This window comes from Bradyrhizobium sp. Y36, from assembly GCF_002531575.1.
In the GTDB taxonomy this organism is placed as follows: Bacteria; Pseudomonadota; Alphaproteobacteria; order Rhizobiales; family Xanthobacteraceae; genus Bradyrhizobium.
This window is the reverse complement of the sequence record NZ_NWTI01000001.1, coordinates 318,056-542,215: the sequence shown is the minus strand read 5'-3', so window position 1 is coordinate 542,215 and position 224,160 is coordinate 318,056. Positions and strand designations below refer to the sequence as shown.

The 224,160-nt window shown below is 64.9% G+C and carries 220 protein-coding genes, 1 tRNA gene, 2 pseudogenes and 1 riboswitch (2 of these 224 only partly in view); of the genes and pseudogenes, 106 read left to right on the top strand and 117 right to left on the bottom strand.

Annotated elements, in window-relative coordinates; all coding sequences use genetic code 11:
• Nucleotides 1-995, bottom strand: partial view of a helix-turn-helix transcriptional regulator gene (locus CO669_RS02640; protein WP_097657961.1) — the 5' portion only. It extends 145 nt beyond the left edge of the window; 995 of the gene's 1,140 nt are visible here — the first part of the coding sequence; it begins with the start codon at nt 993-995; the stop codon falls past the left edge of the window.
• Nucleotides 996-1,304: 309 nt separating this feature from the next.
• Here CO669_RS02640 and CO669_RS02635 point away from each other — a divergent pair, with 309 nt between their 5' ends.
• Nucleotides 1,305-2,252: an AEC family transporter gene (locus tag CO669_RS02635; RefSeq protein WP_097657621.1), complete on the top strand. Its 948-nt coding sequence runs from the start codon at nt 1,305-1,307 to the stop codon at nt 2,250-2,252.
• A gap of 44 nt (nt 2,253-2,296) precedes the next feature.
• On the top strand, nt 2,297-3,025 hold the full coding sequence (locus CO669_RS02630) for a class I SAM-dependent methyltransferase (protein WP_097657620.1): 729 nt from the start codon (nt 2,297-2,299) through the stop codon (nt 3,023-3,025).
• Nucleotides 3,026-3,339: 314 nt separating this feature from the next.
• On the opposite strand, the gene tenA is transcribed toward CO669_RS02630, so the two are convergent.
• The 6 genes from tenA to CO669_RS02605 all read right to left on the bottom strand — a co-directional run bounded on the left by tenA (nt 3,340) and on the right by CO669_RS02605 (nt 7,692).
• Entirely contained in the window at nt 3,340-4,008 is a 669-nt protein-coding gene (tenA, locus tag CO669_RS02625; protein WP_097657619.1) for a thiaminase II, read from the bottom strand.
• Nucleotides 4,009-4,128: 120 nt separating this feature from the next.
• Entirely contained in the window at nt 4,129-4,977 is an 849-nt protein-coding gene (locus CO669_RS34880; RefSeq protein WP_143278606.1) for a hypothetical protein, read from the bottom strand.
• Between the two features lie 36 nt (nt 4,978-5,013).
• On the bottom strand, nt 5,014-5,676 hold the full coding sequence (locus tag CO669_RS34875; protein ID WP_143278605.1) for a hypothetical protein: 663 nt from the start codon (nt 5,674-5,676) through the stop codon (nt 5,014-5,016).
• 5 nt (nt 5,677-5,681) lie between these two features.
• Nucleotides 5,682-6,746, bottom strand: a complete 1,065-nt coding sequence (locus CO669_RS02615; RefSeq protein ID WP_097657617.1) for a DUF262 domain-containing protein — start codon at nt 6,744-6,746, stop codon at nt 5,682-5,684.
• 243 nt (nt 6,747-6,989) lie between these two features.
• Nucleotides 6,990-7,066, bottom strand: a tRNA-His gene (locus CO669_RS02610).
• Nucleotides 7,067-7,257: 191 nt separating this feature from the next.
• The gene (locus tag CO669_RS02605) at nt 7,258-7,692 is read right to left on the bottom strand and encodes a phasin (RefSeq protein WP_097657616.1); all 435 of its coding nucleotides are present in this window, start codon (nt 7,690-7,692) and stop codon (nt 7,258-7,260) included.
• Between the two features lie 668 nt (nt 7,693-8,360).
• Between CO669_RS02605 and CO669_RS02600 the strand changes: the two genes are divergently transcribed.
• Together CO669_RS02600 and CO669_RS02595 are read left to right on the top strand one after the other, a co-directional pair.
• Nucleotides 8,361-11,792 carry a PAS domain-containing sensor histidine kinase gene (locus CO669_RS02600; RefSeq protein WP_097657615.1) on the top strand — a complete coding sequence of 1,144 codons (3,432 nt, stop codon included), beginning with the start codon at nt 8,361-8,363 and terminating at the stop codon, nt 11,790-11,792.
• Between the two features lie 233 nt (nt 11,793-12,025).
• Complete coding sequence (locus CO669_RS02595; protein ID WP_097657614.1) at nt 12,026-13,192, top strand: AI-2E family transporter; 1,167 nt, start codon at nt 12,026-12,028, stop codon at nt 13,190-13,192.
• A 14-nt stretch (nt 13,193-13,206) separates the two neighbouring features.
• Here CO669_RS02595 and CO669_RS02590 read toward each other — a convergent pair whose 3' ends face one another.
• From CO669_RS02590 to CO669_RS35845, 13 genes are all read right to left on the bottom strand, one after another.
• Nucleotides 13,207-15,180, bottom strand: coding sequence for a methyl-accepting chemotaxis protein (locus tag CO669_RS02590; protein ID WP_097657613.1), 1,974 nt, complete (start codon nt 15,178-15,180; stop codon nt 13,207-13,209).
• Between the two features lie 151 nt (nt 15,181-15,331).
• Nucleotides 15,332-16,888, bottom strand: a complete 1,557-nt coding sequence (locus CO669_RS02585; RefSeq protein ID WP_143278604.1) for an FAD-dependent oxidoreductase — start codon at nt 16,886-16,888, stop codon at nt 15,332-15,334.
• Nucleotides 16,889-17,177: 289 nt separating this feature from the next.
• Nucleotides 17,178-18,350 carry a thiolase family protein gene (locus tag CO669_RS02580; RefSeq protein ID WP_097657612.1) on the bottom strand — a complete coding sequence of 391 codons (1,173 nt, stop codon included), beginning with the start codon at nt 18,348-18,350 and terminating at the stop codon, nt 17,178-17,180.
• Between the two features lie 196 nt (nt 18,351-18,546).
• A complete protein-coding gene (serA, locus tag CO669_RS02575) occupies nt 18,547-20,136 on the bottom strand; it encodes a phosphoglycerate dehydrogenase (protein ID WP_097657611.1) in 1,590 nt (529 codons plus the stop codon).
• Nucleotides 20,137-20,259: 123 nt separating this feature from the next.
• The gene (locus CO669_RS02570) at nt 20,260-21,432 is read right to left on the bottom strand and encodes a phosphoserine transaminase (protein ID WP_097657610.1); all 1,173 of its coding nucleotides are present in this window, start codon (nt 21,430-21,432) and stop codon (nt 20,260-20,262) included.
• Between the two features lie 79 nt (nt 21,433-21,511).
• Nucleotides 21,512-21,766: a hypothetical protein gene (locus tag CO669_RS02565; protein ID WP_245444141.1), complete on the bottom strand. Its 255-nt coding sequence runs from the start codon at nt 21,764-21,766 to the stop codon at nt 21,512-21,514.
• Nucleotides 21,767-21,875: 109 nt separating this feature from the next.
• Nucleotides 21,876-22,340: a GNAT family N-acetyltransferase gene (locus CO669_RS02560; protein ID WP_097657608.1), complete on the bottom strand. Its 465-nt coding sequence runs from the start codon at nt 22,338-22,340 to the stop codon at nt 21,876-21,878.
• 16 nt (nt 22,341-22,356) lie between these two features.
• Entirely contained in the window at nt 22,357-22,947 is a 591-nt protein-coding gene (locus CO669_RS02555; protein WP_097657607.1) for a glutathione S-transferase family protein, read from the bottom strand.
• A gap of 72 nt (nt 22,948-23,019) precedes the next feature.
• Nucleotides 23,020-23,880, bottom strand: a complete 861-nt coding sequence (locus tag CO669_RS02550; protein WP_097657606.1) for an outer membrane protein — start codon at nt 23,878-23,880, stop codon at nt 23,020-23,022.
• Nucleotides 23,881-24,048: 168 nt separating this feature from the next.
• Nucleotides 24,049-24,867: an outer membrane protein gene (locus CO669_RS02545; RefSeq protein ID WP_097657605.1), complete on the bottom strand. Its 819-nt coding sequence runs from the start codon at nt 24,865-24,867 to the stop codon at nt 24,049-24,051.
• Nucleotides 24,868-25,095: 228 nt separating this feature from the next.
• Complete coding sequence (locus CO669_RS02540; protein WP_198963777.1) at nt 25,096-26,349, bottom strand: MFS transporter; 1,254 nt, start codon at nt 26,347-26,349, stop codon at nt 25,096-25,098.
• A gap of 334 nt (nt 26,350-26,683) precedes the next feature.
• Nucleotides 26,684-28,027, bottom strand: coding sequence for a phosphoglucosamine mutase (glmM, locus tag CO669_RS02535; RefSeq protein WP_097657603.1), 1,344 nt, complete (start codon nt 28,025-28,027; stop codon nt 26,684-26,686).
• Between the two features lie 222 nt (nt 28,028-28,249).
• Nucleotides 28,250-28,417: a hypothetical protein gene (locus CO669_RS35845; protein WP_198963776.1), complete on the bottom strand. Its 168-nt coding sequence runs from the start codon at nt 28,415-28,417 to the stop codon at nt 28,250-28,252.
• A 116-nt stretch (nt 28,418-28,533) separates the two neighbouring features.
• On the opposite strand from CO669_RS35845, the gene CO669_RS02525 reads away from it, so the two are divergent.
• Nucleotides 28,534-29,670 (top strand): alpha-hydroxy acid oxidase, encoded by a 1,137-nt coding sequence (locus tag CO669_RS02525; protein ID WP_097657601.1) that lies wholly within the window; start codon nt 28,534-28,536, stop codon nt 29,668-29,670.
• A gap of 225 nt (nt 29,671-29,895) precedes the next feature.
• On the opposite strand, the gene CO669_RS02515 is transcribed toward CO669_RS02525, so the two are convergent.
• From CO669_RS02515 to CO669_RS02480, 8 genes are all read right to left on the bottom strand, one after another.
• Complete coding sequence (locus tag CO669_RS02515; RefSeq protein WP_097657599.1) at nt 29,896-30,516, bottom strand: single stranded DNA-binding domain-containing protein; 621 nt, start codon at nt 30,514-30,516, stop codon at nt 29,896-29,898.
• A 14-nt stretch (nt 30,517-30,530) separates the two neighbouring features.
• Complete coding sequence (locus CO669_RS02510) at nt 30,531-31,157, bottom strand: hypothetical protein (RefSeq protein WP_097657598.1); 627 nt, start codon at nt 31,155-31,157, stop codon at nt 30,531-30,533.
• A 56-nt stretch (nt 31,158-31,213) separates the two neighbouring features.
• Entirely contained in the window at nt 31,214-32,053 is an 840-nt protein-coding gene (locus tag CO669_RS02505) for a shikimate dehydrogenase (RefSeq protein WP_097657597.1), read from the bottom strand.
• Between the two features lie 78 nt (nt 32,054-32,131).
• Nucleotides 32,132-33,874 (bottom strand): SulP family inorganic anion transporter, encoded by a 1,743-nt coding sequence (locus CO669_RS02500; protein ID WP_097657596.1) that lies wholly within the window; start codon nt 33,872-33,874, stop codon nt 32,132-32,134.
• Nucleotides 33,875-33,986: 112 nt separating this feature from the next.
• The gene (locus CO669_RS02495; RefSeq protein ID WP_097657595.1) at nt 33,987-34,259 is read right to left on the bottom strand and encodes a helix-turn-helix domain-containing protein; all 273 of its coding nucleotides are present in this window, start codon (nt 34,257-34,259) and stop codon (nt 33,987-33,989) included.
• 319 nt (nt 34,260-34,578) lie between these two features.
• Complete coding sequence (locus tag CO669_RS02490; protein WP_097657594.1) at nt 34,579-36,627, bottom strand: elongation factor G; 2,049 nt, start codon at nt 36,625-36,627, stop codon at nt 34,579-34,581.
• A gap of 208 nt (nt 36,628-36,835) precedes the next feature.
• Nucleotides 36,836-37,315: a DUF992 domain-containing protein gene (locus CO669_RS02485; RefSeq protein ID WP_097657593.1), complete on the bottom strand. Its 480-nt coding sequence runs from the start codon at nt 37,313-37,315 to the stop codon at nt 36,836-36,838.
• 161 nt (nt 37,316-37,476) lie between these two features.
• Nucleotides 37,477-38,679, bottom strand: coding sequence for a pyridoxal phosphate-dependent aminotransferase (locus CO669_RS02480; RefSeq protein ID WP_097657959.1), 1,203 nt, complete (start codon nt 38,677-38,679; stop codon nt 37,477-37,479).
• Between the two features lie 639 nt (nt 38,680-39,318).
• Here CO669_RS02480 and CO669_RS02465 point away from each other — a divergent pair.
• The 6 genes from CO669_RS02465 to CO669_RS02445 all read left to right on the top strand — a co-directional run bounded on the left by CO669_RS02465 (nt 39,319) and on the right by CO669_RS02445 (nt 43,198).
• Nucleotides 39,319-39,969 (top strand): glutathione S-transferase family protein, encoded by a 651-nt coding sequence (locus tag CO669_RS02465; RefSeq protein ID WP_097657591.1) that lies wholly within the window; start codon nt 39,319-39,321, stop codon nt 39,967-39,969.
• Nucleotides 39,970-40,127: 158 nt separating this feature from the next.
• Entirely contained in the window at nt 40,128-40,304 is a 177-nt protein-coding gene (locus CO669_RS35840; protein WP_174719015.1) for a hypothetical protein, read from the top strand.
• An 84-nt stretch (nt 40,305-40,388) separates the two neighbouring features.
• Nucleotides 40,389-40,535 carry a hypothetical protein gene (locus tag CO669_RS02460; protein WP_198963807.1) on the top strand — a complete coding sequence of 49 codons (147 nt, stop codon included), beginning with the start codon at nt 40,389-40,391 and terminating at the stop codon, nt 40,533-40,535.
• 128 nt (nt 40,536-40,663) lie between these two features.
• Nucleotides 40,664-41,473 (top strand): PAS-domain containing protein, encoded by an 810-nt coding sequence (locus tag CO669_RS02455; protein ID WP_097657590.1) that lies wholly within the window; start codon nt 40,664-40,666, stop codon nt 41,471-41,473.
• A gap of 72 nt (nt 41,474-41,545) precedes the next feature.
• Nucleotides 41,546-42,001, top strand: a complete 456-nt coding sequence (locus tag CO669_RS02450) for a GNAT family N-acetyltransferase (protein ID WP_097657589.1) — start codon at nt 41,546-41,548, stop codon at nt 41,999-42,001.
• 255 nt (nt 42,002-42,256) lie between these two features.
• Entirely contained in the window at nt 42,257-43,198 is a 942-nt protein-coding gene (locus CO669_RS02445; protein WP_097657588.1) for an aldo/keto reductase, read from the top strand.
• Nucleotides 43,199-43,268: 70 nt separating this feature from the next.
• Here CO669_RS02445 and hmuQ read toward each other — a convergent pair whose 3' ends face one another.
• The 4 genes from hmuQ to CO669_RS02425 all read right to left on the bottom strand — a co-directional run bounded on the left by hmuQ (nt 43,269) and on the right by CO669_RS02425 (nt 47,019).
• The gene (gene hmuQ / locus CO669_RS02440; protein ID WP_097657587.1) at nt 43,269-43,583 is read right to left on the bottom strand and encodes a heme-degrading protein HmuQ; all 315 of its coding nucleotides are present in this window, start codon (nt 43,581-43,583) and stop codon (nt 43,269-43,271) included.
• 245 nt (nt 43,584-43,828) lie between these two features.
• Nucleotides 43,829-44,188 (bottom strand): endonuclease domain-containing protein, encoded by a 360-nt coding sequence (locus tag CO669_RS02435; RefSeq protein WP_097657586.1) that lies wholly within the window; start codon nt 44,186-44,188, stop codon nt 43,829-43,831.
• Between the two features lie 63 nt (nt 44,189-44,251).
• Complete coding sequence (locus tag CO669_RS02430; protein ID WP_502694450.1) at nt 44,252-45,469, bottom strand: DUF1501 domain-containing protein; 1,218 nt, start codon at nt 45,467-45,469, stop codon at nt 44,252-44,254.
• Between the two features lie 2 nt (nt 45,470-45,471).
• Entirely contained in the window at nt 45,472-47,019 is a 1,548-nt protein-coding gene (locus CO669_RS02425; RefSeq protein ID WP_198963803.1) for a DUF1800 domain-containing protein, read from the bottom strand.
• A 114-nt stretch (nt 47,020-47,133) separates the two neighbouring features.
• On the opposite strand from CO669_RS02425, the gene CO669_RS02420 reads away from it, so the two are divergent.
• Nucleotides 47,134-47,334 carry a cysteine-rich CWC family protein gene (locus CO669_RS02420; RefSeq protein WP_097657584.1) on the top strand — a complete coding sequence of 67 codons (201 nt, stop codon included), beginning with the start codon at nt 47,134-47,136 and terminating at the stop codon, nt 47,332-47,334.
• Between the two features lie 122 nt (nt 47,335-47,456).
• On the opposite strand, the gene CO669_RS02415 is transcribed toward CO669_RS02420, so the two are convergent.
• From CO669_RS02415 to CO669_RS02405, 3 genes are all read right to left on the bottom strand, one after another.
• Nucleotides 47,457-48,155, bottom strand: coding sequence for a glutathione S-transferase family protein (locus tag CO669_RS02415; RefSeq protein ID WP_097657583.1), 699 nt, complete (start codon nt 48,153-48,155; stop codon nt 47,457-47,459).
• A gap of 114 nt (nt 48,156-48,269) precedes the next feature.
• Nucleotides 48,270-48,497 (bottom strand): hypothetical protein, encoded by a 228-nt coding sequence (locus CO669_RS02410; RefSeq protein ID WP_097657582.1) that lies wholly within the window; start codon nt 48,495-48,497, stop codon nt 48,270-48,272.
• Nucleotides 48,494-49,273: a sulfite exporter TauE/SafE family protein gene (locus CO669_RS02405; protein WP_097657953.1), complete on the bottom strand. Its 780-nt coding sequence runs from the start codon at nt 49,271-49,273 to the stop codon at nt 48,494-48,496. Before CO669_RS02405 ends, CO669_RS02410 begins: the two co-directional genes overlap by 4 nt.
• A 275-nt stretch (nt 49,274-49,548) precedes the next feature.
• Here CO669_RS02405 and CO669_RS02400 point away from each other — a divergent pair, with 275 nt between their 5' ends.
• The 8 genes and pseudogenes from CO669_RS02400 to CO669_RS02370 all read left to right on the top strand — a co-directional run bounded on the left by CO669_RS02400 (nt 49,549) and on the right by CO669_RS02370 (nt 57,714).
• Nucleotides 49,549-50,463, top strand: coding sequence for a LysR substrate-binding domain-containing protein (locus tag CO669_RS02400; RefSeq protein WP_097657951.1), 915 nt, complete (start codon nt 49,549-49,551; stop codon nt 50,461-50,463).
• Nucleotides 50,464-50,567: 104 nt separating this feature from the next.
• A complete protein-coding gene (locus CO669_RS02395) occupies nt 50,568-50,792 on the top strand; it encodes a hypothetical protein (RefSeq protein ID WP_097657581.1) in 225 nt (74 codons plus the stop codon).
• A 58-nt stretch (nt 50,793-50,850) separates the two neighbouring features.
• Nucleotides 50,851-51,081 carry a hypothetical protein gene (locus tag CO669_RS02390; RefSeq protein WP_097657580.1) on the top strand — a complete coding sequence of 77 codons (231 nt, stop codon included), beginning with the start codon at nt 50,851-50,853 and terminating at the stop codon, nt 51,079-51,081.
• A gap of 93 nt (nt 51,082-51,174) precedes the next feature.
• A complete protein-coding gene (gene uvrB, locus CO669_RS02385) occupies nt 51,175-54,171 on the top strand; it encodes an excinuclease ABC subunit UvrB (RefSeq protein WP_097657579.1) in 2,997 nt (998 codons plus the stop codon).
• Nucleotides 54,172-54,192: 21 nt separating this feature from the next.
• Nucleotides 54,193-55,353, top strand: a complete 1,161-nt coding sequence (locus tag CO669_RS02380) for a nucleotidyltransferase family protein (protein WP_143278602.1) — start codon at nt 54,193-54,195, stop codon at nt 55,351-55,353.
• Between the two features lie 4 nt (nt 55,354-55,357).
• On the top strand, nt 55,358-57,316 hold the full coding sequence (locus CO669_RS02375; RefSeq protein ID WP_158228731.1) for an NACHT domain-containing protein: 1,959 nt from the start codon (nt 55,358-55,360) through the stop codon (nt 57,314-57,316).
• Between the two features lie 39 nt (nt 57,317-57,355).
• Nucleotides 57,356-57,424: pseudogene (locus CO669_RS36625) on the top strand (hypothetical protein); the annotation flags it as partial.
• Nucleotides 57,425-57,432: 8 nt separating this feature from the next.
• A complete protein-coding gene (locus CO669_RS02370) occupies nt 57,433-57,714 on the top strand; it encodes a hypothetical protein (RefSeq protein ID WP_097657576.1) in 282 nt (93 codons plus the stop codon).
• Between the two features lie 780 nt (nt 57,715-58,494).
• Here CO669_RS02370 and CO669_RS02360 read toward each other — a convergent pair.
• From CO669_RS02360 to CO669_RS02345, 4 genes are all read right to left on the bottom strand, one after another.
• The gene (locus CO669_RS02360) at nt 58,495-58,857 is read right to left on the bottom strand and encodes a hypothetical protein (protein ID WP_097657575.1); all 363 of its coding nucleotides are present in this window, start codon (nt 58,855-58,857) and stop codon (nt 58,495-58,497) included.
• 7 nt (nt 58,858-58,864) lie between these two features.
• Entirely contained in the window at nt 58,865-59,251 is a 387-nt protein-coding gene (locus CO669_RS02355) for a hypothetical protein (protein ID WP_097657574.1), read from the bottom strand.
• A 321-nt stretch (nt 59,252-59,572) separates the two neighbouring features.
• Nucleotides 59,573-59,752: a hypothetical protein gene (locus CO669_RS02350; protein WP_063197224.1), complete on the bottom strand. Its 180-nt coding sequence runs from the start codon at nt 59,750-59,752 to the stop codon at nt 59,573-59,575.
• Nucleotides 59,753-59,848: 96 nt separating this feature from the next.
• Nucleotides 59,849-60,088: a hypothetical protein gene (locus tag CO669_RS02345; protein ID WP_097657573.1), complete on the bottom strand. Its 240-nt coding sequence runs from the start codon at nt 60,086-60,088 to the stop codon at nt 59,849-59,851.
• A 279-nt stretch (nt 60,089-60,367) separates the two neighbouring features.
• Between CO669_RS02345 and CO669_RS02340 the strand changes: the two genes are divergently transcribed.
• The 5 genes from CO669_RS02340 to CO669_RS35835 all read left to right on the top strand — a co-directional run bounded on the left by CO669_RS02340 (nt 60,368) and on the right by CO669_RS35835 (nt 63,965).
• Nucleotides 60,368-60,814 (top strand): nuclear transport factor 2 family protein, encoded by a 447-nt coding sequence (locus CO669_RS02340; RefSeq protein ID WP_097657572.1) that lies wholly within the window; start codon nt 60,368-60,370, stop codon nt 60,812-60,814.
• A gap of 235 nt (nt 60,815-61,049) precedes the next feature.
• Nucleotides 61,050-61,490, top strand: coding sequence for a nuclear transport factor 2 family protein (locus CO669_RS02335; RefSeq protein ID WP_097657571.1), 441 nt, complete (start codon nt 61,050-61,052; stop codon nt 61,488-61,490).
• A gap of 375 nt (nt 61,491-61,865) precedes the next feature.
• Nucleotides 61,866-62,792: a hypothetical protein gene (locus tag CO669_RS02330; protein ID WP_097657570.1), complete on the top strand. Its 927-nt coding sequence runs from the start codon at nt 61,866-61,868 to the stop codon at nt 62,790-62,792.
• 246 nt (nt 62,793-63,038) lie between these two features.
• Entirely contained in the window at nt 63,039-63,461 is a 423-nt protein-coding gene (locus CO669_RS02325) for a hypothetical protein (protein WP_097657569.1), read from the top strand.
• A gap of 366 nt (nt 63,462-63,827) precedes the next feature.
• Nucleotides 63,828-63,965 (top strand): hypothetical protein, encoded by a 138-nt coding sequence (locus CO669_RS35835; protein ID WP_018648329.1) that lies wholly within the window; start codon nt 63,828-63,830, stop codon nt 63,963-63,965.
• Nucleotides 63,966-64,003: 38 nt separating this feature from the next.
• Here CO669_RS35835 and CO669_RS35830 read toward each other — a convergent pair whose 3' ends face one another.
• The 3 genes from CO669_RS35830 to CO669_RS02315 form a co-directional block, all read right to left on the bottom strand.
• Nucleotides 64,004-64,150 carry a hypothetical protein gene (locus CO669_RS35830; RefSeq protein WP_018318322.1) on the bottom strand — a complete coding sequence of 49 codons (147 nt, stop codon included), beginning with the start codon at nt 64,148-64,150 and terminating at the stop codon, nt 64,004-64,006.
• A 197-nt stretch (nt 64,151-64,347) separates the two neighbouring features.
• Complete coding sequence (locus tag CO669_RS02320) at nt 64,348-64,830, bottom strand: MaoC family dehydratase (RefSeq protein WP_097657568.1); 483 nt, start codon at nt 64,828-64,830, stop codon at nt 64,348-64,350.
• A complete protein-coding gene (locus CO669_RS02315; RefSeq protein WP_097657567.1) occupies nt 64,830-65,282 on the bottom strand; it encodes a MaoC family dehydratase in 453 nt (150 codons plus the stop codon). The genes CO669_RS02320 and CO669_RS02315 overlap by 1 nt, the downstream gene beginning before the upstream one ends.
• A 199-nt stretch (nt 65,283-65,481) precedes the next feature.
• Here CO669_RS02315 and CO669_RS02310 point away from each other — a divergent pair, with 199 nt between their 5' ends.
• Nucleotides 65,482-65,778, top strand: coding sequence for a DUF4282 domain-containing protein (locus CO669_RS02310; protein WP_018648333.1), 297 nt, complete (start codon nt 65,482-65,484; stop codon nt 65,776-65,778).
• Between the two features lie 116 nt (nt 65,779-65,894).
• Here CO669_RS02310 and ychF read toward each other — a convergent pair whose 3' ends face one another.
• The 4 genes from ychF to CO669_RS02290 form a co-directional block, all read right to left on the bottom strand.
• Entirely contained in the window at nt 65,895-66,992 is a 1,098-nt protein-coding gene (ychF, locus tag CO669_RS02305) for a redox-regulated ATPase YchF (protein WP_097657566.1), read from the bottom strand.
• A gap of 123 nt (nt 66,993-67,115) precedes the next feature.
• A complete protein-coding gene (pth, locus tag CO669_RS02300; protein WP_097657565.1) occupies nt 67,116-67,721 on the bottom strand; it encodes an aminoacyl-tRNA hydrolase in 606 nt (201 codons plus the stop codon).
• A gap of 61 nt (nt 67,722-67,782) precedes the next feature.
• The gene (locus CO669_RS02295) at nt 67,783-68,499 is read right to left on the bottom strand and encodes a 50S ribosomal protein L25/general stress protein Ctc (protein WP_097657564.1); all 717 of its coding nucleotides are present in this window, start codon (nt 68,497-68,499) and stop codon (nt 67,783-67,785) included.
• A 257-nt stretch (nt 68,500-68,756) separates the two neighbouring features.
• Nucleotides 68,757-69,008 carry an accessory factor UbiK family protein gene (locus CO669_RS02290; protein WP_007596812.1) on the bottom strand — a complete coding sequence of 84 codons (252 nt, stop codon included), beginning with the start codon at nt 69,006-69,008 and terminating at the stop codon, nt 68,757-68,759.
• A gap of 166 nt (nt 69,009-69,174) precedes the next feature.
• On the opposite strand from CO669_RS02290, the gene CO669_RS02285 reads away from it, so the two are divergent.
• The 6 genes from CO669_RS02285 (at nt 69,175) to CO669_RS02260 (ending at nt 74,571) form a co-directional block, all read left to right on the top strand.
• On the top strand, nt 69,175-69,906 hold the full coding sequence (locus CO669_RS02285; RefSeq protein ID WP_097657950.1) for a dienelactone hydrolase family protein: 732 nt from the start codon (nt 69,175-69,177) through the stop codon (nt 69,904-69,906).
• Nucleotides 69,907-69,920: 14 nt separating this feature from the next.
• Entirely contained in the window at nt 69,921-70,766 is an 846-nt protein-coding gene (lgt, locus tag CO669_RS02280) for a prolipoprotein diacylglyceryl transferase (protein WP_198963775.1), read from the top strand.
• A gap of 21 nt (nt 70,767-70,787) precedes the next feature.
• Complete coding sequence (locus CO669_RS02275) at nt 70,788-71,903, top strand: class I SAM-dependent methyltransferase (protein WP_097657562.1); 1,116 nt, start codon at nt 70,788-70,790, stop codon at nt 71,901-71,903.
• Nucleotides 71,903-72,670, top strand: a complete 768-nt coding sequence (gene pgeF, locus CO669_RS02270; protein WP_097657561.1) for a peptidoglycan editing factor PgeF — start codon at nt 71,903-71,905, stop codon at nt 72,668-72,670. Before CO669_RS02275 ends, pgeF begins: the two co-directional genes overlap by 1 nt.
• A gap of 140 nt (nt 72,671-72,810) precedes the next feature.
• Nucleotides 72,811-73,425: a hypothetical protein gene (locus tag CO669_RS02265; protein WP_097657560.1), complete on the top strand. Its 615-nt coding sequence runs from the start codon at nt 72,811-72,813 to the stop codon at nt 73,423-73,425.
• A 192-nt stretch (nt 73,426-73,617) separates the two neighbouring features.
• A complete protein-coding gene (locus CO669_RS02260) occupies nt 73,618-74,571 on the top strand; it encodes a ribose-phosphate pyrophosphokinase (protein ID WP_198963774.1) in 954 nt (317 codons plus the stop codon).
• A gap of 118 nt (nt 74,572-74,689) precedes the next feature.
• Here the strand turns inward: CO669_RS02260 and CO669_RS02255 are convergent, their stop codons facing one another.
• The gene (locus tag CO669_RS02255; protein WP_097657558.1) at nt 74,690-75,247 is read right to left on the bottom strand and encodes a 6,7-dimethyl-8-ribityllumazine synthase; all 558 of its coding nucleotides are present in this window, start codon (nt 75,245-75,247) and stop codon (nt 74,690-74,692) included.
• Nucleotides 75,248-75,325: 78 nt separating this feature from the next.
• A riboswitch (FMN riboswitch) is annotated at nt 75,326-75,484 on the bottom strand.
• A 429-nt stretch (nt 75,485-75,913) separates the two neighbouring features.
• Between CO669_RS02255 and CO669_RS02250 the strand changes: the two genes are divergently transcribed.
• A complete protein-coding gene (locus CO669_RS02250; RefSeq protein ID WP_097657557.1) occupies nt 75,914-76,414 on the top strand; it encodes a type III secretion system chaperone family protein in 501 nt (166 codons plus the stop codon).
• Between the two features lie 176 nt (nt 76,415-76,590).
• Nucleotides 76,591-77,418 (top strand): pyrroline-5-carboxylate reductase, encoded by an 828-nt coding sequence (proC, locus tag CO669_RS02245; protein ID WP_097657556.1) that lies wholly within the window; start codon nt 76,591-76,593, stop codon nt 77,416-77,418.
• Between the two features lie 92 nt (nt 77,419-77,510).
• Here the strand turns inward: proC and CO669_RS02240 are convergent, their stop codons facing one another.
• From CO669_RS02240 to CO669_RS02220, 5 genes are all read right to left on the bottom strand, one after another.
• Entirely contained in the window at nt 77,511-77,915 is a 405-nt protein-coding gene (locus CO669_RS02240; RefSeq protein WP_097657555.1) for a thioesterase family protein, read from the bottom strand.
• 133 nt (nt 77,916-78,048) lie between these two features.
• Nucleotides 78,049-78,315 carry a tautomerase family protein gene (locus tag CO669_RS02235; protein WP_283806765.1) on the bottom strand — a complete coding sequence of 89 codons (267 nt, stop codon included), beginning with the start codon at nt 78,313-78,315 and terminating at the stop codon, nt 78,049-78,051.
• A gap of 55 nt (nt 78,316-78,370) precedes the next feature.
• A complete protein-coding gene (gene hisS / locus CO669_RS02230; RefSeq protein ID WP_097657554.1) occupies nt 78,371-79,891 on the bottom strand; it encodes a histidine--tRNA ligase in 1,521 nt (506 codons plus the stop codon).
• Between the two features lie 94 nt (nt 79,892-79,985).
• Nucleotides 79,986-80,510: a YegJ family protein gene (locus CO669_RS02225; protein WP_097657946.1), complete on the bottom strand. Its 525-nt coding sequence runs from the start codon at nt 80,508-80,510 to the stop codon at nt 79,986-79,988.
• A 225-nt stretch (nt 80,511-80,735) separates the two neighbouring features.
• Nucleotides 80,736-81,818, bottom strand: a complete 1,083-nt coding sequence (locus tag CO669_RS02220; RefSeq protein ID WP_097657553.1) for a branched-chain amino acid aminotransferase — start codon at nt 81,816-81,818, stop codon at nt 80,736-80,738.
• 337 nt (nt 81,819-82,155) lie between these two features.
• Here CO669_RS02220 and CO669_RS02210 point away from each other — a divergent pair, with 337 nt between their 5' ends.
• The 3 genes from CO669_RS02210 to CO669_RS02200 are packed head-to-tail and all read left to right on the top strand — an operon-like array spanning nt 82,156 to nt 84,834.
• Complete coding sequence (locus CO669_RS02210) at nt 82,156-82,698, top strand: MarR family winged helix-turn-helix transcriptional regulator (protein ID WP_198963773.1); 543 nt, start codon at nt 82,156-82,158, stop codon at nt 82,696-82,698.
• Complete coding sequence (locus CO669_RS02205) at nt 82,695-83,426, top strand: response regulator (RefSeq protein ID WP_097657550.1); 732 nt, start codon at nt 82,695-82,697, stop codon at nt 83,424-83,426. The genes CO669_RS02210 and CO669_RS02205 overlap by 4 nt, the downstream gene beginning before the upstream one ends.
• Nucleotides 83,427-83,445: 19 nt before the next feature.
• Nucleotides 83,446-84,834, top strand: a complete 1,389-nt coding sequence (locus CO669_RS02200; protein ID WP_097657549.1) for an ATP-binding protein — start codon at nt 83,446-83,448, stop codon at nt 84,832-84,834.
• A gap of 108 nt (nt 84,835-84,942) precedes the next feature.
• Here CO669_RS02200 and CO669_RS02195 read toward each other — a convergent pair whose 3' ends face one another.
• Both CO669_RS02195 and CO669_RS02190 read right to left on the bottom strand, forming a co-directional pair.
• Entirely contained in the window at nt 84,943-85,473 is a 531-nt protein-coding gene (locus CO669_RS02195; protein WP_097657548.1) for a DUF3617 domain-containing protein, read from the bottom strand.
• Between the two features lie 42 nt (nt 85,474-85,515).
• Entirely contained in the window at nt 85,516-85,815 is a 300-nt protein-coding gene (locus CO669_RS02190) for a hypothetical protein (protein WP_097657547.1), read from the bottom strand.
• Nucleotides 85,816-86,000: 185 nt separating this feature from the next.
• Here CO669_RS02190 and CO669_RS02185 point away from each other — a divergent pair, with 185 nt between their 5' ends.
• The 4 genes from CO669_RS02185 (at nt 86,001) to CO669_RS02170 (ending at nt 88,763) form a co-directional block, all read left to right on the top strand.
• Nucleotides 86,001-86,462, top strand: coding sequence for a hypothetical protein (locus tag CO669_RS02185; RefSeq protein WP_097657546.1), 462 nt, complete (start codon nt 86,001-86,003; stop codon nt 86,460-86,462).
• Between the two features lie 120 nt (nt 86,463-86,582).
• Nucleotides 86,583-87,287 carry a ribonuclease T2 family protein gene (locus CO669_RS02180; RefSeq protein WP_097657545.1) on the top strand — a complete coding sequence of 235 codons (705 nt, stop codon included), beginning with the start codon at nt 86,583-86,585 and terminating at the stop codon, nt 87,285-87,287.
• 129 nt (nt 87,288-87,416) lie between these two features.
• Nucleotides 87,417-88,277 carry a 23S rRNA (adenine(2030)-N(6))-methyltransferase RlmJ gene (locus CO669_RS02175; protein WP_097657544.1) on the top strand — a complete coding sequence of 287 codons (861 nt, stop codon included), beginning with the start codon at nt 87,417-87,419 and terminating at the stop codon, nt 88,275-88,277.
• A 270-nt stretch (nt 88,278-88,547) separates the two neighbouring features.
• Nucleotides 88,548-88,763: a cold-shock protein gene (locus CO669_RS02170; RefSeq protein WP_063986700.1), complete on the top strand. Its 216-nt coding sequence runs from the start codon at nt 88,548-88,550 to the stop codon at nt 88,761-88,763.
• Between the two features lie 100 nt (nt 88,764-88,863).
• On the opposite strand, the gene CO669_RS02165 is transcribed toward CO669_RS02170, so the two are convergent.
• On the bottom strand, nt 88,864-89,487 hold the full coding sequence (locus CO669_RS02165; protein ID WP_198963772.1) for an outer membrane protein: 624 nt from the start codon (nt 89,485-89,487) through the stop codon (nt 88,864-88,866).
• Nucleotides 89,488-89,735: 248 nt separating this feature from the next.
• Between CO669_RS02165 and uvrC the strand changes: the two genes are divergently transcribed.
• The 9 genes from uvrC to CO669_RS02120 all read left to right on the top strand — a co-directional run bounded on the left by uvrC (nt 89,736) and on the right by CO669_RS02120 (nt 98,571).
• The gene (gene uvrC / locus CO669_RS02160; protein WP_097657542.1) at nt 89,736-91,796 is read left to right on the top strand and encodes an excinuclease ABC subunit UvrC; all 2,061 of its coding nucleotides are present in this window, start codon (nt 89,736-89,738) and stop codon (nt 91,794-91,796) included.
• 106 nt (nt 91,797-91,902) lie between these two features.
• Entirely contained in the window at nt 91,903-92,520 is a 618-nt protein-coding gene (pgsA, locus tag CO669_RS02155; RefSeq protein WP_097657541.1) for a CDP-diacylglycerol--glycerol-3-phosphate 3-phosphatidyltransferase, read from the top strand.
• Entirely contained in the window at nt 92,517-92,768 is a 252-nt protein-coding gene (gene moaD / locus CO669_RS02150) for a molybdopterin converting factor subunit 1 (RefSeq protein WP_097657540.1), read from the top strand. The genes pgsA and moaD overlap by 4 nt, the downstream gene beginning before the upstream one ends.
• A 3-nt stretch (nt 92,769-92,771) precedes the next feature.
• Entirely contained in the window at nt 92,772-93,254 is a 483-nt protein-coding gene (locus CO669_RS02145; protein ID WP_097657539.1) for a molybdenum cofactor biosynthesis protein MoaE, read from the top strand.
• A complete protein-coding gene (gene prmB / locus CO669_RS02140) occupies nt 93,254-94,213 on the top strand; it encodes a 50S ribosomal protein L3 N(5)-glutamine methyltransferase (protein ID WP_097657538.1) in 960 nt (319 codons plus the stop codon). The genes CO669_RS02145 and prmB overlap by 1 nt, the downstream gene beginning before the upstream one ends.
• Nucleotides 94,214-94,304: 91 nt before the next feature.
• The gene (locus CO669_RS02135) at nt 94,305-94,892 is read left to right on the top strand and encodes a phage holin family protein (protein WP_097657537.1); all 588 of its coding nucleotides are present in this window, start codon (nt 94,305-94,307) and stop codon (nt 94,890-94,892) included.
• Nucleotides 94,892-96,022 carry a YihY/virulence factor BrkB family protein gene (locus tag CO669_RS02130; protein ID WP_097657536.1) on the top strand — a complete coding sequence of 377 codons (1,131 nt, stop codon included), beginning with the start codon at nt 94,892-94,894 and terminating at the stop codon, nt 96,020-96,022. Before CO669_RS02135 ends, CO669_RS02130 begins: the two co-directional genes overlap by 1 nt.
• A 155-nt stretch (nt 96,023-96,177) precedes the next feature.
• Complete coding sequence (locus tag CO669_RS02125; protein WP_097657535.1) at nt 96,178-97,701, top strand: EAL domain-containing protein; 1,524 nt, start codon at nt 96,178-96,180, stop codon at nt 97,699-97,701.
• 15 nt (nt 97,702-97,716) lie between these two features.
• Complete coding sequence (locus CO669_RS02120; protein WP_097657534.1) at nt 97,717-98,571, top strand: TIGR01459 family HAD-type hydrolase; 855 nt, start codon at nt 97,717-97,719, stop codon at nt 98,569-98,571.
• A gap of 113 nt (nt 98,572-98,684) precedes the next feature.
• Here the strand turns inward: CO669_RS02120 and CO669_RS02115 are convergent, their stop codons facing one another.
• Entirely contained in the window at nt 98,685-99,080 is a 396-nt protein-coding gene (locus CO669_RS02115) for a response regulator (protein WP_008567674.1), read from the bottom strand.
• 227 nt (nt 99,081-99,307) lie between these two features.
• Here CO669_RS02115 and CO669_RS02110 point away from each other — a divergent pair, with 227 nt between their 5' ends.
• The 7 genes from CO669_RS02110 (at nt 99,308) to arfB (ending at nt 108,319) form a co-directional block, all read left to right on the top strand.
• Nucleotides 99,308-100,291: a bifunctional riboflavin kinase/FAD synthetase gene (locus CO669_RS02110; RefSeq protein WP_097657533.1), complete on the top strand. Its 984-nt coding sequence runs from the start codon at nt 99,308-99,310 to the stop codon at nt 100,289-100,291.
• A gap of 218 nt (nt 100,292-100,509) precedes the next feature.
• On the top strand, nt 100,510-103,518 hold the full coding sequence (ileS, locus tag CO669_RS02105; protein WP_097657532.1) for an isoleucine--tRNA ligase: 3,009 nt from the start codon (nt 100,510-100,512) through the stop codon (nt 103,516-103,518).
• An 8-nt stretch (nt 103,519-103,526) separates the two neighbouring features.
• Nucleotides 103,527-104,021, top strand: a complete 495-nt coding sequence (gene lspA / locus CO669_RS02100; protein ID WP_097657531.1) for a signal peptidase II — start codon at nt 103,527-103,529, stop codon at nt 104,019-104,021.
• Between the two features lie 96 nt (nt 104,022-104,117).
• A complete protein-coding gene (locus CO669_RS02095) occupies nt 104,118-104,840 on the top strand; it encodes a hypothetical protein (RefSeq protein WP_097657530.1) in 723 nt (240 codons plus the stop codon).
• A gap of 189 nt (nt 104,841-105,029) precedes the next feature.
• Entirely contained in the window at nt 105,030-106,424 is a 1,395-nt protein-coding gene (locus tag CO669_RS02090) for a M16 family metallopeptidase (RefSeq protein WP_502694449.1), read from the top strand.
• Nucleotides 106,421-107,788 (top strand): M16 family metallopeptidase, encoded by a 1,368-nt coding sequence (locus CO669_RS02085; protein ID WP_198963770.1) that lies wholly within the window; start codon nt 106,421-106,423, stop codon nt 107,786-107,788. The genes CO669_RS02090 and CO669_RS02085 overlap by 4 nt, the downstream gene beginning before the upstream one ends.
• Before the next feature lie 114 nt (nt 107,789-107,902).
• Entirely contained in the window at nt 107,903-108,319 is a 417-nt protein-coding gene (gene arfB / locus CO669_RS02080) for an alternative ribosome rescue aminoacyl-tRNA hydrolase ArfB (protein WP_097657527.1), read from the top strand.
• Nucleotides 108,320-108,378: 59 nt separating this feature from the next.
• On the opposite strand, the gene CO669_RS02075 is transcribed toward arfB, so the two are convergent.
• A complete protein-coding gene (locus CO669_RS02075; RefSeq protein WP_097657944.1) occupies nt 108,379-108,678 on the bottom strand; it encodes a hypothetical protein in 300 nt (99 codons plus the stop codon).
• A gap of 301 nt (nt 108,679-108,979) precedes the next feature.
• Here CO669_RS02075 and CO669_RS02070 point away from each other — a divergent pair, with 301 nt between their 5' ends.
• The 4 genes from CO669_RS02070 to CO669_RS02055 are packed head-to-tail and all read left to right on the top strand — an operon-like array spanning nt 108,980 to nt 111,949.
• Entirely contained in the window at nt 108,980-109,366 is a 387-nt protein-coding gene (locus tag CO669_RS02070; RefSeq protein WP_097657526.1) for a c-type cytochrome, read from the top strand.
• Nucleotides 109,367-109,762 (top strand): VOC family protein, encoded by a 396-nt coding sequence (locus tag CO669_RS02065; RefSeq protein WP_097657525.1) that lies wholly within the window; start codon nt 109,367-109,369, stop codon nt 109,760-109,762. It abuts the gene before it with no gap.
• A gap of 39 nt (nt 109,763-109,801) precedes the next feature.
• Nucleotides 109,802-110,350: a Twin-arginine translocation pathway signal gene (locus CO669_RS02060; protein WP_097657524.1), complete on the top strand. Its 549-nt coding sequence runs from the start codon at nt 109,802-109,804 to the stop codon at nt 110,348-110,350.
• Between the two features lie 30 nt (nt 110,351-110,380).
• The gene (locus CO669_RS02055; RefSeq protein WP_097657523.1) at nt 110,381-111,949 is read left to right on the top strand and encodes a GMC family oxidoreductase; all 1,569 of its coding nucleotides are present in this window, start codon (nt 110,381-110,383) and stop codon (nt 111,947-111,949) included.
• Nucleotides 111,950-112,175: 226 nt separating this feature from the next.
• Here CO669_RS02055 and CO669_RS02050 read toward each other — a convergent pair whose 3' ends face one another.
• Nucleotides 112,176-112,493: a ribbon-helix-helix domain-containing protein gene (locus tag CO669_RS02050; RefSeq protein ID WP_097657522.1), complete on the bottom strand. Its 318-nt coding sequence runs from the start codon at nt 112,491-112,493 to the stop codon at nt 112,176-112,178.
• Nucleotides 112,494-112,733: 240 nt separating this feature from the next.
• On the opposite strand from CO669_RS02050, the gene mutL reads away from it, so the two are divergent.
• Nucleotides 112,734-114,548 carry a DNA mismatch repair endonuclease MutL gene (gene mutL, locus CO669_RS02045; protein WP_097657521.1) on the top strand — a complete coding sequence of 605 codons (1,815 nt, stop codon included), beginning with the start codon at nt 112,734-112,736 and terminating at the stop codon, nt 114,546-114,548.
• Between the two features lie 99 nt (nt 114,549-114,647).
• Here mutL and rsmD read toward each other — a convergent pair whose 3' ends face one another.
• Entirely contained in the window at nt 114,648-115,202 is a 555-nt protein-coding gene (gene rsmD / locus CO669_RS02040) for a 16S rRNA (guanine(966)-N(2))-methyltransferase RsmD (RefSeq protein WP_097657520.1), read from the bottom strand.
• Between the two features lie 2 nt (nt 115,203-115,204).
• A complete protein-coding gene (locus CO669_RS02035) occupies nt 115,205-117,274 on the bottom strand; it encodes a pseudouridine synthase (protein WP_198963769.1) in 2,070 nt (689 codons plus the stop codon).
• A 119-nt stretch (nt 117,275-117,393) separates the two neighbouring features.
• Here CO669_RS02035 and CO669_RS02030 point away from each other — a divergent pair, with 119 nt between their 5' ends.
• Nucleotides 117,394-117,852 (top strand): nucleoside deaminase, encoded by a 459-nt coding sequence (locus CO669_RS02030; protein WP_097657518.1) that lies wholly within the window; start codon nt 117,394-117,396, stop codon nt 117,850-117,852.
• 163 nt (nt 117,853-118,015) lie between these two features.
• On the opposite strand, the gene CO669_RS02025 is transcribed toward CO669_RS02030, so the two are convergent.
• The 4 genes from CO669_RS02025 to CO669_RS02010 form a co-directional block, all read right to left on the bottom strand.
• A complete protein-coding gene (locus CO669_RS02025; protein WP_097657517.1) occupies nt 118,016-118,918 on the bottom strand; it encodes an alpha/beta fold hydrolase in 903 nt (300 codons plus the stop codon).
• 216 nt (nt 118,919-119,134) lie between these two features.
• On the bottom strand, nt 119,135-120,418 hold the full coding sequence (gene purD / locus CO669_RS02020) for a phosphoribosylamine--glycine ligase (RefSeq protein ID WP_097657516.1): 1,284 nt from the start codon (nt 120,416-120,418) through the stop codon (nt 119,135-119,137).
• Between the two features lie 183 nt (nt 120,419-120,601).
• Nucleotides 120,602-121,318, bottom strand: a complete 717-nt coding sequence (locus CO669_RS02015) for an AbiU2 domain-containing protein (RefSeq protein WP_143278601.1) — start codon at nt 121,316-121,318, stop codon at nt 120,602-120,604.
• A 232-nt stretch (nt 121,319-121,550) separates the two neighbouring features.
• Nucleotides 121,551-122,801, bottom strand: a complete 1,251-nt coding sequence (locus tag CO669_RS02010) for a HEPN domain-containing protein (protein WP_143278600.1) — start codon at nt 122,799-122,801, stop codon at nt 121,551-121,553.
• A gap of 621 nt (nt 122,802-123,422) precedes the next feature.
• Between CO669_RS02010 and CO669_RS35570 the strand changes: the two genes are divergently transcribed.
• Both CO669_RS35570 and CO669_RS02005 read left to right on the top strand, forming a co-directional pair.
• Nucleotides 123,423-123,572 (top strand): hypothetical protein, encoded by a 150-nt coding sequence (locus tag CO669_RS35570; RefSeq protein WP_158228730.1) that lies wholly within the window; start codon nt 123,423-123,425, stop codon nt 123,570-123,572.
• Nucleotides 123,573-123,593: 21 nt separating this feature from the next.
• Nucleotides 123,594-124,064 (top strand): annotated as a pseudogene (locus CO669_RS02005) (REP-associated tyrosine transposase); the annotation flags it as partial.
• Nucleotides 124,065-124,220: 156 nt separating this feature from the next.
• Here the strand turns inward: CO669_RS02005 and CO669_RS02000 are convergent.
• The 3 genes from CO669_RS02000 to CO669_RS01990 form a co-directional block, all read right to left on the bottom strand.
• A complete protein-coding gene (locus CO669_RS02000) occupies nt 124,221-124,520 on the bottom strand; it encodes a winged helix-turn-helix domain-containing protein (RefSeq protein WP_097657513.1) in 300 nt (99 codons plus the stop codon).
• 3 nt (nt 124,521-124,523) lie between these two features.
• On the bottom strand, nt 124,524-125,078 hold the full coding sequence (locus CO669_RS01995) for a hypothetical protein (protein ID WP_198963768.1): 555 nt from the start codon (nt 125,076-125,078) through the stop codon (nt 124,524-124,526).
• 288 nt (nt 125,079-125,366) lie between these two features.
• On the bottom strand, nt 125,367-126,377 hold the full coding sequence (locus CO669_RS01990; RefSeq protein WP_198963767.1) for an alpha/beta hydrolase: 1,011 nt from the start codon (nt 126,375-126,377) through the stop codon (nt 125,367-125,369).
• A gap of 135 nt (nt 126,378-126,512) precedes the next feature.
• Between CO669_RS01990 and xseA the strand changes: the two genes are divergently transcribed.
• The gene (gene xseA, locus CO669_RS01985; protein ID WP_097657512.1) at nt 126,513-128,132 is read left to right on the top strand and encodes an exodeoxyribonuclease VII large subunit; all 1,620 of its coding nucleotides are present in this window, start codon (nt 126,513-126,515) and stop codon (nt 128,130-128,132) included.
• A gap of 288 nt (nt 128,133-128,420) precedes the next feature.
• Here xseA and CO669_RS35825 read toward each other — a convergent pair whose 3' ends face one another.
• Both CO669_RS35825 and CO669_RS01970 read right to left on the bottom strand, forming a co-directional pair.
• A complete protein-coding gene (locus CO669_RS35825) occupies nt 128,421-128,564 on the bottom strand; it encodes a hypothetical protein (RefSeq protein WP_198963766.1) in 144 nt (47 codons plus the stop codon).
• Between the two features lie 306 nt (nt 128,565-128,870).
• Complete coding sequence (locus CO669_RS01970; RefSeq protein ID WP_097657510.1) at nt 128,871-129,695, bottom strand: dienelactone hydrolase family protein; 825 nt, start codon at nt 129,693-129,695, stop codon at nt 128,871-128,873.
• A gap of 208 nt (nt 129,696-129,903) precedes the next feature.
• Between CO669_RS01970 and CO669_RS01965 the strand changes: the two genes are divergently transcribed.
• The gene (locus CO669_RS01965) at nt 129,904-130,128 is read left to right on the top strand and encodes a DUF2093 domain-containing protein (RefSeq protein WP_097657509.1); all 225 of its coding nucleotides are present in this window, start codon (nt 129,904-129,906) and stop codon (nt 130,126-130,128) included.
• A 127-nt stretch (nt 130,129-130,255) separates the two neighbouring features.
• Here the strand turns inward: CO669_RS01965 and CO669_RS01960 are convergent, their stop codons facing one another.
• The 7 genes from CO669_RS01960 to CO669_RS01930 all read right to left on the bottom strand — a co-directional run bounded on the left by CO669_RS01960 (nt 130,256) and on the right by CO669_RS01930 (nt 136,269).
• Entirely contained in the window at nt 130,256-130,561 is a 306-nt protein-coding gene (locus tag CO669_RS01960; RefSeq protein WP_097657508.1) for a hypothetical protein, read from the bottom strand.
• A gap of 190 nt (nt 130,562-130,751) precedes the next feature.
• Nucleotides 130,752-131,768 carry a tetraacyldisaccharide 4'-kinase gene (gene lpxK / locus CO669_RS01955; RefSeq protein WP_097657507.1) on the bottom strand — a complete coding sequence of 339 codons (1,017 nt, stop codon included), beginning with the start codon at nt 131,766-131,768 and terminating at the stop codon, nt 130,752-130,754.
• Nucleotides 131,761-133,077 carry a 3-deoxy-D-manno-octulosonic acid transferase gene (locus CO669_RS01950; protein WP_097657506.1) on the bottom strand — a complete coding sequence of 439 codons (1,317 nt, stop codon included), beginning with the start codon at nt 133,075-133,077 and terminating at the stop codon, nt 131,761-131,763. Before CO669_RS01950 ends, lpxK begins: the two co-directional genes overlap by 8 nt.
• A complete protein-coding gene (locus CO669_RS01945; RefSeq protein ID WP_097657505.1) occupies nt 133,070-133,783 on the bottom strand; it encodes a lysophospholipid acyltransferase family protein in 714 nt (237 codons plus the stop codon). The genes CO669_RS01950 and CO669_RS01945 overlap by 8 nt, the downstream gene beginning before the upstream one ends.
• On the bottom strand, nt 133,780-134,022 hold the full coding sequence (locus CO669_RS01940; RefSeq protein ID WP_063197361.1) for a DUF4170 domain-containing protein: 243 nt from the start codon (nt 134,020-134,022) through the stop codon (nt 133,780-133,782). Before CO669_RS01940 ends, CO669_RS01945 begins: the two co-directional genes overlap by 4 nt.
• Before the next feature lie 62 nt (nt 134,023-134,084).
• Entirely contained in the window at nt 134,085-134,894 is an 810-nt protein-coding gene (locus tag CO669_RS01935; protein WP_097657504.1) for a 3'(2'),5'-bisphosphate nucleotidase CysQ, read from the bottom strand.
• Complete coding sequence (locus CO669_RS01930; RefSeq protein WP_198963765.1) at nt 134,881-136,269, bottom strand: TldD/PmbA family protein; 1,389 nt, start codon at nt 136,267-136,269, stop codon at nt 134,881-134,883. Before CO669_RS01930 ends, CO669_RS01935 begins: the two co-directional genes overlap by 14 nt.
• Before the next feature lie 264 nt (nt 136,270-136,533).
• Here CO669_RS01930 and CO669_RS01925 point away from each other — a divergent pair, with 264 nt between their 5' ends.
• Nucleotides 136,534-137,052 (top strand): DUF6101 family protein, encoded by a 519-nt coding sequence (locus tag CO669_RS01925; protein WP_097657502.1) that lies wholly within the window; start codon nt 136,534-136,536, stop codon nt 137,050-137,052.
• A gap of 114 nt (nt 137,053-137,166) precedes the next feature.
• Here the strand turns inward: CO669_RS01925 and ubiA are convergent, their stop codons facing one another.
• Together ubiA and CO669_RS01915 are read right to left on the bottom strand one after the other, a co-directional pair.
• Entirely contained in the window at nt 137,167-138,123 is a 957-nt protein-coding gene (ubiA, locus tag CO669_RS01920) for a 4-hydroxybenzoate octaprenyltransferase (protein WP_097657936.1), read from the bottom strand.
• Nucleotides 138,124-138,264: 141 nt separating this feature from the next.
• Nucleotides 138,265-138,927, bottom strand: coding sequence for a hypothetical protein (locus tag CO669_RS01915; RefSeq protein WP_097657501.1), 663 nt, complete (start codon nt 138,925-138,927; stop codon nt 138,265-138,267).
• 211 nt (nt 138,928-139,138) lie between these two features.
• Here CO669_RS01915 and CO669_RS01910 point away from each other — a divergent pair, with 211 nt between their 5' ends.
• On the top strand, nt 139,139-139,894 hold the full coding sequence (locus CO669_RS01910; protein ID WP_097657500.1) for a 16S rRNA (uracil(1498)-N(3))-methyltransferase: 756 nt from the start codon (nt 139,139-139,141) through the stop codon (nt 139,892-139,894).
• Here the strand turns inward: CO669_RS01910 and CO669_RS01905 are convergent.
• Nucleotides 139,891-140,931, bottom strand: a complete 1,041-nt coding sequence (locus CO669_RS01905; RefSeq protein WP_245444137.1) for a helix-turn-helix domain-containing protein — start codon at nt 140,929-140,931, stop codon at nt 139,891-139,893. The two genes, CO669_RS01910 and CO669_RS01905, sit on opposite strands and share 4 nt — an antisense overlap.
• Nucleotides 140,912-141,364 carry a hypothetical protein gene (locus CO669_RS01900; RefSeq protein ID WP_245444135.1) on the bottom strand — a complete coding sequence of 151 codons (453 nt, stop codon included), beginning with the start codon at nt 141,362-141,364 and terminating at the stop codon, nt 140,912-140,914. Before CO669_RS01900 ends, CO669_RS01905 begins: the two co-directional genes overlap by 20 nt.
• Nucleotides 141,365-141,586: 222 nt before the next feature.
• On the opposite strand from CO669_RS01900, the gene CO669_RS01895 reads away from it, so the two are divergent.
• The 6 genes from CO669_RS01895 to CO669_RS01870 all read left to right on the top strand — a co-directional run bounded on the left by CO669_RS01895 (nt 141,587) and on the right by CO669_RS01870 (nt 147,146).
• Entirely contained in the window at nt 141,587-141,850 is a 264-nt protein-coding gene (locus CO669_RS01895) for a hypothetical protein (protein ID WP_097657497.1), read from the top strand.
• 223 nt (nt 141,851-142,073) lie between these two features.
• A complete protein-coding gene (locus CO669_RS01890) occupies nt 142,074-143,225 on the top strand; it encodes an ATP phosphoribosyltransferase regulatory subunit (RefSeq protein WP_097657934.1) in 1,152 nt (383 codons plus the stop codon).
• A 3-nt stretch (nt 143,226-143,228) separates the two neighbouring features.
• Nucleotides 143,229-144,206, top strand: coding sequence for an ATP phosphoribosyltransferase (gene hisG / locus CO669_RS01885; protein ID WP_097657496.1), 978 nt, complete (start codon nt 143,229-143,231; stop codon nt 144,204-144,206).
• 100 nt (nt 144,207-144,306) lie between these two features.
• Nucleotides 144,307-145,353: a glycosyltransferase family 2 protein gene (locus CO669_RS01880; RefSeq protein WP_097657495.1), complete on the top strand. Its 1,047-nt coding sequence runs from the start codon at nt 144,307-144,309 to the stop codon at nt 145,351-145,353.
• A complete protein-coding gene (locus CO669_RS01875; RefSeq protein WP_097657494.1) occupies nt 145,350-146,195 on the top strand; it encodes a ChbG/HpnK family deacetylase in 846 nt (281 codons plus the stop codon). The genes CO669_RS01880 and CO669_RS01875 overlap by 4 nt, the downstream gene beginning before the upstream one ends.
• A 126-nt stretch (nt 146,196-146,321) precedes the next feature.
• On the top strand, nt 146,322-147,146 hold the full coding sequence (locus CO669_RS01870) for a DUF2076 domain-containing protein (protein ID WP_097657493.1): 825 nt from the start codon (nt 146,322-146,324) through the stop codon (nt 147,144-147,146).
• Between the two features lie 236 nt (nt 147,147-147,382).
• On the opposite strand, the gene CO669_RS01865 is transcribed toward CO669_RS01870, so the two are convergent.
• On the bottom strand, nt 147,383-148,195 hold the full coding sequence (locus tag CO669_RS01865) for a L,D-transpeptidase (RefSeq protein WP_097657492.1): 813 nt from the start codon (nt 148,193-148,195) through the stop codon (nt 147,383-147,385).
• Between the two features lie 316 nt (nt 148,196-148,511).
• On the opposite strand from CO669_RS01865, the gene CO669_RS01860 reads away from it, so the two are divergent.
• Entirely contained in the window at nt 148,512-149,297 is a 786-nt protein-coding gene (locus CO669_RS01860; RefSeq protein WP_097657491.1) for a protein phosphatase CheZ, read from the top strand.
• 186 nt (nt 149,298-149,483) lie between these two features.
• On the opposite strand, the gene CO669_RS01855 is transcribed toward CO669_RS01860, so the two are convergent.
• Nucleotides 149,484-150,005, bottom strand: coding sequence for a hypothetical protein (locus CO669_RS01855; RefSeq protein WP_063197393.1), 522 nt, complete (start codon nt 150,003-150,005; stop codon nt 149,484-149,486).
• Nucleotides 150,006-150,323: 318 nt separating this feature from the next.
• Between CO669_RS01855 and CO669_RS01850 the strand changes: the two genes are divergently transcribed.
• The 3 genes from CO669_RS01850 to CO669_RS01840 all read left to right on the top strand — a co-directional run bounded on the left by CO669_RS01850 (nt 150,324) and on the right by CO669_RS01840 (nt 153,822).
• Nucleotides 150,324-150,620, top strand: a complete 297-nt coding sequence (locus CO669_RS01850) for a co-chaperone GroES (RefSeq protein WP_097657489.1) — start codon at nt 150,324-150,326, stop codon at nt 150,618-150,620.
• 167 nt (nt 150,621-150,787) lie between these two features.
• Nucleotides 150,788-152,419: a chaperonin GroEL gene (gene groL, locus CO669_RS01845; RefSeq protein WP_097657488.1), complete on the top strand. Its 1,632-nt coding sequence runs from the start codon at nt 150,788-150,790 to the stop codon at nt 152,417-152,419.
• A 191-nt stretch (nt 152,420-152,610) separates the two neighbouring features.
• A complete protein-coding gene (locus tag CO669_RS01840; RefSeq protein WP_198963764.1) occupies nt 152,611-153,822 on the top strand; it encodes a hypothetical protein in 1,212 nt (403 codons plus the stop codon).
• Nucleotides 153,823-153,912: 90 nt separating this feature from the next.
• On the opposite strand, the gene CO669_RS01835 is transcribed toward CO669_RS01840, so the two are convergent.
• Nucleotides 153,913-154,311: an META domain-containing protein gene (locus tag CO669_RS01835; protein ID WP_198963763.1), complete on the bottom strand. Its 399-nt coding sequence runs from the start codon at nt 154,309-154,311 to the stop codon at nt 153,913-153,915.
• 138 nt (nt 154,312-154,449) lie between these two features.
• Nucleotides 154,450-156,114 carry an L-lactate permease gene (locus CO669_RS01830; protein WP_097657485.1) on the bottom strand — a complete coding sequence of 555 codons (1,665 nt, stop codon included), beginning with the start codon at nt 156,112-156,114 and terminating at the stop codon, nt 154,450-154,452.
• 315 nt (nt 156,115-156,429) lie between these two features.
• On the opposite strand from CO669_RS01830, the gene CO669_RS01825 reads away from it, so the two are divergent.
• Nucleotides 156,430-158,187, top strand: coding sequence for an ABC transporter ATP-binding protein/permease (locus CO669_RS01825; protein ID WP_097657484.1), 1,758 nt, complete (start codon nt 156,430-156,432; stop codon nt 158,185-158,187).
• Between the two features lie 98 nt (nt 158,188-158,285).
• Here CO669_RS01825 and CO669_RS01820 read toward each other — a convergent pair whose 3' ends face one another.
• From CO669_RS01820 to CO669_RS01800, 5 genes are all read right to left on the bottom strand, one after another.
• Entirely contained in the window at nt 158,286-159,302 is a 1,017-nt protein-coding gene (locus CO669_RS01820) for a TorF family putative porin (protein ID WP_097657932.1), read from the bottom strand.
• A 401-nt stretch (nt 159,303-159,703) separates the two neighbouring features.
• Entirely contained in the window at nt 159,704-160,090 is a 387-nt protein-coding gene (locus tag CO669_RS01815; RefSeq protein ID WP_097657483.1) for a histone, read from the bottom strand.
• Between the two features lie 85 nt (nt 160,091-160,175).
• Nucleotides 160,176-161,498: a glycolate oxidase subunit GlcF gene (gene glcF / locus CO669_RS01810; RefSeq protein ID WP_097657482.1), complete on the bottom strand. Its 1,323-nt coding sequence runs from the start codon at nt 161,496-161,498 to the stop codon at nt 160,176-160,178.
• Complete coding sequence (locus CO669_RS01805) at nt 161,495-162,733, bottom strand: FAD-binding protein (RefSeq protein ID WP_097657481.1); 1,239 nt, start codon at nt 162,731-162,733, stop codon at nt 161,495-161,497. The genes glcF and CO669_RS01805 overlap by 4 nt, the downstream gene beginning before the upstream one ends.
• Nucleotides 162,734-162,790: 57 nt before the next feature.
• On the bottom strand, nt 162,791-164,284 hold the full coding sequence (locus CO669_RS01800) for an FAD-linked oxidase C-terminal domain-containing protein (protein ID WP_097657480.1): 1,494 nt from the start codon (nt 164,282-164,284) through the stop codon (nt 162,791-162,793).
• 266 nt (nt 164,285-164,550) lie between these two features.
• Here CO669_RS01800 and cycA point away from each other — a divergent pair, with 266 nt between their 5' ends.
• Entirely contained in the window at nt 164,551-164,946 is a 396-nt protein-coding gene (gene cycA / locus CO669_RS01795; protein ID WP_097657479.1) for a cytochrome c-550 CycA, read from the top strand.
• Nucleotides 164,947-166,072: 1,126 nt separating this feature from the next.
• On the opposite strand, the gene CO669_RS01785 is transcribed toward cycA, so the two are convergent.
• Entirely contained in the window at nt 166,073-167,050 is a 978-nt protein-coding gene (locus tag CO669_RS01785; RefSeq protein WP_198963762.1) for an alpha/beta fold hydrolase, read from the bottom strand.
• A 331-nt stretch (nt 167,051-167,381) separates the two neighbouring features.
• Between CO669_RS01785 and CO669_RS01780 the strand changes: the two genes are divergently transcribed.
• Nucleotides 167,382-167,564, top strand: coding sequence for a hypothetical protein (locus tag CO669_RS01780; RefSeq protein WP_097657477.1), 183 nt, complete (start codon nt 167,382-167,384; stop codon nt 167,562-167,564).
• Nucleotides 167,565-167,656: 92 nt separating this feature from the next.
• Here CO669_RS01780 and CO669_RS01775 read toward each other — a convergent pair whose 3' ends face one another.
• The 3 genes from CO669_RS01775 to ykgO all read right to left on the bottom strand — a co-directional run bounded on the left by CO669_RS01775 (nt 167,657) and on the right by ykgO (nt 168,932).
• Nucleotides 167,657-167,917 carry a hypothetical protein gene (locus tag CO669_RS01775; RefSeq protein ID WP_097657476.1) on the bottom strand — a complete coding sequence of 87 codons (261 nt, stop codon included), beginning with the start codon at nt 167,915-167,917 and terminating at the stop codon, nt 167,657-167,659.
• A 125-nt stretch (nt 167,918-168,042) separates the two neighbouring features.
• On the bottom strand, nt 168,043-168,684 hold the full coding sequence (locus CO669_RS01770) for a tetratricopeptide repeat protein (RefSeq protein ID WP_097657475.1): 642 nt from the start codon (nt 168,682-168,684) through the stop codon (nt 168,043-168,045).
• A 122-nt stretch (nt 168,685-168,806) separates the two neighbouring features.
• Nucleotides 168,807-168,932 carry a type B 50S ribosomal protein L36 gene (gene ykgO / locus CO669_RS01765; RefSeq protein ID WP_006611362.1) on the bottom strand — a complete coding sequence of 42 codons (126 nt, stop codon included), beginning with the start codon at nt 168,930-168,932 and terminating at the stop codon, nt 168,807-168,809.
• Nucleotides 168,933-169,274: 342 nt separating this feature from the next.
• Between ykgO and CO669_RS01760 the strand changes: the two genes are divergently transcribed.
• Nucleotides 169,275-170,159 (top strand): amidohydrolase family protein, encoded by an 885-nt coding sequence (locus tag CO669_RS01760; protein ID WP_097657474.1) that lies wholly within the window; start codon nt 169,275-169,277, stop codon nt 170,157-170,159.
• Nucleotides 170,160-170,232: 73 nt separating this feature from the next.
• Here the strand turns inward: CO669_RS01760 and CO669_RS01755 are convergent, their stop codons facing one another.
• Nucleotides 170,233-170,967 (bottom strand): SDR family NAD(P)-dependent oxidoreductase, encoded by a 735-nt coding sequence (locus CO669_RS01755; RefSeq protein WP_097657930.1) that lies wholly within the window; start codon nt 170,965-170,967, stop codon nt 170,233-170,235.
• Nucleotides 170,968-171,115: 148 nt separating this feature from the next.
• On the opposite strand from CO669_RS01755, the gene CO669_RS01750 reads away from it, so the two are divergent.
• A complete protein-coding gene (locus CO669_RS01750; RefSeq protein WP_097657473.1) occupies nt 171,116-171,475 on the top strand; it encodes a winged helix-turn-helix transcriptional regulator in 360 nt (119 codons plus the stop codon).
• Between the two features lie 100 nt (nt 171,476-171,575).
• On the opposite strand, the gene CO669_RS01745 is transcribed toward CO669_RS01750, so the two are convergent.
• Entirely contained in the window at nt 171,576-171,923 is a 348-nt protein-coding gene (locus CO669_RS01745) for a MerR family transcriptional regulator (RefSeq protein WP_097657472.1), read from the bottom strand.
• A gap of 82 nt (nt 171,924-172,005) precedes the next feature.
• Between CO669_RS01745 and CO669_RS01740 the strand changes: the two genes are divergently transcribed.
• The 4 genes from CO669_RS01740 (at nt 172,006) to CO669_RS01725 (ending at nt 175,244) form a co-directional block, all read left to right on the top strand.
• Entirely contained in the window at nt 172,006-173,016 is a 1,011-nt protein-coding gene (locus tag CO669_RS01740; protein WP_097657471.1) for a zinc-dependent alcohol dehydrogenase family protein, read from the top strand.
• Nucleotides 173,017-173,117: 101 nt separating this feature from the next.
• The gene (locus CO669_RS01735; protein WP_097657470.1) at nt 173,118-173,849 is read left to right on the top strand and encodes a haloacid dehalogenase type II; all 732 of its coding nucleotides are present in this window, start codon (nt 173,118-173,120) and stop codon (nt 173,847-173,849) included.
• Between the two features lie 37 nt (nt 173,850-173,886).
• A complete protein-coding gene (locus CO669_RS01730; protein ID WP_097657469.1) occupies nt 173,887-174,354 on the top strand; it encodes a YbaK/EbsC family protein in 468 nt (155 codons plus the stop codon).
• Nucleotides 174,355-174,413: 59 nt separating this feature from the next.
• On the top strand, nt 174,414-175,244 hold the full coding sequence (locus tag CO669_RS01725; RefSeq protein WP_097657468.1) for an adenylate/guanylate cyclase domain-containing protein: 831 nt from the start codon (nt 174,414-174,416) through the stop codon (nt 175,242-175,244).
• Between the two features lie 66 nt (nt 175,245-175,310).
• Here CO669_RS01725 and CO669_RS01720 read toward each other — a convergent pair whose 3' ends face one another.
• The 3 genes from CO669_RS01720 to CO669_RS01710 all read right to left on the bottom strand — a co-directional run bounded on the left by CO669_RS01720 (nt 175,311) and on the right by CO669_RS01710 (nt 177,494).
• Nucleotides 175,311-175,664: a hypothetical protein gene (locus CO669_RS01720; protein WP_097657467.1), complete on the bottom strand. Its 354-nt coding sequence runs from the start codon at nt 175,662-175,664 to the stop codon at nt 175,311-175,313.
• A gap of 95 nt (nt 175,665-175,759) precedes the next feature.
• Entirely contained in the window at nt 175,760-176,749 is a 990-nt protein-coding gene (locus tag CO669_RS01715; RefSeq protein ID WP_097657466.1) for a tripartite tricarboxylate transporter substrate binding protein, read from the bottom strand.
• A 349-nt stretch (nt 176,750-177,098) separates the two neighbouring features.
• The gene (locus tag CO669_RS01710) at nt 177,099-177,494 is read right to left on the bottom strand and encodes a hypothetical protein (RefSeq protein ID WP_097657465.1); all 396 of its coding nucleotides are present in this window, start codon (nt 177,492-177,494) and stop codon (nt 177,099-177,101) included.
• A gap of 358 nt (nt 177,495-177,852) precedes the next feature.
• Here CO669_RS01710 and CO669_RS01705 point away from each other — a divergent pair, with 358 nt between their 5' ends.
• Nucleotides 177,853-178,110, top strand: a complete 258-nt coding sequence (locus tag CO669_RS01705) for a hypothetical protein (protein ID WP_097657464.1) — start codon at nt 177,853-177,855, stop codon at nt 178,108-178,110.
• Nucleotides 178,111-178,225: 115 nt separating this feature from the next.
• Here CO669_RS01705 and CO669_RS01700 read toward each other — a convergent pair whose 3' ends face one another.
• Nucleotides 178,226-178,747: an REP-associated tyrosine transposase gene (locus CO669_RS01700; RefSeq protein ID WP_097657463.1), complete on the bottom strand. Its 522-nt coding sequence runs from the start codon at nt 178,745-178,747 to the stop codon at nt 178,226-178,228.
• Nucleotides 178,748-179,355: 608 nt separating this feature from the next.
• Entirely contained in the window at nt 179,356-180,291 is a 936-nt protein-coding gene (locus tag CO669_RS01695) for a LysR family transcriptional regulator (protein WP_097657462.1), read from the bottom strand.
• Between the two features lie 119 nt (nt 180,292-180,410).
• Between CO669_RS01695 and CO669_RS01690 the strand changes: the two genes are divergently transcribed.
• The 3 genes from CO669_RS01690 (at nt 180,411) to wrbA (ending at nt 182,633) form a co-directional block, all read left to right on the top strand.
• Nucleotides 180,411-181,163: an SDR family NAD(P)-dependent oxidoreductase gene (locus tag CO669_RS01690; protein WP_097657461.1), complete on the top strand. Its 753-nt coding sequence runs from the start codon at nt 180,411-180,413 to the stop codon at nt 181,161-181,163.
• 36 nt (nt 181,164-181,199) lie between these two features.
• A complete protein-coding gene (locus CO669_RS01685) occupies nt 181,200-181,898 on the top strand; it encodes a pirin family protein (RefSeq protein ID WP_097657460.1) in 699 nt (232 codons plus the stop codon).
• Nucleotides 181,899-182,033: 135 nt separating this feature from the next.
• The gene (gene wrbA, locus CO669_RS01680) at nt 182,034-182,633 is read left to right on the top strand and encodes an NAD(P)H:quinone oxidoreductase (protein WP_097657459.1); all 600 of its coding nucleotides are present in this window, start codon (nt 182,034-182,036) and stop codon (nt 182,631-182,633) included.
• Between the two features lie 59 nt (nt 182,634-182,692).
• On the opposite strand, the gene CO669_RS35820 is transcribed toward wrbA, so the two are convergent.
• From CO669_RS35820 to CO669_RS01665, 3 genes are all read right to left on the bottom strand, one after another.
• Entirely contained in the window at nt 182,693-183,838 is a 1,146-nt protein-coding gene (locus tag CO669_RS35820; RefSeq protein ID WP_198963761.1) for a GNAT family N-acetyltransferase, read from the bottom strand.
• 107 nt (nt 183,839-183,945) lie between these two features.
• Nucleotides 183,946-185,298, bottom strand: a complete 1,353-nt coding sequence (locus tag CO669_RS01670) for an O-antigen ligase family protein (protein ID WP_097657458.1) — start codon at nt 185,296-185,298, stop codon at nt 183,946-183,948.
• Between the two features lie 15 nt (nt 185,299-185,313).
• Nucleotides 185,314-186,402 carry a glycosyltransferase gene (locus CO669_RS01665; protein WP_097657926.1) on the bottom strand — a complete coding sequence of 363 codons (1,089 nt, stop codon included), beginning with the start codon at nt 186,400-186,402 and terminating at the stop codon, nt 185,314-185,316.
• 248 nt (nt 186,403-186,650) lie between these two features.
• Here CO669_RS01665 and CO669_RS01655 point away from each other — a divergent pair, with 248 nt between their 5' ends.
• On the top strand, nt 186,651-187,637 hold the full coding sequence (locus CO669_RS01655; protein WP_097657456.1) for a glycosyltransferase: 987 nt from the start codon (nt 186,651-186,653) through the stop codon (nt 187,635-187,637).
• 15 nt (nt 187,638-187,652) lie between these two features.
• Here the strand turns inward: CO669_RS01655 and CO669_RS01650 are convergent, their stop codons facing one another.
• Nucleotides 187,653-188,681, bottom strand: coding sequence for a glycosyltransferase family 2 protein (locus CO669_RS01650; protein WP_097657455.1), 1,029 nt, complete (start codon nt 188,679-188,681; stop codon nt 187,653-187,655).
• 396 nt (nt 188,682-189,077) lie between these two features.
• On the opposite strand from CO669_RS01650, the gene CO669_RS01645 reads away from it, so the two are divergent.
• From CO669_RS01645 to galE, 4 genes are all read left to right on the top strand, one after another.
• Nucleotides 189,078-189,878 carry a class I SAM-dependent methyltransferase gene (locus tag CO669_RS01645; RefSeq protein ID WP_097657454.1) on the top strand — a complete coding sequence of 267 codons (801 nt, stop codon included), beginning with the start codon at nt 189,078-189,080 and terminating at the stop codon, nt 189,876-189,878.
• Between the two features lie 288 nt (nt 189,879-190,166).
• Complete coding sequence (locus tag CO669_RS01640; protein ID WP_097657453.1) at nt 190,167-192,539, top strand: exopolysaccharide transport family protein; 2,373 nt, start codon at nt 190,167-190,169, stop codon at nt 192,537-192,539.
• A complete protein-coding gene (locus CO669_RS01635; RefSeq protein WP_097657452.1) occupies nt 192,532-193,335 on the top strand; it encodes a WecB/TagA/CpsF family glycosyltransferase in 804 nt (267 codons plus the stop codon). The genes CO669_RS01640 and CO669_RS01635 overlap by 8 nt, the downstream gene beginning before the upstream one ends.
• 19 nt (nt 193,336-193,354) lie before the next feature.
• The gene (gene galE / locus CO669_RS01630; RefSeq protein WP_097657451.1) at nt 193,355-194,347 is read left to right on the top strand and encodes a UDP-glucose 4-epimerase GalE; all 993 of its coding nucleotides are present in this window, start codon (nt 193,355-193,357) and stop codon (nt 194,345-194,347) included.
• A gap of 52 nt (nt 194,348-194,399) precedes the next feature.
• On the opposite strand, the gene CO669_RS01625 is transcribed toward galE, so the two are convergent.
• On the bottom strand, nt 194,400-198,515 hold the full coding sequence (locus CO669_RS01625; RefSeq protein ID WP_198963760.1) for a bifunctional diguanylate cyclase/phosphodiesterase: 4,116 nt from the start codon (nt 198,513-198,515) through the stop codon (nt 194,400-194,402).
• Between the two features lie 307 nt (nt 198,516-198,822).
• Between CO669_RS01625 and CO669_RS01620 the strand changes: the two genes are divergently transcribed.
• Genes CO669_RS01620 through CO669_RS01610 form a run of 3 tightly spaced genes read left to right on the top strand, consistent with a single transcriptional unit; the run spans nt 198,823 to nt 202,073 of the window.
• Nucleotides 198,823-199,875: an Ldh family oxidoreductase gene (locus CO669_RS01620; RefSeq protein WP_097657449.1), complete on the top strand. Its 1,053-nt coding sequence runs from the start codon at nt 198,823-198,825 to the stop codon at nt 199,873-199,875.
• A 20-nt stretch (nt 199,876-199,895) separates the two neighbouring features.
• Nucleotides 199,896-201,263: an LLM class flavin-dependent oxidoreductase gene (locus tag CO669_RS01615; RefSeq protein ID WP_097657925.1), complete on the top strand. Its 1,368-nt coding sequence runs from the start codon at nt 199,896-199,898 to the stop codon at nt 201,261-201,263.
• Nucleotides 201,264-201,278: 15 nt separating this feature from the next.
• The gene (locus CO669_RS01610) at nt 201,279-202,073 is read left to right on the top strand and encodes a fumarylacetoacetate hydrolase family protein (protein WP_097657448.1); all 795 of its coding nucleotides are present in this window, start codon (nt 201,279-201,281) and stop codon (nt 202,071-202,073) included.
• A 100-nt stretch (nt 202,074-202,173) separates the two neighbouring features.
• Here the strand turns inward: CO669_RS01610 and CO669_RS01605 are convergent, their stop codons facing one another.
• Nucleotides 202,174-202,629, bottom strand: coding sequence for an Lrp/AsnC family transcriptional regulator (locus tag CO669_RS01605; RefSeq protein WP_097657447.1), 456 nt, complete (start codon nt 202,627-202,629; stop codon nt 202,174-202,176).
• 150 nt (nt 202,630-202,779) lie between these two features.
• Here CO669_RS01605 and CO669_RS01600 point away from each other — a divergent pair, with 150 nt between their 5' ends.
• Complete coding sequence (locus tag CO669_RS01600; RefSeq protein WP_097657446.1) at nt 202,780-206,229, top strand: indolepyruvate ferredoxin oxidoreductase family protein; 3,450 nt, start codon at nt 202,780-202,782, stop codon at nt 206,227-206,229.
• Nucleotides 206,230-206,290: 61 nt separating this feature from the next.
• Here CO669_RS01600 and CO669_RS01595 read toward each other — a convergent pair whose 3' ends face one another.
• Nucleotides 206,291-207,202: a LysR family transcriptional regulator gene (locus tag CO669_RS01595; RefSeq protein ID WP_097657445.1), complete on the bottom strand. Its 912-nt coding sequence runs from the start codon at nt 207,200-207,202 to the stop codon at nt 206,291-206,293.
• A 309-nt stretch (nt 207,203-207,511) separates the two neighbouring features.
• On the opposite strand from CO669_RS01595, the gene CO669_RS01590 reads away from it, so the two are divergent.
• From CO669_RS01590 to CO669_RS01580, 3 genes are all read left to right on the top strand, one after another.
• Nucleotides 207,512-208,693: an HlyD family secretion protein gene (locus CO669_RS01590; RefSeq protein WP_097657444.1), complete on the top strand. Its 1,182-nt coding sequence runs from the start codon at nt 207,512-207,514 to the stop codon at nt 208,691-208,693.
• A gap of 117 nt (nt 208,694-208,810) precedes the next feature.
• Nucleotides 208,811-210,427: an MDR family MFS transporter gene (locus tag CO669_RS01585; RefSeq protein WP_097657443.1), complete on the top strand. Its 1,617-nt coding sequence runs from the start codon at nt 208,811-208,813 to the stop codon at nt 210,425-210,427.
• Nucleotides 210,428-210,458: 31 nt separating this feature from the next.
• Complete coding sequence (locus CO669_RS01580; RefSeq protein WP_097657923.1) at nt 210,459-210,920, top strand: carboxymuconolactone decarboxylase family protein; 462 nt, start codon at nt 210,459-210,461, stop codon at nt 210,918-210,920.
• A gap of 138 nt (nt 210,921-211,058) precedes the next feature.
• On the opposite strand, the gene CO669_RS01575 is transcribed toward CO669_RS01580, so the two are convergent.
• The 6 genes from CO669_RS01575 to CO669_RS01550 all read right to left on the bottom strand — a co-directional run bounded on the left by CO669_RS01575 (nt 211,059) and on the right by CO669_RS01550 (nt 216,794).
• On the bottom strand, nt 211,059-211,919 hold the full coding sequence (locus CO669_RS01575) for a D-amino-acid transaminase (RefSeq protein WP_198963759.1): 861 nt from the start codon (nt 211,917-211,919) through the stop codon (nt 211,059-211,061).
• A 192-nt stretch (nt 211,920-212,111) separates the two neighbouring features.
• Entirely contained in the window at nt 212,112-212,843 is a 732-nt protein-coding gene (locus tag CO669_RS01570) for an amino acid ABC transporter ATP-binding protein (protein ID WP_097657441.1), read from the bottom strand.
• Nucleotides 212,844-212,855: 12 nt separating this feature from the next.
• Entirely contained in the window at nt 212,856-213,548 is a 693-nt protein-coding gene (locus CO669_RS01565; protein WP_097657440.1) for an amino acid ABC transporter permease, read from the bottom strand.
• A 3-nt stretch (nt 213,549-213,551) separates the two neighbouring features.
• Nucleotides 213,552-214,283 (bottom strand): amino acid ABC transporter permease, encoded by a 732-nt coding sequence (locus tag CO669_RS01560; RefSeq protein WP_097657439.1) that lies wholly within the window; start codon nt 214,281-214,283, stop codon nt 213,552-213,554.
• A gap of 115 nt (nt 214,284-214,398) precedes the next feature.
• Nucleotides 214,399-215,310 (bottom strand): amino acid ABC transporter substrate-binding protein, encoded by a 912-nt coding sequence (locus CO669_RS01555; protein WP_097657916.1) that lies wholly within the window; start codon nt 215,308-215,310, stop codon nt 214,399-214,401.
• A gap of 98 nt (nt 215,311-215,408) precedes the next feature.
• On the bottom strand, nt 215,409-216,794 hold the full coding sequence (locus CO669_RS01550; RefSeq protein ID WP_097657438.1) for a M20 family metallopeptidase: 1,386 nt from the start codon (nt 216,792-216,794) through the stop codon (nt 215,409-215,411).
• A 275-nt stretch (nt 216,795-217,069) separates the two neighbouring features.
• Between CO669_RS01550 and CO669_RS01545 the strand changes: the two genes are divergently transcribed.
• Complete coding sequence (locus CO669_RS01545; RefSeq protein ID WP_097657437.1) at nt 217,070-218,449, top strand: LLM class flavin-dependent oxidoreductase; 1,380 nt, start codon at nt 217,070-217,072, stop codon at nt 218,447-218,449.
• Nucleotides 218,450-218,597: 148 nt separating this feature from the next.
• Here the strand turns inward: CO669_RS01545 and CO669_RS01540 are convergent, their stop codons facing one another.
• From CO669_RS01540 to CO669_RS01525, 4 genes are all read right to left on the bottom strand, one after another.
• On the bottom strand, nt 218,598-220,259 hold the full coding sequence (locus CO669_RS01540; RefSeq protein WP_097657436.1) for a thiamine pyrophosphate-binding protein: 1,662 nt from the start codon (nt 220,257-220,259) through the stop codon (nt 218,598-218,600).
• 259 nt (nt 220,260-220,518) lie between these two features.
• Nucleotides 220,519-221,022 (bottom strand): GFA family protein, encoded by a 504-nt coding sequence (locus tag CO669_RS01535; RefSeq protein WP_097657914.1) that lies wholly within the window; start codon nt 221,020-221,022, stop codon nt 220,519-220,521.
• A gap of 174 nt (nt 221,023-221,196) precedes the next feature.
• A complete protein-coding gene (locus tag CO669_RS01530; protein ID WP_097657435.1) occupies nt 221,197-222,324 on the bottom strand; it encodes an alkene reductase in 1,128 nt (375 codons plus the stop codon).
• Nucleotides 222,325-222,440: 116 nt separating this feature from the next.
• Nucleotides 222,441-223,937: an aldehyde dehydrogenase family protein gene (locus CO669_RS01525; RefSeq protein WP_097657434.1), complete on the bottom strand. Its 1,497-nt coding sequence runs from the start codon at nt 223,935-223,937 to the stop codon at nt 222,441-222,443.
• 184 nt (nt 223,938-224,121) lie between these two features.
• Between CO669_RS01525 and CO669_RS01520 the strand changes: the two genes are divergently transcribed.
• Nucleotides 224,122-224,160: the 5' portion of an SDR family NAD(P)-dependent oxidoreductase gene (locus CO669_RS01520; protein WP_097657433.1), read on the top strand. It continues 807 nt past the right edge of the window; the window shows 39 of its 846 coding nt (coding positions 1-39); the start codon lies at nt 224,122-224,124; its stop codon lies beyond the right edge, outside the window.

Here is a 224,160-nt window from a genome sequence, read left to right as displayed (position 1 = left end):
ACGCCCGAGCCCACCAGCGAGGCGATCCTGGCCTCGCCGAGCGTCAGGCCCAGCACGTCCCGCACGATGGCGGGATCCGGAGGCTCGGCGGATTTCAGCTCGATCGCGAGAACGATCGCGCGCGTGCGGGTCAGAAAATGGCTGTCCGAGAGCGCACCGGCGGTGATCGGGAGCAGATAGATGACGAAACGCCGGCCTGTTGCACTGGATTCAGCGAGAATGGGTCTCGGTTCGGCCAGCAGGTCGCGCGCCTCGGCGCGAAGCGTTTGAGTCATTGCGGTCTCGAACGGCGCCCGGCTCGCCGCCATGCGAACACGCAGACGATCGTTCACGAGGTCGAACACCTCGCCGAAAAGGCTTTCCCCCACCGGATTGGCGAACAGCACACGCGCCGACGAGTCCAGTGCGAACACGCCGATGCCGATCCGCGCGAGGGCGTCGCCAAGGCCGAGATTGGCCAGCTCGGTATCGAGCAGCCGGATCGACAGCCGCAACGATTTCTCGGCATGGCGCCCGAGCGTCCCGATCAGCTCCAGCTCGGCCTCGGAGAATTGCGGCTTGGCGAAGGCTCGCTGCACGCTGAGCGCCACCAGGATCCGCGGGTCGGGTGACACACCGATCGATCCAAACCAGCCCAAACCGTGCGTTGCAAGGAATTCCCTGCTGAAGGGATGATTGAGGTAGGCGTCGTCGATCGGGCCGATGTGCCGATCGGTGAAGGGCTCACCGCTGACGTAGAGGCCGGACGAGACGCAACGTTCGGCCTTGAAATCCTGCTGCGCCCAATGCGTCCCGTAGTCGGCGAGCGCCGGCCCGAGGCTTTCGGAGGCGATGGCGCCGAAGGCCCCGTCGTCCCTTCGCCATTGCAGGATCGCGCCGGCGTCATCGAAGCAGCCTGCGATCTTGCCGAGCGCGGATGGCCAGAGTGATGGGCTCGCTGCCGTATCGTAGATCGCTTCGACGGCAGCGAGGAGACGGTCGGCGGCAAGGGGCATGGGATCCAATCGATCAAGGAAAGCAGTCAAGTTACACGAGATTGCCGTCCAACAATTGCCGTCTTGCCGCGTTCCCGAGACTTCTACCGGATTTCTGCGTCGGCGGTTGGCTCCGGTGGCGGTGCACAAATTGTCTTTGGTCAGCCTTGCCGCTAACCTGCATTTTGCGGTGCGGGAGTCGTCGTGCACTGTCACCGTCATCAAGCACCGCCACCGTCCTCAGAGGTGGCGACGCTGGAAGGCAAGCTGATCGACCATGCCGATGTGCGGATCGCACACGGGATCGTCGCGCTGGGGTTGTAGGGGCGCATGGCTACGCTGTTGATCGTCGCACCGGTGTTCGCGCTGATCGCGGCCGGCTATGCCGCGGTGCTGTTTCGCTTCGTCTCGGAGAGCGCACACAAGGGCATCAGCGAATTCGCCTTCAGCATCGCCATCCCCGCCCTGCTCTTCCGCACCATCGTCGTCTCTGAATTCCCCGACGTCAGCCCCTACAGGATGTGGGGCACCTATTACGGCGCGCTCGCGCTGACCTGGATCGCGGCGCTCGCGATCTCCGCCCTCATCCGCGCGCGGCGCGAGACCAGCGAGGACGGCGTCGTGTTCGCGATCGGCTCGGTCTACGGCAACATCGTGATGCTCGGCATTCCCCTCGTGCTCTCCGCGCTCGGCAGCGAGGCGGCAGGGCCGATGGCGCTGATCCTGTCGGTGAACACGCCGCTGCTCTGGCTCTGCGGCATCCTGCAGATGGAGCTGGTCAGCAGCAAGCGCACCGGCTCGCCGCTGTCGGTGATCCGCCCCGTGATCGCCGACCTCGCCCGCAACCCCCTGATGCTCGCAATCGGCTTCGGCGTGATCTGGCGCTTCACCGGCTTCGGCCTCACGCCCGTGGTCGACCGCACCATCGAGCTGCTCGCACAAGCGGGCTCGCCGACGGCGCTGATCGCGCTCGGCATCAATCTGTTCCGATTCGAGGTGAAGGGCGAGAAGCTGAGCATTTTTCTGATGTGCGCATTGAAGCTGGCGGCGATGCCGGCGGCTGCGTTCGTGCTGGCGAAGCTGCTCGGCCTGCCGCCGGTCGCGGCGGGCGTCGTCGTGCTGTTCGCGGCGATGCCGACCGGCGCGAACGCCTACATCTTCGCCGTGCAGTATCAGCGGCTCGTTAACCCGGTCTCGGGCGCGGTGGCGCTGGGGACGCTGCTGGCGGCGGTGACGTTGCCGGTGGTGGTGTGGGTGGTGACGGGTGGCGTGAGATAATTCGGCCGCATGCGTGTGGCAGACCACCATGGACGGAGCGTGTCATGGCACAGAACATCTACGACAATCCCGATTTCTTCTCAGGCTACAGCCAGCTTCCACGCCAGGTGCATGGCCTTGCCGGCGCACCGGAATGGCCGGCGCTGCGCGCCATGTTTCCCGAAGTCGCCGGCCGGCGCGTGATCGATCTCGGCTGCGGCTTCGGCTGGGTGTCGCGCTGGCTGCGCGAGAACGGCGCCAAGCCGGTTCTGGGCCTCGACCTCTCCGAGAGCATGATCGCCCGCGCGCGTCAGATCACCGCCGATTCCGCGATCACCTACCAAATTGAGAACCTAGAGACGATCGAGCTTCCCGAAGCGTCCTTCGATTTTGCCTTCAGCTCGCTGACCTTCCACTATATCCGCGACTTCGACCGGCTCACGCGCATGATCCATCGCGCCCTCACGCCGGGCAGCCATTTGGTCTTCTCGATCGAGCATCCGATTTTCATGGCCGCCGAGCATCCCCACTGGATCGAGGATGAGGACGGACGCAAGACCTGGCCCGTCAATCGCTATGCGATCGAAGGCGAGCGGCGCACCGATTGGTTCGCGAAAGACGTGGTGAAGTATCACCGCAAGATCGGCACGACGCTCGGCGCGCTGATGCGCGCCGGATTCACTATCGAAGCCGTCGACGAATTCGCCCCCTCGGCGCAACAAATCAGGGACAACCCGACGCTCGAGCAAGAGCTGGAACGGCCAATGATGCTGCTGGTGGCGGCGCGGCGTTAGAGGCCTTAGGCGCCAGCACCGCAGAGTTCAGTCCACGGTCAACGCAGGCCCAGGAAGGACAGCACCGCACCGACCACCACGACGAGTCCGACCAGATAGATAATCCCGTTCATGTCTCAGCTCCCTTGCTTCATCCTGCCGCAGTTCCAAACACGCAAGGGGCAGAAAAGGTTCGCCGCCACTCGCTGCTGTTTTCTGCCGAAGGCGTGGAACGAAACCGAACGATCGCGCCGACGCGCCGCGCCTTAAGCGATCATCCGGCGATCCCGGGATGTTGGACCTGCTCAGATGGCGGGATGGGACGTTCGCTGAACTCAGCGCTGTCCCTCGCGCCAGCCCATCTCCCAGAAGTCCGCCTCGAGACGGGTGGCTTCCCTGAAGATCGCGATCAGCTCGGCCTCGCGGGCCGGCGTGGCGTAGCGATCGGCGAGACGGTCCAGATGCGCCCGCGCGTTGGCGGCGACCTCCTGGTACGGCGCGCCGGCATACTCGGCGATCCAGACGCGATAGGGGTTCGTCGCAGCGTCCGCACCGGGCAGCGCGGCGAGCCGCGTTGCGATCTCCGCGTACCCGATCACGCAAGGCGCAAGCGCCACCTTGAGCGCCAGCAGATCGCCGCGCATGCCCGCATCGAGCACGTAGCGCGTATAGGCCAGCATCTCGGCCGCCGGCGGGGCGTGTTCGAGGTCGGCCGGGGACAGGCCCCAACCGGCGCAGAGCTTCACATGCAGGTCCATCTCGACATCGAGGATGGCCGACAGGCCGGAAGCGGCCTCACGCATGTCGGCCAGCCCAGGCGACTTGTAGACCGCAAGCGCGTAGGCGCGGGCAAACTCGATGAGGAACAGATAGTCCTGAACGAGGTAGTGACGAAACGCAGCCTCAGGGAGCGAGCCGTCCGCAAGACCGTTCGTGAAGGGATGCTCGGTGTAAGCTCGCCATTCGACGGAGGCTGCTGTCTTGAGACGGTTGAAGAAGGTCACGATGGTTGCCGCCTGAATTTGGTGGTCGATGAACGTTTGTGGGTCGCTATGGTGGTGAGGTAGCAGGAAAGACGTAAGGCATCCGAGTCGATATCTTGAAGCCTTGAACGTGTCCGCGCACTACCCCTTTGGTGCTTTCGAAGATCGCCTGCTTATGACATTCATCACTTTTTCACCCCCGACGAGCGCGGCAACGATGGACGTTCCCAAAGCCATTGGAGCGCCAGCCCATCCTAGTGCAGCGACACCCGCTGTGATGACCGGAATTCTTACTGACCAATCGATTGCTTCGTCGCCATTCTTTTTCCACCACTTATTGAACTTCTCTCCCACGGCCTCGACTATTTTGGTGGCTTTCCGCAGCTTTGCTGGCTCAGCACGATCAATCTCCAACACGGCCAGCGCACGTGCTATCCGAGTAAATCCATCCGCAAAGATATGAAAAAGCTCACGTTGCCTCTCATGAGCGGAAATTCTTTCTGGATCGTTTGGGCGTTCAGCATCTAGTTTTTCAATTTCGTCGAGCGCTACTTGCGCAAGCGATCGCGCGAGTTGAAGTAAGCTAAATCGATCTTGTCGAATTCGTTCACTTATTTTTTCCGAACCAGATTTTTCGATGATCTGATCGCCATCGACGTCAGCAAGGCGTTCATTGGCTACTTCGAGCAAAACAGTAAGAGCACGCAGAAAATTGTGCAGCTTCGGCCTTCTCTTGTCACGCGCAACGGTGGAGAAGAAGTTGGCGCCAACCCCCGCTCGCTCTGACAGCTCCGTATTGGAAACAAACAGAATTAGACCGGCGGTTTCCGCCAGTCGCCAGAACCGTCGAAGCTCTGCGTCTCCATAAGAGCCTTCAGAAACCTTCGCGCGCAACTTGATTACTTCTGCCCGAAGCTTCTTAGCCTGTGCAACGGGTTGAAGCTGATCTGGTCGCAATCGCATCAAGTATTCCGTCTCTGATCTGGCCAATCCAAACCTCCAAAATTCTGTCAATCGTCCCCTTAATCATGCGATTGCAGCTTGCGCGGCGACTTTTAGCTCTTCAATCGCAGACGTAATCAAAAAATCGCTAGTGCTCGGCTCGACCCAAAACATCGCATGCGTAGGATGGGCTATGCGAAAGACGATGTATGCCGACTGAAAATTGAGCAATTCCTTCAATGTCTGATGGTTGTGATGCGCTACTCCATTCCGAATGGTCTGCACTACTTTGGCGCTCGAGGAGATAGATGAAAAGGCAGCCAACAATTGGAGATGATTATTTGGCCTTAGTCTCGTGAGGACTCTATTGAGGACATCGACGTCACCCCATGTCGGCTCGTATCGCAACGTCGCGTTGGTCGATACCCAGTATGGCGGATTCGATCTGCTGTTTGCACGAATCACGGCACTAGAAACATGTTCTTCGCTCCGCGCATCCGGTAACGCTTGAACGAGGACACCTGCAGAGGTCGTCGTCCCTTCGCACGAACCGATCACACAAAAGCGCGCAAACCCACACCAAGCCTGCCACACGCGGGACAGCAACCCTTCAAGCAGGCATTCATCGGAAAGGGAAAATCGATCTGGCGCATTGAGGGGCGAGTTTTCCGCAGCAAACGCGCGCAGTTCGTTGGCCAAAATGTCCAATTCAGTCTCTAGCAGATTGAAGGCGACTGAAAGGGCCATCGTTGTCAGCCAAATGCGCTAAGATCGCCATCCAGTGCGTGACACAAATAGAGGAGTCGCTCGGCCCTCTGCGCTGCACGATTTCCGCCCTCGGACGTTGACCTAACGAAATTGCCGAGCGGTCCATTAAAGCTTTTTTCCTCGTAAGCCGTTGCAAGCTGCATCAAGGCCGCCAGTGCCGTCCGTCTGTCCGCAAAAAATGAACCCACAGGTTCATATCCAATCAATTCTTCCGCGTTGGGCAAACCATAACGTCGATGCAGAAGGGCGCAAATGAGCGAATGAAAAACGTGAGGTCTAGTGAGGAACGTTCCTTGCAGCTCCGATAGATCGGCACGAATTACATCCAGCACGCTAGTAATGCGCTCATCTATTTGAGTGCGCGGCGAAAACGAAGTGTCGTACCTTTTGTAGAGTTTCCGCAGCTTTGTCGGACTTGTACTCACAACGCCTTCTTCAACGGCTAACGCGACGTCAGCGATGAATTCGGCATCGGCCATGCGAACGATTTGCCTGCTGGTAAAGACATTCCAGTCGACAAGAAGCCTCCCGTATCGGTCCAAGACGGTGTTCACCCAATCTTTGAACTCGCCAAAGAATTCGCTATGTCGCTTTTCTGGGCCATTAAGCGGGAGGGTGTAAGCGTTCATCCGTCGAAACATCGACAGAATTTCAGAGCGGTCCGCATTTCTGATTACGTCGACCGACACTGCGTACGAGTAGAACTTTTCCTGTTGCTCTGAACTCAAATCGTCGAAGCGCTTTCCCTTCAGACCTTCCGCGTTGGAGCCGAGTTCGAACTGATTAGATACAAATTCGGCGATCGTGCTCATACGTTGTTGACCATCGACGATCTCTCGGCGAGGCCGTCTTGTCGTCATGTCCAACCGTTCATGGAAGTAGAGCTTCGGGAAGGGAAACTCCTTGAGGATCGTATCGATGAAATAGCTCTTGGCAGAGGTAGGCCAAAGCCCCGCGCCACGTTGATATTCTTTGTTCGGTACCAACTCTTTGCGCTTGTACCAATCGACTAGCTCCAAGACGGAGTATTTGCCCTCGTCGACTTTCATTCGCCCCCCAATTTGCTAGCCATTATTGCGCGGCGCGCACGAGTGGTCGAGTTCAACCTTTGGAAGCACCCTTCGTTTGAATATGACAGTCGTCGCTGGCGACGTGATCGCGCCAGCTGGCTTTTGGGCCGAGCCCGCGCGGTTCGACCACTCAAGTCGTAATTTAATGTTGTAGATAGACGACGTGGCACCGCACAGTTGGCAATGAACCGATCCGGCGCAGCCTGAGATCATTGAAATCATTGGTACAGTTGGGTGGGCTCGAACCACCGACCTCCTGTTCCACAGACAGGCGCTCTAACCAACTGAGCTACAACTGCATCCTTGCGAGCCGCGCCTTGGGGGCCTGAAAAGGCGATCGCCGAGGGGGGCTGGACGGGGCGGAAACTAGGTGCAACGGCCCGGTTTGGCAAGGCCGCTGGCCGGGTAAATTCCGGCGGAAATCACCTTATTCCAGAACAAAACCCGGGCACTTGGCCCGGGTTTCGCGCATTCAAACCTGCCTCACCGCTCAGGCGGCGGGCTTGTAGTATTTCGAGGCGCTGGCCTTGATCGGCTCGGCGGTCTCGGCGGCGACGCGCTGGGTGAGCTCGACCAGCTCCTTGGCCTGGGCCTGGAGGGTCTCGAGCTGGGTGCGGGTGTGGCCGGTCCACAGCTCCAGCGCTTCGGTCGGCGACTTCAGGCCGAACAGTTGCTGGGCGAAGTCCAGCTGGGCGCTGGTGTTGGCCTTCATGAATTCCACCAGCTTGGCGGTGTACTCGCTCGCGCCCTTGCTGGCGGAGGTGAACACGGCCTCGACGGTGCCGTTGTGGGTCTCGGCCGCGTCCTTGAACTTGGCGTAGTTCTCGCGGGCCTGCGACACGCCCTTTTCGGCGAACGCACGCATCTGCTCGGGGACCTCGAACGGAATGATCGAGGCAGAAAACGGATCAGTCGCACCTGTCATGGTCGTCCCTCACGATAATGAAAAAATGGAGTGAGCCTTCTGGCGCGCCCGCCGGCCAACCGGGGCCTTGTCTTCTGGTCTCAAGACTGGCGGGAACGAAGACTGGATACGCAAAACAAACGAGATGGCTCGCCCAGCGCCCAGTAATATTGCTGCCTATCATGTCAATATTGTGCAGCGCAACGCGTCAAACGGGTGCGGTGCGAAATTTAATCTCGGCGAGGGTGAGTTCCCGGATCTGGGGAACCGGGGGTTGAGGCCAAGGGCGCCGCTCCCGCCGTTCCCTCCCCCCTTGTGGTGGAGGGTCAGGGAGGGGGGCCGCTCGGGGACTCGTGCTGGGGAGCAGCGGGTTGGTGCTTCACGATTGGCACCGTTTGTGGAGCTACCCCTCTCCCTAGCCCTCCCCCACAAGGGGGGAGGGAACAGACTGATGGTGGGGGCGCGCATCGAGACCCATCAGGCCGTGCCGGCGATCGGCGCCTCCGAATCCCTTGGATGAACCCGGCCGCCGCTTGCGGGGGTGGCGGGTTAAGGTTATCGCGGCTTTGGGGCCCCTCGGAAGGGGCGGACCCGTGGACCTGCGCGCGGACGCGGGCGATACTAACCCTTTCTTAAGGCTGTCATTCCCGGCAGCCGCCAGCTTCACGCGAGAGACACAAGCCGGTCGGATGACGAGTTCGGATTTCCAGTTGCGAGGTGTGGGCGATCCCCGGCTGGCCGTGCATGCGACCTCGCAGCTCGCCACCTGGCTGTGGTCGACCGACGGCGCCCGCGTGCTGTGGGCCAATCCGGTCGGCGCAAGGCTGTTCGGCGCCGCGCATGGCGCAGCGCTCGCGGGCAAGGTGTTCGGCCCCGCCGACCCTCATCGCCGCCAGGTCGCCCGGCTCGCGCGCCAGCTGCCGGCGAACGGCAGCGCGCGGCTCGAACGTCTGCGCGGCTTCGGCGCCCGGCTCGGCACGCTGATGACCTGCGCCTGCAGCCGGCTCGATTTTGCCGACGGCGGCCAGGCCGTGCTCGTCACCGCGATGGACCCGACGCCGCGCGCCATGCCGCTGATCGAGCGGCTGCATCGCCTGGTCGAAGGTGCTGACATGCCGATGGCGGCGTTCGCGCCCGACGGCCTGTTCGTCGGCGCCAGCGAAGCCGCCCGCGCCCTGCTCGGCTTCCGCGACTTGAGCGAAGCCGGGCTCGACCAGACGCGCAACGATGCGCTGCGCGAGGGCCGCGCCGAGATGGGAATCGGGATCGGCCAGATGGTGCTGCAACGGGTCGGCCGCGGCGCCGATGTCGGCCTGATCGCGCTGATCGAGCCGGCCGCCGCGGCGCAGGTCGCGCCGGCCGAGAGCGAGCCCGAACACACGGCTGACGAGGCGCGTGCGGCGCCGGCCGAGCCCGCGCGGCAAGCCGCGATCGTGCCGAGCGCGCCGCCGCCGTCGCAGGAGGGATCGCCGGGGATCGCATTGTTTGATGCGTTCGCCGAGGCGCCCGAAGCGCAGGAGACCGCGACGGCCGAGGATGCGACCGAGGAGCCGGTGCGAGAACCGGCTCGCGACGCGACCGACGAGAGCACCGACAGCGCGGCAGAGACTCCGGTTGACAACCCGCCGCCAGCCATCGTGTCGCCGCAGGCTGCGCCGATCACACCCCCCATGGTCGAGCCGCCATCGGGTCCCGCAGAACCACCCGCACCGCGTCAGCATCCGCTGCGCTTCCTCTGGCAGATGGATGAAGAGGGCCGCTTCGTGCTGCTCTCCGACGAGTTCATCCATCTGATCGGCGCACACACCGCCGCCGGCTTCGGCCGCCCCTGGCACGAGATCGCGCAAGACTTCGCGCTCGATCCCGACGGCCACGTGGCGCGGGCGCTGGCCAGCCACGACACCTGGGCCGGCATCACCGTAAACTGGCCGGCGGACGGCGGCGAGCATCTGCCGGTCGAGCTCGCGGGCCTGCCGATCTACGATTCCGCGCGCAATTTCGCCGGCTTCAAGGGCTTTGGCGTCTGCCGCGATCTCGATGCGCTCAACCGGCTCGATGCGCTCAGGCGTTTCGCACTGATTGCGGAGCCGCAGGCCACACAGAGCCCGTCCGCCGATGCGGCCGAGCCCGAGCCGATCATCGAACCCGAGCCGACCGCCGCGCCCGAGCCGGTGGCGAAGGCGCCGCCGATCGAGCCGCCCGAGCCTGAGCCTGAGCCTTCGCCCGAACCGACCGCAGACACCGAAACACCCGCCCCCGCCAGCGACGCGAATTCACACCCAACCGATCCGGACATCTCAGTGGAAACGCCCGTCGAAACCCCTCCCAACGTCGTGCCGTTCCGCCCGCACGGCGATGTCAGATCACTGGGGGATCAGAGATCGCCGACGCTGACGCCGGTGGAGAACAGCGCGTTCAACGAGCTCGCCCGGCAATTGTCCGAACGGCTCGAGCGCGAGCGCGAGACGTTCGCGGCCGAGAGCGTCGAGCCGGTGGCGGAGATCGCCACCGAGCCCCCGGCGCCCGAGCCCGAGCCGCCGCAGCCCGCCGCCGAATGGCTGACCGAGCCCGCGCCGCCGCCACGCGGGATGAGCGCGCGCGACCGCACGCTGCTCGACCTGATGCCGACGGGCATCCTGATCTATCGGCTGGACCGCCTGCTCTACGCCAACGCGGCGTTCCTCGCGCGCATGGGCTATGCCAGCATCAACGCGCTGGAGGATGCCGGCGGGCTGGATGCGCTCTATGTCGAACCGGGCGTGTCCGCGGCGAGCAGCACCTCGCAAGGGGGCACGCCCGTTGCGATCAGCGCCACGGTTGCGACCGGCGAAGCGCCGCTTGCAACCACGGACGCGCATCTGCACACGATCGACTGGGATGGCGAGAGCGCGCATGCGCTGATCTGCGCGCTGCCGCAAGCCGCGCCTGCGCAAATCGCTGCGCCGCCGGCTGTCGCCGAGCCCGTCGTCCCGGAATCCTTCCCCTACGCGCCCGATCTCGAGCCTGCGGCCGGCGATGCCGATGCGGAAGATCTCGCCGCGATCCTCGACACCACCGCCGAGGGCATCGTCATGTTCGATGCCGAAGGCAACGTCCACGCCTGCAACCGCAGCGCCGAGGCGCTGTTCGGCTATGACGGCAGCGCGCTGCTCGAGCAGAACCTCCTGACGCTGTTCGCGCCCGAGAGCCAGCAGATCGTCCTCGACTATCTCGAAAGCCTGAAGAGCCAGGACATCGCGAGCCTGCTCGACCACGGCCGCGAGGTGCTGGGGCGCGAGAAGAAGGGCGGCGTCATTCCGCTCGCGATGATCATGGGCCGCACCCGGCCCGACGGCCCGAACTTCTTCGCCGTGTTCCGCGACCTCTCGCAGTCCAAGAAGGGCGAGAGCGAGCTGACCAACGCCCGCCGGCTCGTCGACGGCGCGGCCAACGCCAAGGCCGACATGCTGGCGCGGATCAGCCACGAGATCCGCACCCCGCTCAACGCCATCATCGGCTTCGCCGAGGTGATGATCTCCGAACGCTTCGGCACGCTCGGCAACGAGCGCTACGGCGAATACATGAAGGACATCCGCGCCTCCGGCGAGCGCGTCATCGCGATCATCGACGATCTCTTGGAGCTGTCGCGGATCGAGACCGGCAAGCTCGACCTCAATTTCGCGAATTTGAACCTCAACGACCTCGTCGAAGCCTGCGTGACGGTGATGCAGCCGCAGGCCAATCGCGAGCGCATCATCATCCGCACCTCGCTCGCGCATGCGCTGCCGCAGGTGACGGCGGACGCGCGCGCGATGCGGCAGATCACGGTGAACCTGATCTCGAACTCGATCAGGCTCGCCAGCGCCGGCGGCCAGGTGATCGTCTCGACCGCGATGACCGACCGCGGCGAGATCGCGCTTCGCATCCGCGACACCGGCCATGGCCTCACCGAGCGCGAGGTCGCCGCCGCGATGGAGCCGTTCCGCACGCCGCCGCCGGGCGACGCCGAAGACAATGCCGCGCTCAGCCTGTCGCTGACGAAAGCCCTCGTCGAAGCCAACCGCGCCCGCTTCAACATCAAGAGCGCGGCCCACGGCACCCTGATCGAAGTGGTGTTCACGCCGGTCGTCGCGGGGGCGTAGGGGACGCAAGGCCGGCTCGAGGAGCGTCGCTGCGGCTGAGCCGCGCTTGCGTCGTGGCGCCCCTTGGCTCTCTTGGGGAACGGCATGCCCTCGCGCCCGGGCACGGCCGCGATGCGTTGCAACTTATTCCCTACTTGGAACCGATGGCGCCGTTGCGGCTTGAGCTGGGCTTACCCTGTTATTCCTGCACGCCAATTTCATTGCCGCAGCACTCGCACCCGGTGTGACCTCAAATGCCCGACCGCCTGAAATCCGCGGCATCGAAGAAGAACCCGCTCAAGCGGAACGACGAAGCCCCGACCGCCAACGAACGCAAGCCGCTGCCCACGGGCGCTGGTGCCCGCATGAACGCGCGGGTCGTGCTCGCTCTCATCCTCGTCGCCCTTGCGTTGTGGACGGCGGCGGGCTTCCTGCCGGCGTTGATCTGGGCTGCAATTCTCGCAACCTCGCTATGGCCGCTCTACGTCAAGTTTTCGACCCGCGTGAGCTCCAGCCCGTCCAGCCTGTCCGCCTTCGTCTTCACCCTCATCGTCGCGCTCATCCTGTTCACGCCCATGTCGCTTGCGATCTACCAGATCGCGCAGCAGGGCGACCTGCTCGTCGGCTGGTTGAAGAAGGCCGGGGAGAGCGGGATCGAGGTCCCCGAATGGCTTGCCCGTCTGCCGATCGCGGCAGAGAGCGTGCAGCAGTGGTGGCGCAGCAACCTGTCGGATCCCAAGGCCGCGACCGAATGGCTGAAATCCGTCAATGCGGACAACGCATCGGAGCTGTTTCGCACGTTCGGCGGCCAGCTGCTTCACCGTCTCTTTCTGCTGCTGTTTTCGCTGCTGGCCCTGTTTGTCCTGCTGCGCAACGGCCGGTCGATCTCGGATCGCATCCTGGAAACCTGTGATCGACTTTTTGGCGAGGCCGGAGAAGGTCTTGCCGAGAAGATGGTCGACGCGACCCGCGGTACCGTGAACGGCACGGTGCTGGTCGCGGCCGGCGAAGGACTGTTGATCGGCGTCGGCTATCTCGTCGCCGGCGTGCCGAATGCCATCGTCTTCACAATCCTCACGACGGCTTTCGCGATGCTTCCGTTCGGCGCCTGGCTGGCTTTCACCGTCGCGGCGCTGGTGTTGCTGTCAGGTGGAGGCAGCGGAATTGCAGCGGCCGGGGTCTTCTTCTGGGGAGCGATCGTCATGTTCGCCGGCGATCATTTCGTATGGCCGACGTTGGTGGGCGACTCGGCGCGGCTGCCGTTTCTGTTCGCGTTCGTCGGAATCTTTGGCGGCCTTGCTGCCTTCGGTTTGCTCGGCCTGTTCCTGGGGCCGGTGATCATGGCCGCCTTGTTGGTGGTCTGGCGCGAATGGATTTTCCGACCCGTCCCCGGCAAGGCGGTGGTCCGAGAGGCGCGTTAAGGCGGCGCCTGACCTCACGCCGCGCGCACGGTCTCCAGGAATTTGCTGACCTCGATCTTCAGCCGGTTGCTGTCGTTCGACAGCGACTGCGCCGCGGACAGCACCTGTGACGACGCCGAGCCGGTCTCGGTCGCGCCCTGGCGCACGCTGGAGATGTTGGCGCTGACCTGCGTGGTGCCGGCCGCCGCATTCTGCACGTTGCGCGAGATCTCGCTGGTCGCGGCGCCCTGCTCTTCCACGGCAGCCGCGATGGTGGAGGAAATCTCGGACAATCGCTCGATGGTGCCGCCGATGGTCTTGATGGCGCCGACGGAATCCTGCGTGGCGATCTGGATGCTCGAAATCTGCTGGCCGATGTCGCCGGTCGCCTTCGCGGTCTGCTCGGCCAGCGCCTTCACCTCCGAGGCCACCACGGCGAAGCCGCGCCCGGCCTCGCCGGCACGCGCGGCCTCGATGGTGGCGTTCAGCGCCAAAAGGTTGGTCTGGCCGGCGATGGCGTTGATGAGCTCGACAACGTCGCCGATGCGCGCGGCCGCCTTCGACAATTCGCCGACGCGATCGTTGGTCTGCCCGGCCTGGCTGACGGCCTCGTCCGCGATACGCGCGGACGCCTGCACCTGGCGGCTGATCTCGTTGACGGATGCCGTCAGTTCTTCGGCAGCGGAGGCCACCGACTGGACGTTGGTCGCCGCCTCTTCGGACGCGGCCTCGACCAGCGTGGCAAGCTCGGTCGACCGGCCGGCGGTGGTCGTCAGGGACGTGGCCGACGCCTCGAGCTCGTTGGCGGCGGACGACACGGTCTCGACGATCTCGCCGACCGCGCCTTCGAAATCGTCGGCCATGCGGATCATGTCGGCGCGGCGGCGTTCGGCGAGGAGCTTGTCCAGCCGGATCTTCTCTTCGGCCTCTTCCTGCGCCTTGCGCTCGGAATTGACCTTGAACGTCTCGACGGCCTGCGCGATCTCGCCGATCTCGTCGGGGCGACCGAGGCCGGGCAGCACGATGGCGAAATTGCCGTTGGCGAGCTCGATCATGGCCGCACGCATCGCGGTCAACGGCTTCGAGACCGAACGGCCGATGAAGATGCCGAGGCCGAGCACGCCCGATGCAATGAGTGCGATGGCGACCGCGATCCAGAACTGGACGCTGGCGCGCTCGGCATCGTTCAGGCGATCGGCTTCGACACGGATGGCGTCGACCGATGTCGAGACCTGCTCGATGACGGGCTCGACCGCGGAGAAGGCTTCGGACATCGCCTTCAGCTCGGCCGCGAGCTTCAGCGCGCTCTCCATCCAGGCGGAGAAATCGCGCTGGTAGTCGGCGAGCTTCTGCCGCAGCTCGGCTTTCGCGTTGTCGGGAATGGTGGCGGCGTTGAGGCTGGCCGAGAATTCAGCCGTGCGCTTCTTCATGTCGTCGCCGTATCTGGCGTCGCGACGCAGCATGAAGTCCTTCTCGTGCCGGCGCATCATCAGCATGATCACCTTGAGAGAGGAGTCCTGGAGCTGGTCGACCTGGTTCTCGATGCCGTGGACGGAGGCGCGCAGGCGCCCTTCGAGGCCGGATTTCTCGTCGAGACCAAGCCGCTGCCGCTGCTCGACCACCGCGGTGAAGCGCGTCTGGTAGATCTTCAGCGACGCGTTCATCGCGTCGATCCGCGCGGCCAGTTCGCCCTTGCCGAGGGCTGCGATCTTGCCGCGGAGCGTCTCGACGTCGAGCGCCGCCTGCCGGCTGATCTCGACCTGGCGCTGCGCCTTGGCCGGATCGCTGCGCAACAGGAAATCCTTTTCGGCCCGGCGCGCTTCGAGCAGCTCGACCGCGATCCTGCTGTTGAGTTCGAAGACGCTGCGCGCCTCCTCGGCGGCGCTGCGATAGACGCCCATCGCGCGCTCCCCATAGAGGTGAATGCCGCCGATCAGGATGACGCCGACGACGCCGATCACGCCGATCGCCGTGATCTTGTGGGTGAGACGAAGAGAAAGAAGCCGCATCCGACGCGAGACCCAATGGTGGCAGATACGGTTGATGAAGCGATAATGCGTCAAAGCTTCCGTTAATTTGCGGGCACGTACGAATACGTGCATTTGTCACAATACTCGCCATTGTGCACGTTGGCGTGCACAACGGCTGGCGCGGCGACGCTTATCCGGTTCCAGGCGCGCCGAACCATCGCGAGGCGGCCCGAGCGACCTCCTCACTATCGGACGCGCTCGCGCCGGCCCATGCAACAAAGCCATCGGGGCGCACCAGCACGGCGCTCAGGCCCAACCGATCTCTCGGCTCACCTGCGACATACGCGATCCGATCGCTCCAGCCGCTCGCCAGCGCTCGAAGCGGCGCACGCGTATCGAAGTCAAGCAACAGGCCTTTCGCCGCTCTGAGCTGTTCCCCGATCGTCGTCCCGTCAGACAGTTCGAAATCGGGAGCACTGCGGCCAACAAGCGGATGGCTGCCACCAAGGTCGTAACGCAGCGAAACGCCGCGCACGCGTTCGGCAAAATAGGTCGCGCCGTCGCGGGTCGCGATGAGATCGCGGATGATGGCCTGGAGCGCGCGGGTGCCCGGCGTCGGCCGCATGATCGCGACCTGCGCGCGCGACCAGTCGAGGATTTGTGCGCCGGCGGCATGTCGCTCTCGCGAATAGCCGTCGAGGAGATGGTCTGGCGCATTGCCACGGACCGTCGCAGCCAGCTTCCAGCCCAGGTTCATCGCATCGCTCAGACCGAGATTGAGGCCCTGGCCGCCCAGCGGCGAATGGGTGTGCGCAGCATCTCCAGCGAGCAGCACGCGCCCCTTGCGATAGGTGGATGTCTGACGGGCCCGATCCGTCCAGGTCGCAGCAAGTCGAAGTCCGGTGATGGTGACATCAGTGCAGGAGACGCGGCGCAGGACGCTCTGCACGTGCTCGATCGTGATCGGCGTGGTGCGGTGGAACGCACCGCCGTCGAAATCGACCATCGCGATCGTACCGGGCTGCGCATAGGTGTACATGCCCGTCGGCGTGTAGTTGCGGCCGGGGCTGAGTTTCTCCGGATCGGCCAGCTCGACTGCGATGGAATAGCCGGTGAATTCAGGATCGGTGCCGACGAAATCGAATCCACCCATCTTGCGCACCGTGCTGCGGCCGCCGTCGCAACCGACGAGCCAGCGGCCGCGGAACGTCTCGCCCGCGGCCTGCACTGTCACGTCCTCGTCCGCAACGGCAAAGGCAGTGACGCCGGAGCCGCGCCGGATCTCGACGCCCAGACTGCATGCACGCGCGGCCAGGACGGTTTCCAGCGTTTGCATGTCGATAGCCACCGCGGCATCGGCCGGCGTCGGCAAGCGCCAAGGCCATTTCGCGGCATCGAGGTCGTCCTGGTAGAACTGGAGGCCGGCGAAATGCCCCGCGGGCCGCCGCGTCTGCTGCATCCAGTGCGCCGCACTCCTGATCGCGCCGGCGCTGGCGCGTTGCGCTGCCACGATCTCGTCCAGCAAGCCGCGCCGGTGAAAGGCTTCGCATGTCGGGATCGACAGGCCACGCAGGCCGAACGGGAGTTGCTTCAGCGCCGAATGCGGATCCTGCGCCTGCTCCAGCACGAGGACCGAGACACCGGCGAGCCTCAACTCGCACGCGAGAAACAGGCCGACGGGGCCCGCGCCGGCAATCATGACGTCGTGGAAATTCGAAGGTTGAGAAATCGAGACGCGATCGCGCATGAGACGCTCCTGTGGCCGATGTTCGACCGGAGCGTTCCCAGCGCTTGAGAATCACACGGACGAACAATTGAACGCCCGCATGGCGTCCGCTGTTCGTCGTGGGGATCTCGTGCACGAGGCCAAAGACCAGAGCTTTCGTTACCGAAAGGATTTGGGCTTACCAGACCAAATCTGCCTTTTCCGACGGGAGCTGTTTAATTTCCCGGTGAGGGATGCGCAACGAAAAAGGCACGGCGCCCGCGACGCCGTGCCTTTCGCATTCACGTGGCCTTGATCAGCCCGAGCTCGCTCAGCTGTAGATCTCGAACAGGCCGGCGCCGCCCTGGCCGCCGCCGATGCACATCGTCACCACGCCCCACTTGGCCTTGCGGCGGGCGCCTTCCTGCAGCAGATGGCCGGTGAGACGGGCGCCGGTCATGCCGAAGGGATGGCCGATCGCGATCGAGCCGCCATTGACGTTGTACTTGGCGGGATCGATACCGAGCTGATCCCGGCAATACAGGCACTGGCTGGCGAAGGCCTCGTTGAGTTCCCACAGGTCGATGTCGTCGACCTTGAGACCGGTGCGCTTCAGGAGCTTCGGAATCGCGAACACCGGGCCGATGCCCATCTCGTCGGGCTCGCAGCCGGCGGTGGCCCAGGCGACGAAGCGGCCGAGCGGCTTGAGGCCGCGCTTCTCGGCGTCCTTGGCTTCCATCAGCACCACGGCGGCGGCGCCGTCCGAGAGCTGGCTGGCATTGCCGGCGGTGACGTACTTGCCGGGCCCCTTCACCGGCTCGAGCTTGGCAAGGCCCTCCAGCGTGGTCTCGGGGCGATTGCATTCGTCGCGATCGACGACGTAGTCGACGATGCTCTCCGCCTTGGTCTGCTTGTCGACGACCTTCATCTTCGTCTTCATCGGGACGATTTCGTCCTTGAACTTGCCTGCCTGCTGCGCGGAAGCCATGCGGCGTTGCGATTCCAGCGAGAACTCGTCCTGGTATTCGCGGCTGAGCTTGTAGCGCTCGGCGACGATGTCGGCGGTGTCGATCATCGCCATGAAGATGTCGGGGGCGACCTTGAGCAGTTCAGGGTCGATCGATTCCTTCGGCGTGCCGCCGCCGGGCATCGAGATGCTCTCGACGCCGCCGGCGACGATGCAGTCGGCGCCGTCCGAGCGGATCGAGTTGGCAGCCATCGCGATGGTCTGCAGGCCCGAGGAGCAGAAGCGGTTCACCGAGACGCCGGCCGTGGTCTTCGGCAGGCCGGCGAGCAGCGCGGCCTGGCGGCCGATGTTCGGCGCGCCATGGGCGCAATTGCCGAGATAGCAGTCCTCGACATAATCCTTCTCGACGCCGGCGCGGCTCACTGCGTGCTGAATGGCGTGGGCCGCGAGCGACATCGGCGGCGTGATGTTGAACCCGCCGCGGCCGGATTTCGCGAGGCCCGTGCGCGCATAGGAAACGATGACGGCTTCACGCATTGTTTTCTCCCTTGTCGAACATTGGTACGGAGGCGTCGTGGACGCCATTGGTACACAAAGTTTGGCGGGTGCGGGAGGAAATACGCGGCATTAGCATCAACAAAAACGCCGCCCTCGTGAAGCGGGGCGGCGTTGTTCCGCAGGTCGGAATATATGATGCCCGTCATTCCGCAGCATGCGCCACGGAAGGACGAGCTCAGAACGTCAGCGCCTTGGCCTGCTTGACCTGCGGCAGGGCCTGCACCTTGGCGAGCAGGTCGGCCGGCACCGCGCCGTCGACCTCGACGAGGGCGATGGCATCGCTGCCGGGCGCGACACGGCCGAGATGGAAGGTGGCGATGTTGAGCTTGGCATCGCCGAGCAGGCTCGCGAACCGGCCGATGAAGCCCGGCTTGTCCTCGTTGGTCACGTAGATCATCGACTTGCCGAACTCGGCGTCGACGCGGATGCCCTTGATGTCGACGAGGCGCGGCTTGCCGTCGGCATAGACGGTGCCCGAGACCGACCGCTCCTGCCGCTCGGTGGTGACCGTGACAGTGATCAGGCTCTCATAGTCGCTCTGGGCGGCGCGGACGATCTCGTCCACGACCATGCCGCGCTCCTTGGCGACGACCGGCGCCGACACCACGTTGACCTCGCCCAGCATCGGGCGCAGCAGGCCCGACAGCACGGCCGAGGTGATCGCCTTGATCTTCATCTCGGCGACGTGGCCCTCATAGGTGATCTCGACCTTGAGGATGCCGCTCTCGGTGAGCTGGCCGGCGAACGAGCCGAGCTTCTCGGCGAGCGAGATGAACGGCTTCAGTTTTGGTGCTTCTTCCGCCGTGATCGAGGGGAAGTTGACCGCATTCGAGATCGCGCCGGTGAGCAGGTAATCAGACATCTGCTCGGCGACCTGAAGCGCCACGTTCTCCTGTGCTTCCGTGGTGGAGGCGCCGAGATGCGGCGTGCAGATTACGTTGGGATGGCCAAACAGGACGTTCTTGGTCGCGGGCTCCTCGACGAAGACGTCGAAGGCGGCGCCGGCGATGTGCTTGGCGTTGAGCGCATCGACCACCGCCTGCTCGTCGACCAGGCCGCCGCGGGCGCAGTTGATCAGGCGCACGCCCTTCTTCATCTTGGCGATCGCGGCCGCGTCGATGATGTTCTTGGTCTTCTCGGTGAGCGGGGTGTGCAGCGTGATGAAGTCGGCACGCTTGAGCAGATCGTCGAGTTCGACCTTCTCGACGCCGATGTCCTTGGCGCGCTCCGGCGACAGGAACGGATCGAACGCGACCACCTTCATGCGCAGACCGAGCGCGCGGTCGGCGACGATCGAGCCGATATTGCCGCAGCCGACGACGCCCAGCACCTTGCCGGTGATCTCGACGCCCATGAAGCGGTTCTTCTCCCACTTGCCGGCCTGGGTCGAGGCGTCGGCCTGCGGGATCTCGCGAGCCAGCGCCAGCATCAGGGTGATGGCGTGCTCGGCGGTCGTGATCGAATTGCCGAACGGCGTGTTCATCACGATGATGCCCTTGGCCGTCGCGGCCGGAATCTCGACATTGTCGACGCCGATGCCGGCGCGGCCGATCACCTTCAGCTTCGCAGCCTTCTCGAGGATCTTGGCGGTCGCCTTGGTCGCGGAGCGGATCGCGAGGCCGTCGTAATTGCCGATGATCTCGGCAAGCTTGTCCTTGTCCTTGCCGAGGTTGGGCTGGAAGTCGACCTCGACGCCGCGATCCTTGAAGATCTGCACGGCAGCGGGCGAGAGTGCGTCGGAGATGAGAACTTTGGGTTTGGTCATTTGTGTGATCCGTGGTGCGTGCTGCATTTACGGAATGTCATCCGCGGGCTTGACCCGCGGATCCATCTCTCTTGATTGATGGATGGCCGGGTCGGGCCCGGCCATGACGAGGAGTTGGTTTGCTTACGCTGCCTTGGGCAGAGCGGCCTTGGTCTCGGCGAAGGCCCAGTCGATCCACTGCGTCAGGATCTCGACGTCCTTGGCCTCGACAGTGGCGCCGCACCAGATGCGCAGGCCGGCCGGCGCATCGCGGTAGTAGGCGAAGTCGTAACCGGCGCCTTCCTTCTCGATCAGCGCGACCAGCTTCTTCGAGAACTCCGCCTGCGCGTCGTCCGAGAGCGAGGTGATCGCGGGATCGGTGAACTTCAGGCACACCGAGGTGTTGGAGCGGATCGCGGCGTCCTTGGCCAGGAAGTCGATCCACGGCGTCTTCGCCTTCCAGTCGGCGAGCACCTTGGTGTTGGCGTCGGCACGCGCGATCAAGGCCTTGAGGCCGCCGATCGACTTGGCCCAGTTGAGCGCATCGAGATAGTCCTCGACGCAGAGCATCGACGGCGTGTTGATGGTCTCGCCGACGAAGATGCCTTCGTTGATCTTGCCGCCCTTGGTCATGCGGAAGATCTTCGGCAGCGGCCAGGCCGGCTTGTAGGTCTCGAGCCGCTCCACAGCACGGGGCGACAGGATCAGCATGCCGTGCGCGGCTTCGCCGCCGAGCGCCTTCTGCCAGGAGAAGGTGACGACGTCGAGCTTGGCCCAATCGAGCGGCTGCGCGAACGCAGCGGAGGTCGCGTCGCAGATGGTCAGGCCTTCGCGGGTCGCGCTGATCCAGTCGGCGTTGGGCACGCGCACGCCGGAGGTGGTGCCGTTCCAGGTGAAGACGACGTCGCTCTTGGAATCGACCTTGGAGAGGTCGGGGATCTCACCATAGGCGGCGTTGAGCTTGGTGACGTCCTTGAGCTTCAATTCCTTGACGATGTCGCTGACCCAGCCTTCGCCGAAGGATTCCCAGGCGAGCGTGGTGACGGGCCGCGCACCCAGCAGCGACCACAGCGCCATCTCGACCGCGCCGGTATCGGAGGCCGGCACGATGCCGATACGGTAATCGGCGGGCACTTCAAGCACTTCGCGCGTCAGATCGATCGCGAGCTTGAGCTTGGTCTTGCCGACCTTCGCGCGATGCGAGCGGCCGAGCGCTGCGTCCTTGAGATTTTGGGCGTTCCAGCCGGGGCGCTTGGCGCAGGGGCCGGAGGAGAAATGCGGCACGTTCGGCCGCGAAGCGGGCTTCGCTACAGTCATAGTCTACCCTTCCAGATAGTAAGCCTCCCGTTGGGGGGAGGTGTCCCGCCGCGGCTGATACGGGAATCGGGTAGTTCAGTCAAGGAAGTTCGGGGGCTTCACGCGCGAGTGATGGCGTCTCGGGGGCGATATCCGGAGATTCCACCACGGCAAGCGCATTCAGCAAGCCCGTGGCATCGCTGATCAATTGCGCGGCCCGCCGGCGGCTGCCGACTTTCAAAATGCATTTGTCATTGGCCAGCACGACGTAGTCGTTGCCGACCTTGATGATTGAATAGCTTGTCATCGAAATCCCCGAACCGACCGAGCCCGGTGTTCGACGCTGCCCTAGCACCGTTCGTTCCCCGTTCAAGGTGAACGACGAACGGGTAGTTTATCAGCTCTTAACATGAACGAACGCGCGATCCGATTTCGCTGTGCAAGCAACGCACGAGCACGCTGCGTCAAAAGCGGACAGTCATACCGACGTGACTGCCTGTGAATCCGAGCCGCTTGTAGAAGCGTTGCGCATCGACTCTGCTCGCATGCGTCAGCAACTCCACCATATTGCAGCCACGCGCCTTCGCTTCCGTCACGGCCCATTGCACCAACTGCTCGCCGATGCCGCGGCTGCGGCAATCGGCGGCGACACGCACGTCTTCGAGCAGACCGCGCGCGCCGCCCTGCGAGCTGATGCCGGCAAGAACGGCGAGTTGCAGGCAGCCGACCACCCTGCCCTCGCTCTCGGCGACGACGAGCGTCAGATTCGGATCGCGCGCGACGCGCTCGAATGCCGCGTAGTAAGGCGCGGGCAGCGGATCCTCGACGCGCTCGCGGGCGCGCCCGAGATGGTCGTCAGCGAGCATCGCCACGATCGCCGGGACGTCCTCGCGGCGCGCGGGACGGATCGAGACGGACTTGTCGGTCATACGGGAGACTCCAGAGTCAGCGCGCCGGCGGCAGGCCGAGAACGGCCTCGACTTCGCCAATCCAGCGGCGAAGCGAAGCGTACCGGCCGAGATCGAAGCCGCCCTCATGCGCCACGCGGGTATAGGCGAGCAGCGAGACGTCGGCGAGCGATACCGCCTCGCCGGCAAGGAAGCGGCTGGCCGAAAGGTGCTGCTCCATGCGGTCCAGCGCCGCATAGCCGCGCTTGACCTTGTCGGGATCGAGCTCGGAGGCGTCCTTGCCGAGATAGACGAGGAGGAAGCGGCACACGGCGATATAGGGTTCGTGGCTGTACTGCTCCCAGAACAGCCATTCGTCCATCTTGGCTGCCGTGAAGGCATCGCGGGGAACCAGCTCACTGTCGCGGGCGAGATAACGGATGATGGCATTGGACTGCGCCAGCGTGCGGCCGTCGTCGAAGGCGACGGTGGGCACCTGGCCGGCACCGTTCATGGCGAGGAATTGCGGTGTGCGCGTCTCGCCCTTGCTCGTGTCGACCTCGATCCACTGGTAGGGCAATGCGAGATGATCGCAGACCCACTTCACCTTCAGACAATTTCCGGAATTGCCGTCGCCGTAGATCTTCATCGCTGCCGCCCCGCTGTGGAGCGACAGAGCATCAGGACGACGCAGCGGTGTCAACCGGCTGCAGACGCGGCGCTAGAACTTGTAGCCGGCGCCGACGCGGAAATTGTTCAGGTTGACGGAGATGTTCTTGGCGTTCGAGAAGCCGACGTGCTCCCATTCGCCGCGCAGGATCACGCAGTCGAGCAGTGCGTATTCGATGCCGATGCCGCCCGTCCATCCGTAGATGAAGCTGTTCACGCGACGCTCGGTCTGATCCATCGAAAACGGGCCAGCGGTCGTGCGGCTCGTGACACCGGTGTTCGGATCCGTAAAGTCGTCGTTCTTCAGATACGACACCGTCGCGAACCTCGACACATCGGCGCGTCCGATCGCAAGGCCGCCGAACGCGTACGGCATGAAGTCTCCGCCGGACCATCCAATTCGGCCGCGGAAGGTCGCGTAGTCCTTGAGCTGCAGCGCGGCGCCTCCGCCGAGGGTCGTCGTGTAGGAATAGACGTGATTCGTGGGCGCGGTCTCACCGGGGATCACTCGCGTCATGGAGTCGCTCGCGCTGCTCGCGAGGTTGTTCATGTAGCTGTAGTTGGCTTCGACGCCCATCACGGCGTCATAGAACTGCCAGTTGCGGCCGACATAGGCACCGAACCCCGTGGTCTGGACGTGGTTCTTCGGCAGCAGCGACCATCCTCCAACCGGAGCCTGCAGGATACTGTCGCGCAGCATGAAATCCGTCATCGATTTCGGCGCGCGGCTGAAATCCATCTCGGTCGTGGCATAACCAAACTGACCACCGACGTAGAAGCCATCCCAATTGACGGAGGACTTCGACAGACCGTCGGTGAAGCCGCCGCGCAGGATCGGCAGATCCGGCATGTCAGCCGCGTGCGCGGCAGACACCGTCCCCAACATCACCGCCGCCAACAAAAGCCCACGCATCGCAACGCTCCATCGAACTCGAACTTTCGCTGGTGATCATGGCTCGTTAACCTTAACCAATGGTTGCGTCAGACGCCTTCGTCGCTGCTCGCCATGAAAAATACGCAAAGCAAAACGGCGCGGGATGATCCCGCGCCGTTAAGAAGTCCTAACCGATCAGCTTGCCGATCAGCCCTTGGTGACGAGCGGCGGCGCGTAGACCGGCGGGCTGCTGAGATCCCAGCGCACGCCGAACTTCAGGTCGTGCGAAGTGATGTCCTTGAACTGCATGGTGCGGCCACGGTTGACGCCGGTGAAGTCGGTGAGAGTGCCGGTGACGCCGTCGCCGAGATCCACGTAGCGATAGGCCAGTTCGAGCGTGAGGCTCGGATTGACTTTGTAGGCCAGACCGGCATGCGCGGCCCAGGCGAAGTTCCACTTCGAGGCGCTGGGTGCGTAGGCAACACCGCCGTTCGGCGTGTTGATGTCCTGGAAGTTCGAAATCGTGTTGCGCGAGGTACCGACGCCGGCGCCGATGAACGGCGTCACGCACCACCAGGTGCCGAGATCGACATAGGCGTTGGCGAGCAACAGCCACTCGGACTTGCTGCCGTGATACTCGTCGGTGAAGGCCGGAGCGCCGTTGAAATTGATGATCTGCAGACCATGCAGATTGGCGTTGCTGCGGTATTCACCGGTCACGTCCGCACGGAACCAGTTGTTGAACTTGTAACCGGCGCCGAGGCCGAAGATGCCGGCCGAGTCGAAGCCGAGGCCCTGCGTGGAGGCGATGCTGATGCCGGGATCGAGGAAGCTCGGATTGAGCTGCTTGACCTTCTGGTTGCTGATGCCGATGTCGCCGCGCAGATACCAGCCACCGAAATCGGCGGGCGGAGCGGGCGGCGCGTACATGGGAGGGGGCGGGGCGATCGGCATATCGGCGGCGAACGCCATCGACGAGATCAGGGTTGCCGCACCCGCGGCAAGGAGAGACTTAACGCTACGCATTGGCTTCGTCCTTATGGCCGGTGAGGCTCAATACGAGCGCCTCACGTTCTGGAAACTCACGGGGAGGACGATGGCACCAAATGTTTAAGCGCCACTTAACCCTAATTTTTAAGGTTGATTTTTTCTGACTGCTCGCGCGGACGGACGGAAAGCGTTGCAAAAACGCATCGCCGCGCGCCAGCAATTGCTAACGATGTGTGAAGGTGCGCTGCAACGAAAGAGGAAACGTTAACGCACGTTCCGCGGCAGCTTGGGCAGGAACACCGCAAGCAGGCCGATCGCCGGCAGATAGGCACAGACCTGGTAGACGAACTCGATCGAGGTGTGGTCGGCGAGCTTGCCGAGCACGGCGGCGCCCAGCCCTCCGATGCCGAAGGCGACGCCGAAGAACACGCCCGAGATCATGCCGAAGCGATGCGGCACCAGTTCCTGTGCGAACACGATGATCGACGACGTCGTCGAGGAGATGATGAGGCCGATGACGACGCTGAGCACGGCGCTCGCGACGAGCCCGGCATAGGGCAGCGCCAGCGTGAACGGCAGCGCGCCCAGGATCGAGATCCAGATCACGATCTTGCGGCCGAAGCGATCACCAAGAGGACCGCCGAAGAACGCCCCGACCGCATTCGCCGCAAGGAAGATGAAGAGATAGATCTGGGCGGCCTGCGTCGACACGCCGAAACGGTCGATCAGATAGAAGATGTAGTAGCTCGACAGGCTCGAGACGTAGAGCTGCTTGGAGAACAGCAGCGCCACCAACACGAGCAGCGCGAGCACAACGCGGCGCGAGCTCGGCGCGTCGGGATGGGCCTGGACCGCCGCCGTCTTCTTGGCCTTGATCTGCGGCGCATACCAGCGGCCGATGCGCCAGAGGATGAGAATGGCCAGGAACGCGATCGAGGAAAACCAGGCGATGCTGCCCTGCCCGAACGGCACCACGATCAGCGCCGCCAGCACCGGCCCCATCGAGGTCCCGAAACTGCCGCCGAGCTGAAACACCGACTGCGCGAAACCGTAACGGCCGCCGGAGGCGAGCCGCGCGATGCGCGCCGATTCCGGATGAAATACCGCGGAGCCGAGGCCGACGAAGGCGGCCGCGACGAGGATGACGAGGTATTGCTGCGCGACGCTGAGCAGCAGCAGGCCGAAGAAGGTCGAGGCCATGCCGATCGCCAGCGAATAAGGCTGCGCCTTCTTGTCGGTGTAGTGCCCGACCACCGGCTGCAGCAGCGAGGCCGTGAACTGGAAGGCCAGCGTGATCATGCCGATCTGCGCGAAGTCGAGCGCGTAGGTGTCCTTCAGGATCGGGTACACCGAGGCGATCAGCGACTGCATGGTGTCGTTGAGGAAGTGCGAGACGCTGATGCCGGCGAGCACGACATAGGCCGGGCCGGCGGCCTTGTTGGCCGCAGCGGGCGTCACGTCGCTGACGACGACGGGCTCGGTCAGCGTTTCATCGGAGACGACGACTGGCTTGTTCACTGCAGCATCCCGGGACGGCGCGGCGAACCGCCGCATCTGCTTACCTACGATGCTCGCCGCGGTGGAACCACCGCCAATCGCAAATGGCTGGGATGCACTCGCCCGGTTTCACGACGAAGCGGGTAGCCCGGATGGAGCGCAGCGTAATCCGGGAATCCCTGATGCAGGGCGAACCCCGGATTTCGCTGCGCTCCATCCGGGCTACGATCGCGCTTCGCTCAGGTGTCGCAGGGTGGGCAAAGGCGCAAAGCGCCGCGCCCACGCTCTGTCTGATACGGCAACGGACGCCGTGCGCACGCTTCGCTTTGCGCACCCTACGATACTGTGGTTGCCGCTACGCCGCCGCCTGGCCCAGCGCCGAGACGATGGTGTCGACGACGTCCTCGACAAGGATGCGGTCCTCGCCCTCGCCCATCACGCGGATCACGGGCTCGGTGCCGGAGGAGCGGATCAGGAGGCGGCCGTGGCCGTTGAGGCGCTTCTCGCCGTCGGAGATGGCCGACTTGACGTCGGAATTATCGAGCGGCTTGCCGCCCTTGTGGCGAACGTTCTTGAGGATCTGCGGCAGCGGATCGAAGCGGTGGCAGACTTCCGAGACGGGCCGGCGAGATTTCTGCACCACGGCCAGCACCTGCAATGCAGCCACAAAGCCGTCGCCGGTGGTGGCGTAGTCGGACAGGATGATGTGACCGGACTGCTCGCCGCCGAGATTGTAGCCGCCGTTCAGCATCTGCTCGAGCACGTAGCGGTCGCCGACCGGCGTGCGCACGAGATCGAGCCCCTGCCCTTTCAGGAAGCGCTCCAGCCCGAGATTGGACATCACGGTGGCGACGATGCCGGGACGCGACAGCCGGCCGTCTTCCTTCCAGCTCTGCGCGATCACCGCGAGCAGCTGGTCGCCGTCGACGACATGTCCGCGCTCGTCGACCAGGATGACGCGATCGGCGTCGCCGTCGAGCGCAATGCCGATGTCGGCGCGCATCTCGCGCACCTTCTTCGACAGCGCTTCCGGCGAGGTCGAGCCGCAATCCTTGTTGATGTTGAAGCCGTCGGGCTCGACGCCGATCGGCACCACGTCGGCGCCCAATTCCCACAGCGCTTCCGGCACCACCTTGTAGGCGGCGCCGTTGGCGCAATCGATCACGACGCGCAGGCCGTCGAGCGACAGGTCGCGCGGCAGCGTACGCTTGGCGAATTCGATGTAGCGGTCATGCACGCCGTCGATACGGCGGGCGCGCCCCAGGCTTGCGCTCTGCGCGAGACGCTTGTCGATGGGCTCGTCGAGCAGTTGCTCGATCTGCCTCTCGACATCGTCGGAAAGCTTGAAGCCCTGCGGGCCGAACAGCTTGATGCCGTTGTCCTCGAACAGATTGTGCGAGGCCGAGATCATCACGCCAAGGTCGGCGCGCATCGACTTGGTCAGCATCGCAACGGCCGGCGTCGGCATCGGGCCGACCAGCAGCACGTCCATGCCGACCGAGGTGAAGCCCGCGACCATGGCGTATTCGATCATGTAACCGGACAGACGGGTGTCCTTGCCGATCACGACCCGGTGGCGGTGGTCGCCGCGCTGGAACGCAAGGCCTGCGGCCTGGCCGACCTTGAGCGCGAGCTCCGGCGTGATCAGTCCGTTGGCGCGGCCCCGAATCCCGTCCGTCCCGAAATATTTGCGACTCATATCGTCCCCCAACGCAACAACCAGGGGATCCCCTCGACAACCACGGGATGCCCGAACGGGCCCCGCATCCCTGATTTGCTGGGGTCTTATAAGCCTTGCGCGGCTAACTTGGCTTCAAAAAATATGATGAATCATTACGGAACCCGGGACGCCGCTGTCCCGATAACGCATTGTTAACATTGTATTTCCTGCGATCACGCCGGAATCGGGCGGAACCGGCCCTTAGCTGCTGCGCTTCACATGGCCGTCCCCGCGGCTCGGCGCCGGCTGGGTGACGTTGACGGGATCTGACCCCGGAAAGGTCTCCTCCAGCCCCTCTTCCAGGGCTTCCTCGAGATCATGCTTCTCCTTGATCTCTTCCGGCGAAGGCCCCGCGTGCGGCTTGGTCATGGCGCTCTCCTGCAAAACCTTCTGCAAACGATTTGGCTGCGCATCCAACCATGCTAGATGAGCCCGAAATCTTGCCATGCAAGACTCTTGAGTCAAAGACGGGCCGGGGAACGATCATGAAACATATCACCTGTATCGACGATCTTCGCGCGCTGCATAAGCGCCGCGTGCCGAAGGCCTTCTTCGACTATTGCGACCGCGGCTCCTATGCCGAGGAGACGCTGCGCGCCAACCGCGAGGACATGCAGGCGATCAAGTTCCGCCAGCGCATCCTGGTCGACGTCTCCAAGCGCGACACCTCGACCACGATCCTCGGCGAGCCCTCGACCATGCCGCTGATGCTCGCACCCGTCGGCCTGCTCGGCATGCAGCATGGCGACGGCGAGATCCACGCCTGCCGCGCCGCGCAAGCGGCGGGCATCCCGTTCACGCAATCGACCATGTCGATCTGCTCGATCGAGGACATCGCGGCCAATGTCGAGAAGCCGTTCTGGTTCCAGCTCTACGTGATGAAGGACCGCGGCTTCATCAAGGAATTGATCCAGCGCGCGATGGCGGCCAAGTGCAGCGCGCTGGTGCTGACGGTCGACCTGCAGGTGATCGGCCAGCGCCACGCCGACATCAAGAACGGCATGACGGTGCCGCCGGAATGGTCGCTGTCGAAGCTGCTGGATTTCGCCAGCAAGCCGACCTGGGTTTCCGGCGTGCTGCAGGGCAAGCGCCGCACCTTCGGCAACATCGCCGGCCATGTGAAGAACACCGAGGATCTCAACCGCCTCGCCGAATGGACCGCGTCGCAGTTCGACACCTCGCTGAACTGGAAGGACGTCGAGTGGGTCCGCAGCATCTGGCCGGGCAAGCTCGTCATCAAGGGCATCCTCGACGTCGAGGACGCCGAGGAAGCCGCCAAGACCGGCGCGCAGGCGCTGGTCGTCTCCAACCATGGCGGCCGTCAGCTCGACGGTGCGCCGTCCTCGATCGAGGTGCTGCCGGAGATCGCGGATGCGGTCGGCGAGAAGATGGAGATCATGTTCGACGGCGGCATCCGCTCCGGCCAGGACGTGATGCGCGCGCTCGCGCTCGGCGCAAAATCCTGCATGATCGGCCGCGCCTACGCCTATGGCCTCGGCGCCGGCGGCCAGGCCGGCGTCGCCAAGGCGATCGACATCATCCAGAAGGAGCTGTTGACGACGATGGGCCTGTGCGGCGTCAACCGGATCGACGAGATCGACGATCATGTCATTGCGATGTGATGCATGCCGGGATGCCGCTGCAACAACAGCCGTCGTCCCGGACAAGCGCACCACAAGCGCGCGCCGATCCGGGACCCATAACCACCGGCAGGCGTGGTTACGGGGACTCGGAGTAACCTGCTTCGCGCAACAACCTCCCCCCGGGGGTATGGGTCCCGGATCTGCACGCGCCTAGGGGCGCGCTTGTCCGGGACGACGCCGAGAGTTGCGGCGGCTTGCACCACCTCACATCGGCGGCGTAATTCCGTCCCGGCCCACATTCACCCGGTTCGCCTCCAGCATCCCGTCGTCCTTCTTCGCCGCGCCGAAGATGATCAGCTTGGCGCCCGGCTTCACTTCCGATTTGTCGGTTGCGACGAAGGTGACGATCGGGGTGTCCGGCGGCACCACCACCTTCTTCTCACCGTCCTTGTATTTCACCGTGATGTTCTGGCCGTCGGTGCCCTTCACCGTCTGCGCCACGGTCGCATTGGTCATGGTCGAGTTGGCGCGGGCATCCCAGGGGCGGAAGCCTTCGGCGGCCCCGCGCTGGTTCTCCGGGAAGATGTGCACGGCGATTGCCTTCTGGGTCCCGTCGGGCTCGGGCATACCCGTGACGCCGATGTAAGAGCCCTCCTTGATCTCCGACAGCGAGGTCTTGACCACGGCGAAGACGGCGACATTGTCGGTCATGCGCACCTTCACGTCGCTGCCTTCGCGCGTCTTGATGCCGAGCGTGTTGCCGTCGACGCTCTCGATGGTGCCGCGGATACGCACCGTCGGCGCCTGCTGCGCCGAAGCCGAAAGCATGAAGGTGGCGCTCAACGCGACCACCAGCAGGCGGGAAATCCAGCTCAATGCCGGCATGGTCCGATCCTCCCTCACATCGGCGGCGTCAGGCCGTCGCGGCCGACGCTGACGCGGTTGGTCTCGAACGAGCCGTCCGGCAATTGCTTCATGAAGGCGATGACCTTGGCGCCGGCCTTCAGGTCGGATTTGTCGCCGGGCACGAAGGTCACCACCGGCGTGTTGTCGGCAACGAACACCTTCTTCTCGCCGTCCTTGTACTTGACCAGCAGCGTATGGCCGTCATTGCCGACGACGCTGTCCGCCACCGTGGCATTGGTCATGCTGGAATTCGGCTTCAGGTCGTAGGGCCGCGAGCCTTCGCCAGTGCCGCGCATATCTTCCGGAAACACATGCACCTCGACGGCGTTCTGGCCGCCGTCCGGTCCCGGCACCGTGGTCGCGCCGACAAAGGATCCGACCTTGATGTCGGCGAGCGAGATCCTGGTAATGCCGGACACACGAATGTCGGGGGCGATGCGCAGCTTGACGTCCTCGCCGCTGCGCGACTTGACCTGCATCGTGTCGCCGTTGACGCCTTCGATGGTGCCGCGCACCCGCGTCGGCACCGGCGCTTTCTGGGCGAGGGCGCAGTAGGTTGAGACGGCCACCATCGCGACGGCGATCAGCGGACGTGTGAATGTTGCACGTTGAACAGACATGACGGTCTCCGATTGTCCCCTTGGATGGAGAACTCCGGAAGACCTGCGGTATTCTCTCAAGTCTTTGTGAGATCGGCCTCGACCAGGGCGCGCAGCTCGGCCGTGACTTCCGGCCGCCGTCCGAACCACAGCTCGAAGCCGCGCACCGCCTGATGCAGCAGCATGCCGAGCCCGTCGGCGGTTTTGAGGCCGCGCGCCTTTGCGGAGGCGAGCAGCGGCGTCACCAGGGGAACATAGACGAGATCGGCAACGACCGCGGCCTGCGGCAGGCGCGCGACGTCGACATCCAGCGACGGCTGGCCGTGCATGCCGAGCGAGGTCGTGTTGACGAGAAGCTTGGCGCGCGGCAGGACACCGTCGATCGCGTCCCATGTCACGGGATGCACGTTCGGCCCGAACTGCTTCGCCAGCGTCTCGGCCCGCGCGACGGTGCGATTGGCGAGATGCACGCGCTTGATGCCGCGTTCGAGCAGCCCGAACACGACCGCACGCGAGGAACCGCCGGCGCCCAGCACCAGCGCCTCGTCGGCCGCGTCCCAGCCAGGCGCGCTGGCATCGAGATTATTGATGAAACCTTCGACATCGGTGTTGGTCGAGCACAGCTCGCCGTCGGCAAACCACAGCGTGTTGGCCGCACCGACGGCCCTGGCGCGGGCATCGGGCGCTGACAGCGCCAGCACGCCTTCCTTGTGCGGGATGGTGACGTTGGCGCCGACGAAGCCGCGCAAGGACAGCCGCAGCACGAAATCCCGCAAGTCCTCGGGCGGCACCGCCTCGATGAGGTAGCCGCCTTCAATGCCGAGCGTGCGCAACCAGTAATGATGGATCAGCGGCGAGCGCGAATGCGCGGCCGGCCATCCGATCAGGCAGGCTGCAGGAGCTTTGGGCGCGGTCATCTTGTCCTCGGGGGCGTATTCCCGAGGCGATCCATTTCGCGTCGCGCCCGCTCTGTCAAGCGCGCGGGCGCCGCAGCGTCAGCTCGGGACCACTTCCTCGGCCACGCCGCCCTTGATGTCGGCAATGGCACGCTCGAGGCTCTGGCGATACCGCGCGCGCGGCGGCGTTACGCCATGGGTGAGCAGCGCGCGGCGGACCGCGGGCGAGGCTCCGGTGATGAACAGGCGGATGCCCTGGCGGTGCGCCTTGGCGGCGACGCGGCCGAGCACGTTGGCGGCCGTCGAATCCAGGAACGGCACCGCGGCGAAATCGACCACGAAGGCCTTGCGCTTGTCGGCGACTTCGTCGAGCACACTGCCGATGGCGGAGGCGGCACCGAAGAAGAATGCACCGGTGATGCGATAGACCAGCACGTCGCGATCGACCGCAAGGGCAGGATCGTAGCGCACGCGATCGCCATTGCCGTCATCAGGACGGTCGGCCGCGACCAGCGGCGAGCGTTCCTCGATGCCCGTCATCTCCGCCATGCGATGGATGAACAGCACCGCGCCGAGCGCGAAGCCGACCAGGATGCCCTCGGTCAGGTCGCGGAAGATCGTCAGCAGGAAGGTCGCAAGCAGCACGACGGCATCGCCCCAGGACGAGCGCAGCAGGGTGGCGAATTCGTGCTTCTCCGCCATGGTCCAGGCCACCACGACCAGCACCGAGGCGAGCGCGGCGAGCGGGATGTAGCTTGCCAGCGGCGCCGCGATCAGCATGAACAGCAACAGGAACACCGAATGCAGCATGCCCGCCAGCGGCCCGCGGGCGCCGGCGCGGATGTTGGTCGCGGTGCGCGCGATCAGGCCGGTGACGCAGATGCCGCCGAACAGCGCCGAGCCGATATTGGCGGCGCCCTGCGCCACCAGCTCGCAATTGGAACGGTGACGGCGCCCGGTCATGCCGTCGGCGACCACTGCGGACAGCAGCGATTCGATCGCGGCCAGCAGCGCGAACGCGATCGCATCCGGCAGCACGGCGGTCGCCTTCGCGATCGAGAATGCCGGCAACGCCGGTGAAGGCAGCTCGCGCGGAATGCCGCCGAAGCGCGAGCCGATGGTCTCGACCGGCAGCGAGAACACCGCACAGACGATGGCCGCGAACACGACCGCGATTAGGATCCCGGGCCAGGAGGGCCGCCAGATCCGCAAGGCCGCGATGATGGCGACGCTGACGATGGCGACCGCGACGGCGGATGGATTGATGCTGTGCAGACCGCCGGCGAGCGCGAGCAGCTTCGGCACGAACTCGCTGGGCTCTTTCCCGGAGAGCGTGATGCCCGAGAGATCACGGAGCTGGCTGGCGAAGATGATCACGGCGATGCCGGCGGTGAAGCCGACCGTCACCGGATAGGGAATGAACTTGATGTAGGTGCCGACCCGCAGCAGGCCCGCGGCGATCAGGAACAGGCCCGCCATCAAGGTGGCGAGGATGACGCCATCGACGCCGTGACGCTCCGCCGTCGCGGCGACCAATACGATGAATGCGCCGGCCGGCCCGCCGATCTGGAACCGGCTGCCGCCGAGCAGGGAGGCGATGAAGCCGCCGACGACGGCGGTGTACAGGCCGCGGTCCGGCGTGACGCCCGAGGCGATCGCGATTGCCATCGATAGCGGCAGCGCCACGATCGCAACCGTCAGGCCCGCGAAGACGTCGGCGCGGAAATCCGCGACGCCATACCCTTCACGCCAGACGGTGACGAGCTTTGGCAGATACAGTTCGGCAAAAGTCGGCTGGCGCGGCCGGTGCAGCCGGCTTGCCTGATCGGTTGTGATGCTCATCTCAGCAAAGTGCTCCCCTGCCTCACGATGCTCCGAAGCATCGTGCGTCCCGTGTTGCCGAGGTGCGACGATGCGCTAGCCCATCTTGATCCCGAGCAAGATCAACGTCCGATCATGCTCCGACGCGGCGTGGCGACCCGGGCTCCTTCAAGCGAACGCCACGCCCGCCGCTGTCGCTGCGGACCTGCTCGCCGATCAGCTCGACGCCGGCCCGGTCGAAGGCCTCGACCACCTTGATCAGGGTCTCGACCACACCACGCACGTTACCGGTCGAGGCCTCCATCCGCTGGATGGTCGGCAATGACACGCCGGCGAGCTCGGCCAGGGTTTTCTGGTCAATGCCGAGCAGCGCGCGGGCCGCCCGCATCTGGAATGACGTGATCACCTTAGCCTCACTTACCAGCACTTATAAGTGATATCTGGAACATATACAATGATGTAAAATACATCACTGCGCGGCAAATGCAAGGAGCTGCCCCTCCTTCTCCTCCGTCATTGCGAGGAGCTCTTGCGACGAAGCAATCCAGGCTGTCCCCGCAGAGACAGTCTGGATTGCTTCGCTGCGCTCGCAATGACGGGTGGAGAGAGTTCGGCCTAAACGGAGCGCCGCGCGCGACGCGACAGCCTTCTCCCACTGCCTCCCCCCGCAAAGAGCGGGGAGAGGGTGAGAGAGGGTTTGTGAGTCGCTTACCGCGCGAAGCAGATCACGCCGCGTGCTGATGTGCGGCGATGATCTGGTCGGCGGCACGTCCCGTGACTTCGGCCATGTGGTCGAACGTTCGGGTGAAGCTACCGGCGCCGGCGGTGGCCGAGCGCAGCTCGACGATCAATTCGCCGATTTCGGCCTCCGGCATCATGGCGCGGACGCAATCCCAGCCGTTCCAGCCCTCGCGGGTGTCGAAGCCGAGGATCTGGCCACGCCGCGCCGACAGGATCGCGTTGATCTTGGCGGTCGCGTCGGTCGGGCAGACGATCTCGACCACGTGGATCGGCTCCAGCAGCACCGGCTGGCATTGCGGCAGGCCTTCGTTGAGCCCGATCCGCGCCGCGGTACGGAAGGCGAGATCGGAGCTATCGACGCTGTGATAGGAGCCGTCGGTCAGCGTGACCTGCACATCGGTGACGGGGAAGCCCAGCGGACCGCGCGCCAGCCCGTCGACGACGCCTTCCTCCACCGCTCCGATGTAGTTGCGCGGCACAGCACCACCGACGACTTTCTCCGCGAACTTGAACCCCTCGCCGCGCGGCAGCGGCTTGATGTCGAGCACGACGTCGCCGAACTGGCCATGCCCACCCGACTGCTTCTTGTGGCGGCCACGCTGAACGATCGGCTTGCGGACGGTCTCCTGGTAGCCGATCGCGGGAGGATGCGAGGTGATCTTGACGCCGAAGCGGTCGCGGAGCCGCTCGCTCGCGACGCGCAAGTGCATCTCGCCCTGCCCCCACAGCACGGTGTCGTGGGTCTGGGCGTTCATCACGATGACGAGCGAGGGATCCTCCTCGTGCAGCCGCGTCAGTGCCTGGCCGAGCTTCACGTCATCCTTGCGATCAGTCGCCGCAACGGAAATCGCGAGCACCGGGGGCATGGGTTCTGCCGCCGCGAGCGCGGCCGGTGGGGTCTTGCCGTTCGAGACCGTGTCACCGGTCTTGATGGCGTCGAGCTTGGCGAGCGCCACCGTGTCACCGGCTTCGGCCGAGGCACGCTTGGTGTCGTAGGCCCCGTTGACGGCGAGGATGCCGGAGATACGCCCTGCCCCGCCGGAGGCGGATTGCAACGTCGCACCGTCATCGAGATGGCCGGCGAGCAGACGCGTCAGCGACAGCTTTCCGCCATGCTGCGAATGCAGCGTCTTGAACACGAAGCCGAGCGCGTCCTTGCTCTCGGGCACGCCGAGCCGTTTTGCGGTCTCGGCAATGCCCGGCGCCTCGTGGCGCAGCGCCTTCATCAGACGCAGCACGCCGTTTTCGCGCGCGGCCGCCCCGAGAAGAACGGGGCAGATCAGCCCTTCGCGCAATTCGCGGGCGAGGTCGTCGAACACGGCATCGCGCGGCGGCTGAATGTCCTCGAGCAATTGCTCCATCAGCGCATCGTCGTGATCGGCGAGCTTCTCCAGCATCGAGAAACGGGCTTCCTTCTCGCGATCGAGATCGCCGCCTTCGAGCGCGACCACCTCGGAGGCCTTGTGCTCGCGATAGATGAAGGCGCGTTCCAGCGCGAGATCGACGAAGCCCTCGATCAGCTCGTCCTTCCAGATCGGGATCTGGCGCAGGACCAGCGGCACGCGGGAGGCGGGCTGGAGCATCGCGAGCGTCTCGCGGATGCGCTGGCTCGCGCGGTCGATCTTGTTGAGAAACAGGAAGCGCGGGATCTTCAGCTCCTCCAACTCGCGCAGGATGATCTGCAACTGCGGCAGCTTCTTCTCGTCGGCCTCGCAGACCACGATCGCCGCATCGACTGCGGGCAGCGCGGCGCGCATGTCGTGGGCGAATTCGACGGAACCGGGACAATCGAGGAAGGTGTAGCTGTCGCCCATGAAACTCGTGGTGGCGGCCGTCAGCCCGACGGTCATCTTGTGATGACGGGCCTCGGGGGTGGCGTCGCCGACGGAAGTTCCGGCATCGACGCTGCCGGCACGCGGGATTGCGCCCGTTCGTGCCAATATTGCTTCGAGAAGTGTGGTTTTACCGCTTTGGAAAGGGCCCACCAGCGCGATGCACCGTGGACCTCGGGGACTTCTGACGTCTTGTCCCATTCGCCGCCTCCTTGGTGTGGAGCTCGGCCCATGATTGGGTCGGCAAACGCGGATGGTCTGCCCGTCCCCGAGATTTGGCAAGCATCAAACGTCGCTGCGGTGCGTCGTCACTTCGATCAAGTTTTATAATGCGTGATGAGATCAGATCGGTCCGTCGGCCGTGTTTCACCTCTCCCCAGCGGGGCGAGGTGAAAGCACGCCCTGGCACTCAACGGCCCGGACGGAGTTCCAGGCTTTCGAGGCCGGCGGCGACGTTGAGGCCGACCTGCCCCTGCACGCTGAGCGGCTGGAGCGCGATCGAATTGTTGGAGCCGCCGACCAGCACATTGCCGCCCAAGCCGATACCGACCGAGGCGCTGCCCTGCGCACCGGCATAATTGCCGGAGAGGTCACCCGGGCCGAGCCGATCGACCGGCGCGAACACGCCCCACGCCAGCGCCGTCTCCTGGGTGATGCCGATGTCGAGGCCGACTTTGCGGATCGTCGCGACGTAGCGGTCGTCGGGCAGGCCGTCGGCGCGCAGCACGCAGCCGAGATGGGTCACCGATCCCACGATGAAGCCGACGCTGGCGCCGCCGCGGCATTCGAGCACGCCGACCCGCGCCATCCGCTGCTGCGCACTGCCGCTGACGCTGGAGGCAACGAGGCTGGCGACGGCGAGCCCGGCGAAGATGAACGAACGACGCATGAATTATCTCCGGCAATGATGTGATGCGAGCAGAGAGCGCGCACTGCAAGCTGCGCGATGGTCTATGCCACAACCGCTCCGGTCGCGCCAGATCGCGCAGACGCGAAAGAAAAAGGGCCCGCGTTTCGCGGGCCCTTTCACGTCACATCGTTGCTGCGCGCCTACCGCAGATTGCCGCAGAAGCGCTGGATGCGCTTGCAGGCGTCTTCGAGATCGGAAGTCTTGGTCGCGTAGGAGATGCGGAACGCGGGTCCAAGGCCGAAGGCCGAACCCTGCACCACGGCGACGCCTTCGGTCTCCAGCAGCTCGGTGACGAAGTCCTCGTCATTGCCGATCACCTTGCCCGACGGCGCGGTCTTGCCAATCGTTCCGGCGCACGACGGATAGACGTAGAAGGCGCCCTCGGGACGCGGGCATTCGATGCCCTTGGCCTGGTTAAGCATGGAGACGACGAGGTCGCGGCGCTCCTTGAACACCTTGTTGTTGGCGGGGATGAAATCCTGCGGACCGTTCAGCGCTTCCACCGCCGCCCATTGTGCGATCGAGGACGGGTTCGAGGTCGACTGCGACTGGATCGTCGACATGGCCTTGATCAGCTGCGCGGGGCCGCCGGCATAGCCGATGCGCCAGCCGGTCATGCAATAGGCCTTTGACACGCCGTTCACGGTGAGCGTGCGGTCGTAGAGCTTCGGCTCGACCTGCGCGACCGTGGTGAACTGGAAGTCGTCATAGACGAGGTGCTCGTACATGTCGTCGGTCATCACCCACACATGCGGATGCTTGACCAGCACGTCGGTGAGCGCCTTCAACTCGGACCTCGTATAGGCAGCACCGGTCGGGTTCGAGGGCGAGCACAGGATCACCCATTTGGTCTTCGGCGTGATGGCGCGCTCGAGCGCCTCGGCCTGGAGCTTGAAGCCGGTCGCGGCGGTGCAGACCACCGGCACCGGCTCGCCGCCGGCGAGCGCGACCATTTCGGGATAGCTGACCCAGTACGGCGCGGGAATGATCACCTCGTCGCCCGGATTGATGGTCGCCATCAGCGCGTTGTAGAGCACCTGCTTGCCGCCGGTGCCGACGATGATCTGGTTCGGCTTGTAGGTGACGCCGTTCTCGCGCTGAAACTTGGCGATGATCGCGTCCTTCAGCTCGGGAATGCCGTCGACGGCGGTGTACTTGGTCTTGCCGGCCTCGATGGCGCGGATCGCCGCCAGCTTGATGTTCGCGGGCGTGTCGAAGTCGGGCTCGCCGGCGCCGAGGCCGATGACGTTGCGGCCCGCCGCTTTCAGCGCGCGTGCTTTATCCGTGACCGCGATGGTCGCGGACGGCTTCACACGGTCGAGCGCAGCAGCAAGGAAGGCCATCGTCATCTCCTGACAAGTGTCGTGAACCCAGGCATCGTGAACCCATGGGTCGTCACGACTCTGATTGTGGGAATGGGGACACCCTAAAACGTGTGCCGCTGCGCCGCAAGAAACTTCGGCCCGATCTCGCGAAAGTTTACGATTTGGAGCGGTTCAAGCCGCGATTTCCGGCAATTTTCCGCAACTTTGCCTCCGGAATTGCTCATATCCGACAAGGCGTGTCCTCGGAGCAATTTCGCGACGTTCGCGATCGAGCAGAGGGTCGTCATGCCCGGGCTCGTCCAGCTTGCCCCGCCCATCCACGTTCTTCACGCCGCATGGTCAAGACGTGGATGGCCGGGTCGTAGGCGCGCGGAATCGACGCCGTCCTTCGGGCGGCTTATGCCCCCGCCCATGACCATGGCGGAAACGTTTGCGCTTCACCACACGCGGCGCACCGCTTCCACGCGTTGACGCAAGCGTGAACTGATTTGCATCGTCGCGCGGAAATGATCTTCCGCCGCGTTGCAGTGCGGTAGGGTTTTCGAGTTTTTCTATTGGTCAGCCCTTGCGGCGGATTCGCATCGGCATCATTCTTGAGCGGCGTCGCGGGGGCAACCGGGCGTCGCATCCTCCTGTCCTCGGATTCGAACTCTCAGAATGTACAAGCTCTATTCGATGCAACGCTCGGGCAACAGCTACAAGGTTCGCCTTGCGCTGGCGCTGCTCAACGTGCCCTACGAAGCGGTGGAGGTGGACATTCTGCGCGGCGAGAGCCGCACGCCGGATTTTCTGACCAAGAACCCTTCGGGACAGGTGCCGCTGCTCGAGGTCGGCGAGGACCGTTATCTCGCCGAGTCCAACGCCATCCTCTGGTACGTCGCCGTCGGCACGCCGCTTGCGCCGGAGAACCGCATCGACCGCGCCGAGGCGCTGCAGTGGATGTTCTTCGAGCAGCACGCGCTCGAGCCGAATATCGGCGCCGCCTATTTCTGGCTGTCGCTGGTCAAGGGCGGCCGCGACCTGCAGACCCATTCGCTGGAGGATTGGATGGAGCGCGGCTATGGCGCGTTGCAGGTGATGGAAAACCACCTCAAGACCAATTCCTATTTCGCCGCGCGCCAGCTCACGGTCGCCGACATCGCGCTGTACGGCTACACCCATCTGGCGGACCGCTGCGACTTCGACCTGCAGACCTTCCCGGCGATCCGCGACTGGCTGAAGCGGGTCGAAGCCGCGCCCGGTTTCGTGCCGATGGATTGGCGGCCGGCCGACATCCACGACCCCGCCAGCATTGCCGCCGGCGCCTGACGGCATACCCCGCCGCTCGGGCGAATAGCGGGCATAACGGTAATATTTGCCGCAATCCGGCCATCTTCAACGCGATAGCCGCCGCAATGTTGCCGGTTGAAGCTGGGAAATTGTGGAAAGTCGCGGGTGATTCGCTCGCGCGTTGAGGGATTTAGACCATGATACGGGCGTCCGGCACGGCAGGCTTTCAGGGCCATCCCGCTACCGTCGCGTCTTCCCGGCTCACCAACGCCGTCGCGGCCTCACTGGCGATCGCCGCGCTCTCGCTCTGCCTGATCGTCACCCTGACGGTGTTGTCGACCAAGGCCACCATGGCGATGGGTCTGCCGGCCTGATTCCCGTTTCATCCTGGTCCGACCTTCAAGGCGCCGCATGACCCGTGCCCGCCGGATCGCGACAGGATGTCGATGAAATCACCTGTGGTAGTCGTTGCAATCACACTGACTGCGGCCATCCTGGTCGCGGCGTCACTGTTGATCCTCGTCGGCACCCGCAAGGGCCCGGGAACGTCGACGCTGAATGCGCCTGCGCTGCAACAGTCCTTCAAGCACGCGCACCTGGGCTAAAATCATCCGAAAGCCTTACGCTTGTGCGCAAGTGCGCCTTAAGCACGGCGCGCGAAAACGCATTGGAGTTGCGCAACGATCGGCCAGTGTTGCGGCCTTATCTCGTTCGGGAGGAGCGAGGCTGGCCCATGCGGTTCGGATGGCGTGCGATCTCCGGTCCGGCGCTGACGGCAGCGGCCCTGCTGCTGGCGATGCTGCTCGAACGCGTGATTGCCCTTCCCTCGCCTGCCCCGCTGTTCATCTGCATCGTGGCGCTCGCCGGCACGCTGTCGGGTGTCGGCTCGGCCATGATCACCGCGGCTGCCGCCGTGACCGGCGCTGCGCTGCTGTCCCTTAACCGGCACGGCGTGTCCTATGCCGCAGCGGATCTGATCCGGCTCGGCCTCCTGGCCGTGACTGCGGCGCTCACCGCGGGCATCACAGGCCTGATGCGCGAACGGTTGCTCGGCACGTTCGCGGCCGAGCGCCGCAGCCACACCCTCGCCGCGCGGCTCTCGGCGGCGCTCGACCAGGTCGACATCGGCATCGTGCTGCTCGACGCCGAGACACGCGCCGAATTCATCAACCGCGCGTTCCGCGATTACTTCGCGGTGCCGGACGAAATCGCCGACGGCAAGCCGCCCTTCATCGCGCTGATGTATCACTGCCGCGACACCGGCGCGTTCGAGCTGCCCGAGGACGAGCTCGGCATCTTCATCGCCCAGCGCATGGAGATGGTGCGGACCGGCGATGCCACGCCGATCACCATCGCCTTGCGCACCGGCGAGGTGCTGCGTTTCGTCTGCACGGCACTGCCCGACGGCGGGCGCATGCTGAGCTACACGCCGGTGACCGACCTCGTGCGCCACACCGACGCCCCGGCCCGCGCCGACTACTACCGCTCGCTGCGCGATCCCACAGGCCGCAAGCTGATCCGGTATCTTCGCGTCGCGGAGTGATGCGACGGCGCGATTGATCGGCGCGGCCCTCATCACGTATGAAGGACGCTTCATCGATCGCGGGAATTCCAGATGTCGCTCACCATTCGCTCCGTCACCAGGCAGGACTACGATCAATGGCTGCCGCTGTGGGACGGCTACAACGCCTTCTACGGCCGCTCCGGCCCGACCGCGCTTGCACCCGAGATCACGAAGGTGACATGGCAGCGCTTCTTCGACGGCTACGAGCCGGTGCATGGGCTGGTCGCCGAGAGCGACGGCAAGCTGCTCGGCATGACGAACTATCTGTTTCATCGCAGCACGACCGCGATCGAGCCGTCCTGCTATCTGCAGGACCTGTTCACGTCCGAGAGCGCCCGCGGCAAGGGCGTCGGCTCGGCGCTGATCCATGGGGTGTATGAGCGGGCGAAACTGGCGGGATCGCCGCGGGTCTACTGGCAGACGCACGAGACCAACCTCACGGCCCAGCGCCTCTACGACAAGGTCGCGGAGCGTTCCGGCTTCATTGTCTATCGCAAGATCTTCTGATCCTTGCAGGCGGACCCTGTGGATAAGCGGCACCTGTCACCCGCGCGTAACATAGCGGGGCTAGGCTCCCGCTTGCGTCTGGTCTGGCCCCCCGTCACCGATCAAGCGCCCCAAGCGGTCCCCGTCAGTCGCCGCGTCTGACAGGGGCCGCATTTTTTTGTCCGCGCTGCCGGCATGGCAGCAGCGCGGCGAGCGGCTTGCAGCTAGCGAGCGTGGTGGTTACAATGCCCGCCGCTCATCCGACAGAATCTCTCCATGGAAATTCGCAATCTCGGCGCCTCCGGCCTTCGCGTGTCTGCGGTCGGGCTCGGCTGCAACAATTTCGGCCAGCGCACGGATCTGGAGACCTCGCGCAAGGTGATCCATCGCGCCCTCGACCTCGGCATCACGCTGTTCGACACCGCCGACATCTATGCCGACATGGGCGGCTCGGAGAACGTGCTCGGCGCAGTCCTCGGCGATCGCCGCAAGGACATCGTGCTGGCAACGAAATATTCCAAGCCCATGGCCGAGGACGGTACCAAGCAGGGCGCCTCGCGCCGCTACATCATGGCGGCCGTGGAAGCGAGCCTGAAGCGGCTCAAGACCGATTATATCGATCTCTACCAGCAGCACGATTACGACCCGCTGACGCCGATCGAGGAGAGCCTGCGCGCGCTCGACGATCTCGTCCGCCAGGGCAAGGTCCGCTACATCGGCAATTCCAACTTTCCGGCCTGGCGCGTCGCCGAAGCCGAGTACGTCGCGCGCGCGATGAACGTCGCCCGCTTCGTGTCGTGCCAGGACGAATACTCGCTCGTCGTGCGCGACATCGAAAAGGATTTGCTGCCGGCGGCGCGGGAATACAAGCTTGGCCTGCTGCCGTTCTTCCCGCTCGCGAGCGGACTCCTCACCGGCAAGTACCGGAAGGGCGAGGCCGCGCCCGGCGACACCCGCTTCGGCAAGGTGGAACGGCTGCGCGACCGCTACGTCACGCCGCGCAACGAAGACATCGTCGAGAAGCTCCAGGCCTTTGCAAAGGCGCGCGGCCACAGCATGCTCGAGCTCGCCTTCTCCTGGCTCGCCGCCCGCCCGCAAGTGTCGAGCGTCATCGCTGGCGCCACCCGCGTCGAGCAGATCGAGCAGAACGTGAAGGCGATCGCCTGGAAGCTCAGCGCCGAGGAGATGGCGGAGATCGACAGGATTACGCTGGGCTAGAGCATGATCCGGAAAAGTGTGCAGCGGTTTTCCGGAAAGATCATGCTCAAACAAACAAGCCGGCGCGGCGCTACTTCGCCACGGTCTGTATCACCTCGAAGCCTTCGAACTGTGGATGGCCGAGATAAGCCGGCTTGGTGTCGCCGGCCCGCGCATGCGCCGCGCGAAACGCCTCCGACTTGGTCCATGCCTCGAACGCGGCGTGGTTCGCCCACACCGTGTGCGAGGCATAGAGCGTGTGATCCTCGGCTTCCGGTCCGCGCAGCAGATGGAATTCGACGAAGCCCGGCACCTTGTCCAGATGCGTGTCGCGGCCGAGCCAGACCTGCTCGAAGGCGGCCTCAGAGCCCTTGACGACACGGAAGCGGTTCATGGCGATGTACATGGGGGTCTCCTGTAAATGGGCAGTGAGGGAGGCGCCGCTCCTTCACTCCCTCGCCCCGTTCTAACGGGGAGAGGGTGGGGTGAGGGGCTGTCTCCACGAGTTCGGTCTCAATTGTAGGCGAAGGTTGCGGTCCGCGCACTGTCGTTGTGCGAGTCGGGCGCACTACCATTTGGGCAATAGTGTGCCCTGCCCCTCACCCGGATGGCTGCGCCATCCGACCTCTCCCCGCAAAGAGCGGGGAGAGGTTAAGGTACGTCTGCTGCTTCCGCGAGCTCGGTCTGAATGGCGGTGAGAACACCTTCGATATTTCCAAGGATGTCATTGTTCCAGAAACGCAGTACCTTGTACTCCTTCTCTGCTAGCCGCTTATCACGAACAGCATCTGTTGCGGATTCATTGTGCTGACCGCCGTCAACTTCGACGATGAGCCGCTTCTCACGGCAGACGAAGTCGCAGATGTAACCGATAATCGGCTCCTGCCTGACGAACTTGTGGCCATCGATCCGCCGATTGCGGATACGATTCCACAGGAGTGTCTCTGCATCCGTTTGATCGGCACGCAAGCGTCGCGCGAGTCGGATGGGTTTTTCGTTGTTGCCACGCATTGCCCTGCCCCTCACCCGGATGGCTGCGCCATCCGACCTCTCCCCGCAAAGAGCGGGGAGAGGTTAAGCTACCAGTCCCTGCATCGGCCGTGCCGCTGCACTGTCCGGGAATACCGTTTCCGCCAGCACGCGATCGGACAGGCCGAATTGGCCCTGCAGCACGCCCTTGATCACGGCGCGGAGATCGGTGGTCGGCTTGAGGTCGCGGGCCTCATAGAGGTTGGCGGGCTTCAGGCCGGGCCAGTCGGCGATGACGCGACCACCCTTCACCGCGCCGCCGGCGAGCAGCGCGATCGTGCCCGTACCATGATCGGTGCCGTCGGTGCCGTTGATGCGCGCGGTGCGCCCGAATTCGGTGGCGACGACGATGACGGTGTCGCGCCAGCGATCGCCCAAACCGGTTTCGAATTCGGCGAGCGCGCCATCGAGCCCGCCGAGCAGGAAAGCGAGACGCCCGACCGGGCCGCCTTCATTGGCATGCGTGTCCCAACCGTCGAAAGCGAGCGCGGCGATGCGCGGGCCGTCGTCCGCCGCCATCAGCTTGGCGGCGCCGCGCGCGACCTGGCGCATCTGCGCGACCTGATTGCCGGGCTTCGGCTTCATGTCGTCGCCGCTCGCGGCCTTCTCTAACCGGAGGCCTTGCGACAACGCCGAGGCCAGCGCGGGATCGCGATGACGATAGAGATCGACGAGGCGCATCGCAGTGTCGTCATCCGCCTGCGGCAACGCGACCGGCGCCCAGCCGACGGTCGGCGCGTTGCCGCGCAGCACCAGCGGGGTGGTGGGCCCGACCGCAAGACCGCTCGACACGCGTTCGCCGCGCGGCAGCGCCTCCAGCGCGCGGTTGAGCCAGCCGGACTGCACGCGGCCCGGGCCGGCATAGCCGCTTTCGAGCACATCCTGGCCGTCGAAATGCGAGCGGTCGCGATAGGGCGTTGCCACCGCGTGGATCACCGCGGCGTGCTTGTCGCGGTACATGCGCGAAAACTCGGGCATGGCGGGATGCAGCGCGAAAAAGGAATCGAGCATGATCGCGGGATGGACGCCATCCGCGGCGAGCGCGATCGAGCCGTGCAGGCCGGCATAGTCGGGATCACCGATCGGGGCGACGGTCGCAAGCCCGTCCAGCGCACCGCGCAGGATGACCACGACCAACCGGGGATCGCGCCCATCGGCGGCGCGCGCGAATTTCGGCAGGTAAGCCCAGGCCGCGAAGGAGGCACCGCCGAGCAGGAAGCCGCGGCGCGAGGTGAGGAGCCGGTTCTCGACGCAGTCGATCATGGTCATCTCCTCTGCATTTCCGGCGACATCAGGAGCAGCGCCAGCGCCTGCTGCCGCGACTCCGCGCGCTCGACGGTTCGGCGCGTTTCGATGGAGGCCGCGTCGGCCGCCGCGAATTCCAAGAGGTCGAGCGGATCGATGTTGTTGCCGAGCCGCGCGCCCATCTGCGCGGCGATATCGAGCCTGAGCTTGATCCCCTCGGGCGCGGCCCAGGCAGCGCTGGTATCCGGGAAACCGTTCGGCCCCGCCGGCGACCACAGCGGCTGGCCCAGCATGTTGAGATTGTTGAGATACGCGCCGGGATCCTCCGGCACGCGGGCGAGCAGCCGGCCGCTCGCGACGAGGAAATCATAAGGGCTGCGCATCTTGGTCAGCGGCGCCTTCCACGCTTCGTCCGCATCGACCAAGGCCGTCGCAAGCGCCTTGAGGTCGCCATCCGTCTTGACGAAGACATCGCGCAACCGCGCAACCAGCGCCGGCGGCGGATCGTCGGCAACGAAGTGCCGGACGAATTTCGTGGCGATGAAATTCGCAGTGGACGGATGCCGCGCGATGTCGGCGAGCGCGGCCTCGCCCTGCGCGAGCCCCGCCGGCTCGTAGGTCTTGCCGAGCAGCATCTGCGGTCCCGGTTGGTGCGCATTGGTGTTGAACACGAACGAGCCGGGTGGGCCGAGCTGTCCCTGCCTTCCGGCGAAGGTCCAGCCCGTGATGATCCGCGCGAGCGAGGTGACGTCGTCCTGCGTGTAGCCGCCGCCGACGCCGAGCGTATGCAGCTCCATGATCTCGCGCGCGAGATTTTCGTTGAGGCCGCGCTTGCGGTTTTGCCCTGCGCGAGAGTCCGGGCCGAGCGATTGCTGGTTGTCGAGGAAGAACAGCATGGCGGGATGCTGCTCCACCGCTTTCAGCATGTCGGCGAAGCGGCCGAGCACGTGCGGCCTGATCGCCTCGCGCTCGAACGCGCCGGCCCAGATCCGCGCCAGCTCACCCTTGCTCGCGGAGATGCAGAAATGATTGGACCAGAACGCCACGAGCCGCTCGGTGTAACCGCAGCTCGCCAACGTCGCGCGCTGCAGGCGTGCCAGCGCCTCGGCGCGGAAGGTCTTTTGAATCACGTTGAGCGGCTGCGGCGCGGGCTTTGCGGCAGGCGCAGCCGGGCCCGGCTGCATGGTCTCGGGCTTCACCGCGCTGTCGGCCGGCTTGGCCTCGGCCATCTGACCGGCGATCTCCGTTGCGGCCGTGTTCAGCGAGAGATTGCGGCGCAGGGCAGGTTTCTGTTCGGCCGGCGCGGGTGCCTCAGGGGGCACAGCCGCCTTCGCCGCTTCACGCGCCTGCTTGACCTGATCCTGATAGGCGAACACGGCCTGCCCGAGTTGCGGCGTCGATTGCAGGCCCGGCGCCTCCAGCAGCACGCCATTGGGACGGGCCAGTTCCGCCTTCACAAAGCCGCGCGGATCGGAGGCCGCGTTGATGAGATCGCCGGATGCGCCGCCGCGGGCACCGAAGCCAAAACGGTTGAGCGCAACGAGCGCGGCTTGCGAATCGCGGGCCATCGATCTGTCCTTCGCGCGTTGCCAACCGCTTTCCTGATACGTGCGCAACGCATAATATACTGTAACGACCGATGAACCCGACATGAAAATCACGGCGAAGCTTCGACGCAAATCATGACAAATCCGAAAGAAATGCCGCCGCCGGAACCGCGCCGCCTCGCCTGCGCGCGCTGCGGCACCGAGTTCGGCTGCGACCTCTCGGGCTCCTGCTGGTGCGCGGAGGAGACAGCGAAGCTGCCGATGCCGGTCGAGGGCGAGGATTGTTTGTGCCGGGAGTGTCTGAGGAAGGCGGCGGAGGCGGCGGCAGTATCGTAGGGTGGGCAAAGCGACTTGTTCGCCATAGCTCGAAGAGCGACGGCGGAAGCGTGCCCACGCATTTTCGGCGATCGCGAGAGATGGTGGGCACGGCGCTTTGCGCCTTTGCCCACCCTACGAAACTAGACTGCGTGTCCCGGCGAGGTCCGCGCCATGCCGTCGAACGCGTCGAGCAGTTTTTCGCGCCAGGCATAAACGGGGTCATCGGCTTCCAGCAGCTTGAACGGGCTCACCACGCGCGCCCACTGGAAACCGCCGAACACGATGTAGTCGGCGTAGTTCGGCCCGTCGCCGCCGAGATAAGGCTGCTTCTTCAAGGTCTGGCGCATCACCTCGAGCGACTTGCGGAAGGCGACCACGCCGGTATCGCGACCCGCCATGACCTCTTCGAGGCTCCTGCCGCCGAAACGCGCCTCGCGCGATTGGCGGAAATAGGCCGCGTCGATCTCGGCCAGATTCTTCGGGATGTCGGCAACGATGAGTGGGAAGATGCCGCCGACGATGGCGATGTCGCCGAAGGCGTTGATCATGCGCGCCATGGCCCGGCCGCCCTCGCCGCCGAACAGCGACGGACGGTCCGGGAAAGTATCTTCCAGATAATTCGCGATCGTCCAGGAATCGACCACCGGCTTATCGTCATGCAACAACACCGGGACCTTCTCCGAGCCGTGCGGCGCAAGCGTGCTCTTCTCGGTGAAGCGCCAGGGCAACGACTCCGCGGCAAGGCCTTTATGCGCCAGCGCCATCCGCGTGCGCCAGCAATACGGGCTGAACGGGCGCGAGGGGTCGGTGCCGACGAGTTCGTAGAGCTTGAGTGACATGGTGGTGTTCCGTCATTGCGAGCGCAGCGAAGCAATCCGGTCTGCCGCCGCGAAAGACATTCTGGATTGCTTCGCTCGCGCTCGCAATGACGATGTGGAGATCGACGTGAGGCGTCACCGCCCGTTCGCGCGCAGCAATTTCTCGCCGCCTTCCGTCACCGCGATGACCAGGCCGAGGCCTGCGATCGTCTCGCGCGCGACGTAGCCGCGGTCCGCGGCGTCTTCCCAGATGGTGAGGCGCGGGCACGAGGTCTTCCAGGTCGCAATGACCTCTGCATAGGCGCGCGGCTCGCGCGCGATCCATTCGACGAAGTCCAGCACCAGCGGATCGGCGTTGCTCATTGCAAACCTCCCTTGTCGGAGGCGGCCAGAACCGGCGCACGAAGCATCAGCCAGCCGCCATAGGCGATGTAATAGCAGGCGATGGTGGTGATCAGCTTGTTGGACCAGGCGATGAATTGCTGGTCGGTCATCGCTTCCAGGATGCGCCGCGCCAGCGTGGTGCCGAGCATCGAGGCGGCGATCGCGACGCCGGCGAGCACGGGATCGAGGCTCGCGGCCTGGTCGATGATGCCGCCGAAATAGATCAGCTTGGTGAAATGGCTGACGAGCTGGCACATCGCTTTCGTCGCCACCTTCTCGCGGCGGCCGAAATCGCCGCCGAGGAAGAAGGTGTCGAGCAGCGGACCGGAGACGCCGGTCATCAGCATCAGGCCCATGCAGATCGTGCCGTAGACCGTGCCCTGCCAGAGCCGATCGGGATCCGGCTTGATGTTCGCGGGCAGGAGCCGCGCCATGAACGGGGTGACGCCGAGCAAGAGCAGCGCCGTCGGCTTGTCCGGCACGTAGCGGGTGAGCGACCAGGCCGCCAGCGCGACGGCAGCGCCGACCATGTAATTCGCGACCGGCCGCCAGCGGATATGCGCCCGCCACAAGAACGCGCGCCAGCCGTTCGAGGCCATCTGCGTGATCGCGTGCAGCACCATCGCCGTCGGCAGCGGCATCAGGGCAAGCAGCACGCCGATCAGGATCAGCCCGCCCGCCATGCCGAACAGCCCCGACAGGAAGGCGGTGGCGACCATCAGCAATCCGAGGGCAGCGATCATGATGGGCGTCACGGAGTGCATCTCCTGAAAGCACGTGAGGGACGAAGACTGCTCATTCCCCCTCGCCGCGCTTGCGGGGAGAGGGTTGGGATAAGGGGGAGCCTCGGCGGAGACGGTAGCAGTTGGACTCGCGGAGACTCTCCCTCACCGCCACGCTGCGCGTGTCGGCCTCTCCCCGCCGCGGGGAGAGGCGAAGGGGAACGTGCCTTGCTTGCCCCGCTCGCGCAAACTGAGTTATCTTGCCCTGGCCTCAGCTTTCCTGAGGGTATTGCGCAGGGGTCTTGCATTTGCGGCGGCTGCTGTTTCTCAACGGCATCAAGGCATTCGAGGCGGCGGCGCGGACCGGCAGCTTTGCCGCGGCCGGGCTCGAGCTGAGCGTGTCGGCGGCCGCCGTCAGCCGCATGGTGCATCTGCTCGAAGAGCGGCTCGGCGTCGCGCTGTTCGAGCGCAAGGCCAATCGCCTGGTGCTGACACAGGCCGGCCGGGCCTATCAAAGCGGGCTGACCCCGATCTTCGATGCACTGGCCAGCCTCACCGCGCAGGTGACGGCGCCGGCGAGCGTCCGCGTGCTCACCATCGGCGTCGGCCACACCTTTGCGATGCGCTGGCTGATCCCGCGCCTGTCGGAGTTTCGCAGCGAGGAGCCCGACATCGAGGTGCGCTTCACCACCGGCGGCGCATCGGTGCCGTTCGGCGAGGACTGGAGCTGCGGCATCAAGCTCGGCACCGGCGATTGGCCCGGCCTCGTCGCCGAGCCGCTGTTCGCCGGCGACCTCACGCCGGTCTGCGTGCCCCGCCTCGCCAGCGGCCTGAAGCGCCCGGCGGACCTCAAGGGCCCCAGCCTGATCCGCGTCGAACATTCGCCGGAGGACTGGCCGATCTGGCTGAAGGCCGCGAACCTCCCCCGCATCAATCCGCGTGGGCCGGAGTTCCAGTTCTACGGACAGGCCCTTCAGGCCGCCGCCGACGGGCTCGGCATCGCCATGGGCATCCGCCCCTATATCGACGACGACCTCGCCGCCGGCCGGCTGGTGGCCCCGTTCGACCTCTCGGTGCCCAAGGGCATGCGCTGGTATCTGCTCTATCGCAGCTTCCAGACCGAGCAGCGCGACTTCGCCGCGTTCCGCCGCTGGATCATGCGCGCCGCGGCGGAACCCGCGGCCAGGCCGCGGCGGATCGGCCGCACTGCAGCACGGAACTGACGTCAGGAGGCCAAAAAAGCCGGCCACTTGTGAACGGCTTCACATCCCAAAATCCGCAAACGTGGTCCCCTGACCCTCCGAAAAGAAACGTGGGACCGACAAGAATGACGACCCTTTACGACGGCTTTGACATCGAATCTTTCGAGGCCGGCAAAGGCCTCTGGCACGCCCGAATCCGCCGCGCCGATCTCAGCCCCGTCGCCATCGACGGCGTGCTGTTTCCGGCCATGGAGGTCGGTTTCGCCTGGCCCGATCAGAACGCCGCGATCGCCGACGCCAAGCACCACATCGACCGCTTCCGCCGGCGGGCCGACAACGACGACGAATAAGCCAGCAGGACGGCCCGCGAACCAGGGACAGCGCAGCGTAAGAAGGGGGCAACCGGTCATGTCAGTCATCGAATTCGAGGACACGTCGCGGCCGAGGATCTACACCCGCAACGTGCTGTCGAACTGCCCGGAATGCGACGGCGACCTGACGGTGCTCCGCGTCATCGGCGGCCGCGCCGGATGCGAATACTGGACCATGCGCTGCACCGATTGCGGCGGGATCCATCTCGACATCCTGAAGCCCTATCAGGCGAGTGATGACGGCGAGGGTCCGTCGCCGGCGGCGTGAGGCACGTGCCTGCTGCCAACCTGCTGTCAGCAGGCTGCATGGCGGCGGCCATTCGCCCTTTATTGCGGGGCAGACTCGTCCCATATTCGCCTCATGGCGAAGAAACCCGCATCCTCCGAAACATCCGGCAAATCCCCTAAAACCAAGGCCCCGAAGGCGCCAAATTCCAAGGCGCATCGGCCTGACGTGCAGCCGATTGGGCCGGCGCTGGCCGAGTTGCTCAATCCCGCGATCAACCGCGGCGACGCCGGGCTTGGATCGGGGACCGGGCTGCAGCCGCCGCCGGACAATTCGCGCGACCGCCGCGCCGGGGGCGAGGCCGCCGCGCATCGCGCGCGGGCCTCGACGCCCAAAGACCTTCAAAAGCAGTTTCCGCAGGACAGTGCGCGACCGATGCCGCTGCGGCCCAATCCGCAGCCGCCGGGGGCCCGGCAATCCATCGAGGTTGGCGGGCTGGAAGAAGCGCCGCAGGCCAATTACGGAACAGCGGCCACGATCCCGACGCTCGATCCGGAACTGGCGCGGCAGCTCGGCCTGCCCACCGAGGAGGACGACGCCGAGGCGCTGGCGCGTCCGCCGCGTTCCAAGATGGAGGCGCTCGGCGTCAAGGCGACCGCCGACGCGCTGGAGTCGCTGATCCGCGAAGGCCGCCCGGAGTTCCGCAAGGACGACGGCTCCACCAAGATCTGGACGCCGCACCGTCCGCCGCGCCCCGAGAAGTCCGAGGGCGGCGTGCGCTTCGAGATCAAATCGTCCTACGAGCCGAAGGGCGACCAGCCGACCGCGATCGCCGAGCTGGTCGAAGGCATCCAGCGCAACGACCGCACCCAGGTGCTGCTCGGCGTCACCGGCTCGGGCAAGACCTACACCATGGCGCAGGTGATCGAGAAGACGCAGCGCCCCGCGCTGATCCTGGCGCCGAACAAGACGCTGGCCGCCCAGCTCTATGGCGAGTTCAAGAACTTCTTCCCTGACAACGCGGTCGAGTATTTTGTCAGCTATTACGACTACTATCAGCCGGAAGCGTATGTCCCCCGCACGGACACGTACATCGAAAAGGACTCGTCCATCAACGAGCAGATCGACCGCATGCGCCACTCGGCGACGCGCGCGCTGCTCGAACGCGACGACGTCATCATCGTGGCGTCGGTGTCCTGCATCTACGGTATCGGCTCGGTCGAGACCTACACCGCGATGACCTTCGCGCTGAAGAAGGGCGAGCGCATCGACCAGCGCCAGCTCATCGCCGACCTCGTCGCGCTCCAGTACAAGCGCACCCAGGCCGATTTCACCCGCGGCACTTTTCGCGTGCGCGGCGATGTGATCGATATTTTCCCCGCACACTATGAGGACCGCGCCTGGCGCGTGAACCTGTTCGGCGACACCATCGAGACCATCGAGGAGTTCGATCCGCTCACCGGCCACAAGCAGGACGAGCTCGAATTCATCAAGATGTACGCCAACTCGCACTATGTGACGCCGCGTCCGACGCTGGTGCAGGCGATCAAGTCGATCAAGTCCGAATTGAAGGTGCGGCTCGACCAGCTCAACAACCAGGGCCGCCTGCTGGAGGCGCAGCGGCTGGAGCAGCGCACCACCTTCGACCTCGAGATGATGGAGGCGACCGGAAGCTGCGCCGGCATCGAGAACTATTCGCGCTACCTCACCGGTCGCCGCCCCGGCGAGCCGCCGCCGACGCTGTTCGAATACGTCCCGGACAACGCGCTGATCTTCGCCGACGAGAGCCACGTCACCATCCCGCAGATCGGCGCCATGTTCAAAGGCGACTTCCGCCGCAAGGCGACGCTGGCCGAATACGGCTTCCGCCTGCCCTCCTGCATGGACAACCGCCCGCTCCGTTTCGAGGAGTGGGACATGATGCGGCCGCAGACCGTCGCGGTGTCGGCGACGCCGAGCGGCTGGGAGCTCAACGAGAGCGGCGGCGTGTTCGTCGAGCAGGTCATCCGTCCGACCGGCTTGATCGATCCGCCCGTCGACATCCGCCCGGCCCGCACCCAGGTGGACGACCTCGTCGGCGAAGTGCGCGCCACCGCGCAGGCCGGCTATCGCTCGCTGATCACCGTGCTGACCAAGCGCATGGCGGAGGATCTCACCGAATATCTGCACGAGCAGGGCATTCGCGTCCGCTACATGCACTCTGATATCGACACCATCGAGCGCATCGAGATCATCCGCGACTTGCGGCTCGGCGCGTTCGACGCGCTGGTCGGCATCAACCTGTTGCGCGAAGGCCTCGACATTCCCGAATGCGCACTGGTCGCGATTCTGGACGCCGACAAGGAAGGCTTTCTGCGCAGCGAGACCTCGCTGATCCAGACCATCGGCCGCGCCGCGCGCAACGTCGACGGCAAGGTGATCCTCTATGCCGACCAGATGACGGGCTCGATGGAGCGCGCCATCGCGGAAACCAACCGCCGCCGCGAAAAGCAGGTCGAGTACAACACCGCCAACGGCATCACGCCGGAGAGCGTGAAGAAGCAGATCGGCGACATCCTCAACTCCGTCTACGAGCGCGACCACGTGCTGGTGGAGGTCGGCGGCCACGACATGACCGACGACGTCATCTCGATCGGCCACAATTTCGAAGCCGTGCTCGCCGATCTCGAAACGCGGATGCGCGAGGCCGCCGCCGATCTGAACTTCGAGGAGGCCGCCCGCCTGCGCGACGAGGTCAAGCGCCTGCGTGCGACCGAGCTCGCGGTGGTGGACGATCCCACCGCCAAGCAGCGCGCCGTCGCAGGCAAGGCCGGTGCCTATGCCGGCGCAAAGAAATACGGCGACGCCGCGAACCTGCCCGTCAGCGCCATGAAGAAGAAAACCGTCGGCTCCGCGCTGAAGGCCAGCGGCGGCAGTGGCGGATCGAAGGTGCACAAGCCGCATCTCGACGAGATGCACGGCCCGGAGTCATTGCCGTTCCGCGAAAACCGCGCGCTCCCGGCCAAGCCGTTCGGCAGCACCAGCCGGATCATCCAGCCGACAGACTCTCGCCAGTCGGGGCCGGAATTCGGGCCGGCGCCGAAGTCGACGGGCGGGCAGCCGGGACGGCGGGGTGGGTGGAAGAAGAGGTAAAATGACACCTAAGATATAACCTTGGGTAGCCGAATTCTCCATTGCAATTCAATTGATAATCTAGAATGTTGCAGTTTTATCCTTGAGGCATTGTTTGATGTGATTCAGCTCATCGATCCAAGCTCCCTCAAATTGCCTATTTGCCCACTGCCAAGACCAGGCGACCGGGTTTGCTGGTTCGCAGAAGCTCATCAGGTTAGTGGAGTTATGACTGGGCATGACATCGAAGGGAACGCCGTGATCCTCAACGATTTTGGTAACGGGACTACCAAATCGTTTGAAGAGATCCGTCTTTGTGACCCATTCAACCGAGTTGGCCCAAATTGGATGACCTTGCCTAACGGAGGAAAAATTATTCGACCGGACAGCGCCACGTCACAACGGTTTGCCCAACTCTTAGCGAGGCGAATACCACCGGGTCCGACCTACCGAAACTTAATTGAAGAAATATGGTCCCGAGGATTTGAGGCCTACGTCGTTGGCGGCACCGTGCGCGACACTCTTAATGGAGGCACGGCCAATGACATTGATGTCGTAACTACGATGCCGCTAGTCCAGGCGAAGAAGTTTCTACCGAGCATGTTTCGATATGACCCTTCCCTCTCGAAGGAGCGCGGATATATCAGCATCGGAGGATCCAAGCGCAGCGGCGACCCACATATCGATCTAAAGCTTTTCTCTGATAGCTTGCCAGGCACCAAAGACGCGATCTTCGGGGTGGGATTTGAACGGGATGTCCGACATCGAGACTTCTCTTGTAATGCAGTTTACTACGAACCAATCAACGACGTAATTATTGATCCTACCGGTAGAGGAATTTCAGACGCTCAGCAAAAGCTCCTTTCTTTCATATGCGGCAGCGCAAACCATCATCAATATGCACAAATATTCATCAGAACGATTAAGTTCGTTGCCCGCGGCTATCAGTTAACTCCCGAGACCAAGACCTGCCTTACGACAGATCTAGTCGGCGCATTGCCCAGTATGCGGCTCCAAATAAGATCTCACTACATAAAGGCGCAGGTGCTCGGAAACTGCTCATCCCCTGCACAATATCCAACGGTCATGCAGACTTACCGAGAGTGCATGGAAGAGCTTGGCCTCGCGTATGTTTGGGACACCTACTTTGAACCCCTAGTTGGCGGTTTACTCAATGAACAATCCTCCATCGTCGAAACCTAAATGCTTGCCTGTCGAACAACAGGGCTCGATCTTTGTGGTCGACCAAGATTGGCTGCGGTGCGACCTTCCTCTGCCTGATCCGGACGAATTGGGGGCGGCCCTAACGGGACGTCACAAGCAGATAAACGGACAAGTCGTATTTGGCGGCAGGGAGATGCCCGCCCTAATATTTGTCTCCAATGAAACGGACCATTGTTCGTACGCCATACTTCATGAGCCTAAGGAAAGTCATATTGAATTCGCTCCGCGCCCGTTCGGCGCCACCGAGCACTATCTAGCCTTGTTCTACTCAGCATATTCTTTTTCTGAGGCGATTTTACCCGAGCAACGTTGCTACCTGCCTGCGACTTTTGTTGAGCCGACCCTTTACAACAGAAGCCTAAAAAAACTCGTCCCATTAATGCACGCAAAGAATGCGCGCCGAGTAATCATTTCCGGCTCAGCTGGCGCAGGCAAGACTACTCTGCTCAGACATCTCATGCTGCAGATCGCCCGCACGTCCAATAGCACCGCTCAGCAAACGAACATCCCGGTCTACATCGCGCTTAGAGACTGGCGTAAGACTGACAGCTTTGAGTTATGCGCAAAGAGAGCTTTGGTTGACCTAAAGGGGGATTGGCTTGCAGACAATTTCAGTTATTTCGCCGAGCGAGGAGAACTAACGTTCGCGCTAGACGGAATCGACGAAATCTCCAATGACCTTCGAGATACCGCGACACGTGACTTGCGGCTATTTGCAAAACAGTATGCGAACTGCTCGTTTTTTCTATCAACCAGAACGGGAGTCGAGACGCGTCCGTTCGCAGAGTTTACAGATTTCGAGCTTCGTCCCTTTAATGAGGCGCAAGTTCGCGAAATCATCTTTCACAAACTCCACGGTCAAAGGCCCTGGAAGCCATTTTGGACTCGCTTGGCCTCTGAATCCTATCTCCTTGATTTGGTTGGCAACCCACTCCTGTTAACACTGTTACTCGCTCGCTATGTACGCAAGGAACTGAGCCCTCATTTCATTACTGAGTCTATCGCTGCAATGATGGAAGCTCTGGTCGACGAATGGGATTCGGTAAGGGGAATAGTCCGATCAAAAAATGCGGAGCTATCGCCGGCTCGCAAGACGAATTTACTTAGGATCCTAGCTCATCACGTCGATTCTTCTTCTGGACACTTCTCGACACAGGAAGTCGCAGATAAGCTTAGGCGCGTTTATCCAGACGAAGCGCCGGCTACAGTGCTCGCCCTCTTGGAACAGCACACAAGTATGATCCTGCGGAGAGATGACGGCACCTGGTCGTTCCGACACAAATTAATTCAAGAATTCTATACGTGCCTACACTGGATCGACCGGCTTGGTTCAAAGTTTTCTGAATCGATAGGAAGAATTTCGGACTCTTTGGACAAGAAGTCATCGCGAATGCTTCGATTTATGACGGGCTTATCGAGCGATGCATCCGATATCGTAGCAGACGCGCTGAATGCCGCACCGCCTTATCGCGCCGGCTTAGCAATTGGATTATGTGAATCCCTCAGTCAGCGCCTCACAATCGATCCTAACGTTGTCGATGGGTTTGCATTCTATTGCAGGCTATTGATCGAAAATATATTCGCTGAAGCAAAATCCGTGGAAGTACAGACAGAGAGCAGTTCTGTTTGGCGCCTCATCGTCACTGCACCAGATGTGAATAGCGCAGAGTGGATCCACTCCCTCTCGGAGCTACTAGAAGCGATTCACAAGGTACGCGACGGTTCCGCAAGTCAGGCACTGTGTAAAGCTTTTGACGAGTCACCCAGCAAGGAGACTCAATCACTATCAGTGATGCTGACTATGGATGGGGAATTCCAGATTAGTCATGAGGAAGAAGGTGCATCGAATAGATTTGTTGCAAGTTTAGAACCTACTCTTCCTGAACTGCCGAACGGAATGGACCCGGATAGCATTCCACAAGCCGATGCGACTAGACACTAACGCAGCTTCGTCAGCCCACGCTTAGCCCTCGAATAGCAGCTTCAGTATTTGCGTGATCGTGGCTTCCTCGAGTTCTTGTCTCGCGGCAACTACCGTCTGAAATCGTAGGGTTCGCCATGGTCTGGTTCCTCAACATCTATCGCTGCGACCGCTGCCAGAAGACATGGACCGGCGAATGGTCGTGCACCTACGACCACGAATGTCCGCACTGCGGCTTCCGCGACATGTCGCCTCTCAACAGCGAGAAACTTGACGGAATTGATCGTGGAGGACGGCGGCAAGTTCGCGTGCTGCGGTCGTCCGATCAGGCGGAGGACGATCCCGACTACAAGGAGCTTGGCCGCTTTTCGACGCGCGACGCTGCCAAAGAATTTCTACGTTCGTATCCACTGGACTGACCGCTAGATACGTCGGCGACTCCGCAGCAATCCGGAATCCTTCCCCAGACGCAGTCTGAATTGCTTCGTCGCAAGGGCTCCTCGCAATGACGGCGCGGCGTGATCCGGGCCCACCTCGCGCACTGTTTTGCCCGACGCGTCAACACTTCCTCACAAAAATATTCCACTTTACCGAAATTCGGAATTATCGTATGCCTCACTCACTCCGGCCCGACGGAGAGGGCGTATCGCGATCGTCACGACATGGGGCCGGGCGGCGGTGGACACGGGTCTCATTGGCGCGAGAGGTTTTGCAGGGCGGGCAACCGTGAGCAGGACGGCGCGCTTTCGACAAATGGGATGCGTGTACGGCAAAATCGTGTGGTCCTGGCGCCCGGGGGTCTGGCGCCAAGTCTTGGGGTGACACGAGCGGCCCAACCGGGCCGGCGTGTCGGTCATCCCTGAGGTGACGGGGGCAATAGTGCAACGCTCCCCGGGGAGAGCGCGCCATAAGCCGTTCCAACCATCGCGCAGGGAAGGCCGGGATGTCCCGGTTGCCCTGTGGTCTTCCGCCTGTGCCTGCACACGCAGACTACCTTCTGCACAGGCGGCCACGGGAGCCAATCGGCTCCCGGCCTTCCCTGCGCCCTCTCTTCCAATCGGGGGCGCGCAACCAGGCAAAGCCCGGGCGAAACGCGCCGCGGGAATGCGGAGGTGTGTGCAATGAGCAATGGAAGCCAGCAAAGTGATGCGGATACCACCTGCCCGATCGTTGCGAGCGTGGAATCGACGAACACACCCTCACCCCACGATCGTCGCCAGCAGCGACAGCAGCAGCACCGAGGCCATGAGCTGCATCGACGTCGCGGGCTTGGCGCGCCAATAAGCGATCTTTTCGGAGAAGGACAGGCCCGCGTCGAAGAACCCGGCTTCGTAGCCGCTCCTCACCTTCGGGAATGCCGAGGCGGCCGCGATGACGAAGACGCTGTAGAAGATCGACGCCAGCGTGATGGTGACCACGTGGCTGCCTCCGTGCGAGGCGCCCAGCAGCTTCACCATCAAGGACGCCGCCGCGAAGATCGGGAAGCCCTGCAGGACCGTGGTGAGCACAAAACCTTCGAGCCAGTTGAAGGGTGCAGGTTTCCGCGCTGTGATGAACGGCATGGCTCCCTCACCCCACGCTCGCCGTCACCACCGCCATCACCGACAGCAACAGCACGATGGTGACGAGCTGGAGCGAGGCGACGGGCTGGGTGCGCCAGGCCGCGATCTTGTCGGCGAGCGACAGATGGGCCTCGAAGAATTTCGGCTCGTAGATGGTCTTGAACAAATGCGGGAAGCTCGGGCCGAACGTGACCGCCAGCATCGCGTGGGCGAGCGAGGCGATGGCGACGAAGATGGCGACGCCGGGGTCGCCGGAGAGGTCGTGATTGCCCGCCAGCTTGAGCAGGAAGGCGGCGGCGGCGAAGGTCGGGAAACTCTGCAGGATCGTGGTCAGCGCGAGGCCTTCGATCGCGTTGTGCAGGCGGGACTTTCTGGCGGTTGCGATGGCAGCCATGGCACGTCTCCCTGATGACATTGGGATGACGTTAGCCGCAGGGTGAGGCCCGGGATGTGAGTTGCCTCACGCATCGGCCCCTCCCAGCCGGGGGCAGGACTATTGCATATAGAAATGATACCGCCTGTGGCCATCCTTCGAGACGCCCGCCTTTGGCGGGCCCTCAGGATGAGGACCGAGTGCGTTGCGCGAGTTTCAACGGGCGATAATGCCGCTCAGCCTCATCCTGAGGGACCGCGAAGCGGTCGTCTCGAAGGACGAGGCGCGCGCTCAGCTCGCGCAAAGCGACAAATGCGATATCCCTGCAGCCGGCGGGCTGCGTCAGAGCTGGCGGAAGAACACGAGGTAGATGGCAAGGCCGATCGTCGAGAACGACAGCAGGACGCCGAGCCAATTGTATTTGACGCCCTGCGCGTGGGACGCATTTCTGATGAAAGCGCTGAAAAAGCACAGGAACAGGATTGCGAGGACGACACCCCACGAGAGCTTCCCGACGTCCATCGTCCCCTCGCCTGGCTCAACTCCAGCGCTAGCGACAGGAATTTACCATCGGAGCATGCCGCGTCAAAGCGAGAACGGGCGAGGTTCTCCGCGGCCTTACAGCTTCCCCTGCCCGTTCATCTGGCTCTGCTGCTGCCGCTGCTTCTCCTGCTCCTTGGCGTGGTGCCGGCCGTAGAGGCAGCCGGCGGCAGCGCCCAGCACGCCGTGGTGGCCGGCATAATGGCCGGCAACGCCGCCCACGACAGCGCCCTTGATGCAGCCCTTGGCGTTGGCGGCGGAGCTCGCGCCGAGCACGAGCAGCGCGGCGGTGGCGGTGACGGCTATGAGAGATTTCATGGGTCGATGTCTCCGGATGCGGCTTTGAACCGTCAACGGGCGGGGACGGGTCCGGGTTCCATCACCTGAGCGAGGCGCGCCCGCCGATAGGCGCGCGGCGTCATCGCCAGGTGCAAAAGTCTGCGCGCGAACATTTGCGCAACCCGCAATTGCACCCCATGAACGCGGCATGGCGCCGGCGCGTCATAGTTGGCATGCACCCTGTGTTTTTGCGGATTGATGGATCCGCGAGGGGCGCGGTAGCGTTTGCAATCCACGGCCAATGGGGGCGGGAGCAGCATGACGGTTGAGAAGCTGAACAGGCAACGCGTGCTGCATCTGCTCGACGCTTTTGCGCGGGGCGATCTCGAGACCGCGCTGTCCTGCTGCACCGACGACGTCGACTTCCTCACCCATGCCCCGATCGACGTGCTGCCGCACATGGTGCCGCGCCACGGCAAGGCCGAATTGCGCACGCTGTGGCAGACGGTCTGGGCGCGCTATTCGGAGATCCGTTACAAGGCGCCGCACGTCATTGCAGAGGGCGACGAGGTCGCGACCTACATGCAGGCCTATTTCAGGAAGCGCAGCAACGACCGCATCGTGCAGTTCGACATGGCCGTGTTCTATACGTTTCGCGGCGGGCTGGTGGCGCAGATCCGCGAGATCATCGATTCCTACGATCTGGTGCAGCAGGTGCTGGAGCGCGAGATCGGGCCGTTGATCACCGGTGCGCAGGTGGACTGAGCCCCGTCCCTCTGCCGGAACCCGTCGCGCGCGGGCACACTGGAACCCGGGAGATTACGGGGTTCTATTGCAAATCCCACATATCGCCGTCAATTGTGCATTGCGAAAACGTGAATTGCGTTTTGGCCGAAATCGGGTATTTTGTTCGTATACAAATGAGTTGAGCCCCGGCGCCTGACGGCGCATGGGGTTGTTTTCCGTTTTTTCCGCAAAGCCAGCTTCAGGACTGCCCAAAATGACAGAGCACAGCCTCTGGCGTTTCTCGCGCGCGTTGCACCGCGCGATCAACGACCGGCATTTCGAGGACATCGAGGCCCTGATCGACGAGGACGTCGAGTGGGCGCTCTACGGCCCGATCGACATGTTTCCGTTCCTCGGCGCGCGCCAGGGCAAGGACGCCGTGCTCGACGTCATCCGCCAGCTCGCCGACAATTTCAGGGTTCGCCGTTTCGAGCGCGAGAGCATCATGCTGGGCGTCGATTCCGCCGCCTCGATGGTGCGCTATTCGCTGACGGCGCTGGATTCCAACAAGCCGATCTCCTTGCGGGTCGCGCAGTTCGCCCAGTTCAGGGCGGGCAAGCTCGTCAGCATGCGCGTCCTGATCGACACGTTCGACCTGGTCGAGCAGGCACTCGGCCGCGCCATTCATCTGCCGAAGATGACCAGCGTCGGCTGACGCATGATCCGGACCCGAACGGCCGCGTGAGCGCTAAGCGGTTTTCCGGAAAGATCATGCCCGACCAACAACCTCAAGCGCGATGATGATCATCGCGCTTGAGAGGGACACCAACGGGCCCCGATGTCCGGGACCGATGACGATGCCGGCTGCGACGTCCTGGCCTCCAGCCCCGCCGGATGCCGTCGCACCGAGAAGCTCGTCGTCGGGCGCGCGCCTTTCGCGCGGCCCGTTGGTTCGCGTCCCTCACGCGAATTGCCACAATTTCGCAACGATAGATCCGCATTGATCCAGGCTGACCGAATGGCGCATGGTCATCACCAGGGCTCGCCCTATATTGGCGGGCAACATGCGCTGGGGTTGGCGGGCAGGACGATGGAATTCTCGACAGGTTTTGGCTGGGCCAGGCTGCCGGTGCTGGCGGCCGCATTCATTCTGGGCTCGGTGCTGACGGTTTCGGCGCAGATCATTCCGCCCTTCTCCGCCCCAGCGGCCGCGCCTGACGACGAGGCCGAGACAGAGGCCGTGGCGGAGGCCCCCGACGTCAACGACCCCGACGTGATGAAGGGCATCGACGTCGACAAGCTCGACTGGAGTCAGCTCGCGGTCGATGCCGGCACCGGCATTGACCCCATGGCCGCCAAGAAGCGCGCCCAGGCCGCCGCCAAGGACGGGCTGGACTGGTCGTCGAACGCCAATGCCAACGGCTCCTCGGCCGTGACCGTGAAGCAGTCGGTGTTCTCGTTCTGGGATACGCGGATCGGCGCCGACATGACGGTGGCGAGCGAGCCCAGGACGATGTCCGAGCTCTTGGCGCAGAAGGCCACCAATGGCGGCAACCTGCCGCAATCCTCCGGCAGCGCCTGGGCGACGGCAACCGCGCCCGGCGCGGGCGTGATCTGGGACAAGACCGCGGTGGAAGCCCGTGTCGATCCCGGTTCGGAGCAGAGCAAGCTCGGGGCCTCGCTGACCAAATCCGTACCGCTGTCCGGCGACACCTCGCTGACGCTGCAGAACGGCTACAGCGTCAACCAACAGGGCACGAGTGCGGTCCCGGGCATCGGCGGCCACATCACCACCCGCAATTACGAGACCGACCAGTCCGCCAAGGTCACCCTCACCGACACCGGCACCAGCATCTCCGCCGGCCAGACGCTGTCGACCACCGACGACAAATGGCTGCGCAAGGTCGGCGCCGAGCAAAAGCTGTTCGACAACGTCACCGTATCCGGCTCGGTCGGCGAGACCTCGCAAGGCACGGTCAACAAGAGCGTCACTGCCGGCTTCAAGAAGAGCTGGTGAGGTCTTTCACCTCTCCCCGCAGGCAGCGCGAGGCAGACGAGCACCGGCCACGCCGCGCATTCACCTCGCCGCGTCCGCCGTTCAGACTCTCGTAACCATACGCCACGGCAAAACCCCCGAATGGTCCGCCCTTGCCGCATCTCGGCCCATTTGCGGTCAAAATCGGACGCCCTGATAGGGAAGCCTCACAGACGTCGTCGTGCGGGGGACACTCGCGCTGCGCTCAACGCGAACAGGGGAATAACGATGAACGCCATGCGTCCGGAAAAGATCGAAGCCACCGAGACCGAGACGGTCGACACCAACCTCGCCGCCGTGACGGAGGTCGAGGCCGGCATCCGTGACTTCGTCCGCAACGACATCGCCTATCTGCGCCGTCCGGCGTCGACCACCACCGATGCGCCGCCGCTCGACCCGAGCGCGGAAGCCACCGTGAACAACGTCAACTCGCTGATCCAGCGCGTCGCGGGCACCTCGCTCGCCGAGATCGAGAACCTGATCTCCGAGCTCGAGAGCCTGCGGGACCTGCTCCACGCCGAAGGCCAGCGCGTCCAGCGCGAGATCTCCGGCTACGCCCAGCTCAGCCAGGCCGCGATGAAGTCGACCCGCATGATCGCCGACAACGTCGCGCAGTGGAAGCGCGCCGCCGACGGCCTGCGCAACAGCTGAGCACTGGCGCCAAGCATCACCGGCCGCCGCGTTCCGCAAGGGGCGCGGCGGTTTTGATTCAGAGGGATGTGATAAGGGCGGACTGCCTATCCAAGGAAGGTGTCATCGCCCGCGAAGGCGGGCGATCCAGTATTCCAGGGACAGCGAGGCAAGAGCCGAGAGGCCGCGGCGTACTCGATGCCCCGGTCAAGCCGGGGCATGACAGCGGCGGAGTGTGTGGCTGCGAAAAGTGCGACACTAGGGCGATGGACACGCATTCACACCGCCAACGTGGCTGGCAAGGTTCACCATTGAACCCGTCGCCTGTCCCCGGCGACCAATGCCAGGCGCCCGTGCCGCCACGGCCGGGCCTTGGGGACAGTTCAGATGGAAAGCATTCGGCCCGACACCACGGACCCGATACCGTTGCGGCCCGCGCCGAATCAATTCGGCACGATCATGCTGCGCTTTGTCGGGCTGCTGGCAGTCGCGATCGCCGTCCTGGCGTTCGTCTATAGCCGCTGAGATGCGGCCGGATGCCGGCCGCGAGAATTAACGAACTGTTACCGGCTCGCGTCGACGGCCGAGGCTTCCAGGGTGTAGGCACCATCGGCATAGCCCTTCACCACCATGCCGGCGACCAGCATCACGGCCAGCGTCGCGGTCGCGAAGATAAATCCAACAAATTTCAGTGCGCCGCGATCAGCCATGGTCCTCGTCCCCTGTCGTCTGCCAATTCGTTTCAAATAGACAGCGACAGGTTCATAATTAGTTAGCAACTCACTGGTTCCGCCAAACTGCTTCGCGGTAACCATCTTGCGCAGGCTTATGGCAGCCGCGCGGAACCGCGTCCATAGCGCGCGGGCAACACTCGCGCACTCATCTGGCCGTTCATCCTGGAACAGATCTAACCGGCCTTCGCGCGCATCGGCACGAAGGCGCTGGCGGTGATGGAATAGACCTCCTCGCCGCGCTGGTTGGTACCGGTGGTGCGAGCCGTCAGAATGCCCCAGCCGGGGCGCGAAGCGGAGCTGCGCTTGTCGGTGACGACGTTGACGTAAGCGATGGTGTCGCCTGCGAGCACCGGCCTGATCCAGCGCAGGTCGCGAAAGCCCGGCGACGGGCCCCACACCGCAACCTCCTCGCCGCGCGCCGCGGCTTCCCGCGCCAGGCGCTGGCCGTCGGCGACAAGCAGGCTCATGCAGGCCGAACCGACATGCCAGCCCGACGCGGCGAGCCCGCCGAACAGCGAGTTCTTGCCCTCCTCCTCGTCGAGATGAAAGCGCTGCGGATCGAACTTGGCGGCGAACGTCTTGATGGCCTCCGCCGTGAACGTGTAGCTGCCGATCTCGCGGCGCTGGCCGATCTCGATGTCGTCGAAGAACCGCATCAGACCGCTCCCTCGCGCCGCTTGATCAGGATCGGCGAGGTCATCTCGCCAAGCGCCTCACCCTTGGCGTTGCGCGCGGTGCATTTGAACTTGACGATGCCGAGCTCGGGCCTGCTCTTCGAGGTGCGCGCCTCCAGCACGTCGACCTCGAGCGTGAGGTCGTCGCCCGGCCGCAGCGGCGACAGCCAGCGCACCTCGTCGACGCCTGGAGATCCCAGTGAAGCCGCACGGGTAATGAAACCGTCGGCCATCATCCGCATCATCAGCGAGCAGAGATGCCAGCCTGAGCCGGACAGGCCGCGCAGCATGCTCTTGGCCGCGGCCTCCTCGTCCAGATGCATGGGCTGCGGATCGAACTCGGCGGCAAAGGCCAGAATCTCGTCGCGGGTGACATGGCGCGGGCCGAACGTTCCGAACCGGCCGGGCGGAAAATCTTCGAAGGTCAGGGTCATCTTGGGAATGCTTTGCGGGAATGACAGATTGTGGCCGCACTTTGCGGCAATCTCAACCCGCCGGCCCGCATGGCTCGTGCTACATATCACGCGGTGGCTTTGGTCTTGAGTCGGATCAGCCGCAGGCCACGTGCCGGGGCCCGACCTGACGTCCCGACTTGCCTCGGAATTTGCCTTGGAATTTGCCTTGGGGAGAGCAATGTTTTCATTCAGCGACCTGTTTCAATGGGACCGCTTCATCACGCCGACGATCATCAAGACCTTCTATTGGCTGGTGATCGCGCTGATCTGCCTGTTCGGCCTCTCCGGCATCTTTTCAGGGCTCGCTGCGATGGCCATCAGCCCGTTCGGCGGCTTCCTGGTGCTGCTGTCCTCGATTGCCAGCGTCGTCGTCGGAATCGTGTTCTCGCGCATCGTCGCCGAGCTGATCCTGATCGTGTTCCGCATCAACGAGCATCTCGGCGCGATCCGGGACCAGGGCGGCGGGATGCGGTGAGGACGGTTTCGTAGGGTGGGCAAAGCGAAGCGTGCCCACGATCTTTCACAATGGCAGCAGGTGGTGGGCACGGCGCGATGCGCCTTTGCCCACCCTACGAGAGCACTCTTTGCGGCTCAGTTATTGAACCGGAAATGCATCACGTCACCGTCGGCGACGACGTATTCCTTGCCTTCGAGGCGGAGCTTGCCGGCATCGCGCGCGCCGGCTTCGCCGCCGAGCGCCACGTAATCCTCATAAGCAATCGTCTCGGCGCGGATGAAGCCCTTCTCGAAATCGGTGTGGATCACGCCAGCCGCGGCGGGAGCCTTGGTGCCGCGGTGGATGGTCCAGGCGCGGGCCTCCTTCGGGCCGACGGTGAAATAGGTGATGAGGTCGAGAAGCTGGTAGCCGGCGCGGATCAGGCGATCTAGGCCGGCTTCTTCGAGACCAAGCGTCTCCAGGAAGTCGGCGCGCTCTTCGCGCGAAATGGTGGCGATCTCGGATTCGATCTTGGCGGAGATGACGACGGCGACGGCACCTTCCTTGGCGGCCTGGTCCTGCACCGCCTTGGAGAACGCATTGCCGGTCGCGGCCGAGCCTTCCTCGACGTTGCAGACATAGAGCACGGGCTTGGACGACAACAGGCCGAGCATGCCGAAGGCACGTTCTTCTTCCGCCTTGCGCTCGACGAGGCGCGCAGGCTTGCCCTCGCGCAGCAGCACCAGGGTGCGGTTGACGAGGTCGAGCTGCTCCTTGGCGTCCTTGTCGTTGCCCTTGGCCTTCTTGGTGAGGTTGTCGACGCGCTTCTCGAGGCTGTCGAGATCGGCGAGCATCAGCTCGGTCTCGATGGTCTCGATGTCGGCGAGCGGGGCGATCTTGCCCTCGACATGGGTGATGTCGGAATCCTCGAAGCAGCGCACGACGTGCGCGATGGCGTCGACCTCGCGGATATTGGCAAGGAACTGATTGCCGAGGCCTTCACCCTTGGAAGCGCCGCGCACGAGGCCGGCGATGTCGACGAAGGTCAGCCGGGTCGGAATGATCTGGCCGGACTTGGCGATGGCCGCGAGCTTGTCCAGCCGCGGATCGGGCACGGCGACCTCGCCGACATTCGGCTCGATGGTGCAGAACGGATAGTTCGCCGCCTGCGCCGCGGCCGTCTCGGTCAGCGCATTGAACAAGGTCGACTTGCCGACATTGGGCAAGCCGACAATCCCGCATTTGAATCCCATGGTGGTCCTGGCCTCCGCGCTCCGCGCGTAAATGTCTTCCGAACTCGTCATGCGCGGGCTTGACCCGCGCATCCATCGTCTTCGAAGGATGGATCGCCGGATCAAGCCCGGCGATGACAGGTGTTATTCCTTGCCGTTCTCGTCCTTGGTCAAAAATCCCTTCGCCTGCATGGCGAGATGCACCCTGTTGGCGAAGGTCGCGTCCGTGCCTTTGGCGACCAGGCCTGCATGCTCGGCCACCGCCTCGCAGAGCGTCGCCACCCAGTCTCTGTCCGCCTTCGCGAAGTCCGACAGCACGTGGCCATGCACCAGCTCCTTGACGCCGGGATGACCGATGCCGAGGCGCACGCGGCGGTAGTCGTTGCCGATATGCGCCGAGATCGAGCGCAGGCCGTTGTGGCCGGCGATGCCGCCGCCGATCTTCACGCGCACCTTGCCCGGCGGCAGCTCGAGTTCGTCATGGAACACGGTGACGTCGCCCGGCGCGATCTTGAAGAAGCCAGCGGCTTCCTGCACTGCGCGGCCGGAATCGTTCATGTAGGTCGTCGGCTTGAGCAGGATCACGCGCTCAGTGCCGAGCGTGCCTTCCGAGGTCTCGCCCTGAAAGCGACGGCGCCATGGTGCGAAACCATGACGCCGCGCGATCTCGTCGACGGCCATGAAGCCGATATTGTGCCGGTTACGTGCGTATTTCGCGCCGGGATTGCCGAGCCCAACAAAGAGTCGCATGACGCGGCGCGCCCCTCAGCTAGCGCGCGGTCAGGGACCACGCGCCAGCTCTTTCGAGAGATTACTTCTTCTTGTCGCCGCCGGCGGGAGCCTTGGCAGCAGCGGCAGGTGCAGCAGCGCCCGCAGCCGGAGCCGCAGCGCCAGCCGCCGGAGCGGCCGCAGCAGCGCCCGGAGCGGCAGCCGCAGCGGCGGCCTTCTGCTCTTCGGCGTAGCCGGACGGCGGCACGATGGTGACGAGGGTCGCGTCCTCGCGGGTCAGCGCCTTCACGCCGTTCGGCAGCTTGACGTCCGACAGATGCAAGGAGTGACCGATTTCGAGCGAACCGACGTCGGCCTCGATGTACTGCGGAATGCTCTCGACACCGCATTCGAGCTCGATCGCGTGGGCGACGATGTTGACCGTGCCGCCACGCTTCACGCCCGGGGAGGTTTCCGCCTTCACGACGTGCAGGGGCACGCTGATGCGGATGGTGGCGCCTTCGCCGAGCCGCATGAAGTCGACATGGATCGGGAAGTCCTTGACCGGATCGAGGTGATAGTCGCGCGGAATCACGCGGTGCTTCTTGCCCTCGAGATCGATGTCCACCAGCGTGGTCAGGAACCGGCCAGCAAGGATGCGCTGGCGCAGTTCGCGATCTTCGATCGAGATCGTGACGGGGGGCTGGTTGTTGCCATAGATCACTCCGGGCACTCGCCCGGCGCGACGCTCAGCCCGGGCGGCCCCCTTGCCGCTCTTCGGACGTGCGGTCGCCTTCAATTCCTTGACGGTCGTCGCCATGTCGTTAAGTCCTTGTTTTTGCAAAAGTTAATGGGCCGCAGCGCGGCCCATGGCATAGCTCGCAGCAAGCCTCCAGGGGTGCGGGGGCCACGAACTTGGCGGGCTTTTAGCCGGAAGCCGCGGAAATGACAAGGAGAATGGGGCGGCCGAGGGAGTGTCGGACGAACCGTCATTCCGGGGCGGTCGCGACGGCGACCGAACCCGGAATCTCGAGGTTCCGGGTTCGATGCTGCGCATCGCCCCGGAACGACGAAAGCCTACCCGCCGAGCTTGGCCTCCAGCGCCGCAATGCGCGCTTTCAGGGCCTCGTTCTCCTCGCGCGCCAGGCGCGCCATGTCCTTGACCGCCTCGAACTCCTCGCGCTTGACCAGATCCATGTCGCGCAGGAATTTCTCGGCCTGGGTGCGCATGACAGTGTCGAACTCGCGCTTGACGCCCTGGGCGGCACCGGCGGCGTCGTTCATCAGGCGGCCGATCTCGTCGAAAAACCGGTTGTTGGTCTGGGTCATGTCGGTCTCCTGGCAGCTCAGATAAACTTCACGCGAACGCTCGGAAAGACAATGGCAATCCGGGCCGAACGGTTCAAGTGCGGAGCGGCGGTATCCTTGTCATGAACCGGTTTCCTTGCAATCGTATTCGACGTCCCTGCATAAGAAGAATCACAAGGCGCACGAGATGATCGACCAGCAGATCGCGATCCCCACCCGGGACGGGCACACCGCAACCTTCATCAGCCATCCCGAACGCGGCGGGCCGTTTCCGGTCATCCTGTTCTACATGGATGCGCCGGCGATCCGCGAAGAGTTGCGCGACATGGCGCGCCGGCTCGCGACATCAGGCTATTACGTGATGCTGCCGAACCTCTATTACCGCTCCGGCGTGATGGAGCTCGGCGCTCTGCCGGCGGATCCGAACGCACCGGAGCGCAAGCGCATGTTCCAGCTGATGGGCTCGCTCACGATCCCCATGATCATGGACGACACCAGGGCGCTGCTCACCTACGCCGAGGGTCAGGCGGCCGCGAACACCAAAATCGTCGGCACCGTCGGCTACTGCATGAGCGGACGTTACGCCATCAACGCGGCCACGCATTTCCCTGCCAGCGTCAAGGCGGCCGCCTCGATCTACGGCGTGCAGCTCGCGACCGATCAGGACGACAGCCCGCATCTCGCAGCAAGCAAGACCAAGGCCGAACTCTATTTCGCCTGCGCCGAGACCGACATCTACGCGCCGCCGGAAATCATCGAGAAGGTCAAGGCGGGCATGACAGGCGCGAACGCCGAGGTCGAGATCTATCCCGGCACCCATCACGGCTTCGCCTTCCCCAAGCGCCCGGCCTACGACCGCGACGCGGCCGAGCGGCACTGGGAGCGCCTGCTGGCGCTCTATCGCCGCAATCTCGTCTAGATATAGAAGGCGTGATGCCCTTCCTGCTCATCGATTTTCCGTCCATCGATCCGGTCGCCATCGCGCTCGGACCGTTCGCCATCCGTTGGTACGCGTTGGCCTATATCTGCGGCATCGTGCTCGGCTGGCTCTACGCGCGTTCGCTCCTGAAGAACGAGCGCCTGTGGGGCGGGCCGGCGCCGATATCGCTGCTCCAGATCGACGATTTCATCCTCTGGGTCACGCTCGGCATCATCCTGGGCGGCCGCACCGGCTACGTGCTGTTCTACAATCTGCCCTTCTTCGTCGCGCATCCCCTCGCGATCTTCAAATTGTGGGAGGGCGGCATGTCGTTCCACGGCGGTTTCCTCGGCTGCGTCGTCGCGGTGATGTGCTTCGCCTATCGCAACGGCATCTCCATCCTGTCGCTCGGCGACATCACCACCGCGGTCGCTCCGGTCGGGCTGCTGCTCGGACGCATCGCCAATTTCATCAAGGGCGAGTTGTGGGGCCGCGCCACCGATCCCAGCCTGCCTTGGGCGATGATCTTCCCCGACGACCCGACCCAGTTGCCGCGCCATCCGAGCCAGCTTTACGAAGCCGGCATGGAGGGCATCCTGCTGTTCACCGTGCTCGCGATCATGATCCGCTTCGGGGCGCTGAAGCGGCCGGGCATGATCCTCGGCAGCTTCATCCTGATCTACGGCCTGACGCGGATCATCGGCGAGCATTTCCGCGAACCGGACGTGCAGCTCGGCTACCTCTGGGGCGGGTTAACCATGGGCATGCTGCTGTCGATCCCGATGCTTATCGTCGGCCTCATACTTATTGTATTGGCAGTCAGGCGCGGTGCGCCGAAGCCCGTCGGGGCTATCAGTTAATTCATTTCGAGAAGACGGATCGTGACCGACCAGCCGCTACTGAACGAGATCAAGGCGCTGATCAGAGCCTCGGGCCCCATGCCGGTCTGGCGCTACATGGAACTGTGCCTGATGCATCCGCGCTATGGCTATTACGTCTCGCGCGATCCGCTCGGGCGTGAGGGCGACTTCACCACCGCGCCCGAGGTCAGCCAGATGTTCGGCGAGCTGCTGGGATTGTGGACCGCCTCGGTGTGGAAGCAGATGGGCTCGCCGCAATTCCTGCGGCTGATCGAGCTCGGCCCCGGCCGCGGCACCATGATGGCGGATGCGCTGCGCGCGCTCCGCGTGCTGCCGCCGCTCTACCAGGCGCTCCACATCCACATGGTCGAAGTCAATCCCGTGCTGCGCGAGCGGCAGGGTGCGACGCTGTCGGCCGTGCGCAACATCACCTGGCACGACAGCATCGACGACGTGCCCGATGGTCCCAGCATCATCCTTGCCAACGAATATTTCGACGTGCTGCCGATCCACCAGATGGTCCGCCACGAGAACGGCTGGCACGAGCGCGTGATCGAGATCGACGGCAACGGAAAGCTTCAGTTCGGCGCGGCTCCGGAGCCGACGCCGCGCTTCGACGTGCTGCTGCCGCCGTTGGTACGCGCCGCGCCAATCGGCGCCGTGTTCGAATGGCGGCCCGACGGCGAGATCATGAAGCTCGCCACGCGCGTGCGCGACCAGGACGGCGCGGCCCTGATCATCGACTACGGCCATTTGCGCAGCGATGCCGGGGACACCTTCCAGGCGATTGCGCGCCACACCTTCGCCGATCCCTTGAAGGCACCGGGCCAGGCCGACGTCACCGCCCATGTCGACTTCCAGGCGCTGGCGCGCGCGGCCGAGGATGTCGGGGCGCGCGTGCACGGGCCGGTGACGCAAGGCGACTTCCTCAAGCGCATCGGCATCGACACAAGGGCCGCCGCCCTGATGCAGAAGGCAACGCCGGAGGTCGGCACCGACATTTCGATCGCCCTCAAGCGCCTGACGGACACCGGGCGCAGCGGCATGGGCTCGATGTTCAAGGTGCTCGGCATCTCCGAGCCGCGGTTGACGGGCATTGCCGGCCTCAGCGATCTCGAACAGGCCGGAGGCAATTGATGACCCTCACCTCGTCGCTGCTGGCAGCGGTGCCCGGCCTGCGCCACGCCTTCTTCACGCGCGAAGGCGGCGTCTCCAGCGGCATCTATTCCGCGCTGAACGGCGGACTCGGCTCCAGCGACGACCAGGGCCTCGTCGCGGAGAACCGCCGCCGCATGGCCGAGCATGTCGGCGTCGCCGCGGAGCGTTTCCTCAGCCTGCACCAGATCCACTCGCCCGACGTGCTCGTTGCCGAGACGCCGTGGCCGAGCGGGCCGCGGCCGAAGGGCGATGCACTGGTGACGAAGACGCCCGGCATTGCGCTCGGCGTCTCCACCGCCGATTGCGGACCGGTGCTGTTCGTCGATCCCCATGCGCGCGTGATCGGCGGCGCGCATGCCGGCTGGAAAGGCGCGCTGACCGGCGTGCTGGAAGCAACGATATCAGCGATGGAGCAGCTCGGCGCCACGCGCGGCGGCATCATCGCCGCGATCGGGCCCTTGATCCGGCAGGACAGCTACGAGGTCGGCAAAGAGTTCGTGGCGCGCTTCATCGAGGCGGACGCGGACAATGCGATGTTCTTCGTCCCGTCGGTGCGCGACGGCCACGCGATGTTCGATCTCGCCGGCCTCATCCGCAAGCGCCTGGAAGCCGCGGGCATCCTGATGATCGACGACCTCGGTCTCGACACCTACGCCGACGAACGCTTCTTCAGCTATCGCCGCTCGGTGCATCGCAAGGAGCCGGATTACGGCCGCCACGTTCACGCGATTGCGCTCGAAGCGTGAACACAAGGGCAACCTCGTGTCATTCCGGGGCGGCTCGAAGAGCCGAACCTGGAATGACGGTGCCTGGACGCGATGACAGTGGTCTGTGTCGCCCTCGCCCTAGACCTTAATCGATTTTAACGATATCGCTGCCCTCCATAATGAGGGACGCGTCATTCATCCTGGGCCGTGCGGGTTCGCGCGTGCTGGCGGCCATGCTGCTGGCGGCCTCGGCCGCGCTTGGCGGCTGCGCCGGCGGTGGCGGCGCTGCCAATTCCTACGCGATGGCGCCGAGCACCGGCTCGGGAGCGACGGTCGCCTTCGAATCGATCGACGGCCCGCCGCCGCAGGTGTTCGACCGCATGGTCGGCGTGCTCGACAGCGAATCCAAGCTGCGCAGCCTGTCCGTGGTCTCCCGCGAGGGAACGGCTGCCTATCGCGTGCGCAGCTACCTCTCCGCCCAGGTCGTGCGCGGCAAGACCGTGATCGCCTGGGTCTGGGACGTCTACGATGCCAACCAGCAGCGCGCGCTGCGCCTCTCCGGCGAGGAACCGACCTCGGCCAAGGGCGGCCGCGATCCCTGGAACGCGGCTGACGACCTCGTGCTGCGGAAGATCGCCCAGGCCGGATTCAGCGGACTTTCCAACATGATCAACGGAACGCCGGATGCGCCGAGCACGGCGCCTAGCCTGCGCGGCCCCGCGGTGGCGAGCTCCGTTCCGATCGCGCCCGCGCCCGAGATGCCGGCCTCGGCGCTCGGCTACGCCGAGCAATAACCCCCGCTAAACCACGGCCTCAAGTTGCGGCCAAGCCGTTGGCCCGACTCAGGATTTTCGAAGGGAAAACGTAGCATCCCGGGTTGCCATCGCAGCCCTCGGCCTGATATTTCCTCGCCCGTCGTAACCGTGCTTCCAGTGGGATCTGAGATGTTGAACGTCGTATCCAGCAAAGCGCGGGAGGAAGCGTCCATGTCGGCTAAAAACGGCTCCATCAAGCTCGTCGCCGGCAACTCCAATCCGGCTCTCGCCCAGGCCATCGCGCAAGGGCTCGACCTGCCGCTGACCAAGGCCGTCGTCCGGCGCTTCGCCGACATGGAGATCTTCGTCGAGATCCAGGAGAACGTCCGCGGCTCGGATGCCTTCATCATCCAGTCGACCTCGTTCCCGGCGAACGACCATCTGATGGAGTTGCTGATCATCACCGACGCGTTGCGCCGCTCGTCGGCGCGCCGCATCACCGCGGTGCTGCCCTATTTCGGCTACGCCCGGCAGGATCGCAAATCGGGCTCGCGCACGCCGATCTCGGCCAAGCTGGTCGCCAATTTGATCACCCAGGCCGGTGTCGACCGCGTCATGACGCTCGACCTGCATGCCGGCCAGATCCAGGGCTTCTTCGACATCCCGACCGACAATCTCTACGCGGCGCCGCTGATGGTGCGCGACATCAAGGACAAGTTCGACCTCTCCAAGACGATGGTGATCTCGCCCGACGTCGGCGGCGTGGCGCGAGCGCGCGGTCTTGCCAAGCGCATCAACACCCCACTCGCCATCGTCGACAAGCGCCGCGAGCGCGCGGGCGAATCCGAGGTCATGAACGTGATCGGCGACGTCGCCGGCTACACCTGCATCCTGATCGACGACATCGTCGATTCCGGGGGCACGCTGGTGAACGCGGCCGATGCGCTGATCGCCAAGGGCGCCAAGGACGTCTACGCCTACATCACCCACGGCGTGCTCTCCGGCGGCGCGGCCGCCCGCATCACGAACTCCAGGCTGAAGGAGCTCGTGATCACCGACTCGATCCTGCCGACGGAAGCGGTGACCAAGGCGCCGAACATCCGCACCCTGCCGATCGCCAGCCTGATCTCGGACGCGATCGCGCGCACGGCGGCCGAGGAGTCGGTCTCGAGCCTGTTCGACTGATCCGTCAACCCGGAAGGTCATGTAGGGTGGGCAAAGGCGCGACGCGCCGTGCCCACCTTTTTTTGTTTGCGAGAGAAGGTGGGCACGCTTGCGCTTTGCCCACCCTACGGCAGCCTGCCTACCCCACGATCCCCGCCGCGACCTGGCCGCGCAGGCGCTCCAGGCCATGCAGCGTCTCGGCACAGGCGGCCGCGACCTCGACGCCCTTGATCGTAAAGTGCCTGCGGAAGAAGTCGTAATGCACCTCGGTCTCGTGGAATTGCTGCGGCGTCAGCACGGCCGAGAACACCGGCACCTCGGTGCGGAGCTGCACGTCCATCAGCGCCTTGATCACGGTGTCGGCGACGAACTCGTGGCGGTAGATGCCGCCATCGACGACGAGGCCGGCGGCGACGATGGCGGTGTAGCGCCGGGTCTTGGCCAGGACCTGCGCGTGCAGCGGGATCTCGAACGAGCCCGGCACCTCGAACACGTCGACATGGGTGAGGTGCCGCGCCTCGGCTTCCTTGATGAAAGCGATGCGGGCTTCCTCGACCACGTCGCGGTGCCAGCAGGCCTGCACGAAGGCCACCCGCTGCGGCTTTGCGAAGCGCGGGTGTTCGGTCGCGGGTCCTTGCGGAACCGGCGGTGGGGAGACTGCAGTTTCGGTCTGGGGATCTTGCAACATCTGATTCATGGCTTTCCTCGGTTTAAGGACCAGAATCAGGGCACACGGAACGACAAACGGCCGCATCCTCACGATGCGTCCGCCACCGACCGTTCTCTTTCATCCGGACTTTAACCGTCGGCTTCGGAGTTGCACCGAATCTGCTGACCCTTCCCTTCGGCAAAGACCTTGGGGAAGGCGCTCGCGGGCTTGGGCCTTTCGGCCCTTACCGCCGGTGGGGACTTTCACCCCGCCCTGAGAACATCGGCCGTCCGGAATGAACGGCCTGAGAGGAAATATGCAGCCGGCGGGCCGGCGCGGCAAGCGCGTTCCGCATGGGCAAATCGCATGGTCCCATGCCCGGGCGGCGGTTCGGCCCTCGCACGGCGGAATTAACGATTGGCGCCGGCCGGCGTTTTCGATTCTGATTTGTTCTTCCCGTTAAGAATTGTGGCGGAGATGAGCTGTGGACGAACGAGTCCTGGCTTGTGGACGGACTCGGGACCCCGTTGCGCAGATTCCGCAAATCACATCACTTGATCCGCGACAGGCCCGCGCTGATCCGAGGATCGCAAGACCCCGAGGAGATCGCAAAGGCAACTCCGAGGGGACGCCGTAGCGACGTTTAGGGAGCGCGCGCCGGGCCCAACCCGTGTGCGTATCAAGGACAACAAAAAGGCAAGAGGTCGAGACGGCATGTCCCTGCTCGAAGGCACTATCGATTCCAAAAGCCATCCGCTCGCGGTGGTCGAGGATATCGCCGCCAGCAACAACTGGCCGTTCGAACGCTCCGGCGAAGACGAACTCACGATTGTCTCGAAGGGACAATGGACCGACTACCAGCTCTCCTTCACCTGGATGGGCGAGATCGAGGCGCTGCATCTGGCCTGCGCCTTCGACATGAAGATTCCGCTCGCGCGCCGTAGCGAGGTGCAGCGGCTCGTCGCCGCGGTCAACGAGCAGCTATGGGTCGGCCATTTCGATCTGTGGACCAACACCGGCATGATCATGCACCGCCAGGCGCTGGTGCTGCCGGGTGGACTGACCGCCTCGACAGCGCAATGCGAGGCCATGCTGGCCGGCGCCATCCACGCCTGCGAGCGCTATTTCCCCGCATTCCAGTTCGTGGTGTGGGCCGGCAAGACCACCGCGCAAGCCATGGACGCGGCGATGTTCGATACGGTCGGAGAGGCGTAGGGCTCGCCCCGCCCTCCACCGTCGTCCCGGACGAGCGAAGCGAAGATCCGGGACCTATGCAGCGTGATTTCTCTTGTGGCACGCGGCTTGTTGCCAACACCTCGATCCACTAGAACCGCCTGTGGTTATGGATCCCCGCCTTCGCGGGGATGACGCCTGAGTTTGTGGCAGCAGCGATGGCGAACAACGACACTCTCCAAAACATCACCGGCACCATCGTGCTCGCCGGCGCCGGCAAGATGGGCGGCGCCATGCTGACCGGATGGCTGGCAGGCGGACTCGATCCGCGCCGCGTTGCCGTGATCGATCCGCATATTTCGCCAGAGATCACCGCGCTCGCCGCCAAGGGTGTCGCGCTCAATCCCGATGCAGCCACGATCGGCACGGTCGAGACGCTGGTCGTCGCGGTGAAGCCCCAGATGTTCCGCGAGGCCGGCGCCAAGCTGAAATCGCTCGTCTCGGACGAGACTTCGGTGGTGTCCATCATGGCGGGAACCACCATCGCCTCACTCCAGGAGGTCTGCGGCGGCGCCGTGGTACGCGCGATGCCGAACACGCCGGCCGCGATCGGTCGCGGCATCACCGTTGCCGTCGCAGCGAACAATGTCAGCGCCGCGCAGCGCGCGGTGGCCGATGCGCTGCTGCGCGCGACCGGCTCGGTCGAATGGGTCGAGGATGAAAGCCTGATGGACGCGGTGACGGCCGTCTCCGGCTCGGGGCCGGCCTATGTGTTCCTGCTCGCCGAGGAACTCGCCCGCGCCGGCGTCGAGGCCGGACTACCCGAGGCACTTGCAACCCGCCTCGCGCGCGAAACGGTCGCGGGCTCCGGCGAACTGCTGCACCAATCGGAGCTGCCCTCCGCCACGCTGCGCCAGAACGTCACCTCGCCCGGCGGCACCACCGCCGCAGCGCTCGGCGTGCTGATGGGCGAGCCAGGCCTGCGCGACCTCATGATCCGCGCGATCGCCGCCGCGACGAGACGGTCGAAAGAGCTAGCCAAGTAAGCAGGTGCCGTAGGGTGGGCAAAGCGGAGCGTGCCCACGACCTGTCTCCATCACGAAGAACGTGGGCACGGCGCTTCGCGCCTTTGCCCGCCCTACCATTCCAAGCCTGCACCCAGCCGCTTGTTGAACATCTCGACATTGACGAGCCCGCGCGCATGGCGGCCTTCGCCGAGCTTGCGCGCGCCCTCGAACGCCTCGACCTCGAAACGGATGACGCGGCGTTCGACCGCGACGACCTTCGCGGTGGTCCGCACCGTCGCGCCGACGAGGGCGGCTGCGAGATGGCGGATGTCGACCTCGGTGCCAACAGTGACCCAACCCGGCTGAAGCGCCGAGCGGATCGCATCGCCCGAGGTCATCTCCATTTCCAGGATCATCATCGGCGTCGCATAGACCATGGGCATGCCGGGCACGAAATGCCCGACCGTGCGCTCCGCCGGGACCACCAGCGTGCGCTCGGCGCTCATGCCAACCTTGATGGAGTCGCGTGCGTCCATGGTGCTTGCTCGTCATTCCGGGGCGCGCGAAGCGCGAACTATGGTGCGCGGTTGCGCACCAGAGAATCCAGAGATTGTCGATCGAGATTCCGGGCTCAGCCCTGACGGGCTGCCCCGGAATGACGCTGACGCGTCACTTCTTCGCCGCCGCCGCGCGCTCCACAAACGTCTTGCCGCCCTTCATCTTGTGGCGGAGCGGGGCTTCGTTGATCTGGATGACGACGGCATCGGCATCGACGCCGAGATTCTTCACCAGTGCCTGCGTGATGTCGCGCATCATGCCGGCCTTCTGCTCGTCGGTGCGGCCCTCGGCCATGCTGACGGTGATCTCAGGCATTCTTCTCTCCCTGCTCGTCGTTGATCGTCCATTGTCATTGCCGGGCTTGACCCGGCAATCCATCATTTTGAAGATGGATGCGCGGGTCAAGCCCGCGCATGACGATCGAGGCGAATGGCTAGCCCCAGCTCACGTCATGGCGGCCTAAGACCTCGCGCACCTTCGCGACGAGATCGGCTTCGCTGCACGAGAACTGTGCCGGCCGGCTCTCGCGCCATTCCTGGTTGGAGGCGATTGCGGCCGCTGCCTTCGCGCCCTCGATCAGATCCTTGATCTGCAGCTCGCCGCGCGCCTTCTCATCCGAGCCCTGGATGATCACGCAGGGTGAGTGGCGGCGGTCGGCATATTTGAGCTGGTTGCCCATGTTCTTGGGGTTGCCGAGATAGAGCTCGGCGCGGATGCCGGCGGCACGCAGGCTTGCCACCATCTTCTGGTAGTCGGCGACGCGGTCGCGGTCGAACACGGTGACGACGACGGGGCCGAACTGGGATCCGCTGTCGAGCTTGCCGAGCAGCGTCAGCGCGGCCTGCAAGCGGGAAACACCGATCGAAAAACCGGTCGCCGGGACCGGCTCGCCGCGGAAGCGCGAGACGAGGCCGTCATAACGTCCGCCACCACCGACAGAGCCGAAGCGCACCGGGCGCCCCTTCTCGTCCTTGGTCTCGAGCAGCAGTTCGACCTCGTAGACCGGGCCGGTGTAATATTCGAGCCCGCGCACGACGGAGGGATCGATCTTGATGCGGTCCGCGCCGTAGCCCGACGCCGTCAGCAGTTTTGCGATTTCTTCCAGTTCGCTTACGCCGGCCTGACCGATCTCGCTCTTGGCGAGGTACGTTTCAGCGGCAGCAATTGCGTCCTTCCAATCGTCGCGCGGCTTGGTGATGGCGAGAACGACATCGGCTTCGGCGGCGCTCAGATTGGCGCCCTTGGTGAAGTCGCCCTTGCCTTCCTCGCCGCCATCCCAGCGTCCGGGACCGAGCAGCTTGCGCACCTCGTCGGCGGAAAATTTGTCGAGCTTGTCGATCGCGCGCAGCACGATCAGCCTGCGGCCTGCGTTCTCCTCGCCGCCGAGCCCGATGGCTTCCAGCACGCCGTCGAGCACCTTGCGGTTGTTCACCTTCACGACGTAGGAACCGCGCGCGATGCCGAGCGCCTCCATCGTGTCCGCGGCCATCATGCAGATCTCGGCGTCCGCCGCCGGCGTCGCCGAGCCGACCGTGTCGGCATCGAACTGCATGAACTGGCGGAAACGGCCGGGGCCGGGCTTCTCGTTGCGGAAGACGTAGCCGACGCGATAGCTGCGGTAAGGCAGGACCAGCGCATCGGTGCCATAGCGCTCGCCGACATAGCGCGCCAGCGGCGCGGTCAAGTCGTAGCGCAGACTGATCCACTGCTCGTCGTCGTCCTGGAACGAGAACACGCCCTCGTTCGGACGATCCTGGTCGGGCAGGAATTTTCCGAGCGCGTCCGTGTATTCCATCGCCGGCGTCTCGACGGGCTCGAACCCGTAGAGCTCGTAGACGGCGCGGATCTTCTCGACCATCTCGTGCGTCGCCCGGATCGCGGCGGGATCGCGATCCTCGAGCCCGCGCGGCAGGCGCGCCTTCAGTTTCTGGGGTTTTTTGGGTTTTTCGGCCATGCGGGCGTTTACCAGCCGGGACGCAAGGCGGCAACCGGGGTATTCTTCACGTCGCCTCGCCCCGCAGCGCGGGGAGAAGGGAAGAGAGAGCCCTCTACGGCTGCTCCATCCGCGCCCGGAGCGCATCGGCATCCGCCTTGGGGAGCGATTTCAGCGTCGGCTTGATGGTCTCGCCGCCGACGATCTTGCCGTTGCGCATGAACATCCAGTCCGAGATGTCGGCCTCGGCAAACTCGACCTTGTCGCCTGCCCGTTTGCCCGGCAGGTCTCGCGGCTGGTTGGCGAAGAAACCTGAATAGCCTCCGTTCGGCAGCTTCTTCACCTCGGCGATCCAGATGTGCTCGCCCCCTTTGCGGGTATTGAAGCGCACCTTCAGGGAATGGCCCTCCTCCGAAGGCTTTGGCGCTTCATAGGAGGCCCAGAAGGTCGGCAGCGTGCCGCGGGCGCGCGCGATGGCGGCATTCATCTCGGGATCGGTGGTGCGCACGTCCACGATCGGCGAGCGGTCTTGCGCCACGACTTCCTGCGTCGGGCCGATGGTCAGGATGCCGAAAACAGAGACGCCGGTGATGACGGCGAGAACGATCCATTTCGTGGGCTGGGAGAGTCTTGGTGGCATGATCGCGAGGTCCGGGATGCTTGTTGTGTCCTGGCTTTGTCGCGGGTTCATGGCGAGGCGTTCATGGCGCTCGACCTATCGATTGTCGTTCCCCGGATGCTGCGCAGCGCGCCGCCCTTGGCGGCGTGGTCCGCTGCTGATCCGGGGGCCATCCGCGGCGAGATGGGTCCCGGCTCTGCGGCGCATCGCTAGAGGCGCTGCGCCGCGTCCAGGACACGAGAGTTCTCAAAACACCTTGCGGATCCAGTTGTGCGGATCGTTGGTGCGGCCGTACTGGATGTCGACGAGCTGCTTGCGCAGGCCCATGGCGACGGGACCCGCGGCGCCGCCCGAGATCTCGAAGTCGCCGCTCACCGAACGCACCTTGCCGATCGGCGAGATCACGGCGGCGGTGCCGCAGGCGAAGGCTTCCTTGAGCTTGCCGCTCGCCGCATCCTTGCGCCACTGATCGAGCGAGTACGGCTCCTCGCGCACGGTCTTGCCGGCATCCCTGGCCAACGCGATGATGGAGTCGCGGGTGATGCCGGGCAGGATGGTGCCGAGCGGCGGCGTCGAGAGCGAGCCGTCGTCGAACACGAAGAACACGTTCATGCCGCCGAGCTCCTCGATATAGCGGCGCTCGATCGCGTCGAGGAACACGACCTGATCGCAGCCATGCTGGATCGCTTCCGCCTGAGCGCGCAGGCTCGCGGCATAATTGCCGCCGCATTTGACCGCACCGGTGCCGCCGACCGCCGCGCGCGTGTAATTCTCGGACACCCAGATCGACACCGGCGCAGGCCCGCCCTTGAAGTAGGACCCCACCGGCGAAGCGATCACGGCAAAGATGTATTCGGACGACGGCTTGACGCCGAGGAAGGTTTCGCTCGCGATCATGAAGGGCCGCAGGTAAAGGCTGCCCTCGCCGCCGGGCATCCAGGCGCGATCGATCTTCACGACCTGCTCGACCGCCTCGATGAAGACGTCCTCGGGCAGCTGCGCCATCGCCATGCGGTCCGCGGAGTCCTTGAAGCGCCGCGCATTGGCATCGGGGCGGAACAGGTTCACGCCGCCGTCGTCGCGCTTGTAGGCCTTGAGGCCCTCGAAGATCTCCTGGGCGTAGTGCAGGACCGCACCGGCCGGATCCATCTGGAAATTGGCGCGTGCCTCGATCTTCGCCTCGTACCAGCCGCCCTTGGCGTGGTTGTAGCGGACGATCGCCATGTGATCGGTGAAAACCCGCCCGAAGCCGGGATCGACCAGCTTGGCCACGCGGTCCTTCTCGGGGGTCGGGTTAGATGCGGGCTGGATGTCGAATTTCATGCTCATGTCCTTCTCCCGCTGGCCGGTAGCGGCGCTGTTCTGGCGCCGGCCTGCCCTTGTCGGGCCCGGCTGGCTTGATTGGGTTTCTGGCCGGACCGCCGCCAGCCTTGTTACGGCCGGTTTCCGTGGCCAGCATGTCGGGCAGGACATGCTTTTGCGGAAGGCGGAAGTCCAGTATGTTTTGCCGAAATGCCGCTCGACAATCGCACGGTAGATCTGATCCGGCCGTCGTCGCCTGTCCGGCTTTCTCCGGCCGCCCTGCTTCGATGCCACCCGACGCGATACGATCTAAAATTTCGTGCGGGTCGATCGTTTTGTAACATTGAACCCAAGATACGTCAATATGCCTGACATAAATTTCGCGACGTCCTCTCAGGAAGCTGCCGGAGCCAGGCCGGCGGCAGGCGATGGAGGCAATTTGCGCTGGGATATCATCGAGCTGCTGTTCTTCGCCTACCGCGATTTCGTCGGTGATCCCGACCAGGAGCTGGAGGCTTTCGGCTTCGGCCGGGCTCATCACCGGGTCATGCATTTCGTCTACCGCTATCCCGGCCTCAAGGTCGCCGACCTGCTCGACGTCCTGCGCATCACCAAGCAGTCGCTCGGCCGCGTGCTCAAGCAGCTCCTGGACGAGGGCTACATCGTGCAGAAGACCGGCGACAATGACCGCCGCCAGCGGCTGCTCTACGCAACGCCGAAAGGCGAGGCGCTGGTGCAGAAGCTCGCCGGGCTGCAGACCACGCGGATCACCAAGGCGCTCGCCGAGATGAGCCCGCAGGATGCCGAGACCGTCAAGCGCTTCCTGCGCGCGATGATCGATCGGGACGATCCGGACAAGGTGCTCGAGACGATCTTCGCTTCCGTCAATCAAGACACCAAGGAGTGACCGTGCCGCTCGCTGCCACGCTCGCCCGCCCGCCGGCGCGCCCCGCCGATGACGCGCCGCATCTGCTGCTGGTCGACGACGACCGCCGCATCCGCGATCTGCTGTCGCGCTTCCTCGCGGCCGAAGGCTACCGCGTCACCACCGCCGCGAGCGCCGGCGATGCGCGATCGAAATTGCTGGGTCTGCATTTCGACCTCTTGATCCTCGACGTGATGATGCCCGGCGAGACCGGCTTCGATCTCGCCCGCTTCATCCGGACGTCCTCCTCGGTGCCGATCGTGATGCTGACGGCGCGGCACGAGGCGGAAGCCCGCATCGAGGGCCTGCAGATCGGCGCCGACGATTACGTGGCAAAGCCGTTCGAGCCGCGCGAGCTGGCGCTGCGCATCAACAACATCCTCAAGCGCGCCGCGCCGCCGCCGCAGGCCACCACGGTCGAAAAGATCGCCTTCGGTCCCTACATCTACCACCTCGATCGCGGCGAGCTGCGCCAGGGCGAGGAGGTCATTCACCTCACCGACCGCGAGCGCGAGATGCTGCGCATTCTCTCGGAGACGCCGGGCGAAACCGTGCCGCGCAGCGCGCTGACCGGCAATGGCAGCGTCAACGAGCGCGCCGTCGACGTGCAGATCAACCGTCTCCGGCGCAAGATCGAGACCGACCCCGCCAATCCGCTATTCCTGCAGGCGGTACGCGGCATCGGCTACCGGCTGGTGGCCTCGCCATAACGCAAGTGAAGCGCGCCAGATGAGCACGATCGATACCGGACTGACGCTTCTGAAGAGCGCCGCCGGCCGCGTATCCGCCGCCAATGGCTGGATGGGCAATGCGTTCAAGGGCTGGATGCCGACCGGCCTCTATGCCCGTGCGCTCCTCATCATGATCGTGCCGATGGTGATCCTGCAATCGGTCGTCGCCTTCGTGTTCATGGAGCGGCACTGGAACACGGTGACGCGCCGCCTGTCGGCCGCGGTGGTGCAGGACATCGCGGCGCTGATCGACGTCTACAAGGGCTATCCGCAGGACAAGGATCGCGACCAGATCCGCCGCATCGCGCAGCAGCGCCTCGGCCTCGTCGTCGACTTCCTGCCTGCCGGCGACATGCCGCCGCCCGGACCCAAGCCGTTCTTCTCGCTGCTCGACCAGACGCTGTCGGTGCAGCTCGGCCGCCAGATCGGGCGCTCGTTCTGGATCGACACGGTCGGCCGCTCCAATCTCGTCGAGATCCGCATCCAGCTCGACGATGCCGTGATGCGCGTGTTCGCGCAGCGCAGCGCCGCCTACGCCTCGAACTCGGAGATCTTCCTGTTCTGGATGGTCGGCACCTCGTCGATCCTCTTGATCGTCGCGGTGCTGTTCCTGCGCAACCAGATCAAGCCGATCCTGCGGCTGGCGGACGCCGCGGAGAGTTTCGGCAAGGGCCGCGAGGCGCCGAACTTCCGACCGCGCGGCGCGCGCGAGGTGCGGCGCGCCTCGATTGCCTTCCTCGAGATGAAGTCGCGCATCGAACGCACGATGGAGCAGCGCACCGCGATGCTCGCCGGCGTCAGCCACGACCTGCGCACCATCCTGACCCGCTTCAAGCTCGAGCTTGCGCTGATCGGCGACAGCCCCGAGCTCGAGGGCATGCGCAAGGACGTCGACGAGATGTCGATGATGCTGGAGGATTACCTCGCCTTCGCGCGCGGCGATTCCGGCGAGCAGTCGCAGCCGACCGACATGGCGCAGGCGCTCGAGGAGCTGCGTGGCGATGCCGAGCGCCACGGCCATACCGCGACCGTCGCGTTCCACGGACTGCCCGTGGTGACGGTGAAGCCCGCCTCGTTCAAGCGCTGCCTCGCCAACCTCGTCACCAATGCGGCGCGCTACGGCAAGGCCATCGCCATCACCGGCCAGCGCGATCACCGTTATTTGACCGTGACGGTCGACGACGACGGCCCCGGCATTCCCACGCATTTGCGCGAGGAAGTGTTCAAGCCGTTCCTGCGGCTGGACAACGCCCGCAACCAGGACGAGGGCGGCACCGGCCTCGGCCTTGCCATCGCCCGCGACATCGCCCGCTCGCACGGCGGCGACATCACGCTGGGCGACAGCCCGATGGGGGGATTGAGGGCGAGCGTGCGGATACCGGTGTAGCTGATGCCGTAGCCTGGATGGAGCGCAGTGCAATCCGGGATCAGCCTATCGCGGCGCGAAGCCCCGGATTTCGCGGCGCTCCATCCGGGCTACGACCTGCGATCCCAGCTACTTCGGCAGCAGCGCCTTCAGCTTGTCCATGTCGCGCACGTTCATCTTGAAGCCGCCGGGCATGACGATGTCGCCGGGCTTCTGGTCGGGCTTGCAGGCCCCCAGCCACTTCGCTTCGAGCTGCATCGTGGTGTCGCGGCCTGCCGCGCCGGCAGCGCCCCCTTGCGCGTGCGAGGAGGTCTTCACCGTGTAGGCCGAGTTGAAATCGCCGGTGATCTCGGCGTGCGAGGTCGTGTTGATGCCGGCGACGCTGCACTCGGAATCGCTGACATAGCCGGTCGCGGTCTTCCTGATGTCCTGCCTGGAGCAGATCTGCTTGGCCATCGGCGAGACGTTGTTGCTCATCTCCTTGTCGACCGTCTCGTCGGTGCAATGCTGCATGGTCATTTCGGGCATGGAGGTGCCGGTCCTGACCATCTTCATTTCCCAAAGACCGGCCTTGCGCACCGGCATATCGTCGGCGCAGGCGCTGCCTGCCGACACCACGAGGCAAAGCGTCGAGCCGAGCAAAGCGAGTTTGCGCGTCATGCGAGAAGCTCCCGGCTGAAATTGCGGCGTTACGACAACGCCTCAGTAGAGCGTGCGGATCGGCTGCTCTGCGGCGCCATAGGGCACCCAGCGGCAGGAGAACGAGATGTAGCCGCCCTCATAGGCCTGCACGGCAAGGAATTTGACCACCTTGCCGTAGCGCGCGCAGTGATCGACCGCGACCTGCCGGGCATCGACCTGGGTGGCCATCGAATAGGCGATGATGCCACCGGTGTCATTGCCCTTGAACGGCGGGACGTAGTCGGCGCGCGCCGACTGGCTCGCCATCACACCCGAGACAACCAGGCTGGCAAGAAGGCCCGCGGCCGCAATGATTCGCATTCCCGTCACTCCAATTGGCTGGCTGCCAGTTTACGGTGCCAGACTCGAAGTGAAAAGAACCGAAGCCCTGCCGACTGCGACGTTGTGGTCAACTCCTGGCGAAGTGTTGCCGCGCTGCACTTGACCTCCCCCGACCTTCGCGGCACCGTCCAGCCCTTGCAAGACTTTAGCCGTCCGGATTGAACATGCGCGCCCCCTCCCCGAAATCGCTCCGCTATGCCGCCGTGCTCGGCCTTTTGTTCGGAGCGATGTCGCTCAGTGAGGCCAGGGCCGCCAACCCACTGGAATTGAACTTCTGGCTGAGCGGGCCGCGCTACGACGGGGCCGTCGCCGATTGTGACAGGGCACTGCCGACCATCGCCACCCAGTTCTGGGAGAAGGAAAGCACGTTCTGGAATTCCTCGTTGAAGATCACCGGCTTCTCCGCCGTGCGCGAGACCGCATTCCGGCCCTGGCAGTCCGACAACGTTCCGCGCCGCTATTGCAGCGCTGACGCCATGCTCAATGACGGCAAGGTGCGCAAGGTGCACTTCTCGCTCATCGAGGATGGCGGCTTCGCCGGCTACGGCAACGGCGTCGAATGGTGCGTGGTCGGGCTCGACCGCAACTGGGCCTATAATCCGGCCTGCCGCGCCGCCAAACCCTGATTCAGAGAGCCCTGATTCGGGTTTATCAGGCGGGCCGGCGACTGCCGCCTCAATTTTGTTCTTGTAATGTTCTTTCTGCCTGCTAGGCTTCCGTGCACAGTCTAGTTGAGGGGCGTCGCCATGTTTCATTCCAGATTGCATTCGTTCTCCCGCCTCGTGATCTCGCTGGCCCTTTCCCTGATCCTTGCCGCGGGCCTCGCCGCGTTCGCCGGGGACGCAAAAGCCCAGGACAAGCGGCAGAACGCACCGGGCGAATTCGACTTCTACGTGCTGTCGCTGTCGTGGTCGCCCTCGTTCTGCGAGGAGGCAGCCGAGCGGGGCGGCCGCTCCCAGATCCAGTGCAGCGGACGGCCCTACGCCTTCGTCGTCCATGGGCTGTGGCCGCAATATGAGAGCGGCTTCCCGGAATATTGCCAGCGGCCCGCACCGCGGCTGAACCGCAATATCGTGTCCTCGATGCTCGATCTGATGCCGGCGCCCGGCCTGATCTTCAACGAATGGGACAAGCACGGCACGTGCTCGGGCCTCGAAGGCCGCGGCTATTTCGAGACGATCCGCAAAGCACGCGCTGCAATCAAGATTCCGGCCGAATATCTCGATTTGTCGCAGGCCAAGACCGTGGCGCCGGCGGAGGTCGAGGAAGCCTTCATCAAGGCCAATCCGGGGCTGAGCAATGCCGCCGTCTCGGTCACCTGCAACCGGACCAGGCTCTCCGAGGTCCGCATCTGCCTCAGCAAGGACCTGCAGTTCCGCGCCTGCGAGGAAACCGATCGCCGCGCCTGCCGCCGCGACCAGGTGACGATGCCGCCGATCCGGGGCGGGTAGCAAAATCGACCCGTATTCCGGGGCGCGCGCAGCGTGAACCCGGAATCTCGAGATTCCGGGTTCGGTGCTGGTGCACCGCCCCGGAATGACGGCAGTTACATTCGGCTCGCGATGTCGTAACTGTCCGGCATGAACTACCGCCACGCCTTCCACGCCGGCAACTTCGCCGATGTCATCAAGCACATCGTGCTGGCGCGCATCATCACCTATCTGCAGGACAAGCCGGGGGCGTTCCGCGTCATCGACACCCATGCCGGGGCTGGTCTCTACGATCTCGACAGCGACGAGGCGCGCCGCAGCGGCGAATGGCTGACCGGCATCGCGCGGCTGATGCAGGCCCGCCTGTCGAACGAGAGCGCGGCGCTGGCCAAGCCCTATCTCGACATCGTCCGCGCCTTCAATCCGAAGGGAGAGCTCAAGGCCTATCCCGGCTCGCCGCTGATCGCGCGCGGCCTGCTCAGGCCGCAGGACCGGCTCGTCGCCTGCGAGCTCGAGCCGAAGGCGCGGAAAACGCTGATCGGCGTTCTGCGCCACGACGAACAGGCCCGCGTGGTCGATCTCGACGGCTGGGTGGCGCTGCCCGCCTTCGTGCCGCCGAAGGAGCGGCGCGGCCTCGTGCTGATCGACCCCCCGTTCGAGGCGAAGGACGAGTTCGAACGGCTGGGTGAAGCCTTCTCCAAGGCATTCGAGAAATGGCCGACCGGCATCTATCTCATCTGGTATCCGGCCAAGAGCCGGCGCGCCACCGACACGCTGGCCCAGACCGTGGCGCGGCTCGCAGCTGCAGCAAAACCACCGGGGAAATGCCTGCGCCTCGAGTTCAGCGTTGCCCCCCAGCTCGAAGGCGGGGCTCTGGCCTCCAGCGGGCTTCTGATCGTCAATCCACCCTACACGTTGCAGGGCGAGCTCAAGACGATCCTGCCCGAGCTGGAAATGCCGCTCGGCCAGGGCGGTGCTGCCAGATTCCGATTGGAAGCGCCCAAGCCTTAAAGCCAAGAAGCCGTAACACTCCGGCATTCTTGGGAAAAATATGCAGGAGCGGTAGTCAATCTGCAGAGAACCGTATTATGCTGTTTCCGTGACTGGCTTTACGTTCCGCTTCCGCGAATGGTTGCGGCGGAGTGAAGGCCTAAGAAAGATCCGGCCGGACCGCCAGCGGTCCGCCCAAGGATGGCCAGCTCTCCCGGGCTCCGTGATGCCCGGTCATGTCGCGACGTGCGTCTGCGTCGCGACGGAGGAGCAATGAGGGGGAGTTTCCCGATGGCCATGACGGGAACGGTTAAGTTTTTCAACGGCGAGCGCGGCTACGGTTTCATCAAGCCTGACGACGGTGGTCGCGACGTCTTCGTGCATATTACAGCTGTGGAGCGGGCCGGACTGAAGGACCTTGCCGAAGGACAGCGCATTACTTTCGAAGTCGAACCGGACAAGAAGGGAAAGGGACCGAAGGCGGTCAACCTCGTTATCGTCTCCTAGCGGGTCCGACGCACGACGCCTGGCGCAATATTCGGCGCGCAAAAAAATCCCGGCCGCAAGCGGCCGGGAGGTTGATGTCCGGTATTTTCTTCTTCAGCTATCAGAAGCGATAGTTCACGCCTGCGCGCACGACGCTGGCGCTATAGCCGTTTGACACCCCGGTAATTGCGAACTGACTCGTCGACAGGTCGATGTAGAGATATTCCAGCTTGGCGCTCCAGTTCGGAGCGAGGCCCACTTCAGCACCCGCGCCGATGGTCCAGCCCGCGGTCGTATGCGATTCCGACCAGCCGAAGGTCTGCGCGCGCAGCTCGCCGAAGGCGAGGCCCGCGGTGCCGTAGAACAGCACATTGCTGAAGGCATAGCCGGCGCGGCCGCGCAGGGTGCCGAACCACGGATTGGAGAATTTCCACGGCGCGAAGGTATCGTCGGCCCCGGCGGCCTGGATGTCGCCTTCGACGCCGAACACGAACGGGCCGTTCTGGAAATTGTAGCCGGCCTGCACGCCGCCGACGAAGCCCGAGGGCTTGGAGGGATTGTTGTCGACCGAGCCCCATTCGTAGCCGATGTTGCCGCCGAGATAAGGACCGGCCCAGCTATACGCATTGAGCGGCTGAGTGACGGTGTAGGGGGCACGCTGCCCGTAATTGAGATCGGCGGCCTCTGCCGAAGCTGTCCAGCCGGCTGCAACCAACGCGGCCGCGCCCACAACGAGCCTCTTCATCACTTAACTCCAACGCAACTGCCGTGCCCGCGATGCCTGCGCCGCCGCGCGAGGCAAAACCGCATGGTTACGGAACCACCACTTTTTCGCGTAAGATTTATCGAGAGTTTTAAGTTAAAGGGCTGTTAAGCGGGGTTACCGCGCTGTTAACAGGCTTAAGCAAGCGTTACCGGGAACTGCGCCGCCATCCTGTGTGCGCCGCATCGCCGGAACTTCAAATCGGCATCCCCAGCGCCTAAATTCGCCCCATGGTTCACGATTCCACCGATGACCCGGACGACCGCGCGCGGAAATCGCCGCGGACGACCGCGAGCGACGTGCCCCCCGAGGCGTTGGCAGCGCCGGACGTCGATCCCGCCGCCCCCGCTGGCGAGGACGAGGACGATGCGCGGCTGCCCGATATCCTGGAGGAAAGCGGTGCGGTCGGCGAGGAGCCGCTGGCGACCGGCCATGAGGCGATCGAGCGCGCGGTCCGGCTCGCCCCGACCTCGCCCGGCGTCTATCGCATGCTCAGCGCGAATGCCGACGTGCTCTATGTCGGCAAGGCCAAGAACGTCAAAAAGCGCCTGTCCAGCTACGCCCGGCAAAGCGCGCCGCTGCCCGCCCGCATCCTGCGGATGATCGCCGCCACCGTCACGGTGGAGATCGTCTCGACCAACACCGAGACCGAGGCGCTGCTGCTGGAAGCCAACCTCATCAAGCAGCTGCGGCCGCGCTTCAACGTGCAGCTGCGCGACGACAAATCGTTTCCCTACATCCTGATCACCGGCGACCATTGGGCGCCGCAGATCCTCAAGCATCGCGGCGCGCAGAGCCGGCCCGGGCGCTATTTCGGCCCGTTCGCCTCCGCCGGCGCGGTCAACCGCACCATCACGGCCCTGCAGCGCGCGTTCCTGATCCGCTCCTGCACCGATTCCTTCTTCGAGAGCCGCACCCGCCCGTGCCTGCTCTACCAGATCCGCCGCTGCGCCGGCCCCTGCACCCGCGAGATCGACTTTCCCGGCTACACGACCCTGGTGCGCGAGGCCAGCGACTTCCTGTCCGGCAAGAGCCACGCGGTGAAGCAGGAGCTCGCCGGCGAGATGGAGAAGGCGGCAGGTGAGCTCGAGTTCGAGCGCGCCGCGCTCTACCGCGACCGTCTCGCGGCGCTCTCGGCGATCCAGTCCCAGCAGGGCATCAATCCGCGCACGGTGGAGGAGGCCGACGTGTTCGCCATCCACCAGGAGGGCGGCTTCTCCTGCGTCGAGGTGTTCTTCTTCCGCACCGGCCAGAACTGGGGCAACCGCGCCTATTTCCCGCGCGCGGAGAAGTCGTTCACCCCGGAAGAGGTGCTCGGCTCCTTCCTCGCGCAGTTCTACGACGACAAGCCGCCGCCGAAGCTTATCCTGCTCTCGCACGAGATCGAGGAGAGCGAGCTGCTCGCCAATGCGCTGGCGATCAAGGCCGGCCGCAAGGTCGAGGTCACCGCGCCCAAGCGCGGCGAGAAGAAGGAGCTGGTCGCTCACGCCTTGACCAATGCGCGCGAGGCGCTGGGCCGCAAGCTCGCCGATACCGCCACGCAAAGCCGGCTGCTGGACGCCATGGCCACGACGCTGAGCCTGCCGCATGCGCCCAAGCGCATCGAGGTCTACGACAACAGCCACATCCAGGGCACCAATGCGGTCGGCGCCATGATCGTCGCCGGCCCCGATGGTTTCGTGAAGAACCAGTACCGCAAGTTCAACATCAAGTCGGAAGGGATCACACCGGGCGACGACTTCGCCATGATGCGCGAGGTGCTGGAGCGCCGCTTCAAGCGCCTGATCAATCCGCCCGAGGACGCCGGGACCAAGACCAAGGACGACGATTTCCCGCAATGGCCCGATCTCGTCATCATCGACGGCGGCCGCGGCCAGCTCAACGCGGTCCGCGAGATATTCGCCAGTCTCGGCCTGACCCAGGTGTCGCTGATGTCGGTCGCCAAGGGGCCGGACCGGGATGCCGGCCGCGAGACCCTGTTCATGCCGGAACGCGAGGCCATCAAGCTGGAGCCGCGCGACCCCGTGCTCTACTTCATCCAGCGGCTGCGCGACGAGGCCCACCGCTTCGTCATCGGCTCGCACCGCAAGCTGCGCAAGAAGGATATCCGCGAGGCCGGTTTGCAGGAGATTCCGGGCATCGGCCCGTCACGCAAACGTGCCTTGCTGCATCATTTCGGGACCCTGAAGGAGATCGAACGCGCCTCGATCGCCGATCTCGGCAAGGTTCCCGGAGTGAGCGCCGAGAGCGCCCGCCGGATTTTCGAGTATTTCCATCCCCAGCCGGGATGAACTAAAGGGACCCAAAAGGGAGCTCGGGTCATATGGTCGTCGCATCCCGTGCCCATCTGGGAGCGGAACGGTTGACCTTCGAGCTTGAGCGGTATTGGTAGGACGAATGAACATCGCCACGACACGAGGGACGACCAGCCGCGCGATGTCCCTCCCGAACATCCTGACCTATGGCCGGATCGCCGCGATTCCGGTCGTGGTCGGGTGCATCTATGCGCAGTCGATTTTGGATCAGCCGCTCTGGCTGCGCTGGGTCGCGGTCGCCATCTTCATCGCCGCCGCGGTCACCGATTACCTTGACGGCTATTACGCGCGAATCTGGAATCAGCAATCGGCCTTCGGCCGGATGCTCGATCCGATCGCGGACAAGCTGCTGGTCGCCTCCTGCCTTTTGATGCTGGCCGCCGACGGCATCATCCACGGCTGGTCGTTGTGGGCGGCCATCGTGATCCTGTGCCGCGAGATCCTGGTCTCGGGCCTGCGCGAATACCTCGCCGCGCTCCGCGTCAGCGTGCCCGTCACCAAGCTTGCGAAATGGAAGACCACGGTCCAGCTCGTTGCGATCGGCTTCCTGCTCGCGGGGCCTGCCGGCGACGAGGTGGTGCCCGTCGTCTCCATGATTGGCCTTGCGCTGCTCTGGGCCTCGGCGATCGTGACCATCTACACCGGCTATGATTATTTCCGCGCCGGCATCCATCACCTCATCAAGGAGGACGAGGGATGAAGGTGAAGTATTTTGCCTGGGTGCGCGAGCGCGTCGGCAAGGCGGAGGAGACCATCGAGCCGCCTGCGACCGTGCGCACCGTCGAGGAGCTGATCGCCTGGCTGTCCGGCCAGGGCGAGGCCTATGCCTACGCGTTCGAGAAGCCGAAGGTGATCCGCACCGCAATCGACCATACCCACGTCAAATCGGATGCCGCGATCGCGGGCGCCCGCGAGATCGCGTTCTTCCCGCCGATGACCGGCGGCTAGGCCATGACTTCCTCTGTCGCCACCTGCCCCGTCGCCATCCGCATCCAGGAGGACGATTTCGACATCGCGCGCGAGATCGCGGTCCTGACCAAGAGCCGCACCGACATCGGCGCCGTCGTCAGCTTTTCCGGCATCTGCCGCGCGGACGACGACAGCGCCAAGGTCGCCGCGCTCACGCTCGAGCATTATCCCGGGATGGCCGAGGAAGAGATCAGGCGTCATGCCGACGAAGCCATTTCGCGCTGGCCGCTCAACGGCGTCACCGTGATCCATCGGGTCGGCCGCTTCATGCCGGGCCAGAACATCGTGCTGGTGCTGACGGCGTCGCAGCACCGCCAGGCCGCATTCCAGGCGGCCGAGTTCCTGATGGATTACCTCAAGACCAGCGCCCCGTTCTGGAAGAAGGAAGAAAGCGCCACCGGCACCGGCTGGGTCGAAGCCCACGCCCGTGACGACGCGGCCGCCGCACGCTGGACCAAATCCTGATGGCACGAACGTCCGAAAAGACCGCGCGCGGCCGCGCCGCGCCCAAGCTTGCGAAGGTCGGACCCGGCGAGCTTCTCACGCTGCTCGATTTCGTGCGCTATGCGGTGAGCCGCTTCGTTGAAGCCAGGCTCGCCTTCGCCCATGGCACGACCGACCCGGTCGCGGAAGCGGCGTTTCTGGTCTGCGAGGCCCTGCACCTCAATCCCGACCAGTTCGAGGGCTTCGCCCACGCGCGCGTCACGATTGCGGAAGGCAAGACCATCCTCGATCTCGTCCATCAACGCGTCACCACGCGCAAACCGGCCGCCTATCTCGTCAACAAGATCTACATGCGCGGCCTGCCCTTCTATGTCGACGAGCGCGTCATCGTTCCGCGCTCCTTCATCGGCGAGCTCCTGGAGTCGCATTTCGGCGGCGAGGAAGGGGCCGGCACGCTGATCGACGATCCCAATGCGGTCGAGCGCGTGCTCGATCTCTGCACGGGATCGGGATGTCTTGCGATCCTCGCGGCCCATCATTTCCCGAATGCCGCGATCGATGCCGTCGACATCTCCAAGGGCGCGATCGAGGTGGCCAGGCGCAATGTCGACGAATACGGGCTCGATGAGCGGATCACGCTGCACCGCGGTGATCTGTTCGCCCCGCTCGGCGATGCGCGTTACGATTTGATCATCACCAACCCGCCCTATGTCGACGCGGAAGGCATGGCCGCACTGCCGCCCGAGTGCCGCGCCGAGCCCAAGCTCGCCTTCGACGGAGGCGACGACGGCCTCGACGTGGTCCGCCGCATCCTGGCGGAGGCCCCCGATCACCTGACGCCGGGTGGCGGGCTGATCTGCGAGATCGGCCGCGGCCGCGACCTGGTCGACGAGGCCTTCCCGGAACTGCCGCTGCTCTGGCTCGACACCGAGGATTCCGAGGGCGAGGTGTTCTGGATCTCGGCTGCCGATCTCGCCTGATCCGTCGCGTACCGGCCGCTGCGGCGGAACAAGTCAATTTCCGCCACGTTCATCCCGCGAACGAATTGTCTCGCTCTCGGAGGATGTCCAGATGCTCGCGCCATCGGGCGAATTGCTGCGCGCCGGCATGGCGCTGAAGCTCAATCACGTCAAACGCGCCGCTCAATCCTATCTGCGTGACCAGACCAGCCAGGCAACGGGCAAGGTGACGTCTTACGCGGTGGCCGGCGGGTTGTTTGCGGTCGCGGGCCTGTTCGCGATGGCGGCCTGCTTCGTCGGGCTGATCGCCCTGTATCGCTGGGTCGCCATCACCTACGGGCAATTCTGGGGGTTTGGTGCCGTCGGTGCCGTGCTGCTGGTGCTGGCCGCAACCTGCGCCGGCGTGGCGATGGCGCAGATGAGGCGCAAAGCCAGGCCGATCGTGCCACTCACCAGCCGTTTGCGCGTTGCAATCGCGACGCCGCGGATTCCGCGCGGAACAGTCAAGGAGGCGGTGAAGGAGGTCGCAACCGCAATTCCCCTTGCGCCGCTCGCGCCGGGCGAGCAGCGCCATGACGGAAGAGCTTCGCCAGCGCGCACCAACCGACCCGTGCAGCTTGGCCTGATGCTCGCGGCGATTGGACTGGCGGGGTTCACGGCGGTGCGCCGCAGGCGTCACGGCCAAAGATTGGGCGCTTGATGCTGGTGCGGCGCTCCGAACGGTTCGATTCCTGGCTGCTGGTGGCGGCGACCGCCGTCTTCGTGCTGACGGCGCAGCGCTACTTTCAGGACACGGGCTGGATCGGATCGGGCCCGCCGCAAGATCGCCGCAACGGCGAGGCGAATTCGCCGGAAACGAGCCCGACGCGTGCGACGGCACAGCCCGGCCATGGCCGCCGGGCCATGAGCCCGTTTGAGATCCCCTGGACGGGCTGGAAGGATATCTTCTGGCGTACCTATCAGCGCATCGATGACGATCGCCTGCTCGCGACAGCCGGCGGCGTCGTGTTCTTCGGACTGCTCGCGATCTTTCCGGCGGTCACGGCGCTGGTTTCGTCTTATGGACTGTTCGCCGATCCTGCCACCATCAGCGACAATCTCCAGAAGCTGGCGATGCTGCTGCCCGCAGGCACCTTCCAGATCGTCGAGGAGCAGGTCGGGCGCGTGGTGTCGAAGGGCAACACGGCGCTCGGCGCCACTTTCCTGTTCGGCCTGGTGCTCGCGATCTGGAGCGCCAATGCCGGTGTCAAGGCGATCTTCGACGCGCTCAACGTCGCCTATGAGGAGCGCGAGAAGCGCAGCTTCATCAAGCTCAACCTGGTGTCGCTGACCTTCACGATCGGCGGCATCGTGGCGCTGCTGCTGATGGTGGCGGCCGTCGTCGCCTTTCCGCTCGCGCTCGATCATCTCGGCATGGCGCCCGAAAGCAAGCTGATCGCAGGGCTGGCGCGATGGCCGCTGCTGTTTTTCATCCTGCTCATGGCGCTCGCCGCGCTCTACCGTTTCGCCCCCAGCCGCGACGCGCCGCGCTGGCAATGGCTGAGCCTCGGCGCGCTGACCGCCGCCTTCCTCTGGATCGCCGGCTCGGCGCTGCTCTCCTGGTATTTGTCGGAATTCGCCAACTACAATGCGACCTACGGCTCGCTTGGCGCGGCGATCGGCCTGATGACGTGGATGTGGATGTCGGCGATCGTCGTCATGTTCGGCGCCGAGCTGAATTCGGAGATCGAGCGACAGACGCTAAAGGACACGACCACCGGGCGACCCAGGCCGCTTGGGACCCGCGAGGCCGTCTCGGCCGATACCGTCGGCGCCGCCGCGCCGTCTTGACTCCGCGCCGACCTGCAGGCGCGCGGCGCTATCCCCTCGAATCAACAATGATGTTAAGGTCGTACCGCCTGGGGAAGCACGAGGCGTGACGGGATCGCACAGCGGCCCGTGTTTTCCCGGGTAAGGCTGTCAGCTCTTGAGGCGTAACGCGCGGCATGATTCGCATTTCGACGATCTTCATCGCCATCTGCATGGTTCTGGTCGCGGCCTCGCTCGGGCTTGTCCTCTACGCCGTCGCCGGCATCAGCGGAACCGAATCCGCAATCGTGGCGCTGACCGTGCTGACCTTCCTGATCCTCTACAATGCGGTCTCGATGCGGCTGCGCGACCGCAGCGACGTCGGCGGCCAGATTGCCGATCTGTCGCGCGGCACCGCCGACCTCGCCCGCCAGGTGGCCGAGTTCGGCCGCCGGCTGGCTGCGATCGAGGGACGCATCGCCTCGTCCAACTCGACCAACTCCGACCGCATCCAGTCCGTGGCCGGCGAGATCAACGAGCTCGGTGGATTGGTCAGGCAGCTCGCGACCACGGTGTCGACCCACGAGGATCTGCTGGCCAGCGCCGCGCCGGCCACCGCCCAGGTCGCCAGATCCGAACCCGGATCGGAGTTCAGGTCCGAGCCGGAAGCGCCGATCGATCTGGCTGCGCCGTTCGAGGAACAGTGGGTCGCCCCTCCCCCACTTCCCGCCGCGCCCCCGCCCCCGGTAGCCCAGCCGCGGCCGGTGCCGTCGGTCCAGGCCCAGACCGCCGCTCCGGTTCAGACGGCGACCGGACGCAACCAGACACAATTGCTGGCGACGCTGCGCAACGCCATCGACGAGAACCGCATCGACATCTTCCTGCAGCCGATGGTGACGCTGCCGCAGCGCAAGGTGCGGTTCTACGAGGCGGTGACGCGGGTGCGCGATGAGCGCAACCAGCTGATCGCCGCCGAGGAGTTCATCAGCATCGCGGAAGCTTCCGGCCTGATCGGGCGCATCGACAACATGGTGATGCTGCGCTGTGTGCAGGTGCTGCGGCGCCTGATGGTGCGCAACAAGGACGTCGGCGTGTTCTGCAACGTCGCGGCGTCCACGCTCGGCAATTCCACCACCTTCGCACAATGCCTCGACTTCCTCGAAGCCAATCGCGCGCTGGCGCCCTCGCTGGTGCTGGAGTTCAAGCAGGCGACGTTCCGCAATCTCGGCCCGGCCGAGACCGAGAATCTCGCCGCGCTCGCCCAGCGCGGCTTCCGCTTCTCGATCGACCATGTCACCGATCTCAGGATCGAGCCGCGCGAGCTGGCCGACCGCGGCGTGCGCTTCATCAAGGTGCCGGCCGCGCTGCTGCTCGACCCCAGGCAGGCCTCGGCCTCGGACATTCATCCCTCCGACCTTTCCGACCTGCTCGGCCGCTTCGGCATCGACCTGATCGCCGAACGGATCGAAGGCGAGCGCGCCGTGGTCGATCTGCTCGATTATGACGTGCGGTTCGGCCAGGGGTTCCTGTTCGCGCCACCCCGGCCATTGCGGCCGGAAGGGGCATCTGCTACCGGCGGGGCCTCGCCGAACCAGGCGCAGGACATTCAGGGATCCAATGGCTCCGCTTCCCCCAGCCAAGGTACGACATCTGGCGCAACGTCAGCCGCTCCTCCGGCACAACGCATCACCGGCAACGCGGCGCTCGCGCGCCGCATCTGATCGGCGCTGCGCATCATGACCACGCTGCATTTCGCCGAAAGCCTGCGCGAGCTGGTGGGCGGTGTGGATGTCGTGCTCAGCGATATCTGGGGCGTCGTTCACAACGGCCTCGAATCCTTCCCCGAAGCCTGCGAGGCGCTGCACACCTATCGCAGCCGCGGCGGTACGGTGATCCTGATCACCAACGCGCCGCGACCGGCCGACAGCGTGCAGCGGCAGTTGCGCAAGCTCGGCGTCGCCGACGAAACCTATGACGCCATCGTGTCTTCGGGCGACCTGACGCGGCTCTATGTCGCCGAGCATCCCGGCCGCAAGATGTTCTGGCTCGGACCCGAGCGCGACAATTCGATCTATCGCGGCCTCGATGCGAAGACCGCCCCGCTTGAGGAAGCCGACTACATCGTCTGCACCGGCCTCTACGACGACGAGACCGAGACGGCGGAAGACTATCGCGGCATGATGCTGAAGGCGCGCGAGCGCAAACTGACGCTGGTCTGCGCCAACCCCGACATCGTGGTGGAGCGCGGCGACCGGCTGATCTACTGCGCCGGCGCCATCGCGGAGCTCTATCGCGAGCTCGGCGGCGAGGTGATCTTCTACGGCAAGCCGCACCGGCCGATCTACGAGCGCGCGATGGCGCTCGCCGGCGAGCGCCAGGGCCACCAGATCGACCGGAAGAAGGTGCTGGCGATCGGCGATTCCGTCCGCACCGACTTAACGGGCGCGCGCGAATTCGGCATCGACTGCCTGTTCGTGACCCGCGGCATCCATGCCGAGGAGTTCGAGGGCCTCGACCAGCTCGACCCGAATTCGGTGATGGAGTTGTTCGGCCACCCGCCGAAAGCGCTGATGCGCGAATTGAAGTGGTGATGGCGTAGCTTTTCCTGGGCAGTACGCAGCACCGCCTCGGAATGACGAACCCAGCGCAAAAAGCCCGGGACAAGCCCGGGCTTTCCGAATTTCGCTGGAAGGCTCTTCCGCTCTTACGCGCTCGCCATGTCCGGGAAGACCGCCTCGATCTTGGTCTTCAGCGTCGCCGCGTTGAACGGCTTGACGATGTAATTGTTCACGCCCGCCTTCTTGGCCGCGATCACGTTCTCGGTCTTGGATTCCGCCGTGATCATGATGAAGGGCGTGGTGGCGAGGTTCGGATCCGCGCGCACTTCGCGCAAGAGGTCGTAGCCCGTCATCGGCTCCATGTTCCAATCGGAGATCACGAGCCCGTACTTCTTGCCGCGCATCTTGTTCAGCGCTGCCGAACCGTCGCTGGCATCGTCGATATTCTCGAAGCCAAGCTGCTTCAGCAGATTCCTGATGATACGGATCATGGTGCTGTAGTCATCCACCACCAGAACCGGCATCGACAAATCAACCGCCATCTCGACTCCCCCAACGCATACCCAGGAATACTACGATCGGACCTTCCAGGCCGCAGCCCGGCAGTTCCACGTTCAAGGACTAGCACCAAGGCGTTAAACAGCGCGTTAATTGGGGGCGCCCCGAAAGAACTGAAATTGCGTTCGATGCGGGTTGACCCTCCGCTTGACTTCATCGGGCGGGTCGCGCCACGGTCCCGGCCGGTCCCGCCGGTTCGAGAATTCCCCTGATGGCCCCGCATTTTAACGTTATTCGCGACACCACGCCGGACTCCGCCATTCCAAGGGGTGCCGTGGTGGCCATGGGCAATTTCGACGGGGTTCATCTCGGCCACCGAGCCGTGATCGCCGCGGCCCTGGAAATGGGCCGGACGCATGGCCGCCCTGCGCTGGCGCTGACTTTCGAGCCCCACCCACGGCGATTTTTCAGCCCCAACACCCCTCAATTCCGCCTGACGGACGAACGGGCCAAGCTGCGGCTTCTGGCCGGCACCGGGCTTGCCGGCGCCGTGGTCATGACCTTCGACAAGGCTCGCGCCGGAACCAGCGCGCAAGATTTCATTCACCATGACCTGATCGGACGGCTCGGCGTCAGCGGAATCGCAGTCGGCTACGACTTCCATTTCGGCAAGGGACGGGTCGGCTCGCCCGGTCTTCTGGTCAACGAGGCGCCCCGGCTCGGCATCGAGGTCGACGTGCAGCCGCATGTCGACATCGACGAGCGGCCGGTGTCCTCCAGCGCCATCCGGGTCGCCCTCGCCGAAGGCCAGCTGGACGAGGCCACCACCATGCTGGGCGCGCCCTGGTTCGTCACCGGCGAGGTGATCCATGGCGAGAAGCGCGGCCGCGACCTCGGCTATCCCACGGCCAATATCCGCCTGGATGCCAATTGCGGGCTGAAGCACGGCATCTATGCGGTGCGGGTCGGCCGCGGCCAAGGAAAGGATCAGGTGCGGCTGAACGGGGTGGCCAGCTTCGGCCGCCGCCCGACCTTCGATAACGGCGCGCCGCTACTGGAAATCTTCCTGTTCGACTTCAAGGGCGATCTCTATGGGCAGGAGCTGGACTGCGCCTTTGTCGGCTTCATCCGCGAGGAGCTGAAATTCGATGCTCTCGAGGCCCTGATCCGGCAAATGGACGACGATTCCGCCCGCGCCCGTGCCATCCTGGCCGCGGCCCCGGACGCGTTTCCGCGGCTCGGCATCGTCGATTGAGGGCCGAACCGGGCCTCCCCCGAACCTTTGCGCTTCCCTTTTGCGCTTCTGTTGGCCCCCTGCTATGGAGAGCCCATGTTTGCGCGGCGCATCATAGGGATTAGCGGCCCGGCTTCCGCCTGAGCCCAAGGGCTCGGCGCAAGACCGGGATTTTGTCGTTTCACCCCGCGATTCCGCATCGCCATCCGTTCCCGCGCCCTTCCGAGCCAGTCAGCCTCATGTCCGAAAAGCCGCAAAAGTCCGACACCAAAGACTATTCGAAGACCCTGTTCCTGCCGCAGACGGATTTCCCGATGCGCGCCGGCCTGCCGCAGCGCGAGCCGGAGATCCTCAAGCGCTGGTACGAGATCGGCCTCTACGAGAAGCTGCGCGAGGCTGCCCGCGGCCGCGCCAAGTTCGTGCTGCATGACGGCCCGCCCTACGCCAATGGCAACATCCATATCGGCACGGCGCTGAACAAGATCCTCAAGGATCTCGTCACCAAGAGCCAGCAGATGCTCGGCTTCGATTCCAACTATGTGCCGGGCTGGGACTGCCACGGCCTGCCGATCGAGTGGAAGGTCGAGGAGGAGCACTATCGCAAGAAGGGCAAGCAGAAGCCCGACTTCCGCGACAGCGCCGCGATGATCGATTTCCGGAAGGAATGCCGCGCCTACGCCACGCATTGGCTCGGCGTGCAGCGCGAGGAGTTCAAGCGGCTCGGCGTCATCGGCGACTGGGACCATCCCTACGCCACCATGAGCTACCCGGCCGAAGCCCAGATCGCGCGCGAGCTGATGAAATTTGCCGCCAACGGCACGCTCTATCGCGGCTCCAAGCCGGTGATGTGGAGCGTGGTCGAGAAGACGGCGCTCGCCGAAGCCGAGGTCGAGTACGAGGACTACACCTCCGATACGGTGTGGGTGAAATTCCCGGTCACCTCGCCCGCGCATGGTGCACTGGCCTCCGCCAGCGTCGTGATCTGGACCACCACGCCCTGGACCCTGCCCGGCAACCGCGCCATCTCGTTCTCGCCGAAGATCGGCTATGGCCTGTACAAGGTGACGGACGCGCCCGCCGACAATTGGACCAAGACCGGCGATCTGCTGATCCTCGCCGACGCGCTGGCCGAAGAGGTCTTCAAGCAGGCGCGCGTGACCACTTTCGAGAAGGTCCGCGACGTCCCCGGCGACACCATGGACGCGATCGAATGCGCCCATCCGCTCAAGGGGCTTGCCGGCGGCTACGACTTCATCGTGCCGCTCTTGCCCGGCGACCACGTCACCGACGACACCGGCACCGGCTTCGTGCACACCGCCCCCGGCCATGGCCGCGAGGACTTCGACGCCTGGATGGCGCAGGCGCGCGACCTCGATGCGCGCGGCATCAACACGGCAATTCCCTACACCGTCGACGAGAACGGGGCCTACACCGATCATGCGCCTGGCTTTCCCGGCAAGCGCGTCATCACCGACAAGGGCGAGAAGGGCGATGCCAACGAGGCCGTGATCAAGGCGCTCGTCGAACGAGGCATGCTGCTCGCGCGCGGCCGGCTCAAGCATCAATATCCGCACTCCTGGCGCTCCAAGAAGCCGGTGATCTTCCGCAATACGCCGCAATGGTTCATCGCGATGGACAAGGACGTGGCGCAGGGCGGCAAGGCGAAGAGCGGCGACACGCTGCGCGCCCGCGCGCTGCACGCCATCTCGGTGACGCAATGGGTGCCGCCGTCGGGCGAGAACCGGATCAACGGCATGATCGAGGCGCGGCCCGATTGGGTGATCTCGCGCCAGCGCGCCTGGGGCGTCCCGATCGCCGTGTTCGTGCGCGAGAAGGGCGACGGCTCCGCCGAGATCCTTCAGGACGAGGCGGTCAACACGCGTATCGGCGAAGCCTTCGAGCAGGAAGGCGCCGATGCCTGGTACGCGAAGGGCGCCCGCGAGCGCTTCCTCGGGCCGCGCGCGAGCGAAGACTGGCAGAAGGTCGACGACATTCTCGACGTCTGGTTCGATTCCGGCTCGACGCACGCTTTCGTGCTCGAGGATCCCGTGCATTTCCCGGGCCTCGCAGGCATCAAGCGCAAGGTTGACGGCGGCACCGACACCGTGATGTATCTGGAAGGCTCGGACCAGCATCGCGGCTGGTTCCACTCCTCGCTGCTGGAAAGCTGCGGCACGCGCGGCCGCGCGCCTTACGACGTGGTGCTGACCCACGGCTTCACCCAGGCCGAGGACGGCCGCAAGATGTCGAAGTCGCTCGGCAACACCATCGAGCCGCAGTCCGTCATCAAGGAATCCGGCGCCGACATCCTCCGGCTCTGGGTCGCGTCCTGCGACTACACCGACGACCAGCGCATCGGCCCCGAGATCCTGAAGAACACGGTCGAGACCTACCGCAAGCTGCGCAACACCGTGCGCTGGATGCTCGGCACGCTGCATCATTACAAGCCGGCCGACGCCGTCGCGCCGGCCGACATGCCCGAGCTCGAGCGGCTGATGCTGCACGAGCTCGCCATGCGTGCCGCCGCCGTCGACAAGGCCTATCGGGAATTCGACTACAAGACCGTGGTCGCGACCCTGTCCGCCTTCCTCAACAGCGAGCTCTCGGCGTTCTATTTCGATATCCGCAAGGACACGCTGTATTGCGATCCGCCGTCGTCGCTGACGCGCAAGGCGGCGCTGACGACGATCGACCTGTTGTGCACCTCGGTCCTGAAATGGTTGGCGCCGATCCTCAGCTTCACCGCCGAGGAAGGCTGGCGTATGTACCGTCCCGACGCCGAACCGTCGGTGCATCTGACGCTGTTCCCGACCGATCTCGAAGCCCTGCGCGACGACAAGCTCGCGGAGAGATGGCAGATGATCCGTACGGTACGCCGGGTCGTCACCGGAGCGCTCGAGATTGCACGCGCGAACAAGCTCATCGGCTCCTCGTTGGAGGCCTCGCCCGAGATCTATCTGGCGGAGGAATTCATGGGACCTTTGTTCGATGTCGATTGGGCGGAAGTCTGCATCACCTCGAACGCCGAGGTTCATGTCCTCCGCGGCGCGGAGAAGCTCCCCCAGGACGCGTTCACGATCGACGGCGTGTTCGAAATTGGCGTGATCGTGAAAGAAGCGCAGGGTCGCAAATGCGCCCGCTCCTGGAAGATCTCGCAGTTTGTCGGCGACGATCCTGAATACCCCGACGTCACCCCGCGCGACGCACAGGCGCTGCGTGAGTGGAAGGCGTTGGGCGTGAGCGTCTGATCCCCGGCATGCCCCCGCTCCGCGCCGGCGTCCTCGCGGCCCTGGTCACCCTCGCGGCCGACCAGGCCTCCAAGCTGTGGCTGCTGAACGGGTTCGACCTCGCCCGTCGCGGCGTGGTGAAGGTGACGCCGTTCTTCGACCTGGTGCTGGCCTGGAATATCGGCATCAGCTTCGGCTGGCTGCAGAACGACAGCCAGGCGGCGCAGCTCGCGCTGATGGCGGTGAAGGCCGTTGCCGTGATTGCGCTGGCGATCTGGATGGCCCGCTCGCACACGCGGCTGGCCACGGTCGCGCTGGGCCTGATCATCGGCGGCGCCATCGGCAACGGCATCGACCGCCTGGCCTATGGCGCAGTGGTCGATTTCGCCCTGTTCCACATCGAGATCGGCGGAAATACCTATAATTGGTACGTGTTTAACCTCGCGGACGTGGCCATCGTTGCTGGGGTGGCGGGGCTATTGTATGATTCCTTCCTGGGGGTACCCGCCGCAAAAGCGCCCTGATCCCGGCCGATACGAAACGGCAGGTGGAACCCGTTTTTTGCGAGGGATTGGCCGCGTTTGAGCGGCGATCTGCCACAATATGGAACAGGTACAGGTATGCGCAGCTCGAAGACCAGCGGTTCGATGGGTCGAGACCCCCGATGGGGGTTCTGGCAGGCGTTGAAACTGTCCGCTGTCGCGCTCGGCATCGGCCTCGTGATGTCGGCTGGCGCGGCCCGCGCCGGTGACGACGACGATGAAGATGATGGCATGACCTTCGAAGAGAAGATCATCGACAATCTGATGTCCGGCATCGGCGCCAAGAGCATGGAGAAGAAAGGCATCGAATACCGCGAGCGCTCGCCGCTGGTGGTGCCGCCCAAGCTCGATCTGCCGCCGCCTGCGACCGAAGCCAAGAATGCTCCGAACTGGCCCAAGGACCCCGAGGAAAAGCGCCGCAAGGAAGCCATCGCCGCGCGCAAGAAGGCCACCAAGGAAACCGAGAACTGGCAGGCCGCCCGACCGCTGACGCCCGCCGAGATGAAGGCCGGCCAGGTCGCCGCAGCCCCCCGGACCAGCAACGATCCGATCCAGCCAGGCACCAACGGCAATCCGTCGCTCAGCCCTGCCGAGCTCGGCTTCTCCGGCGGTCTCTGGAACATGATGAAGGGCGGCAAGGGCGAGACCAAGCAATTCACCAGCGAGCCGCCGCGCCAATCCCTGGTCGAACCGCCGCCGGGCTACCAGACCCCGTCTCCGAGCTACGCTTATGGTGCAGGCGAGGACAAGACGCGCCGGACCTATTTCGACATCATGTCGGGCAAGGACAAGGAACAATAGCGTTCCTGTCCCTCGGAAGCGAACCCGGCGCCGGCGTGTCATGCACGCCGGCCGCGTTCGATAAATTGCATATCAGTAACTTGCCACCGCGTTGGGTTCTCTGCTTCGTGACGCGAAGCCTCAGCCGCACGGTGTAGCATGCCGTGCCTTCCGAGCCGGACATCCGGACCTCGGCCTTTTCAAGGGATCATGATGTCCTCTTACCGATCGGCTGCCTGCCTCCTTGCCGCGCTGCTTTCGACCAGCATCCTCTCGGCCGGTGCGGCCCTCGCCCAGACCACGGTAACATCGGCGCCGCCCGCCAGCTTCACGCTTCCCAACGGCATGCAGGTGGTGGTGATCCCCGATCACCGCACCCCCGTGGTCACCGAGATGATCTGGTACAAGGTTGGCTCGGCCGACGAGACGCCCGGCAAATCGGGCCTGGCGCACTTCCTCGAGCACCTGATGTTCAAGGGTACCTCGAAGCATCCGGCCGGCGAATTCTCCCAGACCGTGCTCCGCGTCGGCGGCAACGAGAACGCCTCGACCTCGGTCGACTACACCAATTACTACCAGCGCGTGCCGAAAGAGCAGCTGCCGACCATGATGGAGTTCGAGGCCGACCGCATGACCGGCCTCATCCTCAAGGACGAGAACGTGCTGCCCGAGCGCGACGTCGTGCTCGAAGAATACAACATGCGCGTCGCCAACAATCCGGACGCGCGGCTCAACGAGCAGATCATGGCCGCGCTCTATCTCAATCATCCCTACGGCCGGCCGGTGATCGGCTGGCATCAGGAGATCGAGAAGCTCGATCGCGAGGACGCGCTCGCCTTCTACCGCCGCTTCTATGCGCCGAACAACGCGATCCTGGTGATCGCCGGCGACGTCGAGGCCGCCGACATCCGCCCGCTGGTCGAGCGCAATTTCGGCGCGATCCCGGCCCAGCCTTCGATCCCGGCACGGCGCGTCCGTCCGCAGGAGCCGGAGCCGGCCGCGCCGCGCACCGTCACGCTGGCCGACCCGCGCGTCGAGCAGCCGAGCATGCGGCGCTATTATCTCGTGCCCTCGGCGACCACGGCCGCGGCCGGTGAGAGCGCCGCCCTCGACGTGCTGGCGCAGCTGATGGGCAGCGGCAGCAATTCCTATCTCTACCGCGCGCTCGTCGTCGACAAGCCGCTCGCCGTCTCCGCCAACGCCAGCTATTCGAGCATCTCGCTCGACCCGACGCAGTTCGCGATCTCGGCTTCGCCGAAACCCGGCGTCAGCTTTGCCGAGGTCGAGCAGGCGGTCGACGGCGTCATCGCCAATGTCGCGCAGAACCCGATCCGCGCCGAGGATCTGGAGCGCGTGAAGACCCAGCTCATCGCGGAAGCGATCTACGCCCAGGACAACCAGGCGGTGCTGGCGCGCTGGTATGGCGGCGCGCTGACCACGGGCCTGTCGATCGAGGACATCAGGAGCTGGCCCGACCGCATCCGCGCGGTCACCGCCGAGCAGGTTCGCGTCGCAGCTCAAAAATGGCTCGAGAAGAAGCGCTCGGTGACGGGCTATCTGATCAAGGACACCAGTGCCGCCAAGCGCGAGGAGAAGCGTTCGTGACCTATCCCTTCCTTCGACGCGTTGCCTTCTCGTTCGTCGCCGGCGCTGCGCTCTCCCTCGCCGCCATCTCGCCCTCGCTCGCCGCCGCGAAGATCCAGCGCCTGGTCTCGCCCGGCGGCATCGAGGCCTGGTTCGTGCAGGACGCGACCGTTCCGCTGATCGCGATGGAATATTCCTTTGCCGGCGGCTCTGCGCAGGATCCCAAGGACAAGTCGGGCGTCGCCAATCTGGTCGGCGACCTCCTCGACGAAGGCTCCGGCGATCTCGATTCCAAGACCTTCCACGAGCGGCTCGACCGCCGCGCCATCGAGCTGTCCTTCAGCGCCTCCCGCGACACCTTCCGCGGCAGCCTGCGCATGCTGCGCGACAACAAGGACGAGGCTTTCGACCTCTTGCGGAGCGCACTGACCTCGCCGCATTTCGACCCCGCCGATGTCGAGCGCATCCGTTCGCAGGTGATCTCGGGCCTGCGCCGCGAGACCACCAATCCGACCTCGCTGGCGAGCCGCAAATTCCTGGAGGTCGCCTTCGGCGATCATCCTTACGGCCGGCAGACCAACGGCAACCTCGACAGCGTGCCGAACATCGGGATCGCCGACCTGAAGGATTATGTCGGCCGGGTGATCGCCAAGGATGGGCTGAAGATCGCCGTTGTCGGCGACGTCGATCCGGAGGCGCTCGGCAAGCTGCTCGACCACACCTTCGGCAGCCTTCCGGCCAAGGCCAACCTCACGCCGGTCCCCGACGTCGATGCCGCAAAACCGCCGCAGCGCGCCTTCGTGACGCTCGACGTGCCGCAGACGGTGATCACCTTCGGCGGCCCCGGCGTGAAGCGCAGCGATCCGAACTTCATGGCGGCCTATGTCGTCAACCACATCCTGGGCGGCGGCGGATTGTCCTCGCGGCTCTATCGCGAGGTCCGCGAGAAGCGCGGCCTTGCCTATTCGGTCTATGAAGCGCTGCTCTGGATGGAGCATTCGGCAATCTTCATCGGCAATACCGGCACCCGCGCCGACCGCGCCGGCGACACCATCGACGCCATCGACAAGGAAGTGCGCCGCATCGCCGAGGAGGGCCCGACGCAGAAGGAGCTCGACGAGGCCAAATCCTACCTCAAGGGTTCGCAGATGCTGGCGCTCGACACCTCCTCCAAGCTGGCGCAGGCGCTGCTGCAGTACCAGCAGGACAAGCTGCCGATCGACTATATCGAAAGGCGCAATGCCATCGTCGATGCCGTGACGCTGGACGACGCCAAGGCCGCCGCCAAGCGGCTCTGGGGTCAGGGCCTCCTGACCGTCGTCGTCGGCCGCGCCCCGCAGGCGGCGGCGCAGCCCGCGGCCCCGCCGGCGACGAAATCGAACTGATCGCCGCCGACGATTGATGAAATGGCCGGGCTCGCCCGGCCATTTGCGTTTGCACCATGCCATTGCCGAAATCGGACGTCCGCGATATGTCCGGGCATCACAGATGGTGCCATCATGCTGCGGATATCCCGCGATCTCGTCATCGACGAGGACGACATCGAGATCGGCTTTGTCCGCGCCTCCGGCCCGGGCGGGCAGAACGTCAACAAGGTCTCGACCTCGGCGCAGCTGCGCTTCGACACGCGCAAGCTGACCATCCCCGAGGATGCGGCGATCCGGCTCGCCCGCATCGCCGGCCAGCGCATGACCAAGGATGGCGTGATCGTGATCCACGCCCAGCGCTTCCGCACCCAGGAGCGCAACCGCCAGGACGCCATCGACCGGCTCGTCGAGATCCTCGCCGAGGCGATGATCCGGCCGAAGCCACGGCGCGCGACACGGCCGACCTTTGGCTCCAAGCAGCGCCGGCTCGAGGGCAAGAAGCGCCGCAGCGACGTCAAGGCCGGACGCGGCGGTCGCTTCGACGATTAGCAGCTCAGCAAAAACTCCGGCCGCGGGGGCGACCGGAGTTCTGCAATGCCATCAGGCCGCTAGTAACGTTTGCCCGTAGCGCCGCCCGTCGTGGAATCGTCGGCTGTTCCCTTGTGCGCAGCGCTGCCCGTGGTGCCGACCGTGCCCTTGGTGCCTTTGGTCGACTTCATGCCCGTTTTCTCGCCTGCTGCGCCCGGCTGGGCGCTCATCTCCTCATCACCGCTGCCCATCGTGCTGCCTTGCATGGGTTTGCTCTGCACGGTGCCTGTCTTGGCGGGCGGCGCGCTTTGCGCGAGGACGGGCGCCGCGACGAGAGTCGAAAGCGCGCACGCGATCATCGAGGTCTTGACCAACTTCATCCATTTCTCCTGGATTTGTTCGCGATGAATGGCCCGGCGGCTGTCGCGCCGCCCGTCTGCACCGGACCATTTCATCGCGTCGAGAATTCGAGCGGCGCAAACGCCATGCAATGCGCATCGTGTGGTGATCGTTTAGGGATTTGACGGCGGTTTCGCGGAATTGTGCTCCGCATATAAGGCAGCGCGGAACAACACACACCGTGAACATCTCTGCACGCGGCGAAACAGCCCGCTACTACCACCGCCGATCTGACGCCGCCTAGAGTTTGCACACGTTGATGTGGATGGGCGGCTGTTGACGATGCGCGTGATCGTGCTGGGATTGTGCACCGCGACGATGCTGATGGCGCGGGTTGCCGACGCGCAAATGCCTTTGCCGGCAGCAAAGCCGCCGGATGGTGCGACACTCTTCAAGCAGCAATGCGCGGTGTGCCACACCACAAGCCTGTCGGAGCCGATGCGGCAAGGGCCGCCGCTGCTCAAGGTCGTGGGCCGACCCGCCGGCAAGATCGACGGCTTTCGTTACTCAGACAGCCTGGCGAGGGCGGAGTTCGCCTGGGACGAAGCCCGGCTCGACGCCTGGCTGACCAATCCGCAAGCCGTCATTCCCGGCGTGGTCATGGCCTATCGGCAGGCCAAGCCCGAGACGCGCGCCGCCATCATCACCTACCTCAAGGAGCTGAATTGAATGGCAAAGCCCGTTCATTCCATGATCCGCGTGCACGACGAGGCACGCGCGCTCGATTTCTACAAGCGTGCCTTCGGCCTCGAAGTCGCCGACCATCTGAAATTCGCAGACTTCGCCCTGATCTATCTGCGTCACCCCTCCTCACCTTTCGAGGTCGAGCTCACCGTGAATTTCGATCGCAAGGAGCCGTACGCGCTCGGCGACGGCTATGGTCATCTCGCCGTGGTGGTCGAGGATCTCGATGCCGAACATGCCCGCTTCGAGCGCGAGAAGCTCGCACCGGGCCCCTTGCGTGACTTCAAGCACGACGGCCGAACGCTGGCGCGCTTCTTCTTCGTCAGCGATCCCGATGGCTACAAGATCGAGGTGATCCAGCGGGGCGGACGTTTCGGCTGACAATAAATTCCAAATCATAAAAATCCACGGAGGAATGCCATGAGAGAAATCGATCGTCGAAGCAAGCACAGCCGCCGCGTCTTTCTCAAGGGCGCGGCCACCGCCGTACCGGTCGTGGCCGTCGCGACCAGCGTTGCCGTGAGCATCGAGGATGCCTGGGCCGATGACGCCACCGCGCTCTCGCCCGCGACGATGAAGACGCTGCTGAAGGTCGCACGCGACATCTATCCGCACGACGTGCTCGGCGACAGCTACTACATCACCGCGATCAAGCCGTGGGACGGCAAGGCGGCCAAGGACGCGTCCGTCAAATCGCTGATCAGCGACGGCATCGCACGGCTCGATCAGAACGCGCGCGACCGCCACAAGGTCGGCTATGCCGAGGTGCCCTGGGAAGCCGACCGCGTCGTGCTGCTGAAGGAGATCGAGCAGAGCGACTTCTTCCAGAAGGTGCGCGGCGACCTGATCGTCTCGCTCTACAACCAGAAAGAGGTCTGGCCGCGCTTCGGCTACGAGGGCTCCTCCGCCGAGCATGGCGGCTACATCAACCGCGGCTTCGCCGACATCGATTGGCTGCCGAAGGCTTAAACCGCCACCCAACGGTTCAGGAGAACGCATATGGCAAAATTCGATCTGAACGACTCCAGCGTTGTGGTGATCGTCGGCTCCGGTGCCGGCGGCGGCACGCTGGGCAACGAGCTCGCGCAGAAGGGCGTCAAGGTTGTCATCCTCGAGGCCGGCCCCCGCATCGAGAACCACGACTTCATCAACGACGAGTGGGAGAGTTTTTCCCAGCTCGCCTGGACCGATGCCCGCACCACATCGGGGACCTGGCGCGTCGCCAGGGATTTTTCGGGACTGCCGGCCTGGATCGTCAAGGCGGTCGGCGGGTCGACCACACATTGGGCCGGCGCCTCGCTGCGCTTCGACGAGCACGAGTTCAAGGTGAAGAGCACCTACGGCAACATTCCCGGCGCCAACCTCCTGGACTGGCCGGTGACGCTGGCCGAGATGGAGCCGTGGTACGCCAAGGCCGAGGACAAGATGGGCGTGACCCGCACCAACGGCATTCCCGGACTTCCCGGCAACAATAACTTCAAGGTGCTGGAAGCCGGCGCGAAGAAGCTCGGCTACAAGACCGTTCACACCGGCAACATGGCGATCAACAGTCAGCCGCGCGACGGCCGCGGCTCCTGCCAGCAGATCGGCTTCTGCTTCCAGGGCTGCAAGTCCGGCGCGAAATGGTCGACGCTCTACACCGAGATCCCCAAAGGCGAGGCGACCGGCAATCTGGAAGTGCGGCCGAGCAGCATGGCGGTCAAGATCGAGCATGATGCCGGCGGCAAGGTCACCGGCGTCGTCTATGCCGACGAGAGCGGCGCGATGCAGCGGCAGAAGGCCCGCATCGTGGCGGTCGCCGGCAACTCGATCGAAAGCCCGCGGCTGCTGCTCAACAGCGCCTCGAGCATGTTCCCCGACGGCCTCGGCAATTCATCGGGACAGGTCGGCCGCAACTACATGCGGCACATGACCGGCAGCGTCTACGCCGTGTTCGAGAAATCCGTGCACATGTATCGCGGCACCACCATGGCCGGCATCATCCGTGACGAGGCCGCCAACAATCCGAAGCGCGGCTTCGTCGGCGGCTACGAGATGGAGACGCTCTCGCTCGGCCTGCCGTTCATGGCGGCGTTCCTCAATCCCGGCGCCTGGGGACGTCCGTTCACGGCGGCTCTCGACGGCTATCCCAGGATGGCCGGCATGTGGCTGGTCGGCGAGGACATGCCGCAGGAGACCAACCGCATCACGCTCGATTCCGTCGTGAAGGACAAGCACGGACAGCCGGTCGCAAGCGTGCATTTCGACGATCATCCCAACGATCTCGCGATGCGCGCCCACGCCTACAAGCAGGGCGCGGCGGTCTATGACGCCGTCGGCGCCACCGTGACCTATCCGACCCCGCCCTATCCCAGCACGCACAATCTCGGCACCAACAGGATGAGCGAGAAGACCCGAGACGGCGTGGTCAACAAGTTCGGCCAGAGCCACGACGTCAAGAACCTGTTCGTCTCCGACGGCAGCCAGTTCACCAGTGGAGCTGCCTGCAACCCGACGCTGACCATCGTCGCGCTGGCGATCCGCCAGGCGGACTACATTGCGGGGGCGATGCAGAAGAAGGAGATTTGATCTGACGTTGCCGTCGCACTCGCCAGGACAACCTTGGCGACGACTCTGTATCCACACTCAAGGTGTCGTCCCCGCGAAAGCGGGGACCCATAACCACAGGAAACAGTTTGACGAAGATTAGTCGCCCGGGACTCCGATCATCTGCGCTCGATGGATTCCGCGGTATGGGTCCCCGCTTTCGCGGGGACGACATCGAGAATGCGAATACGGGCTCGCGCCATAGCGACTACTCGGCCGCGTCGAGGATCGGCGTCACCGTAGCCTTGAATTCCTGCACCGGCATCATCGCCTTCGAGCGATAGATCAGGCACGAGCAGCGCAGCAGCGAGGCGAAATTGTTGACCTCGCCGTGGTGGTCGAGCACCTCGTTGTAGAGCGTGGTCAGGAATTTTCCGACGCTCATGTTCTCCTTGGCGGCGATCTCCTCCAGCGTATCCCAGAACGACATTTCCAGCCGGATCGAGGTGCAATGGCCGTCGATCCGCAGCGAGCGGGTCTGGGATTCGTAGTCGCGTTGGGGCTGGTGCGCGAAGAGATGGCACATGGCGTCCTCCCGTCCTGTTGCCGTTTTTTCACGATGCTACACCGTGCCCCGGCACCCCACAATCAGGATGGTGCCCGAACGTAGCGCCACCCCGGTTGCGCGATTTTCTCGAACGCCCAATGTCTTCAATGTGATAGGCAGCCCTCTTCCCCAGGCGCCCACGATCCTGTTGCCCAACACATGCTTTTGACGCAACACGGCCTAGAATAGCGTTGTCCGCGAATCCAGATCGAAATCCTCATGCCCGTCCGCCAGCTCCCAGAACAGGTCGTCAACCGCATCGCCGCCGGCGAGGTGGTCGAGCGGCCCGCGAGCGTGGTCAAGGAGCTGGTCGAGAACGCCATCGATGCCGGCGCGAGCCGGATCGACGTCTTCACCGATGGCGGCGGGCGGCGGCGGATCGGCATCACCGACGACGGCAGCGGCATGACCGCGAAGGATCTCGCGCTCGCGGTCGAGCGTCACGCCACCTCCAAGCTCGATGACGAGGATCTGCTCCAGATCCGCACCCTCGGGTTCCGCGGCGAAGCGCTGCCCTCGATCGGCTCGGTGGCGCGTCTCTCCATCACCACCCGCCATGCCAGCGAGCCGCATGCGTGGGCGCTCAGTGTCGAGGGCGGCGAGAAATCCGAGATCATGCCGGCGGCGCTGGCCCATGGCACCCGTGTCGAGGTCAACGATCTCTTCTATGCGACCCCGGCGCGGCTCAAGTTCCTGAAGACCGACCGCACCGAGGCCGAGGCGATCCGCGAGGTGGTCCGGCGGCTCGCCATGGCGCGGCCCGACGTCGCCTTCACGCTCGCGGGCGAAGAGCGCGCGCCGGTGACCTGGGCCGCTGCGCTGCCCGGCGCCGCCGGCCGTCTGACCCGGCTCGGCGATATCCTCGGCGCTGAATTCCGCAGCCATGCCATCGAGGTCCATGCCGAGCGCGAGGGCGTGGTCGTCGCGGGCTACGCCGCCGCGCCTGCCCTCACCAAGGCCAACGCGCTCGGCCAATATCTCTTCGTCAACGGCCGCCCGGTGCGCGACAAGCTGATCCTGGGCGCGGTGCGCGCGGCCTATTCCGATTATCTGCCGCGCGACCGCCATCCGGTGCTGGCGCTGTTCGTCACGCTCGATCCGCGCGAGGTCGATGCCAATGTGCACCCGGCCAAGACCGAAGTGCGCTTCCGCAATGCCGGCCTCGTCCGCGCGCTGATCGTGCACGGATTGAAGGAGGCGCTGGCACGCGAGGGCCGCCGCACCGCGGCCAACAGCGGCGAGAGCGCGTTGTCCGCGTTCCGCCCTGCGTTCACGCCGCAACGCCCCGCGAGCTGGGACTGGCGCGCCTCGCCGTCTGCGCCCGTTGCGCCGATGCGGTCGTTCGACGGCTCGGCCGCGCCCGCCTTCGCCGAGCGCGCGCAGAGCGCATTCGATGTCGGTGCCCCCAGCGCGGACGTGCGGATCGAGACGCAGCCCGCGAGCGATCTCGTCGATCGCCCGCTCGGCGCGGCGCGCACGCAGATCCACGAGACCTATATCGTCTCGCAGACCCGCGACGGCCTGATCATCGTCGACCAGCACGCCGCGCATGAGCGCATCGTCTATGAGCGGCTGAAGGCCTCGCTCGCCGCAAACGGCGTGCAGCGGCAGATCCTGTTGATCCCCGAAATCGTCGAGATGGACGAGGCGACGGTGGAGCGGCTGCTGGAGCGCAGCGAGGAGCTGGCTTCGTTCGGCCTCGTCATCGAATCCTTCGGCCCCGGCGCGGTCGCGGTGCGCGAGACGCCCTCGCTGCTCGGCAAGACCAATGCCGGCGGCTTGCTCCGCGATCTCTCCGAGCACATGGCCGAATGGGACGAGGCGCTGCCGCTGGAGCGCCGCCTGATGCACGTCGCCGCGACCATGGCCTGCCACGGCTCGGTGCGCGCCGGCCGCCGCTTGCGGCCCGAAGAGATGAACGCGCTGCTCCGCGAGATGGAGGACACCCCGAATTCCGGCCAGTGCAACCACGGCCGGCCGACCTATGTCGAGCTGAAGCTCAGCGACGTGGAGAAGCTGTTCGGGCGGCGGTGACCCCGATCCCGTAGGATGGGTAGAGCGAAGCGAAACCCATCAAATTCTGCCGCGCGGCGAGACGATGGGTTTCGCTTCGCTCTACCCATCCTACAGCTTCTACGGCCTCTTCAAAAACACGAACTCCGTGTCGTCATACGCCCGCCGCTCCAGCTCCTCGAAGCCATCAGGCGTCGCGAACTGCGCGGTCTTCGCCTCTTCCACCACCAGCCGCGCGCCCGGCGTCAGCCAGCCGCCATCGCGCAAGGAAGCCAGCGCCTTCTCCGCAAGACCCTTGCCGTAGGGCGGATCGAGGAACACCAGCGAGAACGGCTCGACGGGATGCGCGGGGCCCAGATCGGTCGCGTCGCGGCGGTAGACCTTTGTGACACCGCCGAGGCCGAGCGACTCCACATTGTTGCGCAGCAGGGCGCGCGCCTCCGCGCCATTGTCGACGAACAGCACGAACTTCGCGCCGCGCGAGGATGCTTCGATGCCGAGTGCGCCGGTGCCGGCGAAGAGATCGAGCACGCGCGCGTCCTCGATCGGATCGTCATAGGCATGCACGAGGATGTTGAACACGGACTCGCGCAGGCGGTCCGCCGTGGGGCGGATGTCGCGCGAGGACGGTGAGGCCAGATTGCGCCCCTTCAAGCGACCGCCGACGACGCGCAACCCTAGTCCTCCTTCGGCGTCAGGTCGCGCTTGCCGTGATAGCCGCGCTTGGGACGGCGCGGCGGGCCATAGCCGCTCGCCTCTTCCTCGTTGCGCTCGCGCGCCTCCTCGCTGCCGGTGCGCTGCACCAGCACGCGGCGGCCCTTGCGGTCGTTGATGACGGCACGCTTGCTGACGGGCTTCTTCTCGCTCGGCGCATCGTCGACGCGCGCGGATTTCGAGGGCACGTCGAACTGCGCGCCCGACTTCTCGATCACCTTGTCGCCGAGCTGCTCGCGCAGCACGCGCGAGCGGATCTCCTCGACCTGGCCTTCGGGGACCTCGCCGAGCTGGAACGGGCCGTAGGACACCCGGATCAGCCGGTTCACCTCTAGCCCGAGATGGGCGCAGACATTGCGCACCTCGCGGTTCTTGCCTTCGCGGATCGCGAACACCAGCCAGACATTGGCGCCCTGGTCGCGCTCCAGCGTCGCTTCGATCGGGCCGTATTTGACGCCCTCGACATCGATGCCGTTCTTGAGCTCGTCGAGCTGCGCCTGCGTGACGTCGCCATGGGCGCGGACGCGATAGCGGCGCAGCCAGCCGGTGTCGGGCAGCTCGAGCGTGCGCGCGAGCCCGCCGTCATTGGTGAGCAGCAGCAGGCCTTCGGTGTTGAAGTCGAGCCGGCCGACCGAGATCAGGCGCGGCAGGCCTTCGGGCAGATTGTCGAACACGGTCGGACGACCCTCGGGATCGTCATGCGTCGTCATCAGCCCGCGCGGCTTGTGATAGAGGAACAGCCGCGTGCGCTCGCGCTCGGGCAACGGCTTGCCGTCGACCAGGACGACGTCGTTCTTGGTGATGTCGAGCGCGGGTGAATTGATCACACGGCCGTTGACGGTGACGCGGCCCTGCGTGACCATCTCCTCGGCGTCGCGGCGCGAGGCAAGCCCCGCACGCGCCAGCGCCTTGGCGATGCGCTCGCCGGCCTTTTTCGGCTTCGGCGGCTCTTCGCGCCGCGGACGGCGGTCGAAATCGCGATCGCGTTCGCGATAGGCGCCACGTCCGCCGAAGGCGGGGCGCTTCTCGAAGATCCTGCTCTCATCCTCGTTTTCACGGCGCGGACGGTCGCCGAAACGGCCTTCGCTGCGCGGATGCTCGTGCCAGTCGGAGCGCCCCTCGGAGCGCTCGCGCGGGCGATCGAATTTCGGGCGGTCACGGAACGGACGATCGCCCGAGGCGCGATCATCGCGCGCGCGCGAGAAACGCGGACGATCCTCACCGCCGCCTTCGCGCTTCTGCCACGGCTTGTCTGCGCCGCGGTCCCGAGCGCCAAAATCCTTGCGCGGTCCGCGATCCCCGCGGTCGCGATCCGGTGCGCCGCGCGAAAATTTGCGCTCGCCGTCGAACTTGCGCTCCGGACGATCGCCGCGCGGCGCGCGATCACCGCGATCGAAATTCGGGCGGTCGCCACGCGGCTTGAAGCTGCGCTCGCCACGCTCCTCGCGCGGCCCGCGATCACCGCGGTCGCGATCCGGCCCGCCCCGCGAAAACTTCCGCTCGCCCTCGAACTTGCGCTCCGGACGGTCGCCACGCGGCGAATACGGCCGCTTCTCGCCGAACTTCTTGTCGCCGAACCGGCCGGCGGGACGAGACTCGTCGCGATCCCGGCGCGGCGGACGGTCGTCGCGGCCATGGGACGGACGATCGCCGCGCGGCTTGAACGGCCGCTTCTCGCCATCGCGCGAGGGGCGATCGGAGAACGGACGGTCGCCCCGCGGCTTGAAGCTGCGCTCGCCGCGGCCCTCGCCGCCACGGTCGTCGCGCTGAAAGCGCGGACGGTCACTGAAATCGCGGCGCGGGGCATCGCCCTCTTCGCGGCGGCGGAACGGGCGATCACCGCGGTCGGCGCGCGGCGGACGGCTGTCGCGATCGCCCCGCGGCGGGCGGGCATCGCTCTTGCCTTCGAAGCCGCGCTTGGCGAATTTCTTCTCGGGGCCGCGCGCCTTGCCGCTGCGGCCGCCTTTTGCCGGTCCTCGGGCCGGGCCTCGCCGGCCGCGGGAATCGTTGTCTTTGTCGCTGTCGCGAGGCATGGATAATCTCACTCAGGGGATGGCCAAAAGCATTGTGCGCGCTCATTGCGAGCCGCATGCTCAAGGCAAAATCGGTAAGCACTTCTGCTGAAGGCGCAGCTACTAGCAGGTTTCTTCGGATGATACGAGGCTTGAAAGCCCCCTCTTTCATGGATTTGGCGCTCAAAACGGCCGAAAACGCCGGAAAAGCGGGCGAAGTCCCGATCGGATGCGTCATCGTCCGCAATTACGAGGTCATCGCCACCGCCGCCAACCGGACCCTGACGGACTACGACCCCACCGGCCATGCCGAAATCGTCGCGCTGCGCGAAGCCGCTAAAAAGATCGGCAGCGAGCGCCTGATCGACTGCGACCTCTACGTGACGCTGGAGCCCTGCACCATGTGTGCGGGCGCGATCTCCTTTGCAAGGGTGCGGCGGCTCTATTACGGCGCTGCCGACCCCAAGGGCGGCGCGGTGGAATCAGGCGTGCGGTTCTTTGCCTCGCCGACCTGCCACCATGCCCCCGACGTCTATTCCGGCGTCGGCGAGAGCGAGGCGGCCCGGCTGCTCAAGGAGTTCTTTCGGGAGCGGCGGTAGGAGATACGCACTCCGCCGTCATGCCCCGGCTTGACCGGGGCATCCAGTACGCCGCGGCCTGTCGGTTCAACCACTGCCGTCACGGAGTACTGGATCGTCCGCCCCTGTGCGCAATTGCGCACTAGGCGGACGATGACAGTTGAACGTGTGGTGGACGGCGTTGCTACCCCGCAAAAAACTCCCGCAGCGCCTTCGCGGTCACCTCCGGGTTCTCCTCGGTGAGGAAGTGCCCGGACTCCACCGGCATGCCCTCGACGTTGGTCGCCCATTGCCTCCAGACGTCCAGCGGCGTCGCCGCGGCTTGCGCGATGCCGGCATTGCCCCACAGGATGAGCATCGGCACGGTGATCTTCTTGCCGGCTTCGAAATCGGCCTTGTCGACGTCGTAGTCGAAATAGGCGCCGGCGCGATAATCCTCGCACATCGCATGGATGCGGGCGGGATCGCGGAACGGGGCGAGGTAGTGCTCGAGCGCGCGCCTGTCGATGGCGTCCAGCGTCTTCGCTCCTGTCTGGCTCGCCATCTTGAAGCGCAGGAAGAACTCGCCCTGGCTCGCGATCAGCGTCTCCGGCAGCGGATAGGGCTGCGCCAGGAAGGTCCAGTGATAGATCTTCAGCGCATAGGCGCGGTTCATCCACTCCCAGTAATTATAGGTCGGCAGGATATCGAGCACCGCGAGTTTCGACAGCCGGCCCGGATGGTCCAGCGCCAGCCGGTACGACACGCGGCCGCCGCGGTCGTGGCCGGCCAGCGCGAAGTGCACGTGGCCGAGCCGCTCCATCACCTCGATCATGGCCTTCGCCATCGCGCGCTTGCTGTAGGGGATGTGCAGCGCATCGCTCTCGGGCATGTCGGACCAGCCGTAGCCCGGCAAGTCGGCGATGATCAGCGTGAAGTCCTTCGCAAGCTCGGGCGCCACGCGGTGCCACATCACATGGGTCTCGGAGAAACCGTGCAGGAGCAGCAGCGGCGGCCCGCTGCCGCCGACGCGGGCGAAGATCCGGCCGAACGAGGTATCGATCCATTCGGAGCCAAAGCCCGGATAGAGGTCGGCAAGGTCGGACATCTTGTTGCATCCTTATGGTCAGTCCAGGGCCGCCCCGACAAAACGAAAAGTCGAAAACAACCCCATGCACAGTAGCGGTATCATCGGCGGGGCGGCTAACCTCAACAGCCGATTGCACATTCTGGAATGCGGATGTGGCGGCGCGGTGACGCCGAAGCCCGAAAAGTGCAGATCGGCGCGCTTTGCGCACCGTCCGGGCGTTCGGGCCGGCTCTCGCTAGCCCCTGGCCTTCTCGGCTTCCACCGCCTGCCAGCCGATGTCGCGGCGGCAAAAACCTTCCGGCCATTTGATGCGGTCGACGGCCTGATAGGCGCGGGCCTGCGCTTCGGTCACGGTCGCCCCGAGCGCGCAGACATTGAGCACACGGCCGCCATTGGCGAGGATCGCACCGTCCTTCGCCACCGTGCCGGCGTGGAAGATCTCGACGGTGTCAACCTTGGCGGCCTCATCGAGCCCCTCGATGCGCGTCCCTTTCTGGTAGTCGCCGGGATAGCCCTTGGCCGCCATCACCACGGTGATCGCGGCTTCCTTGTGCCAGCGCAGGTCGAAATTCTTCAGCTGCCCGTCGCAGGACGCCAGCAGCGCCGGCACGATGTCGCTCATCATGCGCAGCATCAGCACCTGGCATTCGGGGTCGCCGAAGCGCACGTTGAACTCGAACAGTTTTGGGCCCTGCGTCGTCAGCATGATGCCGGCATAGAGGATGCCGCGGAACGGCGTGCCGCGCTGCTTCATGCCCGCGACCGTCGGCAGGATGATCTTGGCCATGATCGCGTCGTGGACGGCAGGCGTCACCAGCGGCGTCGGCGAATAGGCGCCCATGCCGCCGGTGTTCGGGCCGACGTCGTGGTCGAACACGCGCTTGTGGTCCTGCGCGGAGGCCAGCGGAATCGCGGTCTCGCCGTCGCACAGCGCGAAGAAGCTGATCTCCCGGCCCGGCAAAAATTCCTCGATCACGACTTCAGTGCCGGCCTCGCCAAAGGCGCCCTCGAACATCATGGCGATGGCATCTTCCGCCTCGCGCACGGTCTTGGCGACGACGACGCCCTTGCCGGCGGCAAGCCCGTCGGCCTTCACCACGATCGGCGCGCCCTGGCTCTGCACATAGGCGCGCGCGTCGGCGGCGTTGGTGAAGCGCTGGTAGGCGCCGGTGGGAATGCCGAACTCGGTGCACAGCGCCTTGGTGAACCCCTTGGAGCTTTCGAGCTGGGCCGGGATCTTGTTCGGCCCGAACGCCTTGATGCCGGCGGCGGTGAGATCATCGACGATGCCGGCCGCCAGCGGCGTCTCCGGCCCGACCACCACCAGCTCGACCTTGTTCTGCTTGCAGAAGGCGATCACCGCCGCATGGTCGGCGACATCGAGCGCCACGCATTCCGCCTCCCTGGCGATGCCGGCATTGCCGGGCGCGCACCAGAATTTGGTCACCAGGGGCGAGGCTGCGATCTTCCACGCCAGAGCATGTTCGCGGCCGCCGGAACCGAGGAGGAGAATGTGCATCGAGGGCTCAAGGATGAGGGGTTTGGATGGGGCGGAGGTCGCATGAATCGGGGTGGGGCTCAAGGGGGGCGGTGGCGAACTTCCCGTCATTGCGGGGCGTGGCCAGCCCCTACTGTCCCTTTTCCTCGCCGTTTGTGCCTGGGTTGCTTCGCGGCCTTCGCATCTACCCGGCGCGGAGGCTCTTCAACGAAGGGCCACGAACTTGCAGCCGCTCCACAACGCCTCGGCGTTTTTCTGATCTATCCTTTGCGAATTCTCAATCGAGAAGCTCGTGCCGTTCACCCAGCAATAGAGACTTTCGAGAATCGGTATCGAGGCATCCATCACTTTGGTTTCGTCTCCGTACTTCATTGGCTGGACAGGTCCGTTCTTCTCGCGGCGTGTCGTTTCGAGTGAGTGCGCGAGGTACTTGTCCCGAACGTTCATGATCGAGGCCAACCGCGCTGAGCTAAGAACGGAGCGGGCGTCTGCCATTGCGTGCAACAGCTCCGTCCGAGCCTGCGATGCGCGCTCTTCTGCAAACTGCTGGTCTCTCTGGTCTTGGTGTTGGCTACGCGCTTCAGCGGCCAGCATCTCGATGAGCTCGTTATCGTCAATCAGCGCGACGACTGTCGGAATGTTCTCCTTGTCGAGGTCGACGCCGTCCCAGATTGCGCAAAGACGCACGATCTCGATCTGGTACATACTGAGCTGAAAGATCCTGAACGCGTTTGCTGCGTAGGATCGGGGAATTTGAGACGCCAGCACCGGCGAAAACACCACGAACGAATTGTTGGCGTGCAGTTCGACTACGTAGAGGAAGTGATCGAGCACCTTCTTCATTTTAGCTTTGGCAAGCCGGAGCCGGTCTGGCTTCGGCAGGCGAGCAATCGCCTTCTCGGCATCGTTACCTTTCGACATGTTGGTATGAAGGGCTAAGCTCACCAGGCCAGCAACAGAGCGGTGGAGTTTATCCCCGCGTTTCTGTCGTCCGATGCTGTCCTCGGCTTGGCACGTCATCTGTAACGATTGCCCATCCCTCGCGACCGGCGCGGGGAACCGGACACTCTGCGAGCGCAGCGACGCAAGCGGGCAATGGTCTACCGGGTCATTTAGTAATGTCAGCGCTCCAAAATGAGAGCAAATGAGATCGTCATTGGTCCGTCCGTGGCTCAAGCTCGAATCTCTGCCAGTCCGGCTTTGCGCCTAAAGCTAGAAAACTTTGGATCAGCGCGACGTAGATTTGTGAGCATTCGTTTACGGTTGCTTTAAGATCGGCGAGGTCTTTTGAGTCCATGGTGCCGCCGTGCGTAGCCCTACTCCTGAGGTGGTACATATGATTTAGTTTCCCGCGAAGCTCCTGTCGAACCCCGAGAGCGCCGCCTATCATTTGACTGGATCGAACCGCGACCTTCCAGCTTGCGGGAGCATTATCGCCTCTCCCGCCGCCTACGGCGATTTCGAACGCGAGAGCTAGATCGAGCACGCGGTCTACAAACTGATGGCGGCACTTGCTGAGCACGAACCGGTCAATGGAGCGCGAAAGGCTCGACCGCGTGTCGCTAGGAAGTTTGCCGTATGCCTCCCAGTCTTGCTTGATCCTTTGGGCGTCGATGGGCACCGCCGCTTGGATGCGTGGCATGATCTCAGGAAGTATCCACTCGGGCCACTTATCTCCCTCCGAGAACTCGAGCTCGCGGTTCTCGTAATCGACCCAAGTGCACAGCGCCACCGGATGGCCGGTAGTCGCTGCTTGGATGAAGCTCCAAAATTCCTTAGTGACCATCTGCCGGTCATAGATTTGCCCGAAGCAATAGCCGTATTCGCTTATGAACGACAGGCCGGGAATCGCCAGTTCGAATGCGGCTCCCGGGACGCCGTAGTGTGCCGGAGATAGCCACAGATCTCGACCCGTGTGATCTTTGGCCCGGTTCAGAATCCGGTGTCTGCTGAACGTATCCGGTAGAGCGCTAAATGGTAGCACGCGCATCTCATCCGTTATCTTGACCTCTTCTTTGACGGAGAAGCCCCAGATCGCGACCCGAAGGTGCGCTTTCGCCTTTTGCGTGGTCAGGAGTTGGATGAGCCAGTCGGCAGCAAACGGGAAATCCTCGACCCACTTCGTTCCGTCCCAATGAGATCGTTTATCAAAAAGCCGAGGCGCCAAGAGTGACGACGTTATTATCGGACCGGAGGAGCCGTTGAACAGGATGTTACCCGCCACGGCTTTATAGACTTCGCAGCGCTCAAGGGCCGAGGCCAAGTCGTCGAGAATGCCTTTCGGCGTCGAGCTCAAGAACGACGGCGATGGTCGGATCTTCTTGAAGGCGTCGTCTGCGCGCTCGATAGCTGCGACGAGAATTTCACGGTCCCCTTCGTGAGACAACTCGTCCTCCAGGTCCACAAGAGCCAAAACCTACATGCGGTGACAGTGCACTCAATTCATAAGGCTTGGATGCTCGATAACAGTCGTCATTGAGTGCACTGTCACCGTAGTTGCCCATTCTGAATGGCGATTGCGCTATTATATTTTTTAGAACAAATAGTGAACAATTTTTGTTAAGTAGTATCTTCTATTGATCTATCGTTAGGTGGTGGAAGCTTAAAGTCGGCCGCGTTTAAGTAGCTAAACCGGACGACTACGGGTGTTGTAGGAAGCGATAATCGCTGAATCTGTGTAGAAAATTGGCGGTTGTACAAAAAATATAGTCTCGCGCTGATCTGCAAGACGGTTAGTACCTAAGTTGAGCATTGAACGTGAGAGGCACTTTGGTGTCCAATAATCCGTGAACGCTCAAAAAAATTCGAACTAGATACTAAATGGAACGGTACGCGGGCTAGTTCGGTTTAACTTATGTAAGCCGTGTACCTGAGACACAGTTTGTAGGGCATGCTCGCGAAAGATCGGCTGCGCTCTATTTGAAGTTGAACAAGCTTTAAGGAGAATCTACCAATGTCCGTCGTGGCAGGGGGTGGACCGCCGCGTCCAAAATTCAGACTTCGCTGGAGGTCGTTCGATTTGGAGATGTTCGACCTCGAAACGATCTACGCGCTGCGCTGGCAACTCACGATCTTCGGCCTAGGTGTGCTTGCCGGTGTTGTGATTGTTGTGACACACGCGCATCCATTGGACTGGGCATCAACGGCGGTGTCATCAATTCGTTCCTGGCGATAAGGAGCGCGTGCAGATTTCAAGCGCGGCTGCTCCTTGTCGACGGATCATATCGAGGTGTTGCGCGGTGCGTTTCGCGAAACGCGCCAGCGCCATCCATTCACCATCGATGCCATCGTGGTGCTGCCCGACCACCTTCACACGGTTTGGACGCTGCCGGACGGTGATTCCGATTTTGTAATGCGCTGGCAACTGATCAAATCCAACTTTTCGCGCGGCCTGCCGCGCAATGAGAGGATATCCCAAAGCCGCTCGGCTAGAGGTGAACGGGGCATTTGGCAACGCAGATATTGGGAGCACACCATTCGTGACGAAGTCGATTTCGCGCGGCATGTCGACTATGTTCATATCAATCCGGTCAAGCACGGGCTCGTGAACCGAGTCCGTGACTGGGCGCCCTCCTCGTTTCATCGTCACGTCAAGCTTGGCAATTACCCGGACGATTGGGCCGGCGATCAGTCGGATGACGGTCGCGATTATGGTGAGCGGGGATAGAGAGGCGATGGGTTTCGCAAGGGCTCAACCCATCCTACGAACCGTCATTCCGGGGTGCGCGCAACGCGAGCCCGGAATCCATTGAGCGGCAGCATCGGCGTGCGATGGATTCCGGGTTCGCGCCCAAGGGGGCGCGCCCCGGAATGACGGCAGCCGCTACCCCTGCTTCCCCGCAATGATCTCCTGCAACGTCGCCACATGCCGCGCGAACGCACCGCGGCCTGCCGCCGTGGCCGTCACCGTCGTCTGCGGCTTCTTCCCGACGAACGCCTTCTCCACCGAGACATACCCCGCCTTGGCGAGCGTCTCGATGTGCGCCCCCAAATTGCCGTCGGTCGCCCCGGTGAGCTTCTTCAGCCGCGCGAATTCGAGGCCGGCTGACACCGGCAACGCATTCAGCGCCGCCATGATCTTCAGCCGCAGCGGCTGGTGGATGATGTCGTCGAGCTCGGCCATGCGCTAGATCCGCCGCATCCAGACGCCGCCGAGGATCAGGCCGCCGCCGTTGACGAAGGCCATCCAGAGCGGGAAGGCCTCGCCGATATAGAAGAAGCCGAACAGCGTCAGCGCGGCGATGCCGAGGCCGATCGCCAGGAAGGCATGGCCGAACCAGAGTCCAGCCATGGTGTAGAACAGCATGAAATAGAGTGGCCAGAACGTGCCCAGCTGGCGCGGACCGAAATGGCCGATCACGTCAGTGCAGAGATAGCCGAAGGCGAAGAACAGCGCGAGCACCAGCAGCATCCTGATGCTGGCCGCGGAGCCGCTGGCGTGTTGCGGCGGATTCAGCACGCGGAGCGCGACCAGACCGCCGACGCCCAAGACATCCGCGGCAACCCAGGCGTAGCCCGCGTAGATCGGCCAGAGCCAGGTCACGAGATTGGCTGCGAACACGATGACGCCCCACCACACCGCAGCCAGGCTCGCCAGTTCGTAGAGCTGCGATTGCTTCAGGCGCTGGACGATGTCGTCGATATCGGCCAGCGCCGCGGATGCTTCCTTGCTGTCGATCATGTCGTGCCTTTCTGCGTTACGGCTATCACAACCAACGCGCGGTGACAGCGGAGCAAGCGCCTCGTCCTTCGAGACGACCGCGGAGCCTGTCATCGGGCCGCGCTTTGCGCGGACCCGGTGGCGGTCTCCTCAGGATGAGGCTCGGTGGCAGGTTTGCCTTTGGATGAGGCTCAGCCGCGTCAGACCCCGTTGAAGCGACCGCCGCAAACTCCGTCCTCATCCTGAGGGCCCGCCGCAGGCGGGCGTCTCGAAGGATGGCCGCGCGCGCGGGTGACGCCGGAGCAAGCGTCATGACTGCCCGCCCCCGCGCGTTGCGACGTCGTCGGCGATGACGGAGATCGCCTTCGGGTTGGTGACGATGCCCATGTGGTTGATGCCGTCGATGATCCTGACGTCGACCGACGGTTTCACCGCGTGCACGGCCTCGGCGTATTTGTCCGAGATCATCATCTCGTCATCGGCGCCGCCGAAGATGGTGACCGGGCGCGTCGTTGCCGGCAGATCGACCCGATAGCCGCGCGTTGAGAAATTGCGCATCAGGCGATCGGAATAGGTGGCGACGAGGTACTTCGCCGAGGTCGCCGGCACCGCCAGCGCGAGCACCGGAAGCTGCGCGCAGCAATCGATGCCGAGCCTGCGCAGGGCCGTGAGGCCGAAGAAGCGCGGCAGGTCGAGGCTGGCCCAGCCGCCGGCATTGGGCCGGTTGGTCGGCGCGTCATAGCCGAGATAGGGCGCGAGCAGCACGGTGCGCACGAACATGTCCTGCATGATCGCCGTTGCGGCGACGCGCAGCGAGAAGCCGGCGCCGGCGGAATGGCCGATCAGGGTGAGCGGCAGATCCGGCGCGGACTGGCGCAAATGGGCGACGAAGTCGACGAGGTCGTCCTCGAGCTGGCCGACATAGCCGATATCGCCGCGCGTGCCGGAGCCGCCATGGCCGCGGATGTCGAGCGCCCAGGTCTCCACCCCGCGCGCGGCGATGGCATGGGTCAGCGCATGGTTGACGGTGCCGCTGGAGCCGGACGAGCCGTGGATGAAGACCGCGCCGCGGCCTGCCGCCGGGCCGATGGGTGCGTAATGGCGATAGCCGATCCAGGTGCCGTCGCGGGCCTGGAAGCGCTCGAGTGGCGGCAGCGTGGACCAGTCGATGCCCTTGGTGGAGTCGGACACCGAGCGCATCTCGGGCGGCCGCTGCAGCGGGGTCGCGATCATCGCGGTCAGGATCAGCGCCACGCCGCCGACCGCACACAGGGCCCATTTCACGCCGCTCAAAACGCCGCGCAGCAATCGCATCGCCATGGCTCGCCTCCTCAAGGCATCAATCAATAGAGAACTCTATAATACAGAGTACTCTTGGGATCAAGCCCGGGATTGGCGCTGGCAGGCGAAAATCCTTAACGTCGGGTCCGACCCCCAAATGCCGAATCGTTTGTGATGCCGCCCGCGGAACAACTGAACAACGCCTTCGAATTCACCGTCTCCGAGCTCTCGCAGTCCCTGAAACGGACGGTGGAGGACACCTATGGCCACGTCCGGGTCCGCGGCGAGATCTCCGGCTTCCGCGGCGCCCATTCCTCCGGCCATTGCTATTTCGCGCTCAAGGACGAGAGCGCCAAGATCGAGGCGGTGATCTGGAAGGGCGTGCACGGCCGCATGCGCTTCAAGCCCCAGGAGGGGCTCGAGGTCATCGCGACAGGCAAGCTCACGACCTATCCGGGCTCCTCGAAATACCAGATCGTGATCGAGGCGCTGGAGCCGGCCGGCATCGGCGCGCTGATGGCGCTGATGGAGGAGCGCAAGAAGAAGCTCGCCGCCGAAGGCCTGTTCGATGAGGCGCGCAAGCAGCTGCTGCCGTGGCTGCCGGAAGTGATCGGCGTCGTGACCTCGCCGACCGGCGCTGTCATCCGCGACATCCTGCACCGGCTGGAGGACCGCTTTCCCCGCCACGTGCTGGTGTGGCCGGTCAAGGTGCAGGGCGAAGGCTCGGCCGAGCAGGTCGCGGCCGCGATCCGCGGCTTCAACGCGCTGCCCGAAGGCGGCAGGATTCCGCGGCCCGACGTGCTGATCGTCGCGCGCGGCGGCGGCTCGCTGGAGGACCTCTGGTCGTTCAACGAGGAGATCGTGGTGCGCGCAGCGGCCGAGAGCATGATCCCGCTGATCTCCGCCGTCGGCCACGAGACCGACATCACGCTGATCGACTTCGTCGCCGACAAGCGCGCGCCGACGCCGACGGCGGCGGCCGAGATGGCCGTGCCGGTGCGCAGCGAATTGTTCGTCGAGGTCGCCGATCTCGGCCGCCGCACCCGCGCCTATTGGCAACGCGCCCAGGAGAGCCGCCGCAACGAGCTGCGCGCCGCCGCGCGCGCGTTGCCGGCGGCCGGCGATCTCCTGGCGATCCCGCGGCAGCGGCTGGATTCGGCGGGCAGCGCCCTGCCCCGCGGTCTCAAGGCCAACACGCATGCGCATTTCCGCCGGTTTACCGCCGCAAGCTCGAAGCTGACGCTGCGGGTGCTGCACGGCCAGATCTCGCAGGCCGATCATCGTCTCACCGTGTGCGGCGAGCGGCTCGGCCTGTCCGCGCGCTCGCTGCTGCGGCAGCGGCGCGACCGCTTTGCCGGGCTGGACGTGCGCCTGCGCGCCTCGAAGCTTTCCAATGCGCAGGCGCAGCGCAACGCCATCGCCCGCCAGCGCGAGCGCACGCAGCGGCTTAGCGAGCGCGCCGGCCGCGCGCTTGTCACGCTGCTGCAGCGGCTGGATGCCCGCGTCGAGGCCAGCGGCAAGCTGCTCTCGGCGCTGTCCTATCGCGGCGTGCTCGCGCGCGGCTTCGCGCTGGTGCGCGACGAGGCGGGACATCCCGTGCATGCGGCCGACAGCGTCGGGCCCGGCGCAAGGGTCGAGATCGAGTTCGCGGACGGCCGCGTGGCGGCAACCGCGGATGCGGATCGCCCGGCGCCGGCGGCCAGGCGCGCACCCCCACGGCCAAAGCCGGAGGCGGAGACGAAGCCCGCGCCGAAGCGCGTGGCGAAGCCGGTGGATCAGGGCAATCTGTTCTGAGGCCGGGAGCGGCGTTCCACCCTCACTGTCATTCCCCGCCTTGTGCGCAATCGCGCACTGGAGCGGGGAATCCAGTACGCCGCAGCCTCTCGATGACTCACAGCCGCCGCGGCGTACTGGATCGTCCGCCTTCGCGGACGATGACAGCGCGTTTGTGGAGGACAGTGTAGCCACAAACTCGTCATTGCGAGCGCAGCGAAGCAATCCAGAATCTTTCCGCGGAAAGACCCTGGATTGCTTCGTCGCAAGGGCTCCTCGCAATGACGGAGGATGCCGACGCAGCCCGCCTCAGCGGCAGGACAGTCCCGCGTCGATCGTGGTCCAGAAGCCGCAATGCTCCGGCGCGCGCAAGGGAGCGCCGGCGTGGGCCTCGTACAGGAAGATCGCGACGGTGAAGACGGCCAGTGCGGAGAACAGGGTGATGCGGCGCATGAGGATTGCGTTGAATCGACATCGTGGTCGAACTAAGGCGCCGTCACCTGCTGAAACCGGTTTGACGCGCGATCCGTAGATTCCCGGTCGGCCATGATCCGTGCAGGGCGGTGGTCGATGCGGGGCTGCCCGTCTCACGTTGTTCCCCGGGCGGCCCCGCTTCATGGGGGAAGCGTAGCCCGGATGGAGCGTAGCGCAATCCGGGGCTCGCGCCACACACGATGACCGTCCCGGATTTCGCGGAGCCTGTCATCGGGCGGCGCGTTGCGCCGACCCGTTGGCTCCATCCGGACTACGGCACTTTCATTACCGCGCCAGCCACTCCGTGACCTCCTTCTGCGACTCCGCGCGCGCCTGTGCATCGGTGCCGAGATGGCCGCGCTCGGGAACGGCGGCATCGTTGCTGCCGGCAGCGGTATGCAGCGGCGTGTTGGCGCGATCGAAATCGTGATAGGCGCCGGGATAGACCACGATGCGCGCGAGCGCGCTGCGGCCATGCGCACCCTCGACCATCTGGCGGCAGGCCGGCGGCGACGAGACGTCGTCATCGGCGCCGATCAGCACCAGGGTCGGCACCCGCGTGCTCCAGCCGAGACCGGCGGAGATCCGGCAATCCGGATAGAACGCGATCGCGGCGCGGAAATCGGGCCCGTGATCGCGCGCCGCGCTTTGCGGACGCACGGCCCAGAGCAGCGCGCTGGCGCCGTTGGCCCAGCCCATCAGGCTGACGCGGTCGCGCGCCACCCAGTTCTGCTTCATCAGCCAGGCCCGCGTCGCCGCGATGTCGGCGACACGCTCGCGCCGCGCCTTGACGTGCATCTCCTTGACGCGGCATTGCGGCCCGAGCTCGCGCGAGCCGTAGCTGTCGGGCCACAGCACGGCATTGCCGCCCCTGAGCAGCCGCTCGGCCCAGTCGCGATAACGCGGCAGCACGGCGTCGGAATGTCCGCTGAGCCCGCCGCAGCCATGCAGCGCGATCACGGTCGGAAACGGACCCGCGCCCTCGGGCTTGTAGAGCTGCGCGTGGAGGACGCCCGACGCCAGCGGAATCTCGACTGCTTGCGGCGCCGGCGCGGCGTGGGCGGCGGACATCGCTAGCGTCAGGAACAGGGCGGTCAATCGAAGGCGCATCGGACTCTGCCGTATCAGGTGCCGGGCAACGCGCGGCGCGCCGGGACGATCCTTCGGCCGAGCATTATCACGCGGGAACGGCGGCAAAACATCACAAACCGGTGGGTTTAACGGGCGGACAAGCAGCCCGATCTATGCTAGATCCCGTCCAACACATCGTGCCCTCCAGGCTCGGCCTGGACGCGGCCTTCCACGGAGACTTTCGACCGTGCTGAACAAGTTCGGCCCCTCGGGCCATGGCGAAGCGCAGGTGCAATATCTCGACGGCGATTTCCGCGTGATCTCGCCGGGGACCTTCGTGCGCTGCGCGATCACCGACGCGCGGATCCCGCTCGACGAGCTGAAGTACTGGAGCGTCGATCTGCAGGAGGCCTACGCCACGCCCGAGGCCGTCTTGCAGCGGCATTTCCCGGGCGCGATGAAGCCGGCGTGATCCTTCGGCTCCCGTAGGGTGGGCAAAGGCGCAACGCGCCGAGCCCACCTCTGTAAAACCATGGCGAACAACGTGGGCACGCTTCGCTTTGCCCACCCTACGGGACCGAGCTCGTGGCGCCGTGGTGCTATTGCTGCTCGGGACCATCCGTACCCACGCAAGTCTTGATCGCGCTCTTGCGCGCCTCACCGACGATCTTCTGATCGATCGCCTGCTTCAGGCAATCGAGCCGCGCCTGCGCCAGGCAGAGCTGCAGCTGATCGCGCTTGTCCTGCCCCTTCAGGTTTTGCGTCGTGGCAAGACAGGTGACGCGCTTGGTCGCGGGCACCGGCACGGTGGCGGTCGGCGCGGCCGACGGCGTTGTCTGCGCGAACACCGGCGCAACAATCAGACACACAAGGCTGGCGGCGACGGCGGCAAGAGGCGGTTTCATCGTAGTCTCCAGGATCGTTCGAGATCGATAGAGCTCTTGCGATGAATGTCGCCTGAATGGTGAGGTGCCGTAGCTGCCGTAGGGTGGGCAAAGCGCAAGCGTGCCCACCAGCTGTGTCCGAGCGCAACAGATGGTGGGCACGGCGCTTGGCGCCTTTGCCCACCCTACGAGACCAGCGTGTGCCGCGAGCTCACCGCTTGTTGAACCGCCGCTCGCGCGCCTTGTAGAGTTGATCGCTGATCAGCTGCCGCAACTTGGCGGGATCGTCGAATTCGAGCTGGACGGCGAACGCGACGATGCCGTCTGGCACGCCCTCGTTGCCGCGCAGGCGTGCGAGGTCCTTCTCCGTCGTCACCAGCGTGAGCTGCTCGCGCCGGGCCTCCGCTGCGAGGGCGGCGATCTCCTCGCGCGAGAACATGTGGTGGTCGGCAAAGGGTCGCGTGCGCACCACGTCGATGCCGCCGGCGCGAAGGGTGCGGAAGAACCGTTCGGGATCGCCGATGCCGGCGAAGGCGAGAACCCGTTTGCCGAGGAGCTGCGCGAGCGAGGCGGCATCCGCCCTCAGGCGCGCGCGCAGCTCGGGCTTGTTGCGCTTGGCAAGCTCCGCCGCGACGTCGTTGGCGGCGCGGCCGTCGCCGATCAGCACCAGCGCGTCGGTGCGCGCGAGCTGGGCGTTCAGCGGCGCGCGCAAGGGACCGGCGGGGAACACCTCGCCGTTGCCAAGACCGCGCTCGCTGTCGATCACGATCAGCGAAGCATCCTTCAGCAAACGCGGGTTCTGGAAACCGTCGTCCATCAGGATCACGGTCGCGCCTCGCGACTTCGCCAGCGCGACGCCGTCGAGGCGGTCGCGCGCCACCGCAACCGGAACGTCGCGCGCCATCATCAGCGGCTCGTCGCCGACATCGGCGGCCTTGTGCCGTTCGCGATCGACCATGACCGGGCCCTTCAGGCGTCCGCCATAGCCGCGGCTGAGCACCACCGGCGTCTCGCCGAGCTCGCGCAACAGCCTGGTCAGCGCCAGCACGGTCGGCGTCTTGCCGGCGCCGCCGACATGGTAATTGCCCACGCAGATCACGGGAATGCCGGCATCCGCGCCCTTGCGCAGCATGCGCCGTTCCGTGATCGCACCGTAGACGGCTCCGAGCGGCCACAACGCATATGATTGGAGGGAACGTGGCCGGTACCAGAAGGCCGGCTCACGCATTGGCGGCCCCCATCTCGATCCGCAGCTGCAGCAGATAGGGTTCGAGCGCGGTCATGGTGCGGTTGAGCGCGCCGCCGAGCTGGTCCACCACGCCGGTGCCCGCGCGCTGCATCGTCTCGCGCAGCGCGGGATCGGCCAGCAACTGGCCGAGCTGCTTGACCAGCGCCTCCTGCGTGTCGGCCTGCCGCGCCGCGCCGCTGGCGTCGAGCGCCTCGAACAATTCGGCGAAGTTGAAGACGTGCGGGCCATGCACGATCGCAGCGCCGAGCTTGATCGCCTCGATCGGGTTCTGCCCGCCATGGCGGATCAGCGAGCCGCCCATGAACACGATCGGCGAGAGCCGGTAGAACAGGCCGAGCTCGCCCATGGTGTCGGCGACATAGACATCGGTGGTCGCGGTCGGCAGTTCTTCGCGCGAGCGCAAGGCGGGCGTCAGGCCGGAGGCCGTGATCAGGCCCGCGATCGAGGAGCCGCGATCGGGATGCCGCGGCACGATCACGGTGAGGAGCTGCGGGAAGAACCCGACGAGGCTGCGATGCGCCGCGACCAGCATCTCGTCCTCGCCCGGATGGGTCGAGGCCGCGACGATGATCGGCCGCCCGCGCGTCATCGCCATCAGCCGTTCGAGCTTGGCGGGATCGGCCGGCGGCGCCGCCACGTCGAGCTTGAGATTGCCGGTCGTGACGACGTCGCGGCCGCCGAGCGTGGCGAAGCGTTCGGCGTCCAGCTTCGACTGCGCCAGGCAGATGTCGAACCGCGACAGCAGCGCCGAGATGGTGCCGTGCATGCGGCGCCAGCGCGGGAAGGAGCGCGGCGACATCCGCCCGTTGATCAGCACCATGGGCACGCGGCGCGCAGCACCCGCGAGGATCAGGTTCGGCCACAGATCGGATTCGATGAACAGCGCCAGCGACGGCTTCCAATGATCGAGGAAGCGCGCGACATAGCGCGGCGAATCATACGGCACGTATTGATGGATCACGTCGGGCGGAAAGCGCTTTGCGACCACCGCGGCCGAGGTGACGGTGCCTGACGTGAGCAGGATGCGCAAATTGAGATCGCGCAAACGCTCGATCAGCGCGGCCGCGGCCAGCACCTCGCCGACGCTGGCGCCGTGGATCCAGACCAGCGGACCATGCGGCCGCACGTCGCGGGACAGGCCCCGCCGTTCGCCGACGCGCGCGGGATCTTCCTTGCCCTGCCTCAGCCGGCGCTTGATCAGCGCAGGCGCGAGCGGCACCAGGCTTGATGCCAGGCGCCGGTACATCCGCAGCGTGATCGGCAGCGCAATGGGCAGCGATTTAGGCATCTTGCGGTCCCGGGCGGCCGAGCTGCGCGTAGGCGCGGCGAGTCGCCTCGTTCAACGTCTCTTCCAGCTCCAGCCGCAGCGCCTCCATCATGGCTGCGTCGGCATCCGCGGGAACGTGGATTTCCTTGATGCCGACCAACGCGCCCCGGCCGAAGGGCAGGTTGATGGTGGTGCGGTCCCAGTTCTTCAGCCGGATGAAGCGGCTGGTCGCCATCGCGAAAGGCATGATCGGCCGCCCCGATTCCCGTGCCAGCATGATGATGCCGAGCCCGGCCACGCGCGCGCGCTTGGGGACATCGGCGGTCAGCGCGACATTACAACCGTCCTGAAGCGTCCGCACCATTTCCTTGAAGGCGCCGACGCCACCCTTGCGGTGGAAGGCGCTGCCATGATCGCCGGAACCGCGGATCAGGCCGATGCCGAGCCGCTCCACCGCGATGGCGTTGAACTCGCCGTCGCGGTGACGGGAGATCAGGACCTTGGCCCGGTAGGAGTCCTTGTTCTTGATGAAGGGGGTGAGGAAATGCTGGCCGTGCCAGAAGGCGAAGATTGCCGGGATCTGCGGCTCGACGATGTCGTAGACGTCAGGCGGATCGAACGTGAATGTGTTGGTCCGCCAGACCAGGCGCAGATATTCGGCCGCCAGAAACCCGACGGCACGTTGAAACCAGCTGCTTCGCAGCGTATTGCGAAGCAGTTTTTTCAACGCGCCGGTTCTTGATTGGGGTCGAGCAGCCGGTGGAGATGGACGATGAAATAGCGCATCTGCGCATTGTCGACCGTGCTCTGCGCCTTGGCCCGCCAGGCGGCATGGGCGGTCGCATAGTTCGGGTAGAGGCCGACGATCTCGACGTCGTCGAGATTCTTGAAGGTGTTTTGCGTGAGATCGACGAGCTCGCCGCCGATCACGAGGTGAAGCAGTTGTTGCGGGGCACTATCTGGCATGAGTTCTGTTCCTAACGGGCTGCCCGGCAAAGCAGTGTTCGAGAAGCACGACGAAAAGCGCCTTAGGCCAGGGGACGGTTTCGAAAATGCGCGACTATGCCCGCATGACGATCGCGTCCCGCTGCCACCAGCACCCCGTGCGCCACTTCCCGGCGGTTATAGAGGATGGGTTCTCCGGAGAGGTCGCTCATCCTACCATCGGCTTCCTGCACGATCAAATCGGCCGCCGCAAGGTCCCAATCATGGCTATTGCCCCCCGCAAAAGCCGCATCCAGCGCGCCATGGGCGACCCGGCACAGGCGCAGCGCGAGCGAGCCGATTCGCGGATGCAGCTTGATGTCGCCGCCGGCGGTATTGAGCCGCTCCACCATCGGCTTCGGGCCGGCGATGCGGGCGAAGTCGAGCGCCGATCCGGGCGACGCCTGCACGGCCCTGCCGTTCAGCGTCGTGCCCTGGCCGCGGGCGGCGAAGAAGAACTCGCCGCTGACAGGGGCGAACACCGCGGCCAGCACCGGCGCGGCGTCCTCGACCAGCGCGACACTGACGCACCAATCGTCATGGCCGCCCAGGTAATTGCGTGTGCCGTCGATGGGATCGACGATCCAGGTCAGCCGCCGCGACAGCCGGACCGCGTCGTCGGCGCTCTCCTCCGAGAGCCAGCCATAATCCGGCGTCGCACTGCGCAAGCGCGTTTCGAGCAGGTCGTTGACGGCGATGTCGGCTTCCGACACCGGCGAGGAGGCGCCCTTGGTCCACTTCTTCAGCTCGGTGCGGAACATCGACTGTGCCAGCGCACCCGCTTCCCGCACCGTGTCCTGCAGCAGCGCCGCGTCGCGCGTCAGGATGATGTCGTTCGCGTCAGCGTCCGCCAAGCGTCAAACCCTCGATGCGCACCGTCGGCGCATTGACGCCGTAGCGGAATTCGAGATTGTTCGCGGGCTGCATCGACTTGAAGATCTCGAACAGGTGCCCTGCGATCGTCACCTCGCTGACGGGATAGGTGATCTCGCCGTTCTCGATCCAGAAGCCGGAGGCGCCGCGGCTGTAATCGCCGGTGACGCCGTTGACGCCCGAGCCGATCAGGTCGGTGACGTAGAACCCTTGTCTGATGTCGGAGATCAGCTCCGCGGGTGTCGGCGTGCCGGGTTCGAGATGCAGGTTATAGGGTCCCGGCGAGGGCGAGGACGACACGCCGCGATGGGCGTGGCCGGTGGTGACGAGGCCGAGCTCGCGCGCCGTGGCGCAGTCGAGCAGCCAGGTGGTCAGCACGCCTTCGTCGACCAGCGCGGTCTTCTTCACCGCGACGCCCTCGGCGTCGAAAGTCTGCGAGCGCAGGCCGCGCTTGCGCAAGGGATCGTCGATGATGCGGATGTTCCTGGCAAACAGCTGCTGGCCGAGCTTGTCCTTCAGGAAGCTGGTCTTGCGCGCAATCGAGGCGCCATTGATGGCCCCGACAAGGTGGCCGACCAGGGAGCCCGCGACGCGCGGATCGAACACGACGGGCACCTTGCAGGTTTCGACCTTGCGCGGATTGTAGCGCGCCACGGTGCGCTCGCCGGCGGAACGGCCGACGACCTCGGGCGACAGCAAATCGGCGCCGTGCGGTGCCGAGGTGAAATCGTAGTCGCGCTCCATGCCGGTGCCCTCGCCCGCGATCGCGGTCGCCGAGATGCCCTGACTGGAGCGCAGGTAGGAGCCGTGGAAACCGGTCGAGGTGACGAGCACCATGCCGCCCATGCCCGCGGAGGCCGAGGCACCGCCGGACTTGGTCACGCCCTTCACCGCGAGCGCGGCAGCTTCGGCGGCGAGCGCGCGGCGCTCGAGCTCGGCAGTTGCGGGCACATCGGGATCGAGCAGATCGAGCTCGGGGAAATCGCGCGCGAGCAGCGCGGGATCGGCAAGTCCGACATATTTGTCGTCGGGCGCGACGCGTGCCATCGCGACCGCGCGTTCGGCGAGCTTGGTGACGGCGTCGCCGCTGACGTCGTTGGTGGAGACCACCGCCTGACGCTGGCCGACCAGCACGCGCAGGCCGACATCGTCGCCCTCGGACCGCTCGGATTCCTCGACGCGTCCGTCGCGCACCTCGACGCCTTGCGAGACGCCGCGCACCGCGACCGCATCGGCCGCGTCCGCGCCGGCGCGCCGCGCCGCCTCCACCAGCCGCTGCGCCAGATCGGAGAGCGCGGACTGATCGAACAGGCGATTTTCTGTGGTCGAAGGCGACGAGCTTGGTGAAGAGTTCACGAACGAAATCCTGTTGGGGCGGGGGTTCGGGACCGGAACCCACAGATGTGCCCTGATTGCGCGGACTTCAAGCATTTTCAGCCCGCCAAAAGCTCAGATTCGCACCATCGGCGCAACGTCTCGTCAATCATGCGTGCCAAGGTCTTGTCAATCATGAGCCGCAGTGACGGTGGGTTAACCAGCCTTTTTAAGCGGTTTCGGAAAGGCCCGCGCTAAGGTCCTCGCATCGACCGGGAACATAATCCCGGCGGGGAGAACTAAGCCGTGAGGCGTCAAACAGCAACATGCGGGGTCACTCCCGCCGGGTCGAGCCGCTCTCTGCGGCTCGACCCTCTTTCCCTTCCGGTCCGCTTCGACGCGCATGATCCGCGCGCCGACGGATACACCAGGCAGATCGAGCTTCATCGCGAACGCGTCGTCCTGCGCCGTGCCGTGCGCGGCATGCAGATGGCGATCAACGTCCGCGTCAGCGACTTCACCGGTGTCGCGCTGCGCGGCAATGACGAGGCACAGGCCCTCGTCCTCGTGCATCGCGATCCCTCGCTCTCCGTGCCGCTGCTGGTCGGCGCCGAGGGTGACGAACTCACCGAGGCCTGGGCGATCTGGAGCGAGCTCTTCGCGCTGCCGCAGCTCGACGAAGGCGCGCGCAAGCCCGCGGCCCGCCGCCGCCGCGCCAACGCGATCCGCGCCCGCCGTCCGAAATTCCTGATGCGCCGCCGCGCCGGCATCGCGCGCGAGCTGACGATTCATCAAGGCGAACGCGAGATCATCGCGCGGAATTAAGCGGCAATCACAGGTGTCGTAGGGTGGGCAAAGCGAAGCGTGCCCACCTTCTCTATCAATCATTGAAAGATCATGGGCACGGCGCAAGTGCGCCTTTGCCCCACCCTACGAGACCTACGCAGCCCGCATCACCGCGTCGGCCAGCAATCCCGCGAACAGCAGCAAGCCCGCATGCTTGTTCGATTTGAACAGGCGCAGGCACAGCTCCGGATTATCGATCCGCAAGCGCATGATCTGCCACGCCAGATGCGCGGCGAAGGCGGCGAGCCCGAGCCAGGCCGGCCAGCGCGCATCGCCCGAGGCCAGCGCGACGCCGATCAGCATCACCGAAAGCCCGTAGAACAGGATCAGCGCCTGGTGCGTATGCGCGCCGAACAGGCGCGCGGTCGACTTGATGCCGATCAGCGCGTCGTCCTCGGAGTCCTGATGCGCGTAGATCGTGTCATAGCCGATCACCCAGGAGATCGCGCCGGCATAGAGCACCAGCGCGGTGAGGTCGATGCGGCCGAAGGTGACGGCAAATCCCATCAGGGCGCCCCAGGAGAAGGCAAGCCCGAGCACGGTCTGCGGCCACCAGGTGATCCGCTTCATGAAGGGATAGATCGCGACGATCAGGAGCGAGGCGATGCCGGTCGCAATCGCGAAGCGGTTGAACTGCAGCAGCACCAGAAGTCCGATCGCGGCCTGCGCGACCATGAAGGCCAGCGCCTGTTTCGTGCTGACCTGCCCCGACGGCAGCGGCCGCGAGCGCGTGCGCTCGACCTTGTCGTCGAGGTCGCGGTCGGTGATGTCGTTCCAGGTGCAGCCCGCCCCGCGCATCACGAAGGCACCGACGAAGAACAGCACGATGGTGAGCGGCAGTCCGCGGATGTCGTGCGCCATGCCGCTCGCGAGCGCCGCCGACCACCAGCAGGGCATCAACAGCAGCCAGGAGCCGATCGGACGATCGAAGCGGGACAATCGCAAATAAGGCCGCGCCCATGGCGGCGCGATCGTATCGACCCAGTTGCCGGTGGAATCGGCAACGCGGGCCGATGTGCCAGTGCCCAGTTTTCGAAGTTCGTATTCCATCGCGGCGTATTCCGGTACGAACTTCGAAAACGACAAGGGCACTAGCAAGAAATCGCAATTCACGTGCCGCTTATCGATTTGAAGTTCCTATGAGGATCGCGCGGCAGGCACCGTAGGAACTTCAAATCGGCGGCACGTGTATCATCGGGTGAGGACGTTGCCGTTGAGCGTGTCGAAGGTGCTGCCGCCCTTCTTGCCGGCATTGGCCTCAGGCGCCGAGCCCGAACCCAGCACCTCGCTCAGCGACGGACCGGCGGGACGTGCCTGCTGCTGCTGCATCTGCTGCGCAACGTTGCAGACCTTCGCCTGCATCGCCTCGGTGTTCTTGTGGCCGTCCTTCATCTGCGCGCCGACCTGCGCCGGAATCCCGCATTTCGAGGCATTGGCCTCGATATACTTGATCATCTTCGACTCGGCCTGGCTGAAATTGCGGATCAGCTTGCAGGCCTCGTCGGGCGGCGCGTGACGGTCGCTCGCGGCCTTGATCAGCTTGCCGCGCTTCTCGGCTTCCTCGCGCAGGGGCATGAACGACTTCATGCAGTCCTCGCCGGGACCGCCTTGCGTCGGCGGGGCCGCGCTGAAAGCGCCGGCGCCACCAACGGGCGCGGCGCCGTTCACGGGGAAGGACGATTGCGGGGCCGTGCCGACGGACGCGACCGGCGCCGAACCGTTCACCGGCGGAAACGCCGAACTGGTTGCGGCCTGGCTGGGCAGCGGCGCCGGAAACGCACTTTGCGCATAGGCACCCGCGGCACCCATGGTGACCATGGCGGCGGCGATCGGAACCATCAAATGACGGATCATCAAGAAAATCTCTCCGGCAGGAGCTTACGGGGTCCAGCGCCTTCCCAATTGAAGCGCAACCAGCGTGCTCGCGATTTTACGATTCCCGCCGGCCCTTAACAACCCACCGAATAGGGCAAGAGCGCGGCGCGCCGACGCAGCGGTGGGGCAATATTTACCCCCGAAACGGCTGGTTTCGGTTAATAACGGCGCCAAATTGGACTTTTGAACGATGCCCTCCCACGATTTTCGCGCGCCCCGCCTGTTCGTCGATGTTCCCCTGGCCCAGGACGCCAGGGTCGCGCTCGACCGGGATCAGAGCAATTATCTCGGCAATGTGCTGCGGCTGGCCGCCGGGGCCGAGGTCTTGGCGTTCAACGGCCGGGATGGCGAGTGGCAGGCCGCCATTGAAGGCCGCAAGCGGCCGGACAGCCTCGTCATCCTCCAGCAGACCCGGCCGCAGGACCGACTCGCCGACCTCGCTTATGTCTTCGCCCCGCTCAAGCACGCCCGGCTGGACTATATGGTCCAGAAGGCCATCGAAATGGGCGCTGCCGCGCTGCATCCGGTCCTGACCCGCTTCACCCAGGCCTCCCGGGTCAACACCGAGCGGATGCGGGCCAATGTCGTCGAGGCCGCCGAGCAATGCGGCATTTTGAGCATCGCAACTGTCGCCGAACCGGTCGCCCTGGAGCGCTTCCTCAGCCAGCGCCCAGCCGACCGCCTGCTGATCTTCTGCGATGAGGCGGCGGAGGTCGAAAACCCGGTTCAGTCCCTGCAAGCCGCGCGCGCGGCTGGAGAAGGTATCGACGTCCTGATCGGTCCCGAAGGCGGTTTTGCCGAAGACGAGCGGGCCCTGCTGCTGCGGCAGCCCAAAATCCTTCGGCTGGCCCTCGGCCCCCGGATCATGCGGGCCGACACGGCCGCGGTGGCGGCACTGGCCCTGGTGCAGGCGGTGCTGGGCGATTGGGGCGGAAGCAGGGGCTAGAGCGTCTCCCGCATCGCACGCTGCAAGGTCTCGGACGGAAGCTCTCCAAAGGCCGCCTTATAGCTCGCCGCGAACTCGCCCAGATGCCAGAAACCGTGCGCCATCGCACAGGACTTCACGCTGCGCTGCCCCGCACCGATGCGCAACTGCTTGCGCACCGACCACAGCCGCAGGATCCGGCTATAGCGATTCGGGCTGATGCCGCAGATTGCTTGTGTCGCGCTCTGGAGCGTGCGGACGGACACGCCGACCTGCTCCGCGAGCTCGGGCGTCTTGAGCCAGATCGTCAGATTGTGCTGGATCAAGCGTTCCATGTCCGCGACGATGCGCCGATAGCCCTCCATCGTGGCCGGCACAGACCTGCGCTTCCCGCTGGTGCACAACGCGGCTTCCATCGTGCTGAGCAATGATTGCTCGACGGCGGTCAACGACGCCGGCGCCTTCAGGAAGTCCGGGTCGTGCGCTGCAATTTCCAGCGTGACAGAGACCAGATGCTGTAACGAGGCCAGGACGTCCGGCGCCGGGTTCGCCAGATGGTAACCGTCACCCAGTTGGGTCCAGGGCTCGCGCGGGGGCGGAGTGAAATACACGACAGCTATCAGCCGGCCCTCGGGCTCGTGGACAAGGCAATCAGAGGCTCCTCGCAGCATCACGATGGAGCGGTCGATCGATTGCCCGTTGATACAGGCCGAGGTCACGTGATCCATCGGCACCACGACGGCGGCGGCATTCATCAGTCGATAGCCGCGAATGATCCGCGGAAAGGTTTTCACCAGAGACAGGGTCAGGTTCGGCAAGCCGAGCCGCGCGCGCATGATGGCCTTCGCACCGGGGGACAAGGGCATGCTGGACGCGCCGGCATACCTCTCCGTCTCCCCGAAATGGTCGATGTCATAGGCTTCGAGTTCGAGCGCGGACGACGGCTTGAGACGCTGGAAAGACATCAAGCGGTCCGTCGCCGGCTTTTGCGCTCCGTCGCGCGCGATATCGAGATGGCCCTGATCCATATCGTGCAGCTTACCTAGCCTTCCCTGCATTCGCGGTTCGATTGGAGGCGCGCAGATCGTCCGGCCCATTGATGCCGGCACGCTTGAGATCGCGAAGCAGCTTCGTCAGCAGCAGCATGTTGGTCTTCTGCAGTTCGTGGTTGTTTCCAAACCGGAATGCGTTCTGCTCGGTCACGATCAGTCCGGCCTTGGTCTCTTCGAGAATCTTGCGCCTCTTCAATCCGGCCACGCGACGGCGAACGGTTTCGAGCGGCAGGCTGAGAAAGCGCGAGAGCGCCGCACGAGAGACCCCCTGCTTGATCACATCCGGCTCGACGGCATGAATGCTCGAGAACTTCTCGTCCAACACCGGATCGTTCATCACATGGATGACGTTCGCGTTCAGGACAGCATGAACGATCAGAAGGTCGAGCGGATCGAATTCGTCGTAGTGCCGGAACAGCTCGCTCATCGAGAACAGCATGTAGGCCAGCGTATGTCGCGAGACCGTCCGGATGATATCAGAAGCATTGCGCATGAATCGGAAACCAACATTGATGTTGTAAACGATGCCTACGGCGAACGGATCATCTGCCGTACCCAGAATGAGTATGCGGCGACTTGCCCGCGGTTCTCAATTTATCATTGTGACGCTCGGCCTTCTGCCGCACCGCGACGTCGCTCGCCGAGGCGTTCGGCAAGAACGATGACGGCGACATCAAAGGTGACAATCGTGAGTGAAGGCGTGTCGATCAATGTCGATGTCGTGCCGGACGCGCGGCGATCCGAGGCGCTGCGGCTTATCAGGGCTTTTCTCCGCCTCACCGATTCCGGCAGGCGGCAGAGGGTACTCGAATGGGCAGAGCGGCTGGCGGAAGACGCCGGGTCCGCAGCAGAAGCGCCGGACTTCGCAGCGACCGATCCTTCGGCCGCAGCATCAACCGGAAGCCTCTGTGGCCCGAGCGAATGACCCGCCCTCGTCTGCCGGTTCATCATCGAAGGGGTATTTTAATACCTTAATCGGGGATGAAGGCGCTTTCCTCGTTTCAGACCTGAACGCCGGGCTTCCGCGCGCCAAACTCCGTTAAGCGATTGATCCTTTGGAGGTCGAAACCGCGCATCGACCATGCTAAGGGCTGCGCCAATTCGCCCCCCTTGCCCTGCCCGGTTCCCCCGGGTCGATGGACCCTGTCATGACCGCGACCGCCACCTCAAATGCTGCCGGCTCCGCCGCCTGGGCGGATACGCTGCTCTTGTCGTTCGCGCAGGCCGGCTATGTCAGGGCCGAGCCCGCCGTCCTGCAGCCGGCCGAGCCGTTCCTCGACCTGTCCGGCGAGGACATCCGCAAGAGCCTGTATCTGACCACGGACCTCACGGGCGAGGACTTGTGCCTGCGCCCGGACCTGACCATTCCCGTCGCCCGCGACTATCTCGCCTCGCCCCGCGCCGGCCAGCCGGCCGGGTTCAGCTATCTCGGCCCGGTGTTTCGTTACCGCAGCGGCCGGGCCAGCGAATTCCTGCAGGCCGGGATCGAATCCTTCGGTCGCCAGGACCGCGCCGCGGCCGACGCCGAGATGCTGGCGCTGGCACTGGAAGCAACGAGCGCCTTCGGCGTCCGCGACGTCGAGATCCGCACCGGCGACGTCGCGCTGTTCAACGCGCTGCTCGACGCGCTCAACCTCTATCCGGTCTGGCGCCGCCGCCTGGTCAAGGATTTCAACCGCAAGATTAGCCTGGAGCAGGATCTGGAACGGCTGGCGGCCGCGACCACCGCGACGCGCAGCGAGTATGAGGGCGTGCTCGCCGCGCTCGCCGGCTCCGACCGCAAGGCGGCGCTCGCCTTCGTCACCGACCTGATGTCGATCGCCGGCACCACCAATGTCGGCGGGCGCACCACCGCCGAGATCGCCGATCGCTTCCTCGAGCAGTCGACGCTGAAGGGCGGCGCGCTGTCGCGCGAGGCGATCACCGTGCTCAAGCGCTTCCTGTCGATATCAGGCAATCCCGACGACGCCGTCGCCCAGCTGCGTGCGCTCACGACTGACGCGAAGCTCGATCTCACGGCTGCGATCGACCAATTCGAGAGCCGGGTCGGCTTCATGGCCGCGCGCGGCATCGACGTGAAGCAGACGCGCTTCTCGACCGCGTTCGGGCGCGGCCTCGACTATTACACCGGCTTCGAATTCGAGCTGCATCACCGCGGCAACGGCACCGAGCCGCTGGTCGCCGGCGGCCGCTATGACGGGCTGATGACCCAGCTCGGATCTGCCGAGCCGATCCCGGCGGTCGGCTTCTCGGTCTGGGTGGATGCGCTGACGAAGATCAGCCGCAAGGTGGGAGCCTAAGTCATGAGCGCGCCGTTCGTTCTGGCCGTTCCCTCCAAGGGCCGCCTGCAGGAAAACACCGAGGCCTTCTTCGCCCGTGCCGGCCTCAAGCTGTCGAAGGCCGGCGGCGCCCGCGACTATCGCGGCACGCTTGCAGGCCTCGACAATGTCGAGGTCGCCTATCTCTCGGCGAGCGAGATCGCCTCGCAACTGTCGCGCGGCTTCGCCCATCTCGGCGTCACCGGTGAAGACCTGGTGCGCGAGAACATCGCCGACGCCGACAAGCGCGTATCGCTGATCGACGGCCTCGGCTTCGGCTATGCCGACGTCGTCGTCGCGGTGCCGCAGGCCTGGATCGACGTCCGCACCATGGCCGATCTCGACGACGTCACCACCGGCTTCCGCGAGCAGCACCACATGCGGATGCGGGTCGCGACCAAGTTCGTCAATCTCACCCGCGCGTTCTTCCAGAGCCACGGCATCACCGATTACCGCATCGTCGAAAGCGCAGGCGCGACCGAGGGTGCACCGGCGGCCGGCAGCGCCGAGCTGATCGTCGACATCACCACGACGGGCGCGACGCTCGCCGCCAACGGCCTGCGGGTGCTCGACGACGGCATGATCCTGCGCAGCCAGGCCAATCTCGTGGCGTCGAAGGATGCCGACTGGTCGCCGCAGGCGCGGGAGACGGCGCGCGTCATCCTCGATCACATCGCGGCACGGGCGCGGGCCAACAAATACCGCGAGGTCCGCACCCGCTTCCGGCAATGCGACGCCGCCCTGCTCGGCGAAGCCCACAGCCGGTTCGGCGTCGAGGCGCCGTTCGGCGGGCCGACCTCGTCAGGCATGCTGACCTTGCACTGCCCGCCGGGACAGCTCTATGCGCTGGCGAGCTTCCTGCGCGAGCATGGCGCCGAGACCGTCTCGGTGGTGTCGCTCGACTACGTGTTCGACCGGGAGAACCCGCTGTTCGCCAAGCTCGAGACGTTCCTGCGGCGGTGAGTCCCAGGCCGGTTCAGCTTTCCGTTCAGCTTTGCGACAGCAAACGGCAGCTACCATATGCTGTTGAGATGACTTTTGAACGCCTCTGGAACCTTGATCGATGACGCTGGGCTCTGACGTTTCCGGCATGACGACCACCGCGGGCAATGCCGCCGCGAAGGGATTGTCGATCGTCGTCCCCGTCTACAACGAGGCGGCGGGCCTCGCCGCCCTGCATCAGCGCATCTGCGAACTCGCCAAGACCGTGCGGGAGCGCTATCGCCTCGCTTGCGAAGTCGTCTATGTCGACGACGGCAGCAAGGACGCGACGCTGGCGATCGCGCGCAGCCTGCCGGCCGACGCGATCGACGTCCAGGTGGTGTCGCTGTCGCGCAATTTCGGCAAGGAGGCGGCGCTGATGGCCGGCCTCGACCATGCCCGGCTCGGCGCCGTCATGTTCATGGACGGCGACGGCCAGCATCCGCCGGCCCTGATCGAGCAGCTGGTGCGGCACTGGATCGATGACGGCTATGACGTCGTCTATACCGCCAAGGCGCATCGCGACAACGAGAGCTTCCTCCGCCGGCTGTCGGTGCACGGCTTCTACGCGCTGATCAACTGGGGCGCCCGCCAGAAGATTCCGGAAGACGCCGGCGACTTCCGCCTGCTGTCGCCGCGCGCGGTCTCGGCGCTTCGGCAACTGCCGGAGCGCAACCGCTTCTTCAAGGGCCTCGCCAGCTGGATCGGCTTCCGCCAGATCCGCGTCGATTACGAGCCCGCGGCGCGCGCCCATGGCGTCACCACCTTCAACGCCGCAAGCCTGCTCGGCCTGTCGATCGAGGGCCTGACGTCGTTTTCGGTGGCGCCCTTGCGCTTCGCCAGCCTGCTCGGCGTCATCCTCGCCGGCGGCGCCTTCCTGTTCGGCCTTTCGATCCTCTGGGAAGTGTTCACCACCGGCAAGCAGGTGCCCGGCTATCCCTCGCTCGTGATCGGCCTGATGACGATCGGCGGCGTGCAGCTCATCATGATCGGCATCGTCGGCGAATATATCGGCAAGATCCTGTCCGAGCTGAAGGCGCGCCCGATCTACTTCGTCGCCGAGCACAGCGAAAAGCACTACGAGGCCGGCCAAGCCGAGGACGCCGCGAAGCGGACGGCGGCCGAATGAGCGCGGCCGCGGACCTGCGGCGGATCTGGCTCTGCGCCGACGATTACGGCATCAGCCCGGGCGTCAACCGCGCCATCCGCGATCTGATCGAACGCGGCCGCCTCAACGCCACGTCGGTGATGATGGTGGGACCTGCGATCGCGCGCGGCGACGTCGAGGCGCTTGAGGCGTCGGCAAAGCAAAGCCCGCGCTGCGCGATCGGCCTGCATGTGACGCTGTCGGCGCCGTTCCGTCCCCTCACCATGCATTTCCGCCCGCTCGACGGCGACATGTTCATGCCGTTTCCGAAGCTTCTGCGCGCCGGATTGATGCGCCGGCTCGACCGCGAGTTCTTCCGCAACGAGGTGAAGGCGCAGCTCGCGGCCTTCATGGACGCGTTCGGCCGCGCGCCCGACTTCGTCGACGGCCATCAGCATGTGCAGCTCTATCCGCAGGTGCGCGACGGCTTTGTCGATGCGATCGTCGAGGCTGCGCCGAATGCCTGGGTCCGTCAGGGCGGCCGCGATCTGCCGCTGAGGCGGCGACTGGCCTCGCCGAAGGCGCTGGTGCTCGACAGTCTCAGCGCGCAATTCCGCCGCCGCGCCGGCCGCGCCGGCCTGAGCTTCAATCCCGCCTTTGCCGGCGCCTATGACTTCACGCGCGCAGGCGATTACGGCGTGCTGATGCGGCACTTCCTCGAAAGCCTCCCCGACGGCGGCCTCGTGATGTGCCACCCCGGCTTCGTCGACGACGTCCTCGCCGGCCTCGACCCGATGACGGATGTCCGCGAGCGCGAGCACGCCTATCTCTCCGGCGAAGCCTTCGCGCACCTGCTCGCGGACAGTCGCGTCACGCTGGGGTGAAACCGGCGGACAACAAGCCGCGGGGCAGCTTGTCGCATACAGAAATTTAATCCGGCCGGCACTGTTGGGGCCACAATGGAACCCTACATCTGCTGCGCGCTTGGTTTGGCGCGAAGGAGACAGATCATGACGCCGCAGGAACGCCAGCTCGTCGACGACCTTTTCGACCGGCTTTCGAAGCTGGAAAACGCACCGCGCGATCCCGATGCGATCGCCGCGATCTCCGACGGCCTGCGCAAGGCGCCCGGCGCGGTCTATGCGCTGGTGCAGACCACGCTGTTGCAGGACGAAGCGCTCAAGCGTGCCCATAACCGCATCCAGGAGCTGGAAGCGGCCCACGCGCCCGAGCAGGCGCAGTCCGGCGGCTTCCTCGACACCATGCGCGACACGCTGTTCGGGGGAGGCCCCTCGCGCGGCTCGGTTCCGAACGTGCCGCCCCGTGATCAACGGCCGGTCTGGAACACCGGTCAGGCGATGCCGCAGGCCCAGCCGGGCTACGGCGCGCCGCCTTACGGACAGGCTTACGGTCAAGGCCCCGGTCAGGGTTATGGCGCTCCGCCGGTCGGCGGTGGCGGCGGCTCGTTCCTCGGCACGGCCGCGGCCGCTGCGGCCGGCGTCGTCGGCGGCTCCCTGTTGCTCTCGAGCATCCGCGGCATGATGGGCGGATCGCACCAGCAGGCTTTCGGCGACACCAATTCCCTCGGCGGCGATCGCAGTGCTGGTGGAAGTCCTTGGGGCGGCAGCGACCAGTCCGGCGGCTCGCTCGCGCGCGATGCCGGCCTGAACGACATCGGCTCGAATCGCGATTCCCGCCAGGGCTTCCTCGACCAGGCGTCGAACGACCACGACAACAACGATCAGAACTACGGCGACGATCGCGGCGACAACACGGACATGGCCGACGACAGCGATTTCGGCGGCGACGACGATGGCGGCAGCGATTACGCGTGAGGTTGCCGTGTAGCACCACGAACAAAAGCGGCCGCCCTTGAGGCGGCCGTTTTCATCTTGAGCAGCTCCGGCTCTCTTGCGGGAGAAGGTCGCACGCGGGGGTCTCTGTTCGCGAGCGCAGTATCGCAGGGTGGGCAAAGCGACAGCGTGCCCACGTTGCCGTATCGTAGAGGACGTGGGCACGGCGCAAGGGCGCCTTTGCCCACCCTACGATTCCGAACGAGGGTGAGGAGACCTCACATCACCACGACCTTGGTGCCGACATTGACGCGGCCGTAGAGGTCGATGACGTCCTCGTTGCGCATGCGGATGCAGCCGGAGGAGACGTTGGTGCCGATGGTCCAGGGCTCGTTGGAGCCGTGGATGCGGTAGAGCGTCGATCCCAGATACATCGCGCGAGCGCCGAGCGGATTTTCAGGACCACCTTCCATGTGCCGGGGCAGATCGGGCCGGCGCGCGAGCATTTCGGCCGGCGGCGTCCAGTCCGGCCATTCGCGCTTGGCCGTGATCGACTTCACGCCGGACCAGGTGAAGCCGGGACGGCCGACGCCGATGCCGTAGCGCATCGCCCTGCCGTTGCCCTCGACGAGATAGAGGAACTTGTTCGGGGTATCGACCACGATCGTTCCGGCGCTTTCCTTGCCGCTATAGTCAACAGATTGTTTCTCGAATCTCGGATCGAACGGGCGCTGCCGCGGATCGACCGCCTCCTGCTGGAGGCCTGCGCCCTGATATCCACCCTGCATCTGCGGCTCGCCCATCGGCGGCAGGCGGCGCTGGTCGTAATAGCCGGGCTGCTGCTGATACACCGGCCGCTCGGGCGCGTAGGCCGGGCCGCGGCCGGGACCGTCGCCGAACAGGAACTCGATGAAGCCGCCGCCCATGTTCGAATTGGAGGCGACGCGCACCGGCGCCGGCGGCACCTGCGGCTGGTAGAGCACCGCAGGCGGATCATTCGGCACCGAATTGTCGAAGGCACCAGCACCGCTCGTGCCGGCAATGAAGGTGCAAGCGCTGCCGAGCAGCGCGACAGACATTTTCTTGAACATCGACGTACTCTGTACTGTTTCGTCTAGATCACATGCGTCGTGGAGAGCTGGTGGCTGATCCGCGCCCTGCGACGTGGTCAATAAAAAGCAAAAGCCGTTTTGTTTGGTAAACGGATCGGGCGTTTGGATTCACCACGTCGCGAGCGCAGCGGCAATTTGGCGATCAGCGTTTATTTTCGATGAACGCGGCGCGGCCATGGTTAATCGCTTGTTTGCACGCCGTCGCGCCACGCCGCACGACAGTTCCGGCTGTGAACTTCGTGTTAAATCGCTTCTGCCTAAAAAGACGCGTGAGTGAGGTGGGGGGAGTATCCTGATGGCTGTTCACCGCAAACGTTTTCGCGTCGAGGATATCGTTAGTGGCGAGATGCCGATTATCGACGTGACCGAAGAGGTCGGCCCGATGCACAGCGAGATCATGGCCGAGTTGCGCGCGATCCGCGCCCAGATGGCGAAGGGCGTCGTGGCGGCTCCGCTGTCCGGCAGCGCGGCCATGGCAGCGATCGACGCCTCGACAGCCCATGAGCTCGCCGAAGCGCGAAACATGCTCGAGACGTACCGGGCGCAGATCGAGCAGTGCGAAAAGCTCAAGGTCGAGCTCGACCTCATCCACGACGCCATCGACCGCACCAAGCGCGAGATCGCGACCCTGCACGGCAAGAGCTTCGACGGCGGCGAGATGGCCAAGGTCAATGGCGAGCTCGGCGCGGTGGTCGGCGGCACCGAGCAGGCGACCCAGCAAATCCTCGAAGCCGCGGAATCGATCGACCAGGCCGCCAGCGCGATGTCCAAGGTGGATTCGGTCGATCAGCAGAAGCGCCTCGCCGACGACATCCAGGAACGCGTCATCTCGATCTTCGAAGCCTGCAACTTCCAGGACCTGACCGGTCAGCGCATCAGCAAGGTCATGGCCACGATGAAGTTCATCGAGCAGCATATCAACTCGATGATGGACATCTGGGGCGGCGTCGACGCGATCAAGGCCCACGTCGTTCCGCAGGCCGACAATCGCAGCGAGGACGAGAAGCTCCTCAACGGTCCGAAGCTCAGCGGCGACGTCGGCCACGCCTCGCAGGACGACATCGACGCGCTGTTCGACTGAGCGGACGCATACGGAGAAAAACAAAACGCCGGCCCCGGGCCGGCGTTTTTCGTTTTGGACCATCCCCTCCGCTGTCACGCCCGGCTTGACCGGGCGATCCAGTATTCCAGAGACGGTCGTGATTCAATCGAGAGGCCGCGGCGTACTGGATGCCCCGCCTTCGCGGGGCATGACGGAGGCGCGAGATCACGCCCTGGGCGCGCAGCGGACGTAGACCATGTTGCCGTAGCGGGTGGCGGCGTCCTTGTCGATGAAGCGGGTGATCAGCACGCGGCCGTCGAAGGACACGATCTCGCGGTCCTGCTCGCCGGGGGTCGGACCCGCGGGCCCGATGTAGTTCTTGCCGCTCGGCGAGCCCTTCAGCCGCAGCTCCTGGGGCGTTGCCTGGTCGGCCAGATGCATGATCACCCCGCCGGAGGAGCCGGCGGTGATCACGTAGGGATTCTTGCACTGAGCCCTTGCGGCCGCCTCGGTGCGGGCGCGGTCGGCCGGGTTCTGGAACGAGGCGAGGCCCCAGCGGCCGACGATCTCGTCGGCGCGAATGGTCGCAGGCATTTCCGGGGCAACGCCCGGCTCGGCATCGGGCGGCGGCGAGGACGACGAGAAGGACGGCAGGCTCATGCCGCCGCCGCAGGCGCCCAGCAGCAGCGCCAGACAAGAGGCGGCCGCCAGATTGGCAACCGTGCGCGCGTGAGCCGAACTGATCATGGCATTCCCCCGAACAAGACCATGGCCGCACCCCTCCCGCAGCCAAGCGCAAAACCGCTGCCGGAGCAATGACGTCCTTTGATACGTCGGCGCCCCGAACAAAGTTTCCAATGCCACCATCCTATATCCGCCTCACCAATCGCTTAACCACCTTTGCTTGACAGGATCGCGGCCAAGCCATATTTCCGGGCCCACTATTAGCACTCGGAAAGCCCGATTGCTAAGGGCGCCGTTCGATCCTCTGGACAGGGGGTGGACGGAAGCGCCGCCCCACCCACTTTCCACTACTTCCGAAGCGAGCCTCCAAAGGGAAACGTCATGGCTAAATCCAAATTTCGTCCGCTGCATGACCGTGTCGTGGTCAAACGTATCGACGCCGAGGAAAAGACCAAGGGCGGCATCATCATTCCGGACACCGCCAAGGAAAAGCCGTCCCAGGGCGAAATCGTCGCCGTCGGCCCCGGCGGCCGCGACGAGGCCGGCAAGCTGGTCCCGATCGACCTCAAGGTCGGCGACCGCGTGCTGTTCGGCAAGTGGTCGGGCACCGAGGTCAAGATCGACAACGAAGATCTCCTGATCATGAAGGAGTCGGACATCATGGGCGTTCTGGCCTAAGGCCGTCCGCCTGAACGGCCGCTGAATGCGCCGCTGTCATGCCCGGGCTCGACCCGGGCATCCATCCTTCCTCATAAGATGGATTGCCGGGTCAAGCCCGGCAATGACGGAGAGAGTGCCGGACAGCACAAACAAGACACAGCACGAAACACGAGGGATTGCAGACCATGGCTGCCAAGGACGTCAAGTTTTCCGGAGACGCGCGCGATCGCATGCTGCGCGGCGTCGACATTCTCGCCAACGCCGTCAAGGTGACGCTCGGCCCGAAGGGCCGCAACGTCGTCATCGAGAAGTCGTTCGGCGCGCCCCGCATCACCAAGGACGGCGTCACCGTCGCCAAGGAGATCGAGCTCGAGGACAAGTTCGAGAACATGGGCGCCCAGATGGTGCGTGAGGTCGCCTCCAAGACCAACGACCTCGCCGGCGACGGCACCACCACCGCGACCGTGCTGGCCCAGGCCATCGTGCGCGAAGGCGCCAAGGCGGTTGCCGCCGGCATGAACCCGATGGACCTCAAGCGCGGCATCGACAGCGCGGTTGCGGCCGTCGTCAAGGACATCGAGAAGCGCGCCAAGCCGGTCGCCGCCTCCTCCGAGGTCGCCCAGGTCGGCACCATCTCGGCCAACGGCGATGCCGCGATCGGCAAGATGATCGCCCAGGCGATGCAGAAGGTCGGCAATGAGGGCGTCATCACCGTCGAGGAAAACAAGTCGCTCGACACCGAAGTCGACATCGTCGAGGGCATGAAGTTCGACCGTGGCTATCTCAGCCCCTACTTCGTCACCAACCCCGAGAAGATGACCGCCGAGCTCGAGGACGCCTACATCCTCCTGCACGAGAAGAAGCTCTCGGGCCTGCAGGCCATGCTGCCCGTGCTCGAAGCCGTGGTGCAGTCGGGCAAGCCGCTCGTCATCATCGCCGAGGACGTCGAGGGCGAGGCGCTGGCCACCCTGGTCGTCAACCGGCTCCGTGGCGGCCTGAAGGTGGCCGCGGTGAAGGCGCCGGGCTTCGGCGATCGCCGCAAGGCCATGCTCGAGGACCTCGCGATCCTCACCGGCGGCCAGCTCATTTCCGAAGACCTCGGCATGAAGCTCGAGAACGTCACGGTGAAGATGCTGGGCCGCGCCGGCAAGGTCGTGATCGACAAGGAAAACACCACGATCGTCAAGGGCGCCGGCAAGAAGCCGGAGATCGAGGCCCGCGTCGGCCAGATCAAGGCCCAGATCGAGGAAACCACCTCGGACTACGACCGTGAGAAGCTCCAGGAGCGCCTCGCCAAGCTCGCCGGCGGCGTCGCGGTGATCCGCGTCGGCGGCGCCACCGAGATCGAGGTCAAGGAGAAGAAGGACCGCGTCGAGGACGCGCTCAACGCCACCCGCGCCGCGGTGCAGGAAGGCATCGTCCCCGGCGGCGGCGTCGCGCTGCTCCGCGCCAAGAAGGCGGTGGGCCGTCTCACCCACGCCAATGCCGACGTCCAGGCCGGCATCAACATCGTGCTGAAGGCGCTGGAAGCCCCGATCCGCCAGATCTCCGAGAACGCCGGCGTGGAAGGTTCGATCGTGGTCGGCAAGATCCTGGAGAACAAGTCCGAGACCTTCGGCTTCGACGCCCAGAACGAGGACTATGTCGACATGGTCGAGAAGGGCATCATCGACCCCGCCAAGGTGGTGCGCACCGCGCTCCAGGACGCCTCCTCCGTGGCCGGCCTGCTGGTCACCACCGAGGCCATGGTCGCCGAGACGCCGAAGAAGGAAGCCCCGCCCGCCATGCCCGCCGGCGGCGGCATGGGCGGCTTCTGAGCCCATCCTCAACCGATACGATCGCGAAGGCCGCCTCCGGGCGGCCTTCTTTTTTGCCGACGATGGGCGCCGCTTTCCGATTCAATCCACCGCCAAAACCCACTACGGTGGCGCCGATTCTATTGCATGATCTTTTCGGAAAGCCGCTTCACACTTTTCCGGATCATGCTCATTGCTCGAGGATTTCGTCGATGCGCACGCTCTTGGTTTGTTCGACAGCCCTGTTAGCGGCTCTGCTTGCGGTTGAGCCAGAGGTCGCCTCCGCCCAGATGAAGCTGTCGCCCAAGGCCACGGCGCCCGGTGGCGTGGAGACGCGCTATTTCACCTCGATCGACGGGCTGATGGACGGCAATGCCGACGTGATCCTGAAGGAGACGCGCCAGGGCAAGACGGTCACCGCCGCGACGCTCGACGTCTGCTATCCGATCGCCAAGAACTCCGACCGCAAGGACCGCTTCGTCGTCAACCTTCAGGTCGCGGGCCAGAACCTGACGGGCACGACGCAGAGCATCGGTGAGAAGGCGCCCGTCAGCGTCAAGCTGCTGCGCAAGCCGAGCGGCGACACCTTCGAGTTCCGCGGCCAGATCAGCATCGGCCAGGTGGTGACCGAGGTGACCTCGCCCGACAATTCCGATCTCAGCGAGAAGGAATTCCAGGACAACCAGACCTCCGACGACGGCATCACGCCGCAGCCGAAGGATTTCACCGACGTCTCGCCGGAGGCGATCGCGGTCAAGGTCAAGCTCGATGCGGCGACCGACTTCCTGAAGGGCCTGAGGGGCCAGGAGGTCGAGGTGACGCTGGCGAGCCTCACCGTCGGCTGTGACGCGCTGCGCGCAGGCGAGCAGACCATCAACATGTCGGTCGATCCCGAGCGTGCCGGCGCGCTGCTGGCGAAATTCAAGGCGATGCCCGGCGTCACCGCCGCCGGCTGGACCGCGGGCATGACCGAGATGGACCGTACCATCCGCTTCGCCGCGGCCGACTGGCGCGAGGGCGACAAGATCAACCGCACCAAGCTCGCGACCACTGTCGCGAACGTCCTGAGCCGGACGCTTGCGGCAAAGCCGGTCTCGCAAAACTTCAACCCCGCCACGGGCAAGCTCAAGCTGGTCTTCAAGCGCCCGAACCAGGATTTTCCGGCGCTCGAGCTGACCGACACGATCGAGGTCACGGGGCTCGTCTCGCCTGACAAGCCGGGCGCGACCGACAAGCTCATGCTCTGGATCGGCAGCCCCGCGACGACGACCGCCGACGAGAGCAGCGGCGCCAGGCTCAATCTCTCCGACGACGCCTCGGTCGACGAGGAAGGCGACCAGCCCGACGACAACGGCTCGATCGAGGCCCTCGCCAAGGAGCTCAAAGCTCAGCGCTGGGATGCCGACAAGTCGGTGTGGAAGTGACGAAGTCATTCCGGGGCGACGCGTCAGCGTTGAACCCGGAATCTCGAGATTCCGGGTTCGCGCTTCGCGCGCCCCGGAATGACCTGGCGATCAGTTCCCCGTCGTCCTGAAGCGCAGCGGCTTCGGGCCGATCAGCGTCAGCACGTCGCCCTGGCGCTTCCAGGTCTCGACGCTGGAGAGCGCCGCGACGAGATCGTCGTCGGCCTGCGCGCGTCCCGGCGGGCAGTTGCGGTCCTGGATCTGGCCGGGGACGAAGATCACGGTGTTGCCGGCGACCGAGAACTGGCCCTTGCCGCCCTTGCACCAGAGCTCCAGCAGGACCTCGCCGTGGTCGCCGATCTCGATGTTCGGAATCCGCTTGGAGCCTGCTTGCGGCAACGCTTCCAGCGTCATCTCGGTGCCGAACGGAAAACCATCCTCGGCACGCGCGCCAATGGACATCGCGAGCATTGCAACCGCCGCACACACCAACCGCTTGAGCGAAACCATGAGACCTCTCGTCCAGCCTGAATTGCCGCACCTTCTATAAGACGGCGACGCCATTGAGAAGGTTCGCGCAACGTAGACGCAAAAATCCCCGCGGGGCGACCCCCGCGGGGATTGGCGTCGAAGCCGGAACGCGGCCCGTTACTTCAGGACCATCGCCGTGAACGGATAGACATAGGCCTGCAACGTCACGAGCACACCGACGAGGCAGGCCAGCACGATCGAGTGCCAGAACACGAAGCGCAGGATGGTGCCCTCGTGGCCGTACCAGTTGGTGGCGGTCGAGGCGACGACGATCGACTGCGCGTCGATCATCTTGCCCATCACGCCGCCGGACGAGTTCGCCGCCGCCATCAGCACCGGCGACAGGCCGAGCTGTTCGGAGGTGATCTTCTGCAGGTTTCCGAACAGCACGTTGGAGGCGGTGTCCGATCCCGTCAGTGCGACGCCGAGCCAGCCGAGCAGCGTGCCGAAGAAGGGATACAGCACGCCGGTGGCGGCAAAGGCGAGACCGAGCGTCGCGTCGACGCCGGACAGGCGCGTCAAGGTGCCGATCGCGAGCATCGCCGAGATCGTGATCAGCGAGATCGCGCACAGCCGGATGGTGCGACCGTACTCGGTGAGGAGCCTGCCGGGGCCGACGCCCATCAGGACACCGGAGATGATCGCCGCGATCAGCATGCCCGTGCCGGTGAAGGACAGGTAAGTGAAGCTGAACACCGCAGCCTCCTTGGTCGGCCCTGGCGCGACCGGCGGCATCTTGTTGATCATCTGGTGCAGCTCGGGCACCGGATAGTTCCAGGTGAAGATCGAGTTCGCCCAGGTCTTGAAGCCGCCATTGCCCCAGATCAGCATCACGATGCAGACGATGATCCACGGCAGCAGAGCGCTGAACACCTCGCTCTGGGTCAGCGGCGTCTTGTCCAGCGGCTTTGCCGCCGCCATGGTGGCTGCCGATTCATCATTGCCCCGCAGCGCCGGCGACAGCCACAATTGCCTGGGCTGCCAGACCTTCAGGAACAGGATCAGCGCCCCCATCGAGATCAGTGACGCGCCGATGTCGACGATCCAGGGATTGATGTAGTTCGAGATCACGAATTGCGGGACCGCGAACGAAATGCCGGTGACGAGAATCGCCGGCCAGACGTCCTTCATGCCCTTCCAGCCCGCGAAAGCCCACACCACCCAGAACGGCACGATCAGCGAGAAGAACGGCAATTGCCGGCCGACCATCGCGCCCAGGATGTAGGGATCGAGCCCGGTGACCGAGGCAAGGCCCTGGATCGGCGTGCCGAGCGCGCCATAGGCGACCGGCGCGGTGTTGGCGATCAGCGACAGGCCGGAGGCCGCGAGCGGCGAGAAGCCGAGGCCGATCAGCACGGCGCCGGTGATCGCGACTGGCGTGCCGAAGCCCGAGGCGCCCTCGAAAAATGCGCCGAAGGAGAACGCGATCAGCAGCAATTGCAGCCGGCGGTCCTCGGTCACGCCGCCGATGGCGCGCTTGAGCAATTCGAAGCGTCCCGTGCTCACCGTCACCTGGTAGAGGAAGATGACGTTGAGGACGATCCACCCGATCGGGAAGAAGCCGGTGACGATGCCCAGCACCGAGGCGCGGATCGACATGTTCGCCGGCATGGTGAAGACGAAGATCGTGATCAAATTGGCCACGATCACGGCGATGATGGCCGCGATATGCGCCTGGACGCGGCCGCTCGCGATCAGGACCAGCAGCGTGACGACGGGCACTGCCGCGGCAATCGTCGACAGCACCGGGCTGTGCAGCGGATCATAGACTTGATTCCACATGGTCTTCCTCCCCCACGCATGTTTGCGGCAGACGGCCCGCGTGGAGAGCCGATCCTGCTTGACGCTGGAAGCGATAACCCCCGAGCTGGACGCGAATTCCTCGCGAATGCGGCGGTTCCCGTCCCGCTCACAAGGTCGCGAAATCCCTGGTCACCCCACCCCGCGCCGTCGAACCCCATGCTAGGGTTGCAAGCTGCGACAAGCCAACGCAAATTGCACACCTTGCGACTTTAGTCTAAGCGCGCCCATTTCCGCCATTGCCTCAGGTCGTTGGCTCCAGGCATTTGTGCACACCCCTCCAGGAGACCCAGCTCTGTGAAGAACATCAGCGCCACGCTCGCGATCGTCTGGCGAATCGCGATCCCCTATTTCCGGTCGGAGGACAAATGGGTCGGCCGCGGCCTGCTCGCCGTCGTCGTCGCCATGGAGCTGGTGCTGGTCGCGATCAACGTGCTCCTCAATCAATGGCAGAACCGGTTCTACAGCGCGCTGCAGGCCTACGACCTGCCCGAGTTCATCAAGGAGGTCTGGATCTTCCTCGGCCTTGCCTTCACCTTCGTCGCACTGGCCGTCTACAAGCTCTATTTGAACCAGTGGCTCCAGATCCGCTGGCGGCAATGGCTGACGCAACATTATCTCGGCGAATGGCTCGAGGGCGCCACGCATTACCGCATGCAGCTCAAGGGCGACGCCGCCGACAATCCGGACCAGCGCATCACCGAGGACGTCAAAACGTTCGTCGAGCAGACGCTGACCATCGGCCTTGGCCTGCTGTCCTCGGTCGTGACGCTGGCCTCGTTCGTCGTCATCCTCTGGGGCCTGTCCTACAAGGCCCCCCTGTACATTTACGGCACCGATATCGTCGTCCCCGGCTTCCTGGTCTGGTGTGCGGTGGCCTATGCGATCGTCGGCACCGCGCTGACGCACTGGATCGGCGCCCCGCTCATCAACCTGAATTTCGAGCAGCAACGCTATGAGGCCGATTTCCGCTTCAACCTGATCCGCGTGCGCGAGAATTCCGAGCAGATCGCCCTACTGAAGGGCGAGCGCGCCGAGCGTGGGCGTCTGCTGCAGCGCTTCGGCTTCGTCATCGGCAATTGGTACGGGATCATGAGCCGGACCAAGCGCCTGACCGCCTTCACGGCGAGCTACGGTCAGGCCGCAACGATCTTTCCCTATGTGGTGGTGGCGCCCGCCTACTTTGCCAAGCGGATCCAGCTCGGCGACATGATGCAGACCGGCTCGGCATTCGGCAGCGTGCAGGACGCGCTGTCCTTCTTCGTCACCGCCTATCGCTCGCTCGCCGAATGGCGCTCGGTCATTGCCCGTCTCGACGGCTTCGAGATGTCGGTCCGCTCCGCCGCTCACGGCGCGGCGCTCGAGCCGACCATCGAGGTGGCGCCGTCCACGGGCAAGGCCATCACGCTCGAGCATTTGCTGGTCAAACTGCCGAACGGCGCACCTCTGGTCGCAGCCGATGCCTTCACGATCCAGCCGTCGGAGCGGGTGCTGGTGACCGGCCCCTCGGGCTCCGGCAAGTCGACCCTGTTCCGGGCGATCGCGGGCGTCTGGCCGTTCGGCACCGGCACGGTCGCCATTCCAGCGGCGTCGAAGCTGATGATGCTGCCGCAGCGGCCGTATTTCCCGATCGGCCCGCTCGGCGACGCCGTCATCTACCCGGCCGAGCACGGCTCCATTCCGCCGGAGAAGATCCGCGACGCGCTGACGGCCGTCGGCATGCCGCGCCTGGCGGAGCGGCTCGACGAGGACGGTCACTGGAACCGGACATTGTCGCTCGGTGAGCAGCAGCGCCTTGGGCTGGCCCGCGCACTGCTGCACGTGCCGGACTATCTGTTCCTCGACGAGGCGACGGCCTCGCTGGATGAGCCGTCCGAGGACCGCCTCTATCGGCTGCTGACGGAGAAGCTGCCCCAGGCCACCATCGTCTCGATCGGTCACCGCTCGACGCTCGACGCCTTCCATACCCGCAAGGTGTCGCTGGTGAAGGACGACGAGATCCACGTCCTCGGCAAAGCCGGCGAGCCAGCCCCGGAGCCGAGCGCCGCGCGCTGAGATGCAGGCGGGCGGGAGGCCCCCAGGCTCGTCATTGCCCCAAAGCAAAAGGGCGGCAGGTTGCCCTGCCGCCCTCTGAGATGGTCTCGGAACGAGATTTACTTCAGGTTGGTCATCGCCGTCAGGTCGAACGAGAGCTTGGCGATGCCGGCCGCGCCGCACCAGTTGGAGCCGACGCCAGTCGGGTTGATGCTGCTGAAGCTGCCGTTCGCGACGGCCGTGTAGTCGCTGGTGAACGCGTTGCAGTTCGCCTTCGACAGGTCGGTGTCGGAGTAACGCAGATCGAGCGTGAAGACCTTGTAGGTGAAGCCGATGCCGATATTCCAGGTGTTGTAGTCGGCATACTTGATGCCGTTCGGGAACGGACCGGCGAAGCCCGGCGCGGCAATGCCGGTGCCGTAGAACGAGTCGGAGGTGCCGAGGAACTGGCGACCGAACTCACCCGACACATACATGCCGACGCCGCTGGAGCCGAAGGTCGTGCTCGGCGCCGTCCACTTGGCGGTGATCGACACGTAGTCGCCCCACGCACCCGAGTTCAGGAAGCTCGGCGTGTAGTACTCGTTGAGGCCGACGCTCCAGTTGTCGTTGATGGTGTAGTTCACCTTGCCGTAGACTTCGAAGAAGCTGACGTCCTTCTTCATCACGTTGCCGTTGAGCAGCGCGTTCGCGGCGCACTGCGCGCTGAGCGGGTTGCCGGCGGTGTCGGTCGGCGCGCCGTAATAGCAGGTCCCACCCGGATACAGGTAACCCCAGACGCCGATATCGAAAGCGAACGCACCGAAGGTCGGGCGGATACCGCCGTAGATGTCGATCTCGGCCGCGGCGCGGTTCGGGAAGGAGATGCTCTCACCGGCCACGCCGACATAGAGCTGGAGGTCTTTGTTGACGTTGAAGCGCGGCTCGAAATAGGCGGAGACAGACGGCTTGTGGTTCGACTGGGTGATACCGCGGAAGATGTAGTCGCTCATGACCGCGCCGCCGAAGGCGATGTCCCAGGGGTCGAAGGCGGGCGGCGGCGGGGCCTTCAATGCCTTCACGCGCAAATCCGCCGCAAAAGCCGAACCCGTCGTCACCATTGCCAGCGCCGTTGCCAACAAAGCTACTTTCTTCATCTCGATCCCCATCGCCAGTTCTTGCCAAGTCTGTTGCCAAGTCGGATCCCGGAAGCCCCCCGGAGCAAACGACCCATGTGCAAAATTACGTTACTGCGACAATCTGGATTGAGGGATGTGGGCCGTGAAGCAAAAATCACGGGCAACTGCCGACTTTTTGGGCGTTTTGGCGATTCCACGAAAGGTTGTCGGGCTGTGTGTCTTCTTGATCACATGATCCGCATCCCAAAGTGCACGGCGGGACCGTGCAAGTACGGGGAAGATCACCAGCGTGGCAACCGGGGCACGAATCAAACGGGTGCCGGAAAGGACGGCTTCTGAACGTCCATATGGCGATGCAAAAAGGCCGCAGCGTCACCGCCGCGGCCTTGCTGTTGGAGATCGCGGTCGCTGGACGGGGCCTAGCCTTGCCCCTCGGCCGACGCCGGCTCCGCAGAAGACGAAGGCATCGCCCAACTCGTCTCGGCCGCCGGTTCGGGAGCTGGAGCTGCCGCCGGCGCTGACGGCTTCGGCGCGGGAGCTGCCTTCGCCTTCTTCGGTGCCGCCTTCTTCGCGGCCTTCTTCGGTGCAGCCCTCTTGCCCGCGGCCTTCTTTGCCGTCTTCTTGGCAGCCTTTTTCGGGCCGGCCTTCTTCCCAGATTTCTTGGCGGATTTCTTGGCTGCCTTCTTCGCGGACTTCTTGGCCGCCTTCTTCGTCGATTTCTTCGACTTCTTCGCGGTCTTCTTCGCCGCTACAACCTTCTTGGCCTTTTTGGCCTTCTTGCTTTTCTTCTTCTTCGCTTTCGCCATCGTGGTCCTCCTGTTGCCGCCGAACAATGGTCGATCGGGCGTCTTCAGTCGTCACCCCGGGGAGGACAGTTCAGGCTCTGAAAGCTCAAACTTGCGCGTTCAGTGCCGGCCGCGACCCGCCCGTAGCCCAATCGAGAAGCTCAATCGTGTGTACGACCGGAACTGACGTGCCACTGGCAATCTGCACCATGCAGCCGATATTGCCCGCGGCAATCATGTCCGGCTTGACGCTTGCGATGTTGGCGATCTTGCGATCGCGCAACCGACCCGCAAGCTCGGGCTGGAGAATGTTGTAGGTCCCCGCCGAGCCGCAACACAAATGGCTCTCGGGCACATCTTTCACCACGAATCCATTCTTGGAAAGCAATTCTTTCGGAAGCCCCGTGATTTTCTGTCCGTGCTGCAACGAACATGCGGAGTGATAGGCGACGACGATGTTGTCTTGCCGTGCCGTCGTCTCCAATCCGAGGCCGGCGACGTATTCGGTGATGTCCTTGGCGAGCGCGGACACCTTCGCCGCATCGGCGGCGAAGGCTTGATCCTCGCGCAACAGATAGCCGTAGTCCTTGATCACGGTGCCGCAGCCGGACGTCGTCACCAGGATGGCGTCGAGCCCTTCTCCGGCGGCCTCCTTCTGCCAAGCCGTGACGTTGGCGCGGGCCCGGGCCAACGCATCTTCGTCATGCCCGAGGTGATGGGTCAGCGCGCCGCAACACTGCTCGTCCCTGACAAGCACGACCTCGATGCCGTGGCGGGTGAGCAGACTGATGGCGGCCTGGTTGATGCGCGGCGCCAGCACCTGCTGGGCGCAGCCCTGCAGCAGCGCGACCCGGCCGCGCTTCTTGCCGAGCGCTGCGAACACGCTGCCCGGAAGCGGCCCCGGTGACGGCAGCCGCTGCGGGGCCAGCGCCAGCATCGCCTTGATGCGCTGGATCAGGCCGGGCGTGGCCGACGGCCGCGGCGTCGGCAGGAATACGGCGAGCGGACGGGCCAGCCGCGCCAGCACCATGCTGATACGAAAACGCTGCGGGTTCGGCAGGACGAAGGCCAGCACCTGGCGCAGCAGCCGCTCGGCAAGAGGCCGCTGATAGCGCTGCTCGATCCTGACCCGGGCCTGGTCGACGAGATGCATGTAGTTCACGCCGGAGGGGCAAGTCGTCATGCAGGACAGGCACGACAGGCAGCGGTCGACGTGCTTGACCACCTCGGCCGTCGGGGTCTGGTCCTTCTCCAGCATCTCCTTGATCAGATAGATGCGGCCGCGCGGGCTATCGAGCTCGTCGCCGAGCAGCACGTAGGTCGGACAGGTTGCGGTGCAGAAGCCGCAATGGACGCAGGCACGCAGGATCTTGTCGGCTTCCGCGATATCGGGGTCGGCGAGCTGCGCGAGTGAGAATTCGGTCTTCATGCCGTAGCGCCTCGGCTCAAGCGTCCCCGGTTGAGAACGGTCTTCGGATCGAAGCTGGCGCGCACCCGCTCGCTCAGGGCGGCGATGCCCGGCGCCTGCGGATGGAACACGTCGACGTCGCGCCTGATATCTTCGGCCGCCCGGATCAGCATCGCATGTCCCCCGACCGCATTGGCGCGCGCGCGCACCGCCGGACCATGCGCATCGGCCTTCGGCGGCAATGCGGCCCAGATCAATCCGCCGCCCCAATCGTAGATCACATCGCCCCCCGTCTCGCGCGCCAATTGCGTGCCGAGCGCCGCGCCCGAGGCCGGCGGGCAGACGATCCGCCACACCTGCCAGGCGCCGAGCGCCCCATCGGCCGCGAACGGCAGCACGTCGCGGATCGTGGCCCACAGCGCTGCAGATGCCGCGTCCTCGATCAGGGTTGCGGTTCCGAACGGCGCCAGCAATTCGCTCAGCGAGCCCGCGCGATGGGTGGCGGAGGCCGTGATGCCCTCGAGCCGGAGCGCGGTCAGCGCCTCGCCCTCGCCTGCAAGATCGCCAAGCCCCTCGGTCTTGGCCCGCAACGCCTGATGCGGCAGATGCGCCGCGCCGGAGACGTCGAAGGGCGAGCCGAGCGCCGCGGTCATCGCCTTGTTGGCGGCGGCATCATCGAGCCCGCGCAGCAGCAGCGTCCGCTCGGCCTCGGGCTTCGGCATCACCTTGAGCGTGACCTCGGTCATCACCGACAGCGTGCCCCAGGACCCCGCCAGCAGCTTGCAGAGGTCGTAGCCGGTGACGTTCTTCACCACCTTGCCGCCGGTCTTGAAGCTGTCGCCGAAGCCGGAGACGGCGTGTGCCCCGAGCAGATGGTCGCGCGCTCCGCCCGCCCGGATCCGCCGCGGGCCGGCGAGCCCGGCTGCGATCATGCCGCCGATGGTGCCTCGCGCGGGCGTGCCGAGCAGCGGCGCGGTGTCCATCGGTTCGAAGGCGAATTGCTGGTTCTTGGCGTCGATCAACGACAGCACGTCGGCCAGCGGCGCACCGGCCTGGAGGGTGACGATCAGCTCGTTGGGCTCGTAGGCGGTGACCGCATTGAGCGCGGAGAGGTCGAGCACGGCGTTGGTCGCCATGGCATGGCCGATGCCGCGCTTGCTGCCATGCCCGATAATCTCGAGCGGCTGCTCGTTGGCAATCGCCGCGCGCACCACTTCTTCGACGTCTTTGGCGTCTCTGACTTTAAGCGTATCCACGGGTGAGCCGGTATCCAAGTTTGGAACGGAAAGCAAATTTGAGGCGGAGCGGTCGCGTCAAAACCGCGGAATGTCCGGAAACGCCAGCTTCCCGGCATGCACATGCATGCGGCCGAGCTCGGCGCAGCGGTGCAGGGTCGGAAATACTTTTCCGGGATTGAGCAGGCCCTGCGCGTCGAAGGCGCATTTGAGCCGCTGCTGCTGGTTGAGATCGATCTCGGTGAACATCTCCGGCATCAGGTCGCGCTTTTCGATGCCGACGCCGTGCTCGCCGGTGAGCACGCCGCCGAACTCGACGCAGGCACGCAGGATGTCGGCGCCGAAGGCTTCGGCCCGCTCGATCTCGCCGGGCTTGTTGGCATCGTACAGGATCAGCGGGTGCAGATTGCCGTCGCCGGCGTGGAACACGTTGGCGCAGCCGAGCTGGTATTTTTCGCCGAGCTCGCGGATGCGCGCCAGCGCCTTCGGCAGCGCGCCGCGGGGAATCGTGCCGTCCATGCAGAGGTAGTCGGGCGAGATGCGCCCCACCGCCGGGAACGCGGCCTTGCGGCCGGCCCAGAACAAATTGCGCTCGGCCTCGGAATTGGAGATCTGCAGCGTCACCGAGCCGCAGCCTCGTGCGATGGTCTCGACGCGCGCGATCAGCTCGTCGACCTCGATCTTGGGACCGTCGAGCTCGATGATGAGCAGCGCCTCGACGTCCAGCGGATAGCCGGCATGGACAAAGGCCTCCGCGGCATGGATCGCGGGCTTGTCCATCATCTCCATGCCGCCGGGAATGATGCCGGCGCCGATGATGCGCGCCACGCATTCGCCGGCGGCCTCGACCTCGGCGAAGCCGACCATCAGCGCGCGCGCCGTCTCGGGCTTCTGCAGGATGCGGACCGTGACCTCGGTGATGACGCCGAGCAGGCCTTCGGAGCCGGTGATGACGCCCATCAGGTCGTAGCCCGGGTTCTCGCACCCCTTGCCGCCGATGCGCAGGATCTCGCCGCTCATCAGCACGATCTCGCAACCGAGCACGTTGTTGGTGGTCATGCCGTATTTCAGGCAATGCACGCCGCCGGAATTCTCAGCCACATTGCCGCCGATCGAGCAGGCGATCTGCGAGGACGGGTCGGGCGCGTAATAGAAGCCGGCATGGGCGACCGCCTGGCTGATGGCGAGATTGGTGACGCCGGGCTCGGTGACGACGACGCGGTTGTCGAAATCGATCTCGCGGATGCGCTTGAACTTGCCGAGACCCAGCAGCACGCCGTCTTCGAGCGGCAGGGCCCCGCCGGAAAGCGAGGTGCCGGAACCGCGCGGCACCACCTTGATGTTCTGCCCTGCACAATATTTCAGAACGAGCGAGACCTGCTCGGTGGTGTCAGGCAGCACCACGACCATCGGCGGCTGCCGATAAGCTGTCAGTCCGTCGGACTCATAGGCCCGCATCTCCGCCGGCGTATCGATCACCCCCTCGCCCGGCACGATCGCGCGCAGCGCAGCAATAATTTCGGCGCGCCGCGCGAGCACGGCCTGGTCGCTCGCAGGCATCATAATGGCCATGATCTATCCTTCCGGCTCACGCCGCACGGTCAATTTGTCTCGGCAAATCAATCACGTCCGCGCCTGTTTGGGTAGGCCATCCGAAAGTCGAAGCGACGATCTCGCGCCAGTTCGCTCTGGGACAAGTCGGAAATCATGAAACCTGTCATGGTTTGGTGGCTTGTCCAAGCCGAGCAGGCCTGCCAAAACCGGCAGGTCGGGCGATTGCCGATCCGGCAAAAGACTGACCAGCCCAGACCCACCAGGGAAGAGACGAAGAGCACCCGATGAAAAAACTGATTTTTGGCGCACTGACGATCCTCACCGCGATTGCCACCGCACCCGCCGCGATGGCGCAGGATGCCGCGGCCGGCAAGACGTCGTTCAACAAATGCCTGGCCTGCCACGCGATCGGCGAAGGCGCCAAGAACAAGGTCGGCCCCGAGCTCAACGGCCTCAACGGCCGCAAGTCGGGCTCGGTCGAGGGCTATAGCTACTCGGACGCGAACAAGAATTCCGGCATCACCTGGAACGAGGCCGTGTTCAAGGAATACATCAAGGACCCCAAGGCCAAGATCCCCGGTACCAAGATGGCGTTCGCCGGCATCAAGAACGAGACCGAGATCAACAATCTCTGGACCTATGTCTCCCAGTTCGACAAGGACGGGAAGATCAAGCAGTAAGCCTGCCACGCGATCACCGCCGCAGCTTCGGTTCCGATCAATCGGGACCAAAGCTGCGGCTTTTTTGTTGTGACGCGTTTCGACACGGCGTCATTGCGAGCGCAGCGACTTGTCCGCCGAAGCCTTGGCGAAGGCGGAAGCAATCCAGAATCTTTCCGCGGAAGGGCTCTGGATTGCTTCGTCGCCAGCGCAAAACTGCTTCGCAATTGTGTCGCGGGCTCCTCGCAATGACGGAGGATGACGTGGCCTGCTTCTCCAAGCGACGCTGTCATGCCCCGGCTTGACCGGGGCATCCAGTACGCCGCGGCGTCTCGGTTCAATCACAACCGCCTCTGGAATACTGGATCGCCCGGTTAAACCGGGCGATGACACCGAATGTGTGGTGGCAAACATGCGTTCGCGGCCTCGCGGCTTGTTTCGCCCGAGCTTTGCTTCATCTTTCGCCCTCTCAATCCAAGAGGGCACAGGGAAGGCCGGGTGCCCACCTCGCACCCGCGGTCCGCTGCGCTAGAGCACACGCAGAAAGAACCGCACAGCAGCATACAGGTGTGGCCGATCACTCGGCCTTCCCTGCGCGGTGGTCGGACGGCTTATGCCGTGCTCTCCCGGGAGCCGAACTTTCCTTCTGGCCTCCCTCACCCCTGCGAATTTGGATGATGCAGTCCGCCCGGTTGGGCTCGCTCGCAGCTCCGCAAGAGCTTGACCGTAGCAACGACGGCCAGGACCACACGGTTTTGCCGTACGCGTTCAGCGCCGCTCGTCTGCACGCGGGGGTTCGGGCTCACAGGGACTACCCGCCCTGCCCGTCCCATCTCGTGCCGTCGCTGCCGCGTCCACCGCAAGCCCGGCTCGCGATCAAGACGACGACGAGATCGCCCCTCTTGGTGAGCCGGGATGAGCGATGGATACGACAAAACCGAATTTCGGTAAAGTGGAATATTTTTGAGCGAATGGATTGACAGCGGGCGACACAGGCGCGGTGCCGTAGGGTGGGCAAAGCCGCGCTCTTGCGCGGCGTGCCGACGATCTCTCTCGGTTCACACAGCCAGAACGTGGGCACGGCGCAAGTGCGCCTTTGCCCACCCTACGGGAGCTCTACGAGAGCCGCCACTTCGCGCGAGGCGCCCTAGTCGGCCGCCGCCTGCGCCGGGGCGATCTTCCCGATCATCGTCTCGATTTCCGTCTTCACCAGATCCGGCACCGCGTTCTGCACCATGTGGCCGAGATCGGGCAGCACGATCAGCTTCGCATTCGGCACCGTGGCCGCGAACGGGCGGGCGTGGATGCTGGTCCTCACCGTCTTGTCGGGCTCGCCGGCGATGATCGTGACCGGGGCCTTGATCTCGCCATAGCGCGGAGCTTGCGCCGCGACCGCCTCCTTCAGCGTCACCAGATCATAGGCATTGGCGATGAACTCGCGCGGACGCAGCAATAGCGGCGTTGCGGAATCCTGCACGAAACCATCGGGCATCGTCTGCGGCAGGAACACGTTGCGCGCGCCGGCCTCGGCGACGAAATAGCCGAGCGGCAAGGTGATGGTGTAGGCGAGCAGCGGGCCGATCACGGGCGTCGCGATGATCTCGTTGTAACGGCCGACGCCACCGCGCCAGGGATGAGTGACGGGCGCGAGCATGACGAGACCGGCGACGCGGGACGGATGATCGAGCGCAATCCGCGCGCCGAGCGCGCCGCTCCAGGAATGCACGACGAAGATCGCGCGCTCGATCCCGAGCTTGTGAAGCGCCTCATCGATCATCCGCGCCTGGATCTGCGGCGTCGAATCCTGCCGCCGCGCCCGCGTGCTCCAGCCATGGCCGGGACGATCGACCAGGATGACGCGATGGCTTTTGGCCAGGAGGTCGCCGAGCGGGCGCCGCATCGCCTCGAGATTGGAGCTCGCGCCGTGCAGCATCACGATCGGCAAGCCGGCATCGCGCGGACCGGGTTCGGCCGCGCGCGGGCCGATATCGACGACGTGCAGCGTCGCGCCGTCGACCTCGACCATCCCGCCTTGCGGCGGAAAGGCGCGCTGCACAGCGACGATTCCGGCCTGCGTGACCAGCGCCAGCAGAACCAGCGCCGTCACGACTGACATCACGATCATGGAGAGAATCCGGGAGATCCTGGGCACGGGGAAGTTACGAGCCTTGTGGGCGGCAGTTTCGTTCCATCAGCTCTTGCCGCCGTCCACCGAAAACGCCGGGGCTGTGGATATGTGCATAATTGCGGAACGTAAAAACTCAATGGAATCAACAATATTCCATACGGACGCGCAAGCCCCGGACCAGCTTCATGCGGCCGTCATGGCGGCTTCCATATAATCGCCACGGTCGGTTCCGCCATCTAGGCGCGGGTGGGCGCCGATCCTCCTCGCAACCTCAGGGGCTGGGGAAAGACCGGCAGAACTTGGCTTGGTTTGAACCGGAGGATTTTCGATGAGCTTCAGATCGAACGACACTGCGATCGACGAGATCGTCGCGAGCTGCAACGGCGACCTGCGCGGAGCCGTGCGGGCGCTGCTGCTGATCAACGAGCATCTGGAAACGGAGCTGGCAAAAGCCTACGCCGCAGCCGCCGACCGCGGCCTGGTCGAACGCGGCGGCAGCGCTCTGCACTAAGGTGCGATGGATCGCACATTAGTGCTCTCCATGGAGCATGATCTTGTCGGGAAACCGCTGCACGCTTTTCCCGATCATGCTTGGACCGCAGGCTAGTTCGTCCCGTCCTCGTCCTTTTCCTCGTCCGGCGTGAGCGCGGGACAGGCGCGGATCGTCGAACGGGCAAGCTTGGCATCGGCCCGGGACTTGTAGGGACCGTCGCCGAACCAGATGTCGCCGATGATGACCGGATTGCTGGTCACGATGTTGCATTTTCCGGTGGCGCGGTTGCCGACCACCCAGAACAGTCCGTCGGCGAAGCTCAGCGTCCCCGACGCGAGCAGCAAGCACCCTGCAAGAATCAAACGCTTCATGGCTTTCGCTCCTGCCATGCAGGTAGGCCCCCGGCGGCGCCGACAATAGTGCTCACGATGACGCGCTTCCGATCGTGGTTAATCCGAAGCCGCCGCGTTCACTCAAGACATGATCGAGTTTGAGGCTAAATATCGCGACCTTCGACCTTCTCGGTCAGCGCCTTGACCTGGTCGGGGATCTTTTCGAGATGCGGATTGACGGCGAGCGCCTTGCGATAGGCCTCGAGCGCGCGCTTCTCGTTACCGACCTCCTGCATGATCATGCCGAGGCCTGCGAGCGCGCCGAAATGGCGCGGCTCCCGGATCAGCACTTGCTGGATATCCGCGAGCGAACGGCCATAGTCGTTCTGCATGTAATAGAGCGTGGCGCGGCGGTTCCAGGCCTCGATGTAGTCGGGCCGGAGCTTGATGACCGAATCCAGCAGCTTGATCGCGACATCGATCTTCTTGGCATCGACCGCGGTCTTCGCCCGCGACATCAGCAGGGACGCCGTGTCGCTCGGGGTCTGCAGCCAGATCGCCCAGATGCGCGCCTCGACATGCTTGGCGCTGACCTCGTCGGGCGCCGCCTTCAGCGCGCCGAACAGGAAATCCAGGTTCTTGGTGCGATCGACCTTGGGCAGCTTGGACGGCGCCTCGGGCAGCTTCTTCTGCTTGCCGGGGGGGTTCGGCGGTTCAATCTGCTGCGCCAGCGCCGGAGCCAGACCGGCAGCTCCCAGCACAAGGGCCAGACACAAGGTGCGCGGACGAAGGAATCTCACTGCCATCGGCAAAGTCTAAACGCGTAAAGCCGCCCTTGCAAAGCAAAGGCGGCGTCAAACTCGTGTGAGCCGTGGTCTTGCGGGAGCGCGTCAGGCGTCCGGCAGGGCAGAGATCAGCCGTCGACTGATCAGCCCTGGCGAGCCTTGAAACGGCGCTGCACCTTGTTGATCACATAGACCCGGCCCTTGCGGCGGACCAGGCGGTTGGCGCGATGGCGACCGCGCAGCGATTTCAGCGAGTTACGGACCTTCATGGCAGAATCCTGAACGTTCGAAAGGCCGTGTTCGGCACTACCGTTTCGGCACGCGCGAATGTGGCAAAATGAGATTTTTCCCGCCGGCGGACGACCGCCCGGGACGGGGCGGTTCTTAAGGCATGGCGGGAGGTGATGTCAATGTTAACCGCCCGGTTCCGAACCGGCAAATTCGCGAAAACAACCCGATGCACTGAAGAAGGGGCCGGATCGGCCCGATCCGGCCCATCCGCGGGCAGGCACTTTGAAAGACTTTCGCGGACTGCACACTCGCGGCCCCCAACGCCTTGCCAAATTCGTTATATCATATAATCAATTCGGCAACCCGTCGGGAGGAAACCCATGCCGAAGCTGAAGCTGCCTGATATCGACAAAGTCGTCGCCATCGACATCCACACCCATGCCGAGGAGCCCTGCGGCTGCCATCCCGACGACGGCTATGACGATTTCCAGGCGCAGATGGCGGAATACTTCAAGTCGCCGAACAAGCATCCGCCGACCGTGCCGGAGACCGCGGCCTATTATCGCTCCAAGAACATCGCCGCGGTGATCTTCCCGGTCGACGCCGAGCGTGAGACCGGCTTCCGCCGCTACAACAATTACGAGATGATCGAGGCCGCCTCCGACCATCTCGACGTCCTCATCCCCTTCGTCTCGATCGACCCGCACAAGGGCAAGCTCGGCGCCCGCGAGGCACGCAAGCTGATCGAGGAATACGGCGTGCGCGGCTTCAAATTCCACCCGACCATGCAGGGCTTCTACGCCAACGACCGCATGGCCTATCCGCTCTACGAAGAGATCAACAATGGCGGCGCGGTCGCGCTGTTCCACACCGGCCAGACCGGCGTTGGCTCCGGCATGCCGGGCGGCATGGGGATGCGGCTGAAATATTCCAACCCGATGTACATGGACGACGTCGCGGCCGATTTCCCCGACCTCAAGATCATCCTCGCCCATCCCTCCTTCCCCTGGCAGGAAGAAGCGCTGTCGGTCGCCACCCACAAGCCGAACGTCTACATCGACCTCTCCGGCTGGTCGCCGAAATACTTCCCGCCGATCCTGGTGCGCTACATCAACTCGATCCTGCAGGACAAGATGCTGTTCGGCTCGGACTGGCCGGTGATCACGCCCGACCGCTGGCTGTCGGACTTCGCCAAGATCGAGATCCGCGACGAGATCCGGCCGAAGGTGCTCAAGGCCAACGCGAGGAAGCTGCTGGGGATCTAGCAGCAGCATCTTCGTCGGCATGGAGGGCTTCGATCACGATGACCGAAGCCCTCGCGCTTGGATGCTCGGAGCCTCAGATCTGAGCGAGGCCGCCGTCGACGAACACCTCGCTGCCGGTCATGAAGCTGCTGTCCGACGACGCCAGGAATGCGGCGACCGCGCCCGTCTCCGACGGGGCCGCCACGCGGCCGAGGGGCGTCGTGCTGCCGAGCGCGTCGAAGGCCTCCTCGCCGACAATCTCCAGCGCAAGCTCGGTCTTGGTCGGCCCCGGTGACAGCACATTGACGCGGATGCCGGTGCCGCGCAGATCCTGCGCCCAGCTGCGCGCCAGATTGCGAACCGCGGCCTTGGTCGCGCTGTAGATGCTGAACTGCGGCGTCCCCATCACGCCCGTGCTCGAACCGGTCAGGATGATGGACGCGCCCTTCGTCATCAGCGGCAGCGCCTTCTGCACGGTGAAGACCAATCCCTTCACGTTGACGTCGAAGATATGATCGTAGTGCTCGGGCGTGATCTCGCCGAGCGGCGCGAACAACCCGGTGCCGGCGTTGGCGAACAGGACGTCGAGGCCGCCTCGTTCTTTCTTCACCGTCCCGTAGAGACGGTCGAGGTCCGCCAGATCCGTCACCGAGCCCCTGACGGCGCGCGCCTGGGATCCGAGCTTCGCGACGGCGGCATCGAGCTGCTCCTGCCGCCGCCCGAAGATGTAGACGAACGCGCCTTCGTCGATGAAGCGTTTCGCCGCGCCAAATCCAATGCCGGTGCCGCCGCCGGTCACCACTGCCGTCTTGCCTTGTAGTCTGCTCATGATGTGCTCCTTCACTGAGGTTGCACTGAGCTGGCGGCATACCCACCTATCGGCAAGTATGCACCTTTTGGTAAGTGCCCAAAAAATGTCAGACACGACTTTCCCGCCTGCACGGGCTCCAACACCGGTCCAGAGCTGCACGCCGAATTTGCCCGGGTTCACCTGCGGCCTGGATGCAACCTTGCGGGTCGTCGCCGGCAAGTGGAAGCCGCTGATCCTGTACTTCGTCGCCCAGGGCGGCCCGACCCGTTACGGCGAGCTCCGGCGCGCCATCCGCGACGTCAGCGACAAGGTGCTGATCCAGCAGCTGAAGGAGCTGGAGGCCGATGGGCTCGTGAAGCGGACCGACTACAAGGAAGTGCCGCCGCGGGTGGACTACAGCCTTACCCCGCTGGGTCACAGCCTCGCTCAGGCGCTCGTGCCGCTCTGCACGTGGGGCACGGAGCATATGGCCGAGGTCAGCCAGGTCTTCGCCGAGCGGGCGACCTGGAACACAAGACGACGATAACGCAGCCACGTCGGGATGGTCCGTGCAACGGAGGCACTGACCGTCCCCGGCAGCGACTTCCCGACATCCGCCAACGGACGAACGTCGACGCGTTCTGCGATCAGTTCACGCTTGCCAGATAGCCGGCAAGAATGGTCCGGCTTTGGCTCAGCGTCTCGATACGCTCGTCGATCAGGCTGACTTGCTGGGCAAGTATTCTTCGCAGCTCGTTACACGGCGTGAAGGCCGGATCATTGTTCCGCACGCACGGAAGCAACCGCTGAATGGTCTCCAGCGTCATCCCGGCAGCGCCAAGCATCTTGATCCGCCGCACGGTCTGCTCTTCCTGCGGACCATAGTCGCGATAGCCGGAGTCGGTCCGCTGCGGCGCGAGCAGCCCTTCGGCCTCGTAGTATCGCAACATTCGGACGCTGACCCCCGTCCGCCGGGAAAGTTCGCCAATCTTCATCCGGGACCTCTTGACCCTGACAGCACTGTCAGAGCTTACAGACTGTGCTCACCCAAGTGAACGCACTTGAGGAGGAGCAACAATGAAAGCCTACCATTTGAACAGCCATGCCGGGGCCGGCCGCCTCGTGCGAACCGACGTCAGCAAGCCCGAACCCGGCAATAGCGAAGTCCGCGTCAAGGTCGAAGCCGCAAGCCTGAACTACCGGGATCTTCTGATCCTCGACCGCGCGGGCCAAAATGAGCTCACCGGCCGCATACCCCTTTCCGACGGTGCGGGCGTCGTTGACGCCATCGGCTCCCACGTCGCGCAATGGCGCGTTGGGGACCGCGTTGCCGCGTCGTTCTTTCGCGACTGGATCTCGGGTCCGTTCAAGTCCAGCTATGTTTCGTCGTCCCTCGGTGGCAACACGATGGACGGAATGCTGGCCGAGTATGTCGTGCTGCCGGCCACGGCGCTCGTCCCCGTGCCGGCGCACTTATCCTCGATCGAAGCGGCGACGCTGCCCTGTGCCGGCGTCACGGCCTGGCACGGCCTCGTCACACGCGGCAGGATGGGCAAGGGCGACACACTGCTCGTCCAGGGGACGGGCGGCGTTGCGCTGTTCGGACTGCAATTCGCGACGGCGCTCGGAGCGCGCGCCATCGTGATCTCCTCCTCGGATGAAAAGCTTGCCCGCGCCCGGGCGCTGGGCGGCTCGATCCTCATCAACTACCGTGACACGCCCGATTGGGATGTCGCCCTGATGAAGGCGACGGATGGCGCAGGCGCCAGCCATATCCTCGAGCTCGGCGGTCCCGGCACCTATGACCGATCGCTGCGATCGGTCGCTTCAGGTGGCAAGATCATTCAAATCGGTGTTTTGACGGGATTCGGTCCGAAGCCCGACCTTGCGCGCCTTCAGTGGGAGAATGCCGACATCATCGGTGTCACCGTCGGATCGGTCGAGCATTTCACGACGATGAACCGCTTCCTGAGCGAGCATTCGATCCATCCGATCGTCGATCGCATCTACGGTTTCGACGAAGTCCCCGAAGCCTATGCACACCTCCGAAGCGGATCACATTTCGGAAAGATCGTCGTAAAGCTCTAGTTCGCCGCCAGCGGAACGGCGCTAGAAGCACCTTTCCTCCTTGGATCGATATCGCGGCGCGGGGTAAAGTCCTGCGCCCCGACGATCCCGAAGGACAGCCCATGCCCATCAACGCCGTCGTCTTCGATGCCTACGGGACGCTCTACGACATCCAGTCGGTGGCTGAGATCACCGAGGACGCGTTTCCGGGCTATGGCGAGATCATCACGCAGGTCTGGCGCATCAAGCAGCTCGAATATACCTGGCTGCGCTCGCTGATGCAGGCTTACCAGGATTTTACGGCGGTGACCCGAGACTCGCTGGCCTATACGCTGCGCGTGCTCGGGCTGGACTACGAGAACGAGGCGTTCGAGCGCGTCATCGAGAAGTACCTGCATCTCGATCTCTATCCGGATGCGACTGCAGCGCTCACTGCGCTGAAGCCGCGCAAGCTCGCCATCCTCTCCAACGGCAGCCCGGACATGCTGAACGCGCTGGTGCGCAATTCCGGGCTCGACCGCCTGCTCGATGCCACCATCAGCGTGGACGCCAAGAAGATCTTCAAGCCGAGCCCGGCGGCCTATCAGCTGATCGGCGAGGAGCTCGGCACCGCGCCCGAGGAAGTGCTGTTCGTCTCGTCCAATCCCTGGGACGTGGCGGGGGCGAAGGCGTTCGGGCTGACCGTCGCCTGGATCGAGCGGGTGACGCCGGAGGCCATGGCGCTGGCTTGCCTCGAGACCGAACTCGTGGCACCGCTCACCATGTTCAAGGCGATCCGCACCCAGATGGACGAGCTTGGCTTCGCACCGGACCACCGGGTCCGCGCGCTCTCCGAGCTGCCGATGATTGCTTAGGCATCGCCGCCCGCTAGTCTTGCATGAGCTGCCCGGAATGAGCCTGGAATCCGTTCGCGCCTTCTTCGCCGAGAAAGCCCCCGACATATCAGTCATGGAATCGCCGATCAGCTCGGCGACCGTAACCCTGGCCGCCGAAGCCTATGGCGTCGAGCCCGGCATGATCGCCAAGACGCTGTCTTTGCGCGTCGGCGAGCGCGTGATCCTGATCGTGGCCGCCGGCACCTCGCGGATGGACAACAAGAAGGTCAAGGCGCAGTTCGGCGGCAAGCCGAAGATGCTGGGGCTGGAGGAGGTCGCCGACATCACCGGCCACGAGGTCGGCGGCGTCTGTCCGTTCGGGCTGAAATCGCCGCTGCCGGTCTATTGCGACGTGTCGCTGAAGGCGTTCGATGTCGTGGTCCCCGCCGCGGGCTCGACCCACAGCGCGGTGCGCATCACCCCGGACCGCATGGCCGAGCTGACCGCGGCCGAATGGGTGGATGTCTGCGAGATCAGGCCGTAAGGCGGCGCCGGACAGGATGCCTGGTGCATTTGCCGGTCAGGGAGGCTAGCATAACGACCATGACCGACGACAAGGTGAAGCGACGACTGACCACCGTGCTGTGCGCCGACGTGTACGGCTATTCGCGTCTCATGGAAGCGGACGAAGCCGGGACGCTGGAGACGCTACGCCGCTACCGCACGGCCATTGCGCGGCTGGTCGAGCGCCATGACGGCCGTATCGTGAACACCTGGGGCGATGCCGTGATCGCCGAGTTCGCCAGCGTCGTCGAGGCCGTGCAATGCGCGGTCGAGATCCAGCAGGAGATCTCCAGTCAGGCTGCGGACACGCCGCAGGCGAACCCGATGCGGTTTCGCATCGGCATCAACCTCGGCGACGTCATGGTTGACGGCACCGACATCTACGGCGACGGCGTCAATATCGCATCGCGCCTGCAGGAGCTCGCCGAGCCCGGCGGCGTCGTGATCTCGAGCTCTGTCTACGACCAGGTGCACAACAAGCTGTCGGTCGGCTTCGACTGCCTCGGCCAGCGCCCGATGAAGAACATCGCGCCCCTGACCAGCTACCGGTTGACCCTGGGTAGCCAAGTTGCTGGGCCCGCGAGCTACGCGAGCGGGGAAAGCGCAGCTCCGTTCGAACGCGCGCATGCTCCCCGGATGAACGACAGGCGCGCGCCATCACCCCCGACGAATGTCGTCTCGGATTGGCTTGCAAGGGTGCCCCGCCCGGTTGCAGCAGCCCTCACGGTCTGCGCCTTCCTGATTCTGATCAATCTCTTCACCAGCCACAAAATCTGGTTCCATTGGCCAGTCGCAGCCATTCTGTTCGGCGTGGTGTTGCGGATGGTTCTTGGACAGCGGCCTGAAACGGACAGCAGGCCGGAGCGCTGACGAGGCGGCACGACCGTATGCTCGCGCCGATCGCCGCGCATTCCGGATCAAGCCTCCCGTCGGAGCCTAGTCGTCGTTATCGTCATAGGGACGCGGCTGCGCCTGCGAAGGTGGCGGCGGCGCGGTGTTGTAACGCGGCGGCGCGGCGCGATTGCGCGGGACCTGCTGCTGCGGCGGCATCTGGTTGTTGGATTGGAACACGGCGCGGCAGCCGCTCGAGAGCTGCGGCGTGTTCTGCTGCAAGCAAGCCGTGATCCGGCTCACGTCGGGGATCTGGTCACTGCAGAGACGCCAGACGTCCGGCGTGCAGGCCATCTGCTGTTCCATGGTCCCGCGATATTCCTCGGCGAATGCTGCGCCCGGCGCGACGATGCCGCCGATCGCGAGCACGACACCCAGCGCAATCCGCTCTGTTCGCATATCCCGATCCTTCTCGATTCCCACGAATTCTCATCAATTAATGAGGCGAGAGCCGGTTCTGGACCAACAAAAAAATGTGAAAACAGACCTGGAACCTACTCCACCTTGCCGATCTTCTTCACCGCCGCGATCAGCCGCGTGCTGTCGGTCGCGACGAATTGCGCGAAGGCCGGCGCGTCCTGATAGGCAACGAGGCTGCCCGAGGTTTCGAAGGCCTTGAGCACGTCGGGGCTCGTCATCACCTGCCCCATCGCCTCGCGCAGGCGGGTCGCGATCGGCGCGGGAAGAGAACTCTGCGCGAACAGCCCGGCCCAGATGTACATCTCGACGTCCTTGTAGCCGAGCTCCTGGAAGGTCGGCACGTCAGGGAAGCTCGCGACGCGTTGCGCGCCGCAATTGCCGAGCACGCGCAGCTTGCCGTCGTCGACCTGCGGCTTCAGCGTGCCCGGCGCGGCGGCGATCGCCTGCACGGTGCCGCTGAGCAGCGCGGTGAGCGCGGGGCCTGCGCCGCGGAACGGCACGTGCAGCAATTTTATGCCGGCACTGTTCGCGAACATCTCCATCGCCACATGCAGCGTGCCGTAGGGACCGGACGAGCCGTAGGTGATCTGGCCCGGGCGCCTCGATGCGTCCTCGATGAAATCCTGCGCCGTCTTCCACGGTGCGGAGGCCGGCACCGCCAGCAGCGTGGGATCGGCGAGCACGCGCGCGATCGGCATGAACTGCGAGACTTCGTAGGCAACGGGACGGTCGAACAGCCGGTCGGCCTCGGGAAGCACCGCGAGCGAGGACAGCGTCATCAGCAGCGTGTAGCCGTCGGGCTCGGCGCGCGCCGCCGCGGCATTGCCGACCGAGCCGCCGCCGCCACCGGCGCGGTTGTCGACGATCACGGGTTTGCCGAGAATCCGCTCCAGCGCCATCGCGACGGGGCGCGCCGCAAGGTCAGCCTGGCCGCCCGCTGGAAACGGCACGATCAGTGTGATGTTGCGGGCGGGGTAAAGAGCTTGGGCAAAGCTTGACTGAGAGCAAGCTGCCTGTGCTAGCGGCAGCACGGCAGCGGCCTTCAGGAGTTCGCGGCGGTTCATTGGTTGGTACCTCCCCGATTGTTTTCGTTGTTGGGGGGCAGCCTAACCGAAATGGATTGTGTTGCGATAGCCGTGCGCTTGCCCCCTCCGCGGAGGGGGCAGGGCAATCGCATTTGCCTACTCGGCGAGGCCTGAGCAAGCGCCTCGTCCTTCGAGACGACCGCTTCGCGGTCTCCTCAGGATGAGGCTCAGTTGCATTGGCACCTGTTGAAACCGGTGCCGCACACCAGGTCCTCATCCTGAGGGCCCGCCAACGGCGGGCGTCTCGAAGGATGGCTACAGGGGAGGTCGCACCCATATGCGATTGCCCTACCGGAAGAGGGGCGACCGGTTGACCGGATCTCCTCAACTACTGCGACTGCAACAAGGCAGGCAGGCTCTTGTCGAGGACGTTGCCGAGCAGTTGCCGCGTCGACGCGCGCATTACTGGATTGTTGGCGGCTTCCGGCGGTTCTGGCCACTGCGCCCAATCGATACGCAGCGTCGGCGGCCCGGTCATAAAGTTGCTTCCGCTGATCGAGCCTTCGCCGCTCTTCAGAATATCGAAGCTTTGCCCGTCATGAACGTAGATCCGTATGACCGCGTAGATGTCGGCCATGTTGTACAACGGGCTGCCCTTCATGATACCGATGCCGAAGAATCCACCCTGGCGTATTCCCTTGATCACGACGACATAGCGTTTGCATCCGGCCTGACCGGCAACTTGTCGGACGATGGCGCCGGCCTTGTCGCTGCGAGCGAACATGCCAAGCCCGGGATCGAAGCACCATGTAGCGGTCGATCGGGTTGTTGAGAAACACGAAGCAGGAAACAAAACGCGGCGCGGATATAGACAACGAAGTTCATGACCGCAACGCGACGGCGCCTAGCGCTTCTTCGCCTTGGCAAACTGCCTGGTTAAAAGCTCCATCAACGGCAGTGCAGCAGCGGCGCGCAAGAGATCGCGTCGATCCCTGGTGGTGCCTCCCCCTGATTTTCTCATGTCGCCGCCAGCCTAACGCGCCAGACGGCAAGAACAAGACGTTTACGAAGCGTTCACCATGTCCGGCCGCGCCAGGAACGCATGCCCGGACCCGCTGTTGCCCTTCCAAGGAGAGTGAGCAATGCGGAATCTGGCGACCATCGACGTTGCGCTCGACGAGATGCTGGTGAGTCTCGCAGCGATCGTGTTGCGGCTTTCAAGGCCCGAAGTGACGCGGACACCGGAAGCGCGGCGCGCTTTGGCGCAATCCGTCCATCAATACGGCGTCTGCGCCGCACGCTCGCGCGACCCGCGCGTCCACGAATTGAAGACGCAATTGGAGGGCACGCTGAAGCCGACCTTGCGCATCGTGGCCATCGACGGCGTGAAGGTGGCGTAGGCAAAGACGTGGCCACGCTGCGCTTTGCCCACCCTACGAGAGGCGCTCCGAAGGATCGACGGGCGAGGTCTCGTAGGGTGGGCAAAGGCGCGCTCTTCGCGCGCCGTGCCCACGGTCACTCGCCGAATTGCCCTGCGATCTCCCGTACATCCCCTCCCCAGTCCAGGGGAAGGGTGCCCTTCTCCACGTGACCATGAAAGCTGCTGGACGGCCAATCGCGCACGCGGGTGACGAGACCGTGCTTCACGGGATTGAAGTGGGTGTAATCGATGTGCCGTTCCAAATCCGTATCGTCGCGAATGGCGTGCTCCCAGTAGCGACGCTGCCAGATGCCTTTCTCGCGTTTCTTCAATTTGCTCATCGAAGGCGGCCCGGCCTCCAAGCCTCGCGAAAAGCCACCCTTGATCAGATTCCAGCGCGATGAAAAGTCGACGTCGCCCTCCGGCAGCGTCCAAATCGCATGAAGATGGTCCGGCAGGATGCAGATCGCGACGGTTTCGAACGGACGGCGTTGCCGAACAGTTCGATAAATTCGCCTGAGACGATCGACTTGATCTACCAACAGAGTGCTTGAACCGTCAGCGAGCACGACAGTGAAGAAGAACGTACTGCCCCGCGCGCGCCGATATCGAGACATTCTGCGATCCTTCGAGCAAAGACGTGGGCACGCTTCGCTTTGCCCACCCTACGATGGTTTGCACAACGGCAGATTAGCGAGGTCTCGTAGGGTGGGCAAAGGCGCGCTCTTCGCGCGCCGTGCCCACGATCGCTCGCCGGACTGCCTTGTGCGCGCCGGTGTCGAGACATTTGCGCCCCCTCAGGCAAAGGCGCGGGCACGCTGCGCTTTGCCCACCCTACGATGGTTTGCACAACGGCAGATTAGCGAGGTCTCGTAGGGTGGGCAAAGGCGCGCTCTTCGCGCGCCGTGCCCACGATCGCTCGCCGGACTGCCTTGTGCGCGCCGGTGTCGAGACATTTGCGCCCCCTCAGGCAAAGACGTGGGCACGCTGCGCTTTGCCCACCCTACGATAGTTTGCACAACGGCAGATTAGCGAGGTCTCGTAGGGTGGGCATAGGCGCGCTCTTCGCGCGCCGTGCCCACGGTCACTCGCCGGACTGCCCTGTGCGTGCCGGTGTCGAGACATTTGGGCCCCTCAGGCAAAGACGTGGGCACGCTGCGCTTTGCCCACCCTACGGCGGCTGGATTGCTTCGCTGCGCTCGCAATGAGGTTGAAACAGCTCGCTCTATGAGCCCTTCACCTTCCCGTGCGGCCGCCGCTTGCATGTGCCCGGCAGCTTGGCGGCGAGGAAATCGCCGAGGGCTTCCACGCGCGCGGGACGGGGGCCGCCGGGGGGCGTCACCAGATGCACGGCGCCTTCGGCCTGCTTCCAGTCCTTCAGGATCACTTCGACGGCGCCCGACGAAATCGCTTCGCCAACGATGAATTCAGGTAGCTCGGCGATGCCGAGGCCTGCGATCAATGACGGCATCACGGCTTCGCCGTTGTTGACGCGGAGCGGCCCGCCCGGTCGCACGCTGGCCTGCTCGCCGGCCGAATTGGTGTAGTGCCAGACGTTGGGCGTCGACATGTAGGCGTAAGCGAAGCATTTGTGCTCGGCCAGATGCATCGGATGGGTCGGGCGACCATGCTTCTTCAGGTATGACGGCGCGGCCACCGTGAAGCGGGGCATGGTGAACAGGCGCCGCGCGATCAGCGACGAGTCCGGCAGCCGCGCGATCCGCACCGCCATGTCAAAACCCTCGCCGATCAGGTCGACCGTCGCATCGCTCAAATGCAGATCGACCGAGACTTCCGGATAGGCCTCGAAGAATTCCGGGAGCAGCGGCGCCACCGCCTTGATGCCGAACGTCATCGGCACGGCCAGCCGCACCAGGCCGCGCGGCGCCACCGATTGCGCCAGCGCCTCGTTCTCCGCCGCTTCGCCGTCGGCGAGCAGGCGCGTGGCGCGGTCGGCGAGCTTGTGGCCGGCATCGGTCAGCGCCAGCCGGCGCGAGGTGCGGTTGAACAGCCGCGCGCCGAGCCGCTCCTCGAGGCGCGTGACCGCCTTCGACACTGTCGCCTTGGACATCGCCAGCTCGCTCGCGGCGCCCGCGAACGACCTGAGCTCCACGACTTTTGCGAAAATCGCGAGGGCCTCGAAATCCGGGAGTTTCGCCATGGTCGCGGTCCAATTGGGCTAATTATTGAAACAATGCGTTTCAACAGTTTCTATTTCTATACCACAGGCGGAGGCTTATCCAAGGGTCAATCGCAAACCTACGCAATGGAGAAAATCCAATGACCAAGACGCTCTCAGGCAAGGTTGCCCTCGTCACCGGCGGTTCGCGCGGCATCGGCGCGGCAAGCGCCCGCGCTCTCGCCGACGAAGGCGCTGATGTCGCCATCAGCTACGTTGCCTCGCCAGACAAGGCGGAAGCCGTCGTCACAGAACTGAAGGCCAAGGGCGTCAAGGCCCGCGCCTTCAAGGCCGACCAGGCCTCCGCGAAGGACGTCACGCAACTGGTCAACGACGTCGCCAGGGAATTCGGCCATCTCGACATCCTCGTCAACAATGCCGGTGTCGCCAATGGCGGTGCGATCGACGATGCCAATGCCGACACCGAAGCGCTCGCCCGCCAGGATCAGGTCAACGTGCATGGCGTGATCGCGGCGATCCGCGCCGCGTCGCAATTGATGGGTGAAGGCGGCCGCATCGTCACCGTCGGCTCCATGCTCGCCGACCGCGCCTCGTTTCCCGGTCTCGCCGACTACGTCGCCACCAAGGCCGCTGTGGTCGGTTACACCAAGGGCGCAGCGCGCGATCTCGGTCCGCGCGGCATCACGGTCAACGTGGTGCAGCCCGGCTCGATCGATACCGACATGAACCCGAAGGACGGCGGCGAGTTCGCCGAGACCCAGCGCAAGCAGCATGCGCTGCAGCGCTTCGGCCGCCCCGAGGAGGTCGCCGCCGGCGTGGTGTTCCTCGCCAGCCCGCAAGCCTCCTTCGTCACCGGCACCGTTCTCAACGTCGACGGCGGGTTTGGCGCCTGACGCCAAGCCCCTCTCCTCCCATCAGGACACACTTCGATGATCGAACTCAGACCTTTCAACAAGCTCGGCGGCGCCGATCACGGCTGGCTCAAGGCCAAGCACCACTTCTCCTTCGCCAGCCACTATGACCCCAACAACATGGGCCATGGCTCTTTAAGGGTGTGGAACGACGACGAGATCGCGCCCAACACCGGCTTTCCCGCCCATCCCCACGCCAACATGGAAATCATCACCTATGTGCGCGAGGGCGCGATCACCCATCAGGACAGCCTCGGCAACGAGGGCCGGACCGAGGCGGGCGACGTGCAGGTGATGAGCGCCGGCAGCGGCATCCGCCACTCCGAGTACAATCTGGAGCCGACGAAGACGCGGATCTTCCAGATCTGGATCGAGCCGACGACGCGCGGGGGACAGCCGACCTGGGGCTCGAAGCCTTTCCCCAAGGCCGATCGCTCCGGCAAGCTCGTCACCATCGCAAGCGGTATCGAAGGCGATACCGACGCGCTGCCGATCCGCGCCGACGCGCGGGTGCTCGCCACCACGCTGAAGGCCGGCGAGAGCGCCGAATACGCGCCGCAGGCGTCGCGGCACCTCTACCTCGTGCCGGCGGCAGGCGCGGTCGAGATCAACGGCGTCCGCGTCAATGCCCGCGACGGTGCTGCGATCCGCGACGAGAGCACGCTGACAATCACCGCGCTCGAGGACAGCGAGCTCGTGCTCGTCGACGCGGCGTAACCACAACAACTCGTCATGCCCGGGCTTGCCCCGGGCATCCATCACCTTCGCAAGGAGCTTTTTCGAGCGGCGATGGGTTGCCGGGTCAAGCCCGGCAACGACGGCAACTCAACTCATCACCCAACGGAGACCACCATGACCAAAGTTCTCGTTCTCTATTATTCCGCCTATGGCCATATCGAGGCGATGGCCAATGCCGTCGCCGAAGGCGCGCGCGAAGCGGGCGCGACCGTCGACATCAAGCGCGTCCCCGAACTGGTGCCGGCCGAGGTCGCGAAAGCCTCCTATTACAAGCTCGACCAGGCCGCGCCGGTCGCCAAGATCGAGGACCTCGCCAATTACGACGCGATCATCGTCGGCACCGGCACCCGCTTCGGTCGCATGGCCTCGCAGATGGCGAACTTCCTGGACCAGGCCGGCGGGCTCTGGGCCAAGGGCGCGCTGCACGGCAAGGTCGGCGGCGCCTTCACGGCCACCGCGACCCAGCATGGCGGCCAGGAGACGACGCTGTTCTCTGTCATCACCAACCTGCTGCATTTCGGCATGGTGATCGTCGGCATGAACTACGGCTTTGCCGGTCAGATGAAGCTCGACGAGGTCACCGGCGGCGCGCCCTATGGCGCCACCACGATCACAGGCGGCGACGGCAGCCGCCAGCCCAGCGCCAACGAGCTCGCCGGCGCGCGCTATCAGGGCCGCCAGATCGCGGAGACCGCCAGGAAGCTGCATGGCTAGACTTCACGCCTGATCGATAAGATCGATGCATCGCGGCATTCCCGTTCGGGAATGCCGCTTCAACGTATCCCTTTGCCCATGGCCCGCGCCGCAAGGGCGGCAGCCGCGGGATAGCGGCGCAGGCCCTGTGCGGCGTGGTCGCGCCAGGCATAGGGCAGACCGCGCCAGGTCAGCGCCACGCTGACATCGGTCAACGGCACCCGCTCGGCGCCGAAGCGCCGCTTATAGTCCTGATTGCCGATGCTGAGGTCGAAACGGCGCACGCCCTCTTCATGCAGCGCCGCCATGGTGCGCTCGGCGACGAGCAGCCCCGGCGAACAGCTCGACCAGGAATCGCCGCCGTGGCTGATGCGGAGCAGGTAATAGGTCCCGCCGTGTCTGACGCCGAGCGCGGTGGCGACGACGCCCTCGTCGCACACCAGCGCCGTGAGGACGGCATACCCTTCCGCGACGCCCTGGCGGGCGACCTCGCGATAGAATCGCGCATGGGCCTCGTCGTTGAGAACGAACGGCGAGCCGAGCTTTCGCATCCGTGCCTGCTGCTGGACGTCCATGACGTCCATCAGTTCATGCGCACGCGCGACATCCGTGGCGATCTCGAACCGCGCGCCTTCGTGCCGGCTGAAGACGCGCCAGCAACGCGGCATCTGCATGCGCTTGATCGACGCCTGATAGTCCGCATAGTCGTCGCCCATCAGCACGAGATTGCCGTTGAGCGAGGAGGACCCGATCCGCCCGAGCGACACCAGCGGGTTCGGCTTGCCGCCGACCTGCACCGGCATCTTCCGCAGGCGAAGCAGATCGAAGCGGTCCGGCAAGGCGCGCAACGCCGCGACCAACGCCCTGCTGATGGCCTGCGCCGCCGCGGCGTCCAATGCGGCATCAAGTGCGAGGATCGGCGCGTTGTTGTCGGAGACGCCGAGATCGGCGAGCTCGACGACGCGGATGCCGCGCCTGACATGGCTGATCATCGGCACCACCGCGATGTCCTTGCCGGTGGCGGCATCGGAGATCACGGCAATCAACGGCGCAACGTCGTCGAACGCCTGATACCAGGCATCGAGCCAGTAAGCATGTTGGAAAGCAGTGCGATGCCCGGCGTTCAGGCGCGAGGCAGCCGCGCGCCAGTCGCGCACGAAGTCGATCGCGATGTCCGAGGCGGCGGACACAACACCATCCAGTTGCTCGACGCTGAGAAACGTCATCGGCGGGGCATACGATTACTGAATGTTTCGGGATAGGTCATGTTTTGTCGCAGACCGGCTTATCGTTAAGCCATTGTCACGACGGACGGCCTCGGACGCGAACGGCTTCATGGCGCCGGTTCCGTTTGCGCGACGCATTGGAACCGGGCCAGGAAATGCAGACCGGCCACCGCCAGAGCGAACATGAACCAGATCGGGTTCTGCCGTTCGAGCAGGAAGGTCTCGGTCGCTCCGTAATAGAGGCCGAACAACCACACGGTCAGGAACAGCTTGGCCAGCGCGCCGCTGTGGCTATGCGTCTGGGCTGACTGGAAATTGCGAAGCGGGGCGAGCACGAAGACGAGGATCACGAGCATCAGCCCCGGCAGGCCGATGGTCACCGCGAGGTCGAGATAGCTGTTGTGGCTGTGCGCCGCCGAGGTCGCCCATTCAGCGCCTTGCGCCGTCTGCCGTGCCGTGACGTCGTCCCAGAAGGCCGCATAGCCGTGACCGATGATCGGCTTCTCGGCGACGGCGGCGAGCGCGAACTCCCAGATGTCGGAACGGCCGGTGAAGGTGGGATCGAGCGGAAGCAGCCGCGTCATGGCGCCGAGCGCCGGGCTCAGGACGCTGCCGACCGTCAGCAGGTTCATCACGATCAGCGGCACGAAGCAGATGATCCGCTTCAGCCACAGGCTTGGCGTGACATAGACCAGCGAGGCCAGCGCGTAGACCGCAAGGCACAGCACCGTCGAGGTCTTGCCGCCGGTGAAGATCAGGAAGATGCCGGCGAGCGCGGCGATCGCAGGCCCCATCACGAAGGAGCCGGCGGCGCAAAGGTAGATGCCGACATAGACCAGGATAGTCATCACGGGCGAGGCGATGTTCTTGTGGCCGAAGCTGCCGCGCCAATCGCCGGCGAGCTGCGGCTCGGTGATGTCGAGTGCGGTGTGAATCGAATAATGCGGCGCGAGGACGACGCCGAGATAGCACAGCGTGAGCAGCACCAGCGCGGCGGCACCCAGGCATTCATTGAAGCTGCGCTGCGACGGCGGCAGCAATGGCAGCAGGACCGCGAGCGAGGTCACGCTGGCGGCGAGTGCGAACCGCTGAATCGAGACGCCGCGACTCTCGGAGAGCACGACGTTGATCACAAGCCAGCCGACGAGACAGAGGTGCAGCGGCGTCACCAGGGTCTTCAGCGCGGGCGCATCCGTCGTCGCGACGAACAGCATGGCGACGGCGGCGAGGAGGCCCCAGGACACATAGGTCAGCGCCATTCGTCCGCCGACGACGGTGGTGACATCGGGATTGCGCAGATCGGGAAACGGATCGAGCGTCACCAGCACCAGCAGCAGCGAGGCGACCGCGACCAGACAACGCGCGGCCTGCACGGCATCGAGCTCCGCCAGGCTATCGCGCAGGACACGGCTCAACGAGCGAGCCTGGAGGTCGGTCGTGTCAGCGGCGCTGCGGTCCATGCTTCGGTCCACGGCTCAAGACACTTCGTGCCGGTGAAGCTCCGGGTCCTGGCGCACCCCGGCTGAGCGTCCCTCATCGACCTTGCCGGCCGCCGGCTGCCGCATGATGCTCCGCGCAATCTCGTAATATTGCAGCGCCCGTTGCTCGAGCGTGAGATTGTCCAGGATATAGCCGCGCGGATCGAAAGCCCCCGCGGCACAGCCGGCCCAGAAGTCGTCCCACCCCGCCTCGAACCCTGCGATATCGGTGAACCTGGCGCCGCAGCGATCGTCCCAATACGGCACCGACGACACCGGCGCGAACTGGACGCGGTGCGGATAGTAATCGGGGTCTCGCCATGGCCCGCCCGGATCCCAGGCGAAGACAGGCACGCCGCAAGACAAGGCCTGCTGATAGGCGATGCCCTGGCTCTCGTTCTGGCACAGGAAGATCATCGCGCGCGAGGCCGCCAGCGCGGCCTGAAAATCCTCTTCCTTGTAGCTGCCGTAACGCAACTCCGTGAACGAGCGGCCCTCCTTGATCAGCCGGGCACGGATGGGTTCGATCAACTCAGGTGCAAAGCGCTCGCGGTCCCAGTGGACCTTGTCGTAGATCAGCACGTCCACGCTCTTCCGAGAGGCCTGCGACGGCGCCCACAGATCCGTGTCGATGCCGATCGGCCAGGCTTCGGTGTCGGGCCAATGCGGCCGGTACATGTCGACGTACCAGGGGCCGGGCACCACGACCTTCTTCACCGGCAGACGCTTGAAGAGATCGGGGTCGTCGAGCGGATGATTGTGGGCGGCAACGCCGAGCAGGATCGGGTTCTTCCACGCGAATTTGTCGAGCAGGAAGGTTCGGCCGATGATGCAGGCGAGCTCGTCGGGGTGCTGCGCGATGTAGCCGTAATCGTTGACGCGGTAGCGGATCCCGAGCCGGTCGAGCCCCGCGCAGAGATTGAGGAACACGCGAAGCTGCCCGCTCATGCGCGGCTCGCCCAGAAGCAGGCGGCGCGCCATGCGCCGCAGATGCCGGTCGCCGGGAAACCAGCGATCGTCCTTGTCCTCGTAGAAGAGGTTGAGGATCATCGCATCGGGGTCGTGTTCGAACGTCTTGGCGGGCACTGGATCCATCCGCGGCAACCTGATGCGCATTCTCGCATGGGACAGGCTGTCGCTCTCTTCGAAATTTGCCACAGGCTTAATGCCAGCGGCTTAACGCTAATCTACGAAACCGGCGCCGCGATGGCCTTCCCGGCAACCATTCGCGTGCGATGCGAGTATCATCCGCGCGCAATCAGGCCCGCGATCGCGCACGTTTTCAGTGCGGCGGATGCGTCCTGGTTAACGGATCATTAAAGGCGAGCAGTAGCGTGATCACCGCCGAAGACGTTCTCGAATTGCCGGCCGCCTCTCGCGTGGGGCCGGCGGCACGTCAGCCGCTGCCGGCAATTTCGGTCCCGCCCGTCTCCGTCGTCATTCCCGCCAAGAACGTCGCGGCCTATATCGGCGAAACCCTCGCCAGCGCGCTCGCGCAAAGCGAGGTCGGCGAAGTGATCGTGGTGGACGATGGTTCCACCGACGACACCACCGCAATCGTCCGCGCCATTCGCGATCCGCGTCTGCGCTTGATGACAAATGATGCCGCCGGCGTGTCGGCGGCGCGCAATCTCGGCGCACGATATGCCAGCGGCGACTGGCTGCTCTTCCTCGATGCCGACGACCGGCTGCGTCCCGGCGCCGTGGCCGCCCTGCTGACGGTCGCCCGCGGCGCGCCGCGCGCGGTTCTGGTCTATGGCGACTACAACACGATCGACAGCGAAGGGCGCCAGATCGGCCGGCGCGGCCTTCTGAAAGGACGCCGAAAACCCTCCGGCGACGTGCTGACGCGGCTTGCCGCCGGCAATTTCATCGTCAATGGCGGCATCGCGCTCGCACGCGCGGAGGCCTTCCGGGCCATCGGCGGCTTCGACACGTCCTTGAGATATTGCGAGGACTGGCATTGCTGGTGCCGCCTGGCGGCGATCGGCGAATTCGAGTTCGCACCAAAGCTGCTGCTCGACTATCGTCTGCACACCGCCAACACCATGAACGCGGCGCTGCGGACGCCGAAAGACTTCTTCCCGGCCATTGCGCGGGTGTTCGACGACGGGTTGATCCTGGCGAGATTGCCCGAGCGCATGACGGCCGGGCTGCGCCTCGCCGCCGAGATTCATCTCGTCACCTATTCGGCGATGCAGGCGGTGCGCTTCGGCAGGTATCGCGACGCCCTCTCTTATCTCGCCATGATCGGCCAGCGATCGCCGAGATCGCTGCCCCGCGCGACGCTCAGGGTCGCCCTCGCCCGGCTCGGTATCTAGCCCGTCGCGGCTGCGTCAGGACACGATCTTCGAGGCCTCATAAGGCTTCGGCTCGATCCCGAACGCCGCGAGCAGCGAGCCGAACGCGACCAACACGGGATGCATCGCGACGACGGCCTTCGACGACGTCAACAAGCCGGCAGCGCGAACCAGCGACAGCGGCAACCGTCCCAGCATCTGCGCAAACACCCGCGCCCGCGCCGCCATACCCCGCGCGGCCTTGAGCTGCACACGATAATTGATCGCGCCGATGCGCAGGCCGCGCTTTGCGATCCAGCCGAAACTGGTGCGGCCTTGCGGCACGGTCTCGGTGATCACGGCCTCGGCCGTCCAGTGGAACAGCATGCCGGCGTCGCGGCACCGCACGAAGAAATCGCAATCGCCGCCGCCGAGGAAGTTGAAGCGAAGGTCGAACGCGGGACGGTCGAAACGCTCGAAGGCCGCGCGCGTGATCAGGCAATTGCCGCAGCCGTAGATCAGCGGCACCGCGCCGGAATAGTCGTAGGCGGGGCAGAAGGCGGGATGGCGCGACAGCCACGGCTTGCTGTCGTCCTCGAACACCGGCAGCACCGGCCCGCCGACCACGTCGGCGCCGGTCGCCTCCGCGGTGCGGACCATCAGCTCGAGCCAGTCGGGTGAGGCGATCTCGTCGTCGTCGATCATCAGGAAACGGGTGGCGGCCGGAAACAGCGCCTGCGCCGTCTCGAACGCGGCGTTGATCGCCTGGCAATTGCCCTGCCGCTTCTCGACCAGGCAGACGCCCTGCAGCCTTCCCTCGGCCAGAAATTCCGCGGCGACCGGTGCGCTCTCGCGCTGCACGGCATCGTTCTCGACCATGACGACGGCAAAGGAACGCGGCGTGCGCTGGTTGGCCAGCGAGTCCAGCGTCAGCCGCAGGTGCTGCGGACGACGGAAGCAGGGAATGCAGACGACGATGCCGACAGACAGGTCGATGACGCGGGAGCTTGCCGCGATCTCCCGGTTGGGATCGCGCACGGCATCCGAGATGCGCGTGGCGGAGAGGTCTGTCGGGATCAATTTCATGACGTTCTCAATGTCCGAGATATGTTGAAAAAGCCCTGCTTCGATCCAGCGTCCCGCGACGGCACATCGCCGCGGGACAGATGCGTCCCAAAATGAACGGCCGGTCGAGACGCGCGCGCCTGCACGTCGCACCGATCTCCCGTCCGCCCTGAAGCATACATCAAGCGCTTAACCGCTTTCGCGTGTTTCTGCCGCCAGATCATGCGCGCGTGGTACTGCAATTCGCGGTCCATGCGGCGACAACGACCCAACATGAACAATGCCGTAGTTAATGCACATGCGCATTAACCCGACCGTAAGCACTGCCACCGGTGAGACCGCGCGGCATCGGATTTGCTCTTCGGGCAAGCGAGTTTTTTCCTGTAAATTTGATTAGAACAAGCGCGGTCAGAAAACATGAACAAGCCAGCCACGATCGATTTCGCAACAGCCACGGCGATCCGGGTCCCCTCGACCACTGCCCCCGTCCAGGCGCTGCACGATCTCGTCCCCGGCGAAGCGCGCGACAGCCTGCTTGCCGTTCACGACGTGTTGCGCCGCGAGCTGCCGAAGGACCGGCTTGCCATCTACGAGGCCGGCGGAGGCTCGTGCAGCGTGCTGCCGCCCGAATTGTTGAGCCGCAGCAAGGTCACCGTCGTCGATATCGACGAGGACCAGGTTCGCAACAACACCTACGCGGACGAGGCGATCCTCGGTGACGTGCAGACCTATAATTTCGGCCGTGAGAGCTTCGATCTCGTGATCTGCTACAACGTGATCGAGCATCTGCCCCACGTCGACGCCGCGCTCCTGAATTTCCGCGATGCGCTCAAGCGCGGCGGCATGATCATGATCGGCGCGCCCAATCCGCGCTCGCTATCCGGCGTCGTCACCAAATATTCGCCGCACTGGTTTCACGTCTGGTTCTACCGGCACATCCGCGGCATCAAGGACGCGGGCCTGCCCGGCGAGCCGCCGTTCCCAACCTTCTTTCATCCGCTGGTGACGCTGCCCCGGCTCGAAGCCTTCGCGGCCGCCAACGGCCTCGAGATGATCTACCGCCGTGAGGTCGAAAGCCCGCGTTATCCCGAAATGCGTCGGCGCAAGCCGCTGGTCGCGGCCCTCGTGGATGCCGGCGCCGCCTTGCTGAACACCATGCTTTCGCGTGGGACCGACGTCCGCCGCGGCGACTATCACGTCATCCTGCGGAAGAACTGACCGTCATGGCGCGCGCGCGACCCATCGCAGACCAAGCGGAGCATCGCAGCCGCACCGTGCGCGGTAACGAACCGTTAATGCTTGGGGACCCCGCGCATCGGCGTCGCGCGGACACACCGGTTCGCGTGACGCGCTTAAACGCTTTGTTTGCCATTTCGGTGAATAGTCCCCCAGTGAGTATGGTTAATTTTCCCTGTTGCGTTGATTGGGCCCCTATATCCCGGGGGCGTGGCGTAGAGCGAAGAGTAACCCCTCAGCCTGCGGCAATTGGAATGAAAGCTGGGGATCATGCTTGACTATAACCAGCCGATAGATCGGGCCAGACCCGAGCCCCCGCAACAAAGGTCCCAGGCCGGCTTCAACGTGCTGGAGCTCGCCAACCTGATCTGGCGGCGCAAGATCGCGATTGCCGCGGCCGCGCTGCTCGGCGCAACGCTTGCCGTCACCATCGGCAAGAGCATGACGCCCCGCTACACCGCCACCGCCCAGCTCTACGTCGACCCGCGCGAGCTGCAGCTCGTCGACCGCGAGCTCACGCCGCGTGCGCAGGATGTCTCCGGCATGTCGATGGTGGTGGAGAGCCAGGCGCGCCTGATCACCTCCAACAGCGTGCTGCTCAAGGTGATCCAGCAGGCCGGTCTCGACAAGGATCCGGAATTCGGCGGCGGCGGCAGCGCGGGCCCGATGTCGTCGCTGCTCGGGCTGATCGGCCTTCAGCCTGCCGCGCCCTCCGCGGCGCAGACGAAGGAGGTGCAGCTGGCGGCGCTCGACGCGCTGAACCGGCACATCACCATCCGCAAGACCGAGAAGAGCTTCATCGTCGACATCGAGGTCTGGTCGACCGATCCGGCGAAGGCCGCGATGCTCGCCAACACGCTGACCAGCGCCTATCTCGCCGAATCCCGCAGCTCGCAGGCTTCGGCGGCACGGCGCGCCACCAACGATCTCTCCGGCCGCCTCAAGGAGCTGCGCGAGCGGCTGCGCAGCGCCGAGACGACGCTCGCCACCTACAAGGCGCAGAACAATTTCGTCGGCACCCAGGATGCGCTGATCAGCGATCAGCAGCTCTCCGCCAGCAACCAGCGGCTTTCCGCGGCCCGCGCGGCGACGATGGATGCGCAGGCACGGCTCGACCAGATCGAGGCGAGCCGGCGCACGGCCGCCGATGCCGGCGCGAATTCGGAGGCGCTGCAATCGCCGACCATCGCGAATCTGCGCGCGCAATATGCCGACGCCCGCAAGAAATATGCGGAGCAGGCCGGCGAGCTCGGCCCGCGGCATCCGGCGCTGCGCCAGACCGAGAAGCAGGTCGAGGATCTCAAGCGCGCCATCAGCGAGGAGATCGACCGCTTCGCGCAGTCGGCCAAGAACGATCTGACGCGCGCCCGCGACTTCGAGGCCTCGCTCAACCGGGCGCTGGAAGCGCAGAAGCGGCAAAGCGTCCAGCTCAGCCAGGCCGCCGTGCGCCTGCGTGAGCTCGAGCGCGAGGCCGATGCCAGCCGCGACGTCTACCAGTCCTTCCTCAAGCGCTCGCGCGAGACCGAGGAGCAGGAGACGCTGAACACCTCGGCGGCCCGCGTCATCGGCGAGGCGACGGTGCCGCAGCGGCGCTCGTTCCCGCCGGCGATGAGCCTGTTCGCCATGATCGGCTTTATCTTCGGCGCGCTCGCTGCCGCAGGCTGGTTTGTCGCGGCCGAGCTCCTGTTCGCCGGCGCAACTGCACCGATCCCCGCGCCCGCCCGCCGTGAGCGCAAGCCGGTGCCGGAGAAGGCCCGCGCTCCCGAGGTCCTGCCCGCCGCGGAAGCGCCGCGACCACAGCAGGCATCGGAGCTTGCGGAAGCGGCGCAGGCGCTGCCCGAACTCGCCGCGCCGTCGCTGCAGCCCGCGATGATCGAAGAGCCCCTGATCGAAAGGCCCTTGATCGCGCGGCTTCAGGAGGCCGACGTCATCCACACGCTCGGCGCCATTCTCGCCACCGGCGGCGGTGTCGACCTGACACGGCTGGGCTGGCCGACATTGCGGCCGGGCTTTCCCCTGACGAAGCTGCTCAACGCCTGGCGCGACATGCGCGCCGCCGTGGCACGGCGCGCCGACGGCAAGGCGATGCCCGTCATTGCGCTCGTCGGTGCCGGCGAGACCACGGGGCGCAGCGTGGCTGCGCTGAATTTCGCGCTCGCAGCCGCGCGCGACGGCGCCCGCGTGCTGATGATCGATGCCGACCATCAGGCCCACGCGCTCTCGAACAAGATTAGCCGCCCCGGCAAGAGCGAGCCGAGCCGGTTCGGCTGGCTCTCGATCGGCAGCAAGGCCGCACGCGAGATCAAGACGGTCAACGGCATTTCGGTGCTGCCCGCCGGCGAGGGCGATGGCAGCAAGGCCGCCGACGCGATCCGCAAGGCGATTGCGCAGGCGCGCGCGGCGGGGGGCTATGACCTCGTCGTCCTCGACGGCCCCGCAATGCCGCTTGTTGCCGGCAGCCGCAAGCTGCTCGACGAGGTCGACGCGCTGGTGGCGGTGCTGCCGACCAGCCTCGACATCAATGACAGCCTGGAAGAGATCCTGGCCGGGCTCGGCCGCGCCGAGCGCAAGCTCGTCGGCGTCCTGCTCGACGAGCTCACTCCGGCGGTCGAAACGCGCCAGCGAGGCAGACAATATGCTTGAACGCCGCGTCAACATTGATGGACGGGCAGCGACGGTCGACGTACCGCGGATCACCGTGGGCGGGCTCCGCATGGCCGCGATCGACCTGGAAGCCACCGCCGATTTCATGATCGAGGCGACCGATCCCGACAATCGCATCGGCCGCCCGCTGTTCCTGACCTCGGCCAATGGCGAGGTTCTGGCGCGCTGCTCGACCGAGCCGCAGACCGAGCGCCTGTTCCGCGCCGCCGACCTGATCAATGCCGACGGCCAGCCGCTGGTGGCGGCCTCGAAACTGCAGTCCTGGTTTCCGCTGCCCGAGCGCGTTGCGACCACCGATCTGTTCCACGTGGTCGCGCGCAAGGCGGAAGCGGTCGGCCGCACCTTCTACATGTTCGGCGCCAGCGAGGACGAGAACATTGCGGCGGTCGAGAACGTCCAGAGGCTGTATCCCGACCTCAAGATCGTCGGCCACAGCCACGGCTATCTGCGCGGCGAGGCGCTGCGCGCGAAGGTCGCGGAGATCAACGCGCTTGCGCCCGATTATCTGTGGGTCGCGCTCGGCGTGCCCAACGAGCAGGCATTCGTGAAGGAATTCACGCCGCACCTCACCAATGTTGGCGTTATCAAGACATCCGGCGGGCTGTTCAACTTTTTGTCGGGCAGCCGTTCCCGCGCGCCGCAATGGATGCAGAAGATCGGGCTCGAATGGGCCTGGCGCACGCTGCTCGAGCCGCGCCGCCTGCTCTGGCGCTATTTGACCACCAACCCCCGCGCGCTCTATCTTCTCTTCAGCCGCAACCGACCCCTCCGCTAAGAGAAGAGCACAAGACGACATGACCGATCGACCGACTGTCCTCGTCACGGGAGGCGCGGGCTATATTGGCTCGCATGCCTGCCGCGCATTGACCGCTGCCGGCTATCAGCCCGTCGTTTATGACAATCTCTCGACAGGCCATCGCAGCTTCGTTGCCGGCCCCCTGGTGACGGGCGATCTGCTCGACGGCGCGGCGCTGGCGCGCGCCTTCGCCGACCACAACATTACGGCGGTGATGCATTTCGCGGCGGCGAGCCTGGTCGGCGAGTCAATGACCGATCCGCAGAAATACTATGTCAACAATGTGCAGGGAACTCTGTCGCTGTTGCAGGCGATGCGGAACGCGGGCTGCAACCGCATCGTGTTCTCTTCGACCGGCGCGGTCTACGGCAATGCCGATTCCAAGGAGTTGCCGGAGGACTTTCCCTGCGCACCGATCAATCCCTACGGCGCGTCGAAATGGATGATCGAGCGGATGCTGGCCGACTACCGCTCAGCCTATGGCTTCGGCGCGTTCTGCCTGCGCTATTTCAACGCCAGCGGCGCCGATCCCGCCGGCGGCATCGGCGAGCTGCGCGACAATGAAACCCACCTCATTCCCCGCGCCATGATGGCGCTGCAGGGCCATGTCGACTTCGCCGTGTTCGGCGACGACTACGACACGCCCGACGGAACCGCGATCCGCGACTACATCCATGTCACCGACCTTGCGGCGGCGCATGTCGCGGCCCTGAAGCTGCTGGAAGGCGGTCATGCCGGCGGCAGCTTCAATCTCGGCACCGGCACCGGCTTCTCCGTGCGCGAGATCCTCAACGCGATCAAGCGAGAGACCGGGCGCGAGGTGCCGCACACCGTCAAGCCGCGCCGCGCCGGTGATCCCACCTATCTGGTTGCGGATCCTTCTGCTGCCCAAAAGGTGCTGAACTTCGTGCCGCGTCACTCCGACCTGCCCACGGTGATCCGCACCGCCTGGGCCTGGCATCAGAAGGCGCATCCGTTCAGGCCGCGTTAGGCCATCGGCGCGCCCGCGCCTTGCTTCGGTCGAGAACGGAGCGCCGCAGCGGTCAGACCGCCGCGCGTTTCAACCGCGACGTCGCGGCTTCCGTGGCGGCCACGTCGGGCTCCGGCTGCAGCGGCGGGGCGACAGGCAGCACCATCGGCCGCAGCAGCTCGGCCATCTGTCGCGCCGGCAAGGGCTTGGAGATGAGGAAGCCCTGCATCTCGTCGCAGCCATGGGTGCGCAGGAAGGCCTCCTGCTCGGCGTTCTCGACGCCTTCGGCGACGACGGTCATGCCGAGCGCCTTGCCCATGCTGATGATCGCCTGCGCGATCGCCTGGTCTTCCGAATCCTGCGGCAGGTCCCGCACGAAAGAGCGGTCGATCTTGATGGTGTCGATCGGGAAGTGCTTCATCAGGGACATCGACGAATAGCCGGTGCCGAAATCGTCGATGGCAAGGCGGATGCCGCGGCTCTGGATGGCGTCGAGCACCTTGAGCGCGCGACCGACATTGCGCATCATCATGCTCTCGGTGACTTCGAGCTGGAGCAGCACCGGCGACATGCCGCTGGCCGCCAGCGCCTCGTCGACGTCCTGCAGCAGATGCTCGTCTGCGAACTGCCGCGGCGACAAATTGACCGCCATCGACAGCGGCAGCAAACCGCGGCGCTGCCAGGCCATGGCCTGCGCGCAGGCCTCGTTGAGCACCCAGCGGCCGATCGGCACGATCAGGCCGGTTTCCTCCGCGAGCGGAATGAATTGCGCCGGCGAGATGCTGCCGAGATCGGGATGGGTCCAGCGCAGCAGCGCTTCCACGCCCGTGATCTGGCCGGTCTCCATCTCCACCTTCGGCTGGTAGTTCAGCGAGAACTGCCCGCGCTCCAGCGCCCGGCGCAGCGCGCTCTCCAGCGACAGCCGCTCGATCGACTGCGTCTTCACTTCCTTGGAGAAGAAGCGATAGCCGTTCTTGCCGTCTTCCTTGGCGAGATACATCGCCATGTCGGCGTTCTTGGTCAGCGTCTGCGCGTCCGAGCCGTTCGCCGGATACATCGCGATGCCGATCGACGCCGTGGTGTGGCACTCGTGCCCGGCCAGTTCCATGGGTTGGGCGAGCGCGGTCAGGATCTCCGTCGCGATCCGCTGGACGTCGTCGATCTCGCCACACTGGTCGAGGATGACCACGAACTCGTCGCCGCCGAGCCGCGCCACCACGTCGCTTGCCCGCAGCGCGCCGCGCAGGCGGTTGGCGACTTCGAGCAGCAGCAGGTCGCCGGCCTCGTGCCCCAGCGAATCGTTGATGACCTTGAAGCGGTCGAGATCGATGAACAGCACCGCGAAACGATGGTCGTGCCGCTCCGCGGTATCGATCGCCCCGCGCAGAAGCGCGTTGAAAGTCTCGCGGTTCGGAAGGTCGGTCAGGCTGTCATGCGAGGCGAGGTACTCGATCCGCTCGTCCGCCTGGTTCTTGGCGTCGGCGCGATCGAAATTCTCCATCGCAAAGGACACGTTGTCGGCAAGACGCTGCAACAGCTCGACGAACTCGGTCGTGAAGGCGGCCGGCTCGGTCGACATGTAGATCATGACGCCGACCGCCCGGTCGTGAACGACGAGCGGAAACGCCGCGCCCGAGCGCGCGCCGTCGCCGCGCACGACGGCATGGAAGGCGCTCACGCGCTGGTCGTTGAGATAGTCGTTGCTGATGCAGGGCCGGCGCGTGCGAAACGCCGTGCCGCTCATTCCGCGCCCTTCCGGCCGCTCCGGATCGATGGAGAGACGGACGTTGCGCGTGGTGTCGGCGGACGGGCCGGCGCTCGCCACGATCTCCAGCTGATCGCTGTCGGCCTTGGCCAGAGCGATCGTCGTCGACGTGAACTTGGCACCGTTCGAGGCCGCAAGGCACACGAGATCGAACAGCTCGGCGCGCGACTTCGCCCGCATGATCGCCTCGTTGGTCGCGCTGAGCGCCGCGAACATGCGCGTCAGGCGCTCCTTCTGCGCCTCGGTGCGGGTCTTTTCCTCGGCCCGATCGAAATTGTCGAGGGCAAACGAGACGTTCTCGGCGAGGCGCCCCAGCAATTCGACCAGATCGGGCGTGAACGTGTTCTCTTCAGGCGCGAGGAAGAGCAGGATGCCGATGGGCTCCTGGCCTGTCTTCAGAAGCGGGAAGCTGGCGGCCGCGCGCGTTCCGTCCTCGACCGCCTTGGTCCGCCAGTACACCGACCGCGGCTCGTTCAGATAGTCATTCATGACGCTGGGCCGGCGCGTCCGGAGCGAAGCCCCGATGATGCCCTGGGCCTCGGGATGGCCGGGGGAGATATTGCAGGTCCGTCCGGCCATCTGCTCCTGCAGACGCCCCTTCACCGCGACGACACGAACGACTTCGTTGTTCTTGTCGATGATGCCGATCGTGGCCGAGGCGAACACGTCGCCGAGCACGGCAGCCTGGCAAGCGGCCTCGAACAATTCCTCGCGCGTCTTGGCGCGGATGATGGCTTCATTGGTTGCGCTGAGCGCCTCGAACATTCCGGTCAGGCGATTACGCTGCTTGTCCGCCTGCGCCTTCTCCTCGGCGCGCTCGAAGCTTTCCAGCGCGAAGGCGACATTGGCCTGAAGCTTGCGCAGCAGTTCGACGAATTCATCCGTGAAGGTGCCGCACTCCGGAGAGTTGAACAGGAACACGCCCTCGATCCGATCGCCGTTGAACAGCGGCAGGGCCGCGGAGGACGCGATGCCGGTGCGGCGGGCGCTGGCGTGCCACGGCGCGATACGCTCGTCGGCGAGCACGTCGTTGCTGACGGCGGGCTGACGCGTGCGGAAGGCGGTGCCGGTCAGGCCGCGGCCTTCCGGCACGTCCTCGGAGGTGGAGAATTTGAAATTGCGAACATGGTCCGCGTTCGGCCCGTAGCTGGCGACGACGCGCAGCAGCCCGGCGTGATGGTCGACCAGCGCGATGTTGGCCGAGGTGAACTTGGCGCCCTTCGCGGTCGCCTCGCAGACGAGGTCGAACAGCTCGTCGCGTGACCGCGCCCGCAGGATCGCCTCGTTGGTGGCGCTGAGCGCCGCATACATGCGCGCCAGCCGTTCCTCTTCCGCGGCGATTCTGGCCTTCTCGGACACCCGGTCGAAATTCTCGATCGCGAACGAAACGTTCTCGGCCATGCGCAGCAGCAGCGCAACGACTTCCTCGTCCTTGGCCCATGACTTGCTGATGAAGAACAGGACGATGCCGACGCTCTCGCCGAACTTGATCAGGGGAGCGGCGACACAGGCCGCGACACCCGCATTGACGTTGGCCTGCTCCCACAGCGTTCCCTTGGTGCGGCTGACGAGGTCTTCCTCGACGAAGGGTTTCTGGCTGCGGAAGACGTTGCCGGAGATGCCGCGGCCATAGGGATTGGTGGCATCGACGGAATATTTGGTCTGGGCGACGAGCTCCAGATTGGGGCCGGTGCCGGCAGCCGGCTTCAGCCAATGGGTGTCCCGCTCTTTCAGCAGGATGATGGTCGCAAGCGACTTGCCGCCATGGACGGAGGCGTCGCATACGAGCTGGTACAGCTCCTGCTCGGTCTTGGCGCGCAGGATGGCCTCGTTGGTGGCGCTGAGGGCGCCGAACATGCGGTTGAGCCGGCGCGTCGCCCGCTCGCTGGTCTGCTGCGCGGTCTCGCGCGCGAAATTGTCCAGTGCATAGGAAATGTTGGCCGACATGCGCTCGAACAGCGCGACCATCTGCTCGTTCAGCGAATTGGGCTCGCTGCGGGTCACCAACAGCACGCCGACACTCTTGCCGTTGCAGAGCAGCGGCAACGCTGCCGCCGCACCGATATGGGCCGCGGCCGCGCCTGCACGCCACGCCAGCGAGCGCGGATCATTCAGATAGTCGTTGCTGATGCACAGCTTCTGATCGCGAAACGCCTCGCCCCCCACGCCCGATCCTTCGGGCGCGCCGGCTTCCGTGGTGATGACGATCGAGCGCAATCGCTCGATGTCATCGCCGCAGCCCGCCGCAAACCGCAGGCGGCGGCCGTCCGGTTCGACCAGGAACACGGCCACGGCCAAGAAGTCCCCGCTCGAAAACCCGGCGTCGCAGACCTTCTGGTACAGCTCGTCCGGCGATTTCGCATAGAGGATCGCCTCGTTGATGGCGCTCAACGCCGCAAAGGTGCGCGCGAGTGTCGTCGGCACGATCTCAGCTCCCGGGCATTCTGCCTGTTTCTCCCGGGTGACTTTATGAACGGCCATCGCCTAAGTGGTCGTTATTGCGCGCTGCAAACCCTCAATCAAAGTGAACGAGCTGCGAACGACCTGCGCCAAACTGCAGGAAATACCGCCGCACGGGACGATTCCCCGACTCCTGGCCGTCTCTTTACGAATTTGCAGCCCTGTATTGGTTTACGGGAGATTGATATCGCAGCTGCGCTTTGAGACGATGGCTTCAACAGCCAGCGCCCGCCAAGGGCGGGGATATCGAGGGAACGCCAAGGGGAAGGCTATGCCGATCGTCAAGGCCGATCGCCTCACGCGCATCAGCGCCGCCCTGCTCCGCGCCGCCGGAGCCTCCGAGGAAGAAGCCGAGGCCGTTGCGGTCGGCTGCGTCAACGCCAATCTCGCGGGCCACGATTCCCACGGCGTGATCGCCGTTCCCACCTATATCGACCGCATCAAAGCCGGTCACATCGTGCCCGGCGCCCAATGGACCATCGTCCAGGAAACGCCGACCACGACCGTGATCGACGGCCATTGGGGATTTGGCTTCCACGTCAACGCCAAGGCGATGGCGCTGACGATCGAGAAGGCGAAGACCGCGAACGTCGCCGCCTGCACCGTGTTCCGGCAGAGCCATGTCGGTCGCCTCGCCGCCTATCCGCTGATGGCGATGCGCGAGGGCATGATCGGGATCGCGACGGCGGATTCCGGCCGTTCGCCGAAGCACGTGGCGCCGTTCGGCGGCAAGGAGGCGCGGCTCGGCACCAACCCGATCTCGATCGCAGTGCCGTCCGACCTTGACGCGCCGTTCTACCTGGACATGGCGACCTCGGCGGTCGCCGCCGGCAAGATCCAGCTCGCGGTCGCACGCGGCGAGGAGATTCCAACGGGGTGGATCATCGATGCCGACGGTCGGCACACCACCGATCCCACCCAGTACCGCAAGGGCGGCGCGCTGCTGCCGCTCGGAGGCACCGAAGGCTACAAGGGCAGCGGCCTTGCCGCCATGGTCGAGGTGCTCTGCGGCCTGTTGACCGGTCTCGGCTTCGGCGTCGAGCCGACGGGGCGGCACAATGACGGCTGCTTCATGGCCGTGTTCAACGTCGCCGCGTTCCGCCCGCTGCAGGAGTTCAAGCGCGAGGTTGCGGAGTTCGCGCGCTATCTGAAATCGACGCCGCCCTCCGAGGGCAGCAAGGGCGTCTACTATCCCGGCGAGATCGAGGGCCTGCGCGAGCAACAGCGCCTGCGCGACGGCATCGAGATCGAGGACGCCACCTGGGAGAAACTGCGCACGCTGGCGCGGGAGTACCGGCTCGAAACGGTGCTCGATCTGGCCTGACGGAATTGGAGAACAGCAGCATGACGCGACAGATGGTCCTGGTCGGCTTCCTCCAGGCGCAGAATTGCACCAACCTGCCCAGCTCCTGGCGACATCCGGACTCGCGCGACGATTCGATGTCGGCCGATTACTATCAGGAGATCGCGAGAATCCTCGAAGCCGGCAAGTTCCACATGGCCTTCTTCGACGACCGCCTGGCGATGCCGGACCGCTACGGCAACGACCACGCCCACACCGTCGAATACGGCATCCGCTGCGTGAAGATGGACCCGCTGATCGTGCTGACCACGATGGGCATGGTCACCGACAAGCTCGGCCTCGGCGCAACCTGCTCGACCACCTATTACGAGCCGTTCGATGTCGCGCGCCGCTTCGCAACGCTCGATCTCATGTCCGGCGGACGCGCGGGCTGGAACGTCGTGACCTCGCTGAACGACGGCGAAGCGCTCAACATGGGACGCGACTCCCATCCCGAACACGATTCCCGCTACGACAAGGCCGACGAGTTCATGGAGGTCGTGCTCGGTCATTGGGACACCTGGGAAGACGGCGCGCTGATCATGGACAAGCAAAGCGGCCGCTTTGCCGATCCGACCAAGGTGAAGCGGCTCGATCACAAGGGAGCGGCCTTCAAGTCGCGCGGGCCGTTCACCGTACCGCGCTCGAGCCAAGGCCACCCCGTGATCATCCAGGCCGGCGCCTCCGGCCGCGGCCAGCGCTTTGCCGGCCGCTGGGGCGAGGTGATCTTCACCGCCGCGCGCAATCTCGCGGCCGCCAAGGAAGGCTACGCCGCCGTGCGCAACCAGGCCGCCAAGGCCGGCCGCGATCCCGACCAGATGTTCCTCTGCAACCTGACGACACCGGTCTGCGCCGCGACCAAGGCCGAGGCGGAGGACAAGATGGCGCTGATCAACACGCTGCCGCTGCAGATCGACGCCCTGTCGCTGCTCGCCGAAGCGCTCAACTACGACTTCGCGTCCAAGGATCTCGACGAGCCGCTGACGACGGACGAGCTGAAGAGCATGCAGGGCATTCTCGGCATCCGCGACGGCGTGCTGAAGAATTCGGGCAAGAGCAATCCGAGCGCCCGCGACTTCGTCACCTTCTCCGGGCGCGGCCAGGTGCAGGACGCGATGGTCGGTGGCCCCAAGGAGATCGCGGACAGGTTCGAGGAGATGTTCGTCGAGCGGGGCTGCGACGGCTTTGTCATCGCGGCGACCTATGTGCCCGGCTCCTACGCCGATTTCGTCCGGCATGTCGTGCCTGAGCTGCAGCGCCGCGGCCTGTTCCAGAAGGATTATCGCGGCAAGACGCTGCGCGAAAATCTCGGGCTGAAGCGGCCGGCCGCCGGCGCCTGGAAGGTGCAGCCGCGCGATGCTGCGGAATAATAGCGAGGGGACGACATGCGCTGGCTGAAATTCACCGCCGCGGGCAAGACCTGCTGGGGGCTCGTCGAGGCCGATCAGGTGGTCGCGGTCGACGGCGATCCCTTCGGCCAATGGCAGCGCGGCTCGCGCACGCATGCGCTCGGCGACGTCAGGATCGAGCTGCCGCTGATCCCGCGCACCTTCTATTGCGTCGGGCTGAATTATCTCAAGCACTTGAAGGAAGCCGCCGACAAGGCCGGCACGGTGCCGGCCGTGCCGGACCGCCCCGAGATCGGCTACCGCGCCCAGAACGCGTTGATCGCGCATGACGAGGACGTCGTCATCCCGTCCTTCGCGACCGAGAAGATCCACTATGAGGGCGAACTCGTCGTCGTCATCGGCAAGAAGGTGAAGCACCTCACCGCAGAGAACGCGATGGATTGCGTGTTCGGCTACACCATCGGCAACGACGTCAGCGAGCGCAGCTGGCAGAAGGCCGACCGCGGCCTGTGGCGCGCGAAGAACGCCGACACGTTCAAGCCGATGGGGCCGTGGATCGAGACCGAGGCCGATCTCGCGGGGATGGAGACGGTGGTCCGGGTCAACGGCACGGAGACCAACCGCTTCGCGACCGCCGACATGATCTTCGGCGTGGTGCCGTTCCTGGTCGAACTGACGAAGTATTTTACGCTGTGGCCCGGCGACGTGATCTGGATGGGCACGGACGGCGCATCGCCTGATATCAGGCACGGCGATGTCGTGGAGATCGACATTACCGGCATCGGGACGTTGCGGAACAGGTTCGTGCGGGAGGGACAGTCGCTCTCGTAGGGTGGGCAAAGGCGCTCTTGCGCCGTGCCCACGATCCGTTTCCGTTGTGAAAGCTCGTGGGCACGCTTCGCTTTGCCCACCCTACGGCACTTCCCGTGTGTCAAAACGGCAGCGCCACGCTCGTCTTGATCTCCTTCAGCACCACGTTGCTGCGGACATAACGGATGCCGGGGATACGGAACATGAACTCGTCGAGGAAGCGGTTGTAGGCCGCCATGTCCTGCACGACGACGCGCAGATGATAATCGGCGTCGCCCGTGGTCGCGAAACATTCCAGCACCTCGCGGCGCGTCGTGACTCTGGCCACGAATTCGTCGACGAATTTCGCGTCATGCCGCTCCAGCGAGACGTGGAGAATGGCGGACATCGCAAAGCCCGCCTGATCGCGCGCGACCAGCGCTGCATAGCCGCGGATGACGCCGCTCTCCTCCAGCGCGCGCACGCGGCGCCAGCAGGCGGAGGTGGACATGCCGACCTCATCGGCGAGTTGCTGGTTGGTAGCCCGGCCGTCCTTCTGGAGATGGGCGAGAATCCGCGTATCCTGGTCTTCAATCATGTAACCCCCGCCGCGGTAATTTCTACCGAATTGTGCCATCTTCCGCAAAATTTTACCGGATTATCGATCAATACCGGGTGAATAGGCAAGACCTACCAGCATTCCCGGCATACCCTTCCGTCATCGGCAGGATGCCGCGCGAGGTCCGCCATGGACGCCATTCCGTCACTCGATGCTTACGAGCTCTCCGACCGCTACGACCGCGAGGACGGCCGTGTCTTTCTCACGGGGACGCAGGCCATCGTCCGCATCGCGCTCGATCAGGCGAGGCGCGACCGCGGGAGCGGCCTCAGCACCGCCGGCTTCATCTCCGGCTATCGCGGCTCGCCGCTCGGCGGCGTCGATCTCGAGCTGTGGCGCATCCAGGAACGGCTGAAGCGGGACCGCATCGAGTTCCTGCCGGCGGTCAACGAAGACCTGGCGGCGACCGCGGTGCTCGGCTCGCAACAGGTCGAGACGCAAGGCGACCGCGAGGTCGATGGCGTGTTCGGGCTCTGGTACGGCAAGGGCCCCGGCGTCGACCGTTCCGGCGATGCGCTCAAGCACGGCAATGCCTATGGCTCCTCGCCGCATGGCGGCGTGCTGGTGGTCGCCGGCGACGACCATGGCTGCGTGTCCTCCTCGATGCCGCACCAGTCCGACGTCGCCTTCATGAGCTGGTTCATGCCGACGCTGCATCCGGCCAGCGTCAGCGAGTATCTGGAATTCGGCGAGTATGGCTATGCGCTCAGCCGCTTCTCCGGCATGTGGGTCGGCTTCAAGGCGATCTCCGAAATAGTGGAGTCCGGCGCCTCCGTCGCGCTCCGACCTCCGCGTGCCTTCCGCACACCCGACTTCACGCCGCCGCCGGGTGGCTTGCATTATCGCTGGCCCGATCTGCCGGGCCCGCAGATCGAGGAACGGCTGGAGGCCAAGAAGCACGCGGTCTACGCCTTCGCCAAGGCCAATCCGATCGACCGCCGCATCTACGACATCAAGGACGCGACCTACGGCATCGTCACGACGGGCAAGGCGCATCTCGATCTGATGGAAGCGCTGCGGCTGATGGGCCTCGATGAAGCCGCCTGCCGCAGCATCGGCATCGACGTCTACAAGGTCGGCATGGTCTGGCCGCTGGCGCTGCATGACGCCATGGATTTCGTGAAGGGCAAGCGCGAGATCCTCGTGGTCGAGGAGAAGCGCGGCATCATCGAGAGCCAGTTCAAGGAATATTTCTACGACTATCCCGGCAGCAAGCCCGAGCGCATGGTGGGCAAGCACGACGAGACCGGGGCAAGGCTGATCTCCTGGATCGGCGAATTGTCGCCGCGCGCACTGGCGTCCGTGCTGGCGCGGCGGCTCGACCCGATGTTTCCGGGCCTCAATCTGGCCGCGCGCGCCGCCGCGCTGTTGCCGGAGGCGTCCCGCACCATCAACGTGTCGGGCGCAACGCGCACGCCCTATTTCTGCTCGGGTTGCCCGCACAACACCTCGACCAAGGTGCCCGAGGGATCGAAGGCGCTGGCCGGCATCGGCTGCCACTTCATGGCGAGCTGGATGGACCGCGAGACCTCCTCGCTGATCCAGATGGGTGGCGAGGGCGTGAACTGGGCGGCCTCGTCACGCTTCACCGGCAACAAGCACGTCTTCCAGAATCTCGGCGAAGGCACCTACTACCATTCCGGCTCGATGGCGATCCGGCAGGCGGTCGCTGCCAAGGCGAACATCACCTACAAGATCCTGTTCAACGATGCCGTCGCGATGACCGGCGGCCAGCCGGTCGACGGCCCCGTCAGCGTGCAGGCCATCGCGCATAGCGTTCGCGCCGAAGGCGTGGCGCGCATCGCGCTGGTCTCCGACGATCCCGCGCAATTCAGTCCGGCGGACCTGCCCGGCGGCGTCACCATTCATCCCCGCGAGGAGATGGACGCCGTGCAGCGCGAGCTGCGCGACATTCCCGGCGTGTCCGTCCTGATCTATCAGCAGACTTGCGCCACGGAGAAGCGGCGCCGGCGCAAGCGCGGGCAGATGGCCGATCCCAAGCGCTTCGCGTACATCAACGATCTCGTCTGCGAAGGCTGCGGCGACTGCTCGGTCGAATCCAATTGCCTCAGCGTCGAGCCGAAGGAGACGCCGTTCGGCCGCAAGCGCCAGATCAATCTGTCGGCCTGCAATAAGGATTTTTCCTGTCTCAACGGCTTCTGCCCAAGCTTCGTGACCGTCGAGGGCGCGACGCGCCGGAAGAAGAGCGCGAGCCAGATCGACGCGGTCGGCCATGCGGCTGCGCTTCCGCTGCCCGCCACCGCACCGTTCGATCGCCCCTATGACCTGCTCGTGACAGGCGTCGGCGGCACCGGCGTGATCACCGTTGGCGCGCTGATCGGCATGGCCGCGCATCTTGAGCGCCGCGGCGTTTCGGTGCTGGACTTCACCGGCTTTGCGCAGAAGTTCGGACCCGTGCTGAGCTACATTCGCCTCGCACCAAGCCCCGAGGCCCTGAACCAGGTCCGCATCGACCAGGGTGCGGCCGATGCGTTGATCGGCTGCGATCTGGTCGTCAGCTCTTCGCCGAAGGCATCCGGCACCTATCGCCGGGGCACGCGCGCCGCAGTCAACACCGCAGAGATGCCGACCGGCGACGTCGTCCGCTTTCGCGATGCCGATCTCGCCTCCCCCGCCCGCCTGCGCGCCATTGGCCAGGTCGTCGGCGAGCACAATCTCGGAACGCTCGATGCCAATGCGCTGGCCGACCGGCTGCTCGACGATACCGTCTATGCCAATATCATCATGCTCGGCTTTGCCTGGCAGCGCGGGCTGATCCCGATTTCGCTTGCCGCGCTGCTGCGCGCGATCGAGCTCAACGGCGTCATGGTCGAGCGCAACAAGCAGGCCTTTGCCTGGGGCCGGATCGCGGCGTCCGCTCCGGACTTCCTGCCGGCGCCGACCGAGGCGCCCCCAACCGAGACGCTCGACCAGATCATCGACCGTCGCGCCGACTTCCTCACCGCCTATCAGGACGGCAGCTATGCGGCACGCTACCGAGCGACCGTCGCAAGGGTCCGCCATGCCGAAGCTGCCCTGAACAGCGAAGCGCTGACCGAGGCCGTCGCACGCGCCCTGTTCAAGCTGATGGCCTACAAGGACGAGTACGAGGTGGCGCGCCTGCACATGCAAAGCGGCTTCCTCGACGAGCTGAAGCGCGAATTCGAGGATGGCTTCAGCATCCAGTATCACCTCGCCCCGCCGTTCCTGCCGTCGCGGCGCGATGCACGAGGACGTCCGCGCAAGCGCGCCTTCGGCCAGTGGATCGAGATGCCGCTCGCCGTGCTGGCGCGATTGAAAGGGCTGCGCGGAACGCCGTTCGATCCGTTCGGCTACACCTCCGAGCGGCGCGCCGAGCGCGAACTGATCGCCTGGTATGAAGGCGTGATCGAACGGTTGCTCGGCGGGCTCGATACAGCGCGTCTTGCGAGCCTCATCGCAATTGCAGAGGCGCCGATGGAGATCCGCGGCTATGGCGCGGTCAAGGACACCGCGATCGGGAAGGCGAAGACGGAGGTCGAGCGGCTGTTTGACGAACTCCGCACGCCATCGCCGGCAAGGCTGCGCGCCGCCAGTTGACGCAAAGCCGGGTCCACGGCGCAAGCGCGCCTTGCCACCCTCTGGCCCGGCGCCGCGCCGCTCATGAATACGGGTTGATCAGCTTCTGCTGTTCGGCGCTGTGGTGCACGAGCAGGTCGATGAAGGTCCTGACCTTCGCCGACAGATGATGCCGATGCGGATAGACCGCGTTCATGGACAGCTCGACCGTCCGATATTCCGGCAACAGACGCACGAGATGGCCCGCTTCGAGGTCGTCTTGAATGAGAAACCCGGCCATCAGGCACACCGCGGCTCCCTCCAGCGCGACCTTTCGCAACGCTTCCCCGCTGTTGGTGACGAAGCTGCCCGAGATTCGGACCGACGCCGGGGCGCCCTTGCGGTCGAGAAAGCGCCATTCGTCGCCAAACGGATAGTTCAGATGACGACCGCAATTATGCGTGGTGAGCTCGTCGAGTTTCTGCACCCGGCCGTGCCTCTCGATGTAATCGTGGGAACAGCACAGCACGTGGCGCCAGGTGGCGAGGCTCCGCACGATCAGGCTCGAATCCGGCGGCGGGGTCATGCGCAGGGCAACATCATAGCCTTCCTCGATGAGATCGACGTCGGCCTCACCCATGCGCAGATCGATCTTGAGCTCCGGATAGGTGGACAGCAGCCTCGCCACCACCGGCGTCACGAACGGCACCATATGGGTGGCGACGTGAATGCGCAGCGTGCCGCGGGGCACCGACTGCAATTCACCCGCGATGTCGTCGGCCTGTTCAATGTCCGCCAGGATCTGGACGCAGCGGTCGTAATAGGCCTTGCCGATCTCCGTAAGGTTGACCTTGCGCGTGGTGCGGTGAAGCAGCCTCACCCCGAGCCGGTCTTCCAATGCCTGGACGTGATTGCTCACCATGGTGGTCGACATGTTGAGCTTGCGGGCTGCCGCGGAGAAGCCGCCGGTCTCGACCACGCGGCTGAACACTTCGAGGCTGGTCAATCGGTCCATGGCTGCGTGATTGTCCGCTCTGGATAGATAATCGCTGGGGATACCCCTCGATTATCTATCAGATCCTGGAAACGGGTCCCACCCCGCCCAGAGCCTCGCGTGCGGCAGGACCCAGACGCGTTTGCCGCAATCGTACGACAGGGACGGCAATCGCTCTGGCGCACTCGCCGGGCTGGCTCGGTACACCACTGAGGTCAAGATGCAGCCTCGGACTATCCGCTGCTGGCGGATAATCCTTCCTGCATTTCGCCAATTATCGCTTGAACTGGAAAGACCGATATTCCCGGCGAGCCGAAAAGGAATACCGCCATGTCCGAGATGCCCCGCACCGATAACTTTCAGCAAGCAATTGAAATTCCTGATGATTATTCCAAGGCGAAGCCGGGTGCCCCGCCCCGGAATATGGTTCGGCGCGCGGCGCTGGTGCTTGCGCTGCTCGCGGGCACGGCGGCCGCGGCCTATTACGGGCACGACTACTGGACCAACGGTCGCTACCTCGAGACGACCGACGACGCCTATGTGAAGGCGGACTCCACGATCGTCGCACCAAAGGTCTCCGGCTATATCGCCAAGGTGCTGGTGGGCGACAACGAGAAGGTCAGAGCCGGCCAGCTTCTCGCCAAGATCGACGATCGCGACTTCAAGGCGGCGCTGGAGCAGGCCCGCGCCGATATCGCCGCCGGCGAAGCCTCGGTGCGCAACATCGATGCCCAGCTCGAGCTCCAGCAACCGATCATCGAGCAAAGCACCGCCGATGTTGCGGCAGCGGACGCCAACCTCAAATTCGCGCAGGAGGAGCGCGCCCGCTACGACGATCTGATGAAGTCGGGCTCCGGCACCATCCAGCGCGCACAGCAGACTGACGCGGCCCTGCGCGCCAGCAGCGCACAGCTGCAGCATGCCAAATCCGGCCTCGTGGCCGCGCAACGCAAGGTCGACGTGCTCACCACCCAGCGCGCCCAGGCCGCCGCCCAGCTCGAGCGGGCCCGCGCGGTCGCACAGCAGGCGGCGCTGAACCTGTCCTATACCGAGATCACTGCACCTGTCGACGGCACGGTCGGGGCGCGCGCACTGCGCGTCGGCCAATACGTCCAGGCCGGCACGCAATTGATGGCCGTGGTGCCGCTCGATGCGGTCTATGTCGTCGCGAACTTCAAGGAGACGCAGCTGACGCATGTGCGCCCCGGCCAGCCGGTCGAGCTGCACGTCGACAGTTTCCGTAACCGGACCCTGCGCGGCCATGTCGACAGCCTGTCGCCGGCCAGCGGGCTCGAATTCGCGCTCCTGCCGCCGGACAACGCCACCGGCAACTTCACCAAGATCGTGCAGCGTGTTCCCGTGAAGATCGTGCTCGACGACCACAGCCTGATCGGCCTGCTCCGCCCCGGCATGTCGGCGGTGCCGACCGTCGACACCAAGCAGACGGTGCTGGCAGAGCGCGACACCGCAAAGCATCTGGCTGAAAACGCCCCTCGCCGGAACGGCGGTTGAAGCCGGAAGACTCAGGCGGGATTGTCAAATCCTGCCGGACGATCCTTCCAGAACTTCCTCGATGATCGAGACCACCTGTCTAACGCATCCTGTCTCCGTATCCGAGACGAGGTTTCCATGAGCACGCTTCAACCGACAGTCAACGCCGCATCCATCGCCAACATCGCCGCGCCAGCCGCTCCCGCGACGCCGGCCGTGTCGGCAAAAACCTGGATCGCGGTGATCGGCGCGACGCTCGGCGCCTTCATGGCGGTGCTGAACATCCAGATCGTCAACGCCTCGCTCGCTGACATCCAGGGCGCGATCGGCGCCGGTATCGACGATGGCGGCTGGATCTCCACCTCCTATCTGATCGCGGAGATCGTGGTGATCCCGCTCTCCGGCTGGCTCGCGCAGGTCTTCTCGATTCGGATCTATCTTCTGACCAACGCGGTCCTGTTCCTGCTGCTGTCGGCAGCTTGCGCGCTGGCGCAGGACCTGCCGCAGATGATCGTGCTGCGCGCCGTGCAGGGATTCACCGGCGGTGTTCTGATCCCGATGGCGTTCACGCTGATCATCACGCTGCTGCCGCGCGGAAAGCAGCCGGTCGGTCTTGCGTTGTTCGCGCTGTCCGCGACGTTCGCTCCCGCGATCGGCCCGACCATCGGCGGCTATCTCACCGAGAATTTCGGCTGGGAGTACATCTTCTACGTCAACCTCGTCCCCGGCGCGGTCATGGTCGGCATGCTCTGGTACGCGCTCGAGGCGAGGCCGATGAAGCTGGCGCTGCTGCGCGAGGGCGACTGGGCCGGCATCATCACCATGGCCATCGGGCTCTCCGCCCTCCAGACCGTGCTCGAGGAAGGCAACAAGGACGACTGGTTCGGCTCGCCCTTCATCGTCAAGCTGTCGGCGATCGCGGTCGTGGCGCTGACCACCTTCTTCATCATCGAACTCACGGTGAAAAAGCCGCTGCTCAACCTGCGCCTGCTCGCCCGCCGCAATTTCGGCTTCGGCATGCTGGCGAACTTCCTACTCGGCGTCGCACTGTACGGCTCGGTGTTCATCCTCCCGCAATATCTGGCACGCATCCAGGGCTACAACGCGGAGCAGATCGGCATGGTGCTGGCCTGGACCGGGCTGCCGCAGCTCGTGCTGATCCCGCTGGTGCCGCGGCTGATGCAGAAATTCGACGCGCGCATCGTGATCGGCGTCGGCTTCGTGCTGTTCTCGGCCTCGAACTTCATGAACATCTATATGACCAGCGACTACGCCGCCGACCAGCTGCTGTGGCCCAACGTCGTCCGCGCCATCGGCCAGGCGCTGGTGATGGCACCGTTGTCGGCGGTCGCGACCGCTGGGATCGAGGCCGAGAATGCGGGTTCCGCCTCCGGCCTGTTCAACATGATGCGCAATCTCGGCGGCGCCGTCGGCATCGCACTGCTGCAAACCGTGCTGACCAAGCGCGAGCAATATCACTCCAACGTGCTGATGCAGTCGGTCTCGGTGTTCGAGCAGGCCACCCGCACGCGACTGGAACAGCTCACGCAATATTTCGTCAGCCATGGCATTCTCGACCGTGCAGACGCCGCGCATCGCGCCTATGTCGCGGTTGGCCGTATCGTGCAGAAGCAGGCTTACATCTTCGCCTTCAGCGACACCTTCTACCTGCTCGGCATGGCGCTGATCATCGCCCTGATCGCCGTGTTCTTTCTGAAGAAGCCAAGCCATCTTGCCAGAGATGGCGCGCACTAGCATGATAAACTCAACCAAAAGGAGAATAATGATGAAGCCTCGCATGAACTACTATCAGGCTGCGCCCGAGACGTTCAAAGCCCTGGTCGCGGTCGAAACCCAGATCAAGGCGAGCGGCCTGGAGCAATCCCTGATCGAACTGGTCAAGACACGTGCATCGCAAATCAACGGTTGCGCCTACTGCATCGCGGTCCATACCGAGGACGCCCGCAAGCGCGGCGAGACGGAGCAGCGGCTTTATCTTCTCAATGCCTGGCGCGAATCCCCCCTCTACACCGACCGCGAGCGCGCCGCCCTGGCCTGGACCGAGTCCGTGACGCTGATCGCGCAGACGCACGCGCCCGATGACGTCTACGAGCAGGTCCGCGCGCAGTTCTCCGACGCGGAGACGGTGAACCTGACCATGCTGATCGGCGCCATCAACGCCTGGAACAGGATTGCGATCGCGTTCCGCGCGGTGCATCCGGTGAAGGTCAAGGCGTCGGTGGCGTGAGGGTGGTGCAGGCCTCAAACGCAGGTCTCGCAGGGTGGGCAAAGCGAAGCGTGCCCACCTACTGTGGCTAACAGGAGCGAAGACGTGGGCACGGCGCAGGGGCGCCTTTGTCCACCCTACGGCAGCTGAGCGCGTGGCTCAGACCGCCGTCGCCTTGGCGAACTCCACATAGATCTCGCGCAGGCGCGTCGCCATCGGGCCTGGCTTGCCGTCACCGACCTTCTTGCCGTCGATCGCGATCACCGGCTGGACGAACAGCGACGCCGACGTCGCGAAAGCCTCCTTTGCGGCCAGCGCCTCGGCGACCGTGAACGAGCGCTCCTCGACACGAAGCTGGCGCTCTTCGGCGAGCGCCACCACTGCCTTGCGGGTGCAACCCGGCAGGATCGCGTTGGAGTTCTTGCGGGTGACGATGACATCGTCCTTGGTGAGGATGAACGCCGAGGACGAACCGCCCTCTGTGACGTAGCCGTCTTCCAGCATCCAGGCCTCGCCCGCGCCGGCTTCGGCCGCCGCCTGCTTCGCCAGCACCTGCGCCAGCAACGCCACGCTCTTGATGTCACGGCGCTCCCAGCGGATGTCGGGCACCGTGATCACGTTGATACCGGTCTTTGCCGAGGCGGCGTTGATGATGTCCTTTTCCGACGTGAACATCACCAGGCTCGACTTGACGTCACCCTTGGGGAAGGCGAAGTCGCGGCCCTTGTCGGCGCCGCGCGTCACCTGGAGATAGACCAGACCGTTCGCGAGCTTGTTGCGCGCGATCAGCTCCTTCTGCAGCTCGGTGATGCGCTCGAGCGTCTCCGGCAGCTTCAGCTTGATCTCGCCCACCGACCGCTCCAGCCGTGCCAGATGCGAGGCGTTGTCAACCAGCTTGCCGTCCAGCACGGCCGAGACCTCGTAGATGCCGTCGGCGAACAGGAAGCCGCGATCGAGGACCGAGATTTTGGCGTCCGAGAGCGGGACGAATGAGCCGTTGACGTAGGCGATCGGGTCCAAGGCAGGTCTCCAGGCAGGGAAAGGGAATTTGGCCACCGGTATAGGAGATTTGGCGAGCCCGATAAACCCTCGTTCCGTCATTCCGGGGCATTCGCAAAGCGAATGAGCCCGGAATCCATCTCACCTCGGAAGACGGACGCTCGAAGGATTCCGGGCCTGCGCCAAGGGGCGCGTCCCGGAATGACAGAGACGTCAATGCGACAGAATCTTCGACAAGAACTTCTGCGCGCGGTCGCTGCGCGGCTTGCCGAAGAAGTCCTCCTTCGGAGCGTCCTCGACGATCTCGCCGCGGTCCATGAAGATCACGCGATTGGCGACCTTGCGGGCGAAGCCCATCTCGTGGGTGACCACCATCATGGTCATGCCCTCATGGGCGAGATCGACCATGACGTCGAGCACCTCGCTGACCATTTCAGGATCGAGCGCCGAGGTGGGCTCGTCGAACAGCATGACGATCGGATCCATGGCGAGCGCACGGGCGATCGCGACGCGCTGTTGCTGGCCGCCGGAGAGCTGCGCGGGGAATTTCTGCGCCTGCTCCTTCAGACCGACACGCTCAAGCAGTTGCATTCCTTTCGCCACCGCCTTGTCGCGCGGCCTGTCGAGCACCTTCTCCTGCGCGAGGCAGAGATTGTCGATGATCTTCAAATGCGGAAACAGCTCGAAGTGCTGGAACACCATGCCGACGCGCGAGCGCAGTTTTGGCAGGTTGGTCTTGGGATCGTTGACCTTGGTGCCGTCGACCAGGATGTCACCGCTCTGGAACGGCTCGAGTGCATTGACGCATTTGATCAGCGTCGACTTGCCCGAACCGGAGGGGCCGCACACCACGACGACCTCGCCCTTGGTGACGCTGGTGGTGCAATCCGTCAGCACCTGGAAGGAGGGCGTGTACCATTTGTTGACGTGGCTGATTTCGATCATGAGCAGGGAGCCCTAGCGAATGATGGCGATGCGCGCCTGCAGGCGGCGGACGCCGAAGGACGCGACACAGGAAATGGTGAAGTAGACCACGGCTGCGAACAGGTACATCTCGACGAGACGCCCGTCGCGCTGCGCCACCTTGCTCGCGGCGCCCAGGAAGTCCGTGATCGACAGGACGTAGACCAGCGACGTGTCCTGGAACAGCACGATGGTCTGCGTGATCAGCACCGGCAGCATGTTGCGAAACGCCTGCGGCAGCACGACGTAGCGCATGGTCTGGGCGTAGGTCAGTCCGAGCGCGCTGGCGGCGGCCGGCTGGCCGCGCGAGATCGACTGGATGCCGGCACGCATGATCTCGGAGAAGTAGGCCGCCTCGAACATGATGAAGGTGATGAGCGAGGATGCGAACGCGCCGACGCTGATCGGGCGCGAGGCGCCGGTCAGCCACTGCCCGATATAGGGCACCAGAAAGTAGAACCAGAAGATCACCAGCACCAGCGGCAGCGAGCGCATGAAGTCGACATAGAGGCCGGCGATGCGCCCGAGCGTCTTGTAGCCGGACAGCCGCATCAGCGCGAGCGCCGTGCCGAAGACGAGGCCACCGAAGGCCGCGAGCGCCGTCAGCGTCAGGGTGAACGTCATGCCCTCGTAGAACAGATAGGGCAGCGCGCGGCGGATGACGTCGAAATCGAGATTGGCGAACATGGCCTATTTCCCCGTGATGTAGCCGGGGATCGCGACCCAGCGTTCGAGGAAGCGCATCGCGGTCACGACGACGGCGTTGACGAGGAGGTAGAGGATGGTCGCGGCGGTGAAGGCCTCGAACACCTGGAACGAGAACTCCTGCATCGAGCGCGCCTGTCCGGTCAGCTCCAGCAGGCCGATGGTGATGGCCACCGCGGTGTTCTTGATGGTGTTCAGGAATTCGGACGTCAGCGGCGGCAGGATGATGCGGAACGCCATCGGCAGCAGCACGTAGCGATAGCCCTGGAAGGTGGTCAGACCCAGCGCGGTGGCGGCCATTCTCTGTCCGCGCGGCAGCGAGCCGATACCGGCCTGCAACTGCACCGCGACGCGCGCCGACATGAACAGGCCGATGCCGATCGCAGCGGTCCAGAACGGCGCGTTCGGCAATTGCTTCAGCCACAGGCCCGCCGCCCGCGGCAGAATTTCCGGCAGCACGAAGAACCACAGGAAAAGCTGCACCAGCAGCGGCATATTGCGGAAGAATTCAACGTAGGCGAAGCCGAACCAGTTGGCCCCCTTCGACGGCAGCGTGCGCATGACGCCGACAATCGAGCCGGTGATCAGCGCGATGACCCAGGCGAGCGCTCCGGTCTTGAGGGTCAACACCAGGCCCGACAAAAGCATGTCGAGATAGGTGCCGGTTCCCATCGGGTTCGGCTGGAAGAAGATTCCCCAGTTCCAGTTGTAGTTCACGTGTCCCCCGCGCGAACGCGCCCGTCAGATATCCTGGGCGCCTATGCAAATGTCCGGCCACCCCTGTGTCAAGAGTGGCCGGACATGATCCCGATCGAAAGATCGAGGTTGTATCTTACTTGTAGTCGTCCGGGTTCGGCGAGTCCGAAGGCTTCGCGAACTCGTTCTTCAGCTCGGTCGAGATCGGGGTGTTGAGGTTCAGGCCCTTCGGCGGGATCTTGGCCGTGAACCACTTGTCGTAGATCTTCTGGCCTTCGCCGGAGGTGTAGAGCGCGGCGGTCGCGGCATCGACCACCTTCTTGAAGGCCGCGTCGTCCTTGCGCAGCATGATGCCGTAGGGCTCCGGCTTGGAGAACGCATCCTTGGAGATGACGTAGTCATCCGGCGACTTCGAACCGGCAACGAGGCTCGCGAGCAGGATGTCGTCCATGACGAAGGCGACCGCGCGGTCGGTCTCGACCATCAGGAAGGCCTCGGCGTGGTCCTTGGCGGGGATGATGTTGGCGCCGAGGCTCTTCGCGACGTTGGCTTCGGTGAGCTGCTTGATGTTGGTGGTTCCCGCGGTGGAGACCACGGTCTTGCCCTTGAGGTCGTCGATCGACTTCAGGCCGCTCGACTTCTTGAACACGTAGCGGCTCGCGGTCAGGTAGTGGGTGTTGGTGAAGGCGACCTGCTTCTGGCGCTCGGCGTTGTTGGTGGTCGAGCCACATTCGAGGTCGATGGTGCCGTTGGCCATCAGGGGAATACGCGTCGCCGAGGTCACCGGATTGAGCTTGACCTCGAGCTTGTCGAGCTTGAGTTCCTTCTTCACGGCGTCGACGATCTTGTAGCAGATGTCCATCGCGAACCCGACGGGCTTCTGGTTGTCGTCGAGATAGGAGAACGGGATCGAGGAGTCGCGGAAGCCCAGCGTGATGGCACCGGTGTCCTTGATGTTCTTCAGCGTACCGGTCAGCTCCTGGGCCCCGGCTTGGCTGACGACGAAGGTCGCGGCGAGTGCGAGCCCGATGCTACGGAAATGTTTCACTTCTTCTTCCCCTTTCAGGATGATGCGGCCGGATGCAAGCACATATCGGCCTGGATTAGAATGTGACTTTCGGCGAGATCACGCCTCAGGTTAACGGCTCAACTCAGCGGTTTGGGCAGCTGGCCGAGATCCCAGAACAACCCGGCCATCACCGTCAAGGCTTCTTCCGTGAGAGGCAGCAGAATGTGCTCATTGGGCGCATGCTGGGAACAGCCGGGATAGGAGTGCGGGACCCAGATCGTCGGCAGGCCCAGGATCTCGGAAAAGACGTCATTGGGCAGCGAGCCGCCGAAATTGGGCAGCACCGCCGGCGGCTTGCCGGTGGTCTCCTTCACCGAGTCCGCCGCCCATTTGATCCAGGGACTGTCGAAATCGGTGCGCGATGCAGCAAAACTCTGGGCCGCCCGCACCTCGACCATCGGAAACCCCTTTTCGACCAGATGGGCCCGGATCGCCTCGATCAGCCCGTCAATCCTGGTGCCGACCACGAAACGCAGCTGCAGCACGGCATTGGCATGGCCGGGAATGGCGTTGGCGGGCTTCTCGATATTACCCGACGACATCGCCAGCACTTCCAGCGTGTTCCAGGCGTAGAGCCGTTCGGCGGCCGACAATCCCTCTTCACCCCAGTTCTCGGCCAGCGCGGGCTCGTCCGCACTCGGCACCACCTGCACGTCGGCGAGATAGGAGCGGATCTGGTTGGTGAGCCGCGGCGGCTTCAGGGCGTCGAGCTGGAGGCGGCCGTGACCGTCGACCAGCGTGGAGATCGCGTTGACCAGAATGGTCGCGGGGTTGGCCAGCACGCCGCCCCAATTGCCGGAATGGTGGCCGCCGTCGCGCAGGTTCACATCCAGATGGATGCGGATGCCGCCACGGCAGCCGAGGAACAGCGTCGGACGGTCGGCGGACAGGCGCGGCCCGTCGGAGGCCATGAACAGATCGGCCTTGAGCGCGTCGCGATGGAGGTCGCAAACCTTGCCGAGATCGGGCGAGCCGATCTCCTCGCCCATCTCGACGATGAATTTGGCGTTGAAGCCAAGCTTGCCGCCGCGGGCCTCGCGCACCGCGCGGAGCGCCGCCATGTTGATGCTGTGCTGGCCCTTGTTGTCGGCGGTGCCACGGCCATAGAGCCGCGTGCCCGCAACCGTGGTGCGCCAGGGATCGCGGCCGTCGCGCCACTCGCCCTCCATGCCGTCGACGACATCGCCATGGCCGTAGACCAGCACAGTCGGCGCGGAGGCGCTCTCGTGATGCTCGGCGAACAGGAACGGCGCCTTGCCGCTGGGGGATTCGACGATGCGGCTGGTGAAGTCGAGCGCCGCGAAAGCCGGCTGCATCTCCTGTTCCAGATAGGCGCGCAGCTCGGGGCCACGCGACGGATTCTGGCTCTCGGTCTTGTAGGCGACGCGGCGGTCGAGCTCGGCGAGGAATGCGCCGGACTTGAAATCCTCACGGGCGCGGGCGATGGCGTCGGCTCTGGTCATGACTTGCTTTTCGAGACTTTGAGAGGAAGGACCTTACCCGACACGGGCTGGCCTTCGAAAGTGGCGGGGGTTGGATAGTTCTTGCAGTTCTCTTGTACTTCTCTTGGGATTTCGTCCTTGCATCCTTGAGATTGGCTTGCCAAGCGCAGCAGCGCCGCTGATTTTGGCCTTGCCAAGCGCTAGCGTTATGCAAGAACTTCGCCAAGTTTCGCGTCAAGTCCTGGCGCACGTCTATCATTCGAAGAGCGCTCGGTACAGGGCGCCGGGGGACCAGCATGGCCAAAGAGATCAGGCTCAACGCCTTTGCGATGAATTGCGTCGCGCACCAATCACCGGGCCTGTGGACCCATCCGCGCGACCGCACGGCCGAATATAACCGCCTGCCCTACTGGATCGATCTTGCCAGGACCTTGGAACGCGGCCGTTTCGACGGACTGTTCCTGGCCGACGTGCTCGGGGTCTACGACGTCTATGGCAACAGCCCCGACGCGGCTTTGCGCAACGCGGCACAGACCCCGTCGAACGAGCCGCTGCTGCTGCTCTCGGCGATGGCCGCCGTGACGAAAAATCTCGGCTTCGGCGTCACTAGCAATCTCTCCTTCGAACCGCCCTACCCGTTCGCGCGGCGGATGTCGACGCTCGACCATCTCACCGAGGGGCGGATCGGCTGGAACGTCGTCACCGGCTATCTCGACAGCGCCGCGCGCGGCGCCGGCAAGGACAAGCAGACCGGACACGACGACCGCTACGACATCGCCGACGAATATATGGAGGTCGTCTACAAGCTTTGGGAAGCAAGCTGGGAAGACGACGCCGTGCTGCGCGACCGCAAGCGCGGCATCTTCACCGATCCGAGCAAGGTTCACCGCATCAACCACGAGAGCGCGAACTACCGCATCAACAACACCATCCATCTCAGCGAGCCCTCGCCGCAGCGCACGCCGGTGCTCTACCAGGCCGGCACCTCGCCGCGCGGCCGGCAGTTCGCGGCCAAGCACGCCGAATGCGTGTTCATGTCGGGACCGTCGGCCAAGATCATCGCGCCGCGCGTCTCCGCGATCCGCCAGGAGGCCGCCGCGCTCGGCCGCAACCCTGCGGAGATCCTGATGTTCAACATGATGACGATCATCCTCGGCAACACCGAGGCGGAAGCGGCGGCGAAATACGCCGACTACCGCTCGCACATCAATCCGGAAGGCGCGCTTGCGCTGATGTCGGGATGGACCGGCATCGATTTCTCCGGCTACGAGCTCGACCAGCAGGTGCGCCACGTCCAGAACGACGCCGGCCGCAGCGCGCTCGACAACGTCACCCGCGGCGACCCCGACCGTGTCTGGACCGTGCGCGACGTCATCGAGCATGTCGGCATCGGCGGCGCCGGCCCGGTCGTGGTCGGCACGCCCGAAAGCGTCGCCGACAAGATCGAGGACTGGTTCGAGAAGACCGACGTCGACGGCCTCAACGTCGCCTTCGCGATCTCGCCCGGCGATTTCGAGGATATCGCGGACATGCTTGTGCCGGAGCTGACCAGGCGCGGACGCTACAAGAAAGAATATGCGAAGGGCACGCTGCGGGAGAAGCTGTTCGGCGATGGCCGCGCCAGGCTGGATGCGCCGCATCCGGCGGCGGGGTATCGGGTCGGGAAGACGGGGTAGTGCCCCAGGTTGATGCTGTCATGCCCCGGCTTGACCGGGGCATCCAGTACGCCGTGACGTTGCGGCTCAATCACCGCAGCCTCTGGAATACTGGATCGCCCGCCTCCGCGGGCGATGACACCGGAGAACGTGGAGGCAGCGTTGCTCCCTACACCTTCCCGTCCACCATCACCTCGATCAGCTTCGTGCCCGGCCGATTGAACGCCGAGGCCAGCGTCGCATTCAGCTCGCGGGGATCGCTGATCCTGATCGCCTCGCAGCCGAGCGCCTTGGCGACGCCGGCGAAATCCACGGGCGGATCGACGAAATCCATGCCGACGTAATTGTCATCGCCATGGAAGGCGAGCAGGCGCTGCTTGATGATGCGGTAGCCGCCATTGTTGGCGATGACGACGTTGAGCGGCAGCTTGTGATGCGCCGCGGTCCACAGCGACTGGATCGAATACATCGCGCTGCCGTCGCCGGAAAAGCACACGACCGGGCGATGCGGATTGGCGATGCTGGCGCCGACCGAGGCCGGCAGGCCCCAGCCGATGCCGCCGGAGGCAAGGCCGTGATAGCCGTAGCGGTCGCGATGCGGACGCAGCGCCGTGACCTGGCGGCTGGAGGTGAGGCCCTCGTCGACGAGGATGGCGTTCTCAGGCATGGCCTCGACCATCTGCAGCACCAGATAGTCGGGATCGATGGGGCTGCGGCCCGCGCTCTTGCCGATCTGCTCCACCAGCGCGGCACGCCGCGCAGTCCAGTTCTGCGGCGCCAATTCGGCAAGGCGCTGCTTGGCGCGGCCCGCGAGTGTCGCGCCACCCATCTCCTTCAACACCGGGATCAGCGCGCGCAACGTTTCCTTCAGGTCTGCCTTCAGCGCGATCTCGGCGCCGTAATTCTTGGCGATCTCCCAGTCGACGAGGCCGATCTGCACGATGCCGAGTCCCTCAGGCAGCGCATCGACCTCGCTATAGACCGACATCCGCAGGGGATCACCGCCGAGCGCGATCAGCAAATCATGGGGCGCAAGCGTATCGCGCGCGACCTTCTGCACGCGCGCCAGCGTGCCGACGAAGCTCGGGCTCTCCGACAGGAAGTGCGAGCCATAGGGCGTCGAAGATTGGTAGGCGGCGGCACCTAGCAGCTCGGCGAGCTCGGCGGCTTCCTTCAGCGCGTCGCTCTTGACCACCTCGTCCATGGTGACGATGACGGGACGCTCCGCCTCCAATAGCCGCGCGGCGAAGGCTCTTAACGCCTCGTCGGACGGCTTGACGCGCGCATCGATGCGGGTGGAGCGGCCGAGATCGATGCCGGCTTCGCTGTTGAGGATGTCGCCGGGCAGCGAGATGAACACCGGTCCGGTCGGCGGCGTGGTCGCGATCTTGGCGGCACGGCGCACGATGCGCGGCAGGTCTTCCAGACGCGTCACCTCCACCGCCCATTTCACCAGCGGCTCGGCCATCCGCACCAGGGGACCGTACAGCACCGGCTCCATCAGTCCGTGGCCCTGCTCCTGCTGTCCCGCGGTCAAAATCATCGGCGTGCCCGTGAACTGGGCGTTGTAGAGCGAGCCCATGGCGTTGCCGAGGCCGGGGGCGACGTGGACGTTGCAGGCGACGAGCTTTCCCGAGGCGCGGCTGTAGCCGTCGGCGATCGCGACCACCAGGCTCTCCTGCATCGCCATCACGTAGGTGAGATCGGGATGGTCCTTCAGCGCATGCATGATCGGCAGCTCGGTGGTGCCGGGGTTGCCGAACAGATGCGTGATGCCCTCGTCCTTGAGCAGCGCGAGAAAGGCGGAGCGGCCGGTGATCTTGTTCTTCATGTTTCCTCCAGGGAGCGGACGTTGCCGCAAGGACGAAAGGCATGATGGCCGAAGTCGGAGGCGACGCGCAAGGAAGCGCGGTCATGGCTGCGTTGCGCGGGAGCGACAAACTTCGCTCTGGTGTCCCGGACGCGGTGCAGCGCGCAGCGGTGCGGCGCAGAGCCGGGACCCCGTCGCTCACGGCATTCTCTGCTGCATAGGCCCCGGCTCAGCAGTGCGGCACTGCGCGCCGCACCGCGTCCGGGGCACGAGAGCGGGACTACATCTCTTCGCGCCCCAGCTCGAACGGGTCCTCGCCGCCCGCGCGCCTTTTCTTTTTCGAGCGCTGCCAGACCACGCCCGGAAATCCCTTCAGCGGCACCAGCGGCTCGCCGGTATAGGCCCACTCCTGCAGCTCCTCGATCGCGATGTGGTAGAGCGGCTGGCGGCCGGTACGCTCCTTGAACAGGGCGCGGGGGATGTTGACCATGTGCGGCCCGCGCGGGCGTTCATAGGCGATCGGTGTGCCGCAATGGGAGCAGAAGCTGCGCGTGGTCCTGGTGGCCTTGTCCTCGTAGCGGGTCAGCGCGGTCTTGCCCGAGGTGATGCGGAAGCGCTTCTTCCAGCTGCCGACATAGGTGGCGTAAGCGGCACCATGAGCGCGGCGGCTGGCGGCGGAATGATCGTGCCAGGCCCAGCGCGCGGGAACGTCGATCTCGAAGGTTACCTTGCCGCAGAGGCATTGGCCGGTGGCGATACCTGCGGCGGCTGCGGCTTTGGCCATGGACGTCCCTCCGTCGTCATTGCGAAGACGACAATACACGATCGTCATTCCGGGGCGATGCGAAGCATCGAGCCCGGAATCCATCTCACCCTCGCCATGTGCCGCCAGATGGATTCTCAGATGCGCAATTGCGCATCATAGCTCGTCGCGCCCGGAATGACGGAGGGAGAGTGCCTACGCCGGCGTCAGTTCGTCATACACAGGATAATCCGTATACCCCTTCTCCTCGCCGCCGTAGAACGTCGCGCGGTTGTACGGCGTGATCGGGTAGTCGTGCGCGAGGCGCCGCGGCAGATCGGGGTTGGAGATGAAGATGCGGCCGAAGGCGATGATGTCCGCATGTCCCTCGGCGATCGCCGCGTTCGCGGTCTCGCCGGTGAAGCCGCCGGCCGTCATCAGCACGCCGCTGTAGAGCGGGCGGAACAGCACCATCGCCGACGGCACGTTCTCCCAATGGACGTCGGCGCGGCCGGCGCCGCTGGAGCGCGGCTCGATGAAATGCAGATAGGCAAGGCCGCGCTTGTCGAGCGCCTTCACCACATGGGTGTAGAGCGGCATCGGGTCCGGCTCGCCGGAATCATTGGCGATGCCGTGCGGCGACAGCCGCACGCCGACGCGGTTCGCACCCCAGACGTCGATCGCGGCCTGCGTGACCTCGAGCAGAAGCCGCGCACGGTTCTCGATTCCGCCGCCATATTGATCGGTACGCTGGTTGCTGCGTGACTGCAGGAACTGCTCGAGCAGATAGCCGTTGGCGCCGTGGATCTCGACGCCGTCGAAGCCGGCGGCGAGCGCGTTCTTCGCAGCCTGCCGGAACGCCTCGACGATGCCCTTGACCTCGTCGGTCTCCAGCGCGCGCGGCGTCTCGTACTCCGAGATCTTGCCGTCGGCGGTCATCGCCTTCATGCCGTCCGCCTTGATCGGAATCGCCGAGGCCGAAACCGGCAGCGCGCCGCCGTGGAAGGAGGAGTGCGAGACGCGGCCGACATGCCAGAGCTGGAGGAAGATGATGCCGCCCTTGGCGTGCACCGCGTCCGTCACCTTGCGCCAGCCGGCGACCTGCGCGTCCGAATAGATGCCAGGTGTCGCCGGATTGCCGCGGCCATGCGAGACCACGGGCGAGGCTTCGGCGATGAGCAGACCGCCCTTGGTCGCGCGCTGGCCGTAATATTCGGCGTTGAGCGGCCGCGGCGCAAAGCTCTCGCGCTCGGCGCGCATGCGCGTCAGCGGCGCCAGTGCGACGCGATGCGCGAGCTTGTACGGACCGACCTGCAACGGTCGAAACAACGCGTCGAATTTCATGGGGACCCCGGATGTCACTGAAAGGATGCAAATCATATAGCGAGGGGCGGCCACCGGAAAAGGCGCCGCCCCTGCAAAAATGGATATTCCCTCTCGCGGAACGCGACAGAGAGGCCTTACGCCGTCTTGATCCAGACGGCCTTCACGTTGAGATATTCCTCGACATGCTGCTTGCCGGACTCGCGGCCATAGCCGCTCATCTTGTAGCCGCCGAACGGCACGGCCGGATCCATCGCCTGGTAGCAGTTCACCCACACCGAACCGGCGCGCAGCGACTTCGCAACCGCATGGGCCTTGCTGACGTCGCGCGTCCACAAGCCGGAGCCGAGGCCGAACGTGGTGTTGTTGGCGCGCTTGACCAGCTCGTCCATGTCCTTGAACGCGATCGCGGAGATGACGGGGCCGAAGATCTCTTCCTGCGCGATGCGCATGTTGTCCTGGACGCCCGCGAACACCGTCGGTGAGACGAAGAAGCCTTTCGACAACGCGCCTTCGGTGGCTCGGCCACCGCCGGCGAGGGCCTTCGCGCCTTCCTTCTGGCCGATGTCGAGATAGCCGGTGACGCGCTTGAGTTGCTCCTCGGAGACCAGCGGGCCGATCTGCACGTTGGGATCGAGGCCGTTACCGACCTGCAGCTTCTTGCCGAACTCGGCGACGCGGCCGACGAACTCCTCGTAGATCGCCTGCTCGACGAACAGGCGCGTGCCGGCGCTGCAGATCTGGCCCGAGTTGGCGAACACCGCCATCGCCGCGCCTGGCACGGCGGCGTCGAGATCGGCATCCGCGAACACGATGTCCGGCGACTTGCCGCCGAGCTCGAGCGAGACGCGCTTGAGGTTGCCGGCCGAAGCGCGGATGATCGACTGGCCCGTGACGTGCGAGCCGGTGAAGGCGACCTTGTCGACGTCATGATGCGAGGCGAGCGCGGCGCCCGCGGTCTCGCCATAGCCGGGCACGACGTTGATGACCCCTGGCGGAATGCCCGCTTCCATCGCCAGCTCCGCGATGCGCAGCGAGGTCAGCGGCGCCTCTTCGGCGGGCTTGAGCACCACGGTGCAGCCGGTCGCGATCGCCGGTCCGATCTTCCAGATCGTCGCGGTGAGCGGTCCGTTCCAGGGAATGATGGCGCCGACGACGCCGATCGGCTCCTTCAGCGTGTAGGAGAAGATTTCGCCGGGCAGCGAGTTCTCGATGGTCTCGCCGTGGATTGCGGTGGTCTGGCCGGCGTAATAGCGCAGCATGCCGACCGCGCGCAGGCGATAGGCGCGGGTGCGGCTGAGCGGCGCACCCATATCCAACGTGTCGAGCTGCGACAATTCGTCGAAATTCTTCTCGACCAGATCGGCAAGCTTCAGAAGCAGGTTCTGCCGCTCGAACGGCTTGACCTTGCTCCAGGGGCCTTCGAAGGCGCGGCGGGCGGCGGCAACCGCTCGATCGATGTCTTCCTTGTCGCCTTCGGCGACGGTTGCGAGCAGTTCACCGGTGGCGGGGTTGTGAGTCTCGAAGCGCTTGCCGGAAGCGGCATCAACCCACTTCCCGTCGATCAGCATCTGCTTGTAGGACCCGTTGGCGAACGGATGGCGCGTGATCGGAATAGCCTGCGACACAGCCATGGCTGCACTCCCTAGTCAGGTGATTGATTGGTTCGATCTGGGCGGGATCGTTAGGTCGTGAAGAATACAGCGCTGCCCGAGGGGCGTAAAGGCAGCGTGGAACGAAGACCTCCCATGCCGACTTGTGCAGGGTCGCGCGCATGCCATGCTATAGCTCGACCGAGCCCGCCCCGGAGATCTTGCCATGCCACATTCCGCCATCGCCAAAGACAATGTTGCCGTG

Bases quoted from the DNA above. Each gene is read 5' to 3' on its own strand.
- CO669_RS02635 (WP_097657621.1), top strand. From the start codon at position 1,305: ATGGCTACGCTGTTGATCGTCGCACCGGTGTTCGCGCTGATCGCGGCC.
- CO669_RS02630 (WP_097657620.1), top strand. From the start codon at position 2,297: ATGGCACAGAACATCTACGACAATCCCGATTTCTTCTCAGGCTACAGC.
- CO669_RS34875 (WP_143278605.1), bottom strand. From the start codon at position 5,676: ATGGCCCTTTCAGTCGCCTTCAATCTGCTAGAGACTGAATTGGACATT.
- CO669_RS02615 (WP_097657617.1), bottom strand. From the start codon at position 6,746: ATGAAAGTCGACGAGGGCAAATACTCCGTCTTGGAGCTAGTCGATTGG.
- CO669_RS02605 (WP_097657616.1), bottom strand. From the start codon at position 7,692: ATGACAGGTGCGACTGATCCGTTTTCTGCCTCGATCATTCCGTTCGAG.
- CO669_RS02600 (WP_097657615.1), top strand. From the start codon at position 8,361: ATGACGAGTTCGGATTTCCAGTTGCGAGGTGTGGGCGATCCCCGGCTG.
- CO669_RS02595 (WP_097657614.1), top strand. From the start codon at position 12,026: ATGCCCGACCGCCTGAAATCCGCGGCATCGAAGAAGAACCCGCTCAAG.
- CO669_RS02590 (WP_097657613.1), bottom strand. From the start codon at position 15,180: ATGCGGCTTCTTTCTCTTCGTCTCACCCACAAGATCACGGCGATCGGC.
- CO669_RS02585 (WP_143278604.1), bottom strand. From the start codon at position 16,888: ATGCGCGATCGCGTCTCGATTTCTCAACCTTCGAATTTCCACGACGTC.
- CO669_RS02580 (WP_097657612.1), bottom strand. From the start codon at position 18,350: ATGCGTGAAGCCGTCATCGTTTCCTATGCGCGCACGGGCCTCGCGAAA.
- serA (WP_097657611.1), bottom strand. From the start codon at position 20,136: ATGACCAAACCCAAAGTTCTCATCTCCGACGCACTCTCGCCCGCTGCC.
- CO669_RS02570 (WP_097657610.1), bottom strand. From the start codon at position 21,432: ATGACTGTAGCGAAGCCCGCTTCGCGGCCGAACGTGCCGCATTTCTCC.
- CO669_RS02560 (WP_097657608.1), bottom strand. From the start codon at position 22,340: ATGACCGACAAGTCCGTCTCGATCCGTCCCGCGCGCCGCGAGGACGTC.
- CO669_RS02555 (WP_097657607.1), bottom strand. From the start codon at position 22,947: ATGAAGATCTACGGCGACGGCAATTCCGGAAATTGTCTGAAGGTGAAG.
- CO669_RS02550 (WP_097657606.1), bottom strand. From the start codon at position 23,880: ATGCGTGGGCTTTTGTTGGCGGCGGTGATGTTGGGGACGGTGTCTGCC.
- CO669_RS02545 (WP_097657605.1), bottom strand. From the start codon at position 24,867: ATGCGTAGCGTTAAGTCTCTCCTTGCCGCGGGTGCGGCAACCCTGATC.
- glmM (WP_097657603.1), bottom strand. From the start codon at position 28,027: ATGAGTCGCAAATATTTCGGGACGGACGGGATTCGGGGCCGCGCCAAC.
- CO669_RS35845 (WP_198963776.1), bottom strand. From the start codon at position 28,417: ATGACCAAGCCGCACGCGGGGCCTTCGCCGGAAGAGATCAAGGAGAAG.
- CO669_RS02525 (WP_097657601.1), top strand. From the start codon at position 28,534: ATGAAACATATCACCTGTATCGACGATCTTCGCGCGCTGCATAAGCGC.
- CO669_RS02515 (WP_097657599.1), bottom strand. From the start codon at position 30,516: ATGCCGGCATTGAGCTGGATTTCCCGCCTGCTGGTGGTCGCGTTGAGC.
- CO669_RS02510 (WP_097657598.1), bottom strand. From the start codon at position 31,157: ATGTCTGTTCAACGTGCAACATTCACACGTCCGCTGATCGCCGTCGCG.
- CO669_RS02505 (WP_097657597.1), bottom strand. From the start codon at position 32,053: ATGACCGCGCCCAAAGCTCCTGCAGCCTGCCTGATCGGATGGCCGGCC.
- CO669_RS02500 (WP_097657596.1), bottom strand. From the start codon at position 33,874: ATGAGCATCACAACCGATCAGGCAAGCCGGCTGCACCGGCCGCGCCAG.
- CO669_RS02490 (WP_097657594.1), bottom strand. From the start codon at position 36,627: ATGGGACAAGACGTCAGAAGTCCCCGAGGTCCACGGTGCATCGCGCTG.
- CO669_RS02485 (WP_097657593.1), bottom strand. From the start codon at position 37,315: ATGCGTCGTTCGTTCATCTTCGCCGGGCTCGCCGTCGCCAGCCTCGTT.
- CO669_RS02480 (WP_097657959.1), bottom strand. From the start codon at position 38,679: ATGGCCTTCCTTGCTGCTGCGCTCGACCGTGTGAAGCCGTCCGCGACC.
- CO669_RS02465 (WP_097657591.1), top strand. From the start codon at position 39,319: ATGTACAAGCTCTATTCGATGCAACGCTCGGGCAACAGCTACAAGGTT.
- CO669_RS35840 (WP_174719015.1), top strand. From the start codon at position 40,128: ATGATACGGGCGTCCGGCACGGCAGGCTTTCAGGGCCATCCCGCTACC.
- CO669_RS02455 (WP_097657590.1), top strand. From the start codon at position 40,664: ATGCGGTTCGGATGGCGTGCGATCTCCGGTCCGGCGCTGACGGCAGCG.
- CO669_RS02450 (WP_097657589.1), top strand. From the start codon at position 41,546: ATGTCGCTCACCATTCGCTCCGTCACCAGGCAGGACTACGATCAATGG.
- CO669_RS02445 (WP_097657588.1), top strand. From the start codon at position 42,257: ATGGAAATTCGCAATCTCGGCGCCTCCGGCCTTCGCGTGTCTGCGGTC.
- hmuQ (WP_097657587.1), bottom strand. From the start codon at position 43,583: ATGTACATCGCCATGAACCGCTTCCGTGTCGTCAAGGGCTCTGAGGCC.
- CO669_RS02435 (WP_097657586.1), bottom strand. From the start codon at position 44,188: ATGCGTGGCAACAACGAAAAACCCATCCGACTCGCGCGACGCTTGCGT.
- CO669_RS02430 (WP_502694450.1), bottom strand. From the start codon at position 45,469: ATGATCGACTGCGTCGAGAACCGGCTCCTCACCTCGCGCCGCGGCTTC.
- CO669_RS02425 (WP_198963803.1), bottom strand. From the start codon at position 47,019: ATGGCCCGCGATTCGCAAGCCGCGCTCGTTGCGCTCAACCGTTTTGGC.
- CO669_RS02420 (WP_097657584.1), top strand. From the start codon at position 47,134: ATGACAAATCCGAAAGAAATGCCGCCGCCGGAACCGCGCCGCCTCGCC.
- CO669_RS02415 (WP_097657583.1), bottom strand. From the start codon at position 48,155: ATGTCACTCAAGCTCTACGAACTCGTCGGCACCGACCCCTCGCGCCCG.
- CO669_RS02410 (WP_097657582.1), bottom strand. From the start codon at position 48,497: ATGAGCAACGCCGATCCGCTGGTGCTGGACTTCGTCGAATGGATCGCG.
- CO669_RS02395 (WP_097657581.1), top strand. From the start codon at position 50,568: ATGACGACCCTTTACGACGGCTTTGACATCGAATCTTTCGAGGCCGGC.
- CO669_RS02390 (WP_097657580.1), top strand. From the start codon at position 50,851: ATGTCAGTCATCGAATTCGAGGACACGTCGCGGCCGAGGATCTACACC.
- uvrB (WP_097657579.1), top strand. From the start codon at position 51,175: ATGGCGAAGAAACCCGCATCCTCCGAAACATCCGGCAAATCCCCTAAA.
- CO669_RS02370 (WP_097657576.1), top strand. From the start codon at position 57,433: ATGGTCTGGTTCCTCAACATCTATCGCTGCGACCGCTGCCAGAAGACA.
- CO669_RS02360 (WP_097657575.1), bottom strand. From the start codon at position 58,857: ATGCCGTTCATCACAGCGCGGAAACCTGCACCCTTCAACTGGCTCGAA.
- CO669_RS02355 (WP_097657574.1), bottom strand. From the start codon at position 59,251: ATGGCTGCCATCGCAACCGCCAGAAAGTCCCGCCTGCACAACGCGATC.
- CO669_RS02350 (WP_063197224.1), bottom strand. From the start codon at position 59,752: ATGGACGTCGGGAAGCTCTCGTGGGGTGTCGTCCTCGCAATCCTGTTC.
- CO669_RS02345 (WP_097657573.1), bottom strand. From the start codon at position 60,088: ATGAAATCTCTCATAGCCGTCACCGCCACCGCCGCGCTGCTCGTGCTC.
- CO669_RS02340 (WP_097657572.1), top strand. From the start codon at position 60,368: ATGACGGTTGAGAAGCTGAACAGGCAACGCGTGCTGCATCTGCTCGAC.
- CO669_RS02335 (WP_097657571.1), top strand. From the start codon at position 61,050: ATGACAGAGCACAGCCTCTGGCGTTTCTCGCGCGCGTTGCACCGCGCG.
- CO669_RS02330 (WP_097657570.1), top strand. From the start codon at position 61,866: ATGGAATTCTCGACAGGTTTTGGCTGGGCCAGGCTGCCGGTGCTGGCG.
- CO669_RS02325 (WP_097657569.1), top strand. From the start codon at position 63,039: ATGAACGCCATGCGTCCGGAAAAGATCGAAGCCACCGAGACCGAGACG.
- CO669_RS35835 (WP_018648329.1), top strand. From the start codon at position 63,828: ATGGAAAGCATTCGGCCCGACACCACGGACCCGATACCGTTGCGGCCC.
- CO669_RS35830 (WP_018318322.1), bottom strand. From the start codon at position 64,150: ATGGCTGATCGCGGCGCACTGAAATTTGTTGGATTTATCTTCGCGACC.
- CO669_RS02320 (WP_097657568.1), bottom strand. From the start codon at position 64,830: ATGCGGTTCTTCGACGACATCGAGATCGGCCAGCGCCGCGAGATCGGC.
- CO669_RS02315 (WP_097657567.1), bottom strand. From the start codon at position 65,282: ATGACCCTGACCTTCGAAGATTTTCCGCCCGGCCGGTTCGGAACGTTC.
- CO669_RS02310 (WP_018648333.1), top strand. From the start codon at position 65,482: ATGTTTTCATTCAGCGACCTGTTTCAATGGGACCGCTTCATCACGCCG.
- ychF (WP_097657566.1), bottom strand. From the start codon at position 66,992: ATGGGATTCAAATGCGGGATTGTCGGCTTGCCCAATGTCGGCAAGTCG.
- pth (WP_097657565.1), bottom strand. From the start codon at position 67,721: ATGCGACTCTTTGTTGGGCTCGGCAATCCCGGCGCGAAATACGCACGT.
- CO669_RS02295 (WP_097657564.1), bottom strand. From the start codon at position 68,499: ATGGCGACGACCGTCAAGGAATTGAAGGCGACCGCACGTCCGAAGAGC.
- CO669_RS02290 (WP_007596812.1), bottom strand. From the start codon at position 69,008: ATGACCCAGACCAACAACCGGTTTTTCGACGAGATCGGCCGCCTGATG.
- CO669_RS02285 (WP_097657950.1), top strand. From the start codon at position 69,175: ATGATCGACCAGCAGATCGCGATCCCCACCCGGGACGGGCACACCGCA.
- lgt (WP_198963775.1), top strand. From the start codon at position 69,921: ATGCCCTTCCTGCTCATCGATTTTCCGTCCATCGATCCGGTCGCCATC.
- pgeF (WP_097657561.1), top strand. From the start codon at position 71,903: ATGACCCTCACCTCGTCGCTGCTGGCAGCGGTGCCCGGCCTGCGCCAC.
- CO669_RS02265 (WP_097657560.1), top strand. From the start codon at position 72,811: ATGAGGGACGCGTCATTCATCCTGGGCCGTGCGGGTTCGCGCGTGCTG.
- CO669_RS02260 (WP_198963774.1), top strand. From the start codon at position 73,618: ATGTCGGCTAAAAACGGCTCCATCAAGCTCGTCGCCGGCAACTCCAAT.
- CO669_RS02255 (WP_097657558.1), bottom strand. From the start codon at position 75,247: ATGAATCAGATGTTGCAAGATCCCCAGACCGAAACTGCAGTCTCCCCA.
- CO669_RS02250 (WP_097657557.1), top strand. From the start codon at position 75,914: ATGTCCCTGCTCGAAGGCACTATCGATTCCAAAAGCCATCCGCTCGCG.
- proC (WP_097657556.1), top strand. From the start codon at position 76,591: ATGGCGAACAACGACACTCTCCAAAACATCACCGGCACCATCGTGCTC.
- CO669_RS02240 (WP_097657555.1), bottom strand. From the start codon at position 77,915: ATGGACGCACGCGACTCCATCAAGGTTGGCATGAGCGCCGAGCGCACG.
- CO669_RS02235 (WP_283806765.1), bottom strand. From the start codon at position 78,315: ATGGATTGCCGGGTCAAGCCCGGCAATGACAATGGACGATCAACGACG.
- hisS (WP_097657554.1), bottom strand. From the start codon at position 79,891: ATGGCCGAAAAACCCAAAAAACCCCAGAAACTGAAGGCGCGCCTGCCG.
- CO669_RS02225 (WP_097657946.1), bottom strand. From the start codon at position 80,510: ATGCCACCAAGACTCTCCCAGCCCACGAAATGGATCGTTCTCGCCGTC.
- CO669_RS02220 (WP_097657553.1), bottom strand. From the start codon at position 81,818: ATGAGCATGAAATTCGACATCCAGCCCGCATCTAACCCGACCCCCGAG.
- CO669_RS02210 (WP_198963773.1), top strand. From the start codon at position 82,156: ATGCCTGACATAAATTTCGCGACGTCCTCTCAGGAAGCTGCCGGAGCC.
- CO669_RS02200 (WP_097657549.1), top strand. From the start codon at position 83,446: ATGAGCACGATCGATACCGGACTGACGCTTCTGAAGAGCGCCGCCGGC.
- CO669_RS02195 (WP_097657548.1), bottom strand. From the start codon at position 85,473: ATGACGCGCAAACTCGCTTTGCTCGGCTCGACGCTTTGCCTCGTGGTG.
- CO669_RS02190 (WP_097657547.1), bottom strand. From the start codon at position 85,815: ATGCGAATCATTGCGGCCGCGGGCCTTCTTGCCAGCCTGGTTGTCTCG.
- CO669_RS02185 (WP_097657546.1), top strand. From the start codon at position 86,001: ATGCGCGCCCCCTCCCCGAAATCGCTCCGCTATGCCGCCGTGCTCGGC.
- CO669_RS02180 (WP_097657545.1), top strand. From the start codon at position 86,583: ATGTTTCATTCCAGATTGCATTCGTTCTCCCGCCTCGTGATCTCGCTG.
- CO669_RS02175 (WP_097657544.1), top strand. From the start codon at position 87,417: ATGAACTACCGCCACGCCTTCCACGCCGGCAACTTCGCCGATGTCATC.
- CO669_RS02170 (WP_063986700.1), top strand. From the start codon at position 88,548: ATGGCCATGACGGGAACGGTTAAGTTTTTCAACGGCGAGCGCGGCTAC.
- CO669_RS02165 (WP_198963772.1), bottom strand. From the start codon at position 89,487: ATGAAGAGGCTCGTTGTGGGCGCGGCCGCGTTGGTTGCAGCCGGCTGG.
- uvrC (WP_097657542.1), top strand. From the start codon at position 89,736: ATGGTTCACGATTCCACCGATGACCCGGACGACCGCGCGCGGAAATCG.
- pgsA (WP_097657541.1), top strand. From the start codon at position 91,903: ATGAACATCGCCACGACACGAGGGACGACCAGCCGCGCGATGTCCCTC.
- moaD (WP_097657540.1), top strand. From the start codon at position 92,517: ATGAAGGTGAAGTATTTTGCCTGGGTGCGCGAGCGCGTCGGCAAGGCG.
- CO669_RS02145 (WP_097657539.1), top strand. From the start codon at position 92,772: ATGACTTCCTCTGTCGCCACCTGCCCCGTCGCCATCCGCATCCAGGAG.
- prmB (WP_097657538.1), top strand. From the start codon at position 93,254: ATGGCACGAACGTCCGAAAAGACCGCGCGCGGCCGCGCCGCGCCCAAG.
- CO669_RS02135 (WP_097657537.1), top strand. From the start codon at position 94,305: ATGCTCGCGCCATCGGGCGAATTGCTGCGCGCCGGCATGGCGCTGAAG.
- CO669_RS02130 (WP_097657536.1), top strand. From the start codon at position 94,892: ATGCTGGTGCGGCGCTCCGAACGGTTCGATTCCTGGCTGCTGGTGGCG.
- CO669_RS02125 (WP_097657535.1), top strand. From the start codon at position 96,178: ATGATTCGCATTTCGACGATCTTCATCGCCATCTGCATGGTTCTGGTC.
- CO669_RS02120 (WP_097657534.1), top strand. From the start codon at position 97,717: ATGACCACGCTGCATTTCGCCGAAAGCCTGCGCGAGCTGGTGGGCGGT.
- CO669_RS02115 (WP_008567674.1), bottom strand. From the start codon at position 99,080: ATGGCGGTTGATTTGTCGATGCCGGTTCTGGTGGTGGATGACTACAGC.
- CO669_RS02110 (WP_097657533.1), top strand. From the start codon at position 99,308: ATGGCCCCGCATTTTAACGTTATTCGCGACACCACGCCGGACTCCGCC.
- ileS (WP_097657532.1), top strand. From the start codon at position 100,510: ATGTCCGAAAAGCCGCAAAAGTCCGACACCAAAGACTATTCGAAGACC.
- lspA (WP_097657531.1), top strand. From the start codon at position 103,527: ATGCCCCCGCTCCGCGCCGGCGTCCTCGCGGCCCTGGTCACCCTCGCG.
- CO669_RS02095 (WP_097657530.1), top strand. From the start codon at position 104,118: ATGCGCAGCTCGAAGACCAGCGGTTCGATGGGTCGAGACCCCCGATGG.
- CO669_RS02090 (WP_502694449.1), top strand. From the start codon at position 105,030: ATGATGTCCTCTTACCGATCGGCTGCCTGCCTCCTTGCCGCGCTGCTT.
- arfB (WP_097657527.1), top strand. From the start codon at position 107,903: ATGCTGCGGATATCCCGCGATCTCGTCATCGACGAGGACGACATCGAG.
- CO669_RS02075 (WP_097657944.1), bottom strand. From the start codon at position 108,678: ATGAAGTTGGTCAAGACCTCGATGATCGCGTGCGCGCTTTCGACTCTC.
- CO669_RS02070 (WP_097657526.1), top strand. From the start codon at position 108,980: ATGCGCGTGATCGTGCTGGGATTGTGCACCGCGACGATGCTGATGGCG.
- CO669_RS02065 (WP_097657525.1), top strand. From the start codon at position 109,367: ATGGCAAAGCCCGTTCATTCCATGATCCGCGTGCACGACGAGGCACGC.
- CO669_RS02060 (WP_097657524.1), top strand. From the start codon at position 109,802: ATGAGAGAAATCGATCGTCGAAGCAAGCACAGCCGCCGCGTCTTTCTC.
- CO669_RS02055 (WP_097657523.1), top strand. From the start codon at position 110,381: ATGGCAAAATTCGATCTGAACGACTCCAGCGTTGTGGTGATCGTCGGC.
- CO669_RS02050 (WP_097657522.1), bottom strand. From the start codon at position 112,493: ATGTGCCATCTCTTCGCGCACCAGCCCCAACGCGACTACGAATCCCAG.
- mutL (WP_097657521.1), top strand. From the start codon at position 112,734: ATGCCCGTCCGCCAGCTCCCAGAACAGGTCGTCAACCGCATCGCCGCC.
- CO669_RS02035 (WP_198963769.1), bottom strand. From the start codon at position 117,274: ATGCCTCGCGACAGCGACAAAGACAACGATTCCCGCGGCCGGCGAGGC.
- CO669_RS02030 (WP_097657518.1), top strand. From the start codon at position 117,394: ATGATACGAGGCTTGAAAGCCCCCTCTTTCATGGATTTGGCGCTCAAA.
- CO669_RS02025 (WP_097657517.1), bottom strand. From the start codon at position 118,918: ATGTCCGACCTTGCCGACCTCTATCCGGGCTTTGGCTCCGAATGGATC.
- purD (WP_097657516.1), bottom strand. From the start codon at position 120,418: ATGCACATTCTCCTCCTCGGTTCCGGCGGCCGCGAACATGCTCTGGCG.
- CO669_RS02015 (WP_143278601.1), bottom strand. From the start codon at position 121,318: ATGTCGAAAGGTAACGATGCCGAGAAGGCGATTGCTCGCCTGCCGAAG.
- CO669_RS35570 (WP_158228730.1), top strand. From the start codon at position 123,423: ATGTTCGACCTCGAAACGATCTACGCGCTGCGCTGGCAACTCACGATC.
- CO669_RS02000 (WP_097657513.1), bottom strand. From the start codon at position 124,520: ATGGCCGAGCTCGACGACATCATCCACCAGCCGCTGCGGCTGAAGATC.
- CO669_RS01995 (WP_198963768.1), bottom strand. From the start codon at position 125,078: ATGATCGACAGCAAGGAAGCATCCGCGGCGCTGGCCGATATCGACGAC.
- CO669_RS01990 (WP_198963767.1), bottom strand. From the start codon at position 126,377: ATGGCGATGCGATTGCTGCGCGGCGTTTTGAGCGGCGTGAAATGGGCC.
- xseA (WP_097657512.1), top strand. From the start codon at position 126,513: ATGCCGCCCGCGGAACAACTGAACAACGCCTTCGAATTCACCGTCTCC.
- CO669_RS35825 (WP_198963766.1), bottom strand. From the start codon at position 128,564: ATGCGCCGCATCACCCTGTTCTCCGCACTGGCCGTCTTCACCGTCGCG.
- CO669_RS01970 (WP_097657510.1), bottom strand. From the start codon at position 129,695: ATGCGCCTTCGATTGACCGCCCTGTTCCTGACGCTAGCGATGTCCGCC.
- CO669_RS01960 (WP_097657508.1), bottom strand. From the start codon at position 130,561: ATGAAACCGCCTCTTGCCGCCGTCGCCGCCAGCCTTGTGTGTCTGATT.
- lpxK (WP_097657507.1), bottom strand. From the start codon at position 131,768: ATGCGTGAGCCGGCCTTCTGGTACCGGCCACGTTCCCTCCAATCATAT.
- CO669_RS01950 (WP_097657506.1), bottom strand. From the start codon at position 133,077: ATGCCTAAATCGCTGCCCATTGCGCTGCCGATCACGCTGCGGATGTAC.
- CO669_RS01940 (WP_063197361.1), bottom strand. From the start codon at position 134,022: ATGCCAGATAGTGCCCCGCAACAACTGCTTCACCTCGTGATCGGCGGC.
- ubiA (WP_097657936.1), bottom strand. From the start codon at position 138,123: ATGGAATACGAACTTCGAAAACTGGGCACTGGCACATCGGCCCGCGTT.
- CO669_RS01915 (WP_097657501.1), bottom strand. From the start codon at position 138,927: ATGATCCGTCATTTGATGGTTCCGATCGCCGCCGCCATGGTCACCATG.
- CO669_RS01910 (WP_097657500.1), top strand. From the start codon at position 139,139: ATGCCCTCCCACGATTTTCGCGCGCCCCGCCTGTTCGTCGATGTTCCC.
- CO669_RS01905 (WP_245444137.1), bottom strand. From the start codon at position 140,931: ATGCAGGGAAGGCTAGGTAAGCTGCACGATATGGATCAGGGCCATCTC.
- CO669_RS01900 (WP_245444135.1), bottom strand. From the start codon at position 141,364: ATGCTGTTCTCGATGAGCGAGCTGTTCCGGCACTACGACGAATTCGAT.
- CO669_RS01895 (WP_097657497.1), top strand. From the start codon at position 141,587: ATGACGGCGACATCAAAGGTGACAATCGTGAGTGAAGGCGTGTCGATC.
- CO669_RS01890 (WP_097657934.1), top strand. From the start codon at position 142,074: ATGACCGCGACCGCCACCTCAAATGCTGCCGGCTCCGCCGCCTGGGCG.
- hisG (WP_097657496.1), top strand. From the start codon at position 143,229: ATGAGCGCGCCGTTCGTTCTGGCCGTTCCCTCCAAGGGCCGCCTGCAG.
- CO669_RS01880 (WP_097657495.1), top strand. From the start codon at position 144,307: ATGACGCTGGGCTCTGACGTTTCCGGCATGACGACCACCGCGGGCAAT.
- CO669_RS01875 (WP_097657494.1), top strand. From the start codon at position 145,350: ATGAGCGCGGCCGCGGACCTGCGGCGGATCTGGCTCTGCGCCGACGAT.
- CO669_RS01870 (WP_097657493.1), top strand. From the start codon at position 146,322: ATGACGCCGCAGGAACGCCAGCTCGTCGACGACCTTTTCGACCGGCTT.
- CO669_RS01865 (WP_097657492.1), bottom strand. From the start codon at position 148,195: ATGTTCAAGAAAATGTCTGTCGCGCTGCTCGGCAGCGCTTGCACCTTC.
- CO669_RS01860 (WP_097657491.1), top strand. From the start codon at position 148,512: ATGGCTGTTCACCGCAAACGTTTTCGCGTCGAGGATATCGTTAGTGGC.
- CO669_RS01855 (WP_063197393.1), bottom strand. From the start codon at position 150,005: ATGATCAGTTCGGCTCACGCGCGCACGGTTGCCAATCTGGCGGCCGCC.
- CO669_RS01850 (WP_097657489.1), top strand. From the start codon at position 150,324: ATGGCTAAATCCAAATTTCGTCCGCTGCATGACCGTGTCGTGGTCAAA.
- groL (WP_097657488.1), top strand. From the start codon at position 150,788: ATGGCTGCCAAGGACGTCAAGTTTTCCGGAGACGCGCGCGATCGCATG.
- CO669_RS01840 (WP_198963764.1), top strand. From the start codon at position 152,611: ATGCGCACGCTCTTGGTTTGTTCGACAGCCCTGTTAGCGGCTCTGCTT.
- CO669_RS01835 (WP_198963763.1), bottom strand. From the start codon at position 154,311: ATGGTTTCGCTCAAGCGGTTGGTGTGTGCGGCGGTTGCAATGCTCGCG.
- CO669_RS01830 (WP_097657485.1), bottom strand. From the start codon at position 156,114: ATGTGGAATCAAGTCTATGATCCGCTGCACAGCCCGGTGCTGTCGACG.
- CO669_RS01820 (WP_097657932.1), bottom strand. From the start codon at position 159,302: ATGAAGAAAGTAGCTTTGTTGGCAACGGCGCTGGCAATGGTGACGACG.
- CO669_RS01815 (WP_097657483.1), bottom strand. From the start codon at position 160,090: ATGGCGAAAGCGAAGAAGAAGAAAAGCAAGAAGGCCAAAAAGGCCAAG.
- glcF (WP_097657482.1), bottom strand. From the start codon at position 161,498: ATGAAGACCGAATTCTCACTCGCGCAGCTCGCCGACCCCGATATCGCG.
- CO669_RS01800 (WP_097657480.1), bottom strand. From the start codon at position 164,284: ATGGCCATTATGATGCCTGCGAGCGACCAGGCCGTGCTCGCGCGGCGC.
- cycA (WP_097657479.1), top strand. From the start codon at position 164,551: ATGAAAAAACTGATTTTTGGCGCACTGACGATCCTCACCGCGATTGCC.
- CO669_RS01785 (WP_198963762.1), bottom strand. From the start codon at position 167,050: ATGATCGTGATGTCAGTCGTGACGGCGCTGGTTCTGCTGGCGCTGGTC.
- CO669_RS01780 (WP_097657477.1), top strand. From the start codon at position 167,382: ATGAGCTTCAGATCGAACGACACTGCGATCGACGAGATCGTCGCGAGC.
- CO669_RS01775 (WP_097657476.1), bottom strand. From the start codon at position 167,917: ATGAAGCGTTTGATTCTTGCAGGGTGCTTGCTGCTCGCGTCGGGGACG.
- CO669_RS01770 (WP_097657475.1), bottom strand. From the start codon at position 168,684: ATGGCAGTGAGATTCCTTCGTCCGCGCACCTTGTGTCTGGCCCTTGTG.
- ykgO (WP_006611362.1), bottom strand. From the start codon at position 168,932: ATGAAGGTCCGTAACTCGCTGAAATCGCTGCGCGGTCGCCATCGCGCC.
- CO669_RS01760 (WP_097657474.1), top strand. From the start codon at position 169,275: ATGCCGAAGCTGAAGCTGCCTGATATCGACAAAGTCGTCGCCATCGAC.
- CO669_RS01755 (WP_097657930.1), bottom strand. From the start codon at position 170,967: ATGAGCAGACTACAAGGCAAGACGGCAGTGGTGACCGGCGGCGGCACC.
- CO669_RS01745 (WP_097657472.1), bottom strand. From the start codon at position 171,923: ATGAAGATTGGCGAACTTTCCCGGCGGACGGGGGTCAGCGTCCGAATG.
- CO669_RS01740 (WP_097657471.1), top strand. From the start codon at position 172,006: ATGAAAGCCTACCATTTGAACAGCCATGCCGGGGCCGGCCGCCTCGTG.
- CO669_RS01735 (WP_097657470.1), top strand. From the start codon at position 173,118: ATGCCCATCAACGCCGTCGTCTTCGATGCCTACGGGACGCTCTACGAC.
- CO669_RS01730 (WP_097657469.1), top strand. From the start codon at position 173,887: ATGAGCCTGGAATCCGTTCGCGCCTTCTTCGCCGAGAAAGCCCCCGAC.
- CO669_RS01725 (WP_097657468.1), top strand. From the start codon at position 174,414: ATGACCGACGACAAGGTGAAGCGACGACTGACCACCGTGCTGTGCGCC.
- CO669_RS01720 (WP_097657467.1), bottom strand. From the start codon at position 175,664: ATGCGAACAGAGCGGATTGCGCTGGGTGTCGTGCTCGCGATCGGCGGC.
- CO669_RS01715 (WP_097657466.1), bottom strand. From the start codon at position 176,749: ATGAACCGCCGCGAACTCCTGAAGGCCGCTGCCGTGCTGCCGCTAGCA.
- CO669_RS01710 (WP_097657465.1), bottom strand. From the start codon at position 177,494: ATGTTCGCTCGCAGCGACAAGGCCGGCGCCATCGTCCGACAAGTTGCC.
- CO669_RS01705 (WP_097657464.1), top strand. From the start codon at position 177,853: ATGCGGAATCTGGCGACCATCGACGTTGCGCTCGACGAGATGCTGGTG.
- CO669_RS01700 (WP_097657463.1), bottom strand. From the start codon at position 178,747: ATGTCTCGATATCGGCGCGCGCGGGGCAGTACGTTCTTCTTCACTGTC.
- CO669_RS01695 (WP_097657462.1), bottom strand. From the start codon at position 180,291: ATGGCGAAACTCCCGGATTTCGAGGCCCTCGCGATTTTCGCAAAAGTC.
- CO669_RS01690 (WP_097657461.1), top strand. From the start codon at position 180,411: ATGACCAAGACGCTCTCAGGCAAGGTTGCCCTCGTCACCGGCGGTTCG.
- CO669_RS01685 (WP_097657460.1), top strand. From the start codon at position 181,200: ATGATCGAACTCAGACCTTTCAACAAGCTCGGCGGCGCCGATCACGGC.
- wrbA (WP_097657459.1), top strand. From the start codon at position 182,034: ATGACCAAAGTTCTCGTTCTCTATTATTCCGCCTATGGCCATATCGAG.
- CO669_RS35820 (WP_198963761.1), bottom strand. From the start codon at position 183,838: ATGACGTTTCTCAGCGTCGAGCAACTGGATGGTGTTGTGTCCGCCGCC.
- CO669_RS01670 (WP_097657458.1), bottom strand. From the start codon at position 185,298: ATGGACCGCAGCGCCGCTGACACGACCGACCTCCAGGCTCGCTCGTTG.
- CO669_RS01650 (WP_097657455.1), bottom strand. From the start codon at position 188,681: ATGAAATTGATCCCGACAGACCTCTCCGCCACGCGCATCTCGGATGCC.
- CO669_RS01645 (WP_097657454.1), top strand. From the start codon at position 189,078: ATGAACAAGCCAGCCACGATCGATTTCGCAACAGCCACGGCGATCCGG.
- CO669_RS01640 (WP_097657453.1), top strand. From the start codon at position 190,167: ATGCTTGACTATAACCAGCCGATAGATCGGGCCAGACCCGAGCCCCCG.
- CO669_RS01635 (WP_097657452.1), top strand. From the start codon at position 192,532: ATGCTTGAACGCCGCGTCAACATTGATGGACGGGCAGCGACGGTCGAC.
- galE (WP_097657451.1), top strand. From the start codon at position 193,355: ATGACCGATCGACCGACTGTCCTCGTCACGGGAGGCGCGGGCTATATT.
- CO669_RS01620 (WP_097657449.1), top strand. From the start codon at position 198,823: ATGCCGATCGTCAAGGCCGATCGCCTCACGCGCATCAGCGCCGCCCTG.
- CO669_RS01615 (WP_097657925.1), top strand. From the start codon at position 199,896: ATGACGCGACAGATGGTCCTGGTCGGCTTCCTCCAGGCGCAGAATTGC.
- CO669_RS01610 (WP_097657448.1), top strand. From the start codon at position 201,279: ATGCGCTGGCTGAAATTCACCGCCGCGGGCAAGACCTGCTGGGGGCTC.
- CO669_RS01605 (WP_097657447.1), bottom strand. From the start codon at position 202,629: ATGATTGAAGACCAGGATACGCGGATTCTCGCCCATCTCCAGAAGGAC.
- CO669_RS01600 (WP_097657446.1), top strand. From the start codon at position 202,780: ATGGACGCCATTCCGTCACTCGATGCTTACGAGCTCTCCGACCGCTAC.
- CO669_RS01595 (WP_097657445.1), bottom strand. From the start codon at position 207,202: ATGGACCGATTGACCAGCCTCGAAGTGTTCAGCCGCGTGGTCGAGACC.
- CO669_RS01590 (WP_097657444.1), top strand. From the start codon at position 207,512: ATGTCCGAGATGCCCCGCACCGATAACTTTCAGCAAGCAATTGAAATT.
- CO669_RS01585 (WP_097657443.1), top strand. From the start codon at position 208,811: ATGAGCACGCTTCAACCGACAGTCAACGCCGCATCCATCGCCAACATC.
- CO669_RS01580 (WP_097657923.1), top strand. From the start codon at position 210,459: ATGAAGCCTCGCATGAACTACTATCAGGCTGCGCCCGAGACGTTCAAA.
- CO669_RS01570 (WP_097657441.1), bottom strand. From the start codon at position 212,843: ATGATCGAAATCAGCCACGTCAACAAATGGTACACGCCCTCCTTCCAG.
- CO669_RS01565 (WP_097657440.1), bottom strand. From the start codon at position 213,548: ATGTTCGCCAATCTCGATTTCGACGTCATCCGCCGCGCGCTGCCCTAT.
- CO669_RS01550 (WP_097657438.1), bottom strand. From the start codon at position 216,794: ATGACCAGAGCCGACGCCATCGCCCGCGCCCGTGAGGATTTCAAGTCC.
- CO669_RS01545 (WP_097657437.1), top strand. From the start codon at position 217,070: ATGGCCAAAGAGATCAGGCTCAACGCCTTTGCGATGAATTGCGTCGCG.
- CO669_RS01540 (WP_097657436.1), bottom strand. From the start codon at position 220,259: ATGAAGAACAAGATCACCGGCCGCTCCGCCTTTCTCGCGCTGCTCAAG.
- CO669_RS01535 (WP_097657914.1), bottom strand. From the start codon at position 221,022: ATGGCCAAAGCCGCAGCCGCCGCAGGTATCGCCACCGGCCAATGCCTC.
- CO669_RS01530 (WP_097657435.1), bottom strand. From the start codon at position 222,324: ATGAAATTCGACGCGTTGTTTCGACCGTTGCAGGTCGGTCCGTACAAG.
- CO669_RS01525 (WP_097657434.1), bottom strand. From the start codon at position 223,937: ATGGCTGTGTCGCAGGCTATTCCGATCACGCGCCATCCGTTCGCCAAC.